Consider the following 230686-nt stretch of genomic DNA (forward strand, 5'->3'; position numbering starts at 1 on the left):
AATGAGGTTTGTCGGATTACGGCTCCGCCTAATCCGACCTACAAAAATTCCGGCATTGCTAACGTAGGTCGGATTAGCCGCAGGCGTAATCCGACAACCCAGTCCAAAGTGACGTAGGTCGGATTAGGCGAAGCCGTAATCCGACAAACAAACCCGAATTCTAGAAACAAATCAGTAGGTCGGATCAGGAAAACTCATAATCCGACACCCCAAACAAGATAACGATGGGAGACAACAATGGCTGAAGCAAAACAACTGAGCGGCGCAGGCCTCCGTGGCCAGGTCGCTGGCGAAACCGCCCTGTGTACCGTTGGCAAAAGCGGCGCTGGCCTGACTTACCGTGGCTACGACATTGCCGATCTCGCTGAGAAAGCCCAGTTTGAAGAAATCGCCTACCTGCTGCTGCGGGGCAAACTGCCGAATCGCCAGGAACTGGACGCGTACAAGAAAAAGCTCCAGAGCCTCCGTGGCCTTCCGGCTGCCCTGAAAACCGTTCTGGAGCAGATCCCCAAAGACGCGCACCCGATGGACGTGATGCGTACCGGCTGCTCCATGCTGGGTAACCTGGAAACCGAGCAGGACTTCAGCGAACAGGACGACAAGATCGACCGCATGCTGGCGGTGTTCCCGTCCATCATCACGTATTGGTACCGCTTCGCTCACGAAGGCGTGCGGATAGAAACCGACAGCGATGTGGACTCCATCGGCGGTCATTTCCTGGAGCTGCTGCACGGCAAGAAACCCAGCGAGCTGCACGAGCGGGTCATGAACGTGTCGCTGATCCTCTACGCAGAGCACGAATTCAACGCCTCCACCTTCACCGCCCGCGTGTGCGCCTCCACGCTGTCTGACATTCACAGCTGCGTGACCGGTGCTATCGGCTCGCTCCGTGGTCCTCTGCACGGCGGTGCCAACGAGGCGGCCATGGCCCTGATCCAGAAGTTCAAGACCCCGGAAGAGGCCGAGGAAGGCCTGATGGGCATGCTGGAGCGGAAAGAGAAGATCATGGGCTTCGGCCACGCGATCTACAAGGAATCCGATCCGCGCAACGCCATCATCAAGCAGTGGTCGAAGAAGCTGGCGGAAGAAGTGGGTGATACCGTGCTGTACCCGGTATCCGAGCGCTGTGAAGAAGTCATGTGGCGCGAGAAGAAACTGTTCTGCAACGCCGATTTCTTCCACGCCTCGGCCTACCACTTCATGGGCATTCCGACCGAGCTGTTCACCCCCATCTTCGTGATGTCCCGCGTATCCGGCTGGACCGCCCACGTGAAAGAACAGCGCGAAAACAACCGCATCATCCGCCCAAGCGCCGATTACACCGGCCCGGCAGATGCGAAGTGGGTGCCGATCGACGAACGGCCGTGAATTAACCAAGCCCTGAGTGTCGGATTACGCCTTCGGCTAATCCGACCTACGGGTTAGCGACGACATCCAAGTAGGTCGGATTAGGCGAAGCCGTAATCCGACAAGTTTTCGCAGGTCGGATCAGCCCACGCCGTAATCCGACAATATTTATGTAGGTCGGATCAGCCCACGCCGTAATCCGACAATATTTACGTAGGTCGGATTAGCCTATGGCGTAATCCGACAAAACCAGAATCAGGGTACCGCCCATGAACACCAACTACCGCAAACCATTACCAGGCACCGACCTGGACTACTTCGATACCCGCCAGGCCGTGGAAGACATCCAGGCCGGCGCGTACGACAAACTTCCGTACACCTCCAAGATCCTGGCAGAGCAACTGGTTCGCCGCTGCGATCCGGAGGTGCTGACGGATTCACTGAAGCAGCTGATCGAGCGCAAGCGCGACCTGGATTTCCCATGGTATCCCGCCCGCGTCGTTTGCCACGACATCCTCGGCCAGACTGCCCTGGTGGATCTGGCGGGGCTGCGTGACGCCATCGCCGAGAAGGGCGGTGATCCCGCCAAGGTCAACCCGGTGGTTCCCACCCAGCTGATCGTGGATCACTCCCTGGCCGTTGAGCACGCGGGTTTTGAGAAAGACGCGTTCGAGAAGAACCGCCAGATCGAAGACCGCCGCAACGACGACCGTTTTCACTTCATAAACTGGACCAAGACCGCGTTCAAGAACGTCGACGTGATTCCCCCCGGCAACGGCATCATGCACCAGATCAACCTGGAGAAGATGTCCCCGGTGGTTCAGAACCGCGATGGAGTAGCTTTCCCGGATACCTGTGTCGGAACCGACAGCCACACGCCGATGGTGGATGCCCTGGGCGTTATCTCCGTGGGTGTGGGTGGCCTGGAAGCGGAAAGCGTGATGCTGGGCCGTGCGTCCATGATGCGCCTGCCGGATATCGTGGGCGTTGAATTGACGGGCAAGCTGCAGCCGGGTATCACCGGTACCGATATGGTACTGGCCATCACCGAGTTCCTGCGCAAGGAGCGCGTGGTTGGCGCCTACCTGGAGTTTTACGGGGAGGGCGCAGACAGCCTGACCGTCGGCGACCGTGCCACCATCTCCAACATGACCCCGGAATACGGCGCCACCGCCGCCATGTTCTACATCGACGGCCAGACCATCGATTACCTGAAACTGACCGGTCGAGAAGACGAACAGGTCGCCCTGGTTGAGAAATACGCCAGGGAAACCGGCCTCTGGGCCGACAGCATGAAAAACGCCGAATACGAGCGCGTGCTGAAGTTCGACCTGTCCAAGGTGACCCGCACTCTGGCTGGCCCCTCCAACCCCCATGCGCACCTGCCCACATCCGAGCTGGCAGAACGCGGCATTGCCGGTGAGTGGGAACAGGAAGAGGGCAAGATGCCGGATGGCGCCTGCATCATCGCCGCCATCACCAGCTGCACCAACACCAGTAACCCCCGCAATATGGTGGCTGCCGGCCTGATCGCCCGCAACGCCAACAAGCTGGGGCTGACCCGCAAGCCCTGGGTGAAAACCTCCCTGGCACCGGGCTCCAAAACGGTCAAGATGTACCTGGAAGAAGCCAGGCTGCTGCCGGAACTGGAAAAGCTCGGCTTTGGCGTGGTGGCCTTCGCCTGCACCACCTGTAACGGCATGAGTGGTGCCCTGGACCCGAAAATCCAGCAGGAGATCATCGACCGGGATCTGTATTCAACTGCCGTGCTCTCCGGTAACCGGAACTTCGACGGACGGATCCACCCCTATGCCAAACAGGCATTCCTGGCGTCACCGCCGCTGGTGGTTGCCTATGCGATCGCCGGTACCATCCGTTTCGATATCGAGAAAGACGCTCTGGGGTACGACAAGGACGGCAACCCCGTCACCCTGAAGGACATCTGGCCGGACGATGCGGAAATTGATTCCATCGTGAAATCCAGCGTGAAGCCGGAGCAGTTCCGCAGCACCTACATCCCGATGTTCGACATCACTCGCGATGCGCAGGCCAACACCAACCCTCTGTACGAGTGGCGTCCGCAAAGCACCTACATTCGTCGCCCGCCGTACTGGGAAGGTGGCATGGTGGGTGAGAAAACCCTCAAGGGCATGCGCCCGCTGGCAGTGTTGCCGGACAACATCACCACCGACCACCTGTCGCCATCCAACGCAATCCTGATGAACAGCGCGGCCGGTGAATACCTGCACAAGATGGGTGTGCCTGAGGAAGACTTTAACTCCTACGCCACCCACCGGGGCGATCACCTGACGGCCCAGCGTGCCACCTTCGCCAACCCGAAACTGTTCAACGAAATGGTCCGGGACGAGAATGGCAACGTGAAGCAGGGTTCCCTGGCGCGGATCGAGCCGGAAGGCAAGGTCACCCGCATGTGGGAAGCCATCGAAACCTACATGGAGCGCAAGCAGCCGCTGATCATCATCGCCGGTGCCGACTACGGGCAGGGCTCCTCCCGTGACTGGGCCGCCAAGGGTGTAGCCCTGGCCGGTGTGGAAGCCATCGTGGCCGAAGGTTTTGAGCGGATTCACCGCACCAACCTGATCGGTATGGGCGTGATGCCCCTGCAGTTCGAGGAAGGCACCACCCGCAAGACCCTGGCGATCGACGGTACCGAAACCTACGACGTAGAAGGCACCCCGGCGCCCCGCGCCGAGCTCACGCTGGTCATCCACCGGAAGAATGGCAGCACCGAACGCGTGCCCGTCACCTGCCGCCTGGATACTGCTGAAGAAGTGTCTATCTACAGTGCTGGTGGCGTGTTACAGCGGTTTGCGGAGGATTTTCTGCAGTCCGAAGGGGCGGCATAAACGAAGCAATGTCGGATTACGGCCCTCTGGGCCTAATCCGACCTACGCCATAGTTATCGCCAAACCAACGTTGTCGGATTACGGCCCCTTGGGCCTAATCCGACCTACGCAGAGTTACCGCCAAACCCGTAGGTCGGATTAGCGAAGCGTAATCCGACAATGAAACCGGCCCAAGTAGGTCGAATTAGGCGAAGCCGTAATCCGGCAATGAAACCGGCCCAAGTAGGTCGGATTAGGCGAAGCCGTAATCCGACACTGAGCTTAAAAGGTACCCCATGTCTACCAAGCCACAAATCAAAATCCCCGCCACCTACATGCGTGGCGGCACATCAAAAGGCGTCTTTTTCCGGCTGAAGGATCTGCCGGAAGCCTGCCAGACCCCGGGCGAAGCCCGGGACAAACTCCTGCTGCGAGTCATCGGAAGCCCCGACCCCTACCAGAAGCAGATCGATGGCATGGGCGGCGCCACATCCAGCACCAGCAAAACCGTGATCCTCGCAGAACCCACCCAGCCGGATCACGATGTCGATTACCTGTTCGGCCAGGTCTCCATCGACAAGCCGTTTGTGGACTGGAGCGGTAACTGCGGCAACCTTACGGCGGCCGTGGGCGCTTTCGCCATCAACAGCGGTTTCGTGGCCAAAGACCGGATTCCGGAAAACGGCACCTGCACCGTGCGCATCTGGCAGGCCAACATCAAAAAGACCATCGTCGCCCACGTGCCCATCACCAACGGTGAAGTACAGGAAACCGGCGATTTCGAGTTGGACGGCGTGACCTTTCCGGCCGCCGAAGTGCAGGTGGAATTCATGGACCCCGCCGATGGCGAAGGCTCCATGTTCCCCACAGGCAACCTGGTGGACGATCTCGACGTGCCTGGCGTAGGCACCCTGAAAGCCACCATGATCAATGCTGGAATCCCCACCATCTTCGTGAACGCCGAAGACATCGGGTACAAAGGCACGGAGCTGCAGGACGACATCAATAGTGATCCCAAGGCACTGCCGATGTTCGAAACCATCCGGGCCCACGGCGCGGTAAAAATGGGGCTTATTCAGAACATCGAAGAAGCTGCCAATCGCCAGCACACCCCGAAAGTGGCCTTTGTGGCGAAGCCTTCGGATTATGTGTCCTCAAGCGGCAAGAACATCGGGGCAGGGGATGTGGATGTCCTGGTTCGTGCCCTGTCCATGGGCAAGCTCCACCACGCCATGATGGGCACGGCTGCAGTCGCTATTGCTACGGCATCGGCCGTTCCGGGAACCCTGGTGAACCTTGCGGCAGGCGGTGGCGACCGTACCCAAGTGACCTTCGGGCATCCGTCCGGCACCTTGCGTGTAGGGGCGGAAGCGAAGGAAGTGGATGGTCAGTGGACCGCAACCAAAGCCATTATGAGCCGCAGTGCGCGGGTTCTGATGGAAGGTTGGGTTAGGGTGCCTGGCGATACCTTCTGAATGAAAAACGGCGGCCATCAGGCCGCCGTTTTTCACTTTCTAGTCAGGCTGATCTTAGGCACTCTTGCGACGAATGCCTGCAATTCCGAGCAGACCAAGTCCCAGGAGGCCAAGGGTTGCTGGTTCAGGAACCACGATCTCCCTGCGGAGCTTTTCTTCGAGGGTGTCCTGGAAGTCGTCGAAGCCGTTCGCCAATAGCGAAAACGATCCCGGTCCGTATGCGAAATTAGTAGAAGCGCTGGGGCCGATACCAATGACGTTCAAGACATCAGCTTTGCCATTCTCTACTGCCCAGGCGGAGGTGCCGGTTATGGCTGCTGATCCTGCAGGGTTTACGCCTTCATTGGAAAAGCCGTCAGTGGAAACGTCAATAATAGAGCGTTGTGCTGAACCACTGAAGGTGCCCTCGGCTTTGAAAATGCCACATGAGATACAGGTTTGAAAGCCATCATCGGTTTTGCTAAGGCCAACGAAGAAGTTCGCCAGGTCTGTTCTTGCTGTCGCATCACTGATTGTTGTCATCCCCCGCACGACGGTTGCAGTTGTAGCAAACCGGATAACTGAAATACCAACGGACCCGTCAGTGGGCACTACATTGTTTATGGCGTTGGCGTAACCATTCATCTGGAGTGACCACTCATCGCTGTCTATGCTGCCAGATGCATCGACCACCAGGGCCAATTCAGTAATGGGTGCTGCTGAGGCTGAGAAAGGTGCCAGTGCCGTGCAGCACGCCAGAAGCAGAGCTGCGAGTGTTTGCTTGATTTTCATTTGAAGATCTCCTTGAAAATTATTGGTACAGGTTTCCGAACCCGTCTTCGTTTGAGCAACGCAGTCGCTTGCTCTGCCTTTACCGTTAGCCAGACTCGTGCCAACGTTTTTTTTGTTAATAAAAACAGTTGGGTATGGACGGTCTGTCTGCAACCGCACATTGCAGTGTAAATTTTTTCAACATCAGGCGATTTGCGATCACTGAATTCTGCGGGGTATTCAACTAGTCTTGCTGGTAAAGCTGACTTCAGATGAGGAAATGGTTTATGTCCGCGCAATTCGATATAAACGAACGCCCCGATTACGACGAAGTCCTGCAAAAAATAACCGATTACGTTCTTGGCTATCGGATCGACAGCGACGAAGCCTGGAACACCGCTCGCTACTGCCTGATGGACACGCTAGGTTGCGGTCTACTGGCTCTTCGTTTTCCAGAGTGCACGAAACATCTTGGCCCGATCGTTGAGGGTACGACAGTTCCTCATGGTGCGCGGGTACCCGGAACGTCTTTCCGGCTTGATCCGGTGAAAGCCGCGTGGGATATCGGCTGTATCGTTCGCTGGCTGGACTACAACGACACCTGGCTTGCGGCAGAATGGGGGCATCCATCGGATAATCTGGGCGCGATATTGGCCGTTGCGGACCATCTCTCGCAAAAACGCGTCGCCGAAGGCAAAGACCCCCTGACTATGCGAATCGTTCTGGAAGCCATGATCATGGCTCACGAAATCCAGGGCGTGCTGGCACTCGAGAATTCCTTCAATCGCGTGGGTCTGGATCATGTCGTGCTGGTGAAAGTCGCCTCTACTGCAGTTGCGGCGAAAATGATGGGCGCCAACCGGCAGCAGTTACTCTCTGCGTTATCCCATGCCTGGGTAGATGGGCAATCACTCAGGACTTATCGTCACGCGCCCAACGCAGGCTCCCGAAAATCCTGGGCGGCGGGCGATGCCACATCGCGGGCAGTGAGGCTGGCCGACATAGCCATGCGTGGGGAGATGGGCATACCCGGCGTGCTCACAGCGCCCCAATGGGGCTTTTACGACGTACTGTTCAGCAAAACCAACAAAGACCAGAAGCTCAAGCCGGAGGACAAAAGAGAATTCTCAATGCCCCAGGATTTCGGCTCCTATGTGATGGAGAACATTCTCTTCAAGATTTCCTTCCCGGCTGAATTCCATGCCCAGACCGCCGCTGAGGCTGCAGTCACGCTTCATCCCGAGGTCAAAGACCGGCTTGATGAGATCGACAAGATCGTTATTGCCACCCACGAATCGGCGATCCGCATCATTTCCAAGGTTGGAAAACTGGCAAACGCGGCGGACCGGGATCACTGTTTGCAGTACATGACAGCGGTACCTCTGATTTTTGGAACTCTCACCGCCGAGCACTATGAGGACTCTTTTCACGAAGCGCACCCGATCATCGATACTCTCAGGGATAAAATGGAGATCGTGGAAGACGAGCGCTACACCCGGGAATACCTGGAGGAGGATAAGCGTTCTATAGCCAATTCGGTTCAGGTATTTTTTAAAGACGGCAGCAGCACCGATAAGGTGGCTGTTGAGTATCCGATTGGCCATCGCCGGCGGAGAAAAGAGGGAATGTCATTGCTGTTAGACAAATTCCGCAACAACCTCGCTACGCGGTTTCCAACTCAGCGATGTGACCAGATAGGTGCGGTATGCAAGGATCAGCAGAGCCTGGAGGCAACTGCCGTACAGGATTTTGTCTCACTTTTTACAATTTAGTGAGGGTGGACAGGCCAACTGTCAGGAGTTTTTACACAACGTTAAGCTCATTGGCTTTTTTTCGTTTTAACTAGTTGAAATTAAGGGGATAAAAATTTCGGCCCCGAATTTGCTTAAAAGGAGAAGACACTAAAAAAGAAGTACCAAGGAGCAGTATCATGGTGATGTCTTTATTCCTTCGATTGGCGGCCGGCGTGTCGGTCGCGTCTGCGTTCGCTTTCTCGTCCATCGCACAAGCCAATGTTATCCATTACGTTAGCGGGCCCGGAGCCACTCAGAGTGACGAGCAGGCCTTTTGGGATCAGCTCTCCAGTCGACAAACGGAAGGTTTTGAGGGGCTCACAAGTGGCTATCAAAACCTGGTGGTCAGTACCAGTGTGGGCGATTTCTCTACCTCCACGAATAATCCAGAGCAGTATGGCCAATCCTGTAATCAGGGAAGTTTTACCTGCGGCGAAGGGTTGGGCGTTGTGGAAGGTAACCTATACGGGCGCTTCCCGATGCCAACGGACACTGACAACAAACAATATCTGGATAGCCTTGATCATCAAGCCTTCGACTTCAGACCAATAGACGGTGTGAATGCCATTGGCTTCTTCCTGACTGATCCCAACGACCAGTGGGGCACTTTGGATATCAAAGTTAGCGGGATTGACGATGTTTTCACCGAATCCATTCAGAATATTCTTGGAACGAATGGCAACGTATCGTCCGGTAACGCGTACTACCTTAGCTTTTTTTCGCTGAGCGGTTCTATTGAGAAGCTATCTTTCAATATGAATAACACCAGTGACGGCATCGGTATAGATAACGTTACTGTTGGCAGTGTGGCTGTTCCTGAGCCTGGTACACTGGCCCTTCTCGGCCTTGGTATTACCGGGCTTGCGCTGTCGCGGAGGCGAAAGCAAGCGAAATCGTAAACAGAGGTTATTCAACTGACAGGTCGGAGGAGTCCGACCTGTCAGTTTTGTTTACAAATAGCGGAATGCATCGAAAAGGTTACATCCCCTCGATTGAAGTAAACCCAAATTGAAGTACACTGTTGCTCTGAAATCGCTGTATAGAACGCAAAGGATGCAGTTTTATGGTTGTGAGCAGCAAAAGGAGTCGACGTGGCCCACGTCAGATTGTTTAGGCATTACATTCACCTCCCTTTCGTCATTCTTGGCCTGATCGACTTCATTGTTTTGGGTTTTGCTCTGGCGTTTACGGTATTTTTCCGTTTTTTTGGTGACTTACAGTTTTTCCTCGATAGCTTTTTATTTGTCCTACCCTCTGCAATTGCATTCGCTCTGATCAATCTGGTCGTTATGCTGGCCTTGGGCGTTCACCAGTCCCGACTGGAAGAGGGCATGTCCGGCATGATGTTGCGAACCATCATGGGGCTTATTATCAGTATTCCTCTGTGTGGGTTTGCCTATTTTCTGGTCAGTGACTGGTTCTGGTATCTCGGCACCTTCAATGTGTTGAGCTCGGCTTCTGTTTTTGGTTTCTTCCTTCTTGGCATATCCCGCGTGGTGTTTTTTGCCCTGGTTGGTAAGGATACCTTCAGACGCCGCGTGCTGGTTCTCGGGGCCGGTTTCCGAGCCCGGCAATTACTGGAGGATCTGGAGAGCCCCTTCAATCGGAAGGGTTTCGTGTTTCAGGGGTTCGTTCCGCTGCCGGATGAACCTGTTGAGGTAAAAGACGAACATCTTATCCAGCTACCGGGAACGATGCAGCAATACATCCTGAAGCACCCTGTGAGGGAAATTGTCGTAGCGGTGGATGACCGCCGCAAAGGACTACCGATGGACGATCTGCTGGAATGTAAAATGGAAGGCGTCCGGATTATTGACGGCGCAAACTTCTATGAACGTGAATCCCGCAAGGTCGCTCTGGAGATGATTACCCGCGGCTGGCTGGTGTTTTCAGATGGCTTTACGGTTTCCTCCGTTTACGGGATTGGAAAGCGTTCTCTGGATCTTTTGGCGGCGATTTCGCTATTGATTGTCAGCTTGCCTTTCATGGTGCTTACGGTTATTGCCATTAAAATCGAGGATGGCTGGAAGGCGCCTGTTCTCTATAGTCAGGAGCGGGTTGGCCTGAATAATAATATTTTCAAGGTCCACAAGTTCCGTTCGATGATTACGGATGCCGAGAAAAATGGAGCGGTATGGGCGACGAAAAACGATTCCCGGGTTACCAAGGTAGGTGCATTCATCAGGAAAGTCAGAATTGATGAATTGCCACAGATCTTCAACGTACTGAATGGGTCCATGGCATTCGTAGGCCCCAGACCTGAGCGCCCGGTGTTTGTGGAGCAACTCTCTGCCAAGATTCCGTTCTATAGCGAACGGCACCGGGTAAAACCCGGTCTTACTGGCTGGGCGCAACTATGCTTTGCTTATGCAGACAACGAAGAGGACACCCGGGAGAAACTGCGGTACGACCTTTACTATATAAAGAATCAGAGTCTATTGCTGGATCTCTTGGTTATAATTCAGACAGTAGAAGTGGTATTGTTCAAAAAAGGCTCTCAGTAAGAAGAGGAATTAAAATGTCACGGAAGTATATGCCTGTCAGTTGTTTTGTTGCCCTCCTTTCTGCTGTAGTACTCAGCGGTTGTGCCAGCCAGTCTTCGTCTTCTCCGGAGAAGGTCCGGGAAGCGCTCGCGCTCTCGGAGAATCAGAGTGTCCAGCAGTACATAATCGGCGTAACAGACGTTGTAAGAGTGTCTGTTTGGCGCAATGAGGATTTGAGTGTATCTGTTCCTGTCAGACCGGATGGAAAGATCTCGGTACCGCTTATCGGTGATGTACAGGCCAGCGGTGAAACCCCCGAAAAGCTGGCCGACTCAGTAGAGCAGCGACTGGCCTCTTATATCAGGGAACCTCAGGTCAGTGTTGTTGTCACGTCGATGGGAAGTCATGAATTTACAGATCGCGTAAGGGTGACCGGTGCCGTAGGGCAGCCAACATCCACTCCCCATCGAGATGGAATGACCGTTCTCGATATTGTTCTGGGTTCAGGTGGGCTTACACCGTTTGCGTCCGGGAATAACGCCATGCTCTACCGCTCCCTTGACGGTGAAGTGGTCGCCATCCCGGTACGATTAGACGATATTCTTGAACGAGGTGATATTTCCACCAACTACTCACTGCGACCTGGAGATATACTGACAATTCCGGAGCGAAATTTCTGATCAGAAGTGGGAATACGCTGAAGTCAGAACAACGATACATGGATTAATCGAGTACTTGTTATGGCGTTGCCGCTTAGCCAATTACCAAAAGAAGCTCTAAGAGAAGTCAGGTCCAGGAAAGGCCTCGCGTTTCTCATGTTTTTGGGTGTCAGTGCTCTGGTCCTGGCCGCGGGCTTCCTCTGGCCCTACAAATACTATTCGGAAGTTGTAATATTTGTAGACGACAGCAACATTATCCGGCCCCTGATGGAGGGAAGTGCAGTCGCTACTCGTATTAGTGATCGCGCGTCCGCGGCCAACGAGCTTCTGAGTACCCGGAGGGTTCTGACGAGAGTCGCTGAAGACACGAGTATATTCGGTTCTGACGCTACCAATCTTTCAGAAGAGCGGTTAGAAGCTCGTATTGCCATGCTCCGTTCCAGTCTGGAGGTCCGCCCGCGGCGGGACAACTTCTTCAGTATTGGTTTCGCTTCTCAGTCCCCTTTGATGGCTTTCAAGTTGGCGCAACGGCTCGGCCAGGCCTTTATTGAAGAAAACAACCAGCGCCGGCGTAGTGAAAGCCGCTCGGCCTACGATTTCATCGATAAACAGGTAAAAAGCTACGAGCAACAGATCGCGCAGGTTGAACAGCGACTTCAGGATTTTCTCTCGCAGAATGTCGACGGCACGGAGGAAGAAGCCAATTCCCGTATGGCGAGGCTCAGAAGCGAGATCGAATTGGCTGAACTCGAGCTAGAAGAGCTCGAGTCACGGAAAATGTCACTCGAGGAGCAGTTGGCAAATCTCAGTCCCACCCTCCAGGGTAGGGGGGAGGACGTTTATCAACAGCGGATTCTGGCGCTTGAAGAACGCCTGGACTCTCTGAGGCTTCAATACCACGACAGCTACCCGGATATCGTTATCCTGAAAGAGCAGCTGGCCGAGTTGCGCAAACAACGGGAAAGGGCCCAGGGCCAGGAACCTCAGGTTTCAGAAAGCTCGTCTGGTGAGACTATTTCCAACCCCGTGTATCAGGAAGTTCGCTCCCAGCTCGTAGAAACCCGTACTGATATTCAGTCAATAGAAACACGGGTCCGTTCGCTTAACCGGCTGATGGCAGAGCAGGAAAAACGAATGGAGCGCATACAGGCCAATAAAGCAGAGTATTCAGAACTCACCCGCGACATGACAGTGAACAAAGAAATTTACGATGACCTGCTCAAACGGCGGGAAAAAGCACGGGTGTCCATGCATCTGGATATTGAAGGCCAGGGTTTGAACTATCAGATTAATGAGATGGCCCAGTTCCCTCGCGCTCCCACGGGGCCAAAATTTGAAATGTTTGCGGTGGCTGGATTACTGCTGGGAATTGTCGCTCCGTTCGGAGCCGCAGTGGGTTGGGCGCAGGTAGATCCACGCATTCGATGCCGGGAACAGCTGGAAGACGAACTCGATATGCTGGTTCTGGAGCAGATTCCGCAAGTGCGAACGCCCTACGAAAAGCGCAGAGACAGGCGTTCAACCATCACGCTGGTAATATTGGCTGTTGTTGTGGCAGGTGGGTACGCCGCTGTTGCAGTAGCCAGGTATCTTGGAGTTATTTGATGAACGATACCGAGCGTAGTCGCAAACAAAAATCGTCACGGAACGACGAAGCGGGCACTTCGGTTACGGAGGCTTCGGTTGAGGAGCGTTCCTGGTCTGAGGAATATTCGGATTCCCGGATGCTGGTTCCCAGCTCCCTGGAACTCGGGGCGGGGGCTGTCGACAAATATGTCATCAGTAAACAGATCGCCAGAATGCAGGAGCCCCGAAGGCTCACCACGGATGATATGGACGAGCGCCGTATCATCTACCCGGAATCACCAAACCGGGATTTGATCAACCACTTCCGGAATCTGCGGACCAAACTGCTGGAAAAATCCGGCGGCAACAACTTTACCCTCGTGGTGACCGGAGCCTGTGAAGGTGCCGGTTCCTCGTTTATCGCGCTCAATCTTGCCGCAGCGTTTGCGTTCGATCAGGCCAAGACTGCCGTGGTGATTGACTGCAATCTTCGCGAACCCGCACTGCATTCGACCTTGGATATCATTCCCGATGCCGGTCTGACAGACTTTCTGGATGATCCGGACTACGAAATTGGAAGGATTCTCTATCCTACCGGGATTCCCCGGTTGAGGCTGATTCCCGCCGGGAGTCGCCGGGAGACGCCCTCTGAATTCTTTACATCTTTCAGAATGAAGCAGTTTTTGCAGGCGGTAAGGCGCCGTTACCCAGACCGGTTTATTATTCTCGATACGGCTCCTGTCTCCCAGTCTCCGGACGCCCGAATACTGACGGAGCTTTGTGATTACGCCATGCTGGTTGTGCCCCATGGCAAGCTGACAGCCGCCGGTATTGAAAACGCGGCCCAGGCATTCAGTTCGGAAAAATATGTGGGAGCTGTTCTGAATGGATAAACCGGCGGTGTCATGGATGATGCAGAAGACATTTGTCTTACTGGCGGCTGCTCTGTTGGGTGCATCCCCTGTATCCGTATACGCGGAACCACTTGGCGTGACAGGTTCACTCTCGTCGAGATCCACTGATAATGCCGGCAAAAACCAGCTTGAAGAATCTGGAACAGAAGCGACCACCCGAGTTCGGGTGACTTACAGCCGGGACAGAGGGCGCTGCCAGTCTGATCTGGATGCGTCACTCGGATATTCCTACTGGTTTAACGACTTTTACGACCCAGAAACGACGGCGGGACTGGGTTTCAGCGGCAACTGTGAGATTAGTCCCGGGCTGAATTGGGAGTTGAGCGATAACCTGAGTGAGGTATTGCAGAGTTCGCGGCAGAATGACACTCCCGATAATCGCACCAGAAGAAACATCTTTCGCACCGGGCCCGTTCTCACCATCCCCCTGAGCCCGGTCGACCAGCTCCGCACTTCTTTGCAATATGAAAACACCGAATATGAAAACCCGGAAACCCGGGACAGTGATCGCTACATTGGCAGTATTGGCTGGAATCACCAGTTCGACCGCACGTTGTCTGGAGGCTTGTCAGCAACAACCAACCAACAGGAGTTGGATAACGGGGCTGAAACAGACTCCGATTCGATTAATCTGAACTTCAACAAGATCTGGGCCACATCCTCTCTTAACGGTAGCATCGGTCTGAGTGAGCAAGAGGTTTCGTTTGGTGACGTGGACCAGACCAACGATGCTGTGATCGGAAATCTGCGCTTCACCAGAGAAATAAACCCCACTGCATCATTTTACATCGCCGCTTCCAGAGAATTGACGGATCAGTCTTCGGATTTCACGGTTCGCTTTGAGGATTTCGCTTTCGATTTTACAGAAGAGAGCGGGGTAGAGGTAACGGCTATTGATGCAGGCCTTACCAAGCTGTTCGGTGACGGTACCCAAATGGGTTTGCAGGCGTTTGCCAACCGGTCGGATTACCTCCAGACAAACGAACAAGAGGAAGCGCTGGGGCTGAGGTTTAACGTCAGTCGGAATATTCGCCCAAGGCTAAGCGTTAACGGCAATGGCTTTGTCGAATTCCTTCGTTACGAACAGAGTGGCCGTGACGACCAGTTATCGTCTGCCAGCGTAGGACTTACCTATAACCTGTCAACAGACCTGGATTGCACAGCAAGCATTGGCCATTCAAGACGTGACAGCGATCTTCCATCCGCGGAATACGAAGAAAACTGGATTCAGGTTGGCCTAAGTTATCGGTTCCTGTAGAGATGAAATAGCGCTCCCGAAAGTAGCCGACGATTCACACATTCGAACACTCCGGAGTTACATGGACGTGATCAGAAACGCCCTGACCATAGATGTAGAAGATTATTTCCAGGTAGCGGCACTTGCGGAATCCATTGATCGCAAGGACTGGTCATCGATGGAATACCGCGCCGAGAAAAATACGGATGAGCTCCTGGAGTTACTTGAACAGAAAGACCTTCGTGCCACGTTTTTCACCCTTGGCTGGATTGCGGAGCGATCCCCGGAACTTGTCCGCCGTATTCAGCAAGGGGGGCACGAAATCGCAAGCCATGGATACAGTCATCAGTTGGTTTACAATCAGAGCCCCGACGTTTTTCGTGAAGAAACCAGAAAATCAAAAGCGATACTGGAAGACATAACGGGTGAGCGGGTCTTTGGCTATCGCGCGGCGAGCTATTCGATAACCGCGAAGTCTCGCTGGGCACTGGATATTCTCTGCGAGGAAGGCTTCACCTGGGACTCATCCATATTCCCGGTGCACCACGATCGCTACGGCATGCCGGGTACGCCTCACGAGCCATACCGCTTACAGGCCCCCAACGGCGGCACCTTGCTTGAGTTTCCGCTCTCAACCTGCCCGGTGGGCAACTATCGGATGCCGGTTGCGGGCGGCGGTTATTTCCGGCTCTACCCTTACTGGTTAAGCCGGTGGGGGCTGGGCCGGATCAATCAGGCAGGGCAGCCTTTTATATTCTATCTGCACCCCTGGGAAATCGATCCGGGTCAGCCTCGAGTCGACGTCAGCGCTTTCTCACGTTTTCGGCACTACAATAACCTCGACAAATGCAAGGGCCGGCTCGAACGGCTGTTGGGAGACTTCCGGTTCGGTACGGTATCGGATGTGTTCTCCGACGTGGATATGCCGTCTGAAGCTGTTGCAGTCTGAGAGGTTGCATTATGGGTATGCAGGAAGCAACTCCAACAGAGACGGAGCTCCGGGAACGTGTCGAAGCCCTCAAGGCTGCGAAAGGGCGATTGAGTCGCAGGGTTGGCGAAGCCAGAAAAATCGATGAGGACTGCGCTCCACTGATTTCCGAACTCCAGGTCATTTCCGCCGAGCTTAAAAATCTCCAGAAGGCCCTGAAAAAGCAGCTCAACGAAACAGCGGCTATTACGCAAACTTGGCAACCGGAAAAACCTTTTATTCCCGGGGCTGTTCTGGAGCAGCCTGAAAGCCCGTTCCAGATCGCCGTATTATCCGAGCATCCGAACGCCAGAGGGATTGTGCAGGAATACGTGCACAGACATCCAGCAGCCTCCCTGTGGCATACGCCGGAAATTCCGGAGTTTATTACCGAAACCTGCCGCCATCGCTGCCAGTATTTCTATGCCCTGGATCATGAAGGGCAGATCCGGGGCGCATTGCCAGTGGTGCAGCAAAAAAGCCGGCTCTTCGGCAATTTCATGGTGTCGTTACCTTACTTCAACTATGGCGGAGTTCTGGCGGACAACCGGGCATTTGCACAGGCATTAATAGACAGGGCCGACCAGTGGCGTAAGGAGTGCGGCGCGGCTCACATCGAATTGCGCCACACCTCTGATGAATTCAGCGAATTGCCCAAGCGCACGGAGAAAATAACCTGGTGGCTGCCTCTGCCGAAAGACCCAACCGAGTTGTGGAACAGCTTTCAACCCAAAGTCCGTGCCCAGGTGCGTAGGGGAGAGCGGGAAGTTTCCGGCATTGATGTGGGCGGCGTGGAATTGCTGGACGATTTTTACAGGGTATTTGCCAGAAACATGCGCGATCTTGGTACGCCCGTGTACGGGAAGGGCTTCTTTGCCAACCTGCTTAAAAAACTGGGCAACAACGCAACGCTGGTTGTGGCACGGATTCAAGGAAAGCCCGCAGGCTGCGCCTTTTTAATCGGTTTTGGTAAACGCATGGAAATCCCCTGGGCCTCGACGCTGCGGGAGCATAACCATACTGGCATCAACATGGCCATGTATTGGAAAGTGCTGCAGCTGGCAGTAGAGCAGGGCTTTGAACTGTTCGATTTCGGCCGCTGCAGCCGGGATGCGGGCACCGCCAGGTTCAAACAGCAGTGGGGTGCTTTTCCGGTGCCCCTGTACTGGCATTACTGCCTGCCAGAGGGAGGCGAGCTGCCGGGCCTGAACCCGGACAACCCGAAATTCCGGCTTCTGATTGCAGTGTGGAAGCGGTTGCCTGTTTGGTTTACCCGTATCATGGGGCCGATGATAGTGAGGAACCTGCCATGAGTGTATTTCAGACCGACGCCTGGCAAAAAAGCTGGTGGGAGACCTGGGGCGATACGCCAGGTTTCGAATCGGTCACCGAGGGCGCTGCCGGTGCCAACGGCGTGTACCTTTCCCATTATCGCTTTAAGGGGTTCCCGATCCACGCTCTGGAATGTGTGGGCACCAGCCATCGTTGCATTGCGACCCCCAGAACTGAATACAACACGCTACTTGGTGATACCCCCGACACTAATGCCTATGACAAGCTTATGGCCTTGTTGTCCTCCAGAAAGTGGACCGAAACCGTGCTCAGCGATTTCCGTGTCAACAGCACTGAGTACCAGCTGTTGCAGAAGATCACCGGGGACAAAGGCTGGTTATGGCGACTGCTGGAGGAAGATACCGCCTACAGCGTTAACACCACCGGGTCGTTCCAGGAATACCTCGCTTCTCTGGGGAGCAATACCCGGCTGAGGCTCTACAACCGGCGCAAGGTATTGAACTCGCTCGGGGAAGTCACCGTGCGGGATGTTCCTTCCGAAGACCATGACAGTTTCCTGAGCAGCCTGGACCAGTTCCACCAGCAGCGCTGGGATTCCCCTTGTTTCGGGGGTGAAAAGGGTATGATGTTTCAGCGCAAGTTTCTGGAACGCCTGCCTTCGGAGGGCGGCAAAGCCCGACTTTCAGAGCTAAGGCTCGACGGCCGGCTGATCTCTGTGCTGTACAATGTTGAGTATCAGGGGCGGGTGTACAACATCCAGGGCGGCTTTGCGGACAATGTCCACAAAAAACTTGCACCGGGCACACTGCATTTCGGTTATGTCATAGAACAGTGTTTTGAAGACAGTTATATCAGTGTATTCGATATGCTTGCAGGCACCGGCAAAAACGAAAATTACAAGGCCCGCATCGCCACGGATGAAGAACCAATGGCCACGGTGATGATTGTTCGCAGCTGGTTGTTCCGGCTGATCTATCGGTTCAAAGGCTAACCAGGGAAGATGAAACACCGATGCCAGCCAAGCCCATCCATATACTCCACCTGATTGATACCACCGGACCAGGCGGGGCAGAGACGGTTTTCACAACTCTGTTGCGAAGTCTGGATTCAGACCGTTACCAGCATACCGTTGTGCTGCGGGGCGAAGGCTGGGTGGCCGACACAGTTCGCGAGATCGGCATCGAGCCATTGATCATCGATTCAAAAGGCAGTTTCAATCTGGGCTATATTGCCACACTGCTGGGCTTGATCCGCAAAAACGGAATAACACTGATACATGCGCACCTGCTCGGATCTAATATCTACGGCGCCCTGGCAGCGATTGTATCCCGTGTGCCCATGATTGCCACTTTTCACGGTGGCGCCGATGTTGCCAGCAAAGAACGTTTTCTGGCCACCAAGTTTCGGCTAATCAATATTGGTGCAAAAGCGATTGTATGTGTGTCCCGGCGCCTGCAGGAAGAGCTGGGCGCCCGCAGCCCGCTGGCTACAAAAAAGCTGAGGCTTATCTACAACGGGGTAGACCCGGAAAAATTTCAGCCACGGTCCGGCGACGCACTGAAAAAGGAACTTGGCCTGGCGGCCGATACTAAAATAGTGATCTCAATTGGAAATATCCGGCCTGCAAAAGGTTATCCTTACCTGGTGGATGCAGTCGCGGATGTTGTGGCACAGGATCCTGGCGTGCATTTCGTGATAGTGGGGCATCAGCGCAAGGACCTGTTCAGCCAGCTTGAAGCACAGATAGAGCAGGTTGGTGTCGGCGGCAATATCCACTTTCTGGGCTTTCGCAGCGACGTGCAGGACCTGCTTTGCCAGGCGGACGTGTTTTTATTGCCTTCCACATCCGAAGGCTTCTCCATATCCACCGTTGAAGCAATGATGGCAGGCATTCCTGTGGTCTCAACCCGCAGTGGCGGCCCCGAAGAGATTCTGGACCATGACAAAACCGGAATCCTGATACCCGTGGCTGACAGGGTGGCAATAAGCCACGCGGTGCTGCGTGTGGTGCGTGGGGAAATTCCTGAGAACATGAACGTTCAGGCCAGAGACAGGGCAAAGCAAAGTTTTTCCGTTCGGGCGATGCTCGATCATTACGAAGCACTTTACCAGGAGTTAGTATGAGTAGTACCTCCGGTACAACGGGTTTCAAAAATCTGTTCGTCAGATCCATGACAAGCAGGGTGGTAGAAGAAATGGTTCGCCCATTTCTACCTCCGCTGTTGCCCATTTTCATGCTGCACCAGTTTCAGAGCCCTGAAAGGGGCCGGCCCGGCCATGATCCGCAAATGGTCAGTGATTGTCTCAAACGGCTGAAAAAACACGGATATGCTTTCCTGGACCTTGATGAGGCACTGGATACCTTTAATCAGTCTGCGGTGAAACGCCATAAAGCTGTCGTGTTCACGCTGGACGATGGGTTCCTGCACCAGGTGGAAACGGCCCATGACGTGTTTTCTGCCCACGAATGCCCCTTTACCTGCTTCCTCATCACCGATTTTATGGACGGCAAAAGCTGGCCCTGGGATGCTCAGGTTTCTTATCTGCTTGAGAATTCGACCAAAGACAGAATTGCTCTCTCAACGGAAAGTGAAGTCCAGGATTTACCGTTATCAACTTCTGCGGAAAAACGATTCGCCGGCCATAAAATTCGTCAGGCAATGAAGGCCCGCTATGCGCGGCATAAATCGGAAACCAAAACCTATCTAACCGACCTTGCAGATAAAACCGGTGTTGAGCTTCCAGTCAGGCCGCCGGAACCCTACCTGCCTCTCGGCTGGGAGCGGGCGAGGGACCTGGAAGGCAAGGGCGTTCGGTTTGGGGCACATGGTTTAACACACCATATTCTGTCGCAATTGGGAGCGGAAGAAGCGAAGGAAGAGATTGTGCTGTCCAGCGAGAGGGTTCGCAATGAATTGCCAAGAGCCAGCGAGGTTTTCTGTTATCCCGTTGGGCGAGCAGGCGACTTCTCGGAGCGTGAGATGAAACTGGCGAAGGACACAGGGTTCAAGGCTGCCGTTTCTGCAGTCCCCGGATATGTCACTCCAAAAGGTCTGGGTAATGAATCGTTTTCTTTGCCTCGTTTCACGTTTCCAGACAACGAGGTGGATTTTTTTCAATACTGTTCGTGGGTTGAATACGTGAAGGGCACGCTCATAAAATGAAGGTCTTATGGTTATCGCATCTTATACCCTATCCGCCAAAAGGGGGCGTGTTGCAGCGTTCCTACAACCTGCTTCGTGAATTGTCCAACTACCATGATGTAACTCTGGTGGCGTTCAATCAAAACAATTTACTGAAAGACAGTTTGCCTGGAACCACGAATCCATTAGACCACGCCAGGGAAAAGCTGGGAGAGTTCACGGAATCTGTGACGTTTCTGGATATACCGGAACATGTTCAGCTCGGAGGGCGTTACCGAATGGCACTCAAGGCGCTATTGACGGGGAGGGCCTACAACATGGCCTGGTTGGACAGCGAAGAGGCCAGGGCGAAGATCAGACAGGTGGTGAACGACACGAACTTTGACGCCGTGCATGTGGATACAATCAGCCTCTGCGTTTATTCAGATTTGTTTGATGGTCTTCCTGTTTACCTCAATCACCATAACGTTGAGTCGAGCATGCTATTCCGTCGTGCAGAACTCGCCGGGAATGCCGTTAAGAAATTTTATTTTTCTCTTGAGGCCAAGCGTCTGAGGGCGCAAGAAAAGTCTTTTGGACGCCGTGTTGTCTCGAATCTTACCTGTTCCGAAGAAGATGCCAGCGACCTGAATCGCATAACCGGCAAAAGCAACTCAGTCTGCGTTCCCAACGGTGTAGATTGTGGTTACTTCTATCCAAACGAAGATGTTACCCGAGAACCAGAAACGCTTGTATTCGCCGGGGGGCTTACCTGGTACCCCAATCAGCATGCTATGAACTTCTTTATCGATCAGGTTTGGCTGCCACTCAAAAAAGAAGTCCCGGGTGTAAAGATGAACCTTGTGGGGCGAAATCCGACCTCAAAATTTCAGGAATTGGGTCGGGCTGACAGCAACTTTATTGTTCATGGCTTCGTTGATGACGTCCGGGATTATCTCTGGCCAGCTCAGATATACGTTTGCCCCATCAAGGATGGGGGCGGCACCAAACTCAAAATTCTTGATGCGCTTGCCTGTGGATGCGCTCTTGTCGCCGACCCTTTCGCCTGTGCAGGTATTGCGGTCGAGGACGGTAAGCACGTGGTTTTTGCGAGCACCGCAGAACAGTATGTAGAAAAAATAAAATTGTTGATTGAAGATCCGAATTTACGAGCTGAACTACAGCGCAATGGCCCGGAATTGATAAGAAAAAACTATTCATATCACGCGATAGGAAACGCTTACGCGAAAATATTGTCAGAAACACCAGGGCACAAGGAAGCGAATAATCGTGCAGAAGAACCTGTCTAAGTATCTATTTTTTTACCCTGCCACATTGGCGAAGGGCGAGCCGATCGCTTTAATGATGGGGCGTTACCGAAACAATCAGTGGATGAGTGCTGAGGAGCTGCGGAGTTACCAGCTAGAAAAATTAAGTTCACTCGTGGATTACGCGTTTAAAAACTCTAAATTCTATCGGGACCTGTACACAGAAGCCGGATTCAAACCTGGCAAGGTTGAGAGCTTTGAAAGCTTCGCCAGTCTGCCGGCAATTACAAAATCTGACCTGATGAATCGCCTGGACGACATGTCGGACGGGTGCAAAAAGGTTTTCCGGTCCAGTAAAACCACTGGTGGATCAACCGGCCAGCCGGTGAAGTTGTTCAAAAATCCGATGGCTCTGGCCCGCGAACGGTGCGCGACAGCAAGAGCCTATGAATGGGCCAACGTCCGGATCTCAGAGCCGCAACTGCGTTTTTGGGGTGTTCCGCACTCCGGCATTGGTAAATTTAAGGCAGGGTTGACAGACCTTGCTGCAAATCGAAAACGAGTTTCTGCGTTTGATCTAACAAATGATTCATTATCGCAATACTTTTCTGAAGCGCTAAAATTCAAGCCCGGATATATTTATGGTTATGTGAGCGTCATTGAAATATTTGCACGGTTCGTGATTGAACAGGGTCTGCCTCCGATCCCCTCCCTGCGAGCTGTCATCACCACATCCGAAATTCTTACGCCAGGTTCCCGAGAAATCATCTCGCAGGCTTTTGGAGTTCAGGTATTCAACGAATACGGTTGTGGAGAGGTAGGTTCGATCGCCCATGAGTGTGAGAAGGGCGCAATGCACGTTATGGCGGATAATCTCTATCTGGAAATCGATAACGACGGTTCTGGTTCTGGTTCTGGGGAGATTCTGGTCACCGATTTTTTCAACGTCTCAACGCCGATGATTCGCTACCGGCTTGGGGACTACGCAACGTTATCAGACGCTGTTTGTTCTTGCGGTCGTTATTTCCCGGTCATCGAATCTATTCATGGGCGGGCATACGATGTTCTGGAGCTGCCTTCTGGTAAGAAGGTTCATCCAGAAGCAGTGATTTACGTTTTTGAAGGCATTCAGTCCAGAACCAATGCATTCAGCCAATTCCAGGCAATTCAGGAAGCAAAAGACAGGATTCTGGTAAGGGTTATTCCCAACAAGGGTTGGAATGATGAGATAAAAACCATTTTGATTCGTGACTTGAAGCGAGATATTTCGGCTGACGTTGTCTTTGATGTCGAAATTGTGAGTGAAATTGCCAGAGAAAAGTCGGGTAAGCTCAGGCTTGTGAAATGTAATTTGTGATGCGTCTAGCGCCCCGGACCAAGGGATTTTAGGTACTGTTTTAATTCATAGATAAAAGGACGAAAGTCACTCAGGCGGTTCACCTCATGCCGGGTTTTCCTGGTCGGTCTTAAAAAACTGAAAACCGAACCGAGTTTGCTCCATAAAGAGTAACGACTGAAAGGTGCTTTGAGGACGAGATACAACCGATCCAGATCACCCAGCAGCCAGCGAACCCGCCTGTGTTCCTGCGGGGGCAGGTTGCCCAGTTCATTGCCGTTGGTGATTTGGTAAAGCCAGTAAGGAAAATCAACGCCCGAGTCGATCGCAAGTTGAAGGGAGCCCCAGAATCTGGGGTTGATCTCCATAAGGTAGGGGTCGCCCTGTGGCGTTACACGAAATTCCACCATAGCAACGCCATGCCAATTGGCGGCGTCTAGAAGGGTACGGGCATATTGCTTCAGGTTTTCCGGTACCGGGGCTGATTCACAAAGCACACTGACCCCGCCTTCAGGCGGTTTTTCGCGAAGTCGGCGGTGTGCAAAAAAGCACACTGCGTGACCGCGATCATAAAGTGCGAAGACACCCTGGCCCTTGCCTTCGACAAATTTCTGGATAGTGAATGGGCTTTCGAAGAACGCATGTTGCTGCAGCGCATCCTCAGCTTGTTTTCGAGAATGAACGGCCATCACGCTGGTTGGTTCGATGCAGTTATCATGTAAAATACGAGACTTGGCAGGCTTTAATACAACCGGATAGCTTGTGACCGAGCCAATGGCGTCTAGCCCTTCCTGGCGATTGTTGCAGAATATGCTCTCAGGCACAGGAACTCCGTTTTCGAGGGCGAGTCGAAAAAGCCGGTTTTTGTTAGCGATCATCTCAACCTGATCGGAGTCGGGAAGCGGCAGTGTGACCGATGCGGGCAGCTCTGATTTGTAACGCAGAACCGCGTAGGTGGTTGCCTCTGTTATTGGTAACAGAAACGTGATCTTTTTGGTTTCGATAATGCGGCACAGGTCATCAAAAAACTGCCTGGGTGACTCGTAGGGGTCATGATAGGATTCATTACTCTGACAAAACCTGGAACAGCCAGACAAGGAGGTATCGGTGATTTCACCCACACAGATCCAGAGCCCCCGGCAGCCAAGTGACCTGACGGCTGCAAGTGCTGCACGCTGGTTTCCATCGAGAACTAAAGCCCTTTCTTCCATGATATCTGTGCCTCACCAATTGTTGGTCACGTGCTGAAAAAAACTAAGTTGAAGCTGGAAAAGATCATATATGACCGCTACGGATCCAAAAAGGGTTTCCTGAGGTTTATGTGGCATTCCTTTCTGGCAAAGATGGGTCGGTACAACAGCTTTAGGGGGGTGATGCCCAAACCTGGTCAAAGGGTGGTGTTTATATGTAGCGGTAACATCTGCCGCAGCCCGCTCGCGGAATATTACGCCCGCAGCCTGGGTTTAAAGGCGGATTCTTGTGGCCTTGATTGCGGTGTTGGCTTTCCCGCAGACCCCAGAGCTTTTGAATTCGGTAAAACACTGGGCCTTGACCTGAGTGTTCATGAAACGAAGCGAGTCGATCAGTTTGACTTCCTGCCTGATGACCTTATCGTGGTGATGGAACCAAAACACCTTAAAAAATTCCAACAGCAGGTTTCTAATCAGCATAAAATAATTTTGGCAGGTCTTTTCTGTCCAGACCCTTTGCCGTATTTACATGATCCTTATAACTGTAATTTACATTTCTTTCATCATTGCGAGGAGTGTGTGATTTCATCGGTGCGGAGGTTGTGTGGGAGGCAATAAGATAATCACTGATGAAGACCTCTTTTCTCTCAAAGTATCGAAGCTTTGGCGAGCATTTCGATCCGAAAGTTTTGCTTTTTGGATGATCTGTGTATATCTTTTTTTTGAATATGTCAGACCTCAATCTATTCTCCCCTTTCTGGATATTTTACCTTGGGCACAGCTAGCTGTTTTAGGGGCATTAATCGGATGTTTTTTCGATAAAACCGTAAAATGGGTTTCATCATTTGGAAACAAGCTTTTAATAACTTTCCTACTTATCATAATAATTTCAAGCATGTCTGCCTACTGGCCTCAAGTCTCCTATAACAACCTTGATAAGCTGTACAGTTGGATTGTGATTTACTTTTTAATAATTTGTATTGTTAATACGAGGCAACGTTTTTTCATTTTCTTTCTTATATTTTTATTGGCTTCTTTTAAAATTTCAGCATCCCTTGCAATGACATGGGCAGGCCGCAGCTTCACTTTCACAGGATGGGGTCTCATGGGACCACCTGGTTTTTTCCAAAATTCTGGGGAGCTCGCCATTCAGATGGTAGTGTATTGGCCTGTGGCTTTAGCTCTGACTGTATTTCTGAAACCTTACCTTTCTAAATGGATGTATGTTATCTGCATGGCGATGCCAATTACTGCTTGGGCAGTTATTTTAGGCTCAAGCACACGGGGAGGACAGCTTGCTCTCTTCGCGCAATTCGTCAAAAAATATTTCCACAGAATTACTAGACCAAAAATTCTGATCGCTATCGCACTGGGGGCGTCAGTTTTCTGGTCATTCTTGCCCGACGAACAAAAACAACGCTTCTCCTCAATGGGAGAAGATAAGACCTCTCAACAAAGATTGCTTTATTGGCAAAATGGCTGGGAGATGATGCTGGATCATCCAGTAGTCGGTGTTGGCTATTTTAATTTCATACCATACTATGAGACGTATTACGTCGATGACATGCTTTATAAAAATGCCCAATTACCCCACAATATATTTATCCAAGTAGGAACAGACGCCGGATTTTTAGGCCTGAGTATATACACTGCTATTATTTTGTATTCGTTTTTCGTCACAAGGGCCCTTGGGAAAGAGAAAAGCGAAATGATATTAATGGAATCAAAATTGGCAACCGCTTTCAATTATTCCTTAATCGGATTCGTTGTTGCTGGGCAGTTTGTAACTGTCGCTTACTATCCATTTTTATGGATTCACTTATCGATGGTTACAGCCCTCAAAAATATAGCACGAAAAAGAACCGCGCATTCAAATGTCTAAACTTTAAATCTCTATGGGAAGCTCACGCTTTATTATATCGATAATAGTATTCTAGCGAGGTGATAAAATGGTTGTATTATTCGACCTAAAGCTAAAAGCCTAACAATGGTACGATAATTCTACCCAAATGCTTGAACTGAGATACTTTTTGAAATTTTAGAATAAAATAATATTATTTTATACTATTATTAAAATTCTAAGAAGTGTAATAGTCGATTTCAAGCCTATTAAAGATTGTTCGCCATGGCTGAAAATATATTATGTTTAGAAAGTTGATATTATCTATCCGAAATCCTGCGATAATATATTGGTTTTTAAATGATTTTGTAGACCGGTGTTGCCGACCTGCAATAAGTTCATTAATGATAATGTCCGCATTCGTGTTCTATTGTTTGGGTAAAAAAGAAAAATATTTTAAAAATTTAATGAGCGCTCACCGCATATCAAACGGACAGTCAGGGTTAGCTCAGGAATTATTAATAAAAAATCGATCTGCTATGATCGACTATGCAACCAATTATATAAAAAATAAGTATTACAAGGAAACGGAAATTTCCCTCGCAATGGGAAGAGCAATAATTCTGAAAGCTCCTTTAATGCGGAATTCAGTCGTACTTGAAAAAGGCATTATATTATTAAAGTTTACAAATTCCTTCGGTGTCCTTTTCCAAAAATATGACTTTAATCGTATTTCTGAAGATTACTATATCGTTCTGGAACCAAGTTGGGCGGGCTATTGCCTCCCCGAGATTATTGTTTGGGCTAGTTTAAATAATCCTGTGATCATTCAGGCTACAGATTCTTGCGACCTTAATTTTCTTACTTTAGTGAGTGATAATCTCAATGGAATTCCTATAGGCTCGAGCAACTGGGTTGATGATAGTTATTTTTATCCTATCTCTGGAACAAAAAAGGTATATGACGTTCTGTATGTAACGAATTACAACAGAATAAAACGTCATCATATATTTTTCAAAGCTATTTCCAAGGCGGTGACCGTTGACCCATGTTTTCGAGCTGCAATTGCTTGTGGTGCCGCTGGATCAGATAGAGAAGTGATCTTTGACTTGATGGATTATTATGAAGTAAAAGATTTTATTGATATTTATGAAAGTATTAATAAGGAAAAGCTTAATGAACTAATAAATAGTAGCTATTGTAATGTTTTGCTCTCTTTAAAAGAGGGGAGTAATAGATCTTTATTTGAAACAATGTTTTCTGGAGTTCCTGTCATTCTTCATAAAAATAACGTTGGTGTAAGAAAGGATTATATTAACTCTTTGACGGGTCTTCTTGCTGACGATGATAGCCTTTTGTCTGCGATTATTTGGATTAAGGATCATTTTGACCAATTTGATCCGTTAAAATGGGCTATTGAAAATATCTCTCCTGAGATAACAACTGAAAATCTTGTATCAGTGATAAGAAAAATCGAAGCCAATCAGCAATGGGGTAGGTCTTCGGAGATTTTCGTGAAGGTTAACAGTCCTGAGGCTAAATATAAAGGAAGCGTCCCTAAGGGAGATTTAAGCGATGCATCAATAATACTTAATTCTTACTCAGGTCAATAAATTTTTCTAAATTATCATGTTTCAGAGTTCCCTGAATAGCTTAATTCATTTTAGCCGAATTTAACATCGCTTATAATTCCTAGTTAATCAGGTTTATAATTCAGTTATTATTTTTTAAATAGTTGGTAAAATATAGAGCCAGCTGAACTTGAAGCTTCCTGAGCTTTTTTCTATATTGAAAAGTATCTAAAGATTTTTTAATGTTCGAAAGCTCATCGTCGGAAATGTGTTGTCACAACGTTCAGTTTTTTGTTGGCCGTAAAACCAATTTTTATACTAAGCTATATGTCAGCTTTTGATTGAGTAAAACTAGATACTTTTGAGCTTATTTTTCGAATGCTTGTGATTTAATTAAATTTGATATTTTCCTAAGGGCACTAGATTAGTACATGATTATAAATACTACATGTAGGTATAGTAATCTGGACTTGTTGTCCTTTAGTTTTGGCATTAAAGATCTCTGTTAACGGAAAATTACAATCAGAAGAACTTTATGACTGAAAGACAGAGGACTTAGCCAAGGAAATCGTTTAAAATTCGATCAATAGGTGCTTCAACGGATGTAAGCACTGAACCCTATAGCTGAGTACAACAGGCGAACTCTTATGAAACTGACATTTGTCTTATTTTTGTTAACCACGTTTGGTTTTTCAAGTGCAGTGGCTTTCGATTATCACGACAACTTCGAGGGCTACGAAGGTCACACCGGCTTTTCTGATGGTTACAACAAGGTGCTTACCTCAAAAAACTCTGTTAATTTTTCGCCCGGAGTTGAGACAACGGTTCTAAGTCTAAGTGGTTCCATTCCGGGCATTGGTGAAATTGTTCCCAGCTCTCCGAAGAATAGTAAAGTCGACAGCGCCGTCCCGTCGGACTTGAGAACAGGCGGCTGCATCGATTGTGTCATTAGTTTTGAGTATGAAGGAACCGACGATTTGTCGGAAGATGCATGGTCGGAGCAACGATTTGCTTTGAACCCGGAGGCTTTGCCTAGTGGTGCAGATGGTCTCCAGAATATTTGGATTCAGTATGACAAGTATATCCCAAGAAATTACCACTATAGAGATGCCGATTCCGCTGGCGCTACCAATTGGTTCGGGGGCGGGCATAAAGTGCTCGCTCTATACGCAGACACATATTCTGGTTTGAACCCAACCTTAATTATTGGGAGGTTGTTCAAGCGACAGGATTCTACCGGTCCGCTGCCGCTTGACGGCACTTCATTTCCAACTATGAATTTTTCGACGAAAGACCCGGCAACTGGACAACGACGCTGGTTCAAAGACATGGGTTTTTCGATGGGGGAGAAGATAATCATAGATCCAGAGGTCGACAAGGGCCATTGGCAAAGAAGAACATTTCATATCCAGATGCCCACATCTGAAACCTCTAATGATGGAGTGGTTGAGTTCTGGATTCAAAGGAGGGCGGAAACTGGTAGTTCTATTACAGAAAAGCTCATCGATGTTAAGAATGGGAATTTTTATGGTGGAAATCAAAATTATATAAACTCCGGCTATCTTTTAGGTTGGAGCAATACTGGTTATAACCAGGATGTCACCTATTTGGTCGATAATCTAATTGTAAGTGATGATGTCGATTCGATAGATTTATCTGCAATTGAAGTTGCAGGCGACAGCGACTTCCGGCCTAATGCTCCGACTTTAATAATCGAGTGATCGTTTGGGGCCCATGGCCATATTCATTCTCGGTAGCTAGTGAGTTTTAAGTTTACGGGATACAGAGAGAACGTGAATCGAAAAATTACATTTTTAATGTCCTTCCTGTTAGCTTGGGATTATGGAACTGGATGAATAGGTAACCTCATGATTTGCATAAAAAGTTAGATAAAATATCGAAGCATTCTGTTCTTCGTTTCTGAAATAGTGCTGAAAATACTTGGTGTGGATGGGGCTGGTGTGTTTTGGGATTAGCACACCTCCATCTGCTTGCTTTCAGGTCAGCTTCAGCCTAAATTGAACCTGTTTATTGTGAGGTAGCTAATAACGACTTTTTGAGTGTCTTTCGCTCGCCAGGCTTTATCGCCAAGGTATCGGTCTTCTACATTAGCGCCGCTGATTCTCTAAATGCAATCCTCTGAATGGTGTTCGTTACCGGTATGATTCAGCCTTGTGAATCTGGTGTTGTTCTAACTTAATTACGGCTTTTCAGATGGTTTGGCAGACCGGCTTTTGTTGCCATCTAATTCGATTTTACTAACAAGGGATCCATATTTCGTTCGATTGGTTAATTACAAGTCGTAATAATTTTTAGAATAATAATTTATTTTTGTTTCCCAGCCACAGTGATGAAGTGAAATTGTTTATTGATGGATTATCATATTTTTGCGGGGGTGATTTAATTTTCAAGACTAGCGTGATCCTTTTTGTTACGCTTATCTAGTTTTCAGATCTGATAATCGAAAAATCTATTAAATTTGACTCCGGTCCTCTTGGGCGGCATGAAGCATTTCTAAAGTGCCAATACTAATTGTTGATTAAAGTGTTCTAGGTGCTGCTATCTTGGTAATAAGGTCCATTGATTGTCATTTTTGTATCTTTCGATATGTTTTGCAACGATTAATTATCGTTTGCTCGCCGGCTAGAGGTGGTGTTGGCATAAGTGTCTAAACTACTATGAGTTAGCTTCAAAGGAAATCGCTTGTCGCCGAAAGTATCAACTCCTTTTACGATTGAATGATTATTTAAAAAATCCGACATAATTAATAAGCGTTAAAAAGTTTGTAGTAGTTCCGGTAAGCGCTAGAGGCTTTCGGACCAAGTTTTCAATAAGATTAGAGTGTAGAGCAAATTATCGTTCAGATAACGTTTAGCCGAAGTACATTCCTACGCTGTCTTAATGGGGTTGTCGAATTTCATTGATAATGGATTGCACCTTTTCGATTAGATATTATGTTCCGGACCCATTTTAGTTGGTACACGACATCGTTGTCTGTGCAACGAATCCTAAGTAAAGTATGTAAAAGTACGTTTTATGGAATATGACTCATGAAAATGCCTGTTGACAATCTGAGACCGAAACCTTCAATTCTCATCCTTTATCACTGCAAATCGAATACGGGATATGCAATTGGTACGCTAGAGAAAGCATTTTGGGAAGCCGCATTGAGGGTAACAGACGAAATATCTGATGTTCATTTATCATACACCTCATATCACTCAGGCTTGCCGTATTATGTCCCTGACAGCTTTAAAAATGTAATCAAGTTTGATCCAAAATCAAGTAAAAATGACGAGCTTCGTTATTTTTATGATTACCTGGTAAGAAACAATGTTAAATTAATATTTGGGTTTGATCAGCCGCCAAATCGACCGTATTACAAGTTGGCAAGAAAAGCAGGGGTCAAAAAGATAATTTCATATTATGGCGCTCCAATGAGCAGTATTAATAGCGGAATTAAATTAGTGATAAAGAAAATTTATAACAAAATAATTAAATATGGTCCAGATTTCTATGTTTTTGAATCATTGGGTATGCAGAGGACCGCTACGCATGGGCGCGGAATACTCGAAAGTAAGACTGCGATTTGTCCGATCGGTATAGATACGAACAAATATTGTCCAGATATTCAGGACATCTTTTATGCCCACGACCTTTTGGGATATTCTAGGAATACTAAGTTGATCTTTTACTCTGGGCACTTTGAGGAAAGAAAAGGCATATCCGTGATTATGGCGGCTGCCAATAGGCTTGCTGAGGAGCGAAGTGATTTTGCTTTTGTCCTTTGTGGGAATACCGCGCAACAAGCCGAAAAATTCGGCAGTGAACTGACTGAATCCGCTAAGGAGTATGTGCATTTTGGTGGATATAGGGAAGATCTGAACAGAATTCATCGAAGCTGTTACCTAGGTCTGATAGCGTCGGTCGGGTGGGATTCCTTTACTGTATCCAGCATTGAAATGCAGTCCTCCGGCCTCCCATTGGTGCTGTCCGACCTATTGGGGCTCCGAGAGGCAATAGTAGATGGTCAGACTGGTAAGCACTTTGAGCCTGGCAACCATTCGCAGTTGGCATCAATCATCAGCACGCTTCTAGATTGTCCCGATGAGCAAGCGCGGATGGCGAAAAACGCCAGGGAAAGAATGCTTAAGGAGTTTTCAAAGGAGACCCAAATTATGCGTTTGACTGAATTGTTTGATAAAAATTTGGCAAAAATTGAGTAACGGGCGCAACGTATATAGAATATGAATGGCTTGATCATAAACCAAAAGAGTGCTTCAAATTGTATATTGTCTCAGTAATTAGAAAAATCTTGTTGGTCCTGAAAAAAGGATACTGGGGTAGGTACAAAAAAATACAATTTGTGTACCTGTTCAATGCAATATTTCAAGTGGCCGGCGTTGCGAGTATCGGTCCTTTTATTTCGGTTCTTTCCAATCCCGGATTGATAGAAAGCAATTTCGTCCTTTCCTATCTTTACCAAGTTTTCGCTTTTGATAATAATAGAGATTTCGTTATTTTTCTTGCTGTCATTTCTTTGGGGATTATTGTCTTTTCCAACGCATTTTCAGCTTTTTCAACATGGCTCACTTTTCGCTTCACGGTTGGGGTTGGAAGTTCGCTTCAACGGAGGCTTTATCATCAGTATTTGATGAGAGACTATATTGATCACAAAATTAATAATTATAACAGCAAGATTTCAATGGTTTCCCAAGAGACTTTGCGATTTGTCTATATGTTACTTCAGCCTTTCCTGCTATTGATCAGTCAGGCTCTTGTTGCATTCATTATTGCCATCGGCCTCATAATTCTAGATCCGATACTCGCTCTGTCTGCGACTTTTGTTGTGGGCGGTTCTTATCTTTTAATGTATCTTTTGATCAGGAAGAGAGTTAATTATCTCGGAAAAGTAATATTTGCTAGGAACCGAATGATTCAAAAAATTCAGTCGGAGTCTTACGCGGGCATTAAAGATTTGAAACTGAAGAAACTTGAGCAGTTTTATAAGCGAAAATTTGATAAGGAAAATATTCGAGGACTCAATGCTCAAGCTTTTATTGCTCAAGCCGGTGAGTTGCCGCGCTACCTGATGGAAGCAATATCGTTTTCAGCCATCCTGGTTCTTGCAATCATATTAGTTTTGAGCGGAACTGAATTCTCTGGTGTAGTAAGCGTTTTAAGTATATATGCGCTCGCAGGTTATAAATTGCTGCCTACGATGCAACAGATGTACAAATCAATTTCTTCGCTCAGTGGTCACGGAGATTTAGTAAAGACTCTGCTTCAGGAGTTGCCTGAGGCTGATACACCTTCGAAAAGGCAATACCAAAAAAGTGACGTTGGTGAAGTCGTTTCCACAATAGAGTTGGATAAAGTCTCTTACCAATATCCTGGAGCGGAAAGGTTCGCAGTCAAACAAGTATCTCTGTCGCTGAAACAGGGAAGGATTTATTCCATTGTGGGTCCTTCAGGCAGCGGAAAGTCTACAGTCACAGACTTGCTGTTGTTTTTGCTCGAGCCAACCTCGGGCGTCTTGAAGGTTAACGGTGAACTGGTGCAATTCGCTGACTCTTCTGCGTTTCAGGGGCAAGTTGGCTACGTCGGTCAATCTATTTTTATACTGGATGACAGCGTCATTAAGAACGTCGCGTTTGGCTGTGACGAATCAGATGCGGATTTAGAACGTGTTTGGCAGTGCCTGGAGTTGGCCAATGCTTCAGAGTTTGTTAGGAGATTGCCCCATGGAATTGAAACAAATTTGGCGCAGGATGGCCGGGCAATTAGCGGGGGCCAGAAGCAGCGGATTGGTATAGCAAGAGCACTTTACAACAATGCGCGAATTTTAGTGCTAGATGAGCCCACCAGCGCGTTGGACATTGAGTCTGAATTTAATTTCATGAAAACGATGGAATCGCTGAAATCTGACCGTATTATTTTCATTGTTTCTCATAGGCCGGCAGCTATTAAAATGTCCGACCATATTTTTCTGATGGACGCTGGGGAGATTGTTCAGGAAGGTTCGCTCTCAGAGCTTGCCGAGAAGGATCATCATTTTCGCGAATTAATGGATAAGTCGAGCATCACATAATGGCAGATTCAGAAATTGTTCTAATCGAAGAGGATATAGATTCGGGTTCAGCAATGAAACCTCTCATTTCTGTAGTCATCTGCACTTATAACAATTGTGACTCGTTGTCTCTGACGTTGTCTGAAATCTCGAGTTGTCTTATTGAAGATGCCGATCTTATTGAGGTGATTGTAGTCGATAACAATTCGTCGGATTCAACCGCCCGTATTATTGAAGAATTCAGCAGAAATTCTCCATTCAGAGTTCGTCATTGCTTTCAATCAGAGCAAGGTCTTTCGGCGGCCAGAAACATGGCGTTGTCCGCTGCGAAGGGCCTTTACCTTCTGTTCACAGATGATGACGCTGATATCCAAAGCAATTGGTTGTCTGAGTTTGTTTTAGCTATTTCAGAAAACGCACCAGATGCGCTTTTCAGTCGCATCTATGTAATTTGGGACAAGCCAAAGCCTTGGTGGTATTTGGAGCGATATGGTGCTTTTTTTGTACAGCTCAATTATGGTGATGAGGCTTTTTTGATTAATAGCCGAGAATATGAATTTTTTGGTAAGAATTTCTGTTGTAGAAGGGATATTCTAATGCAGTATGGCGGTTTCTCTGATCAGCTCGGCAGGAAAGGGGAGAGTTTGCTGGCCGGCGAGGAAACTCTCATATTTTACAGGCTGCTGCAGGATAAACGGAAAATACTGTATTTCCCATCGGCTCCGGTCGGGCATCGGTTAAAAGACGTCGAATACACGGAAGAGTTTTTCAGGAAAAAGTATGTGGAAGGAGCAGCTTCCGCGCTGTATCTAATGAATGTGATTGCACGTAGGCGCATATTTGGTAGGGCGATCTATCCATTAAGCCTATCGATTCGCTCGGTAGTTATGGGCAGTTTAGGGCTGTTGGTGAGTCTTCGGCCCGGACGTTCTCGACAGAAGTTTTATAATAAGCTCCAAGTCATGAGAAATTGGAAAATGCTACGGTTGTGGATTATCGGTTGGGGTCGACAATAATATTAAGTCATTTTTCATTGATCTGATTAGAATTGTTTAGTAATTGGTTCGTGTATTATCAAATATTTCCGACAATCTTGTTGCGATCGATTTTGTGGAGAACTGTTCGGTGGCATTAAGCATTGCTTTCTGTTGAATGTGGCCAAGTTTCGGATATTGATGATAAACCAACGATAAGGTTTGGCTTAGCATCTCAACATCGTTGCTTTTGTAAAGAAATCCGTTTTTTCCGTTTTCTATGTAGGATGACGGTCCTCCATTGTCGCTTGCTATTGTTATCTTGCCTAGTTGCATCGCTTCGATGACGGTGCCCCCTAGCCCCTCGAATTCGGTTGCACAATGCAAAGCAACATCAGCACTGTTAATCCAAACAAGTGGGTTCTTTTGAAAGCCTACTAAAGTAATATGGTCGTTAAGGTTTTCTCTCTCGATGAATGTCAAAATTTGGTTTAAGTAATCCTGACTAAGTTCATCGGGATCGGTGCCGCCCACAATTATTAATTTCGCTTTTTTCCAAATTCCGCTTTTATGAAAAGCCTTGCACGCATCTAGCTGGCCTTTCTGTTTGCATATGCGTGCTGCGCAGACAATCGTAAATTGGAGCTTCGGATTGTATGGCAACCCTGTATGGGGCAATTTTCTTTGACGCTCAAGATCTTCGAGAGCATTGAAAGGACTGCCGATGATGCTGGCTTTGTGGTCGGGGATGCCAATTTGTGCTTTATAGATAGAATATAATGGTGAGCTAATAGAAATAAAATGATCGATTTTCGCCGTATGTTCTGTCCACCGGCTTAATTGATCGAGACTCCTGAATATCACTATGTGGTAACAGTTTAAAGTTTTGTTAAGCCTCAGAGGCACGGCGTGTAAATTGCTGTTAGAAATAAGTATATCGGGTCTCTCGCTTTTTAATGACCTACGAATCTGAAGAGTCACCAATATTTCATTCGTCAGATCGAATAACGCGAGGAATTTTCCTAAGAAAAGTCTAAAATAAGAAAAATTATTTATTAGTCTACCTAATTTCCGCTTTATCCTTAATTTTTTTTGATAGCTGAATCGAGAGCTGATTTTGATTAATTGGAGGTTAGGTATATTTAGGTCGCTGGCCTTTGATCTAATATCAATATATGTAAAAAAAATGTAATTGTGTTCAGGGGTTTCTCGGATTATGTCCAAAATCCGGGCAATTGATCCGCCATAGCTTTCTGCTTGATCAAATACGATTATAGTCTTCATCGGGATGGAGAAACTTCCTTTGACACAGTTTTCTTATATAGATGAATATAATCGGCGGTATTGTGTTCAGAGCTAAAGCTTCTTTTTACCTGAAGAAAAGCATTTTCTACAAGGCGATGTTTAAGATTTCCTCTCAAAAGTTCCTTCACTGCTGAGGCATAACCTGAAGAAGTGTGGTCTGTTACAAGTGAACCACAGTCACCATCATTTAGGAGTTCAGGGATACCGCCTGTTTTATGGGCTACTATCGGAACAGATAAAGCCATCGCTTCAAGCAACGTCATGGGGAGGCCCTCGTGATCGGATGTCATTAGGAGCACATCTAGTGTACTCATCTCTTCGGCAGCAGGGTCGATAAAGCCCAAGAAATCAATGTGATCTTTTACACCCAAGTTAGACGCAAGCCTTTCTAATTCTGATCTTAACGGCCCATCGCCGATAATCACGCCTTTGCAATATATTCCTTCCTTGTTCAGTAGGTGGATTGCGGTGATAAAGAGGTCAATCCGCTTTACAGGTACTAATCTTCCGACGATACCCACTTTGATCTCGGGTGAGGTTTTGCTGGGTTTTGGCAACCACGCATCTCGTAGTTCCTGTACGTCTATGAAGTTGCAAATCTTATGAACCATGCCAGGGAATTGGGGTTCTAGAGCCATCTGCAATTGGGTTGACACTGCAATGACCGCTTGCTGTCGAATTCGTCCAAGCCCGATGTCAACTCGACTTGCTAGCCATTTATGTGGTTTCTTCCATGAAAATTTATGTTCAGGGTTACCGTGCACTGTGCGAATTGAATAATGAACTCCGCCAAGCTCCTTCCCTAGGATGCCTAGAATATTTTCCTTGAAACCGTGAGTATGGATCAGATCGGTATCCTGTGTCCGGCAATGACTAGCGATAGCCTTGATAATACCCAGCGGTCCGGTTGCGGTTTCGTCCGCCAAAGTTACAGGAATGCCAAGTTCCACCAACCTGTCATTCAATATGCCTAGATTAAAGACCACAGCCGTTACTTTTATGTCGGGGCTTGTATGCAACGCTTTGCACAAGTTATAAACCTGGACCTCCGCCCCTGCCCAAAGGTCGCCGGAAATGATTTGGGTGACGCTGATCGGGCGTACTGTGAATTGTTTCGTCATCACAGGCTGCGGCCTATGGTTGCCAAAAGGCTACGTGCCCTTGAGCTGTTTCCATCATGGAGGTTGAATCGGTGCAGGTCATATTCGCTTCGGGTTAACTTGTTCCATCCAGTCTTGGTTGTGCATGCAGCCACGTAATGGTTCGCGACGAGTTGCTTGCCGCTGCCGGTGGTGTCTCCATTGGGGTAGCAGAAGATCGGTGTACTGTTAATTCTCATGGCTTCAAGATCGGAAAGGCACCCGACAATCTGTTGTTCAAGTGCTGATTGGCTGTTCAGGCGATTCAGTCGGAAATGGTTTTGGGTGTGGGCGCCGTATTTGACGAGGTCGTCCTGGGCCATCTCCGCAAGATCACCGTTCTGGAGGATAGGCGGCGATTTCTCCGATGTTCCCGCCTGTTTCTTCGGAAGCGTGTGGGCAAAAGCCGCTAGGTGATCGAGGATGGTAGCGTCGTCAAGATCCTTCAGGCAGTTAATAACCCTATCAGCTTCGAGGAGGGAGAACGGGGTGGACTTGTTTGCTAACTCGCCAAGATAAGGCCGGAGCCATTCCAAAGCCGGGTCATTTAAGCTAGTGCCTGAGGTTCGGAGCAATCGGATGACCTGCTCTGGCCAGAAAGTCTCTTCTGTATCAACCATTTTGGTGACCAAAAATATGGTTGCGGGGACTTTTTCCTGGCGCAGTATTGGTAATGCGTGGAGGTAATTATCTCGCCAGCCGTCGTCAAAGGTGAACGCAACGGATAGAGAAGGGAGTGGCTCCTGAGCCTTTTTTTTGCGTAGCCATTCCTCCAGATGAACAGGGACAGCGCCGATAGACCGGATTAGCCTGATGTGTTTTTTGAGATTCTTCGGAGAAACAATCATCCCCGGTTGTTCGAATTCACGCTCAGGGGCATTCTCCGGTAATACCCGATGGTAAGTCAGGATAATCAGAGTAGGGCTGCGTGTGCTTTTCAGTCGAAGCCACCCGTAGAGGGCAAATGCGCTGAGCGCCCAGAATTTGATAAAGGATCGGATGGTTGCCACGCCCGTTGCCTCCGTCGGTCAAGCCAGTGGTTTTGGCCTAATCGTCCATGTATAGTTCATCAGCAGGTTGAGTTTGCCAGTCACGGGTAAAAAAGTCATCATCGGGACCACAGGGACAGATCGTAATGCTGAAGGGCTTGTTCTGGATGTCAGTGTTTGGCGTCTTATTCAGTTATTTTATTTATCCTTTGCTTCTTCGCCTTACTCCTCGCCGTATCGGCGCCTCAGACGAGTTCCCAGACCCTCAATCTCCACCTCGCGTATCCTTGATTGTAACGGCCCATAACGAGGAGGGCAGTATTCGGGATAAAATAGAGAACTGTCTTCAGCTTACCTATCCGGACCTGGAACTGATCATCGCTTCGGATGCGTCCTCAGATGACACGGACGGTATTGTAGGTGAGTACGCGAGTAACGGGGTACTGCTGGCGCGTGCGGCGGAGCGCAATGGCAAAGAGTATGCCCAGCTGCAGGCGATTCGTCGAGCAACTGGCGACATTCTGGTCTTCTCAGATGTGGCTACCTCAATTCCCAAGGACGCCATTGAGAAGATGGTTCGCTATTTCAATGATCCCAGTGTTGGCGCTGTTTCCAGTGAGGACCGGTTCGTTAGCAGAGACGGCTCCGTGGTGGGTGAGGGCGCCTATGTACGTTATGAGATGTGGCTGCGGGGCGTTGAGAGCGAGCGCGCGGGTCTGGTAGGACTGAGCGGGTCCTTTTTTGCCGCCCGGCGAGAAGTTTGTGATCAGGACTGGGATATCTGTTCACCCAGTGATTTCAATACGGCCCTCAACAGTGCCAGGAAGGGGATGGTCGCTGTCACAGCACCGGATGTTCTGGGTTTCTATCATGATGTTGCGGATTCGTCCAAAGAATACCAGCGGAAGATTCGTACAATTATTCGCGGCCTGACTGCGCTCAGCAGACACATCGAGGTACTTAATCCATCTCGCTTTGGGTGGTTTGCTTTCCAGGTATTTGGGCACAAGCTGATGCGCTGGGCAGTGCCTTGGTTTCAAGTATTGGTGCTCGCCACATCGTTTTTTCTGGTAGCGAAAGGAGGCATCTATGTGCTTGCGCTTCTGGCCCAGCTTCTTTTTTATGGCCTTGTTTTCGTTGGGCACATCAAGCCAGAGGTTCGCGATCGCAAGTTTGTTAGTATTCCGTATTTTTTCGTGCAGGCGAACCTGGCGGTTGCTCACGCAACTATAGAGTATTTGCGCGGGCGTCGAATGACTGTTTGGACTCCCTCCCAGCGTTAATGGAGCGAGGGCATGTAGGCTATGTTTTCAAAAGTTAGGCCGGTTGGAAGTCCGGTGCCAAGACCAGAGTCAGTAAAATCCTTTCCTATGCCGTGGGAAAAGCACTACAAAGCTGTTTTTACCGGCTCTGGCACAGAGGCATTATCTCTCTCCGTCCGTTGCGCTATTGGTAAGAAGAGCAATGTATCAGCGCCGGAGGTAATAATTCCGGCCTACGGGTGCCCAGACCTAGTGGCTGCGATCGTCGCGCAAAACGCTGTTCCCGTTTTGGTTGATTTTGCCGAGTCTATGCCTTTTATGGAGGAGCCTGATGTTATTGAGGCTATTACCAGTCAGACGGTGGCAGTTGTTGCCGTGAACTTTCTCGGTATTTTTGAGCGCCTTCCGTTACTGTCTCAGATATGTCGGTCAAAAGGAATCACACTTATAGAGGATTCTGCGCAATGCTTTCCGCCCTTCAGTTCCGAAGACGGTTGCGCAGACTTTGTCGTTCTTAGTTTTGGCAGAGGGAAGCCCATTAACTTGATGGGTGGTGGAGCCCTTTTGGTTCGTAACACCGATCAGCCAGTATCGGACTTTTTAGTATCAGAATACCCTGTTTCCAGTGTTACGTTAGATATCGCCTGGTATATAAAGCGCCTGATATTTAATTTTATTTTGTCTCGTTATATTTATCCGATCATGGCGAGTGCGTCATTTCTGAATATTGGCCAGACTCGGTTTTATCCGCTCAAATCAATTTCACGGTTGGATATTCCACGCTCGCTGCTTGAAGCTGGTGTAACGTCCTACATGGAGAGGGAACCGCTACACTCCATTTATGATCGCGAGCTAGCTTTTGTTGAGCAGTCGGGCTGGACAAGGCTGACTGCAGACCACGGTTTTGGAAAAGTTCCACACCTCAGATACGCGTTATTGGCGCCATCAAACGAGTTAAGGGACAGGGCTATAGAAGAGCTTAATAAACGTGGTATCGCAGCCAATGCCTTTTATAAACAAATTCTTCCAGAAATTGAGGGTGTCGAAGCTTCGTATCTCAAAATGCCTTCTGACTACCCGAAAGCTAACAAGTTTGCGGCCCGATTAATCGTGTTGCCCACGCATCAGGGAGTGAAAAGAAAAGATATTGCCACGATCGTATCGGCTTTCCGATTTCTAGCCACAGTACCAGCTTAAATTTTGAATAGTTTGGTAAATCTAGGTTATTGCTTAAGCGAATAATGCTTTCATCCGACAATATTTGATATATAGGGATTTTTGATGCCAAAGGATAATATTCTGCCACCGTCGGTTTTTATACTGGGTGCTCCCAAGTGTGGAACAACTTCTTTAGCTTGGTATCTCAATCAACATCCTCAAGTAGTCGAGCCGAAGAAAAAAGAACCGAATTTTTTTTCGGATGACCTTCCGCTGCAGGAAGTTGAAACCCTTGATGAGTACCTGCGCCTTTTTGAAAAGCAGAAGGCTTCCGAGAGATTGTCGTTCGAAGCGTCTACGTGGTATTTGTACTCAGAGGTGGCAGCGAAAAATATTAAAAATTTCGATCCAGACTCCAAGCTAATAGTCTTAATAAGAAATCCAATAGAGATGGTTCAGTCCTTGCACTCCCAGCAGCTCTATAATTTGCACGAAACGATTTTCGACTTTGAGCAGGCTTGGTATGCGCAGTTCACCGAGGAAAGGAAAGGGCATTGGCTGCTTCAATATAAAAAATGTTGCGAGACCGGTACTCAGCTTTCCAGGTTGTTAACGACCGTCGATAAATCAAGGTTAAAGGTTATTCTTTTCGATGACTTGAAGTCGAATCCTGAACGTGTATTTTTAGATGTGCAGAGTTTCGTCGGTATTGATGAATTCAAACTGCTAGACTATAGCCCAAAAAACAGCAACAAAACACTGCGTTCAAGAGCAGTTCAAGAGTTTACTAAAAATACGCCCAAGCCATTGGTTTCCATTGTAAATGTGATTAAGAAGTTGTTTGGAATAAAACGTATTGGCCTTTCCAAGGTCATCGAAAGGGCCAACAAAGTGGAGCAGAGCAGGGGCGGTATTCGCGGTGAATTCAAAGCGGTTCTTGTTAAGGAATTCGAAGAAGAGATTTCGAAATTAGAGCTTATTGTTGAAAGAGATCTCAGTCACTGGAAATATTAATCTGATAATTCAAAGTCTATTAAATGGTGAATGAGTATTTTGCATTGACGGACGCCCTCTTACGGGGTTATCGATGCGTGTCTACTGAAGTGGGGGAAGTGTAGACCCTAATCCGGGCCAGGAAGCGAAATGCTTGGGAGGAAAGATTGAAAAAGCCTTCTTGCGTTAACATCGCATTCAGTCACACCCTCGCCGCTGCACTCTGTTGAAAGGATCCAGATCCCGGCCCTCTGATCGCCCAAAACTGCATTGAGCCCTCCAACTAATTGGACCCTAGAGGTCGATGTTACGAGAGAGCCAGCTATATTGTGCCAGAACCAAACAGTAGCTTTTGCATCAGTAAATTTATGCGTGAGGGTGATTTGATTTACCTTTTTGACGCCCCAGGGGTTCCCTGCACCTGTCTCCTCGATTCTTTCTTGCATCGGTAGCCAAAGTTCTCGATCAAAAGCTGAGTTTTTGTAGTAAATAAGCTCCTTGCCTTGGCCTTGCCGATTGTATCCGTAAAAATCCAGCTGGACTTGTGCTCTATCGTCGTTCACGTAAACACCTGACAAATGCAGGTCATGGGCTTGATACTGAGGATTCCAGAATCCAGCGTATCGGATTGGGCCTTTCCAAGCATCGTCATTAGCAACTGGTAAGCTTGGTTTCCATCTGTTTGTGCTACTTTCCGCCAATCTTTCCTGGAGAAGGAGAATTGCTGGTATTGCCAGCAGGACAATCGTCGCGCTAACTAACGGTTTCCGTTGTCTTAGCTCGCCACTGTCAGATTCGGAATAAAAAAATGTCGAAGTTTCTTTTCGCGGAATCCTGTCGAAATAATTAGTGAACACGAAGAACGGTATCAGTGTTACGGCGATGAAAACGATCCAGCCGAACATTTCATGATCCTCTATTAAAGAAGATTCCATGTTTGTGTAGTGTCCTGCAGCGATGATCCACGCCACACGAATCCAGTTAGATAACAGAGCTAGAAAGCCAGCGACCGCCACTAATAAAACCGTTCGTTTGGGGCCGCTGTGCGTGTAAGCACCATAAAAAGCTCCGAGATAGAGCGCTACAATGAGATATCTTATCCCGCTGCAGCCATGCGCTACATGGAAGATCCCGCTAGGTATGGTTATATAAAACTCATCGATCGTGGCTGGGATGGAGATCAGTGCGAGCATTTGCTCGTCTACGGCGACTGTCAGCCACTGCAGGGCGGGCGACATGTCATCCCAGAATGGGGCTCCAAAGAGTATTAAGAGAATTGGTGCGCCTGCCGCTTTTATAAACGGTTTCCCCCAAATCGTTGCGCCCCAAGCAATGAGTAAGAAAGGGAGCAACACCATTCTAGCTAGCTTTATGTTGGCGGAATGGGCTAACAGCAAAACGAAGGCCATGCCAATAAAAATAGCCAAGTATTGCCAGGAGAACGAAATAGGAAGCTGTTTGAATTTTTCTTTGCGCTGGTAAAGGAGATATATAGTTCCGAGGAACACCAGAAATCCGTGAGTATAAATGTAAGACGTAGCCCAAAGCTCATAGTAATCCAGCCATTCCCTTAAAAAGGCCAGGACGAGAAGTGGCAGAGAGAAGAGAGCTATATTGTAATTCGTATTGACCCTGCCCAGCGGCATTTCCGTTTGTCCCTTTTGATGCAGGTTGTTCCTGAATCTGATTTTTCGAGTAGCTTGATAGCGTCACTATAACCGGAATTTTGAAGCCGTGACTACTCCCGGAGGCGAGGCGTCCGGAAAAGTGGATCAGATTTTGTCGATCTTCCAATGTCAGTGTCGATCTGCTTTACATGTGTTCGAAAAAAAATGGCTACATAATTTATAAGTCGCTAATTAAAAACAAAAAAAAGGTATTGGTCCCGAAATTGCTTTGTGTAGGGTCAGGAGCAGTACCGACAATGCCTTCGAAAACACAAGGAAAGAACTTATGAACACTACAAACAAAGCACTCGCCTCATCATTGCTGTTGCTCGGTTTGGCAACGAGTGCGATGTCTTCACCGCTCACTATCGATGACAATGGTGCCGACTTTTTTATTGGCGAAGGCACCAATGCTAGCGGCGTCGCGCTGGGAGATACCCTCGGAGGGCCTGCATACGAAGTATTTGGGATGAGCGTTTCGAATGATCCGTTTTCGCTTTTCGTTACGGTGTACACGAATTTCAACGAAACCACCAATAGTAACTACGATTACGGCGATTTGTTTATCGATGTTGATGGTTGGAATCCGGATGGTAGTGCGGCCTTGAACTATTCTGACGATAATGACTCGAATCAAAGCGTTTGGGACTATGCTGTTGATGTCAGTTCGCGCTCAGGCGGGGTTGCTGATCTTGTCGGTCTCACTGGAGCGACTTTAGCTAACTCTAGCGACGCTTTCGCGGGACCTCTTGCTACTCGTGAGAATCAGGAAGTTGCTTACTTGAGCGGTGGCGTTGTGAACGCAGGAGCTGCTGGTTTGACCATTGATCATGGTACATCCTTGACCTTTCAAATCGCGTTGTCTGCTCTTGGCTTGAACCATTTGGATCGCCCTGAAATCGGCCTTCGGTGGACAATGACCTGCGCCAACGACATCACCGAAGGCTCCTATACAGTTCCAGAGCCTGGCACACTTGCCCTGCTCGGTCTTGGCCTCTTGGGTCTTGGTCTGCGGAAGCGTGTAAAGAGCTGAGTTAGTGTTTGATCGAAGTTGATTTGCCTGGTGTCAGGCAGATAATCTGAGACACAAAAAAACGGGATGCGGTTATTCGCATCCCGTTTTTTGTGTCCCAGTTGGATAAATTTATACAAAGCCGTAGTCGAGATTCTTTACGCTCATTAATTGACCAGCATTGGCAAGGAACAGGGACCAGCATTTTATGGACAGCTCCGCAGACGCTCCTTCAGGCCAGCCCCGCTTTATTCTCGGGATTTCCGCCTACTATCACGATTCGGCCGCAGCTCTGATTGCGGATGGGGTACTTGTTGCTGCTGCTCAGGAAGAGCGATTTACCCGCAAGAAACACGATTCGGCCTTTCCCGCACGTTCGGTGGAGTTCTGCCTTTCCCAGGCCGCTATTGGTTTGGACCAGGTTGAGGCGGTGGTCTTCTATGACAAGCCGCTGCTCAAGTTCGAGCGTTTGCTGGAAACCTATCTGAGTTTTGCGCCGAAAGGGTTGGGCTCCTTTCTGAAGGCTATGCCTGTCTGGCTCAAGGAAAAGCTGTATCTGAAGAAAGAGCTTCGCCATCAGCTTTCAGAGCTATCCGGGTTGAGGATCGGTGAATTGCCGCCCCTTCTGTTCTCTGCTCACCATCAGTCCCATGCGGCTTCCGCTTTTTTTCCTTCTCCCTATGAGGAAGCGGCGGTGCTGTGTTTGGACGGCGTAGGGGAGTGGGCTACTACGTCGGCATGGGTTGGTGATAAAAATGAACTGCGGCCACTGTGGGAAATAGATTTCCCTCATTCCCTTGGGCTTTTGTACTCGGCGTTTACCTACTATCTGGGCTTCAAGGTCAACTCCGGAGAGTACAAGGTAATGGGCCTGGCGCCCTACGGAAAGCCGGCCTACACAGATCTGATCAAGGAGCAGCTGATTGATATCAAGCCGGATGGCTCGTTTCGGCTGAATATGGAGTATTTCGAGTATTGTACGGGTTTGCGGATGATTTCTTCGGCCTTTGAGTCGTTGTTTGGAATGCCGGCAAGGAATCCTGAGTCGGATGAATTGACAGAAAAGCACATGGATATTGCGGCCTCCATCCAGCAGGTGACTAATGAGTGCGTGTTGGCCCTTACCCGAAGTCTGCATCGGGAGACGGGGCTGGACAATCTTTGTCTGGCTGGTGGTGTGGCACTTAATTGTGTGGCCAACAGTGAAGTGATTCGTGAAAGTGGGTTCCGGAATGTGTGGATTCAGCCTGCGGCTGGTGATGCAGGCGGCGCGCCCGGGGCCGCCTGGGCGGCTTGGTACCTGTATTTCGGGCGGCAGCGTGACATCATTGAGCCAGACGGAATGAGTGGTGCCTACTTGGGGCCGGACTATGGCGATCAGGAAATCCAGTCGGCCATCGATTCGTTTTCTGGTGTTGCTGTCCGTCTTGAGGAAACCGAACTTTTTGACAGGGTGGCGTCGCTGATATCTGAAGGCAAGGTTATTGGCTGGTTCCAGGGGCGCATGGAGTTTGGTCCCCGTGCCCTGGGGCACCGGTCTATCCTGGGGGACCCCAGACGGCAGGATATGCAAGAGGTGATGAACCTCAAGATCAAGTTCCGGGAGTCTTTCCGGCCGTTCGCTCCGTCGGTGCTACAGGAGGAGATGGCTGGCTGGTTTGATTGTGATCATACCAGTCCCTACATGCTGACCACTGCGCCAGTAGCATCAGAAAGGCGTTTTGAGGCTGGTGCAGAGCCCGTGAGGGGCTTGGATCAGTTGGCCGTTCATCGCTCTCAGATTCCCGCTGTGACTCATGTCGATTTCAGTGCCCGGCTGCAGACCGTCGGCGAAGGGGGTTCGCCGCGCTACCGGCGTTTGTTGGAGGTGTTTAATAAGCTGACAGGCTGCCCGGTACTCATCAATACCTCCTTTAATGTTCGGGGCGAGCCGATTGTTGCCACGCCTGAAGATGCGTATCGCTGTTTTATGGCAACGGATATGGATTATCTGGTGATGGGAAACTTTGTGTTGGCCAAGACGGACCAACCGGATAATGATTCATTCCGTGACCATGTTGAAAAATTCGAACTGGATTGATGCTGATGGATGTCTCTAGAGCAGATCTCAGGAAGTTTGGAATTGGTTTGGCGGTACTGTTGCCGCTTCTGTTCTATGCAGTCTTGCCATGGCTCTTTGGCCTTGAACGGTTGGTTTGGCCTTGGGTAGCGGGGGCAGGGGTGTTGGCGGTGGCTGTGGCCTTTCCTGCGGGGCTGAAACCCGTTTATCGGTTCTTGATGTGGGTGGCGGGGCCGCTGGGGCGCTTTAACTCAGTATTGCTGTTAGGGGCGGTGTACTTCCTGATGGTTGTGCCAATGGGGTTCATCATGCGTTTGATCGGTAAGGATCCAATACCCAAGAAGTTTGACTCATCGGCGCAGACCTATCGCCGTGAGAGTGCTGAATCAACGAGTCTGGAGGTGCCGTTCTGATGATGGAATTATTCAGGGATTTCTTTTTGTTTATCCGGGCTCGCAAGAAGTACTGGATGGTGCCACTTTTTGTGACGCTGGTTCTGCTGGGCGGTCTGATTGTTTTTTCTCAGGGCTCGGCCTTTGCGCCCTTTATTTACACGCTGTTCTAGGGTGGGCAGAAGTGTCTGGCTCGTGCTTTTACCGGAGAGGCCGGGCGGCCTCTCCGGTCAGAGCTGGGTCTGATACCCGGCTTTACGCGGCTTTTGAGCGGCGGCGCATGATAAACATGCCTGCCAGGGCAAGGCTGACCAGGCCAATGGTGCCGGGCTCGGGTACCTTTTTCAGGTCCACTTCACCTTCAATAACGTCATTGGCGCATGTCATACCCCAGTGGAAGGCGAGGGAGTCGCCGTCCATAAGGTCACTTGAAGCCAGGTCGGCAGAGATATTGAGCTGACCAGTGCCCAGGGACCATGAGCCAACGCTACCGTAATTGACGACCAGTTCCTGGTTGCCATCTTTGATAGTCACTTCCTGCCCGTAGCGCCATGCGCCTCCGGTCATTAGCTGATCGCTCAGGATAGCTGTGTCCAGATTCGATGTGCCAAGAAGCTGAAAGAGTGTTACATCACCACCGCCATTCTCGTAACGGTCGCTTAGCATCAGGCCCCAGGTCCACTTGGTGCCATTAGTGGCGTCATCCTTGTCGTAACCGTTTTCAGAATTGTCGCCGGGAGTAGGTACTGACTGTTCTGGAGTCCATTGATTAGCAAGGAATAGGTCACCATAGCCTATTCCGGTCCCGCCGAGCGTCAGGTCATTAAAAAGAGTCCCTGACTGACCCGCAAAATTGGTGTTTACGGTAAAATCAAATTGTGAGCCGTTCTGGGCAACAACCATTGATGAAATATCAAAGTAGTCGTCTTCCCCAACAACATCTCCATAAGTGCCCGCATCTGAGCCAACGTAATCATCGTTTACCGTGATTGGCGCTGCTGCAAGACTGCCAGAGAGGCCAAGTAGTACTGCTGCTAGTGTCGCTGTCATTCCATAATTAGACATTGTTTACTCCTATCCACTCTCTACCACACATACTGCCAACCGTCTGACAGTGGTAATGTTGACTATACTGTTCAACAATGCCCTTTAAGCAAGTGACATGCCTACTCCGAAAATCAGCGTAAATGCAAAGAGATAGGCTATCGTATATTTCGTTAAGCGACTTTACTGTAAAGTAAATGGACAGTTGTATTCGGCGCAGGGGACAACCTGCTCCGTCGTTTCCACTAGGGAAGAGGAAATGCTATGTCGGAGAATTTACGCCACCGGAAATCTTTCTTTGGTGCAATTTCAGCACTAATGGGCGTGGTGATCGCGATTGTGATTGTTGAGTTTGGGCTCGGAGTGCTTAAACCGCGGATAGACCCTGCAGGGCAGATGGATGAAGGGTTCATCCTGTTCGATTCCGAGCTTGGCTGGAAGCTGGCGCCGGGGTGGCAGGGGCGTCATGTTCACCACGATTTTGAGGTTACATACCGCGTAAACTCCCTCGGCTTCAGAGGTGATGATCTGGATTTTGCCCGCCCTGGCTCCGTCATGTTCCTTGGCGATAGTTTCACATTTGGCCTTGGTGTGAACGACGATGAGGTTTTTACGGAGTTGCTCAATCAATCTTCAGATCTGAATCATCTCAATGCCGGGGTGCCTGGTTATTCTAATGACCAACAACTCCTGTTGCTCGATACACTCATGGAGTATCGGCCGGTAAAGGTGATATGGGTTGTTTATCTTGGCAATGATTTGCTGGATAACGGTGAGCCTTTTCCATTGCAGGCAGCCCACGGCAAGCCTTATTTCCGAATGACACCGGATGGACGGCTCAGTTTGCAGAATGTTCCAGTACCACTTAAGCCAAAGCCTCCTGCATTCACCAATAAAAGCGTGAGGTCGGAAATACTGCAGGGTCACGACCCCTACACGTTCTGGCAGGAATGGATTGAGAGCTATGAGATTGGTCGTATCGTTAATCAATGGGTGGGTATCGATTCAGAGGCCCTGAGAGGGCACCTGCAGACCAGCACTCAGGATCAGATTGATTTGTTCATGGGGATTATTCGAGAGGGTAACGCTGCATTGGAGAATGCAGGCATTGAATTGCAAGTGGTGTTGCTGCCGGGCCAGGGACTCACTCGCGAAGGATCAATTCCCGGGATTTACCAGAAGACATTGTCTTCAGTTTTAACGGATGAGCTGGACAGCGCCGGTATCGACGTTCTGGATATGGCCGGTCGGCTGGAAACTTTGGAGAATCCTGGCGGTCTTTTTCACCCGAATGAGGGACACTTTAATAAAGAAGGGCATCGCTGGCTGGCGGAGGAGTTCTCACGCTCAGCGTCGATGTAGTCGAACCGGGCTTTTTCCATGGAAAGCCCGGTTCTGTTTTGCTCAGGAATAGTTGGCCGTATCACCCCGGCTCGGATGTACTGTACTTCTCAAGAATGGCTTTGGCTTCAGCGTTTCTGCCTGTCTCTCGATAGGCTTCAGCCAGGTGCAAGGCAATTTCCTGAGAATCTGGAGCGAGTTGATGAGCTTTTTCGAGTATGGGGATGCTGGCCTGCAAGTCCCCTGATTTGAATAGAATCCAGCCATAAGTATCGGCTATTGCCGCGTTCTCCGGAACAAGTTCGAATGCCCTGCGAGCCAGCTCTGTGGCTCTGTCGTCATTCTGCTCGAAGTAAAGCCACGCCAGATTATTCAGGGCAATCGCGTTCTGGGGAGACTGCTCCAGTAGTCGTTCATAGGCGTTTATCGCCTCAGAGGCTTCACCCTTTTGTTGATGGAGCATTGCCGAAGACATGAGAAGTCCTTGATGTTCGGGGTGCTGGCCAAGAAATTCTTTCGCCAGTTGAATTGCTTCGTCTGTTTGCCCGCTGCCATCGATTGAGCGCACGAGGGCCAGCTTTGTATCAGGGCCTGCACCTTTTTCGATTGCCAGTTCGTACATCTCCACGGCCTGTTGATATTGCTCAAGGCTTGCAAAGTGTTGAGCTTCAATAACATAGGGGCCTGGTGATAGATCGTGCGCCTGTTTGACCTCTTGCAGAATCCTGCGCGCTTTGTCTTCCTGTTTCTGGCTGAATGCCAGCGACGCTGATTGCAGGGCAATGTTTTCATTTTCCGGGAAAAGGACTCGTCCACGTTCCAGTACCTGGTCTGCCCGTTCAAGGTCGCCACTGCGACGTAATTTCGCCCCAACCCCGTTGAAGATGTTGGCGACAGCCGATTCTGCCGGTGCCGGGTTGTTCTCGGAGTCACGTTCCAGAAGCGTGGCTGCCAGTTCATCTGCCCGGTTCTGGTCTCCGCTGGTCAGTGCGATTTCCAAAAGTATCAATCTTGGGGCGATTGAGGCCGGGTGGTCCTGAATCAGCTTTTCCATTTCCGGCTTCAGTTCATCGGCCGTGTGGGTAGCTGCCATCCCCTGGAGAGCCTGCATGTTATCCGGGCTCAGGTTCGCGGCATCGATAAACTGCTGCTTCGCCGCCTGTTGGTCATCCTGCGCCAGTGCCATACGACCGAGAGCAACTTTGGGAGCCGGGTTGGTGCTGTCCAGAGCGGTAGCTTTTTCGAAGAACCTGGCGGCTTCTTCGTAATTTCCTGCCTGCGCCGCGATTTCTCCGCGTGTCATATGGGCGGTCAGGTCGTCGGGGCTTTCGGATAGCCATTGGTTCGCAACATCGATGGCTTTCTCACGCTCCCCCGCCACGAGATGAGCCTGAACGCGCAGGGATTTAACAAGGGGTGAGTCGGGTTGCTGCTCACTCAACAGGTCAAGTTGCTCGAACGCTTTGTCGGTCTTTTCTCTGCTCAGTAAATACCGAGTGTATCGGAGGCGGAGGTTCTGGTTGTCCGGGTTGAGACTCAGTGACTTTTCCAGGAGCGCTTCCCCGGTGTCAAGGTCTCCAGTGGACAGGGAGGCGATCCCTACCATTGCTAGCACGGAAGGATCCGTATCTGCGGATTCCAGATTTTCCAGAACCTTTTGGGCACCCTGGGGGTCTCGAAGTTGAAGACGGGACGCTGCTACCAGCTTGCTTGCCAGTTCGGAGTCACCAAGCTCTGCCACTGGCGCCAATAACTGTTCTGCCTCCTCAACTCGCCCCTGCCTGAATCTGACAAGCCCCAGCATGGTTGCGGCTTGTTCGTTTCCGGGTGCCTGGGCGCGAATCTCCTCAAGAAAACGGGCGGCTTCCTCAAGGTTGCCTTCTTCGTACGCTGATTGCGCTGCCTGGAGATTGCTTTTGATGGTTCCTGGTGCGGACTTTGCCAGAATTTCTTCGTAGACAAACGCCTCAGACGACTTGCCCTGTTCACGCAGGGCTCTGATCAGGGCGGACATGGTTTCGTATTTACGATAGGTCATAATATCGTAGCGCCCGATTTCTTCCAGGGCACGAATGTAGGCTTCCTCGGCGTCGCTCCAGTTTTCTGCTTGCTCGGCGAGTTGCGCCTTCCAAAGCCAGAGTTCGGAGGCGTTCTGATCAATCTCTTCGGCTTGGGAAATGTATTCCTGTGCCTGTTCACTCTGGCCCCGCTGCATTGCTGTCCTGGACAAGCCGACGACGGCTTCTACGGATGAGGAGATGTTTTGTGCTTCTTCGAACGCTGCCTGGGCTTCGTCAGGCCGGTTGGATGCCAGCAGGATCCGGCCTTTGATGATTTCAGCTTTCTGTGCCTGAACTCGATCCAGGGAATCAAGACCGCTCAGTGCATCGAGAGCATCCTCCAGCTGTCCCTGCATCAGGTTTGCTTCGGCTCTTAAAAGTGCGGCCTGATTCTCTACCGCCTCGGTTCTCGACTCTTCTGGAATGCTTTCAAGGAGATATCCGAGTTGACGTTCGGCATTAACCGCATCGCCGGCAGTAAGAAGGTTGTTCAAGATGATGAAATAGGGATCCGGGCGTTCTGGCTGCAGCTCAATCGCGCTTCTCGCCTCTTGTGTGCTTGAGCGTAGCTCTCCCTGTCGCTGGAAAAAGCGCGATTGATCCAGATGGCTGAGGTATTGGATTTCCTCCTGGCTCATTTCTTCCTGACTATCGCTGCATCCTGAAAGACCGGTGGCGATAGCGATGGCCATAATTGTCGCGCAAATCGTGGAAGTAGCTTTCATTGCCCATATCCTTTGTTGTTCGAGTCCTTCACTTCTTGACCTTTTCTCAGGCTTTGGAGGTGTCTTGAGACGTTTCGATTCGATATTTATCGGTGAGGTTGTATAGAGTAGGGCGGGTTACGCCCAGCAGCCTTGACGCTTGAGCCATATTGAAGTTGCTGGTTCTGAGGGCTTGTACTATTGCCTGCCGTTCCGCTCTTTCTCTCACCTGCCTCAGATTCAGTTGTAGATTGCTGACATCCTCCTGGCAGGGAAGTTCAAGGTCTTCTGCGGTTACCCTTTTGCCTTCAGCCATGATGGTTGCTCGTTTGATCTTGTTGATCATTTCACGGACATTGCCGGGCCAGGGGTAGGAACTGATGGCATTCACCGCATCTTCGCTGAAGCAAAGGTTGGGGCGGTCCATTTGTTTGCCCAGAGATTTCAGCAAAGACTGTGCAATGACCAGGGCATCCCCATCTCGTTCGCGCACGGCGGGCACATCAAGGGTGATCTCGCTGATTCTGTAATAAAGATCTTCCCTAAAATCGCCGCTCTCAATAAGTTGCCTGACATCGCGGTGTGTTGCGCAGACAACGCGGACGTCCACAGGCACCGGATTAACAGAACCGACCCTGTCAACGACACGCTCCTGGAGAAAGCGGAGCAATTTGGCTTGCAAGGCCATGGGCATGTCGCCAATTTCATCCAGGAACAATGTGCCTCCGTTGGCACTCTCGATTTTGCCTTTTTTCGATTGCGTGGCCCCCGTGAAGGAGCCCTTCTCGAACCCGAAAAGTTCACTTTCCAGCAGATTCTCCGGGATGGCGGCACAGTTTATTGCAGCAAAAGGCTTGTCCGACCGGTGACTGAGATCGTGAAGGGCGCGGGCCAATAGTTCTTTGCCTGTGCCTGTTTCGCCGGTAATGAGTGTGGTTACGTCTGTGGGTGCAACTTTTTCGAGTGTTCTGCACACAGAAAGCATCTGCGGGCTTGAGGCGACGATGCCCCTGATGTTGGCTCCGTCTTCTCGCAAAAAGAGTTCACGGTTTTCCTTTTCCAGCTCGGCAAGCCTGAACGCGCGGTTGACGACAAAGGTCAGGATATCGGCGTCCAATGGCTTCTGGTAAAAGTCCGAGGCGCCCATGCCGATCGCTTTTACTGCGTTTTCTTTGTCTTCACGACCGGTTACGACGATCACTTTGGTCATCGGTGCCAATTGAAGAATGTCCTCAAGCAGCCTGAAGCCTTCGCTGGCACCTCCCGGATCTGGGGGAAGGCCAAGGTCAAGAGTTACCACCTCCGGTTCTTCACGTCTCAGGCAGGTTAGGGCCGCTTCTCTGTCTGTGGCAACAGATACGTCCAGCTCTTCACTGAAGCACCAGCGCATCTGGCTCTGAAGGCCTGGGTCATCTTCTACGATTAAGAGTCTTCTGGTCACAACAGCAACAAGTCCTTTTTGTAGATGTTTCCGCACCACTGATTCTCAACTGAACATTGACACTTTGCAATGCTGGTTTGCCTTTCTCTTTGCCGGGGCCAATTAATTGGCGCTTTGAACCGGGCCTTGAGCATCAGAAACAGGCTCTAATGAACGAACATCGCTCAAGGCAGACTTTTCATTCGCCAGCGGTATACGAACGGAAAAGCAGGAGCCAATTCCTGGCTCACTGGTGACATCGATATTGCCGCCGAGTTTCTGGATGTACTCCCGGGCCTGATAGGCCCCGATGCCCATCCCTGTGAGCCCTTTTGTGCTGGCAAAGGGCTTGAAAAGCTGGCCGTTAATAAACTCTTCTGTCATGCCGCTCCCGGTATCCTGGATAAAGAGCACGACGTTCCCCTTGGCGATTTTGAGATTCAGGACGATCTCACCATCGGGCGGTGTCGCATCCTGGGCGTTCTGGATTAGATGTCCCAGAACGTTACGGAGTTGTTCTGCTTCGGCTTTGATCATTACGTCTGGCGTGGTTCCCTCAAGCAGAGGTGCCGGCAAGCGGTGTTGATGGTCACTTATCAGGTCTTCAACCAGTTGAGTCAGGTTAACGGGTGTTTGTTTGCTGTCGTCTTCGGAGGCAGGTTTGCGAATGTGGTCCACCAGGTTCGACATCTTGCGAACGGCATGTTCGGTGGTATTGATCATGTCGTCTATGAATGCAGGGTTGTCCCGGTGTTTGGGTGCGTTTTTCACAAGCAGCGATAGCTGGGCAATGACCGTTTTCAGGTCATGAACCATGAACGCCGATGCTTTGCTGACCGCTTCGAACTGCATGGCACGAGATAAGCGATTCTGGGCATCGGCCTGGGCGAGGAGGTTGGTTGTCTGGCGGGCGACCACTTTGATCAGATCAAAATTCTCCCAGTTCAATTCCACCCGGGCGTAAGGATTGCCGACCAATGCCATACCATAGAGCTCGTTGCCAAGGTAAAGAGGAATGATCAGCCAACCGTCCGGTGTCTTGGCGATGGCATCCGGAATTTCGAGCAGGTTGTAGCTGACGGGGTCAGATTTGTACTCCTGGAGGTCCACTATCCACTCTCGATCCTGGAAAAAGCGCACGAGTTCCGAATCGCTATCGATCATGGTGTACTTGGGTGTGGAGAGGTTTACGGCTGCCTTGAGAGTGTAAGCGTCCTGTTCGCCAATTAACCAGATTGCGCCAGCGTTGCTTTCAACCAGGCCTGCCAGCATGCGGATTACCCGTTCGGGCAAGGGAGGATCGTCGCTGAGGTCGGCCAGTTCCCGGGTCATTTTTAGCCACTCTTCCCGGTAATCGTATTTGTAGTCGAAGAAATTCTGACTGATCAGCACCATCAGTTTGGCACGGATGCGACGGGAAAGTAGAAGTGTTACCAGGAATACCAGGGAGATTGTAAAGAACAGGACCTGGAGGGCATCGCCCCAATCACCGCCAATAACGCGGACGTAGTAGCCGCCAAGCGCCAGGAACAGGAGGTAACCACCTGCAAAAACCAGGGTGCCGGCGTGAAACACAGCTGAGCGGGATAACTGGAAGTCTACCGGTTGTTTGCGGGTGTTGATGACGTTAACGGCGAACAATGGGGTGAGCAGGGCGTTTATAAACCCTCTGGCGCTCCAGAACGAGTCAGCGACCTGGCCAAAAAGCAGGGCGTCGGCATACATGAAGAAGTCAAAGGCAAAGATGGTGGCAACGCCGATGCATATATACTTGATGCTTGAGCGTCCGAAACTTGGTGAGTTGCGCCAGATTTGTTCCACCAGCGACAAACCGAGAAGGGCAAGGCCGATCTGCCCAAGCAATTTGACTTTGCCGGTGGCAATGTCGACTTCCGAAAGATGCTCTACAAGACCGATTCCCAGAAGAACGATAAGCAGGATTACTGCGCTCCCGCCTAGGACCTTTTTTACCTTGGCAGCGAGCTTGTTTTCGCTGAGGCCGTCCTTGAGCAGTGTAAACAGCAGATAAATCCAGGAAGCATCCCGGAGAAGTTCAATAAGATAGCGAAGCTCAAAGCCGGGGTTACCCCACAGGCTTTGGCTGACCAGTGACGAGGCCCAAATGGCGGTTACGGCCGCTGCAAGCGCGAGCGCTCTGTCAACGCCCCGGCGTAAGTAGCGCGTTGCTACCAATATCGCCAAGAGCCCGAACGTAATCGCTGCCAGCGAGTAGCTGAGTACGTCCATGTTGCTGAACATGCCTGGCACCCCGAAAAAAAGAAATCCCTGTCCAAGAATAGTCTTGATTGTGTTCTAGCGTAACTTATGTAGCCGCTATTGACCTAAACCGGCCTCTTATTCTCCCGATAAAACCGGAAAATCTCCTTCAGCGGCCGCTTCGGCTCAAACCCGAATTCCCTGGCAAACGCCCGCCCGTCAATCACTACCGGATACTTGAAGAACGCCATCAGGTAGGACGGAAAACTCTTCAGCTTCAGGGTGCCAAGTATCATCTTCGGAATCATCGGTGGGATGGAGGGCACCTGAATCCGCTTGCATCCACAAAGCTTGAGCGCGTGCTGGTACGCCACCCAGTCCTGCGGAGCCACGTTGTACACGCCACGTGTCGGTTTTTTATACGCCAGGACAATGGCATCGGCCATGTCATCAATGTGGATAAACTGCATCATCGGCGAAAAGCCCGCCAACACCGGCGCTCGCTCGCTGGCCAGCAGGGTGCTGATGGTGTTACGCACGCCCGGGCCCACGATATTGCAGGGGCGCAGGATGGTGATGTTCAGTTCCGGGTAGCGCCACAGGTAAATGTTGGCCAGGTTCTCCAGTTCCACGGAGTCAATCAGGTCAGCACTGAGCCCCGCGCTTTTCAGCGGGGCGGATTCATCAATGAGTGCGGGGTTGTAGGCCACCGCTCCGTATACGTGGAACGTGGAGAGCACCACGACGCGCTTGATGCCGTACTTGTGGCTCAGGTCCAGCAGTTTCTGGGTGCCCAGCACATTGGCGTTATAACGACGCATGCGGGTGAGCTGGCTGGACATGATCCGGCCCATGTGGATCACGCCATCGAACTGGTAGCGCCGGAACAGATCCTCGAACACCCGCTTGTTGAAATCGATGCAGTAGCTGGGGATGTCGTCCCCCAGGTAGACCTGTTCCCGGAAATCCACGGCGACCAGATCGCAGGTGTCCCGGAGCTGTTCGATGACCTGTTGGGCGAGGGCGCCGGCGGCACCGGTAATGAGAATGTGCGGTCTGCGTTTTTCGGTCATCAGAAAAGCCTTTTTCGTTCACTCAGTCCCTTGTCGATCAGACGGCTGATTTCCGCCTTGACCGTTTCCACCCGCTCGGTGACCTGTTCTTCCGGGATTTCCAGATCGTCAAAGTACATCGGGGCTCCGAAGTTCAGGTGTACTTTCGCCGGCAGCACCACGGGCATGGCAACCGGCGCGTAGGGGATGCCGAGGGCCTTCGCCAGGGGCTTGATATTGGCAATGGCCGGAATCGTTTCCTCGCAGCCCACCACGCCGACGGGCACGATTGGTGCCTTGTACTTCATGGCCAGGTGCATGAAGCCGTTGCCGAACCGCTTGAGCTGGTAGCGGTCCTGGTAGAGCTTTCCGGAACCGCGCACGCCTTCGGGGAACACGATAACGGCTTCGTCATTGGCGAGCATCTTGGCGCAGTTAACCGGGTCCCCCAATACAGCCCCAACTTCATTCAGCAGGTTACCCAGCCAGGGTACGGTGGGAAAGAAGCGTTCAATCATCGCCCTGGGAATGCGGGCATCTTTTTCCCGGGAGGCGAGGGCATAGCCAATCAGCAGGCCGTCGATAGGCAGTTGTCCGCTGTGGTTGGCAATAATCAGCACCGGCCCCTCGGCGGGGATGTTTTCAACGCCATGGGCCTGTACCCGGAAGTATTTCTCGTAGATCTGTTTGGTGATCGAGAGCCCGTATTTGATGGCTTCGTTGTTGTAGCCCCAGGGGTCGTAACCGAGGCTCCCGATGGGTTTGCGAATGCGGTTGATGTGCTCGTCCAGTTCCGCGGGAACGAGTCGGGACTTCAGAAACGATGCCAGGCTCATGATTTCCTTCCGATGAATACGCCTAAAGTGTGGCTTTGTCCGCTATTAAGCACCCGATAATCGCTTCCGGCATTGGCGGTTTCGACGCACAGCATGGACTGCCAGGCCGTATCCGGAAAATCCGACAGTTTTGCTGCCTTGGCTGGCCCCGGGTTCCAGACCACCGTGGAATCACTGCCGACTGCCGAGAGTTTGCGACCTGCTCGGGGTGTGACAATCGTCAGGGGCTCGCCGCTCTCGTAAATGCGGTCGGTTTCGCCCTCGAAATACACCGGCCCTTCCTGATGCCGGTATTCCCAGTTATCCAGGGTGTCGATGTACTGGCTGTTGCCCAGGCCCAGGACTCGAGTGCGTGTGATGTCGCTGGTGGGGAAATAGGTGTGAAGTGCCTGGGTAAAGGCCATGGTGTCGTTCCCCAGGTTTGTTGTGGTCAGGGCCAGTTGGCAGCCCCGGATGGAAAAACTGAAGGTGAGCAGGGCGAGTGCGTGGCCGGTCCAGACGTCGCTGAAGTCCTCGTTGGCATCCAGGGACAGGCTGATCTCAACTTCATGGGCGCTTTCCCGGACGTCCTCCAGCTTCCAGAGCGCAGTTCGGGCAAAACCATGGGCGCTTTCGGTGTGAATCCGCTTGCGTACTTCCGGCGCATTCCGGGCCGGATCGCCAAACCACGGCCAGCAAACGGGGATTCCGCCACGGATCGCACGGCCGGGTTCGTACCGGGCGGTGGGGCTCATCCACAGCCAGTCTGCTTCATCCTGGGGGGTGAAGCGCGCCAGGTGAGCGCCCTGGAGAAACAGGGTGGCCTGGAACAAAGGGTGGTTCACCTCAAGGGCTTCCAGTTGCCCGATGGTTTTCCAGCGCGTGAAGGACCATTGGCCCGGCGAAAGAGAAATCGGTGGCCTGTTACTGCTTTCTGACATGGGTATCTGCTAAGTGGAACCGGTTAAGTGTATTCGCTTATACAGAGAGTAAATTAAAACTGCCGCTCCGGCGAGAATTGCGCCTAAAATACGCTCAAAATTCGTACGAGGCCCGCCGATGGAAACGCCGGTTATTACCCCGATTAATGATCCCCTGGTCACGCCGTTGCATAGCGTGCAGGGCGCTGTTGCGGGTAGTGATGTTCTGCCAGTGAATGTACCGAAGGATTGTCAGGAGGCCGTATCAGGGGTCTGGCTGGATGAAATCGCTGTTGGGCTGAGTGAGCATGGCTGGATGTCTCTGGATGCCCGCTCGAGGCTGGGTGCTACCCTGCTGGCGGCCCTGAAACAGGAAGTGCAGATTCTGGATCGCACAGACGCCATGAAAAAAGCCGGCATCGGGCGTGGCAATGATCTGGTGCGGGACCGTTCGGTGCGTCGCGACAGGATCGCCTGGTTGCAGGGCGTCACTGCACCCCAGGCGGCGCTGTTCGAGTTCTTTGAGGCGATTCGTCAGGGCCTGAACCAGAGGCTGTTTCTTGGGCTGAAACGATTCGAGACCCACTATGCGACCTATCATTCCGGTGATTTCTACAAGAAGCACCTGGACAGTTTTCGGGGCAGGGCATCCCGGGTCGTCAGTCTGGTGCTGTACCTGAACGATGACTGGCAGGCCGCAGACGGTGGTGCGCTTCAGGTGTTCAACCGGGATAACGATCGTGAGGTGTGCGGCACCGTGCTGCCCGAGGCAGGACGCATAGCCTTGTTCATGAGTGAGGAGGTCCCTCACGAGGTCTTGCCGGCAAACCGGACGCGCTACAGCCTGGCTTGCTGGTTCCGCCAGGATGAGGTGCCGCTGCCTTTATAGAAAGGGCTGTCTGGCAGGCACGCGGATTTGTCATTGTAGTGTGCAACCCCTTTTGCTAATATGCGCGCCGCTTTCAGGGAATTGTCCTGAAACGCCGTTATGGTGGCTCCATTGGTGCCTCCGCAACATGAAACCGTGAACCCGGTCAGGCCCGGAAGGGAGCAGCCGCAGCGGTGGAATTGTGTGCCGGGGTGTCGCTGATGGAGTCACCCCCAGTTTCTCTTCTGTGTTGTTTTTATCCCTCTGATTTCTCTCGATACCCAAGCGCTTTTCTGCCTGTTTCGGGAACCAAGTCTGCTTCTTATAGATCGTCGTCCGTGCTAAGGTTAGAGCCGTTTTTAACTGCAGTTGGCGGAACATGAGCTACCAGGTACTTGCCCGTAAATGGCGCCCACGGACCTTCGAGGACATGGTGGGCCAGGAACACGTGCTCCAGGCGTTGATTCACGCCCTGGAGAGCCAGCGTCTGCACCACGCTTACCTGTTTACCGGTACTCGTGGGGTAGGCAAAACAACGATCGGCCGCCTGCTCGCCCGCTGCCTGAATTGCGAAACCGGTGTTACCCCCAATCCCTGTGGTGAATGTTCCAGCTGTCAGGAGATCCAGGAAGGCCGGTTTGTTGACCTTATCGAAATCGATGCCGCCTCTCGCACTGGCGTCGACGATATGCGGGAACTGACCGACAACGTCCAGTACGCACCTACCCGCGGCCGCTTCAAGGTGTACCTCATTGACGAGGTGCACATGCTGACGAACCAGTCGTTTAACGCCTTCCTGAAAACCCTTGAAGAACCGCCGGAACACGTCAAGTTCCTGCTGGCGACGACGGATCCCCAGAAGTTACCGGTAACCGTGCTGTCCCGGTGCCTGCAGTTCAATCTCAAGCGGATGACACCGGAACACATTGCCGGTCATCTCCGGCATGTGCTGGGTGCCGAGGAGATTCCGTTCGAGGAACCGGCCCTGTGGCTTCTGGCCCGTGCTGCCGATGGCAGTATGCGGGATGCGTTGAGCCTGACCGATCAGGCCATCGCCTTTGGCAATCAGAAGCTGGCGGCCAGTGATGTCAGTAACATGCTGGGCACTATTGATCAGCGCGATATTGAGCGCATCGTCAATGCGCTGGTTGATGGCGACGGTCCGGCCCTGCTGGCTGAGATCAGCCGGATTTCCGATTTTGCACCGGATTACAGTGTGATCCTTGCGGACCTGCTTTCGCTCTTCCACCGGGTCACCATGGAGCAGGTGGTTCCTGGGAGTGCCGATAACGCCCTCGGTGATGCCGACCAGGTCCAGGCCCTGGCCCGCAAACTCAGTGCCGAGGACGCCCAGCTGTTCTATCAGTCTGCATTGATCGGTCGGAAAGATCTTACGATTACGCCGGATGCCCGGATGGGCTTTGAGATGACCCTGCTGCGGATGCTTGCCTTCCGGCCGGGTGCTGACAGGCGCGAGCCGCCGGCAATAAGCTCCGGCGGTCAGTCTGCGGCATCCGAGCCCCGGGATGAGCCCGACCCGGCACCTGCGTCAACAGTTGGTCCGGAATCTGCGCCGGAACCGAGTGCCGGGCCGCCAGAACCTCCACCAATGCCGGAACCCGTTCCCGATCAGGTTTCGTATCCGGATTTGGAGTCTTATCCGGACGCAGAGGCCTACTCGGAGCCTGAGATAGCTCAGGAGTTCACTCCGCCGGCAGTTCCAGATGCGGCGCCAGTGCCGGAGTCAGCACCTGATTCCGCGCTGCCTCCCGAGCCGGAGCCCGCGCCCGAGTCATTGTCAGGGCCAGAACCAGAGCCTGCTGGCGACTTTGTCTGGCACCGGGATTTCCGGAGTCTGGGTATTGTGGGTATGCCCGGAAACCTGGCCAGTCACGGCGCCATGTCCCAGGATGGCGAAACCATAACGCTGACCATCGACGAAGGACACGCGCGGCTTCTGAACAGCCGGCACGAGGAAAAGATCCTGGCCGCCTTGAGAAATCACTTCGGCGACGCCATTCAGTTACGTATAGAGCCGGGCGATCCCGGTCCTCATACACCGGCGGCCTATGAGGAGCGCCAGCGAAAAGCCCGCCAGGAAGCGGCGGAGGCGTCCATTCGCAAGGATCCGGTCGTACAGTCTATCGTTGAACGATTTGAGGCGCGGGTAGTCGAAGAGAGTATCCGGCCGGTCGAGACAAGCAGGAGATAAGGCATGATGAATAATATGGGCGACTTGATGAAAAAGGCCCAGAAAATGCAGGAAGAGATGCAAAAGGCCCAGGAAGAAATTGCCAAGGCGGAGGTCACCGGTGAAGCCGGTGCCGGGCTGGTCAAGGTCACCATGAACGGTCGCCATGACGTGCGTAAAGTGGACATCGACCCATCCCTGATGTCCGAAGAAAAAGACATTCTCGAAGACCTCCTTGCAGCGGCGGTGAACGATGCCGTGCGGCGCGTGGAGGCGAATCAGAAAGACAAGATGTCCGGTATGATGTCCGGCATGGGCATGCCCCCCGGATTCAAGATGCCGTTCTGAATTTTATCCTGCAGTCGTTTGAGGACCTTTCATGGCGTTCAGCCCCCTGGTTGATGAGCTTGTAGAATCCCTTCGTTGCCTCCCGGGCGTTGGCCAGAAGACTGCCCAGCGCATGGCCTTCCATTTGCTGGAACGTGGCCGTTCCGGTGGCACCCGCCTGTCGGAAGCGCTGAGCCAGGCCATGAGTGGTGTCCGTCGCTGTGAGAGCTGCCAGAATTTTGCAGACACCGAAATCTGCGGCATCTGTGACAACCCCCAGCGGCGCACGGGAACTCTCTGTGTGGTTGAAAGCCCGTCGGATCTGCTCGCTATTGAACAGGCCGGTGATTACCGCGGCGGCTATTTCGTGCTGATGGGGCACCTGTCGCCGATCGATGGCGTCGGGCCTGAAGAGATCGGCATTGAGCGATTACTGAGGCGAATCCGCGACGAGGGCGTAACCGAGCTGATACTGGCAACCAACCCGACGGTGGAAGGTGAAGCAACGGCCCACTACATCGCCGATCGTCTCGATGGCCAGGAAATCCTGATCACCAGGCTTGCCCATGGCATTCCGGTGGGAGGAGAGCTGGGCTACGTGGACGGCTTCACGCTGACTCACGCCTTTCGGGGCCGCAAGCCACTGTCCGACTGACTCTGACCGAATAACTCTTACCAGGCATTCTTATGGATATTTCTGCCCAGGCCGCTGCGGCTGTTGACGTTCCCCCGGCACCAGCCAGCATTCACTGGGTCCGGGAGCCGGCAGCGCTGGATCAATGGCTGGACCGCGCACCGGGCAAACCGCTGGCCCTGGATACCGAATTTGAGCGGGTGAACACCTTTTACCCCATTCCGGGGTTGGTTCAGCTTGGGCTGGATGGCGAATTCTGCTTGGTGGATCCGTCGGTTGCCGAGCAGTCCCGCCGTTTTCGGGAAGTACTGACGGACCCCGACACGCCAAAGCTGCTGTACGCCATGAGCGAAGATCTGGAGCTGTTCCGGCAGTGGCTTGCGCTGGAGCCCGCCGGTGTGGTGGATCTGCAAATAGGTGCTGCCATGGCCGGCGCGGGATTCTCCCTGGGCTATGCGAAACTGGTGGAAACCCTGTTCGGCGAGGCGCTGGACAAGTCCGCCACCCGGTCCGACTGGCTCGCACGGCCGCTCAGTGATGCCCAGCAACGTTACGCCATTGACGATATCCGGTTTCTGGAGCCCATGTACCACTGGGTTACCAGGTTGCTGCAGGATCGTGGATTGGAGGCCGCCCTGGCCGAGGAATCCGCGCGCTTTGCCAATGAACTGGCGGGCCAGGAGGATCCCGACAATCACTACCTGAAACTGCGTGGCGGCTGGACACTGACTGCCCAGCAACAGGGAGTGCTCAGGGAGCTGGTTCGCTGGCGGGAACTGGAATGCCAGCGGCGGGACCGGCCCAGGAATCGTGTGCTGGCAGATGCCTTACTGATTGCCATTGCGGAACGACTGCCAGGCTCCCTCAGGGAGCTTTCCAACATTCAGGGCGTGCCTTCGGGCGCAGTTCGACGTTACGGCGACACCCTGATCGAACTTGTTAGCCGGGGATCGACCGCGGATAATTCATCTCTTGAACGGATTGCGCCGCCGTTGTCCCGGGATCAGCAGGGCTTTTTCAAACAGTTAAAGCGGCTTTTCAGGAAAGCGGCGGAAGATGCTGATATTCCGATGGAATTGCTGGCTCCAAGGAAGCGTCTTGAGAAGGTTGTCCAGCAACCAGACCTGGCGCAACACGAATTTTTCCAGGGCTGGCGGGCGCAGATTCTCGCGCCGGTTCGCGCCGAAATTGAGGAATTATTGCGGTCATGAAAGAACGCGAATTTGTCTCTGTTTTCCGAAGCAGCAAAAAGAACGACACCTACCTGTTTGTCCGCCGAGGACAGAAATGGGAAGAGCTTCCCGAGAGCCTGCGGGGCATTTTCGGCCAGCCGGTTCATTCTATGGACCTGGTGCTGACACCGGATCGGAAGCTGGCAAGAACCACCGGACAACAGGTGCTTGAGGCCATCGGTGAGAAAGACTTCTTTCTCCAGATGCCGGAAGAACAGGAGGGGTATGTGGTGGATTTCAAGCGCAAGTTGAATCAGCGCAACCCATGATTGCCCAGGTACCCTTCTGGCAGCGCAAACGCCTGCATGAAATGACCCCAGCGGAATGGGAGTCCCTTTGCGACGGTTGTGGTAAGTGTTGTCTGAACAAGCTGGAAGATGAAGACACCGGTGAGGTTTACCATACCGATCTGGTATGTCGTTATATGGACGGCGAAACCTGCCAATGCACCGTCTATGAAGAACGGCTGCAGAAGGTGCCGGGCTGTACGGTGCTGACACCGGGTACGGTCAACGACTACCATTGGTTGCCTTATACCTGCGCCTACCGGACCCTGGCAGAGCAGCGGCCACTGGCGGAATGGCATCCGCTGAGAAGCGGGGACCCGGAATCGGTGCACGATGCGGGGGTTTCCATCCGCCACAAGGCGGTCTCGGAGGACCGGGTACCAGAAGAAGACTGGGAAGAACACATCATTCACTGGATCCTGTAATGATTGATAACGATGCACAACTGGCTTACGGAATTTTCTGGGCCGCCTACGCCATTGCCTTTGTCGTGTTCTTTTACATGATGAAGAGCCTGACTCGCTTCCTCCCTTTTTATGGGGTTCGGACCTTGATCCTTGCGGCCCTGGTGGCCTTGTTACTTACTCCGGTCGAATCTCCGGATCTTGCCGGCTGGTGGATACCGGCGTGGTTGTTTGGCGGTTATGAACTGATCCTGGGAGACGCCGACGCCGCTGGCCGTGCCCTGTTCAATCTTGGCCTGGCCGGCCTGGCGATGCTGCTGGTCTGGGTACTGGATCTTGTTCGCTACCGTCTGGTTCGCAAGTAATCCGGAAAACCATAAAAAGAAAGGATGGAAGCCTTGAGAATGACAATACCGAGATGGTTAAGCCTGTTTACGCTCGCCCTTGCGTTGAATCTGCCAGTGGCCCTCAGCGCCCAGGAGATGGACGACGTTCAGCTTCCGGAACAGTCCGATGTCCGGATCGTTGTGGATATCTCGGGGTCCATGAAAGAGACCGATCCGGAGAATTTGCGCCAGCCCGCGGTTCGCCTTCTGGCGAGGCTTTTGCCGGAAGGGGCCAGTGCCGGCATCTGGACCTTTGGCCAGTATGTCAACATGTTGGTGCCGCATCGGGAAGTGGACGATCAATGGCGGGAAATGGCGATCGAGCGGTCTGGCCAGATCAATTCGGTTGCGCTGAGAACGAACCTCGGTGCAGCCATTGAAACCGCCAGCGATGATTACTTTACCGACGGGGACCTGAGCCAGAGCCACTTTATCCTGCTGACGGACGGTAAGGTCGATATCTCCGACGATTCCGCGACCAATGCCGCCGAAGAACAGCGAATTCTGGGTACGGTTGTGGCAGATCTTATCGAGCGAGGCGCGACCTTCCATCCGGTCGCGCTGTCCGAGGCCGCCGATACCGACTTTCTGAAAGCCCTGGCCACGCAGTCTGGCGGCCGTTTCCAGGTAGCTGAAACGGCGGATGCCCTCAACCTTGCCTTCCTCCAGGCGCTGAACACGGCCGTGCCTCAGGAACAGATTCCCATCGAGGGCAATGGCTTTACCGTTGATGAGGGTGTCAACGAATTTACCGCCCTGATTTTCTGGGGTGACGCGGAAACGTCCGCCACCCGGGAACTGGCATTGGTTCGCCCTGATGACCAGATGATTAACCTCTCGGACTTTCCCGACAACGTTCGCTGGGCCAGGGAAGCCGGCTATGACCTGATTACCGTTAATGAGCCGTTGGCCGGGGAGTGGCGTATCAATGGCGAGCTGGGCGAGGGTAGCCGGGTAACGGTTGTCAGCGATCTCAGAATGGTGGTCAGTCCCTTGCCGACCGCGTTTACGGAAGAGAATCCGCTCAACATTCGGGTTGGGTTCTTCGAAGAGCAGGAGAAAATCACCAATCCGGATTTCCTGGGTGTGCTTGAGGTCAGCCTGAGCATTACGTCGCAAGATGGACGGAGTGGAACCAAGATACTGACTGGCGAGCAACCACCGGAGGATGGCACCTACCGGGATACCGTGAGTCGTTTGCCTTCTGCGGGCCTCTACACCTTTGATGTGGTGGCCGATGGCCAGACGTTCAGCCGCAAGTTCAGCGCAACTGTCGGGTATACGGTGCCCGAGGGCGCTCTACCTGCAGATCCGGTTGATCAGCCAGCAGAGCCGGCCGAACCTGAAGTTACGGAGCCGGCTACGGAAGAGTCTGAGCCGGAGTCCGCCCCGACGGAAGCCGAACCTGAATCAGAGGTTGCTTCTCCAATTGACGTAAGCCAGGCGGAAGAGCCGGCGGATCCGGTTGCACAGGAACCCGAGGATGAAGCCGCCGAGCCGGAGGAATCTGAAGGCGCTTTTGCCATGCCCATGTGGATGGTTGGGGCAGCGGCTGGTGGCCTGGTGGTTATTGCAGGCCTGATCTGGTTTGCGCTTCGACAGCGTAAGCAGCGGCAGGAGGAGCAGGCGGAAGCCGCGGCTGAACGAGAAACGGTGGAGGATCTGGAGGACGAGCCGGCCCCAGAACCAGAGCCAGAGCCAGAGCCAGAAGCTGAGCCAGAGCCAGAAGCTGAGCCAGAGCCAGAAGGAACGCAGGAGCCCGAACCTGAGGAACGTCTCGAGGCTGAGGAAATTCCTGAGGTCACCGAGGAATCGGCAGAAGACGATATGTCTGAGCTGGAAGCGGTGATCGATGAGCACGAGGCTGCCCTGAAGGCAGAAGACGATTCTCAGGCCGAAGCCGGGCTGGATTCATTGGAGGAGTCGGAGGACGACATCCCTGTAGCAAGCACTCCGGTTGAGGAAGAGGCCGAGGATACGGATGAGAATATCCCGGAACTGGAAGATGTCGCCGATCCCTCTGACGCTGACGCACCAGACGATGATGATGAAGAGTTCGGGCTTGAGGACTTTGATCTGTCCGAATTTGATGACTTACCCGATTATGATCAGGAAGAATCCGGATTGCCCGATGACGATCCGAAGAAGAAGCCTGATCAGAAAGACCAGAAAAAGTAACCAACAGGAACCAGACCATGAAGTTTACCGGTACCGAGAAGTACGTAGCCACCGATGACCTGCAGATGGCCGTCAATGCGGCGATTGCGCTCCAGCGCCCGCTGTTGATCAAGGGCGAGCCGGGCACCGGGAAAACCCTGCTGGCGGAGGAAATGGCCGCTGGTCTGGGTATGAGGCTGATTCCCTGGCACATCAAGTCCACCACCAAGGCCCAGCAAGGGTTGTACGAGTACGATGCGGTTTCCCGCCTGAGGGACTCCCAGCTTGGCGATGAGAAAGTGAAGGACATCAGTAACTACATCGTGAAGGGCAAGCTTTGGGAGGCGTTCGAAGCTGACGAGCAGGTGGTGCTGCTGATCGATGAGATCGACAAGGCGGATATCGAATTCCCCAACGACCTTTTGCTGGAACTCGACCGGATGGAGTTTTTTGTCTACGAGACCCAGAAGTTAGTCAAGGCAAAGAAACGCCCGATCGTGGTGATCACCAGTAACAACGAGAAGGAGCTGCCGGATGCGTTCCTGCGTCGCTGCTTCTTCCATTACATCAGCTTCCCGGACCACGACACCATGCAGAACATCGTGGATGTGCATTTCCCGGGCTTGCAGCAGGAAATCGTTCGTGATGCCCTGGAAGTCTTCTTCGATGTGCGCAAGGTCCCGGGCCTGAAAAAGAAGCCGTCCACCTCGGAGCTGATTGACTGGCTGAAACTGCTGATGGCTGACGAGCTGTCGGCGAAAATGTTGCAGGAGAAAGATACCAGCTCGGCGTTGCCGCCCCTGTACGGTGCCCTGGTGAAGAACGAGCAGGATGTGCACCTGTTGCAGAAGCTCGCCTTTATGGCACGTCGCCGCAGCTGATTCCCGGCAAGAACATTGGCAAGAGCCCCGTTTTATGTTGATTGATTTTTTTCTCGAAGTCCGGCGCGCAAAGGTCCCTGCCAGTCTCAGGGAATTTCTGGATCTGCTGGAAGCCCTGCAGAAGCGGCTTGCCTTTGCGGATATGGAAGATTTTTATTACCTGTCCCGTCTCTGTCTGGTCAAGGACGAGCGCCACTTCGACAAGTTTGACCGTGCCTTTCAGGCTTATTTTGAAGGCATCGAGAACCTCGACGACCTTCTGGAAGCCCTGATTCCGGACGACTGGTTGAGGGCGGAGTTCGAGAAGCATCTGTCTGAGGAAGAGAAGGCCAAGATTGATTCTCTGGGAGGCCTTGAGGAGCTGATCGAAACCTTCAAGAAACGGATGGAAGAGCAGCAGGAGCGCCATGCCGGTGGTAACAAATGGATTGGCACAGGCGGCACGTCCCCGTTCGGAGCCAATGGTTATAACCCGGAAGGCTTCCGGATCGGCCAGAAGAATGGCCGCCACGGCCGGGCCGTGAAAGTCTGGGAAAAACGAGAGTTCAAGGATCTCGATGACAGCGTTACGCTCGGAATACGCAACATCAAGGTCGCACTGCGTCGGCTGAGGAAATTCGCCCGCCAGGGCGCAGCGGACCAGCTGGACATGGACGATACCATTCGTTCAACGGCCCGCAATGCCGGCTATCTGGACCTGAAGATGGTGCCCGAGCGGCATAATGCCGTGAAGGTGCTGATTTTCTTTGACGTGGGCGGCTCGATGGATCCCCATGTCCGTGTGTGTGAAGAGCTGTTCTCGGCCGCACGGCTTGAGTTCAAGCACATGGAATACTTTTACTTCCACAACTTCATCTATGAAAGTGTCTGGAAGAACAACATCCGCCGGATGAACGAAACCACCAGCACCTGGGACATCCTTCACAAGTACACGCCCGACTACAAGGTGATCTTTGTCGGCGACGCGACCATGGCGCCCTATGAAATCTCCCATCCCGGTGGCTCCATCGAGCACTGGAACGAGGAAGCAGGCGCCACCTGGTTCCAGCGCATCACCGAGCACTTCCGCAAGGTTGTGTGGATCAATCCACTCCCGGAGAGTTACTGGGGTAGCGGTGGTTCATTGGGCATGACGAAACAACTCGTTAACGATCACATGTACCCGCTCACCGTCGAGGGCCTTGAGTCGGCCATGAAGCAGTTGAGCAAATAAAAAAAAGCCGATGCGGTTGAGGGCATCGGCAAAGCTCGGCATATCAAGCGGGGTTGCCTGAAGGCATTCCCGCCGCTTTCCCATCAGCAAATACAGGGCCAGTTGGATTAAAACCAACTAAAACAGTTGTTTAAAAGTTCCGTGGTGCGCGTTCTGCGTTGCTGCCGCTTTCCCCCTCCTGAACTCCGTCAAATAAATCGACACTTTTTATACGCTTTATCCCCCTGGCTCGCGTTTCTCATTTGGTGATCTGGATACCGTTCTTGGCGGTTACCAAGTGTTACGCTTTCTTCCGATCTGTTACAGAAGTTTGCATGGGTTACAGAGTCTACAAAGGCAGGAGGCTTATGTTCGGCACACAACAAGCACAAAAGCGCCGGATAGAACATCTCAGGGCGGTGGCAATCGGATTACTGGTTCTGATGCCGTTGATCTCATCGGCGTCGGCTGCGGCCGGGCTCGATGAGGAAATTGAGCGGCTCAGTGCCCGGGTTGCCAACCACTCCGAGAGTGTATTTGCCCTTGAGCAAAGGCTGTTGCATCCCGCGAATACCCGACTGGCAGTTTTTCTGACACTTCAAAGCCGTGACGCCCTTGATCTTGATTCTGTGGAGCTATTCGTTAACGGCAAGCCAGTTGCTTCCCATCTTTATTCAGAAAGAGAGCGCAATTCGCTTGAACGCGGCGGAATCCAGCAGCTCTTCACCGGAAACCTTGCGAACGGCGAGCATGAGCTGAAGACGGTAATTACCGCCCGTTCCGCCAACGAGGATTTCGTGCGTCGGGAAACCACCCACCGGTTCAGAAAGCGTCCGGGTGTGCTCCGGCTACAAATGAGCCTGGAGGCCCGCTCGCCGGATTACGAACCCAGAGTTTCGTTCGTGGAGTGGGAGTAGGGCGCCATGATTCTCCGGGTCCTGCTGATCTGTATGCCTCTGCTGTTTACCAGTGGTCCGGCGGCCGCATCGCCTGCGCTGCCAGAGGATGTCCGCGCGGGCCTTGAGCTGTTTCGGCAATCCGCCGGCGTTGGCGTTGATCTTGGGGATAGTCGCCAACGAACGCTCTTTGAAACCGCTGAAAAGGCGAGGTCTGAAGGGCGTACAGACGAGGCAGGACGCATCCTCGCGGGTATGAAGGAAGGTTACTGGGCGGCGCTGGGTTACCTGAATCTTGCCAGCGATTACGCGAAGACCGACCTGAACCCGGCGAGGGCACTGGTCGCCCTGCGGGTTGCCCTGGCGATGTCAGAGGGCGACACGGTTTCTGATCGTAGTCAGCATTTGAGAAATAATCTGCTGGTCCGGGCGGGCTATCTGGCCTATCAACATGGCGAGTTCGACAAAGCCATCGGGTTTCTGGAGAGAGTCGATCTGGACAGTTTCAACACGCCCCGGGCACTCTACCTTCACGGCCTGGCACTGGCGGGAAAAGGCAACCATCGCGCCGCGATGCAGAGCTGGCACCGGGCCAGGAAGTACCCGTTAGCCTATCCGGGTGTAGCGGACGCCTGGATTGGTATGGGCCGTGGCTACGATCTCTCTGGCTTTCTCGGACAGGCCGGGGAGGCTTATCTGGCGGCCAATGCCGCCTTCGAGAGTGAAAGGGTGACACTGCGGGAGTTGGCCACGAAGATCCGCCAGAATGGTGCCTACAAAACCCTGGTGGAGGATGCGCGAGACACCGGTGTGGACTGGTTTCTGTCCGATAGCCGTACCCTTACTCAACCCCGGATGGCTTACCTTCTGGGGTTCATGGAAGATCCAGCCGTGCAACGGGCAGCCGGGCGGGTAGCCGCACTCCAGGCGATGGCGGCGAAACTGGCACGGTACGGTCAGGATCTGGAGGTGTTCCAGGGTGCCTTGACAGAACAGCTGGCCAGCATCCGCCAGCAGGACGCACGCAAAAGCACGGCTTCCCTGTCAGCCCAGGGGGAGGAGCTGGACGCCACGGTTCAGCGACTGACAATGAAAGCCGGTTCCAGCCACAAGGATCGCCTCGGCGATCTTCAGAAAACACTCTCTGATGCCCAGATTCGCCTGCAGCAGCTGCAGAGTCGGGCGTCCGTGCACCCGGAAACGCTGGAGAAAATGCGTCGGGAGGCTCTGGCGCTGAAACAGCAGAATGATCTTCTGGCCTCTTCCGTGCAAGGCCTTCTGGAAAAGGCCGAATCGGCCCTGGACGAACTGGCCCTTGGCTATGTTGAATCGCGGGATCAGCAGATGGCTTTTGCTCTGGACAAGACTGAACAGCAGATTGCCCACCTTTACGAGTACCTCGCCCTTGAGAATCTTGGGGAGGCAAAACCATGAGCCGGCCGATCCACAGTGTTTGTCTTTTCCTGCTGATGGTGGCTCCTGTCATGGCCCAGGAATCCTTTCGCGTGGAACTTGGCCGTGACGGCGAGACCATCGGAGATATGCGCCCGGTGTTCCTCACGTTCGAAAGCAGACCGATGCCGGCCATTTCCCCCTCTGAAGTTGCCCGGCGTTACCATCGTCTGTTCAGGAAGTCTGATGAGCCCGAGGTGCGGATTGATGCCCTTAACCGCCTGAACAACATTCGGGACCGTTCAGGGGAGGACGTCGGACTTTCTCCGGCCGAAGAGGAGAAGGTCTACAGCGAGGCCATCAGTAGTTATGAATCGATCCTTGCGCGGGGTTCTTATGGCGGAAGGCTGGATGAACTGCTGTACCAGATGGCCAAGGCCCATGCCCTGACCGGGCAGCAGGAGGCGTCGACACAACGACTGAAGCAACTGGTCGGGCTTTACCCGGCATCGCCTCTGGTTCCGGAGGCGCGGTTCCGGCTGGCGGAATCCGCCTTTGCAGAGGGGCAGTACACCGAAGCGGAAAGCGGCTACCGACAACTGATTGAATCCGACGATAGTGGGGAGTTCAGTACCAAGGCCAGGTATATGCTGGGCTGGAGTCAGTTCAAACAGGGCCCGGCTGCCTGGGACCGGGCGGCTGAAACATTCGTGGCGGTTCTCGACGAATTCCTGCCCGAAGAGCAGAGCCTTGGGGCAGTCAGTGAGTCCAGCGTTGATACCATTGATGATACCTTTCGGGTCCTGGCGCTGATGGCGGCCCGCAAGGGTGGGCCGGAAACACTGGTTTCCTGGCTGGATGAGGCCAGGCAGCGGCCCTGGGAACACCTGCTGTTTGACCGGCTTGCGGATTACTACGCCATCCGGGGCGAGACCGGGGAGAGTGTTGCCACCAATCGTGCCTTCATCCGCTACTCGCCCGGTCATCCAGCCATACCTGCCTTCCGGTTACAGGTGGTGGATGTCTGGGCCGCTGCCGGCGAACCGGAGCAGGTTCGCATGGCCCGAGCCGAATTCGTTGAGAGCTACAGCAAGGATACAGACTACGCCGGTCTGGATGGGGGCCAGAAAGACCAGTGGCGGAGTTTCAGCAGGCAGCTGGCGGATTACCATTATGATCGGGCTACCCGCGCTGCGGATCAGGGGCAGAAGGACAGAGCCGAATCCGGCTTCGCCCGGGCTGCAACATACTATGAAGGGCTTGCGGGGCGGGTCGGGCAGAGTGGAGAGGTTTTGCGCCTTGCCGGAGATGCCCGATTGCAGGCGGGTAATTTCCCGGAAGCTCTGGTGGATTTCCGCAAGGCTGCCTATGAAACGGCCGGGTACCCAGAGGCCGCTGATGCCGGCTGGGCTGCCGTTACCCTGCTGAGGGACGGGGTCGATCAGATGCGCGCGGGCCCGGCGTTCAGCCCGGGTTTGCAGGAACTGTCTGATGAAGCCGACCGGTTTACAGGCTATTTCCCGGAAGATAACCGGGCCTCCGGCCTGATGGCCGATCTGGCTTCCCGGTGGCTGGACGCTGGTGATCGTCAACTGGCACTGGATTATGGTTCGAGGGTCCTCACCACACCGGGGGCATCGCCGGCAGAGCGATATTCAGCCTGGCAGGTGACAGCCAGGATCCGGCAGGAAGAAGGTGACTATGGTCTCGCCGAACGTGCCTGGAACCAGGCGCTGGAGCTCGCGGAAAGCGATGCGCTCGCGAAAGAGGCCAACGAACAGATTGGTGTTATTCGGGCACAACTCGCCACGGTGGTCTATCGACAAGGGGAGGTCGCAGCATCCAATGGCAGGCTCGGAGAGGCCGTGGGTCATTTCCGGCGCGTGGATTCCGTGTTACCGGGCTCGGAGATCGCTATACGGGCGCGCTACGATGCCGCCAATACGCTGCTCAGGGCATCGGATTGGACGGCAGCGGTCAGGGATCTGGAAACCTTCCGAGCGGACCATCCCGGACATGAGCTGACGTCTGGTATCAGTGAAAAGCTGGTCCACGCCTGGATTGAATCCGGTAAGCCGACCCAGGCTGCTTCAGAATTGCTCCAGGCCTCAGACCATCATCCCAAGCCATGGCCCCTGCGCCTCCGGGCGGCGGAGCTGCTTCATGATGCCGGTAACCTGGCCGAGCGAAACGCCCTTTACCGGGATTACCTGGCAACCAGGCCGGAGGCGGAGGATGGCGCCGAACACGAACGGCTTCAGACCATGCGCCATCGTCTGGTGGAAGCGGGTGACGATCCGGACCACTGGCGGCAAGTACTGGTCCAGGCAGAGCTGGATAGCCAGTGGCACAGCACTCTTACCCTTGACTGGGCATCGAGGGCTTCACTGGTGCTCGGCGCCCGGGCAGCCGCAGCGTTCACGAGTATCGGGTTGAGCCAGCCTCTCGAACAATCCCTGAGCCGCAAGCAGAAGGCGCTGGAAACCGCTCGACAGCGATTCCTGGATGCCGAGGCTCTGGGCGGTGAGCGCGTCCGGTCCGAGTCCCTGTTTCGGCGGGCTGAACTCTACCGGGGGCTGGCAAAAGACCTGATGGCTTCAACGGTACCGGCAGACCTGAACGAACTCGAGGCCATGCAATACCAGATGCTGCTTGAGGAAGAGGCCTATCCATTCGAAGAGAAGGCCATTCAGTTGCACACGGACAATCACCGGCGGATTACCTCACAGGGGTATGACGCCTGGATCGGTCGCAGCCTTGGTGTGCTTGCGGAACTGCATCCGGGGCGTTACGAGCGGAGTGTGAAGTGGCTGAGCTGGAACATGGAGTCGACCGATGGCGTGTAATCCGTTGCTTAAGACAGGGTTGATCTGGACCTTCCTGCTGGTGTTCCTGGCCGGTTGTGCCGGGCAGGAAGTCCGGCAGCCAGAAACGCCGGTAAGCACCAACCCGGAACTGGCGGAAAGTTATGAAGACGAAGGCCGGAAGGCCCTCGAGGCCGGCCGCAAAACCGCGGCAGTGGAAGCCTGGCAAAAGGCTGTGGAGTTGGACCCGACCAATGCCGTTACCGTGAACAACCTTGCCCTGTTGCTTAAGGATCGGCACCGGTTCTCCGAGGCAGCAACATTGCTTGAAACGGGCATTGCCCACTCACCGGACGTAGCGGAACTGCACTTCAACCTCGCCGTTATCGCCGAACTTTATCTGCTGGACCTGGAAACGGCGCTGGTTCACTACAACCGCTATCGTCAACTGACCGAAGAGGATGACCAGCGGGTTGCCGGTTGGATTGCGGATCTCGAGCGGAGGCTGGAATAAATGGCCAATTTCCGGGGAAACCAGAAAAACATTCTTTGCGGTGCAGTATTGGCGGCCTTATTGGTTCTGCCACTTACCCGGGCGGATGCCGGCCAGGATGAAGCGGTCCGGCTCAGTGTTGAAGGTCTGTCCGCCAGTCTTGGCGAAGACGAGCCGCGGGTTCTCTACATATTGCCCTGGCAGGCCCCGAGCCTGCCCAGACGGCCAAGGGCCGATCTGAATGATGAGGCCCCGGAGCTGGTCCGCCCGGCTGATCCGGTGGCCTTTGAACGTCACCGTCTGTTTCGTGAAAACCTTAACCCTCTGATCCTGAGTCCCCTCGGAGACTCAGCCGTGACTGCGCAGTAATAACGGGAGAACAATCATGCTCGACACCATCGTACGTTTTTTCCAGGAAGGCGGGCCCTTCATGTACCCCATCGCGATCGTACTGGCGCTGGGCCTGGCCATAACCCTGGAGCGGTTCTTTTATCTCTCGGCCGTGAGGCGACGCAACCGCATTGCCTTTGAGCGAGGCATCCTGCCACTGCTCAGGAAGCGGGATTACCAGCGGGCCATGAAGGCCGCCAGCAACTCCGACAGTGCTATTGCATCGATCATGGGGGCAGGCATTGGCCGGCTGCTCAGTAACAGCCGGCGGGAAGATATCGAATACGCCATGGAAGAGGGGCTGATGGAAGTTCTGCCGCGCCTCGAGAAACGCACCCAGTACCTTGCAACCCTTGCCAATATCGCGACGCTCCTTGGCCTGCTTGGCACCATTATTGGTCTGATCGCGGCTTTTACCGCCGTAGCAGCGGCAGACCCTTCCCAGAAAGCCAGCCTGCTGTCCGAGAGTATTTCTGTTGCGATGAACACCACGGCCTTCGGGTTGATGTCGGCCATCCCCCTGCTGATGTTTCATGCGGTACTGCAAACCCGTACCAACGAAATTGTCGACAGTTTTGAAATGGCCGGAGTGAAGCTGCTCAATATTGTTTCAGATCCGGCAGCCAGCCCTGTGGCGGGTTCTGATGCCCGGTCATCCGCGGCCTGAGTCAATGCCATGAGACGCAGACACCGCAGGTTAAGTACATCGCCGGAACTGGACATAACCGCCTTTCTCAATCTCATGATTGTGCTGGTGCCTGTTCTTTTGCTGGGCATGGTGTTCAGTCAGGTCCGGATGATCGAGCTCAATTTCCCCGGAATGGACGCGGGGCAGGCGCCGGACCCCCAGGAGTTCCGTCTCGTGGTGACCCTGATTCCCCAGGGTATCGAGATTGCTGACAGCGATCGCGGGCTTATCCGGGTGCTTCCGGTGGATCAGGGAGGTCAGGATTTCGAGAGCCTTCGCCAGGTGCTGCGGCAAATCAAGAACCGGGTGCCTGAGAAAACCGATCTGGTACTGGAAGTTGGACCGGACATCGATTACCAGACGTTGGTGACAGCGATGGATATCGTTCGTTCCTATCCGGCGGTGGTCGCAGCCAGTGTGGTTGAAGGAGAGCTGTTTCCGGACGTTTCCCTGATGGATGCGCCTGAGGACAGACAGCTCGCTGCGAACGCCAGGGCTGAATCAGGGGAGGGCGTGTGAAGACTTCCCGTAAGGCAAAAAGAATTCGTCGACATTACGGCCGGATGCACAAGCCCGGAGGCCTGAACCTGGTGTCGTTGATGGATATTTTCACCATCCTGGTGTTCTTCCTGATGGTAAATTCCTCGGATGTCAAGGTCATGCAGAACACCGCGGATGTGCCACTGCCCAAGTCCACGGCTCAGCAGGAGGCCGTTGAGAATCTGACTGTCCGGGTGACGGGCAACGCCATTCTGGTCCAGGGCACTGAAGTGGCAAGGCTGGAGGGGATCGAGACCGGTGACACTTTTATCGCGGGTTTGTCGGAAGAACTTTCATGGCGGCGGAACCGCTGGTCCGAGATTCCCGAGGAAGGGCTCGAGGTGACCATCATGGCCGGTCGGGACACGGACTACCGATTGCTTCGCAAGGTCATGCAGACCTGTGTGGATGAACAATATCGACAGGTACGGCTTGCTGTGGAAGGGGAGGTCCGTAATGGCTGAGAACGGAGTATCCCCGGTGGCCGGTTCAGGGCTGCCATGGAGTCGTGACGCGGGCGAGCGCCGGAGGTTTGCCGGCATCCTGGTGGCGATGCTGGCACTGTTTCTGCCGCCGGCGTTTCTGATCCCAATGCTGGAGGTGCCGGAGATTGAGCGTAGTGAGGCCGAGAAGGTACCTCCCAGGCTTGCACGCCTGGTGGAAAAGCCGAAACCGGTGATGCCACCGGAGCCGGTCCAGCCAGAACCAGAGCCGGAACCCGAGCCCGAACCGAAAGTGCAGAAGGAGAAACCGGCGGAGCCGGAACCGGAAGTGGCCAGGGTTGACCCCGAGCCTGCCCCGGAACCTCAGACAGTTCCGGACCCAAAGCCACAACAAACGGCCGAACAGGCCCGGGAAAAAGCGTCCCGTTCTGGTCTGCTTGCCATGAGAGACAAGCTTGCCTCACTCCGGGCGCCCGAGCCGACCCAGGCCCGGGAGTTTGCAGTCAATACCCGGTCGGACTCGGTCGAACCGGTGAACTCGGCCGACGACTCCCGGCAGGTACTTGGCGGAAGTGGCGGGGTTGAAGATGTGGCCGCGCCGGAGACCAATGTGGATGTGGCCAAACACCAAGTGAAGAAAGTCGAAGCGCCCGTTGAGGAAACCCCGGAGGTGGCGTCCAGGCAGGATAAGGCGGCACCTTCTGTCGACGAGCGGGCCATGAGCAATATCCGGAAAGTATTTGATGCCCAGAAAACCGCGCTCTACTCCCTGTACCGCCGTGAGTTGAGGCAGGACCCGACGCTTGAGGGCAAGGTTTTGCTGGAACTGGTCATTGAGCCGGATGGCTCGGTTTCTGCCTGCGAGGTGGTCAGTTCAGAGCTGGAGCATCCGTCCCTGGAGCAGCGGATTGCCATGCGAGTGCGGTTGTTCAATTTCGGGGCCGACAACGTTGAGGCACGAAAAGTCCGGTTCCCGATTGATTTCCTGCCAGGCTGACGAAACGAATCGGGCAACTGGCTGAGGCTGCCCGATTCGACTGGCTCAGTTTTCGATCGTGATTTTCGGCAGTCTCGGTTTGTGCAAAGACACTTTTTCCGTTGGCGCGATGACCTTCGCTTCCCCGATAACCACTTGCTGATCGTTCTGGTTGCGTACGTTGCACTCAACCACCACTCGGCCTTTCGGTTCCTTTCGAAGGACTTTCAGTTTGACGGTGAGGGTGTCATCCAGTTTCACCGGGCGTTTGAAGGACAGGCTCTGTTCCAGATAGATGGTGCCGGGGCCAGGCATCACCGTTGCCAGCGCTGCCGAGATGAGTGAGCCGCTCCACATGCCGTGGGCAATCCGTTCCTTGAACATGGAGCCGGCGGCAAATTCAGAGTCCAGGTGTACCGGGTTTACATCACCGGATACGGCGGCGAACAGCACCAGTTCGTCCTCTGAGAGCGTCCGGGTAAAAGTGGCGGTATCGCCCTCGTTCAGCTCGTCATAGGTAATATTTTCTAGAGTATCAAGGGTATCGCTCATCGCGTGCTCCGCACATTTAACATTTGAGTACAGGTGTTCGGGTCAGAGTCTCGAAAACTACCTCATCGGTTACAAAACTGCTATTCTCTCCCCACTTTTTTGAGGCTGATACTTTTGTAGGGTTGATTTTCTGATCAACCTGACATCGGTAAATCATTACAATCAAAAGCGCCAAACAGGAGATGGTGATGGATTTTGAGCAGTTCTATCAGGATAAATACCCCGCCGGCGTGCCCCGCGAGGTGGACCTGAACAAGTACAAAAGCATGGTGGATGTGTTCGAGCAGTCGGTCAAAAAGTTTGCCGACCGTCCCGCATTCAGTGCTGTTGGCGCAACTCTCACTTACCGTGACCTCGACACCCAGAGCCGTAACTTTGCCGCCTGGCTGCAGAACAAGACCGATCTGAAGCCCGGTGATCGTATTGCGGTACAGATGCCCAACGTCAGCCAGTATCCGGTTGTTGTGTTTGGCGCCATGCGGGCTGGCCTGATTGTGGTGAACACCAACCCGCTGTATACCACGCGGGAAATGGAGCACCAGTTCAACGATTCCGGCGCCAAAGCCCTGGTGGTGCTGGCCAACATGGCGGAGAACGCCGAGAAGGTACTGCCCCATACCGGCATTGAGCATGTGATTGTTACTGAAATTGCGGACATGCACTCGCCGATCAAGCGCACGCTGATGAACGCAGTGGTCAAGCATGTCAAAAAGATGGTGCCGCCATTTAATCTGCCTCAGGCCCACAAACTGCCGGCGGTACTGAGCGCGGGCGCCCGTGAAACGTTTACCCCGGTTGAATGCAAGCAGGACGACATTGCTGTGCTCCAGTACACCGGCGGCACCACCGGGGTGGCCAAGGGCGCCATGCTGACCCACGGCAACCTGGTGGCCAACCTGCTTCAGACCCGCCCGATGATGGAAGATATGGTGATCGAGGGTCAGGAAGTGGTGATTGCGCCGCTGCCGCTGTACCACATTTATTCCTTCACACTGAACTGCGGCATCATGCTCGAAGCCGGCGCCCACAACGTGCTGATCCCGAATCCCCGGGATATTCCGGGCTTTGTGAAAGAGCTGAAAAACCACAAGTTCACTGCCTTTCTCGGCCTGAATACGCTGTTTGTTGCATTGTGCAACAACGAAGAGTTCCAGGATCTGGACTTCAGCGCCCTGAAACTGACCTCGTCCGGTGGTATGGCGCTGACCAGCGACACTGCCAAGATGTGGGAGCGCGTGACCGGTTGTGAGATCTGCGAAGGCTTTGGGATGACTGAAACCTCGCCGGTGGTGACGTTTAATCCCCACAGCGCCATTCAGATCGGCACCATCGGCCTGCCGATTCCGTCCACAGTTGTTAAAACCCTGGATGAAGAGGGCAATGAGACGCCCCTTGGCGAGCCTGGTGAGCTGTGCGTGAAGGGGCCGCAGGTGATGCGCGGTTACTGGCAGCGCCCGGAAGATACCCAGAAATCCTTCACCGACGACGGTTACCTGCGTACCGGCGACATCGCGTTGATCCAGGAAGACGGCTACATCCGCATCGTCGATCGCAAGAAGGACATGATCATCGTCTCGGGCTTCAACGTGTTCCCGAACGAAATTGAAGATGTGGTGAGCAGCCATCCGAAGGTGGTCGAGTGTGCCGCCGTTGGCGTGCCCGATGCCAAGAGCGGTGAGGCGGTCAAGGTTTTCCTGGTGCCGACGGCCGAAGGCGTGACCGAAAATGAGCTCAAGGAATTCTGTCGCGAGCGGCTTACCGCCTACAAGGTACCCAAGAAGTTTGAGTTCCGGGACGAACTGCCCAAGACCAACGTGGGCAAGATCCTGCGCCGGGAGCTGCGGGACGAGGCAAACAACAAGTAAGCCTGTCTGGCAGTTGAACAAGGAAAACCCTGCTTCGGCGGGGTTTTTCCGTTTTTAAGAAACCGACTTTCCCGATAGACTGTCGCCCAATCGAATCCGAGTGAGCGCTATTCCGGCAATTCAATGACAGACACCCGTTCCGATACTCCGAGCAAACCGACACCGAAGCCAGATGGCGAAGCGGCCGTCAAAGCCATGATGGAGCAGCTGGATGCCTGCAATCAGCAGGAAGCCGCCCGCATTGTTAAAACGGTTGCCCGTACCAAAGGAAAGCCGGGCCAGAAGGACCTGGAGAAGATGGCCAACTGGCTTGAGCGTGGGCTGGAGAAGGTTCAGCAGCGTCACGCCCTGCACAAGCCGGCCAGCTTCCCGGAGGGTTTGCCGGTTTCCGAGCGGGTGGACGATATCCGCGAGGCCATCGAAAACCACCAGGTGGTGATTATTGCCGGGGAAACCGGTTCCGGCAAAACCACGCAGATTCCGAAAATCTGCATGAACAGCGGCCGGGGTATCCGGGGCCTGATCGGACATACCCAGCCCCGTCGCATCGCGGCACGCAGTGTGGCGGCCCGCATTGCCGAGGAGATCGGTGAACAGACCGGCCAGCAGATCGGGTACCAGGTCCGTTTTACCGACAACACCTCCGAGCAATCCCGGGTCAAGGTGATGACCGACGGGATCCTGCTGGCTGAGGTTCAGCACGACCGGTTTCTGGATCGCTACGATACGATCATCATCGATGAAGCCCACGAGCGCAGTCTCAACATCGATTTCCTGCTCGGCTACCTGCGCCAGCTGCTGCCCAAGCGCCCTGATCTCAAAGTCATCATCACTTCGGCCACCATCGAAGTGGAGCGGTTCAGCGAGTTCTTTGACAAGGCACCGGTGATCGAGGTGAGTGGCCGGACCTATCCGGTGGATGTCCGTTACCGGCCGTTGACCGGCGATGAAGACGATCGCGATCAGGGTTGGACGGACGGTGTGCTGGGTGCCCTCGACGAAATCGAACAGCACGAGCGCAGGGAGAAGCAGCCTCCCGGGGATGTGCTGGTTTTCCTGCCCGGTGAGCGGGAGATCCGCAATCTGAGCAAGGTGTTGCGCCATGTGGACCTGCGGCACACCGAAGTGCTGCCGCTTTACTCCCGGTTGAGCAATGCCGAGCAGAATCGGGTGTTCCAGTCTCATAAGGGGCGGCGCATTGTGCTCTCCACAAACGTGGCGGAAACCTCGCTGACGGTGCCGGGTATCCGTTACGTGATCGATACCGGGGTCGCCAGGATCAGCCGCTACAGTGTGCGCTCGAAGATCCAGCGTTTGCCGGTGGAACCCATTTCCCAGGCCAGTGCCAACCAGAGGGCAGGGCGTTGTGGCCGGGTCGCGCCCGGCATCTGTTTCCGGTTGTACGATGAGACCGATTTCATCAACCGCCCGGAGTACACCGATCCGGAAATTCTGCGCACCAACCTGGCGTCCGTCATCCTCCAGATGGCCACCTCCGGTCTTGGCGAAATCCGGCAGTTTCCGTTTCTTGAAGCGCCGGACAAGCGCCAGGTCAATGACGGCTACAAACTCCTGGAAGAACTGGGGGCGGTGGATGACAAGCGCCGTGTCACCCGGCTTGGTCGGACCATGGCCCGGCTGCCCCTGGATCCGCGGCTGGCCAGGATGCTGGTAACCGCCGCTGAACTCGGCAGTCTGTCGGAAACCCTGGTCATCATTGCCGGGCTGAGTATTCAGGACCCCCGGGAGCGGCCCCAGGAAAAACAGCAGGCCGCGGATCAGGCCCACGCGCCCTTCAATGACAAGGAATCGGATTTCCTGACTCTACTGAACGTCTGGAACTTCTACGAAGAGCAGCGCCAGGAGCTGTCCCAGAATCAGCTCAAGAAGGTGTGCCAGAAGAGTTTCCTCAGCTGGATGCGAATGCGGGAATGGCGCGATATCCATCGCCAGCTGACCCTGATCTGCCGTGAGCAGAAGCTTACCATCAACAAGGATGCCGCCAGTTACGAAGCCCTGCACAAGGCCATATTGGCCGGTCTTCTGGGGCAGGTAGCGGTGAAAGTGGAAAAGAAAGAGTACCTGGCAACGCGGAGCCGGAAAGTGCTGATTTTCCCCGGGTCCAAAGTGGCGAAAACCGGCCCGAAGTGGATTGTTGCCACCGAAATTGTGGAAACCAGCCGGGTATTTGCCCGGGTGGTGGCCGCCATTCAGCCGGAATGGATCGAGCCCCTGGCCGGCCATATCGTCAAACACCACTATTTCGAGCCCCACTGGGAGCAGAAGCGGGCCCAGGTGATGGGCTACGAGAAAGTCACGCTCTACGGCCTGGACATTGTTGCCAAGCGTCGCATTCCCTACGCCAAGGTGGATCCGGCGGAATGTCGGAATCTGTTTACCCGGCGAGCGCTGGTGGAGGGGGATTACCGGTCAAAAGCGCCCTTTATCGCCCGAAACCGGGAGATGCTCGACACGGTTGAAAACCTTGAGAAGAAGACCAGGCGGCGGGACCTGTTGGTTGATGATGAAGTACTGGTGGCGTTCTACGATGAACGCCTGCCAGCGGACATCATCAGTGGCCGGCATTTCGAGACCTGGTGGAAGGGGCTCTCAGCGGAGCAGTTGAAGGCGCTGGAACTCACCGAAGCGGACATTCTCCAGCGCCCGGTGGATGCCCAGGCTGCGGATCTCTATCCCGACTATCTGGAGTGGGAAGGCGTCCGTTACCCTCTGAGCTATGAGTTCGAGCCGACCAGTGAGAAAGACGGTGTCACGCTTCAGGTTCCCCTGATGGCCCTCAAGCAGATTCCCGCCCGTCGCCTGGAATGGCTGGTGCCAGGCCTGCTGAGAGAGAAGTGCATTGCCCTCGTGAAATCCCTGCCCAAGGCGCTGCGCCGGAATTTCGTTCCCGTGCCCGATTTCGTTGACGCGGCGCTCGAGAATCTTCAACCGTCCAACGAGCCGTTGGCGCTTCAGTTGGGGGAGCAGCTAAGGCGCATGACCGGAGTGCGAATTGATCCGGAGGTCTGGTCCGAATCGGAACTGCCCCGGCATTTGCGGATGAACCTGCGCGTTATGGGTGATGGCGGTCGAACCATTGCCGAAAGCCGTGAAACCACAGACCTGCAGCACCAGCTTGAAGGTCGGGCTGAACAGGCGTTGGCGTCGGCAACAAGCGATGATTCGGCGAAGGAGCCGGTGGGCGAGTACCCTGACTGGCAGTTCGGAACACTGCCCGAGCAGGTCCGGACAGAAAAAGGCGGGATGCAGGTCACCGTGTATCCCGCGCTGGAAGACCTTGGCAAGAATGTGCGACAGCTGCGCTGCCTGGACCGGCTGACGGCGGAAGACACCACCCGGAAGGGTATTGCCCGGCTGATTCTCAACCGATTTGGCCGGACACTGGACGACCTGGAGCGAAAGCTGCCGTATTTCAAGCAGTCTGCCCTGATGTTTGCGCCGGTAGGGCAGTCCAGGGTGTTGCTCGATGATCTTCTGTTGGCGACCGCCATGCAGCACTTTCTTCCGGAGAGTGTCCCGAGAACGGAAGAGGAATTTGACCGTGTGTTCGACGCCCATCGGGGTGACTTTATTCCCGCCCTGGAGCAGGCAGACGAGCGGCTGCATCAGGCCATGTCCGGCTACCAGAAAGTGGCGAAACAATTAAAGGGCAAGATTAATCTTGCGCTCGCCAACAGCATGGCGGATCTCAAGTTTCAGCTTCAGAACCTGGTTTATCCGGGATTTCTGGTGGAAACGCCACCCGAGTGGCTGGCGGAATTCGGGCGCTATTTTGAGGCGGCCCTGATCCGGCTGGAAAAGATGCCCCGGGAAATGGGGCGGGAACGGGAGTTTCTGCATACCATCGAGCCGCTCTGGTCCCGGTACGCGGTCAAGCGGGACGAACAAAAGCGTCAGGGTGTCCGGGACCCTGAACTGGTGCTCTACCGGTGGATGCTGGAGGAGTTCCGGGTGTCGTTTTTTGCCCAACAACTGGGCACGGTGATGACGGTGTCTGAGAAACGGCTGGACCGGCAGTGGGAGAAAACCCGCGTCTGAAGGACTGTAGAGACCGCACCAATCCGGTGCTGCTGACTGATGGCTGGCGGGCAAAACACCGAGACTGTGTTAGTATTTCTGACAGTAGGTCATTCATGACATCCTGTTTTCACAATCATGACGTGGGGTTAGCGTGATTAAAGCCGTTATTAGCGGGACCGGTCTCTACACACCGCCAGCAACCATCGATAATGACGAACTGGTGGAAGCCTTTAACCAGTATGTTGAACTGTTCAATGCGGAGCACGCAGACGCCATCGCCCGAGGCGATGTGGCTCCGCTGCAGCCATCTTCTTCTTCGTTTATCGAGAAAGCCTCCGGCATCAAGCGCCGCCATGTGATCGACAAGGATGGCATTCTCGATCCTGAACGGATGAAACCCTATATCCCGGAACGCAGCAACGACGAGCCCTCGGTGCAATGCGACATGGCGGTTGCAGCCTGTCGTGAAGCCCTGCAACAGGCGGGCAAGACGGCACAGGATGTTGATGCCGTTATTGTCGCCTGCTCGAATTTGCAGCGGGCCTACCCGGCGGTATCCATCGAAGTCCAGGAAGCCCTCGGAATCGACGGGTTTGCCTACGATATGAACGTGGCCTGCAGCTCGGCGACGTTTGGGCTCCAGGCGGCCGTCAATTCCGTTGAGAATGGCAGCGCCCGTTCCGTTCTGGTAGTCAGCCCGGAAATCTGTTCCGGCCATCTGAACTTCCGGGACCGGGACAGCCACTTCATCTTCGGAGATGCCTGCACGGCCATCCTGGTTGAGCGGGAAGAAGACGCCCGGGAAGGCCAGGGGTTCGAGATTCTCGGCACCAGCCTGAAGACCAAATTCTCGAACAACATCCGGAACAATTTCGGCTTCCTGAACCGGGCTGACGAGTCTGGCATCGGAAAACCGGACAAACTATTTGTGCAGCAGGGTCGCAAGGTGTTCAAGGAAGTCTCCCCACTGGTTGCGGAGACCATCCAGAAACAACTCCAGAGCCTGTCGCTGGCCCCGGACGATCTCCGTCGCATGTGGCTGCACCAGGCCAACCTGAACATGAACCAGCTGATTGCCCGCAAGGTGCTGGGTCGCGATGCCACCGAGGAGGAGGCGCCGGTGATTCTGGATGAATACGCCAACACCAGTTCCGCCGGTTCGATTATCGCGTTCCACAAGCACAAGGATGATCTGGCAAGCGGTGATCTGGGGGTGATCTGTTCGTTTGGCGCGGGTTATTCCATCGGCAGCGTGGTTGTGCGCCGCCGATAGCCAACGCAGGGTTTACTTCGTTGCCAGTGCCCTGAGGGTGTCTGGCAGCGGAGCCGATGACCGGGTTGCCCGATCGAACCAGACGATTTTTGCATAGCCTTCCGCATAGACGGCGCCGGTTTCGACATCTGTCAGCAAATGATAGGTGTCGAGGCTGGTGTTGCCCGCTTTGTCAGCGTATGTTTTCACCTCAACCGTTGCCGGGTGGTTCAATTCCTTTAGAAAGGTGGCACTGGTCTTTATAATAACCGGGCCGGTCGGCTCCTCAGGACCGCCGAGCTCCAGTGAGGCCAGCCAGACAATGCGCGCTTCCTCGAAGAAACGGAAGTACACTGTGTTATTGGCGTGGCCGTAGGCATCCATGTCCCCCCACCGGAGTGGCATGGTGATTGTGCTTACAAGATTTCCCGGTACTGAAATCGGTTTCTCCGGAACAACGGTTAAATAATAAAAAAATAGCGCCGGTATTCTCGACGAATTGAAACGAATTAAACAACCCAAGAGCAGACGATGAGACAACTTTTTATCCGGCGCCGGCTTTTACCACTGGTCATGATGCTTTCCCTGGCTGCGTTTGTGCCTGCGGGCCAGGTCGTCGCGCAGAACGTGCAGGAACCCGCTCCGGAGGGCTCCGTCCCGGTTGATACCAAGGATCCCTGGGAAAACTGGAATCGCAAGGTCTACACCTTTAACGAGACCATCGATCGCTGGTTCCTGAAACCGGTGGCCCAGGCCTATCGGACCTTTACCCCACAAATTGTTGACCGTGGCATTACCAACTTTTTCAACAATCTGACCGAACTCCGTAATTTCACCAACAGCGTGTTGCAGTTGAAAGGGGAGTCCGCCGTCGTTGCCGTGGGGCGTTTCACCTATAACACGACGTTCGGTCTGGGCGGCCTTATCGACGTGGCGACCGCTTTCGACCTGCCGGAACGGCCGGAAGATTTTGGTCAGACTCTGGGGTACTGGGGCGCAGAGTCCGGCCCCTATCTCATGCTGCCTTTCCTCGGCCCCTCCACACCCAGGCATTTTACCGGGTTCGTCACTGACGGCTTTGCACTGCCTTCAGCCTGGGATGAAGTAGACAGTCCGGAAGTCTATTACGCCCGGGCACTGCAGGTTGTCGATAAAAGAGCGGACCTGATTCCGGCCGAAGCTTTTATATCCGGGGACAGCTATGTGTTTGTCCGCAACGCTTTCCTGCAACGTCGGGAATTTCTGATCAATGACGGAAAGGTGGTCGACGACCCGTTTGCCAGTGGTGAAGATGAAGATCTGATGCTGGATGATTTCTGAGTGTCACCCGGTTTGATAGGAGGTCAGCGGTGCTCAAGGATCCAAGAATAACCAAATTCCGGAAGATGCTGGCCGAGGCGCCGAACTACGAAGTGTGGAAGGCGGCGGCCCTGGAACTGGATTTTCTGGAGGGCAATGCCGAGTGGAAAGAGGACTTCGCCTCCGATCTCTATCACTACGAATTGATTTATGACCGTCTGAGCAATCTCAAGCAGTATCGCCAGCAAAATGATGTTGAGCGTCTCAAGCGCGCACTGCGGGAAGGGCTGCATCATGATCTGGGCAATATGGGAAATCCGGCGCTTTATACCCGGTCGCGGGTGGGCACCAAGCACCTGATTGAGGAATACATCACCCAGGTGTGCGAAGCGTTGGATTTTCTTTGCGATCAGCCGGTACCGGGTTTTCCCGTAGCCGACAAGCTCCAGTTCTTCCGGGACACCCTGACAAGTTATGGCCGGCCGACATTACTGCTCAGTGGCGGTGCGACCCTCGGCATGTTCCATTTCGGGGTGATCAAGGCCCTGTGGGAAAAAGGGCTGCTGCCCCAGGTGATCGCTGGTTCCAGCATCGGGGCTATTATTGCGGGTATTCTGGGTGTGCACACGGACGCTGAGATCCCGGAAATGCTGGTGCCGGAAAACCACAATCTGAAAGCCTGGAAGTGGCGTGGCCTGCTCAGTGCCGTTCGCGGAGACGGTCTCATGGACCAGGAAGAATTACGCAACTGCCTGCGCGGCAATATCGGCGAATATACCTTTGAAGAGGCCTATCAGCGCACAGGCCGCTCGATCAACGTGAGTGTGTCTCCGGTACAGGCCCACCAGAAAGCGCGCCTGCTGTGCGGGTACACCTCGCCCTACCTGATGGTCTGGAGTGCTGTTCTTGCCAGTGCCGCGGTACCCGGTATCTTTCCGCCTGTTACCCTGATGAAGAAAGACATTCAGGGCAACACGTTGCCGTACATGCCGCGGCTCAAGTTTGTGGACGGCTCGGTTGTGAGTGATCTGCCCATTGAGCGCCTGATGCACCTGTACGATGTGAACTTCACCATCGTGAGTCAGACCAACCCCCATGTCGTGCCGTTCCTGAACCAGAGGGGCCGGGATGAAAAGCTCTCCCTTGGCAACCTGCCCATGCATTTGCTGAAATCGGAGATTCAGTTCCACGGCCAGGGTGTGTTCGATTACCTGCGAAAGCGGGTCAGGCCGGAACTATTGCGGCAAATGTCAGGTCAGTTGTACACCATTATGGCCCAGCGTTACTCCGGAGACGTGACCATCGCTCCCACATACTCATTCAAAGACTATCGCAGGATGCTGGCCAATCCTGATCCCGCCTACGTACGCCAGATGATTCTGGCCGGCGAGCGGGCTACCTGGCCCAAGGTCTCCATGATCCGTTCCCACGCCCGTATCTCGAAGACCCTGGAGCGGTGTGTGCGACGGCTGAAGCAACAGAACCGTCGCACCGCCGAGCTCAGGCTGATCAGCAACGCGGATTCCGGTACGTCCTGATATGTATTATGACTTTTTCGGCTTTCGCGAACCGCCGTTTTCCATTGCCCCTGACCCCCGTTATCTGTATCTCAGTGACCGCCACAAGGAAGCATTGGCGCACCTTATGTACGGTGTCCAGGGGCAGGGCGGCTTCATTGTTATTACCGGAGAGGTGGGAACCGGTAAAACGACCGTGTCCCGCTGCTTTATCGAAAATGCACCGGACAATGTCGACATTGCGCTGATCCTGAATCCAAGGCTCTCTGCCCGGGAATTGCTATCGTCCATTTGCGACGAACTGGAAATACCCCACGAGATCAGCGCAACCATCAAGGAACTGGTGGACCTGATCAATCAGGATCTGCTCAGCGCCCATGCGGCCGGGCGCCATAAGGTTCTGATGATCGACGAGGCCCAGAATCTGTCCGCCGAGGTACTGGAGCAGCTGCGGCTCCTCACGAACCTGGAGACCGCCGAGAAAAAACTGCTTCAGATTGTTCTCCTCGGTCAGCCGGAGTTGCAGGAAATGCTCGCGCTCCCGGAGCTGCGCCAACTGAACCAGCGGGTGACCGCGCGCTACCATCTCGATGCCATCGGCCGGGACGAGCTGCCGGCTTACCTTCGCTACCGGCTCAGCGTTGCCGGCATGCGGGGCGATATTTTCACCCAGCGGGCGGTGAGCCGACTCTACCGGGAAAGCCAGGGCATTCCCCGCCTGATCAATCTGATCAGCGACCGGGCACTGCTGGGGGCTTACGCAGAGGGAGAGCATGACATTACCGCAGACCATGTTCGCCATGCAGCCAGGGAGGTACGGGGTCAATCCCTGGGACCGGCACCCTCCAGGTCGGGCCAGGCGCCGGACAAGTCACAGTATCTGGTCGTTGCAGCCTCGGTGCTGGTTGCCATAATCGGAACCGCCTGGCTGTTCGATCGCTGGTTGCCCGATGGTGCTGCGCTCGCTGAGTCTTCTTCGGTCGAACCCGTTCAGGGAGCGATAGAGCGGGTTGAGGCACTGCAAATTGATCAGGCTGCCGTTGAGCAAGACCTCCTGCCCGCTGAACCGGAGCCGCGCAAAGAGCTGGACGTTCCGGCCCAGCTTCTGGATTCGGTCCAGGCCTTTCAGTTGCTGTTCGGGATCTGGGGGCGGGATTATCAACCTTCGGACGCCCCGGTGGCCTGCGACTGGGCCAGGGAAAACGGCCTGGGGTGCCTGAATCGCCAGGGCAGCCGCCGAAGCCTGGAGTTTCTCGATCGCCCGGCCATGCTGCAGCTTCAGGATGAGTCCGGAAACCAGGGGTTTGTTGTCCTGCGCCAGCTGGAAGGCGATTCAGCGCAGATTGCTCTGCCAACCGGTAATCAGACAGTGTCCTTCGCCAGCATCGAGCGCCACTGGTTCGGTGAATACCGGGTATTGTGGCGGTTGCCGGAATATCTCACGGGCGATGGTTTTTACAGCAATGGTGGCGGCGAGCAACTCTGGATTGGTGCCCGAATGATGGATCTGGCGGACCAGTACGGTGGGTCCCGGGCAGAGAGTGACCGAATAAAACGTATGGACGCCCAAGAACAGGTTCGGTGGTATCAGTCTTTGCGAGGGCTCACTGTCGATGGTATTGCCGGTGCAATGACGGTCATCCAGATCAACAACGATCTGGAAGCTTCCATCCCTCGCCTGAAACCCCGGCAGCCGGAAGGTCGAGAGTAATCATGTCGTACATTCTTGACGCATTGCGGAAATCCGAGACCGAACGACGCCAGGGCCGGGTTCCGGACCTCGGCCAGCAGGTGCAGCTGATTCACCGCCCAAAGAAAAAGCGCGTGTCGCCAGCGGTTTGGGTGGCCCTGGCATTGGTGCTCAACGCCGGAGTACTGGCCTTTCTGTTCTGGCCCGGCAAACCGTTTCCATGGGCTTCAGGTGGTCAGCCCGAGCAGCCGGCTACAGCGGATAGAGTTGAGGAGGCTGCCGAGCCCCCACGGGTGGTGCCGGTGACGGAGCCAGAAGCGGTGCCGGAGGATCCTGTCGATGAATCAGGGGCAACCTCGGAGCCAGTCCTTGCCGATTCAACGGTTCCGCCGATTGTATCGGAGCGTCCGGTGCCGGAGCGGCGGGAGCGGGCGACGGTCATCGTGCCATCATCCGCAATCCCCGAAACTGCGATAGCAATGACCAATCAGGAGCAGGCAGGCAGGGTGCCCCATCTGGTAGAGTTGCCGCTTTCATTCCAGAAGAGTGTTCCGGATTTGACGTTTAACAGCCATATCTACTCCTCGTCGCCGGGATCGCGCCGGGTGATGATCAACAACGCCTACCTGCGTGTGGGCGACACTTTTGAGGGCCTGCGTGTGGAGGACATCACCGAGGACGGCGTGGTCTTGAGCCGAGATGGCCGTCGTTTCCGGGTGGGTGTCGTCCGGGATTGGGTGAGCCCCCGCTGATGGCACTGACTGAAGATATCAAGCAGCAGATCCAGCAGGGGTATCGGGACGTGCTGGCCGGCAAGGACATCCGCGCGCGCTACGGCCAGCGGCTGATGATTGCCGAAATTGCAAAGTACATGGGCGATATCACTGAGAACGATGGCCAGCGAACCTCCCCGGCGGCGGCCTGCGTTGTGGAGGCGGGCACGGGGACAGGTAAGACCCTGGCCTACCTCATCGCCGCCATACCGGTGGCAAAAGCCCTGGGAAAAACCCTCGTGATCTCCACCGCCACTGTGGCACTGCAGGATCAGATCGTCCTCAAGGACCTTCCGGACCTGAAAAAACACAGCAAGATGGACTTCAACTGGACGCTGGCCAAGGGTCGGGGACGCTATTTGTGTATGTCCAGACTGGAAGCACGGTTGCATGATGAAGGGAATACCGACAGCGACACCATGCCCCTGTTCCTGCTGGACGGTCCCAAATCGGAAGAGCCCGGCACCCGCGCGTTCTTCGAGGAGATGCTGGCCAGTTACGGCTCCCGTGAATGGGACGGTGACCGGGACCACTGGCCAGAGCAGATTCCGGATGACGTCTGGCGCCAGGTGACAACGGACCATCGCCAGTGCACCAACCGTCACTGCAGCTATTTCGACAGTTGCGCGTTTTTCGATGCCCGTAAAGACCTGGACGATGCCGATATTGTGGTTGCCAACCACGACCTGGTGCTGGCGGATCTGGCCTTGGGCGGCGGGGCGATTTTGCCGGAGCCGGAGAATGCCCTCTACATTTTCGATGAGGCTCATCATCTTCCGGACAAGGCGCTGAACCACTTTGCCGCATCGCTCCCGCTTAATGCCACCCGCCAGTGGCTGAAACAGCTTTCCCAGGCGCTGGTGAAAATGCAGCCGTACCTGGCGGCTGGGACGCAGGCCGCGAAGTCGCTGGACCGCATCAGCTCTGCCTCAAGGGAAGTCGATCTGGTGCTGAACCGGGTGTACGAGGAAGCCGAACAGAATACCGGGTGGGAGTTCAACGAGGAGCGCCGGACGGCTCAATGGCGCTATCCGGAGGGAGAATTGCCGGAAGCCATGGCGGACCTCTCAGCCGAGAGCCGCATTGCGACCGCCAATATGGTCCGCCAGCTTGGGGTTCTGGCAGACGAACTGCAGGGAGCATTCGACGAGCGCAAGGAGCATGAAATTGACCGGGAAACCGCAGAAGCCTGGTACCCGGTGATTGGTTCTTTCCATGCAAGGGCCGAGGACCAGTTGAGACTCTGGACCGCGTGGTGCGAGCAGGGCAATGCAAAACCGGCCAGCGAGTCAGAAGCGGATTCTGAAGCGGGTGAAGAGAAGGAAGCCAGGCCGCCAGTGCAGAAAAGCCCGCCACCGGCCCGCTGGGCAGTGCGTCAGCGCTGGGACCATGCGGAAGACATTACGCTATACAGTTCGCCGGTGCTAGCGGACAACCTGCTGTACTCCCGGCTCTGGTCCCGTGCCTACGGCGCCGTGCTCACCAGTGCCACCCTGACCGCCCTGGGCCGGTTTGATCGCCTGAATGCCCGCGCGGGATTACCGCAGGGCAGCCGCTTCCTGGTTGTTCCCAGCTCATTCCGCTATGGCGAGATGGCGACCGTTGAGGTGCCGGCGATGTCCGCCATGCCGACGGATGACGGCTTTGCTGATGAGCTTGTTAAACGGTTGCCGGACCTCTGGGCCGGCGAGAAAGCGACACTGGTATTGTTCACTTCCCGACGCCAGATGCAGCAGGTGCGGGACGCTCTTGCCCCTGATTATCCGGACCTGATTATTACCCAGGACGATATGGCCAAGGGTGAGGTGCTTCGCCAGCATTGCAGCCGGGTAGATGAGGGCCGGCCCAGTGTCCTGTTTGGCGTGGCCAGTTTCGCCGAGGGCATCGATTTGCCGGGCAAGTACCTGCACCACGTTGTGATTACCCGTCTGCCGTTCTCTGTTCCGGACGACCCCATTGAAGCGAGCCTGGCAGAGTGGGTGACCCAGCGTGGCGGTAATCCTTTCATGGAAATTACCGTTCCGGATGCGTCAATCAAACTGGTTCAGGCGGTCGGCCGGTTGCTCCGGACCGAGCAGGACACTGGCAGGGTGACCATTCTGGATCGCCGGATCATTGCCCGGCGCTATGGACAACTTCTGCTGGATGCCTTGCCGCCATTTCGTCGAATCATCGAACGCTGATCGATCCCGGTCATTTGCTCAGGCATAAAAAAAGAGCCAGCCCGAACGGGGTGGCTCTCATCAAAAGGGGTTCTTTCGAACCCGGGCGTCGAAACAACGCGGAACAAGAAATCTGAAGGCCTGAAGTTTCAGAATTCCTGGTGAGGTCTCCCTCACCGTTGGGATAATAGTAGGGGAGTAGGGGGCGTATTCGGATCGTCCAAAGGGCGTAGCGGGCTCAGATTGTTGCCGAGAAATGTGACGGGCGTCGCATTGTGCGGTGGCAAGCCGTCAGCTTTCCAATAGCCCGAGCTCCCGGGCCCGGGCCAGTGCCTCGGTTCTGCGGCCAACACCCAGCTTGCCATAGAGGTTTCGGATGTGGGCCTTCACGGTGGCTGGTGCGACCTCCATCCTTGAGGCAATTTCCTTGTTGGCATGGCCCTCATGGATCAGCTCAAGTACTTCCAGCTCTCGCAGGCTTAGTGCTTCTGGCAGTGTTTCAGTTGTTTTCGGCGGCTGGCGGGGCTTAACGGCAGCGTCCGGTCGGTCACTTTTCGCGGACGGTTGCCCCGCGGCTTCTTCATCACGCAGAATTTCACGCACGCTGGCATTCCAGCTGCCGGGCGCATTCAGCGCGGGCAGATCCAGCAACAGCGAGCGAAGATCCGGGCCCTCTTCCGCAAAAAGGCGCATGAATCCGGCCTCGGCGGCCAGGTCTACCGCCCGGGTCAACATCTGCTCGGACTCGTCTTTTCTGTCCTGTCTCGACAGTGCTTCGCCATAAACCAGCAGTATCTCCACCAAATGTCGGTTGTGGGCGTTGCGTTCTGCCGGCTGAAGCAGAGCGCTGAGTATCTCCTGGGCCCGGTCGGGCTGATCCAGTGCCACCATCACGCGGGCTTCGCTGATCCGGTTCTGCTCAAGGTGAAGCGGGTTAGTGAATTCGGAATCGGCCCGGGAATCCAGGCTGGCACGGGCTTTTTCCGGATGTCCGGCGGCCAGATAGCATCGGGCCAGCAGGGCGGTACTGGCGGGCGGTTCGAAGACGATCTGTTCCCGGCGCTTGCGGCCAGTCTGGGAGGCGTCTTCCAGGGCTTCGATCGCTTCATCCAGTTTCCCCTGGCTGAAGGCAAGGTGGCCACGCACATGCTGAATGATGACGTGCTGGCCCGGTTCGGTGCCCCTCTCGACATGTTCCAGCAGGGGCTGAAGGTGGGTGGCTGCCAGCTCGGGGTGATTGCGTTCCCGGTAGATTTCACAGAGGGTGCTGTTCTGCCAGCAGGAGATCAGCCTCGGCTGGCTTGGATCTGCGTAGTGGCGATCCACCCACTGTCGGATCTCGGTGCAGGTATCCAGGGCCAGGTCGATGTCGCCCCGGTTATACTGAATCCAGGCCAGCAGACCGCCGCTGGAGAGAACGGTACTGGGTTTTTGTTCGACCTGCCCGTAACGGACCGCCGATTGGAGGGCATCCTCCGCTTCGGCAAGTTCGCCCCTGCCATAATAATCCAGCCCCAGGCCGTAATAGGTAACCGACTTTAACGGGATGCGGGTGTGGTCTATTTCCCTGAGTACTTGCCTTGTGAGGTCGGCGGCACTCTTGTCGTCGCTTCGGGTGCGCGCCAGGTATGAGCGCATGAGCGAAATCTCGCTTTGCAGCCCGAGGGCACCCTCGGCATCCGGGTGCGAATCTGCCACATGCCGGTCCAGGAGATCTTCCAGTGCGGTCAGCAGGGGCTCGATGGTATCCACCCGGTTAGCGAAGAACAGCCCCCAGATCCGGAGCATCTGAAGCTGCGGGTTGTCGGTTACAAGCTCTTTCGGGAGTGCTTCAAGCCAGTCAAGAACAGGCAGGTGATAGCCACCGTGGATCAGGTTATTGCCATGTTCGGCGAGCACCCGGGCCAGCCGCTGCCAGTCTTCCTGGCGGACAATCTGGGCGATGGCTTCCTGGACGTGACCGTGGGCCAATAACCAGTCTACGGTGCTTTGCCAGAGTCGCATTGCTCTTTCGGGTTGGGTATGACTGATCCGGAGCAGCAGCGCATCCCGGAAAAGGTCGTGATACCGAAACCACTCGTTCCGGGTATCCAGAGGGATGAGGAACAGGTTCTGGCCCAGGAGCGTTTCCAGCACTTCCTGGCTGTCATCGGTTCCACGGATCGAGTCACAGAGTGATGCGCAGAGTCGCGGACAACAGGCGGTCTCGAGCAGGAAATCCGCCAGATGAGGCGGCTGCTGGTCGAGCACCTCACTCAGGACATAATCGCTGATATGGCGTTCGTCCAGATCTATCTGGTTTTTGCTTTTGGCAGCGTCGGTCCCCGAGAGCGCCGAAAGCTGCATGGCGGCCACCCAGCCTTCGGTTTTTCGGCAGATAGCCCGAACATCCTCATCGGCGAGGTCCAGGCCCATGGTGCCATGGAAAAACTGTCGGCACTCCTCCTCGGAAAAAGCCAGCAGGCCGGGGTGGATGTCCTGAATCCAGCGGCGGACCCGCCAGCGAGCCAGGGGCAACGGTGGTTCGGTTCTGGATGCCAGGGTTATCAGGACACCCGGTGGCAGATAATCGATGAAATAGGCGAACTGCCTGTGGATGGCCGGGTTCCCGATGAAGTGGAAATCGTCCAGCACCAGCGACCATGGACTGCCGTCGTGTGCCAGGGTGTTGATCAGGCCGGTAATGGCTTCGGTGAAGGCTTCATCGGTTTCCTGGGCCAGTTGTTTGCGCAGGTCGGCTGCGCCGGACAGCCCGGCCTGCTCAAAGGCTCCGATAACGTACTGCCAGAACCGCCTTGGCTCATCATCATGTTCATCCAGCGAAAGCCAGGCTGTCGGGGAAGACGACCGTGAGCACCACTGAGCCACCAGCGTGGTTTTTCCGAACCCGGCCGGCGCTATCACCAGATTCAGCCGCCTTGGTGCTTCGGGCTCAAGCAGTTTGCTCAGCCGCTCTCGCTTGACTGCCCGCGAGTCTGACGTTGGCCTGAGAAACTTGGTGGTGAGCAGCATGGATTCCCTGAACGCTGGAGTGTATTGAGAAGGAATTGTGTCCTTTGTATCAGCCAAGTCAAGGGACATGGCACTACTTTAACCCTCAAGGAGTTTTATCAGAGGCTGCGTAAATGCAATTTTGGTCTAAACTGTGTGAAAGAAGTTGCCTATATTAAAAAAGAATGAAAACCTGTATTTTTATGCGTAATCTTCGTCAAGATCCTTCGATCGCCAGGGAGCAGCAGATTCAATGAAACTACAACAGTTGCGCTATATCTGGGAAGTTGCGCATCACGATCTGAATGTGTCAGCAACCGCTCAAAGCCTGTTTACGTCTCAGCCCGGGATTTCCAAGCAGATTCGTCTGCTGGAAGATGAGCTGGGGCTGGAAGTGTTTGCCCGCAGCGGCAAGCACCTTACCCGTATTACACCGGGTGGTGAAATCATCATTCGGGAGGCAGGGGAGATCCTGCGGCGGGTTGAAGGCATCAAGAAGATTGCCCAGGAGTTCAGCAACCAGCGCAAGGGCGATCTGAGTATTGCCACCACTCACACCCAGGCCCGTTATGCGCTGCCTCCGATTATCAGCGGTTTCATTGAGGAGTATCCGGATGTATCCCTGCATATGCACCAGGGTACGCCGATGCAGATCTCCGAAATGGCGGCCAGCGGGGCGGTAGACTTTGCTATTGCGACCGAAGGCATGGAGCTGTTCAACGATCTGATCATGATGCCTTGCTACAAATGGAACCGGAGCGTCATCGTGCCAAAGGATCATCCCCTGGCCAAACTGCCGGAGCTGACGCTACCTGAGCTGGCGGAATACCCGCTGGTCACCTACGTGTTTGGCTTTACCGGTCGCTCAAAACTTGACGAGGCGTTCCAGTCCCAGGGGCTCACACCCAAGGTGGTCTTCACTGCGGCGGACGCAGACGTGATCAAGACATACGTGAGGCTGGGTCTGGGCGTTGGAATCATTGCCAGTATGGCATTCGATCCCAAAACCGACACTGATCTCGTTGCCCTCGATGCCCGCAAACTGTTCCGCCCCAGCGTGACACGACTCGGTTTTCGAAAGGGGACTTTCCTGAGGGGCTACATGTATGACTTCATTCACCGCTTTGCGCCCCACCTCACCAGGGAAACGGTAGACGAGGCGGTTTCCCACCAGGGCAGCCGATCTGAAATCGAAGAACTGTTCAGGGATGTTGAACTGCCAACTCACTGAACGGTGAACGCGCAGAATGCGCCCGGGTTATTCCCGGGCGATCAGGTTCCCGGCGTGAAGACCGCACTCTTTCTGGGTGGCTTCTTCCCACCACCAACGACCTTCGCGCTCATGCTGTCCTGGCAGGACAGGGCGGGTGCACGGCTGACAGCCGATGCTCACGAACCCGTTCTCATGCAGCTCGTTATAAGGTGCCTCGGTCATCCGGATGTAATCCCAAACTTCTTTTGAGGTCCAGTTCGCGAGCGGATTGAACTTCACCAATGTCTTATCGTCCGTCGAGAAGGCGGTGTCCACCTGGACAACCGGCACATCGTTGCGGGTGCCCGGGCTCTGGTCTTTGCGCTGCCCGGTAATCCAGGCGTCAACCTTTGCCAGCTTGCGGCGCAGGGGGTTGACCTTTCGAATGCCGCAGCACTCGCTGTGGCCGTCCTCATAGAAGCTGAAAAGGCCCTTCCTGTTCACCAGATCCTGGACCTCGCCGGCATCCGGAAAGAGAACCTCGATCTCGATGCCGTAGTGCTTGCGCACCTGCTCCACAAACTCGTAGGTCTCCGGATGCAGGCGGCCTGTATCGAGGGTGAAGACTTTCAGGTTATCGGTGAGCTTGTGCGCCATTTCTATCAGCACAACGTCTTCTGCGCCACTGAAAGAGATCGCAATGTTGTCGTACTGTTTCAGGGCGGTCTTGAGAATCGAACGGGGGCTCTGGCCTTCGAGCTCTTCCCGCAGGGTTTGTATATCGGTCATGGCCCGGGATTGCCTTATCTGGATGTGCGAAAGGATCTAACTTAGCGAAAAGGCTATCATTAAATGCCTCATAGCCTGAAGGAATGACGATCTATATGGTTATTCCTCAGGTAAAAACATGGGTTTACACTTCGTCGATGCAATCCTGCCCGGTTTTTCTTATCATACGCTCCGAAGAGCGGCAGGCGGAAAGACCTCTGTTGCCCACTACCAATCAAACAGGAGATCGTTGTGGAACTGGCATGCCTTGACCTGGAAGGAGTATTGATCCCGGAAATCTGGATCGCGTTCGCCGAAAAAACCGGTATTGAAGAGCTCAAGGCGACTACCCGCGACATTCCGGACTACGATGTGCTGATGAAGCAGCGTCTCAAGTTGCTGGACCAGCACGGGTATGGGCTGCCCCAGATCCAGGAAGTGATCGGCGAGCTGGACCCGCTTCCCGGTGCCCGGGAGTTCCTGGACTGGTTGCGCGAGCGTTTCCAGGTGGTGATTCTGTCCGACACCTTCTACGAATTCGCCATGCCCCTGATGAAGAAACTGGGATACCCGGCCTTGCTTTGCCACAAGCTGGAGGTGGCGGAAGACGGTCAGATCACCAACTACCTCCTGCGCCAGCGTGATCCGAAACGCCAGTCAGTCAGGGCGTTCCAGCTGCTGAACTATCGGGTGATCGCTGCCGGAGATTCCTACAACGACACCACCATGCTGGGCCAGGCCGAAGCCGGGATCCTGTTCCACGCGCCGCAGAACGTGATTGACGAGTTCCCTCAGTTCCCGGCGGTACATAACTTTGAGGACCTGAAGCAGGAGTTTCTCAAGGCGAGTGCGATTCACAGCGCCTGATTCGAGAACTCCGAATACGGGGTCAGAACAAAGCCTTCTTCTGACCCCGTATTCGCGTGGCCTAAAGTTTACTCAATAACCAAACCTTCCAGAAAGCGCATCAAAGGCCCGACCTTCGCCAGAGTTTCCTGATACTCGGCCTCGGGATCTGAATCCGCAACAATACCGCCACCGCCCCAGCAACGAATGGTCCCCTTGCCGTCGCACAGCATGGTGCGGATGGCAATGTTGCTGTCCAGTGTGCCATCCAGCCCGCGATAGAAAATCGAGCCGCAATAGGGGCCTCGCCAGTGGGGCTCCAGCTCCCGGATGATTTCCATTGCGCGTATCTTGGGTGCGCCGGTGATTGAGCCGCCCGGGAAGGCGTCAAACAGGGCTTTCATGGGCGTGACGCCGTCCGCCAGTTCGGCGCGGATGTGGCTCACGAGATGGTGCACGTTGCGGTAGGACTCCAGGGCAAAGAGCTTGTCCACTGTTACGGTGCCGGTTCTGGCGTTCAGGCTCAGGTCGTTGCGAAGCAGGTCAACGATCATCAGGTTCTCAGCGAGATCCTTTTCCGATCCCTCCAGTTCCGTGGCATAGGCTGAATCGGCTTCCGGAGTGCCTCCCCTTGGCCGTGTGCCCTTGATGGGACTGGTGGTTACGGTGCGATCGTGTATTTCGAGAAAACGCTCGGGAGAGACTGATAATATGGAGGCGTTGCCGGCCCGGATAAAACCACTGTAGGGCGTGGGGTTTGCTTCAGCCAGGGCCTGAAACGCCAGCCAGGGCTCACCAGAGTACTGTCCGGAAAACTCCTGGGAAAGGTTCGCCTGGTAGCAATCGCCCGCGTCAATGTACCCGCGTATCGATCTGACACTTTCCTTGAATGCCTCCGGAGTTTGCCGGGGCAGAAAGTTTGCGTTCATCCGCCAGCGGCATGCCACGCCGCCTGGTCCTGTACGGAGCCACTGTTCAATGGTGTTACGGATTTCGCCGGGGCATTCCGGATGAACCCACAACCAGTACTGGCCGGTTCGGCGGTTGTGGCTGGCTGTCCAAAGGTAAAAACCTGTGAACAGCAGGGGTGGCGTCAGTGGTGGGCACAGCGCCGCGAGCCGCTTCTCCTTCACATACCCCAGTTCATAGCTCAGAAAGCCCAGCCAGCCGCCAGAGAGGCATTGAGGGCTGGAAGCGGTTTCTATCTGATACTGACTGACCCGTTTCTCCATATCCCGGGCAAGATCGTCAGTGCAGAAGTCTGGCTGGACCGGATGCCAGACTGTTTTGACTTCAAGGGCCCGTGCGGAAAACCCGCTGCAGCTGCCTCTCGAAGGACCAGGACCAACGCTACCGATGTAGGCAAAGTCCTTTTCCCGGCAGGCATGGGCGAGCAGGCGCTGGTACGCCTCCCGGTTTAGTTCACGCATGGTTGCCGGGTTCAAGGTTCCTCCGGAATCTTCGAGAAATGATAAACAGCACACAAAACGGGCGTTGTAGGGTTTGTTGGGCCACTGATCTAATGAAAGGCAGTTCCAGTCGAACGCCCATGGGAGAAGCCTAGGGTTATTCTAACCGAGTTTGGCCGTCACCCTTAAACTTAAAACAATTCAATGCTCGCTGGGTCAGTGCCCGCGGGAGTGTTTACGGAAAGAGCGGAGTTTGTCCATGATCAAGCTAAAGCACGATGTGATAAGTGTCCTCGCCTTTTTTGCAGTTCTTTTGGTTATTCCTGGTTTCGTTTCGGCCCAGGACAATGAGCGGACTGACAAGGAAGTGAAGCAGATGATTCAGAAGCAGTTTGAGCGGATGTACGAGAAAGGCGTTGAGAATCTCTCGGATCGAATCGTGGTTTCCGGTGGCGTAAAGCCGTTTGCGGTTGTGACGGATACCGGTGACAAGGTAAAGGCTATCCGGATCAAACAGGCGGAGGAAATGCCAGCCGAGATGGCCCTCGAGGTACTCCGCCGTTCTCTCGTTGCGCTGGTCAAGAAGGGCAAGATCGGGGCAACCGCCATCTTCTACACCGCGGATAACCCCAACAAGGAGGCCAATGCCGAGAAGGTTCTGGTGGTCGAGATGGAGCATATCTTCGGGCCGACTCTGGCCCAGTTGGTTCCATTCACGATCAAGGACGGAAAAGCAACGTATGGCGAACAGGTCGTTGTGGATATGAAGAAACAGATATTCAACATCAAGGTTGATGAAGAAGCTGCTGAATAACCACTTTCATGTCGGACAATCTAATTATTGGTTACTGTGAAGGTGGTCACGGAACATTTTGTTACCTCTGACGTACTCTGTAGCTGTGCAGATACAAAAGTAAACCAAACAGTCTGCATGTATGGAAATAACAACAATTTGTTCCGTAAAGGAGAACGTTATGAAAGGCCTGAAGAAACTTGCACTGGCAACTGCCGTTGCTGCAGCTCCGTTTGCAGCCCACGCTGACCTGAAAGCACTGGATGACAGTGCCATGGGCAACGTGACCGGCCAGTCTGGTGTAACCATTGAACTGGAAACTGAAGTAAGCATCGGTGAGTTCCGCTACACCGACGAAGGTTACCTCTCAGTGAACGACATCTACATTGGTGGCGGCTCTGTTGAGCGTGACGGCGATAACAACGTGACAGGCGTATCCGGAAAGCTGGATGATCTGTTGATTGATATCGATGTCGAAGCGGATGGTGACGCATACATCGACGTTCACAGCATTTCCGGTGCTCCCATCGACTACGCAGTTGGTGTGGGTTCTGCGTCATTGCACGCGACGGACGGCAGCGGCGATAGCACTCTTCTTGCCAGCAATATCGGCATCGAAGGTGGGCTGGCTCAGTTGAACATCCGTGTTGATACAGCTACAGATGACCTGATCATGAACGTTGGCTTTAACGTCACGCAAATGGACATGGACGTAGACTTCCTTGGCGTTAACATCCGGGATATGCGAGTAATGGGTGCGAACTTCCTGGAAACAGGTGGCGCCGGTGTTGATCCTACTGACCCGTCAACCTTTGCTAATGCGTATGCCTTGGCTACGATCACCGTAGGTAAAGGTACCTCTGCTGCGACTGGTAACGATGCCCTTGAGATTTCTATTCCAGATTTCCAGGCTGACATCATTGTAGGTGCAGTTGAGATCGGTGGCGCCTCCATTGGTTCCTTCCAGATGGATAACCTCGCCGTGACCAACACCAACATGAAGGTCTATGGTCATTAATCTGACCTGATACCAAAGTTGGTGAAACGCCCCGCTTTGCGGGGCGTTTTTTGTTGGCCTGAGAAAGCAGTGGCCCAATAAAAACGGCAGCCTGGGTTGGCTGCCGTTTTCAGATCCGGGCGGTCAACGCTACGCTACTGATCCGGCACCGCGATCGAAAGATCAAACCCGCCACCAGGCCTTGGCGTCAGGGTAATTGGCCCTTCATTAATCGCCTGTGGCACCTCTATCCGATCTATCCCGGGCGGATTGCCGATGCTGAAGTTCAGGTTCTGGCCGTCAAAGCCAATGCCCAACTGATCGTTCAGGAATGTCTGGGTGAAGGGCTCTTCGGGAATCTGGGCCTGCTGTCCGAAAATCAGTGGTGGCAGGGTGGGAGTGAATTCTGCAGGCGGCTGGGCGCGAGCAAGTTCTTCCTGCGGGAGGAGCAGGGCCCGCCGAAGGAATTCTTCTTCCGCACTTTCCAGGGCGTCTGTTCTGCCTTCATCCCTATAACGCTGCAGCGCATCCCGGTAAGCTTCCTCTTCGGATTCGGTCAGAACCGGTTCGCCGGGTGAGATTGTCAGGGAGCGGATAATCCTCTGCCGGTCAGCTTCGGTTTTCTGGCGCTCTTTGGGCACAACAATAACGGCCGAATCCTTAACGTAGGTTTCGACCATTTCATCGGAGGTCATGGTCTGAACGCCACCAAAGGCGGGTATAGCAACAACCAGGCCGCTGATGGCGGTGGTGAGCAGGTGTTGGCGTTTCATGATAAGGCCCCTTGTCGTTTGAAAGCACGCTCCCTGAGTCGAGTATTCGGTTTGTAGGACAGGAATTCAAGCGGCAATATCCGCGATTGTGATCAGAATTCGCAAATTTCAGGTACTGTTAACAATCAGGGGAAAATCATGATCGAATACCATGAACTTTTTTAGCATTGCGTGGCCTCACTGACACTATGAGAAAACTGTTCAGAAACCGATGGCTGCGCTGGATCAACCGACGAATTCCACGGTCGGATCTCCAGTCCTTCAGCCAGAAAAACATCTTTATACTGCCGACCGGTGCTGGCGTTGTGTTCGGGCTCCTGCTCGTCATCATGTTGCTAACCGGCATCAATTATCAGAACAGCCTGATTTATCTGAGCACGTTTCTGCTGGGCGCCGTGTTTGTCGGAGCTATGCACCAGACCCACCGCAATCTTTCGGGCCTTGCGTTGACACTCGTTCAGCCGGGGGAGGGGTTTGCAGGAGATGACATTCCTTTTCGGTTTCGTCTGACGGCTGGCCGGGATGATGCAATTGCCATCGTGCTTTCGTGTGAGGATTCGGCTCATGCACCGGTGCACGTTCATTCGGGCCAGGCTCAGGATGTCAGCCTGCCTGTTCATTCGGCGCATCGCGGGTATTTGCGCCCCGAGCAGGTTCGCATTGAAACCCGGTTTCCGTTCGGGCTTCTCAAAGCCTGGTCGTGGATTCGACCTGTGTCGGCAGGCGTCGTATTTCCCAGGCCAATCCCCGCGCCGGAGGCATTCAGCACCGTCGAGGATGGCGAGGAGTCGGCGGAGGCAAGGTCCGTTGAGGGCAATGACCACGCGGATATCCGGCCCTGGCGGGAGGGGGATTTAAGTCAGCGGGTGCTTTGGAAGCGGTTCGCCCGAACCGGACAAATGGTTGTGGCAGACTGGGAGGGTGAACAAGGCAGTCCCTACTGGCTGGATTTCAACGCTTACCCGGGAGCAGACCATGAATTGCGGTTGAGCTATCTGGCATTTCTCGTGAACGAACGGGGCAGAACCGGCGAGCGGTTTGGGCTGAATCTTCCGGGACAGGTCATCGAACCGGATTCCGGCCCTGCCCACGTGGCGAGATGCCTCAGGGTATTGGCAACCTGGGGAGAGGAACGCCCTCGGGATACCACTGCACAAGCCCATGGGACCCGAAAAAAACCGGCAGGTGAAACATCACGCATTATGGCGGAGGGTCGGGTTTGAGTTTTCTGGATCGCCTGCTTGGCCAGGAATCGGATGGTGAGACCTCAACAAATTTGCCATCCAGGGCCCTGGTTTGGTTGATCGGCAGCTTTGCCTTGCTGTTGTCGCCCCAGTGGGACCGGTTACCTCTCTGGCTTATTGCCGCCTGCGCGGTGTTGGCGGCGTGGCGCTGGCTGGCACAGTACGGGCGGGTACGGCTTCCGGGTCGCTGGTTGAGAACCGGGATCATGCTGGTCCTGATTGGTGTCTATGTGGCAACGGTCCAGGGGCGTTTCACCGTGGATACCGCCGCTTCCTTTTTTGTACTCGCCGTGGGCCTGAAGTGGTTGGAAACCCGCTCCGTACGGGATTTCTATGTTCTGTTTTTCATCCTGGTTTACCTTGCCAGTGTGAACTTCCTGTTCCACCAGGAAATTCTCTGGGCGGCCGTTAACTTCACCGGAATAGCGTTACTCCTCGTAGGGCTCCAGGTGCTTAACGCGCCTGAGCTTCCGGAAGGGATGACATCCAGTTGGCGCCGGCTGGGTGGAATGTTCCTCAAGACAATGCCGATTGTGATCCTGTTGTTTGTTTTCTTCCCAAGGATGTCGCCCCTGTGGAGTGTGCCTCTGGTTTCGGGCGAGGCCCGCACGGGCATCAGCGATACCATGAGACCCGGCGACATCTCCAATCTCGCCCAGAGTAGTGAGCGGGCGTTCCGGGCTACGTTTGGCGGCGACATTCCTGCCTATCGCGACCGGTATTGGCGAGGCCTGATTCTTGACTATCTGGATGGCGAGACCTGGCGACAGGGTCAACGGGATGAGTTCCAGAATCTGGGCCGGGTTGCCGTCGACGGCGGCGTGGGCGAGCTGAATGGAAATGAATACGATGTGCTTCTGGAACCCACTGACCAGCGCTGGGCCTTCGCACTGGAGAACTCCAGCGCGGTGTCAGACAACGTGTTTGAAGATCGTGCCGATCTCTTCCGTTTCCGACGGCCTGCAGACAGTTCCGTCCGCTATCGGCTGGCGCTGGATGAGGAGACCTCAACGGCTGAAAATCAGAGTCCGGCGGAGTTGCGCCGGTACCTCCAGTTGCCCCGGGAAGGCAACCCGAGGGCACGTGAACTGGCCCGGGACCTTCGTGAAAGCATGGGCGATGAACAGATTGTCCAGACCCTGATGAAGCGGTTTCGCGAGCAGGAATATTTCTACACTCTGAGGCCGCCGGCCATGCCGGATGACGGCATTGATTCCTTGCTGTTCGATGAGAAAAGAGGCTTCTGTGCCCACTATGCGGGCGCAACCACCTTTGTTTTAAGGGCTGCCGGTATACCCGCGAGGGTTGTGGTCGGTTACCAGGGGGGCGAAAGCGGTGCCGGGGGTGAATACCTGATCGTACGCCAGTACGATGCCCATGCCTGGGTTGAAGCCTATATTGAGGGGCGAGGATGGGTGAGGGTCGACCCTACCGCAGCCATCGCTCCGGACCGCATTGAATTCGGGCTCAGGGACGCTGTTGCCGAGGAAGGGTCGTTCCTCGAGAACGATTGGGCTTCGCCCCAGCGTTATGCCGATGTGGCGCTGGTGCAGTGGGCAAGCCTGCAGCTGGACCGGATCAATTACCAGTGGCAGCGATGGGTCGTAGGGTACCAGGGCCAGAGCCAGATGGACCTTATGTCGAGGCTGCCCGGTAGCTTTGGCATGCGTGAGCTGGGCTATATGACGGCAGGAATCGTCGGAGCAGGGTTGCTGATCGCCGGGCTGATTTCCGCGCTCCAGATGCGCCGGGGGGAGCGACGAGACGGGTTTCGCCGCGTTGTCGACACCTGGCATCGGCTGTGTGCCAGTGCCGGTGTTCCCGTTCGCCATGGTGAAACGCCGTCCGTGCTGGCTTCAAGGCTGGCGAAAGCGGAACCCGCTGCAGCGGACTCGGCCAGGCTTTTTGCCCGGATGGTCAACAGCCATTACTATAGCGCTGGCAACGATAAAGAAGGCGGTGTAGAGCTGAAGCGAATGCGCCGCCTGCTCGCCACTATGAAGCGTCAACTACGGAAGCGCCAATTGCGCAGATCCAGGACCCGGACAGGAAAGCCCAGTGACTGACATTGCCCAAGAAATGCCCTGGCTCAGCCGTGCCTGGCAAACGGTTCAGAGCCGGGTGGCAAACGACAGACTTCCCCATGCCCTGATTCTTGCAGGTGAGAGAGGGGTCGGTAAGCGGGCCTGGGCCGAGGCTGTTGGCGGGTTGCTTTTGTGTGACAAACCCCAGAACCGCGAAAGCGGTCAGCCGATCGCCTGTGGTCACTGCAAACAGTGTGAGCTTCTTTCTGCGTCGAGTCATCCGGATATCCGGATCTATGCACCGGAAAAATCCCGTATGGTAAAGGTCGATCAGGTGAGGGCGCTTTCGTCGTTTGCGGTGGCCTCTCCCCAGGTAGCCCACCATAAGGTGGCTATCATTGATCGTGCAGACCAGTTGAACATCAATGCGGCAAACGCGTTGTTAAAGACGCTCGAAGAACCTTTGCCAGACGTGACCCTGATCCTGCTTCAGGAAAGTGGCCGGCCCGTTTTGCCCACCATCCGCTCCCGATGCCAGACGTTGTCTGTGCCTGTGCCCGCCAACAGCGAGGCGAACCAGTGGCTCGCGAACCGTGTTCAGGAACTCCCCGAGGACGAGAGGCCGTCTGCAGATGTTCTTGCCAAGGCCCTTATGCTGTCGGGTAATGCGCCGAGACTGGCCCTTGAGTATGCAACCGGCGACTTTATTGGATTGCGGGATGCGGCGCTGGAGCGGTTCAAGGCGTTCATGAAGTCGAAGGTTCCGATCGGTGAAGCAGCCAAGGCCTTCAAGGCAATGGGTCTGGAGGATTCGCTCTGGTTGTTTGAAACCTGGGCAGCGGATCTGGCCCGTTTGATCGCGGGAGGCAACGGGCAGGACACCGATGCGGCGGATATGCTCGGATTCCTCGCCAGAACCACGCCAGCCTGGCGGGCTCATGAGTTGCTGGAGATGGTAAAGGAATCCCGGGCGGCCGGTGTCTACAACGCCAGCCCGGAACTGGAGGCGAGCCGGCTCCTGATTGCCTGGCAAAAACTGATGCCTGTCAAGCGCCCCGCGGCCTAGGCAGCCTTTGCCGGCAGGATTGCGCCTTTGGGGGTAACAGCTGCTATGATTCCGGAATGAAAGGGATTTTCAAATCCCGTTAACCGTTTAAAACGATCTAACAGAAAGGTGTCAGATATGGGGCCCGGATTTGGTGCGCGCAGTGGCATTCTTACCCTGACGATAAAAGACAAGGCAGTGCTGTATGCGGCTTACATGCCGTATATTCGCCAGGGTGGTCTGTTCATCCCGACCCAGAAACAGTATCAGTTGGGCGATGAGGTTTTCCTGCTTCTCAACCTGATGGACGAGCCGGAGAAAATACCGGTTGCAGGCAAGGTGATCTGGATAACACCAAAAGGAGCCCAGGGTAATCGGGCTGCAGGCATTGGTGTCCAGTTCAACGGCGACGACGAAACCGCCCGTACCAAGATTGAATCCTACCTGGCAGGCTCGCTGAGTTCGGATCGGCCAACCCACACGATGTGAAGGCGGGGCCTGCATGAACGATACGGCAATGCCCATCGAAACGGCTGGAAGCCGGGCAGGGCGTGAAGAAACCGGACAAACCACTCAGGCATTCCGGGAATCCGAGTGGAAACTCAGGAATCTGACGCTGGCCGGCCTTAGCTGGCCCGCAACCGATGGGGCCCGGCATGATATCCCGATCATCATGCTGCACGGCTGGCTGGATAACAGCCTTACCTTCGTAAAACTTGCGCCGGAACTCGCTCACCTGGGCCCCGTGTATGCGCTGGATTTCGCCGGCCACGGCCATTCAGGCCACCGACCGGAGGGCCAGAGCTACCTGTTGATGGACTATGTGGCGGATGTTGCGGAGCTGATTGAACGCTACTTTCAGGAAACTCCGGACGGCCGGGTTCGCCTGGTTGGCCACTCCCTTGGCGGTATCGTGGGCGCCCTCTATGCCGCGGCATTTCCGGAGCGGGTTCGAGATCTGGTGATGATCGACAGCCTGGGTGCACTCAGCCGGCCGGTCAGCGAGACCATTCCCCAGCTGACAAAGGCCATCAAAAAGCGCATTGCCGGCTCTGGCCGACAGGTGGTCTATCCCGATATCGCCACGGCAGCCAAGGCCAGGGAAGGTGGGTTGAGCCCGCTTAGCCCGGAAGCCGCTCTCACGCTCATCCCCCGAAACATGAAACCGCAGGATGGCGGTTACGTCTGGCAAACCGACCCCCGGTTGCGGCATCCGTCACCGTTGATGATGACAGAAGATCAGGTGCTGGCCTCCCTCGCTGCCATTGAAACCCGGGTGCTTTTTGTCAGAGCCGATCAGGGGCTGCTGTCGTACAGAAAGGATCTGGATAAACGTGCCGACGCTATCACCAATCTCCAGATTGCGAACGTACCGGGGGGTCACCACTGCCATCTTGATGGCGAGACCAGTCCGGTTTTAACAGCCATCAGACAATTCCTGGAAAATGAGTAATCGCTTGCTGAAACTATTTTTTATACGTCTTGTTGCTGCAACCACCTGTTTGCTGGTGCTGCCGTCCACAGGGTGGTCGGCCCCGGAAGAGATTCCGGAACCCTTTCCTCAATCCACGCTGGAAAACACGGTGGGTATTGACTCCTCGGGACATCTGGTTCTTTTCAGTCCCGTTCGGGAGGTGAATAACGAAATTCGCTCTGAAACCATGGCCCGCCTCCCCGTCGAGGGAGAGGGGCGTTTGTACCAGGTAAACCGGGATTCCAGTCGCCAGAAGGCCCGCGATCACTACCTGGGTCAGCTGCGCCAGAGAAACGCCCAGATTTTATTCGAATGTTCCGGAATCCGGTGTGGGCGCAGCAATGTCTGGGCGAACCAGATCTTTGATCAGTCGGTTCTGTTGGGCAGGGATGCAACCCAGGATTACCTGGTTGCCGGCACAGTTACGGAAGACGGCGCCCGTTGGCTGACCCTTATCTATACCGTTACCCGGGGCAATCTTCGGGAATATGTCTGGGTGGAGCATCTGAGGGTTGAATCCGGAGCCACCATCCCCGGCTTTGGCAGCGTATCCAGTCGGATTGCGGGCCCAATCGTTGTTCCCTGGCAGGGCGGTGTAACCTATCGTTTCGATTGGCAGGCGACGGACCGCAGGCGCCTAAACGACCTGGCCCGGGAAGAGGGAACGGTCGTTGTCCTGGTGGGCTATTCTGTTCTGGAAACCGATGAATCGTTTAACGATGCCATGGACCGCGCTCGTGCCGCCACAGAGTCACTCTCGGAATTATTATCAAAAACCGGTGTTTCCCGTAGCCAGCAGGAAACGATCGTAGTTGGGCCGGCGGGTGTGTTCAGTGAGCCTGATCGCCAGGGTGATCGGGTGGAAGTGGTTGTGATCTCGAGGTAAAGGCTATGGGTGGTTCAAAGGATGACGATCAGGAAAAGAAGGACAGGCCCTCAGAACGAGACCCGCAGGACAATGTGTCCAAGGTCCTGAAAAGTTCCGATGTTTCAGCGACTCACGCACCGGCCAATCCCGAAAAAGTGGACCACCGGAACAAGCCCCGTAAGACCGTCGCACTTACGTTGGGGAGTGGTGGTGCCCGTGGCTATGCCCATATTGGAGCCATCGAGATACTGATCGAGCGAGGCTACGACATTGTTGCCATCTCCGGCTGCTCCATGGGCGCTTTGATTGGCGGCATGTACGGTGCCGGCAAGATGCAGGACTACAAGGACTGGGTTACCGGCCTGGGCCAGTTTGATGTGCTGAAACTGCTGGATGTTACCTTCAATTCCGTTGGCGCGATTCGTGGCGAAAAGATTTTCTCTGTCGTCAGGGATATGCTGGGGGACACCCGGATCGAAGACCTCCAGATTGCTTTTACCGCTGTGGCCACGGATCTTCTGGGTCACAAGGAAATCTGGTTTCAGGAAGGTCCCCTGGATCAGGCCATTCGCGCCTCGGTGGCTATACCCAGTGTCGTGACGCCTTTGGTCCTGAACGGCAGGGTTCTGGTTGACGGGGCCTTACTCAATCCGCTGCCGATTATCCCGACCATCTCCTCCCACGCCGACCTGATTGTTGCCGTCAACCTCAGTGGTGAGGATGACCGTCGCCGGCGGATTCCGGATGCTGCCTTCGCCCCCGTTCAGGACGAAAGCTCCGACGTCGACGAGTGGGTTGATAACATCCGTGAGAAGGCCTCGCGCTGGTTTGACTGGGACGCCCTCAAATCACTGACAGCCCGAAAGCCGGATAACGGAGACAGCCCGGAGGAGAAAATCAGCCGGGCAGTCCAGAAGAAAGCGCATCAGAAACCGGGCGATAAGAAACCGGGCGGCAAGAAAAGCCAGGAAGAGCACGAAACCATCGACTGGGACAAGCTTGGTATCGGAAAATTCGACGTGATGAACCTCACCATCGAAACCATGCAGAGTGCGCTTGTACAGTACAAGATTGCGGGCTATCCGCCGGATCTACTGGTCAACATACCCAAGAATGCCTGTCGCAGTTACGACTATCACAAGGCGCCGGAACTGATTCAACTGGGCCGGGAGCGGATGGCAGCGGCTCTGGACCGGTTTGAGGAGAGCCGCAACAGTTCGGGCCCGTTGGCGATCTGACGGATTTGCCGCCCCGTTGCATCCGGTGGGCTGCAGTTGGGCCGATAAACAGCGTATAATCCGGCGCTGACACGCTCTCGCACAGGATTTACGTTTGTGACCAGTCCCATTGACGATCTCCACAGCGTTCGGGATTACCTCCGCTACGCGTCTTCACAGTTTGCTGCTTCGCCGCTGTTTTTCGGCCACGGCACAGACAACGTCTGGGATGAGGCCGTTCAGCTGGTCATGCGCAGCCTGCACCTTCCTCTCGAGAATAATACGGTATTCCTGGATGCCCGCCTTACCCGGCAGGAGCGGGAACTTGTTCTGGAGAGAATCCGCAGGCGCGTAAACGAACGCGTGCCTCTGGCCTATCTGCTGGGCGAAGCCTGGTTCATGGGGATGCCATTCCACGTGGATGAGCGGGTGCTTGTACCGCGATCCCCCATCGGAGAACTGATCGAGAACGGCTTCCAGCCCTGGCTGGGTGACAAGCCTGTGGCTCGTATCCTTGACCTGTGCACGGGGAGCGGCTGCATCGGAATTGGTGCTGCATCCGTTTTCCCGGACGCGCAGGTAGATCTCTCTGACATTTCGGCAGACGCGCTCGCAGTGGCCGAATCGAATATCGAGTTTCACGGAGTCTGCGGTCGGGTTCATACCGTACAATCGGATGTGTTTGAAAATATTGAAGGCCGGTACGATATCATCGTGAGCAATCCGCCTTATGTGGATGCAGGGGACCTTTCCAGCATGCCGGATGAATACCGCCATGAGCCGGAACTTGGGCTGGCCGCCGGGGACGATGGCCTGGATATCGCCCACAGGATCATTGCGGGCGCCGCTGACCATCTTACCCCCGGCGGTCTCCTCATCGTGGAGGTGGGCAACAGCTGGGTTGCCCTGGATGAAGCCTATCCGGATCTGCCACTTACCTGGCTGGAGTTCGAGAATGGCGGCGATGGCGTTTTTCTGATTACCGAACCGGACCTGCGCCAGTGGCAGGCTACCAGTTAATCTGAATTCTCAAAAAAGCTGAACAAGATACTGAATTATGTCGGGAAATTCTTTCGGAAAATTGTTTACGGTTACCTCATTTGGCGAGAGCCACGGGCCGGCGCTTGGGTGCATCATTGATGGCTGTCCTCCGGGGCTCGAGCTGTCGGAAGCCGATATGCAGCGGGATCTGGATCGCCGTAAACCGGGGACCTCCCGGCACACAACCCAGCGGCGCGAAGCTGATGAGGTAAGAATCCTTTCCGGTGTGTTTGAGGGCAAGACCACGGGCACCCCGATCGGGTTGTTGATTGAAAATACCGACCAGCGTTCGAAGGATTACTCCAAGATATCCGAGCAGTTCCGCCCGGCCCATGCCGACTACACCTATATGCATAAATACGGTGTGCGCGATTATCGTGGTGGCGGCCGTTCATCAGCACGGGAAACGGCCATGCGTGTGGCGGCCGGGGCAGTGGCGAGGAAATTCCTGGAGCAGCGTCTGGGTATCCGGATTCGCGGGTATTTGTCCCAGCTTGGCCCCATCAAGGCCGAAAAGCTGGATTGGGATCAGGTCCATCAGAACCCGTTTTTCTGCCCGGATGCAGACAAGGTCGCCGAGATGGAGGCCTATATGGATGCACTTCGCAAAGAGGGTGATTCCATCGGAGCTCGCATCAATGTGGTTGCCGAGGGCGTACCGCCGGGGTTGGGCGAGCCTATTTTTGATCGTCTGGATGCCGATCTTGCGCACGCACTGATGAGCATCAATGCTGTGAAGGGCGTAGAGATCGGCGCCGGTTTCGACTGCATCGATCAGAAGGGCACGGAGCACCGTGATGAGATGACGCCGGAGGGCTTCCTGTCGAACAATGCCGGTGGTGTGCTGGGTGGCATTTCTTCAGGCCAGCCGATTGTTGCCAGTATCGCGCTTAAGCCTACATCGAGTCTGCGTTTGCCGGGCCGGAGTATTGATGTGAATGGCGATCCCTGTGAAGTGATCACCACCGGGCGGCACGATCCCTGTGTTGGGATCCGGGCGACGCCGATCGCGGAGGCGATGATGGCCATTGTGTTGATGGACCATTATCTGCGGCATCGGGGGCAGAATGCGGATGTATCGGTTGCTACGCCGGTGATTGGTCAGCTCTGAGTTTGCTTTTTAAGGTTTGGTGAAACTGCTGTGGCGGGCTCTATTGCCCAAAAAACGCCCGTAAATACCCCTGCGGGGTCCAGTCAGCAATCACAGATTGCTGTCGTTCGGCTGTCGCATGAAGCTCCGCTTCATAGGCGCTCGGCCTCACCCCTGTAGGGCTTGGTCGCGCCATCCCTGGCGCTCCACATTTTTGGGCGGCCAGCCCCGCCGAAGCCACCAGTCCTTTTCGATAGGCGAGCCGTCCATGCAGGTCGGATTAGCCAAAGGCGTAATCCGACAGCACGCCAACGCTCTGTCGTCGCGAATCTGATTCTTTGGTACCGATAAGAGGTTTCGTTATCTACTGGCGTCTTTCCAACCTCTATTTCTGGTTCTTTGCCCTCCTCGGTGGGCTCCTGCCGTACTGGTCCCTCTACCTCGAAGGCCAGGGATTTTCCTATCTTCAGATCGCCACACTGATGGCAACGATCCAGCTAACCAAAATCATCGCACCAAGCGTCTGGGGCTGGTTAGGCGACAAAACCGGCCAGCGGGTCCGTCTGGTCCGTTTCGGCGCTATCACCGGTTCGCTGTTCTTCGCCGGTGTATTCATGGAGCCAGGGTTCTATGGCCTGCTCCTGGTGATGCTGGCGTTCACCTTTTTCTGGAATGCCATCCTGCCGCTTTATGAAGTGATCACGCTTCGGACCCTGGGCGAACAGAGGGAGAAATACGGCCGGGTTCGGCTGTGGGGGTCGGTGGGGTTCATTGGCGCGGTGGCGCTGGTGGGCGGTTTGCTGGAGCTGGTGCCGATTCAGAATTTGCCCTGGCTGTTGTTACCGGTGTTCGCAGGCATCGCAGTCTCCGCGTTTCTTGTACCCGCCGAGCGGGGCGAGCGAAAGCCGCCGGCGCCAAAAGGCAGTCTGAAGGCGATTGTGACGCACCCGGCGGTGGTGACGTTTTTCCTGATGAATTTTCTGCTTCAGGTGTCGCATGGTGCTTACTACACCTTCTTCAGTATCCACCTGGAACAGCACGGATACGGAAAGCTGTCGATTGGTCTGTTGTGGTCGTTGGGCGTTGTTGCGGAGATTGCGCTGTTTCTGGTGATGCATCGTTTGACCCGTAATTTCACAGTTCGACAGATTGCGATTGGCGCGCTGACGTTAACCATGATCCGCTGGATCCTGATTGCCGAGGTAACCGATGTTGTTGCCGTGCTGTTGTTCGCACAGTTGCTGCATGCGGCGTCCTATGGTGCATTGCATGCCATTTCGGTTCAGTACATCCAGGGGTTCTTCGGCAAACATCATCATGGGCAAGGCCAGGCGCTGTACAGCGGGTTGACCTTTGGTGCCGGTGGAGCGCTGGGGGCTTGGCTATCGGGTTTTCTGGTGGATGGGGTCAGCACATCCGCAGCCTTCTGGGGCGGTGCCGCTGCCATGGCTATCGCGATCGTGATTACCTGGCGAGGGCTTCGGCCGCCACCCGCTCAGGGCGAGGGTTGATTCTCAGGCACGCTCTTCCTCCTGCACAATATCCAGCAGTGCGAGAGCCGCATTGCTGAGCTGTCTCCCGGACAACCCGATCCCGCCAAGAACCCGCGAAACCGGCTTGCCCACCTCCAGCACTCTCAGACTTTCATCAACCATGCGTAAGGGCAGAACACTCCAGCCCAGGCCAACGCTGGTCATCATTTTGATGGTTTCGAGGTAGTTGGTGGGCATCTGCGGATTCAGATGCAGGTTCGCCTCCAGAAACAGCCGGCTGACAACCCGATAGGTCGCGGTGCTGGTATCCGGAAGCAGTGCAGGGTGGCCCGCGAGATCCGACAACTCTGGCTTGCTGAGCAACGCCAGAGGATGCTCGGCGCCGGCCACAAACACCATCTGGTCCGGCCATTGGGCAAAAATATGAAAACTCGGCTCCATACTGTCGCTGAGCGTCACGAACGCCAATTCGGCGTTCCGCTTGCGCATCTGTTCATAGGCGGCATCGGATTCCATAAACTGAAGGTTGATGGACACCTGAGGGTATTCCCGTTTGAACCGTCGCAGCCAGTTCGGCAAATGGTGCAGGCCGATGTGGTGGCTGGCGATAATCTGCAGCTCGCCTTCTACCTGGCCGGAGTCCGGCGACAACGCCACCCGGGCATTGTGGATTTCGTCCAGTATCCGGCGGGCATGAGGCAATAGCCGGCTTCCAGCGTCGGTCAGCCGAATCTTGCGGTGGCTTCGGTCAATTAGACTGGTGCCAAGCTGGTTTTCCAGTGCGGCAAGGCGTTTCGAGATGGCCGGCTGTGTCAGGTGCAGGGTTTCCGCGGCTTCTGAAAAGGAGCCCTGATCAACGATTGTCAGAAAAGCTTTTAATGCGTTTGAGTCCACGGAATGGTCCTCTTTGGCCTGGAACGTTGGAGAAGGTTGCCTGGAGGGGCGAACCTCCCAAAACACGCCCGTGAATACATCCCTGTAGGGCTCGGTCGCGCCGTCCCTGGCGCTCCACGGTTTTGTGAGGCCCGCCCCTCCAGGCGCCCCGGGCAGCATTGAGGGCTGCACAATTGTCTGGGGAGCGGGTTGGGAGAGCACTTTCAAAACCGTAGAGGGCCAGGGATGGCCCGATTCGAGCCCACATGGATGTGCTTGTCGGCGTGTTTTGAAAGTGCTCTCCCAACCCGGGACCTTCGCCGAAGTATAACCAAAACGGATGCCAAAGATAAAAAACATGAATTGAGGTTATCCGGGTTCGGGCGGTAAGATAGCCATAACAAACGTGAGAACCAGAAACCCCCAGAGAGTGAGAGAGAACCATGGCGGGCAAGACCTTATACGACAAATTGTGGGACGATCATCTCGTCAAACAGCGGGACGACGGCTCCGCGTTGATTTACATCGATCGCCAGTTGCTGCACGAAGTCACATCACCCCAGGCATTTGAAGGCCTGCGGCTGGCCGGGCGAAAGCCCTGGCGGATTGATGCCAACATTGCGACCCCGGATCACAACGTACCCACCACCGACCGCGACCGTGGCGTTGAAGGAATTGTTGACCCGGTGTCCCGTATCCAGGTGGAAACACTGGACAAGAACTGCGACGAATTCGGGATTCTTGAGTTCAAGATCAAGGACCAGCGCCAGGGCATTGTGCATGTGATCGGGCCCGAGCAGGGCGCGACCTTGCCGGGTATGAGCATTGTTTGTGGGGATTCCCACACCTCCACCCACGGTGCCTTTGGCTGCCTTGCCCATGGTATTGGCACCAGTGAAGTTGAGCATGTGCTGGCCACTCAGTGCCTGGTTCAGCAGAAAATGAAGAACATGCTGGTGAAGGTGAATGGCAAGCTCGGGCCGGGTGTGACCGGCAAGGATGTGGTTCTGGCCATCATCAGCAAGATCGGCACCGCTGGAGGTACCGGCCATGCCATCGAGTTTGGTGGTGAGGCCATTCGGGGTTTGAGCATGGAAGCCCGTATGACCATCTGCAACATGTCCATTGAAGCGGGTGCCCGGGTTGGCATGGTGGCCGTGGACGACACCACCATTGATTACGTCCGGGGTCGTCCGTTCGCCCCGAAAGGTGAACAGTGGGATGCGGCCGTTGCCTATTGGCGTACCCTGCACAGTGATGAAGACGCGGTATTCGACAAGGTCGTTGAGCTTGAAGGTTCGGAGATCCAGCCTCAGGTGAGCTGGGGTACATCGCCGGAGATGGTTGTCGGGGTTGAAGGCAAGGTGCCGGATCCTGAGGCCGAAGCGGATCCCATCAAGCGTGAGGGTATTGTTCGGGCCCTGAAGTACATGGGGCTGAAGCCGAACATGCCAATCACTGACATCAAACTGGATCGGGTATTTATCGGATCCTGCACCAACAGCCGGATTGAGGATCTGCGTGAGGCAGCTGCCGTAGTGAAGGGTCGGAAGGTGTCGCCGATTCTGAAGCAGGCGATGGTGGTTCCGGGGTCCGGGCTGGTAAAGGCTCAGGCGGAGCAGGAAGGTCTGGACAAGATCTTTATCGAAGCTGGCCTCGAATGGCGTGATCCGGGTTGCTCCATGTGCCTTGCCATGAATGCCGACAAACTGGGGCAGGGGGAGCATTGTGCGTCCACCTCGAACCGGAACTTCGAAGGCCGTCAGGGTTTTGGTGGGCGTACTCACCTGGTGAGCCCGGCCATGGCAGCCGCTGCCGCGGTAACGGGACACTTTGTTGATGTCCGTGAGCTGATGAACTGATCCACAGGAGAGAACCATGCGCGCATTTACGCAACACCAGGGCGTTGTCGCCCCCATGGACCGTTCCAACGTGGATACGGACATGATTATTCCGAAGCAGTTTCTGAAGTCCATCAAACGCACAGGGTTTGGCCCGAATCTGTTCGATGAGCTGCGTTACCTGGATGAAGGCAAGCCGGATCAGGATTGCTCAACCCGTCCGATCAACCCGGATTTTGTCCTGAATCAGGACCGATACAAAAACGCCAGTGTACTCTTGGCACGACGCAATTTTGGCTGCGGTTCAAGTCGTGAGCATGCGCCCTGGGCCCTGGAGGATTTCGGTTTTCGGGTGATTATCGCTCCGAGCTTTGCCGATATTTTCTACAATAACTGCTTTAAGAATGGGCTGTTACCTATTGTTCTACCAGAGGAAGTTGTCGATCAACTGTTCAAGGAAGTCGAGCAGAGCGAAGGCTATCAGCTGGCAGTGGATCTGGAAGCCAGAACCGTGACCACCCCGTCTGGAGAAACCTTCACGTTCGAGGTGGACGATTTCCGCCGTCATTGTTTGCTGAACGGCCTGGACGATATCGGGGTCACTCTGGAAGATGCGGAGTTGATCCGATCTTACGAGGAAAGCCGGCGAAAGACGGCGCCCTGGTTGTTTGGCGCTGGCAGCTGAGTTTGGTGTCGGATTACGCTGGCGCTAATCCGACCTACCTGTGATCACACAGGATCATCAGAAAACGTAGGTCGGATTAGCCAAGGGCGTAATCCGACAGAGGCGCGTCAGAAAACACAATCAAGTAGGCCGGATTAGCCAAAGGCGTAATCCGACAGAGGCGCGGCAGAAAATACAATCAAGTAGGTCGGATTGGCCAAGGGCGTAATCCGACACAAAGGAATGGAACAAGGAAACAACATGTCCAGAACAATCCTGATGCTTCCCGGCGACGGTATCGGCCCGGAAATCGTCGCTGAAGCGGAAAAGGTGCTCCACAAAATCAATGATCAGTTCAATCTTGGCCTGAGTTTCGAGTCAGGCCTGGTGGGCGGTGCGGCGATCGACGCCACCGATTCCCCGCTTCCGGAAGAAACCCTCGAGAAAGCAACCAAGGCTGATGCCATCCTGCTGGGTGCTGTCGGTGGCCCCCAGTGGGACAGTCTGCCCATGGCCAAGCGCCCGGAGAAAGGGCTGCTGGGGCTGCGCTCTAACCTTGAGTTGTTCGCCAACCTGCGACCGGCAATTCTTTACCCGCAGTTGGCTTCCGCTTCGTCTCTGAAGCCGGAAGTTGTTTCCGGTCTGGATATCATGATCGTCCGGGAGCTGACCGGTGGTATCTATTTCGGCCAGCCTCGTGGCGTTCGAGAGCTTGAGAGCGGCGAGCGCCAGGGTTACAACACCTACGCCTACACTGAATCGGAAATTCGTCGTATTGGTCGGGTCGCGTTTGAAGCCGCTCAGCAGCGGGGCAAGAAGCTGTGCTCCGTGGACAAGGCCAACGTGCTGGAAGTGACTGTTCTGTGGCGGGAAATTATGAATGATCTGCGCCGGGAATACCCGGATGTAGAGCTGTCCCATATGTACGTGGACAACGCCGCTATGCAGCTCGTCCGGGCACCGAAGCAATTCGATGTGATTGTGACTGGCAACATGTTTGGTGATATTCTTTCCGACGAAGCGGCTATGCTCACCGGCTCCATTGGCATGTTGCCATCGGCGTCCCTGAACTCGGAAAAGCAGGGTATGTACGAGCCCTGCCACGGTTCTGCGCCGGATATTGCCGGCCAGGGCATTGCCAATCCGCTGGCTACCATTCTCAGTGCTGCGATGATGTTGCGGTACAGTCTGAATGAGGAGAAGGCCGCGGAAGCGATTGAAGCGGCCGTCAGCAAGGTTCTGGATCAGGGGCTGCGGACGGCAGACATTATGTCCGAGGGCGCGAAGAAGGTGTCTACCCGGGAGATGGGTGAGGCCGTTCTGGCTGCCTTGTAAACAGCCGCTTAAAATCTGAGCATTTGAGACCCGACGGCAACGGGACGCAGTTGCCGCGGGATCATCCATCCTGTCCCTGCCAGCGATAGAGGTAGAGGGCGGGCATAAAACGAGGTCTGAAGATCGCACATGAAGCGAGTTGGACTTGTAGGTTGGCGTGGCATGGTGGGCTCGGTCCTCATGCAGCGCATGCGTGAAGAAAACGATTTCGCCGATATCGAACCGGTGTTTTTCACCACGTCCCAGGCTGGCAAGCCTGCACCGGATGTGGGTAAAGACGGCGTTCCGCCTCTGCAGGACGCGTTTGACGTCGAGATTCTGAAAACCATGGATGTGATCGTGACCTGTCAGGGTGGTGATTACACCGGTGCGGTTTATCAGAAGCTCCGTGACGCGGGCTGGGAAGGTTACTGGATCGATGCAGCGTCCACGTTACGGATGGTAGACCATTCAGTCATTGTTCTGGATCCGGTCAACCGAAACGTCATTGACGCCGCGCTCGATAAGGGTGTGAAGGACTATATTGGCGGTAACTGTACCGTCAGTCTGATGATGCTGGCACTGGGTGGTCTGCTGGAGCAGGACCTGATCGAGTGGGTGTCCCCCATGACTTATCAGGCGGCTTCCGGTTCCGGGGCGCAGAACATGCGCGAGCTGTTGAACCAGATGGGCGAGCTGAACAAGAGCGTCAAGAGCGAGCTGGACGATCCTTCCTCCGCAATTCTGGAAATCGACCGCAAGGTGACTGAGACCATGCGTTCAGATGGTTTCCCGACCGAGCACTTCCAGGTGCCCCTGGCGGGCAGTCTTATTCCGTTCATCGACAAACAGCTCGACAACGGAATGAGCAAGGAAGAGTGGAAAGCGGGTGTTGAGACCAACAAGATTCTTGGTCGCTCCGATAATCCGATCCCCATTGATGGCATCTGTGTGCGGATTGGCGCCATGCGCTCCCATAGTCAGGCACTGACCATCAAGCTGAAGAAGGATCTGCCGGTTTCGGAAATCGAGTCGATTCTGGCCAAGGCGAACGACTGGGTGAAGGTGATCCCCAATGACCGCGATGCGACCATTGAGGAACTGACCCCTGCGAAGGTGACCGGAACCTTGAGCGTGCCCATTGGCCGTATCCGCAAGCTGACCATGGGGCCGGAATACATTTCCGCGTTCACTGTGGGTGATCAGCTGCTGTGGGGAGCGGCCGAGCCGCTGCGCCGTATGCTCCGGATCCTTCAGGAGCGTTAAAAATTGTTACACAGAGGCAATAAATGCCAACTGTGTCCGGTTTCGGTAAACCGGTGAGGGGGCGGAGGCTGATTTCGGTCTCCGCCCCTGTTATTTTCAAGAGCGCTAGGCAGTTCCGCGCGATTGATAAAAAAATGGTACAAGGATTGCGGCTGATTGATTGATAAAAGAGGTTTTATCAACAATACTTGCCGGACTGAATATTAAAAAGAACACATAATAACGAGAATTATCCAGACGGAAGTCATCCAACCTCGTCCGATTCTGTTTGAAAGAGAGCAGTAACGAATAACGGAGACTGGAAAGGAAAAAGCATGAAGGTACGCAAGCTTGCGGTTGCCCTGGCTCTGGCGGGAGGGCTCGGATCCGGCGTCGCACAGGCCCTTGGGCTGGGTGAAATTGAACTTCAGTCCTATCTGAATGAGCCACTGGACGCAGAAATTGTTTTGCGCCAAAGCAGTGGGGTCAATCCAGCGGACGTGTTCGTGAACATTGCCTCTGAACAGGCGTATGAGCGGGTGGGGCTGGATCGTAACCAGTTTCTCAGCAAGCTCAGGTTCCAGGTGGTTACCGGCAACGACGGCAGTCTTATTGTTAACGTTTCGTCGCGGGAGCCATTAAGGGAACCGTACCTGAACTTTTTGCTTGAATTGACCTGGCCAAGCGGCCGGTTGATGCGGGAATACGCCGTTCTGGTTGATCCGCCTGTTTACGCCGAAGAGTCCGGCGTGCAGGAGCAGGTTACCACCCCAGCGGCCTCTACCACAGAATCCGCCCGGCAACCGACGCAAACCCGCAGTGCCGAATCTGTGCGTCGACAGGCGCAGGCCGAGCAATCCCTGCGCACCGGCTATCAGGGTGACACTCTTGGGCCAACCAGTGCCTCAGACACTCTCTGGACCATTGCCTCCCGTGTGCGTCCGGACAGCAGCGTTTCCATGCAGCAGGTCATGCTGGCCATTCAGGATCTCAATCCAGACGCCTTTATTGGCAACAACATTAACCGCCTGAAGCGCGGTGAAGTTCTGCGTGTGCCGTCTCTCGACCAGATTCAGAGTCGCACCCGAGCCGAGGCTACCCGTGTGGTCGCCCGGCAAAATGAGGAGTTCCAGTCACCACAGCGTACGGTGGACGCGACTGACTCCCCGCAACAGCAGCCTGCAGCTCAGCAAGAGGGTGCGTCCGGTGGCGACGAACTGAAGCTGGTGGTTTCCGAGGAAACTGGCAGTGAGGCCAGCGAAGGTGGCTCGGCCGGTGGTGACAGCGAGTTGGCGGGCGGCGTTGATGCCGGCACCGCCGTCGCTATGGAAGAGCTTGAAAGCGCACGCCGTGAAAACGACGAACTGAACAGCCGGGTTCAGGACCTTCAGGATCAGGTGCAGACCCTGCAGCGTCTGATTGAACTCAAGAACACCCAGCTTGCCGAAATGCAACAGGCCACTGGCGATGAATCGCCGGAGCAGGCGGCGCCGATTGACGGTGAGGTGGCAGAATCGGAAGAACCCGCAGCGGATGAAGAGGCTACTGACGCAGCCACAGATTCCGAGATGCTGGCGGCCGACGCGGAATCAGAGGATGCTGCAGAAGCGACTGACACTGCTGACTCCGAGGCTATGGCGGATGACGCCGGTGACCTGACTGATTCCGGAGAGGCCACCGAAGATCCGGTTGTTGCCGATGCCGACTCGTCCCCTGAGCAAACAGGGACCACTGATTCCGCAGAGCCGGCCGATTCGGATGCTTCCGAAACCGGTGAAGAGACTACGGCGGCAGCGCCAGCCTCGGCCGAGCCGTCACAGGCTGAAGAGCCCGCGCCGAAGCCTGCTCCCCAGGCGCCCGCAGCCGATAAGGGCTTCCCTGGCAACATCATTGATGCCATCACCAGCAATCCGATGTATCAGATTGCCCTCGGTGGTGGTCTGATTGTCCTGTTGCTGCTGCTTCTGCTCCTTGCTCGCCGTAATGCCAACCGGGAAAAGGAGTTTTACGAACAGCTCAACAGCGAATCAGATGAAGGGGCCGATTCTTTTGACCTGAGTCTGGATGACGAGGACCAGGAATCAGCGGCAGGCGATGCTCTTGCTGAGGCCGATACCTACATTGCTTACGGTCGTCATGACCAGGCGGCGCAGACCCTTGAGACCGCGATCTCCCGTGAACCCAGTCGAACCGATCTGCGACTGAAATTGCTGGGTGTCTATGCTGATACCCAGGATCGTGACTCCTTCGAGAAACAGTTCGGCGAGATCGAGGCCCTGGAAGACGACGAGGCCCTGGCAAATGCCAACGAGCTGCGGACAAGGCTGGAAGAGGCTGAGTCAATGCCGAGCATTGATGATCTCGAGTCCCAGCTGCGCTCTGACTCTTTTGCAACCTCTTACGACTCCGACGACGCGGTTGATGAGCCTGCTGACAGGCAGGATAAGCCCGAATCGGAAGAACTTCTGGCAGACCAGTTTGATGCCGAGAAGGAAGAACCCACCGAGAACGAGTTCGGGGACTTTGACTCGGATCTGTCCGAAACCGATCTGTCTGATTTCGATCTGAATGAGTTCGAGGATCAGGAGGCTTCCAAGTCAGTTGATACCGGAGAGACTGAGACGGACAAAGAAGACAGCCGGGACGACGCGATCGAATACGATCTGTCAGGTCTGGAACTCGACTCTGATTCGGATAAGTCCGCTGCCGAGGATACCTCGGAGCTGGAAGAGTCCGGTGACTGGGATATGTCTTCAGAGTTTGAGATGGACGCGGAAGAGTCAACCGGAGCGGAGCAGGGGATTGACGAAATCGAGGATGACCTGAGCCTTGATCTGGACGACAATGAGTTGGCCGAAGAGCAGTCGGCCGCCGAAACGGAAATCCCGGCTGATGAGCTTTCCGAGCCGGACGCCGACTCTGAGACGGACATTGATTCCCTGGACGAGTCCTTCCTGGACGAGCTTGATGCCGAGCTGGATAAGGTGGCAGGTGAAGAAGACGAACTCGGCGGCAGCGAGATTGAAGAATCCTCGCTCGACGACCTTGAGCTGGATGTGTCGGATGAAGATCTGGCCCTGATGGAAGAGTTTTCTGACTCGGCCGATTCAGCAAATGCGGATGATCTGGAAGAAGCGTCACTGGATGAAGAACTGGGCCTTGAAGACGCCCTCGATGAAGGTGGCGTTGAACCGGCGGATCCTGAGCAAACCGTGGGCGACGCTGAAGTACTTGAGCAGCAGGGTGTCACCGACGAGCTCGAAGAGCCGGAAACGCCTGTTGCTGAACAAGACGCTTCAGACGAGGATCTCGACCTTCCGGTTGCTTCTGACCAGGTGTCGGACGGAGCCGGCAAGTCGCAAGTTGCTGATATCGACGAAAGTGAACTGGGCGACGAAGACGACTTCGATTTCCTTGCCGGAACCGACGAAGCTGCGACCAAGCTGGATCTGGCACGTGCTTACATCGAAATGGGTGATTCTGACGGAGCCAGGGACATCCTCGAGGAAGTCGCACTCGAAGGAAACGAAGATCAGAAAGCGGAGGCACAGGACCTCCTTAAAAATCTGTCCTGATCCGTTATAATCGGGTCTGACAGGCAGCAAACGCCGGCCGCCGGGAACATTCCCGGCAACAAGCCGGCGTTTTGCTTTTACAGAAACACTCTTTCCGGATTCACACTTGTTCCTCGAAACCCAGCACCTCACCACTGATAACGCCATCGGGGCAGGGCGCGTCGCGCTTGCTTTCGAATACGATGGTCGCAGTTTCCATGGCTGGCAGCTTCAGAAGTCCGGTGTCCGTTCAGTGGAGGCTGAATTGACCGGGGCGGTGGCGAAGGTGGCGGATCATCCGGTTGATCTGGTGTGCGCGGGACGAACCGACTCAGGCGTTCATGCCAGTTATCAGATCGCCCACTTCGATACGCCGTCTGTCCGGAACCTGCGGTCGTGGGTGATGGGCATTAATACCGCATTGCCCGAGGATATCTCTGTACACTGGGCCGGTAACGGGATTGGAGATTTTCACGCGCGTTTCTCTGCTACCTATCGCCGCTACCGTTACATCATCTATAACCATCCCGTGCGACCCGGTATTCAGCGAGGGCAGGTCAGCTGGACATTTCGTCCGCTTGATGCGGACCGGATGCACCGGGCGGCTCAGGTGCTTGCAGGCGAGCATGATTTTTCGTCATTCAGGGCCGCCGGATGCCAGTCCCGTACGCCCGTTCGCTTCCTGGAGCGAATTTCGGTAACCCGGACGCGGGATTTTGTCGTAATAGACGTTCAGGCCAATGCGTTTTTGCATCACATGGTCCGGAACATTGCCGGCGCACTGATGGCGGTTGGCTCCGGAAAGCAGCCAGTGGAATGGATTCATGAGATACTGGTTGCCAGAGACCGTACTGTCGCGGGTGTAACGGCGCCTCCCCACGGTCTGTACCTTGTCGATGTGGGTTATCCCGAGGCGTTCGGTATTCCCGCAGCCGAATGTGGCCCGGGCTTTCTGAGACCGTGGTTCAGCCAGGCGCAAAACAGCCCGCTTACACCGACACACATTCACGTCAAACAACGGGTTCCGAGCCAATGAACGCAAGGGTCAAAATTTGCGGTCTTACCCGTCCCGAGGATATCGACGGCGCAGTTCAATGCGGGGCCGATGCACTTGGTCTTGTGTTTTATGGGCCAAGCCCTCGTTCCGTTTCTATTGAGCAGGCAGCTGTGCTTGCCAAACGCATACCTGCGTTCGTATCGGTGGTCGGGCTCTTTGTGAACCCGACCCGACAGGAGGTTGATGCGGTTCTCGACAGGGTGTCCCTGGACTTGCTGCAGTTTCACGGTGACGAGGGGGCAGATTTCTGCTCTGGTTTCGGGCGTCGCTGGATCAAGGCCATTCGTGTCCGGGAAGCAGGGCAGATAGATGCGGCCTTCAAGGAATTCCGGGAAGCATCTGGCCTGCTGGTTGACGCCTGGGATCCGGACCGGTACGGCGGGACCGGAAAGTCGTTCAACTGGGATCTTATTCCCGACCATCGGCCGCTCCCGATTATATTGGCCGGCGGGTTGTCATCTGATAACGTATTTGCCGCTGTGAAGCAGGTGAAACCCTGGGCTGTGGATGTCAGTGGCGGTGTAGAGAAGAGCAAAGGCCACAAGGACATCCAGAAAATTTCTCAATTCATTAAAGAGGTTCACCGTGTCTGTAAAACTGACTGAAGAAATGCTGAGCGCACTGCCGGACGCGCGGGGTCACTTCGGGGCCTTTGGTGGGCGGTTTGTTTCCGAGACTCTGATGGATTCCCTGATGACTCTCGAGAAGGAGTACGCCCGCCTCAAAAAAGATCCGGAGTTTCAGGCGCGGTTTGATAAGGAACTGGCGGACTATGTTGGCCGGCCAACGCCGTTGTATTTCGCTGAACGCCTGAGCCGCGAAACCGGGGGTGCCCAGATCTGGCTCAAGCGTGAGGATCTTTGTCACACCGGCGCGCACAAGGTGAACAACACCATCGGCCAGGCCCTGCTTGCCAGCTTTCTGGGCAAGAAGCGGATTATTGCCGAGACTGGCGCCGGCCAGCATGGCGTTGCCACTGCCACGGTCTGTGCACGCCTGGGGCTTGAGTGTCATGTATTCATGGGTGCAGAGGATGTGCAGCGTCAATCCCTGAACGTGTTCCGCATGAAGCTCCTGGGAGCAACAGTGCATGCCGTCCAGAGTGGCACCAAAACCCTGAAAGATGCCATGAACGATGCTATGCGTGACTGGGTGGCGAATGTCGACGACACCTTCTATATCATCGGCACCGTCGCTGGCCCACATCCGTATCCGTTGCTGGTTCGGGATTTCCAGTCGGTTATCGGACGTGAAACCCGTCGCCAGGCCCTGGAAAAAACCGGTAAGCTGCCTGACGCCCTGGTGGCCTGTGTCGGGGGCGGCTCCAACGCCATTGGTATGTTCTACCCGTTCCTGGCCGATGAATCCGTGGAGCTTTATGGTGTGGAAGCGGGTGGCCTTGGTATTGAGACCGGGAAACATGCAGCTCCGCTTTGTGCCGGTCGGCCGGGTGTACTGCATGGTAACCGGACGTACCTTATGGAAGATGAAAACGGCCAGATCGCAGGCACGCACTCGGTCAGCGCCGGTCTGGATTATCCGGGTGTGGGACCCGAGCACAGCTGGTTGAAGGACATTGGCCGGGCGCACTATGTTTCGGTTACCGACGATGAGGCGATGGAAGGGTTCCGCAAACTGACCCGGGTTGAGGGTATTATGCCCGCCCTGGAAACTGCCCATGCGGTGGCTTACGCCATCAAACTGGCGGCAACCATGGATAAAGACCAGACCGTTGTTATCAATGTGTCCGGGCGTGGCGACAAGGACATCAACACAGTTGCCAAGCTTGAAGGCATCGAGATCTGAAGAATTTACAGGAGCAGGCATGAGCCGAATTGAAGGGGTCCTCAAGGCCCTGAAAGGACAAGGTCGCAAGGCACTTATTCCCTACATCACCGCCGGTGACCCCCATCCCGATGTTACGGTCGATCTGATGCACACGCTGGTGAAAGCGGGCGCAGACATCATTGAGCTGGGCGTGCCGTTCTCTGATCCGATGGCAGACGGCCCCGTCATCCAGCTGGCCTGCGAGCGGGCACTGGTTCATGGCACGTCATTACGACAGGTTATTGCCATGGTCAAGGAGTTCCGAAAATCCGACGACGCTACTCCGGTGGTGTTGATGGGTTATCTGAATCCGATGGAGGCCATGGGTTACGAGCAGTTTGCTGACGCCGCCAAGGATGCAGGCGTGGATGGCATCCTGACCGTTGATCTGCCACCGGAAGAGGCCGATGAAGTAGCACCGCTGTTTACCCAGCGCGAGCTTGACGCCATCTTCCTGCTGGCGCCAACAACCACGGATGACCGTATCCGGGCAATCAGTGAGCACTCTTCCGGTTATGTGTACTATGTTTCTATCAAGGGTGTAACTGGATCCGCCACCATCAATGTGGATGAGGTTGCTGCCAAGGTAAATCACATTCATGAACTGACAGCGCTTCCAGTCGGTGTCGGCTTCGGCATCCGCGATGCCGAGACGGCTGCTGCGGTTGGTCGGGTATCCGATGGTGTAATTGTTGGCAGCGTCCTGGTCGATACAATAGCCAGAAATCAGGCAGATACCGACCAGCTCAAACGGGCATTGACGGATCTGCTCCACCCGATGCGTGAAGCACTGGACAGTCTCGCCTCCTGAGTAACAGGGAGGAGGGCAAACAGGCGTCAAAGGACAGGATGAGACCATGAGTAACTGGCTGGACAAGATCATGCCGAGCAAGATTCGCTCGGAATCCAAGCAGAGAACCGGTGTGCCGGAGGGGCTTTGGAAAAAGTGCCCCAAATGCGGTGCCTTTCTCTACAAGCCGGAACTTGAGAAGAACCTGGATGTTTGCCCGAAGTGCAACCACCACCTGAGGGTAACGGCCCGCCGTCGCCTGGATATTTTCCTGGACCCTGAGGGGCGGGAAGAAATTTCCGCAGAACTCGAGCCGTGGGATCGGCTGAAGTTCAAGGACAGCAAGCGCTACAAAGACCGTTTGTCCCAGGCCCAGAAAGCAACCGGTGAGAAAGACGCTCTGGTGGCGATGAAAGGCACGACCCTGGGCGTTCCACTGGTTGCCTGCTCCTTTGAGTTCGGTTTTCTGGGTGGCTCCATGGGCCAGGTGGTTGGCGAAAAGTTTGTGCAGGCCGCCAACGTCGCGCTGAAGGAGCGCATTCCCCTGGTCTGCTTCTCTGCCAGTGGCGGTGCTCGTATGCAGGAAGCGATTCTGTCGCTTATGCAGATGTCAAAAACGGCGGCAGTGCTTGAACGCATGAAGCTCGAAGGGATTCCTTATATTTCGGTGATGACAGACCCCGTGTTCGGTGGTGTTTCTGCGAGTCTGGCCATGCTGGGCGATCTCAATATTGCCGAACCGAACGCACTGATCGGCTTTGCCGGCCCACGGGTCATCGAACAGACGGTTCGTGAGAAGCTGCCGGAAGGTTTCCAGCGCAGTGAGTTTTTGCTGGAGCATGGCGCCATTGACATGATTCTCCATCGCCACCAGATGCGTGAGCGGATTGCCCACGTGCTGGCCAAGTTTACCGGTCAGGAGCGTCCGGGAACCGAAGACCCCATTGAGTTTGAAGTGACCGAAAAGCCCGAAACCGATGCCCCCGCCCAGTAACCGAACAGACCAGTCTCCGGCTTCGCCGGGGGCTGGTGCCACTGTGGATCAGTGGCTGGCCTATCTTGAAGCGATACACCCCACAGAAATTGACCTCGGCCTCGACAGAGTCCTCGTGGTTTTTCGGCGGCTGTTCCGGCGAAAACCGGGCGCGCGCATCATCACGGTGGCAGGCACCAACGGCAAGGGCAGTGCGGTAGCGGCGGTGGAGGCATTGCTGAGAGCCGGCGGGCGCCGAACCGGAGCTTACACATCCCCCCATCTCCAGCGGTACAATGAGCGTGTGAGGGTGAATGGCGAGGATATCTCCGATCAAGCCCTGGTCAAGGCGTTCGAAGCGGTTGAGGCCGCCCGCGGTAACGTATCGCTCACTTATTTCGAGTTTGGAACCCTCGCTGCGTTCGTCGCCTTCGCCAACGCTGATCTGGATGACTGGGTTCTGGAGGTTGGCCTTGGCGGACGCCTGGACGCTGTGAACGTCATGGATGCCGATCTCGCCATACTGACCTCCGTTGATATTGACCATGTTGCCTTCCTGGGAGATAACCGGGAAGTCATCGGTTTCGAGAAAGCGGGGGTGCTCAGACCGGGTATCCCGGCGGTTTATGCCGACACCGATCCGCCGCGTTCGGTGCTTCAGCAAAGCGCCGCCCAGAAGGTTAAGCTGGAGCTGTTCGGACGAGACTACAGGCTGGAGACAGAACACCAGGATGGCTCGGATTTGCCGGTAGTGATGCTGAGTTATAGCGGTCAGTCGGTTCGCTTGCCCGCCGGGCCGTTGCCCGTTAAAAGCGTGGCTGCGGCCGTTGTTGCGATCCGCAAGCTCGAGCCGGACCTTTCAGTTTCCGTTATTGAGCGGGTGCTTTCAGGCTTGAGTGTGCCCGGGCGGTTCGAGCGACTGGCTACCTCCCCGGATATTTTTCTGGATGTCGGTCACAATCCCCATGCGGCAGGGTGGTTGTCAGACCAGCTCAGCAATCTGAAATCCGGGGGTGCGGTTGTCCATGCGGTTTATGGAGCTTTGGCAGACAAAGACGTGGAAGGTGTCGCTGCGGCCATGAGCCAGGTGGTGGATCACTGGTATCTGACCGGCCTGAGTGTGCCCAGGGGGCTTTCAGGTGAGGTTTTGAAGGCGAGACTGGGTGCCGCCGGCATTTCCGACGGGATGGTTTTCGAATCCGTGCAGGAGGCTCTGAGCTCGGCAGTTTCTGCGGCTTCACCGACAGATGTTGTTGTTGTGTTTGGCTCCTTCTACACGGTGGCCAAGGGTCGGGAGATCCTGCTCGGACAATAACCTGGCGGGACAGCTTGCGAGCCGCCTTAAACTTTGTCCATGGCGGCCGGTGGCACTTTGAGTTCCGGCCTCTGGCCGGTTAGTATCTGCGCATAGGTGCCCGCCGGGGCGCAGTCACAACAGTTGGGAGTTTGGCAACGTGGATGGACTGAAACAGAGAATAATCGGGGCGCTGGTCCTTGTCTCCCTCGCGGTTATCTTTGTTCCCATGCTCTTCGATGAACCTCATTCCGAGCGCACCTCAACAACCATCAAGATTCCGGAGGAGCCTCCTTTCCCCGAGGTGGAGGCGCCCGACTCAGAGTTGGCACCTGCGCCATCCTATGGCCTCAGCGATAGCGATACCATCGAACCGGTAGCGCCGGTAAATCAGGAAGACGATGATTCGCCGGGGTATCGCATTCTTGAAGAGCCCGTTGGCGATGAGGTGGAGGCAGAGGTAACAGAGGCACCCGAATCCGATCCGGCTCCGGTGCCCATTGATCAGGAGCCTGCCAGTGCTCCGGCTGAGGACGCTGAAAAACCTTCCGATGCCGAGGTTCCGGAAACGGCGGAATACGAGCGCTCACTGGAGGGGGCCTGGGTGGTTCAGCTGGGGAGCTTTGGTAATTCCGATAACGCACGTCGGCTCAGAGACCAGGTCCGGGAGAAAGGTTACGGTTCCCATCTGCAGGAGGTCGTCCGGGGTGATGCCACGCTGACCCGCGTATTCAGCGGCCCCTTTACCTCCAAATCCGAAGCCGAATCCGCGAAAAAAGCGCTTGATGACGCCTTTGGCCTCAACAGTCTCGTTACCTCCGGAGAAAAATAGCGGTTGGGGTCCGGTTTATGTGTGTCTGGCGGTTTGGCGAGCCGGGGTTTCCTGATAGAATTCGCGCTTCCTTTTCTCCACCGGGTTTTCAATGGAAGCGCTGATCTGGATTGACTGGGTCATTATCGCCCTGATTACAGTTTCCACGCTCATCAGCCTGAAACGGGGCTTCGTAAGAGAAGCCCTGTCTCTGGTGACCTGGGTGGGGGCGTTTATCCTGGCCAGAACCTTCCATCCCCAGATGCAAAGTCTGCTGGAAAGCACCGTTGAAACCCCTCTGGTCCGCCTTATTGCCGCCTTTGCCATACTCTTTTTCGGAACGCTCATTGTCGGTGCCATCATAAACAACATGATTGGCCACCTGATCCGGGCCACCGGCCTGTCGGCCACCGATCGGGTGCTTGGCATGGGGTTCGGGCTTTTGCGGGGTGTGGTGGTTGTGATTGTCGCCATAGCGTTCACCCGGTACACGCCCCTGGCCCAGGATACCTGGTGGCGAACCTCCATTATCATTGATCGCCTGGCGGTGGTAGAAGACTGGTCCAGACGGACCCTGGGCGATGAATTCGGGCGGTTTCTCGGGCCTGCGCCGGAAAACGCGCCGGAACCAGAGAGCAGTTCAGAGCAGGAAGGCGTGGAACCCGCGTCCGCGTCCCGCTAACATTCAGTTTTAACACTCGGAGACACCCTTATCCATGTGTGGCATTGTCGGCATCGTCAGTACTTCCAACGTCAATCAGTCGCTCTATGATGCGCTGACTGTACTTCAGCACCGGGGCCAGGACGCGGCGGGCATTGTTACGTTTCAGGATGATCGTTTTTACCTCCGCAAGGACAACGGCCTGGTGAGGGACGTATTCCACACCCGACATATGCGTCGCCTGGTGGGCAACGTCGGCATCGGCCACGTGCGCTATCCGACGGCGGGCAGTTCCAGTTCCGCTGAAGCACAGCCGTTCTATGTAAACAGCCCCTATGGCATCACCCTGGCCCATAACGGCAACCTGACCAACGCCGATGATTTGAGCAAGGACCTGTTCCGGACTGACCTGCGGCACATCAACACCAACTCCGATTCGGAAGTACTGCTGAACGTCTTCGCCCATGAATTGCAGAAACTGGGCAAGCTTGACCCGACCAAGGATGAGATTTTCTCGGCGGTCAGCGCGGTTCATAAGCGCTGCCGGGGCGCCTACGCCGTCATTGCCATGATTACCGGCTATGGCATTGTGGGCTTTCGGGACCCGAATGGTATCCGGCCAGCCTGTTACGGTGAACGCACTGACGAGAATGGCCGCAAGGAATACATGATTGCTTCTGAAAGCGTTGCCTTGAGCGCGGCTGGATATACCCTCGTGCGGGATATTGCGCCTGGTGAGGCGGTCTATATTGAAACCGACGGCACCCTCTATACCCAGCAGTGTGCGGAGCAGCCCCATCTGTACCCCTGCATTTTCGAGCACGTGTATTTTGCCCGTCCGGACTCCATTATTGACAAAGTGTCGGTCTACAAGGCCCGTCTGCGTATGGGAGAGACGCTGGCAGAGAAGGTGCTCCGGGAAACACCGGATCACGACATCGACGTAGTTATGCCGATTCCTGATACCAGCCGGACGTCGGCCATGCAGATGGCTCACCGTCTGGGCGTGAAATTCCGCGAAGGCTTTATCAAGAACCGGTATATCGGTCGGACCTTCATCATGCCGGGCCAGAAAATGCGCAAGAAATCGGTCCGCCAGAAACTCAACCCGATCGATCTGGAATTCCGCGGCAAGAATGTGATGCTGGTGGACGATTCCATCGTGCGTGGCACCACCTGTAAGGAAATTGTCCAGATGGCCCGGGATGCCGGCGCCCGCAAGGTCTATTTTGCATCCGCAGCGCCCCCCGTGCGTTACCCGAACGTTTACGGGATCGACATGCCTTCGGCCAGCGAGCTGATTGCCCATGACCGCACCGTTGAGGAAATCCGCGAGCTGATCGGTGCCGACTGGCTGCTCTATCAGGATCTTGAGGACCTGGTAACCTGCGTCAGTGATGTCAATGACGACATTGAGGGCTGGGAATGTTCGGTTTTTACCGGCAACTATGTGACCGGTGATGTCGATGAGGCCTATCTCAGTCGCATCGACGGCTTGCGCAATGACGAAAAACGATCCGAGAGCGCCAATGGCACTCACGGGGATAACGGTATTATTGACTTGCATAACGACGAAGACTGAACGCCGCTTTCAGGCAGGAGATGTAGATGACCTTTCGCCGCGAAGAAACTGTCTGGATCCCGGAATCCGATCTGGAAGGGATGTCCGTGGATACCCTGGCGGTGAGGGCAGGGCAGATCCGGACCGGGCAGCTCGAGCACAGCGATGCCATATTCCCCACATCCAGCTTTGTGTACGGCAGCGCCGCACAGGCAGCAGCCCGCTTCGGTGGCGACGAACCAGGGAATATCTATTCCCGGTTTACCAATCCCACGGTTCAGGCTTTTGAGGGCCGGATTGCTGCGATGGAAGGCGGGGAGCGCGCGGTTGCGACCGCCTCTGGTATGGCAGCGATCCTGAGCACCTGCATGGCGCTGCTTCAGAGTGGCGACCACGTAATCTGCTCCCGGGGCGTGTTTGGTACCACCAACGTGCTGTTCCAGAAGTATATGGCCCGTTTTGGAGTGGAAACCACGTTTGTCAGCCTGACGGACATGGAAGAGTGGCAGGCGTCTGTTCGTTCCGAAACCCGGATGCTGTTCATAGAAACGCCATCCAATCCCCTGTGCGAAGTGGCCGATATGGCAGCGCTCGCCAGGCTGGCCCGGGAAAACGACGCGTTGTTTGTGGTGGATAACTGCTTCTGTACCCCTGTGCTCCAGAGGCCGCTGGAGCAGGGTGCGGATATCGTGATTCACTCCGCCACCAAATACCTGGATGGTCAGGGCCGCTGCGTCGGCGGCGTTGTGGTCGGGGCTGACAAGATGATGGAAGAGATCTATGGCTTCCTGCGTTCTGCTGGCCCCACCATGAGCCCCTTCAACGCCTGGGTGTTCCAGAAGGGATTGGAAACCTTACCAATTCGTATGCGCGCCCACTGTGACAATGCGTTAGAGTTGGCTCTGTGGCTGGAGCAGCAGCCGGCGGTTGAACGGGTGTTCTATGCCGGGCTCCAGAGTCATCCGCAACATGAGTTGGCGAAAAAGCAGCAAACCGGTTTTGGGGGAGTACTGTCGTTCCAGCTCCGGGGCGCAAGGGAAGAGGCCTGGGGCTTTATTGACGGCACCCGGATGATTTCCATCACCGCCAACCTGGGGGACGTCAAGACAACCATTACCCATCCGGCAACCACCACTCACGGGCGTTTATCCCCGGAGGACAAGGAGCGGGCCGGAATCACGGAAAACCTGATCCGGATTTCTGTGGGAATCGAAGCGGTTGAAGACCTGAAAACCGATCTGGCAAGAGGTTTTCAGGCACTTCGGAACGCAAGCACCGATAACCTCTGAGCATTCATGGCCGAATCTGCAAAAGCGAAGAAAGCACCACAGGAACTGACAGAGAAGCAGCTGCGCTTTCGCCGCCTGGCAGCCCAGGGCGCTCGTGAAGGCGCCGTTATTGCGCTGATCGCACTCTGTATCTACCTGTCCATGGCACTGGTTACTTTCAGCCCGTCGGATCCCGGTTGGGCCAGTATCGGCCATGATACGAGTGTCCAGAACTACGCCGGCCGAACCGGCGCTTGGCTGGCCAGCCTGTTCATGGATTTCTTCGGCCATGTCGCCTATCTGTTCCCGGTCATGATTGCCGGTTATGCGCTGATGCTTATCCGTCGGCGCAACGAGTCCCTGGACTTGCACTGGCCGCTGTTCATGATGCGGTTCGGTGGCTTTCTGCTGATCCTTCTCTCTGCAACCAGCCTGTTGTCGCTGTATTCCGTGTTTGGTCTCGGGGCCTCCTCCGGCGGTGTGCTGGGAACGGCCGTGGCCGACGCCATGGTTCGGTTTTTCAACCTGCCGGCGACAACACTGCTGCTGATCGCTATTTTCCTGTTTGCGCTTACGGTCACCACCGGTCTGTCCTGGTTCTGGCTGATGGATCAGGTGGGTGGCCTGACCCTCAGAACAGGTCTGGCCATCAAGGGACTTTTCAAAGGGCAGTCGAAGCAGGCAAAACCGGAACCCAAAGCCGAACCCCCGGTGGTGAAGGACCGCGTTCCGGCGGTGGACAACTCACGGGAAAAAGACAGTTCCAGCAAACTGCGTTGGTGGCAACGGATTCCCGGTTTCGGTCCGAAGAAGCCGAAGACCCCGAAAGTACCTTCAAAGCCCGAAACCGGTCGAAAAGAGCCTGCACTGGATGGTCTCTCTGCCGAGGTTGATCCGGAACCAGCGAGGCTGGAAAGTTTCAGTTCACGGGATGAGGCTCCTGTCGCCAATGGCAACAAGCCCGGCAAGCCTGAGCCATCGGCTCAGCCTGCGGCGCGGTCGCTGAAGATTTCCCCCTTCAAGAAAGATGAGCAGTCATCCCAGTCGAAAGACAAGGGCAGCAAGCAGCCTTCGTTGCTGGAGGATATAGAGAGCCCGATTCCGCCGATATCGCTGCTGGACCCCCCTGAGGAGCATAAGGAAAGAGGCTATTCCGAAGAGTCCCTCGAGCACATGTCCCGTCTGCTTGAGGAAAAGCTCGGCGATTTCGGCGTTTCCGTGGAAGTCGTTGAGGTCAATCCGGGCCCGGTCATTACCCGGTTCGAGATCAAACCTGCCCCTGGGGTGAAAGTCAGCAAGATTTCCAACCTTGCCAAGGATCTGGCCCGTTCCCTGGCGGTGTTGAGCGTTCGGGTCGTTGAGGTGATTCCCGGCAAATCCGTGGTCGGGATCGAGATTCCCAATGAAGAACGTGAAATGGTCCGTCTCAGCGAAGTGCTCGGGGCCCGCGTGTTCCAGGAGTCCAGCTCACCGTTGACGCTGGCGTTGGGTAACGATATCGGCGGCAATCCCATGGTCGCCAACCTGGCCAAAATGCCCCACCTGCTGGTAGCGGGCACCACCGGTTCCGGTAAATCCGTCGGTGTGAATGCCATGCTCCTGAGCATGTTGCTGAAGGCCGGGCCGGAAGATGTTCGCTTCATTATGGTTGATCCCAAGATGCTCGAACTCAGCATCTACGACGGCATTCCGCATCTGCTGGCACCGGTGGTCACCGATATGAAGGAGGCCGCCAACGCCCTGCGCTGGTGTGTGGCTGAAATGGAGCGCCGCTACAAGCTGATGGCCAGCCTCGGTGTTAGAAACCTCGCCGGCTACAATCGCAAGATCAAAGATGCAGTGGCCGCTGGCGAGCCGCTTCTGGATCCGTTCTGGAAGCCGGATGAGTACCTCGCTAACGACGAGCAGGAGCGGCCGGAGCTCGACACCCTGCCATTCATCGTGGTGGTCATCGACGAATTTGCCGACATGATGATGATTGTTGGTAAAAAAGTTGAAGAGTTGATCGCCCGTATCGCCCAGAAAGCGCGCGCAGCGGGTATTCACCTGATTCTGGCCACCCAGCGGCCCTCAGTGGATGTAATCACCGGCCTGATCAAGGCCAACATTCCCACCAGGATGTCATTCCAGGTTTCGTCCAAGATCGATTCGAGAACGGTGCTGGACCAGGGCGGTGCCGAGCAGCTCCTGGGGCACGGTGACATGCTCTACCTGCCACCTGGGTCCGGCCTGCCGGTTCGTGTGCACGGTGCCTTCGTGGACGACGATGAAGTCCATCGCGTTGTGAGCGCCTGGAAAGCCAGGGGCGAGCCGGTGTATGTGGACGACGTTCTGAATGGCGCCGAAGGGGAGAGCCTGCCGGGTGTGCCAAACCTCTCGGAAGGCGGCGGCGATAGTGAAGGTGATGCGCTTTATGACGAGGCGGTCGCCTTCGTAACCGAAGGGCGCCGCGTTTCGATTTCCTCGGTACAGCGAAAATTCAAGATCGGGTACAACCGGGCGGCCAACCTGGTAGACGCCATGGAAGCGTCCGGGGTGGTCAGCGCAGCCGGTCACAATGGCGCCCGCGAAGTTCTGGCGCCACCCCCTCCAAGAGATTAGGAGCAATGTTTATGCAACACCCTTTTTTAAAGCACCTGTTCACTCTGGTGGCCGCGCTGGTGTTCAGTACTGCGGTTTTTGCGGACGGTGAGGGCACCGATGGTGCCGCCGCTGAGCTGGCTTCGATGCTCAAGAGTTACGATTCCTACCAGGCCGATTTTATTCAGATTGTGGTGAATGAAAACGGGAACAAGGTCCAGGAAACCCAGGGTACGCTGAAAGCCAAAAGGCCAGGTCTGTTCTACTGGGAAACCAGTGAGCCGTTGTCCCAGTTTATTGTCAGTGATGGCAAAAAGGTTGAAGTCTACGACCCCGACCTGGAGCAGGTTACCGTTCATACCCTGGAAGAGCAGGTTAAATCCACGCCGGCATTGTTGCTCAGTGGTGAGGTCAATAACCTGGAGGACACCTATCGCGTTTCGCAGCGAAAGGTCGGTGACAATACCCGGGAGTTTACTCTCGAGCCAAAGAGCCCGGATTCACTCTTTACCTCCCTCAGGCTGACCTTTTTCAAGGGTGAGCTCCAGGAAATGCGGATGCAAGACTCCCTGGCCCAGCTGAGTGTCCTGAGCTTTGACCGGATCAGGCTCAACGAGCCCGTAGAAGCCGGGGCATTCACCCTCGACTACCCGGAGGGTGTGGATATTATCCGGGACGGAGCCTGATGCAGGACAGCCTGTTTACCGAATCCGCTGGTTTCCGGCCCCTGGCCGCGCGGATGCGGCCGGCAACGCTCGACGACTATGTCGGGCAGGCCCATCTGGTTGGGCCCGGAAAACCGCTGCGTCGGGCGGTAGAGCAGGGCCAGCTTCATTCCATGATCCTCTGGGGGCCTCCCGGAGTCGGTAAGACAACGTTTGCCCAGTTGCTGGCTAACGTCAGTGATCTCAGTTTTGAAACCGTCTCTGCAGTATTGAGTGGGGTGAAGGAAATACGGGCCGTGGTGGAGCGTGCCCGGAACCGTAAGCAGTCCCAGGGCCGGGATACACTGCTTTTCGTGGATGAAGTACACCGGTTCAACAAAAGCCAACAGGACGCGTTTCTCCCCCATATTGAAGACGGTACCTTCATCTTCGTCGGCGCTACCACTGAGAATCCCTCCTTTGAACTGAACAGCGCTCTGCTGTCCCGGACTCGCGTTTACGTCCTCAAGAATCTCGAAGAAGAGAATATTCTCCAGATGTTGCGCCGGGCGCTGGTCGCTGAGGAGGGGTTTGGCGGGCGCCTGCAGGTTGGCGAAGAGGTGCTGACACTCATGGCCACGGCATCCGGCGGTGATGCCCGCCGTGCGCTCAATATCCTGGAGGTGGCCGCCGATCTGGCCGAGCCGGACGAATCCGGGGTGGACCGGATAACCGCCGATCAGCTTGAGCAGGTCATGCAGACCAGCCTGCGCCGGTTCGACAAGGGCGGTGATGTTTTTTATGACCAGATTTCCGCCCTGCACAAGTCGGTGCGGGGTTCCGATCCGGACGGGTCACTCTACTGGCTCTGTCGGATGCTCGATGGTGGCTGCGATCCTCTGTATGTTGCCAGGCGGCTGGTCCGGATTGCCAGTGAAGACATCGGAAATGCCGATCCCCGGGCCCTTCAGCTCAGTATGGATGCCTGGGATGCCCAGGAAAGACTCGGGTCTCCGGAAGGGGAGCTGGCACTTGCCCAGGCGGTTACCTATCTGGCAATGGCACCAAAGAGCAATGCCGTCTATAACGCCTTCAACCGTGTCATGGCGGATATACGCCAGGACCCGGATTACGACGTACCAGTGCACCTGCGCAATGCACCTACCAAGCTGATGAAGAGTATGGGGCACGGTGATACCTACCGATATGCCCATGATGAACCCGAGGCCTTTGCTGCCGGGGAATCCTATCTGCCCGAGGCGATTCATCAGCGCCGCTATTATGAGCCGGTGAACCGCGGGCTCGAAATCAAACTGGCCGAGAAGCGCCAGCGACTGGACGCCCGAAACGCCGAAAGCCCCCGCAAACGCTACACCTGAGCTTTTTGCTGCGGTAGCCACCAGCGCCAGTGCAGGTATAATGGCCAGTCACTCAAAACATCGCTAACCGGAAGATTCAGGATAATCATGCTCGATCCCAAACGTGTCCGTACCCAGACAGAAGAGATCGCCCGTCGGCTGGCCGTCAAGAATTTTGAATTCGATACCGCCACCTTCGAGCAGCTTGAGGAGCGCCGTCGTGCCATTCAGGTCCGGACGGAAACCCTTCAGAGCGAGCAGAACAAGCGATCCAAATCGATCGGAAAGGCCAAGGCTGCCGGCGAGGATATCCAGCCTCTGCTGGACGAAGTGGAAGATCTGAAGAAACAGAAGTCCGAAGCAGAAGACGAGCTTCGAACCCTGCAGGAAGAGCTCAATGCCTTCCTGGCCGGAATTCCGAATCTTCCGGATGAGGACGTGCCTGCAGGCGACAGTGAGGACGATAACGTCGAGATTCGCACCTGGGGTACACCCAGAAGTTTCGAGTTCGAACCGAAGGATCATGTAGCTCTGGGTGAGGGGCTGAAAGGTCTGGACTTCGAGACTGCGACCCGTCTGGCCCACTCCAGGTTTGCGGTCATGCGCGGCCCGGTTGCGCGGCTGCACCGGGCGCTGGCCCAGTTTATGCTGGATCTGCACATTCGGGAACATGGCTATCTGGAAACTTATGTGCCTTACCTGGTCAATGCCGATAGTCTGTATGGAACCGGCCAGTTGCCAAAATTTGAGGAAGACCTGTTCAAAACCGAGGGTGAGCATCCGCTGTACCTGATCCCCACGGCCGAAGTGCCTGCCACCAACCTGGTGTCAGACTCGATCCTCGATGCCAGTGAGCTGCCGCTGCAGATGGTTTGCCATACGCCATGCTTCCGGAGCGAAGCCGGTTCTTATGGCCGCGACACCCGTGGCATGATCCGTCAGCACCAGTTCGACAAGGTGGAGCTGGTACAGGTGGTCCGTCCGGGCGATTCGGAAGCCGCGCTGGAGGCCCTGACCGGTCACGCTGAAAAGGTACTGCAGCTGCTGGAGCTGCCTTATCGCGTTGTTTTACTTTGCGGGGGCGACATGGGCTTTTCCGCGGCCAAAACCTACGATCTGGAGGTCTGGCTGCCGGGGCAGGACAAATTCCGGGAAATCTCCTCCTGCTCCAACACCCGCGATTTCCAGGCACGCCGCATGCATGCCCGTTGGCGTAATCCTGAAACCGGAAAACCCGAACCGGTTCATACCCTGAACGGATCGGGGCTTGCTGTGGGCCGTGCGCTGATTGCCGTCATGGAGAACTACCAGCAGGCCGACGGCAGTATTCTGGTACCGGACGTTCTCAAGCCGTACATGGGAGGTATTGAAAGAATCCAATGAGTGATCAGGCAGAGCGCGCACCAGGGAAGGGCGTTGGTGCAACCCCTGCACCGGTAAGGTACAGGGTTAACCCGGTTACCTCGAATCCAAACACATCCGCCGGCGAGGTAGCGCTTGTTGGCGCGGGCCCCGGGGACCCTGAACTGCTGACACTCAAGGCATGGAGGCTGATCACGTCTGCTGAGGTGGTGCTCTACGATCGCCTGGTCTCGCCGGAAATACTGGCGATGATCCCCGATACAGCCGAGATGATTCACGTCGGCAAGCAGCGGGCCAACCATACCCTGCCGCAGGATCAGATCAATCAGCGATTGGTGGATCTTGCCCGACAGGGCCGGAAGGTCGTCCGCCTCAAGGGAGGTGATCCCTTTATTTTCGGTCGCGGTGGTGAAGAAATCGAGACCCTGGCCGATGCCGGCGTCCGGTTCCAGGTGGTACCCGGTATTACCGCTGCTTCCGGGTGCGCTGCCTATGCCGGTATTCCGTTGACCCATCGGGATTACGCGCAATCGGTCCGCTTTGTGACCGGGCATCTGAAAAATGACACCTGTAATCTTCCCTGGAAGGATTTCGTCCAGAACAACCAGACCCTGGTGTTCTACATGGGGCTTGTCGGCCTGCCAATCATCTGCCGTCAGCTCGTGGCGCACGGCATGTCACAGGATATGCCCGTGGCGTTGGTGTCTAAAGGGACCACCAGGGATCAGCGTGTGGTGACAGGCAATCTCTGCACTATCGTGGAAAGGGTTGAAGCGGAGGCCGTACAGCCCCCGACTCTGGTCATTATCGGCCATGTGGTGGCGCTCAGGGAGCGGTTGGACTGGATCGGCGGAGTGATGACGGGGAGCTGAAGCTCCCCGTTTCAGTTCTGACGTCCTGATCAGCCGATCTTGCGCTTGGGGAGAACGTCTTTGAGTTTGTCGCGCATATCGCGGATGGCCTTTTCTGTCGTTGGCCAGTCGATGCAGGCGTCGGTCACGGATACACCGTATTTCAGGTCCGCCAGGTTTTCCGGGATAGACTGGTTGCCCCAGTTGATGTTGCTTTCCACCATCAGACTCTGGATGGAGGTGTTGCCCTCGAGGATCTGGTGGGTCACATCCTGCATCACCAGGGGCTGGATAGCCGGATCCTTGCTGGAGTTGGCGTGGCTGCAGTCGATCATGACGGACTTGCGAAGCCCCGCCTTGTCCAGCGCCTGCTCGCACAGAGCCACGCTGACGGAATCGTAGTTGGGCTTGCCACCGCCACCACGCAGAACAACGTGGCCGTAGTTATTACCCTTGGTGCGGATAATGGCCACCTGGCCCTGCTGGTCGATACCCAGGAAACTGTGAGGGTGGGAAACGGATTTCATGGCATTCACGGCAACATCAAGGCTGCCATCGGTGCCGTTCTTGAAACCAATTGCCATGGACAGGCCGCTGCTCATTTCCCGATGCGTCTGCGACTCTGTGGTACGGGCGCCGATCGCTGACCAGGCAATGGTATCCTGCAGATACTGGGGAGAAATCGGGTCGAGAGCTTCGGTCGCTGCCGGAAGGCCCAGCTCGTTGATATCCAGCAGCAGGCGACGGCCAATGTGAAGTCCTTGCTCAATATCAAACGTATCATTGAGGTGCGGATCGTTGATCAGGCCTTTCCAGCCAACCGTTGTGCGGGGCTTCTCGAAATAGACACGCATGACAATCAGAAGGGTATCGCTGACTTCCTCGGCAAGCTTTTTCAGGCGTGCAGCGTAATCCCTGGCCGCCTCGACATCGTGAATGGAGCAGGGACCCACCACCACGAAAAGCCGGTGGTCTTTGCCATCCATGATGTCGTAGATGGCCTGACGTCCCTTTGAGACGGTTTCTGCGGCCTTGTCGGAGAGTGGCATCTCCTTCTTCAGCGCTTCAGGAGTGATCAGTGCTTCCTGGCTCGCCACATTCAGATTCTCTAGTTTGTTGCCCGACATGTTGTTCTGCTTCCCCGATTCTGATCGTTGCAGCCCTGGTGGACCCTTGAATTTGCCAACAGGATTGCAGATTAACGCGAATAACGCCGGTGCACGGTTGCGGTAAACCCCGACGAGTTGGTTATACTGCGTTATTTACAGGGCCTTTTCAACGCTTCTTGAGTATGGGGAACGGATGTCGCAAAACAGGCAGAGACCGAAGGATGTGCCTTCCGTGGCAGCGGTTTCAGGCAAGATTGATGATGTTCTGGACGGCATCCGTGTTCCTGACCTTCCATACCCGGCTGGCAAGCTCGAACCGGACGCTGTCAGCGACTGGCGGCCGCTGCTGATTTCCTGCTGGTCCGAACAGCGAGATGAGCGTGTGACCCATGTGATCCGGTCGGTACACCTGGAATGGTCCGCCCGTCAGGTCAACGCCGCCTATGTCGCTGATCGCATCATGGATGTCTTCCTGAAAACCAGCGGCCTGCATCCGGGCCTCGCACGCCGCGTGGCGAGGCTGCGCTTCTACCTGGCCTGGCGGATGAACCTTGAAGGCAGGATGGCCTTCAGCAAAACCCTGTTGTCGTGGCTCGACAGCCTTCAGGAATGGCGCGGCTGGAGCGATTCCGGGGGCCGTTCTTCCAAAGTGCTGTTGGACCAGCTTGATGCCCTGGTTATCGCGGTTTCGGCAAGTTTTGAGTCGGGCAATACGGATTCTGTCGAGGACTTTTGCCGGCAGTGGCAGGACGATTCGGCGAAAAGAAATGCCCAGGCGGGCAAGCTCCGACAGCGCCTTCTGGAAACCGAGCAGGGGGCGGCAAAACAGCGCAAGGCAGACCAGACGTCCCGGGCGCTGATCGGCCGTGCACTCCAGGGGCGAAGGCTTCCGGTACCTGTCGTCCGGTTTATTCTGGATTACTGGCAGGGGCTGCTTAAACAGTCGGTCTGGGATTCAGGTCTTGAGAGTGACACTTTCCGGCACGGGAGCAAGTTGCTGGAATGGCTGGTCTGGATTGGCGATCCATCGCTATCCGACAAGGACAGGAACCGCCTCTATCACGTGGGTGAACAGATTGGCGACCGGATTCTTGATGTCTGGAAGCGTGTATACCACGAGGCGTTACCTGCGGAAGCTTTGTCGGGAATTGAGGCGGTGATGGTCTCCCGGCTTCGGGGAGAGGCGCCGGATCTGGTGGAAGCGCTGTCTGCGGCGGGCAGTTTCCAATGGGACAGTAGCTGGCTGGGCTTCGAGGCACCAGCCAGAGAAGCGTTCGAGCCGTTTGAAGGCCAGTGGTTTGTCGAAGGTGAGGGCGCACGCGAACAGCGTCGGTTTTTCTACGCATTCCTCCCGGAATCTGCAGAAATTCTCTGGACCAATGGCGTCGGGGTAAAATTGGGGTTGCAGACCTGGAACGAATTTCAGTCAGCTCTGGCGCAGGAGCAGATTCGTCCGCTGCCACAGTTGACTCCGTTTGGAACGGTACTGGCGGAAACCGTAGCGGTGCTCGCTGGCGTCTGCGAGAAACAACGCCGACAGCGGGAGGCAGCAGCGGAGGCCGCAAGGGTCCGGGCCGAGGAATTGAGGCGGGAAAAAGAAGCGGCCGAGGAACGTCGGAAGGCTCAGGAAGCAGAACGGGAGGCCGAGCTCCAGCGACAGCGTCAGGCTGCTGAAGAACAGCGCATCGCCGATGAAAAAGCCGAACAGGAGCGGATCCGGAAGGAGCGAACGCTCCTGGCAGAAAAACAGGTGGATGCCATCAAGCTCGGTGGCTGGATCGTTGTGGAACCTGATGACGATTCGGACGAGCCCACCCGCCTGAAACTGGCTGTGCGCATCAATGCGTCCAGAAAGCTGGTGTTTGTTGATCGCCTGGGTCTGAACCGACGGGAGTTCCTTGAAGACGCCCTGGTGGAAGGGATTGTTTCCGGAAGAATCCGCGTTCTTGGAACCTCCGCCGAATTTGATGACACGCTGAGCCGTGTGGTTGGCCGTATCCGCGTTGGCCGCAACTGATATTGCCGAAGCAGGAAGAACAACAATGGCAGATAATGATTATAGCTTTGGAACCCGGAACGAACTCCCCCTCGATCAGGATAATCGTGCAGATTACCGCCTGACAGCCCGGGCCCGGGCGATTCTGGAACTTGAATCCGGCATGCCGGAAGATAGCCCTGCGGAGGCGAGGGAGCTTGTCTGCGGAATTCGTGACATCTCGGCGAGTGGTCTTTGCCTCTCTTCTGCCGAGGCGCTGTCTTTGGGTGCCCTGTTACCGGCAAAGGTGTTTCTCGGTAACCACACCGAACCGTTCGGATTAATGGTAGAGGTTGTCTGGTGCCGGCCCAATGAGTCCGGGTTTCTGGTGGGGGTACGGATTATCGAGTCCGACGAAACCGCCTATGTCGAATGGATGGAGGCGGTAGCTTCTGCGATGGCCCAGGAATAAAGGTATCGCGCCAAATTCAACAAAAAGAGCCGGCACACAGCCGGCTCTTTCGCTTCCAGACGGGGAAACTTACTCTTCCAGTTCACCCATGCCGGTGATGTTGAAGCCCGCGTCCACATACATGATCTCGCCTGTGATCCCGCTGGCCATATCCGACCCCAGGAAGGCGGCGGCGTTACCCACTTCATCGATCGTGACGTTACGACGCAGGGGAGCGCGCTTGGCGTTTTCAGCCAGCATTTTGCGGAAGCTCTTGATGCCAGAGGCGGCCAGGGTTTTGATCGGACCGGCGGAAATGCCGTTCACGCGAATGCCGTCACGGCCCAGGCTGGCAGCCATGTAACGAACGTTGGCTTCCAGGGAGGCCTTCGCCAGGCCCATCACGTTGTAGTTCTGCAGCACCTTTTCAGCGCCCAGGTAGCTCAGGGTAATGAGGGAGCTGCCTTCATGCATCATGCTGCGAGCACCCTTGGCGAGAGCAACAAAGCTGTAGGAGCTGATGTCGTGGGCAATGCGGAACCCGTCGCGGGTGGTGACGTCTACATAGTTGCCATCCAGCTCGTGGCCAGGGGCGTAGCCAACAGCGTGCACAATGATGTCAATGTTGTCCCAATGCTTGCCCAGCTCCTTGAAGACGTTCTCGATTTCCTCATCGCTGGCGACGTCGCAGGGGAACGTCAGCTTGCTGCCCCATTGCTCCGCGAATTTCTCAACCCGTGGCTGCAGCTTTTCATTCTGGTAGGTGAATGCCAGTTCGGCGCCTTCCCGTGCAAAGGCCTCGGCGATGCCGTACGCAATGGACAGTTTGCTGGCTACGCCAACGATCAGTGCTTTCTTGCCACTGAGGATTCCCATGGGTCGTTCTCCCTGTGTTCCTGATTTTGGTGCATTATCCCTGAGTGCTCTGGCCGGGGTAACGCTCAAATAGTCGTAGTCGGGTTCTGGTAAAAGAACGCGGCACTCAGCAGCTCCCGGGTGTAGTCCGCACGGGGCGCATGGAAGATTTCCGCGGCGTCCCCGTACTCCACAATCCGGCCGTGCTGCAGCACCAGCAACTTATGGCTGAGGGCGCGTACAACGGCCAGATCGTGGCTGATAAAGATATAGCTTAGACCATAACGGGTCTGGATATCCCTCAACAGTTCAATCACCTGCTTCTGAACCGTGCGGTCCAGAGCCGAGGTAGGTTCGTCCAGTATGATCAGCTCGGGCTGAAGGACCAGCGCCCGTGCGATGGCAATGCGCTGGCGCTGTCCCCCTGAAAATTCGTGGGGGTACCGGTGCCGGGCATCCGGGTCCAGGCCTACATCGGTCAACGCCCGGATCACTTTCTGTTCATGCTCGGCGGTGTTTCCGGCGTCGTGGATTTCCAGGCCTTCACGAACAATTTCCGCAATCGACATTCTCGGGCTCAGACTCCCGAAGGGGTCCTGGAACACAATCTGAATCCGGCGGCGCCAGGGACGGAACTGCTTCTGGTTCATGAATGCCAGTTCTTCACCGGCCAGTCGTATACTCCCGGTACTTGCGGTCAGTTTCAGCAGGGCGTGGCCGATCGTGGTTTTGCCGCTGCCGCTTTCTCCGACGATCCCGAGAGTTTCACCACGATTGAGTCGGAAATCCGCGCTCTGCACGGCATGAAAGGATTCCTTCACCTTGCCCAGGAGACTCTTGCGGATCGGGAAGCGCACATCCAGGTGTTCAACGGCGAGCAACGGCTCTGCGCGCTTACCCAGGGCCAGGGGAGCTTCAGGAGGTTCGGCATCCAGGAGCTTTCGGGTATAAGCGTGTTGTGGGCTGGCGAACAGAGTGTCGGTATCGGCTTCTTCTACGAGTTTCCCGTGCTCCATCACCGCCACCCGGTCCGCGTAGCGCCGCACGATGGTCAGGTCATGGGTGATCAGCAGAATGGCCATGCCCAGCTTCTTCTGAAGATCCCTGAGCAGCTCAAGAACCTGTTTCTGAACCGTGACATCCAGCGCGGTTGTGGGCTCATCCGCGATCAGCAAGTCTGGCTCGTTGGCCAGGGCCATGGCGATCATCACACGCTGCTTCTGTCCGCCTGACAGCTGGTGGGGGTAAGCACCTAACTTGGACTCCGGGGCCTGTATGCCCACCAGTTCCAGCAGTTCCAGACACCGTTGCCTGGCCTGAGGACCCCGCATCCCCTTGTGCAGCTCCAGGGTTTCGCCGATCTGCTTTTCCACGGTGTGCAACGGGTTCAGGGAGGTCATTGGCTCCTGAAAGATCATCCCGATCTCCCGGCCACGAATCTGGCGCATCCGTTTCTCGGTGGCAGCGAGCAGGTCCTCACCCCGGTAGCGGATTTGTCCGCTGGGGTAACTGACGTGGCGAGCATCCAGAAGGCGCAGGATCGAAAGTGCGGAAATGGATTTCCCGGAACCACTTTCGCCCACCAGAGCCAGGGTCTCGCCTTCGTGAACAGACAGTGAAAGGGATTCAACCGCTGCGGGCCCCTGATCGAAGCTGATGGAAAGGTCTGAGATCTGAAGCAATTGGTTCATATCAGCTCTTCCTTGGATCAAAGGCATCACGTACGGCCTCGCCGACAAACACCAGCAGGGTAAGCATCAGGGACAGCGAGACGAAGGCCGAGATCCCAAGCCAGGGTGCGTGCAGATTGGCCTTGCCCTGGGCAATCAGCTCACCGAGGGAGGGGGACCCCGAAGGCAGGCCAAAGCCGAGGAAGTCCAGGGAGGTCAAACCCGTGATTGCACCCGTGAGAATGAACGGCATGAAGGTAAGGGTAGCCACCATGGCATTGGGCAGGATATGCCGGAACATGATCTTGCGGTTATCCAGGCCGAGAGCCCTTGCGGCTTTCACATACTCAAAATTCCGGGCCCGCAGGAATTCCGCACGGACCACATCTACCAGCCCCATCCAGCTGAACAGCAGCATGATGCCCAGCAGCCACCAGAAGTTTGGCTGGACAATGCTGGAGAGAATGATCAGCAGGTAGAGCACCGGCAGACCGGACCATATTTCGATAAAGCGCTGGCCCAGAAGATCGATCTTGCCCCCGTAAAAGCCCTGGATGGCACCGACAACCACACCCACAATGCAGCTGGCGATCGTCAGAGTCAGGCCAAACAGCACTGAAATGCGGAAACCGTAAATCACCCGGGCGGCGACATCGCGGCCCTGGTCGTCGGTACCCAGCCAGTTTTCGGCGCTGGGTGGTGCCGGTGAGGGCACTTCAAGATCATAATTGATGGTGTCGTAGCTGAAACGGATTGGCGGCCAGACCATCCAGCCATTGGCACTGATTTCATCGGCGATGAAGGCGTCCCGATAGTCCGCTTCTGTGGGCAGGAAGCCGCCAAAGGTCTCTTCCGGAACCGACTCGACCACCGGAAAATACAGATCGCCCTTATAGGAAACCACCAGGGGGGCATCGTTGGCGATCAGTTCCGCGACCAGCGTCAGTCCGAAAAGAGCCAGAAACACCCACAATGACCAGAATCCGCGCCGGTTTTTCCGGAAGTTTCTGAGGCGTCTCTGCTGAATAGGTGTGAGGGAACGCAACTTCACGCGCCCTCCCGGCTTTCAAAATCAATGCGTGGATCCACCAGTACATAGGTGATGTCGCTGATCAGTTTCAGGATCAGCCCCATCAGAGTGAATATGTACAGGGTGCCGAAGATGACCGGATAGTCCCGGTTCAGGGCCGCTTCAAAGCCCAGCAGTCCCAGCCCGTCCAGGGAAAAAATCACTTCAATCAGCAGCGATCCGGTAAAGAACAGGGCGACCAGAACCCCGGGCAGGCTGGCAATGACGATCAACATGGCATTACGGAAGACGTGGCCGTACAGCACTTCCTGCTGGTCCAGACCCTTGGCGCGGGCGGTTACCACGTACTGCTTGCCGATCTCATCGAGGAACGAGTTCTTGGTGAGAAGGGTCAGGGTGGCGAAACCACCGATGACGTTGGCGGTGACCGGCAACGCCAGGTGCCAGAAGTAATCACCGATTTTCTGATACCAGTTCAGTTCATCAAAATTGGACGAGGTGAGTCCACGCAGCGGGAACCAGTCAAAATAGCTGCCACCGGCGAACAGCACGATCAGCAGAATGGCAAACAGGAAGCCGGGGATGGCATAGCCCACCACGATAGCGGAGCTCGTCCAGACGTCGAACCGGGAGCCGTCAGTGACGGCTTTTCGGATACCCAACGGGATGGAAATGAAATAGATGATCAGCGTCGACCACAGGCCCAGTGAAATGGAAACGGGCATTTTATCCAGGATCAGTTCGATAACGCTCTTTTCCCGGAAGAATGAATCGCCGAAATCAAAAGTGGCGTAATCCCCGAGCATCATGAAGAACCGCTCGTGTGGCGGCTTGTCGAAACCGTACATCACTTCGATTTCTTTCAGCAGTTCCTCGGGTATGCCCCGTGATCCGCGGCTGTCTCCGGAGGAGTCGGCTACCTCGCCAGCGCTGCCGCCACCAGATGCCCGCGCGAGGGCACTTCCGCCGTGGCCTTCCATCTCGGCAATCAGCTGCTCAACCGGGCCTCCGGGGGCGGCCTGTACGATAACAAAGTTGAGCAGCATGATCCCGATCAGCGTGGGGATGATCAGAGCCAGACGCCTGAGTATGTAGATGCCCATTTAGCGGCGCGTTCCTCAGGGCTTCGCCCACCAGTTGTCCACATCGATACCGTTCTTTGGGGTCTCGGCCGGTCGCTGCAAATGATTCCAGTAGGCCACGCGGTCACTTCTCAGATGCCAGTGAGGAATCACATAGTGGCTGTGAAGCAGAACCCGATCGAGGGCCCGTACACGATGCACCAGTTCTTCGCGGTCAGGTGCCTGGATCACCCTATGCACCAGCTCGTCCACCACCGGATCGCTTACGCCCATGTAATTTCGTGAGCCTTTTGCGTCCACTGTGGATGAGTGCCAGTAATCCCGCTGCTCGTTGCCCGGTGAATCCGACTGGCCGAACACTTGGGTGATCATGTCAAAGTCGAATTCCCGCAGGCGTTGGACATACTGGTTACTGTCCACCAGACGAACGGTGACATCAACGCCGAGGCGGCCGAGGTTGTTCTTGAAGGGCAGGACCACCCGTTCAAAGCTTTTCTGGAAAAGCAGGATCTCAAAGGCCAGTGGTTTGCCGGTTTCCGAGTGCACCATTTTGCCCTCCCGGATTTCGTAACCGGCTGATGCCAGCAGCTCCATGGCCGTTCTCAGGTTCTGACGCAGGGTCTGCTCACCCTCGGTGGTTGGCGGCTGGTATTCTTCGGTGAAGACATCCTCGGGAAGCTGCTCACGGAATGGTTCGAGTATCTCCAGTTCCCGCCCTTCAGGGAGCCCGGAAGAGGCCAGGTCACTGTTTTCAAAAAAACTGTCAGTTCGTGTGTACTGGTCAAAGAACAGGTTCTTGTTGGCCCACTGGAAGTCGAAGCCGTAGGCCAGGGCTTCACGTACGAGGGGGTCGGAAAACACCTCCTTGCGAGTATTGAACGCAAAACCCTGCATGCCCGATGGCCGGTGGTGTTCAATAGCTTCTTTGGTAATGGTGCCATTCTCGAACCGTTCACCGGTGTAGGCGGTGGCCCAGTTCTTGGCGGAAGATTCAAGCCGGAAGTCAAAGCTGCCGGCTTTGAACGCTTCCAGAGCCACGGTGTCATCGGTGTAGTAATCGTAATTGATCTGGTCGAAATTGAACCGGCCCTTACGGACCCCGAGGTCTTTCGCCCAGTAATCCTCTACCCGTTGATAGGTAATCGACCGACCGGCCTCAAATTCACCAATCCGATAGGGGCCACTGCCAACAGGCGGGTTCAAACCGTTTTTGCCAAACTCACGGTCCGCCCAGTAGTGCTTCGGCAAAATCGGCATCTGGCCGAGGATCAGTGGCAGCTCCCGATTGCTGGTATCGCCGAAGTCGAACCGAACCCTCCTGGGGCTTTCAACGGTCACCTTGTTGACGTCTGCGTAGTAATTTCGGAAGAAAGGGTGACCTTCGGTGGTAAGTTTATCAAAGGAAAATTTTACATCTTCCGCGGTAATGGGTTCGCCATCCTGGAATCGGGCCTGCTCCCGCAGGTTGAATACCACGTAACTGCGATCCTCGGGCGTTTCCAGGGATTCGGCAATCAGACCGTAGGCCGAAAAGGGCTCATCGTCCGATGACTCCAGCAGGGTGTCGTACAGATAGGTACTGATTCCTGCTGCGGCTACGCCACGGATGTGAAACGGATTGAAGGAATCAAAACCGTTGGCAACGACGGCCATCTTCAGGGAACCGCCTTTCGGAGCATCCGGGTTCACGTACTCGAAGTGGCTGAAACCGGCCGGGTACTTCGGAACCCCATGCATGGCAATGCCATGTTCGGGCATTGCCTCATCGGCAAGGGATACAGGGGAGATCAAAGGTGTGGCGATGAGCGCCAGGGCTGAAAAAAACGACGTAAGGGATGAGGCTTTCCGTGTTCTTGTCATAAGTCTCGCACGTCATGGGCTGTTTCGGATGTCAACGTAGAGTACCAGACTTTGACCGGGTTGCAGATAACGCGACGTATTCAGGTCGTTCCAGCTTGCGATGTCACGCACATTCACAGAAAAACGGCTGGCGATGCGGGCCAGGGAATCGCCTTTGCGTACCCGGTAGCCGACTTTTCGCACCATGCCTTTGCCCCGGTCATTGTTGGCGGCCATGACCGTCGGCTGACTGGTTTTGGACCAGATAACCAGTTCCTTGCCGGGAATCAGGGGATCGCCGGGAGCCATGCCGTTCCAGGCTGCAACCTCACGTACCGAAACACGATGTTCCCTGGCAATGTCCCAGAAGGTATCGCCTCTGCGAACCGTGTATCGAACCTTGTTGCCATCGCGTTTGCGCGCCTGTTTGCGTTCTAGCCGCTGGGAGGCACTGAGCGCATACGCGTCGGTGCCCTTGGAGGCCGAGGGGATCATCAGGCGCTGCCCGACACGAATGAGGTCGGTGTCCAGACTGTTCACCTGCTGGAGTACCGACGGTGTTGTCGAAAATTTCCGAGAGATCGAATTGAGGCTGTCGCCGGATTTAACCACGTAATTGCGCCAGGAAACCCGTTGATCCGAAGGAATACCGGCCAGTGCCGTACGGAAGTTTTCGGCATTCTTGACTGGAACGAGCAATCGGTGGGGGCCGTCCGGCGACGTTGCCCAACGATTGTAGGAGGGGTTGAGCAGGTAGATCTCATCAACATCCACCTCGGCCAGTTCCGCCGCCTGTGCCAGGTCCAGCTGGGAGCCGGTTTCGACAATCTCGAAATAGGGCTCGTCCTTCAATGATGGCAATTCGATGCCATAGGCTTCGGGATCATCGAAGATTTTTGCCAATGCGATCAATTTGGGCACGTAATGACGGGTTTCCCGGGGCAGCTGCAGTGACCAGTAGTCGGTCGGCTTGTTGCTGTTGCGGTTGCGGCGCATGGCACTGGAAACCGTGCCGCCACCGCTGTTGTAGGCGGCAAGAGCCAGGATGTGGTCCCCGTCGAACCGCTTTGCAAGACGGTCAAGATAGGTCAGGGCGGCGTCGGTAGCGGCGATGACATCACGTCGATCGTCGTGCCACCAGCTCTGGGTGAGGCCGAAATACTTACCGGTAGAGGGAATGAACTGCCAGAGACCCGCAGCCCGGCCATGAGAGTACGCGAAGGGATCAAACGCACTTTCGACGATCGGCAAAAGGGCGTATTCGGCCGGGAGCCCCCGTTTTTCTGTTTCATTCACAATGTGATGAAGATAGCGGCTGCCGCGCTCCACGACGCGGTCGATGTAGCCCGGGTGACGGGCGTACCAGTTCAGCTGGTCCCGTACGCGTTTATTGTCAATGTCATGGTCAAGTACAAATCCGGAGCGGAGCCTCGCCCAAAGGTCTTGTTCGACCGTCTCTTCGTCAACGGTTGCCTGATCCGGATTGTCGAGTTTTTCACGGGCGTCCCTGGCCGCAACCTTCAGTTCCGGCGCAATGGCCTCATCCAGAGGTTCGTTACGGGCAGCGTCGCCGTTTTCTCCGGTTTCCACAGCCTTCTTGAGCCCTTCGTCGCCGGCTGCCACGGTAACTTCTTCGGTGTTCAGCGGGTTTTCTTCATCCTGACTGACCAGGCTACTGCAGCCGCTTGCGAGGGCTCCCGCGAACAATAAAAACGACAATCGTCTGACCGACATAGAGAGTATCCGGTTTCGGGTTGAAGGCGGGTTCTATTCAGAAAACCCGGCCTATTGAACAATTTACGGTCACAAAGTTGAAACGATTCTATGGGACCGCTTTAAAAGGGGTCAAGAAACCTCTCGTTACGGCTCTGAGAGGATTTGTTAAGTGCGTACAGCCGGGCGTCAGAAGTTATCCTTGCCGTGGCGAATAGCCGCAAAAATAGCGTTATCGGAATCCGCCGGTAATCCGTGACTGGCGCTATAGGCCCGGGCTGAGTCCACAACCGCCGGGTCGTCCCAGCGCAGAAAAGGGTTCAGACGCTTCTCGTTTTCAAGCACGGAAGGCACGGTTGGCTTTCCTTCATCGCGGGCGGCCTTGCACTGTAGCTCGAATTCCTTCAGGCCGTCGTCGTCCGGCAACCAGCTGCGGGCAAACCGGAGGTTGGCCAGGGTGTATTCGTGGGCGCAGTAAACGGCGGTTTTCCCGGGAAGAGCTCTGAGGGTCTGGAGAGATTGTCGCATCTGTTCAGGTGAACCCTCGAACAGGCGACCGCAGCCACAGACAAACAGGGTGTCCCCGCAGAACAGAACCGGGCGGCCCTGAACTTCGACGTCGGTGAAATAGGCAATATGGTCGAGGGTGTGGCCCGGCACACCGAGGACCTGGAAGGTGAGCTCTTCCCAGATCACTTCATCACCGGGATGGACCAGGTTGGTGCTTCCTTTGAAAGGTGAATCCGCGGGCCCGGTTACGCGACAATCCGGGAAGCGGGAAACAAGCTCCTTGATGCCCCCCACGTGATCCGGATGGTGGTGGGTTACCAGAACGGTATCCAGTGTCAGTTGGTTCTCGGCCAAGTGATCCAGTACCGGTTGGGCCTGGCCCGGATCCACGATCAGGGCTTTACCACTGGCAGGGTCTGAGAGGCACCAGATATAGTTGTCACTGAAGGCGGGTATGGCGGTAATCGTCAGCATAGGACCCCACATGTGCTTATCGAATGTGACTGATATGATAGAGCATTAAATACAAGGTCCCAACCACAGGTTCGGGCTCCGGGGAGTGGCGCATTGGTGAGTAAATCCGACACAGTTGATTATTCCGCCAGGCATGAGAGCTTTGAACGCTGGTTTCAGACTCCTCTGGGCCGGGCATTGCTTGCGGACCAGAGGCGGTTTCTGGATGCCGAACTCCAGCGGCTTACCGGTGCGAGGCAGTTGCAGGTAGGTGTCAGCCATCGTCTGCCGCTGGCTACTGGTACCGACTTCTCCCAGAGGATCATGACCACGCCCCGATGGTACCCCCACATACCCGATGGCGTTGCCATCTGTGATGCAGACGAGCTGGCCTTTCCGGGCGATTCCATGGATCTGGTCCTGCTGCATCACACTGCAGACTTCTCACCCTATCCGCACCAGGTTATTCGGGAGGCTGCACGGGTGCTCAGGGGGGAGGGCACCATGGCGCTGATTGGCTTTAATCCGCTCAGCCTGTGGGGCGCACGGAAACTGATCTCAAGAAGCAACGAGGGGCCCTGGGGCGGCCGGTTCCTGCTTCGGGGCCGAATGGAAGACTGGTTGCACCTGTTGGGGTTCAATGTGGAGGCATCCGTTACCCGGTTTTTCAGGGCGCCCCTGCAACGAAGCGGCCGAAAGACGGAAAGCCGGGTTGATAACCGGTTGTCCGGAAACCGGTTCCTGCCAGTCGGCGCCTATTACTGTATCCTTGCCAAAAAACGCGTCCACGCTCGCCTTCCGAGGCGTCCGGTCTGGCGGCAAAACAAGGTTATTGCCCTGCCGGGTACCGGAACCGTTGGTGCGTCCCGGGGTTGTAGCCGCAACGGTTCACCCGTGAACAAGATGAAGTGATTCAATGACAACCGAACCAGGAGACTGAATGGCCGGCAAGGTAACCCTTTATACTGATGGCGCCTGCAAGGGCAATCCCGGCCCGGGCGGCTGGGGTGTGGTTCTGCGGTATGGCGATAACCGCAAAACCCTGCACGGCGGCGAGGCGAAAACCACCAACAACCGTATGGAACTCATGGCGGCCATTCGAGGGCTTGAGGCGCTGAAACGTCCCTGCGAGGTGGAGCTGTTTACGGACTCCCAGTACGTGCGCAAAGGCATCACCGAGTGGATGACGGGCTGGAAGCGAAATGGCTGGAAAACCTCTGCGAAAAAGCCGGTCAAGAACGAGGACCTCTGGCGAGAGCTGGACTCGGAAGTGGCCAGGCACAAGATCAACTGGCACTGGGTCAAGGGGCATTCCGGTGTTCCTGACAATGAGCTGGCGGATGAACTCGCTAACCGCGGCGTCGAAGAGCTTTCCAACGCATAACTGAAGATAACCAGGTACAGGGCATGAGACAGATCGTACTGGATACAGAAACCACGGGCATTGACCCGGCCGAAGGTCACAGGATCATCGAGATCGGCTGTGTTGAACTGATGGAGCGTCAGCTCACCGGGCGAAACTATCACGTTTACATCAATCCGGACCGTGAGGTTGAGGCCGAAGCCATCACCGTGCACGGTATCACCAACGAGTTCCTGGCCGATAAACCCCGTTTCGCCGAGATCGCCGACGAGTTCTTCGAGTTCATCAAGGGCGCTGAGCTGGTTATCCATAACGCCGCGTTCGATGTGGGCTTTATGGATTCAGAATTTGCCCGCCTGAAACCGGTGCGGAAAACCGCTGACCATTGTGGAATTGTTGATTCCCTCGCCATCGCACGAGCCCGCCACCCCGGCCAGAAGAACAACCTGGATGCGCTGTGTAAGCGCTACGGCGTTGATAATAGCAATCGGGACCTGCACGGCGCCCTTTTGGACGCGGAGATCCTCGCAGACGTTTATCTGCTGCTGACGGGCGGTCAGACCGCGCTGTCCCTGGACGCCGGTTCTGAAAACGGTGGTGGTAATGGCGGCCTCCGGCGGCTTCCCTCAAGCCGGGAAGCGCTTTCGGTAGTACGTGCTTCGGATGCAGAAAGCAAAGCCCACGAGGAATTCATGGCGATGATGGAGAAACAGGCCGGGGAAACCGTGTGGGGCAAACTCCAGAGCGCGGAATGAGAACTGGGTCGGTCTGTACCAAATGTTACATTCCGCCTTTCTTGAGGTACTTGAGTTTTATGTTATAAGTAATGATAAGTTCGCCAGTTTTTCGCGAACTCGCTCCGGCCGGAAAAGGGGTTAACCGGCTCACAACAAAAAGGCCTGCTCCGCTATTGTCCGGACAGTGTCCACCAAAGAGGATGCGGTAGTCTCCGCAACATTAACGGGAAGCGTTTATGGTTCAGTCGTCTCTCGCGACGAAATCGCAGTCGTTTGATCTGGTCAAAAGTGAAATAGAGCAGACCATCAAGCAGGCAGAATCCAGCCTTGAACGCTTTCAGGAAAATCGCGAAAGGGGTGAGGATCTCCAGAACTGTGTTGATTTCATCAATCAGTTGCGGGGCATCTTTATTCTGGTGGAACTGCGAGGCGGTACGCTGCTTTGCCAGGAAGCGGTAACCATGGCCAACGACGTACCCGTTGGCGCCAATGACGACAAGAACATTCTCCTCACCACCCTTAACAGCGCGCTGTTCATCCTCCGCCGTTACGTAGAGTATTACCATCAGCAACGGGAAGATCATCCCGAGCTTCTGCTGCCCGTCATCAATGACCTCCGGGAAGCCCGGCGGGAGAAACCCTATCCCGAATCCTGTTTCTTTGATGTTGATGTCAAGGAACGTCCCGACTTTTGTGCCGGGCTAGCTTTGCAGGCCTTTGAAGGCAATGAGGCTGATTACGAGATCATGGCCCGTCGCATGCGCCTGACTTTCCAGGTGGCGCTTCTGGGCATTCTGCGCGACCGCAATGATGTGGTGAACAAAAAGCTGATCGGGCGAGCGTCCCGAGGGCTTGCACGTCTGTGCCAGGGTGCTCCCATGGGGCAGATGTGGTGTCTTGTTGGCATTGTTGCGGACACCATGCTGGACCGGGCAATGATCTTTAACAAGGCCCGCAAGCGGATGTTCATGCGGATCGAGAAATACGCCCGGGAAGTGGTTTACGTGGGCAAGGTTGCTACCGCCAAAGACGCGCCGGATTCCCTGATCCGAGACCTGGTGTATCTGCTTTATCGCAGTGGTTCCGCCAACCCCGAAGTTGCTCAGGTATTGTCCGCCTATCATCTGGCTCCCGCCGAATTCCCGGATTCGATGCTCGAAGCCCATGCCCGGCGGTTGTATGGCCCGGGTAGTGATGTTCTCAAATCCCTGTCGGAAGCACTGCAGGATGAACTGAACCAGCTGAAAGACAAGCTGGACATCATTGAACGGGGGATTGAGCCGGATCTGGCGGAACTGTCGTCGATTGCAGACGCCCTCGAGCGTCTGGCGAACACGCTTGTCATGCTCGACCTCAACAAGCTGGCGGGTATATCTCGGGAAGAGGCCGGCAGGCTGCGAGGCTGGGAAGAAGAATCCCGACTGCCGGGTGATGATGAGCTATACCGCCTGGCTGATTCCGTGCTTGGCATCGAAGATGCCGTGATGCAGATCGTGACCCGGGGCATTACATCAGAAACTGACGCCCTGGCGGGCGGCGAACGAAAGCGGGAAGAGTCTGTGTACCTCAGGGAGGCGCTCTATGTGGTTGCCGATGAAGCCCGTGGCGCGCTGACCCTGGCAAAACGTGCGATCACCGCCTTCATAGAATCCGATTACGATAAATTGCACCTGGCCAACCTTCCGGCAACCCTGCATAGCATCTGGGGTGGCCTGCAGATGGTTGACGACCCTGCGGCCGCCGGGGTTCTTGAGCGTGTGGCTGCCTCAATCCAGGAGCGCTTGCTCGATGCCAAGGAAGCCCCTGCCGCCCAGGTACTGGAAGCGCTCGCCGACGCGCTGACGTCGCTGGAATACTACATCGAGAGTATCGGCAAGAGTGAAGACCGCAACATAGACTTGCTGAAACTGGCTGAATCGTCGCTGGACGATGTAGGTTTGTAATTTCATGTCCCATACGCTCGCTACCATTGTACTGGCTGCTGCAGGCGCCGTAATGGTTATCGCGGGCCTGCTGTTCTTCAGGCATCCCCGATGGTTGCTGACCTGGCTGAAAGGGATGGCGGTGTTTGGAGTCATCCTTGCCGGTCTCTACGTTCTTGTCATCGCGATAAATCTCACCAGCTACCGATCACTGGTTGGCATGCAGACCGTTGCCACCATCTCCACGCAAAAGCAGGCCGAACAGATCTGGCAGGTGGCTCTTGATAGCCAGGAAGGCGTCCCTACGGTGAGAACACTGCAGGGCGACCAATGGCAGATTGACGCCAGGATTATTCGGTTTTCCGGCCCCTTTCGGTGGCTTGATATTGCGCCTGGCTACCGGTTGGAAAAATTGAGTGGACGGTACACCTCGCTCGAGCAGGAGCGGTCGGCCCCGAGAACAGTCATTGGGCTGTCGAAAAGCATCTGGCCGGATATCTGGCAGTGGGATCAAACGTTCAATCTGCCGTTCGTGGAGGCTGTGGACGGGAACATGACCTTCATGCCTATGCGGGATGGGGCCGTTTTTGAGGTTAAACTCTCCTCCTCGGGGCTGGCTGCCGTTCCGGTCAACGAACAGGCGAGGGCAGCGGTTCGTTTCTGGGATCAGTAAGGCCTCCGGGCATAAAAAAACCTGCGCCGAAGCACAGGTTCTTCATCATGCTCACACAGGGCAATCAGCCCATGTTGAACAGCTCACCCAGTTTGGTTGCCAGCATCATGTCGCCTTCAGCTCGCAGCTGACCGGCCATGAATGCCTGCATGCCGTCAGTTTCGCCGGAAACGATGCCCTGCAGGGTTTCGGAATTCATGATCAGGGTAACAGAGGGATCGTCGTGGGCGCCCTCGTGCATCTTGCAGGTGCCATCGTTGATGACCAGGTGGTAGGTCTTGTCGTCTTCGATGTCGAACTGGAAAACCAGGTCCAGGCCCTGTGCTGCGTCTGCGTTGAAATTCTGTTCGAGTTTTTCAAATACCTGAGCTACAGACATTGTTTTACCCTTTTTGGTGGTTGTCTTGTCATGATGACGACGGCTTGATGTCCCTGGCTTCACGAGCCTTTCCGGGTGCCCGGGTAGAGCCGACCTCGCAATCCGACTTTATGGTGAGTGGTCGATTCTGTCAAGGTCGATCGAACGCTTGTTTTAATTTTTTTGCTCTCCTTATCACCACAAATTCGGTAAGTTACACTCTTGTCTTTGCACTATCAGTTGGAGAAGCACTTTGGAGTTCCTGACAGAATACGGGTTGTTCTTGGCCAAGATCGTTACCTTCGTGGTGGCGGCTCTGGTGTTGATCTCTGTCATCATGTCTGCCGCCCAGAAGGATCGCGGCGATCATGAGGGTGAAGGTGAGCTCAAGATCCGGAAACTTAACGAAAAATACAAGAAACTCAGGGAAGCGATTCAGGCCAGGTTGATGTCTGACCAGGAACGCAAGGCCTTTGAAAAAGCCCGGAAGAAAGAACAGAAAGCGGAGAAAAAAGCGGCCAAAGCGAATAAGGATTCCGGTGAAAAGGATGACCGTCGTGGCCGTGTCTACGTCCTCGATTTCGATGGCGACATTAAAGCCAGCGACACGGATCCCCTTCGTCGCGCCATTACGGCGGTCTTGAGCATTGCTGATCCCCAAAAGGACGAAGTCGTCATTCGCCTGGAGAGCGGCGGTGGGCTGGTTCATTCCTACGGCCTGGCGGCTGCACAGCTTGATCGTATTCGCAGCAAGGGTATACCCCTTACCGCCTGTGTTGACAAAGTTGCCGCCAGTGGTGGTTACATGATGGCCTGCGTTGCGGACAGGATTGTTGCGTCGCCGTTCGCCATTCTTGGCTCCATTGGTGTTGTCGCCCAGCTTCCGAACTTCCACCGTTTCCTCAAGAAAAACGATGTGGACTTTGAAGTACTGACGGCCGGCGAGCACAAGCGAACGATGACCATCTTCGGTGAAAACACCGAAAAAGGCCGGCAGAAATTCCTGGAGGATCTCGAAGACACCCATGTCCTGTTCAAGGAGTATGTCAGCGAACGTCGCCCGGAACTCGATATAGCCGCTGTTGCCAATGGAGACATCTGGTTTGGCAGACGTGCATTGGAAGTGAAATTGATCGACGAGATCAAAACCTCCGACGAATATCTCATTGAAGCCTGCGAGCGGGCAGACGTAGTCTCAGTGGCCTACCAGCGCAAACGGAGCCTTCCCGAAAAGCTCGGATTGGCAACCAGTGCGGCGCTTGAACACACGGTCTGGAAAGTGCTGGGTGCCTTCCGCAACCAGAAATTCCAGTAGCCCAACGAAAGCGGGGAATAACGATGACAACCGATACCGAATTCAAAGCCTGGCGTGTTGAAGAGCAGAACGGAGAATACATCGGTGCAGAGAAAACCCTCAGCACTGCCGACCTGCCGGACGGCGATGTCCTGATCAGGGTGAGCCACTCCTCTCTCAACTATAAAGACGCGCTTTCAGCTTCCGGCAATAAGGGCGTCACCCGATCCTTCCCCCACACCCCGGGAATTGACGCCGCTGGCGAAGTGGTCGAGTCCGGGACTGGCTCACCATCGGAAGGTAGCCCCGTCATCGTGACCGGCTACGACCTGGGCATGAACACCGACGGCGGCTTTGGCGAATACATCCGCGTGCCCGCCGCCTGGTGCGTGCCCATGCCTGCAGGCTGGAATGCCCGCACGGCCATGATCTATGGCACGGCCGGCCTCACCGCCGGGCTTTGTGTCCAGAAACTCCTTACCATGGGCGCCAAGCCGGAGCAGGGCAAAGTCGCCGTTTCAGGAGCCTCCGGTGCGGTCGGGACCGTTGCGGTTGAGCTGCTTGCCAAACTCGGGTTCGACGTCGTCGCCATCAGCGGCAAGGCGGACCATGCGGACGGTCTAAAGGCTCTGGGCGCCAAAGAAGTGGTGGGCCGGGAAACCCTGGCGGAAGAAAAGAAACCTCTGGTTAAACCTGTGTTTGCCAACGTCGTGGATACCGTGGGTGGTGGCCCGCTGGCCGAGCTGCTCAAGCAGATTCAGCCCGGTGGCTCCGTCTCCTGCTGTGGTCTCGTGGCTGGTCCTGGTCTTCAGACCACCGTACTGCCGTTTATCCTGCGAGGCGTGAATCTGCTGGGTGTGGATTCGGTAGAGATTCCGCTGGCGGAGAAAGAGGCTGTGTGGAAGAAATTCGCCGGGGAGTGGGCGTGCCCGAAGACCGAAGCTTCCGCTCGTGATATCGGTCGTGGTGAGCTAGATGGGGCGCTGAAGGCGTTCTTGAAAGGCGAGTCAGCCGGCAAGATTGTTCTGGATCATTCGAAGTAGGCCGTTGAAGCCGGGGTCAGAAGAAAGCTTTCTTCTGACCCCTTTGCATTCAAACTCTAACACTTGATAACTAAGAGGCGCGACGCCGGAAGAGCGGAATGTCGGTGTCGGTCGCGGCCTGATAGCCCTGACTGAAGAAGTTCAGGCACTTCTGCGCCTTGGTGATGTCCTTGTCGGCCCTCAGCACATAGGCATCAAATCCGCAGCGCTTCATGAACTGCAACTGATCCAGCAATACGTCACCGATGGCTCGCAGCTCGTTCACATAGCCAAAGCGCTCTCGCAGTAACCGGCCAATGCTGTAACCACGGCCATCACTGAACTTCGGAAAATTTACCGCAATCACCGGCAGCTCATTGACACGACCGTCCAGGATCTCCGGTTCATCGTGGCTGTCGAACCACACGCCGATGTCCTGTCGTCCCGTGAAGTGCTCGTAGCCTGCCAGCCACAGATCCGCCGGAATCAACGCAGGCTGATCCGAAGGGATGTTCAGTGAATCACCCTCGGCCGGGCGGGGAACTACCACCCAGTTGTCCTGACGGATACTGCCATCCGGGGAAATAACGTTAGGCATAAACCCGCTCCTTGAAAGGATCAATTCCTACACGACGATAAGTGTCCAGGAAGGTTTCTTCCTCCGTGCGTTTATCGACGTAGACATCAATAATTTTGGAAATTACCTGGGGCATCTCGTCCCGGGCAAACGACGGCCCCAGAATTTTGCCGATTGAGGCGTCATGGTGGGACGACCCCCCAAGGCTGATCTGATAGAACTCTTCACCCTTCTTGTCGACGCCAAGCACACCGATATTGCCGACATGGTGATGCCCGCAGGCATTCATGCAGCCAGAGATGTTCAGATCGATGTGACCCAGATCGTAAAGATAATCCAGGTCGTCAAACTGCCGCTGTATGGCTTCGGCGACCGGGATCGACTTGGCGTTGGCCAGGGCACAGTAATCGCCACCGGGGCAGCAGATGACGTCTGTCAGGGTGTTCAGGTTCGCAGTCCCAAAACCCATGGGGGTGATCGCCTGCCACAACTCCAGCAGCCGGTCCTGACGCACGTCGGCCAACACCACATTTTGCTGGTGGGTCACCCGGACTTCGCTAAAGCTGAACTCGTCTGCCAGGTCGGCAATCTGTTCCAGTTGTTTGTCGCTGACATCGCCCGGGGGAGTGCCGGTTTTTTTCATGGTCAGGGTAACGATGGCATAACCCGGCTTTTTATGGGTGTCCACGTTGTGAGTCAGCCACTGGTCGAAGCCCCGGTTCTCAAACCTCTGGCTGGCGAGCAGGTCGGTGGCATTATCCAGCGCTGCGTAATCCGGCTCGGTAAAGTAAGCCTGGATACGCTGCACCGCCTCGTGCGTGAGCCGGGTAGGGGAATCCTTGATGTGTTGCCACTCGGCTTCAACCTTTTCGGCAAAGCCTTCAGGAGTCAGTGCCTTCACCAGAATCTTGATCCTGGCCTTGAACTTGTTGTCGCGGCGACCATACCGGTTATAGACGCGAAGCACAGATTCCAGGTAAGTCAGCAGGTCCAGTTCCGGAAGGAACTTCCGGATGACCGGCCCAACCATGGGGGTACGGCCGAGACCTCCGCCAACATGAACACGGAACCCCAGCTCGCCGGCCTCATTACGCACCATCTGCAGACCGATATCGTGCACCTGAATGGCGGCACGATCGGTGTGTTCGGACGCATTCACCGCGACCTTGAATTTCCGTGGCAGGAAGGCAAATTCCGGGTGAAACGTTGACCACTGTCGAATGATTTCACAGTAGGGCCTGGGGTCCGCGATTTCGTCGGACTGAACACCGGAGAACTGGTCTGTGGTGGTGTTGCGGATGCAGTTACCGCTGGTCTGGTTGGCGTGCATCTCGACTTCAGCCAGTTCCGCAAGAATGTCAGGAACGTCCTCAAGTGCGGGCCAGTTCAGTTGTACGTTCTGGCGAGTCGTGAAGTGCGCGTAGCCTTTGTCGTAATCCCGGGTAATACGGGCGAGCCTTCGCAGCTGGTCCGAACGCATCATGCCGTAGGGAACACAGATCCTGAGCATGGGAGCCAGGCGCTGAACGTACAGGCCGTTCTGCAGGCGAAGGGGAAGAAACTCATCTTCTGCCAGCTCTCCGGCCAGGGCCCTTTCGGTCTGGTCACGGAACTGGGCAACCCTCTCGGCAGCCATTTGCCGATCGTGTTCATCGTATACGTACATAGTGGGAAGATCCTGCTTGAAAGCGTCATATCCAGGCCGGCGGCCTTATATCAGACGGGAAGGATAACAGCGGGTTTTTATTCTTAAAATGATTATTTCAAAATATGTTTATCGATTCAGGCGATAAGCAGGCGGAACAACGGACTGGACGAATATCAATTAACTGCTTAACTTAAAGAACTACAAAAAATGACAACAAACTCGGAAAGAGGAACAGACATGAAGAAGACCGTACGCTCTGATAGCCAGGCCGATGCCGTTGCCGCTGTGTTGCTGGTGATGCTTGCTGTGGCCTTCGCCGTGGTCTGGGTTGCCGGCCAGTAAGCCTATTGGCTGGCCAGAACCAGGTTCACAATCACGATCAGACCCACAACAAAGCTGGCCGTGAACAGAATGCCGGCGATGATGTAGGGCCATGGGCTGTGGCTCGAGAAGTCCTCTTCCCGGCGTTTGTCGGACTGTACTCCGAAAGCGCCGGCCAGGATGCTTTGCATGACTTTGAGAACGCCGGGTCCCCCTGGCTTCTGTTGTTCTTTCTTGTCCGGCTCTGAAGACTCTGTCATACATCCGCCCCTGATATCTGTCTTGCCAGAAGTTTACTCCGCCGGATCGTAGGCCAGGCTTGGCGCCAGCCAACGTTCCGCTTCGGCCTTGGAAATGCCTTTGCGTTCAGCATAGTCTTCAACCTGGTCTGCGCCAATTTTCCCGACCGCAAAGTACTTGGATTCCGGGTGCGAAAAATACCAGCCGGAGACCGCGGCCGTCGGGAACATGGCGAAATGCTCGGTCAGTTCAATGCCCGCTGTATCCGTGGCCTCGAGAAGGTTAAACAAGGTCGCTTTCTCGGTGTGGTCCGGGCAGGCAGGATAGCCCGGCGCCGGGCGAATACCGCGATAACGTTCTTTGATCAGATCGTCATTGGCCAGTTTTTCATCGGCAGCGTAGCCCCAGAATTCCTGGCGGACACGCTCATGCATGCGTTCCGCGAACGCCTCGGCAAGACGGTCAGCCAGCGCCTTTACCATGATGGCGTTATAGTCGTCATTGCCATCCTTGAATTCGACTGAGAACTCTTCGGCACCAATGCCGGTAGTCACAGCGAAACCGCCCACGTAGTCCACGGTACCGGAGCCCTCAGGCGCGACAAAATCAGACAGTGCCATCATGGGTTTGCCGGGTGCCTTTTCATCCTGCTGACGGAGGTGGTGCAGGGTGGTCAGCTCCTCGCTGCACGACTCGTCGGTATACAGCACAATATCGTCACCACGACGGTTGGCGGGCCAGAAACCAATGACACCCCTTGCAGAGACCCGGTTTTCATCAATCATACGGCGCAGAATTGCCTGCGCATCGTCAAACAGGTGGCGTGCCGCTTCGCCCCGCTTGGGGTCGTCAAAGATGGCCGGGTACTTGCCGGAAATGTCCCAGGACAGGAAGAAGGGTGTCCAGTCGATGTAATCGACCAACTCATTGAGGTCATAGTCTTCGAATACCCGGATTCCGGTAAATGCCGGTTTCGGCGGCTCGTAGCCATCGAACGAGATATCGGGGGCGCGATCTCGGGCCTCCTTCAGGGAGACCAGCTTGGTCCGGTCGCCCCGGTTCTTTCGCCGCTCACGGATTTCGTCGTATTCGGTGCGGGCAGCGTCCACAAATTCCGGCTTTGCGGTCTTGCTGAGCAACTGGGACGCGACGTTTACGCACCGGGACGCGTCCGACACGTACAGGGCAATGTCGTTCTTGTACTGGGGCTCGATCTTGACGGCGGTGTGGGCCTTAGAGGTGGTCGCCCCGCCGATCATCAGCGGAATGTTGAAATCCAGGCGCTGCATTTCACGGGCCACGTGGACCATCTCATCCAGCGACGGCGTGATCAGACCGCTGAGGCCGATAATGTCGACATCGTGCTCCCTGGCGGCGGCCAGGATCTTGTCGCAGGGCACCATCACGCCGAGATCAATCACCTCGTAGTTGTTGCACTGCAGCACCACGCCTACGATATTCTTGCCGATATCGTGGACATCGCCTTTCACCGTGGCCATGAGAATCTTGCCCTTGGCTTTCTGGTCTTCGGTTTTCTCTGCCTCGATGTAGGGGATCAGGTGCGCCACCGCCTGCTTCATTACCCGGGCGCTCTTGACCACCTGGGGCAGGAACATCTTGCCGTCGCCGAATAGATCCCCGACCACATTCATGCCATCCATCAGCGGGCCTTCAATGACCTCAATGGGGTGACTGGCTCTCTGGCGACAGGCTTCGGTATCGTCCACGATGTAGGTGGTAATGCCCTTGACCAGCGCATGTTCCAGCCTCTTTTCCACCGGCCACTCGCGCCAGGCCAGGTCTTCCTCCTGGGTTTTGCCGCCTTTGCCTTTGTAGCGTTCGGCGATTTCGAGCAGGCGGTCGGTGGCATCATCACGTCGGTTCAGGACAACATCTTCCACCAGCTCCTTGAGCTCCGGGTCGATTTCGTCGTAGATCACCAGCTGGCCCGGGTTCACGATACCCATGTTCATGCCCGCCTTGATGGCGTGGTAGAGGAATACAGAGTGGATAGCCTCCCGGACCACGTCATTGCCCCGGAACGAGAAGGACACGTTACTCACGCCGCCGGAAATGGAGGCGTAGGGCAGGTTTTCCCGAATCCAGCGAGTGGCGTTAATGAAGTCCACCGCGTAGTTGTTGTGCTCCTCGATGCCGGTGGCAATGGCGAAAATGTTCGGATCGAAGATGATATCAGCCGGGTTGAAGCCGATCCCGGTCAGGACATCGTAGGAGCGCTTACAAATCTCGGTCTTGCGCTCGTAGGTGTCCGCCTGACCCTGTTCATCAAAGGCCATGACCACTACCGCGGCGCCGTACCGCATGCAGTCTCTGGCGCGCTTGATAAATTCCTCTTCGCCTTCCTTGAGGCTGATGGAGTTCACCACGGCCTTGCCCTGAATGCACCGAAGGCCCGCTTCAATGACATCCCACTTGGAGGAGTCGATCATGATCGGCACCCGTGAGATATCCGGCTCGGAGGCGACAAGGTTCAGGAAGGTGACCATCACTTCCTTCGACTCCAGCATGCCCTCATCCATGTTGATGTCGATGATCTGGGCACCGTTCTCAACCTGGTCACGGGCAACGCTCAGAGCCTCTTCGTACTGCTCTTCCTTGATCAGGCGCAGGAAACGCTTGGAGCCGGTAACGTTGGTTCGCTCGCCTACGTTTATGAACAGAACGTTGTCGTCACCGGTGAACGGCTCGAGACCGGACAGGCGAAGCGCCTTCGGGCGCTCGGGAATCTTCCGGGGCGGATACTTGGCCACGGCCTGGGCGATGGCTTCAATGTGGTCCGGACGAGAACCGCAGCAACCACCGATGATGTTCAGGAAGCCGTCGCGGGCAAAGCCTTCGATAATCTCGGCCATCTCTTCAGGCGTCTGGTCATACTCACCAAACTCGTTGGGAAGACCTGCGTTGGGGTGGGCGCTGACATAGGTTTCCGCCTTGGCTGAAAGCTCTTCCACATAAGGGCGCAGGGCGTCTGCACCCAGTGCACAGTTCAGGCCCACGGAGATCGGTTTGGCGTGTGCAACCGAGTTCCAGAAGGCCTCGGTGGTCTGGCCGGAAAGGGTTCGGCCGGAGGCATCGGTAATGGTGCCGGAAATCATGATCGGCAGGGCGACGCCACTGTCTTCAAAGTACTGCTGGGTTGCGTAAATCGCGGCCTTGGCGTTGAGGGTATCGAAAATGGTTTCGATCAGGATCAGGTCGCACCCACCTTCCACCAGGCCTTCCACGGCCTCGTAATAGTTGTCGACCAGGGTCTGGAAATCGACATTCCGGTAGCCCGGGTTGTTTACGTCCGGCGAAATGGACGCCGTGCGCGATGTGGGTCCCACAGCACCGGCCACAAAGCGTGGCTTGTCCGGGGTTTTTGCGGTGAACTCATCCGCAATCTCCCTGGCCAGTCGAGCTGCCGCCACGTTCAATTCTTTGGCGATCTCCTCCAGTCCGTAATCCGCCTGGGAAAGCTGGGTGGAGTTGAAGGTGTTGGTTTCAATAATATCCGCGCCGGCGTCCAGGTAGTCCGCGTGGATATTGCGGAGCAGGGCAGGCTGGGTAAGGTTCAGCAGGTCGTTGTTGCCCTGGACCTCGCGCTCGTAGTCGGCAAACCGATCACCTCGAAACGCCTTCTCGTCCAGTTTCAGATTCTGGATCATGGTGCCCATGCCGCCATCAAGGATCACAATGCGTTCCTGCAGGGCCTTGTGGAGCTGGTCGAGACGGGTGGTGCGATCGGTCATAGGATTACTTCCGGATGTCGTTATTAACGCTGTATTAATGTCAATGGCGCGGGATCATAGCAAAAATGCCTGAGCCCGTCTTAGTACGAATGACGATTATCAATTGCCTTTCGCAAATACCCGCCAATACGGGAAATTCATTACCCTGGTAAAGCCCGACTATTTTACTTGGTCTTTCATGTTCCCGCGAACTCCCTTAAAATGAATCCAAACTTTCAAACGGGTTGAAAACATGGCTCAGGTTACTGTGACAGATCCCGCACGGGATTATCTTGCACAACTTATCGAGAAACAGGACGTGGAAGGCATGGGCGTGCGTATATTCGTCACCCAGCCCGGCACCAAAAACGCCGAGACCTGTCTGGCCTACTGCCCGCCCAATGAAGTAGTACCCACGGACGAGCAGGTGGATCTGGACAAATTCGTCCTGTACCTCGACCACAACTCGGTGCCCTTCCTGGAAGAGGCCTACGTGGATTACTCCAAGGATCAGATGGGTGGCCAGCTCACCATCAAGGCACCGAACGCAAAAGTGCCCAAGATTGATGACGACGCGCCCCTCCCGGACCGGGTTAATTACATTCTGGCCTCGGAGATCAATCCGAACCTGGCTGCTCACGGTGGCGAGGTATCGCTGGTGGAAATCGTTGACGAATCAGTGGCGGTGCTACGTTTTGGTGGTGGCTGCCAGGGCTGCTCCGCAGTCAGCCTGACCCTGAAGCAAGGCGTTGAATCCACATTGAAGGAGCGTGTGCCGGAAATTACAGCGGTACGAGACGTAACCGACCACTCCAACACAGAAAACGCCTACTACCAGTAAGGCCACCTTTCCCTGGGGCTCCGCGTCCTTCCGGGCGCGGTGACTGCCCAGGCTGCCGCAATTCCGGTACCACACTGGCTACACGGCCAATGTTGTGACATTCGAATTACTCCATCATCCATCACATAAACAGAAACAGCACGCAGGTACTATCCTGTCTGCCCGTTAACGGCATTATCACCGGCTAAACCGGATTACACTCTCAAACCGGGGTCAAACTTGTTCGACGTTGCGCTTCTGTCTGTGCCTCTCATGGCGGCGGTAGTTGGTTGGCTGACCAACTGGCTCGCCATCCAGATGTCTTTCTATCCGGTTCAGTTTATCGGCGTGGGTCTGGTCGGCTGGCAGGGGGTTATTCCCCGCAAGGCCGAGAAAATGGCACACATCTGCATCGACAGAACCCTCCAGCAGTTTGGTGATCTGAATGCTGTCTACCAGAAGCTTGAACCCCAGCGCATCGTTGAACAGGTCATCTCCCAGGTGACGCCCCGGATGGACGAATACATCGATGAAGTCATGTACGAGATCCAGCCCGTGCTCTGGGATAACCTGCCCCTGTTCCTGAAGAATCGTATTTACCAATGGGCCCGGGAACAATTGCCTTCCCGGGTTGAAGAGCTGGTTGAGGATTTCGGGGATGATCTGGATGAGCTGGTTGATCTCAAGGCTCTGCTCAGCCGGGAACTTGAAAAACACCCGGATATGATGAACCGGATCTTCAAGCAGGCCGGTGCGGTAGAGCTACAGTCTGTCATCAACCGGGGCGCGATTATTGGTGGCATCCTCGGGGCTCTTCTTGTGCCTTTATGGACCCGCTATCCAGAGCCCTGGCTTCTGCCGCTCGGCGGCTTCGTAATTGGTTTTGTGACCAACTGGATTGCCATCAACCTCATTTTTGCACCGCTCGAACCCCGGCGAGTGCTGTTCTGGAAGATCCAGGGGCTGTTTCTTCGCAGGCAGCCGGAAATCAGCGATGTCTGGGCAAAGCTGGTGGCGGAGGAGTTGATCACCGTGGAGAAAGTTGCCGACGCCATGATCAACGGCAGCCACGGAGACAGAACCCGGGCGATCATCCAGAAACACCTGCGACCATTGCTGGATAATTCTGTGATCATGAAGCTGACCGCCCAGGTGACTGTCGGCATGACAGGCTACACTGAGCTGAAGAAAGCCATGAACCAGAAAGCGGTACTGGCGACCCGGGATGTGTTCAGTGACCCGGCATTCAACCGTGAGCGTGCGCCCGTGGTAGCCGAGGTGCTATCCGGCCAGATGAAAGCGCTCAAGCCTGATGAATTTCAGGACATTCTTCGCCCGGCGTTCCGGGAGGAGGAGGTTCAGTTAATGATCGTTGGTGGTCTTTTCGGGGCTCTGGCGGGGCTGCTTCAGTTCCTGTCCCTTAATCATCTGAATTTCTAGGCGGAGTGCGTCTGGTTATAGCCCTGGCGCACAAGGAGGAAAGCCATGCCTTTGTGGGCATCAATAACTGTTCAGGTTCTGGCAACCATTGGTGCGGTGTTTCTCACCCTTTGGGGGTTCTGGTACCTCGTTGTTCGCCCTTATCTGGATGGAAAGGTCGCTGAGCTTGTCGAGGCCAGTCGGGACATCGAGCCAGCCGTTACCCGTGGCGTGAAAAAAGGGGTTGCCGACACCTTTCGGGAGTTGCCGGAAAGTGCGTTAGACGGCACTGTGAAGGAATCTACTCGTCAGTTCCTGAAGTTCGGGTCGGGGCTCTTCGAAAACGGCCTGAGCAGCTTTCTCGGCACTGCCGCGGACCTCGAGAGACACAAGCGGCAGAACGCGGGTAAAAATCCGGAAGGCTCTACAGACAGTTAGTGGGGCGAGGCAGCCCGGCAATCCGGCAGGCGGTTTTTGCGGGGGTGCCGGGAAACAGTTGCATCAGGTAGATGCTGTTGCCCTTGTCTTCACCCAAGGCCTCTCTGACCGCCTTTACAAACAACCGGTTCGACGGTGGTGATATCTCATGCTCTTTATAAAAAGAGCGGAGGAACCAGATGATTTCCCAATGGTTTTTGCTTAACTCAATGTCGTCCTCGGCGGCAATGCCTGTCGCGACCGCCTCCGTCCAGGCCTCAGCGTCCTCAAGGAATCCTTCGTTGTTTCGTTTCGGCATGGTGTCACCGGCCATAATTTACCAACTGATTACCCGTTGAGCCTGCAACGAAAGCGACACCATTTCCGCGAAGCCCACCGCTTCGGCATTGCCGGTCATCCCTCCGAGCCCACGGGCATCGACATCCGGTGAGAGCACGAACACCTTGTGGGTGACTGGCTTTTTCTGTGTGGAAAGCAGAAGTACACCGTTACCTGTCAGCAAAAGTGCATCTTCAGGCGACACTGTGGCCAGGCACCGGGAGGCTCGCGGGTGCTCGGGTGATTTGTTGAGAATGTGCAGCGTATGGATGGCAGTCATCTGGGCTAACCTGCGAAAGCGGTGTGATCGAAATCCTTGAGAAGCGCGGCGTCGGCATCGACCAGGGTTACACCCTTGAGAAGCGAACTCTCATTCAGTCCGTAGGTGATGCATGCGGCCCGATCGGCAAGTATTGCTTCGATTCCGAATATCGGTGCCGCTGACAGGTTCTTTTCCACCGACTTCTGACCAACGCCTCCAGCCTCCTGAGACGGTCTAAGCCAGTTTACACCAGCCCCCGCAAAAAGAAGCGTGGCCGGCTGATCAAAGGCCGCGAGCGAAAAGGCCATGTCCAATGCTTCACGCCCGGTCCAGGCGCCATAGGGTGGCTGGTCAATCATGATCAGTGTGCTCACGGTCAGTCTCCGGCGTGAAAATAGAGCGTTCGGGTGGACTTCATCCTGCCTTCGACCCATTCGCCGAGCCCCGCGATTTCAAACGGCGCGCGCAGGTTTGCGGCTGGCAACTCATAGCGTTTTTGCTCTGCCTGGTTTACCAGGCCACGACGTAGCGCTGAGGCGATACAGGCTACCCCGGGAATGCTGTGCTCGCTCAGAAACCGCGACCATTCTTCGGGCCAGTCGGTCTCGTCCGAAGGTGGTGCGCACAGCACCGATGCCAGGTGTACGCCGTCGCCGTAGAGAAAGACCCGGTCAATACGATGACCGGCGTCCACTACAGCCCTTGCGAACCCCAAGGCGGTCTGGGGGGCCTGGGAAGCGTAGGGGGCGCCAGTGATTACCAGGGTAAAGGTTCCAGAAGCAGTATCAGCCATTCGTCCGTTTCGTTCTCAGTCAAGCATGGAAAGACTTTCAGTTTACCGAAAGCAAAAACCCCGGCAACTGCCGGGGTTCTCAAACAGCTTCTCACGCTATGTATCAGTCTTCGCCGCTGAACGCAGAGAGCAGGTGCAGCAGGCTGACGAACAGGTTGTAGATGGAGACATACAGACCGACGGTGGCAATCACGTAGTTGCGCTCGCCGCCCTTGATGATCTGGCTGGTCTCAAACAGGATCATGATGGACGCAAAGATCGTGAAGCCGGCGGAGACCGCCAGGTGCAGCGCAGAGCTTTCCATCAGGAAGGCCAGGAGCATCGCGCCAATCAGCACAAACGCACCCGCGGTCAGGAAGCTGGACATGAAGCTGAAGTCTTTCTTGGTGATGATCGCCGTGGCAGACAGGCCGACAAAGGCGACAGCCGTCAGCGTCAGTGCCTGGGCAACGATTTGTGAGGCTCCTGCAGCTACGAACGCACCGATGATCGGGCCCAGGGTATAACCCATGAAGCCGGTCAGTGCGAAGGTGGTCACGATGCCCCAGGGGCTGTTTTTCAGCTTATAGGTCGCGAACAGCAGGCCAATGTAGCCCACGATGGTGATCAGGAAACCCGGATGGGTTCCGTTCATGTTCAGGAATGCTGTGAGCGCCGAGAAGGCGAGGGTCATGCCTAGCAGCATGTAGGTGTTGCGCAACACCTTCATGGCATCATCGCTGATGCCTGTAGTCGCGCGCTCTGTCTGGGGAGTCGAATAGGCTCCCTGAGAGTTCTGAACGCCGAATCGTCTGTCTTCCATTGTCATCTCCGTTTATAACGACTGGATACTGTGTCCCATAATAGTGTCAGATACGCAACTTTCAATCATTTACGACAGGAAACCGCCTCCCGGATTCCATTAAAAACCGTTAATGTTGAAAAATGCGGCGGGTTTTATGCAGAGCGTTGACAGCACAGGCAATTCCGGTATCATGCACACCGCTGTCGCAACGGCAGCAATGGAAAAACGGTGGGCTGGCAGAGTGGCTGAATGCAGCGGTCTTGAAAACCGCCGAAGGTTAGTAGCCTTCCCGGGGTTCGAATCCCTGGCCCACCGCCATTTTTCCTCTGACTCCGCTTCTTCCTGAACACTGCTTCTCTACCAAAACGACTCATTCCTCCTGAATCTCCGTGGTAATCCCTACTTGGTTTAGCGCTAGCTTACCCTCATTATCAGAGTATCGATTTTTTGAGGGCTTGCTATGACAGACTTTCAGCACACTCCGTCACCCGACTCCATTTCGCCCGAACGCAGGAATCGGAAGTTCTCCGTGTCCGCCAATCGGGGCAAGGCCAGCCACAAAGTGCGTTACGTGGAGGCCGGCGGTGCGGCAGTCGATACGGAGGAGTGCACCTTCTGTCAGTCTGTACCAGATCTTTCAGGGGATACGCAGGCAAAGGAGAAAGACCGGAGCCGCTGATGCCGCCCCGGTTCCGGGTTATGGACGGGTCAGAGATTCCGGCCCGGATAGATTAATTCTTTCTGCTCATCGGCTCTTTGCTGGCGTGCGGCCAGGGCCTCGGGCTCGTTCTTCGGCACCTGCCAGCCTTCCAGGTTTGCTTCGATCAACTGCACCAGAGCCTCGATATGCCCGGGCGTGGCGTTCAGAGCGGTGATATAACTGAAGCCCTCGCCACCAGCCTCCATGAAATACTCCCGGTTTTCCTCGTCGATTTCCTCAATGGTTTCCAGGCAGTCTGATGAGAAGCCGGGGCAGAATACGTCGATAGATTTCACGCCTTTGCCCGGGAGGGATTTCAGGGTTTCATCCGTGTAGGGCTTCAGCCACTCTTCCTTGCCAAAGCGGGACTGGAAGGTCGTCATGTAGTCTTCTTTGCTCAGGCCAAGCCTCTCTGCCAGTAGCCGGGACGTCTTGTGGCATTCACAATGGTACGGGTCGCCCTTGGTCAGATACTTCAGAGGCACACCATGGTAGGACAGAACCAGCTTCTGGTTGCGTCCGTGATTGGACCAGTGAGCTTCAATATGGCGCGCCATGGCTTCAATGTATGGCGGATAATCCGGGTAGTGGGAAACAAACCGGAAATCCGGCAACCAGCGACGTTTGGTGAAATCCTTGGCAATCGCGTCGAAGGTAGAGGCGGAAGTAGACGCGGAGTATTGGGGATACAGAGGCAGAACCAGCAGTTTCCGCACGCCCTGTTCCTGCATTTCATCCAGTACTCGGGAAATCGAGGGGTTGCCGTACCGCATGGCAAACCCGACCACTACGTTGGGGCCATATTTGCGCTTGAGCGCCTCACGGATGCCCTCTGCCTGCTTGGCGGTATGAAGTAGCAGGGGAGAGCCTTCCGGCTGCCAGACGCTGGAGTAGGCCTCTGCACTGCGCTTGGGGCGAATTCGAAGAATGACCCCGTGCAGGATTAACCACCATAGCGGACGGGGCAGCTCCACCACCCTTGGATCCGAGAGAAATTCAGCCAGATAACGACGGAGCGCAGAGGTCGTGGGCGCGTCCGGGGTGCCAAGGTTGGTTACCAGCACGCCCAATCGGTCAGGCTGGTTGTGGCTGAAATTCTCTGAACCTTTGTATTGCATAGGGTGGATCCTGAACGTTGGTTAGGCGATTGGTCTGTCAGCCTTTATCGGAGGCTTGCTGTGCCATCCGGGGCGCAAGGCCGGAAATGTCGTAACCGGCGCCGCGGGCCTTGGTAAATATTTCATCGGCTGAGGTGTTTCGTGCTGCGCTCAGGGCCCACAGTACGGTACAGCGAGTTCCGGAACGGCAGAATGCCAGTACGGGCTTTTCAGCATCCCGGATCATTGGCGCAAACCGGTTTACGTCCTCATCGGTGATATTTCCGGATTCGACCGGCATATACACCCACTCCAGCCCCTGTTCCCGTGCGGCTGCTTCAATATCCGCCATTGCCGGCTGGCCTGGCTCTTCGTGATCGGGACGGTTTGCCACCAGTGTCTTGAAGCCCAGTTTTGCGGCCTCAGCGACGTCTTCAACGGAAATCTGGGGAGCTACTGAAATGTTGTCGTCAATCTTTCTGATGTCCATGGAATATCGTCTCCGGATGGGATAGTGGAGCTGCCGCCATGATGGCACAGGCACTGGGCTGTGTCAGAGTGGCGACAGCAAGTTAACAGAAAATACTTACGCTTTCGCACGGTTGCGTTCGATTAGCTCGAAAATGGCCATGCCGGCGACCATGGCCGCCACAAATACCGCTGCCTTGACTTCTCCTGCGCCGAGGGCGACCAGCCCTGGTCCGGGGCAGAAACCTGCAATGCCCCAGCCGACACCAAACATGAGCCCGCCAAGCACCAGTCGCTTGTCGATGTGGGTACTGGACGGCAACTTCATGTCGAAGCCGAGAAACGAAAGCGTGCGCTTGCGAGCGATGGCAAAGGCAAACACACCCACCATGATGGCGCCACCCATAACGAAGGCCAGTGACGGATCCCAGAGGCCGGCAATGTCGAGAAAACCGAGCACTTTTTCGGGATTCGCCATGCCGGAAACGATCAGGCCAAATCCGAATACAAGTCCTGCGAACAGGGATGCGAGAGAGAACTTCATGGCATCAGACTCCCAGCAAATGACGGATGATGTAGACAGTGACAAACCCCGCGGCCATAAAGCTCAGGGTTGCCGCCAAGGACCGGATTGAAAGCCTGGAAAGGCCGCACACGCCGTGACCACTGGTGCAGCCAGAACCATAACGGGTACCGATGCCAACGAGCAGCCCGGCGATGATCAGTGCCGGGTAGCCGGCCTCGATTTCAATGGCTGGCAGCTCTGTGGCCGTTAACCAGACCAATGGTGCGCCGATCAGGCCGCCCAGGAAAGCCACTCGCCAGGCAATATCGCCTTTTGCCGGCGCAAGAAGGCCGCCCAGGATACCGCTGATGCCCGCGATGCGCCCGTTCAGAAGCAGGAAGCTGGCAGCAGCAATACCTACCAGGATGCCACCCGCCAGCGCTGACCAGGGGGTGAAGTTATTCCACGCGATTTCTATCATCTGATACTCCGAATGTTACGACGGTCTATTTTGGAATAAGCATATACCTTGGGGCAATAATACCAAAAAAAAGCCCGGCAAAGGATGCCGGGCAGAGGCGTGCGAGTAGTATCCATGAAAGACTTCCAGACAAACCGGCATCAGCAGGGACGCCGGTATTGGGAAGTATTGACCATATTTTGAACACTTCAAGCGAGAGTCACTTTCGTTTGAAAACATTTTTTCATATCGGATACGCCTTTATACTGCGGCCTGTCACTGTGCGGTTTTCAGGCTGACTGAAATCCGGCCAAACCTGTAATACAATAGGGCCTTAAAAGAAATATCCGCACCCCCGAGGTTGTTACATGTCTGAAGAGAACGACAATAAGCCGGAGAATGATCCGCAACTGGCGGCAAAAATCAAGGATTCTGCCCGTCAGATCTGGTTGGCAGGCCTGGGAGCCTACACCAAAGCCGAAGAGGATACCGGCCGGTTCTTCGATCGTCTCGTTCAGGAAGGTGAACAACTGGAGAACAAAACCCGGGGCGTTGTGGAAAAACAGATCAGATCTGTTGAGGACCGTGTTGAAGGCGTTCGCGAACGGGCGACTGGAACCTGGGACAGGCTGGAACACATGTTCGATGAGCGGGTGTCGGGGGCACTCAGGCGGCTCGGTATCCACCGCCGTGAAGAAATCGAGTCTCTGGAACGTCGTATTGAAGCACTCGAGTCGGAACTGGCCCGTATGCGCCATCGTGCTGACGACGAAGAAGAATAGGGTCCGGCCTCAGAGATAGTCCCGGCTCATCAGCCGGGCTTCTTCCCGATCATCGGGTGCCAGATAGGGAAGGATCAGATGCATCATCTGGTAAACGCCACGTCCGGGGTCCACGGATTCCCGATCGTGCAGGTGAGAGAGAGTATCAAAAGCGCTCCAGTAACAAGCAGTTAGGGTCAGCTGTTCACACAGAGACTCAAGTTCTTCCGTTTCGATCACCATAATTCCCTGGCGCCGGAAGCTTTCGCAGATAGTGCGAAAAGCGAGCATTTTCTTCTTCTGGATTCGCTTGAACCGTACTTGCAACTGATCGTACCGGGACAATACGTTCACCAGGTCCTGGTACAGAAACCGGTAACGGGCAACTGTCTCGAACAGCAAATGCAGGAAGAACCCCTGCTGGTCCAGGCTGATGTCAGCGTCCTCCGGAACCGCCAGGAGATCCACCATGTCGTGCTCGTACTGGTCGAAAAGCTCCTCGACAATATCGCCCTTGCTCTTGAAGTGGTAGTAGAGGTTGCCCGGGCTGATATCCAATTCATCGGAAATCAGCAGGGTGGTCACGTTGGGCTCGCCGACGCTGTTGAACAGCGACAGGCTGGTCTGAAGGATGCGGTCGCGGGTTTTGATTTTTTTCATGTCGCGCCGGGCCGGTCCCTAGAGCTCGAAGCTCGCCCAGACCGGACAATGGTCGGACGGCCGTTCCATGGCGCGAATATCGTAGGAGACGCCAGCTTCCCGTGCTTTGGGTAGCAGGCTGTCACTGGCCATGATCAGGTCAATTCTAAGGCCACGCCTGGGTTCCCGCTCAAAGCCCTTGCTGCGGTAGTCAAACCAGCTGAAGGTGTCTGACTCGTCCGGGTGCAGGTGCCTGAACACATCGGTGTAACCCCGGGCTTCCACCTGGCCAAGCCACTCCCGCTCCTCCGGAAGGAAAGAGCATTTGCCGGATCGCAGCCAGCGCTTGGCGTTGTCGGCGCCGATACCAATGTCCTTGTCCGTTGGCGAGATGTTCATGTCACCCATAACCACCACATGGCCGCCGGCTTGCCTGAGCTCGTCCAGGTAGCGCATCAGATCGGCGTAGAACTTTTCCTTGGCAGGAAATTTCACCGGATGGTCACGGCTTTCGCCCTGGGGGAAGTAGCCGTTTACCACCGTGAGTTTTTCACCGTTGATCGTAAAATGCCCGGTGATCAGCCGACGCTGGGAATCCTCACCGTCCCAGGGGTAGCCTTTGACAACCTTTTCCGGCTCCGCCTTCGAGAGCAGGGCTACCCCGTAGTGGGTTTTCTGACCGTGGAAATGCACGTGATAGCCAAGCTCGCGGACCGCCTCGACCGGAAAGTCGTCGTCCTGAACCTTGGTTTCCTGAAGGCCGATAAAATCCGGAGCGAAGGCCTCGATGACGGCCTCAAGCTGGTGCAGACGGGTTCGGATACTGTTGACGTTGAAAGACACAAACATCATTTCGAAATACTCTCCGGCGTTGGTTCCCGCCGGAGTTTAACACACTGGGCCCCAGGGTCTGCCTTGGCAGGGGCGACAGTTTCAGGGGGTCAGTTCACAATCCGGATAGGTATCCACGGAATAGCGGATATGGGCGGTGTGGTTTTCGTCCTGATTTTTACGGATGTTGGTGAGGCCCAGGTAGTCAGAGAGGGCTCCGGTGTCACTGTATCCCAGTACAATCGGGTCCACCAGAAATCTCAGTACCATGCCCGTAGGGCGTATCTGGACCACGTGGTCGGCCTCGACCCGTTCGTTCTCTGCCGGTTCCAGTACAAAACCATAGTGTTCGCCCCGGGTGGGTCCGAGAAAACGGAATTCAACGGACTCGCCTGCAACAACGCTCTTCCAGTTCTGGCGAACGAAGTTATCGAATCCTGCGTCCACCACCGTGTTGGAGGGATATTCCACATCGAACTGCTCTGATTCACCGTCAGGCTTGTCCCAGTTTATAACGAGGGTTTCCGCTTCGGGATAATCAATCTTCATCGTTTCATTGAACGTCGGCTGCGAGAAATTGACGATTGGCCGGAGTACGGAGGCATCGTATTCAAGCTCTTTTCGGGCGAAGGAATCATCGCCATCCGGCTTGTGATAGGCAACCTGGTGTCCTTGCGGACGAAACACGCCGTCCTCACAGGTGCCGTCGACCGAATGACGCTCCTCGTAGAGCTTATCGCCTTCTTTGGTGGTGGCCGTGCCGGTAAAGCGATAATCCCCGGCCATGACAGGCAGAGTCGCGGCCATCAGCATGAGGGAAAGCGTCCAGTTTGCGTTGGTCATCGCACCAGCTCCGGGTAAAGCGTTTTGCGGGCATACAAGAGCAAGGGGAATACAACCAGCCAGCCAAACGCGAGGGCAATCAGCGAGGGCATCAATTCCGGCAGCTCCACTGCACCGAGTTTGCTCGCAGACCAGTAGGCGAAGGGGCCGGCGAAGGGCGCAAGCACGAACGGCAGCCACGCCTTTTTGCTGATCCAGTCCAGGGAATGACTCAGGGTCGTCATGAAAATGGCCCAGATAGCCACCAGCCAAGGTGGCGTCAGCATCACCTGGCCGGAACCGTCGTCCAGGATGCCGGTACGGAACCAGATGCCGTCCAGCACCGAGCCGACCACGGTTCCAAGGCCGATGAACTGAAGTTCGGTCATGCGGTTCTGGCTAACCAGCACGAAATGCAGGACAAGAAACACCACCACAATCCCTGCACCGATCAGGCCCGGATAAAACACGCAGGCAAACCAGCCTGCCTGGAACAGGAGGAAGTTGAGTACGTTACGGGTGGTTTCCGACGCTATCATACGCTAAGGATGTTCCCACGCTTGTTGCCGGGCTTGGCGAACACCAACTGCGCCACGCCGATGGCGCGCTCGCTGAAACCCGCCTCACAATAGGCAAAGTAGAAGTGCCAAAGTCGGCGGAACGCCTCGTCGTAACCCATGGACTCCAACCGGTCGCGCTGGGCCATGAAACGGTCACACCAGTCATGAAGCGTGCGGGCATAGTGAAACCCGGTGTCTTCGGCGTGGGTCAGGACCATGTTGCTCTCCTTGCGAACCGACTCCAGAATCGCACCGAAGGAGGGTATAAAGCTGCCCGGGAAGATAAACCGCTGGATAAAATCCACGTTCTTCAGGGCCCGCTGATAACGCTGCTCCGGCATGTTGATAGCCTGTACCAGAGCCAGGCCATCGGGCTTCAGAAGGGCGTTGATCTGGGAAAAATAGCTGTCCAGGAACTGCGGGCCAACGGCTTCGATCATCTCAATGGAGACCAGCTTGTCGAACTGGCCCTCAAGATCCCGGTAATCGTCGAACAGGAGGGTGATCCGGTCTTCCAGGCCTTCCTTCTGAACCCGCTCTTTCGCCAGCTCCAGTTGTTCTCTGGAAATGGTCGTGGTGGTCACGTGGCAGCCAAAATGTTTGGCAGCGTGGAGCGCAAACCCGCCCCAGCCGGTACCGATTTCGATCACCTTGTCACCGGGTTGGAGATCGAGTTTGCGGCAGATGGTGTCCAGCTTGTGCACTGCCGCCTCTTCCAGGGTCGACTCTGCGCTTGGGTAAATGGCCGAGGAATACATCATGGTCGGGTCGAGAAAAGTCTCGAAAAGGTCGTTGCCCAGATCGTAATGGGCACTGATGTTCTTCCGGGACCCTTCTTTGGTGTTCCGGTTCAGCCAGTGCAAACCCTTCAGTGCCGGCTTGGTCACCCAGCTGAATCGGTCTTCAAACTCGTTCATGCGGTCGACGTTACGGGTAAAGAACCGAAGGAGGGCAACCAGATCAGGCGTCGACCAGTCTCCGGCCACATAGGCTTCAGCGGCGCCGACGCTTCCGCCGGTCAGCAGGTCCCGCCAGGTGCTGTGATCATGAACAATCAGTTCGGCAGGCTGGTATTGGCTGTTGCCGTCTCCGAATACGAGGTCTTCAAACCCGGATTCCTTGACCGTCAGCTGGCCCTCGCCCAGTAACCGGAGCTGCTGAATTACCAGGGCCCTCGCAACCCGGCTGAGCGCAGGCAGGCTGCCAGAGCCGGATGAGGTGTTTTCAACCGAAGTATTCAGGTTCTCCATGAGCTTACCCTTCCACGAATCTTGTCATTGGTCTCGGAACTGGTGACATCCAGCCCGGAATCATCGTGCCCACGGCGGTAGGCGCTGTCGTCTTCGGGAAGTTTGTCCGGGTGGCTGTAGAACGGTGCACCCTTGAGCTTGAGCCGCAAGGCATGCCAGTAAATACCTGCCACAACCTTGAAAGCCTCAAGTGGAAACTTTCGAAGACTTCTGTGGACATCTTTACGAGTGAGAGGGGTGCGTTGGACTACCAGCGTGGCATCAAAATGTTTGCGGCCTTCCTCCAGAACATTCATGTGAATTCTCAACTCCGGGCCCCGGAAACTGAACGTCCACTCGTAATGCTGGTGCATACCGTTGAAAGGCGATACATGAAACCGCTTGCTGAAGCCGAACTGTTCGGTTCGCCAGCCTGCCTGGTTAGGTTCCGCCCCTGCGGTTTCCAGGCAGTAGGCATGCCGATCGTGCCACGGTGTGTTGGTGATCTGGGCAACGATGACCCGGGGAACCGCGCCATCAGCGGGGCAGTCCCCGGCCCGGTAACAAAAATAGAAGCTGACCGGATTGAACACGTAACCAAAGTAGCGGGGGTGAGTGATCAGCTCAACTTCGCCGTCCGGCCGCCAGCCTGTGGCCTCGGCGACGTGATCTCTGACGGCATCCGAGAGGTCTCCGGTGTCCGGACGGAAGTAATCCTTGCGCTTCAGGGACATCCAGTTGAAGCGCTCCAGAGAAAACAGGGGGCTGACGTTGGCAACCTGGCCCCACTCATCGGTATCCAGGGCCAGCATGCCGGTGCTGTAGCTGAATTCATGTTGCACCGGGTACTTCCGTCTGTGCCGGACAGTACCCTCCAGCCATTGGCTGTTCATGATCAAAGCTCCACCCCGAAGGCCCGGGTTACCCGCAGCGCACTGCGAACACCGTCTTCGTGGAATCCGTTAAACCAGTAGGCGCCGCAGTAGTGGGTGCGATTCTGGTTGCCGATTTCATCGTAGCGCTCCTGGGCGGCTACTGCGTCCAGGGTGAACACCGGGTGAGCGTATTCAAAGCGCTTGATCACCTTGCCCGGATCGATATCGCGACTGCGATTGAGGGTTACGCAGAAGGTTTCCGGGGCATCGTGGAAGTTCTGCAGAATGTTCATGTTGTAGGTCACGGAGACAGGCTCCGTGCTGTGTGTAGGAATGAAATAGTTCCACGCAGCCCAGGCGCGGCGGTTGTCCGGCAACACACTGCTGTCAGTATGAAGTACCACATCGTTGTTCTGGTAAGCCATGGCGCCAAGGATGTCCCGCTCCTTGTCGGTCGGGTCCCCGAGCATGGCCAGGGCCTGGTCACTGTGGCACGCGAAAATCACCTGATCGAAGTGATGGTCCTGTCCTTTCACCGAGACGGTCACGCCGTCGCCATCCCTTAGCACCCTGTCGACAGGGCTGTTCAGATGGGTGGCATCACCGAGGCGCTCCATCATTCTGGTCACATACTGCGCTGAGCCGCCGGAAATCACTCGCCAGGTGGGACGGTCGTCAACGGACAGCATGCCGTGGTTGTTGAAGAACTGAAGGAAGAAACGGATCGGGAACTGCTCCAGAATAATCTCCGGTGCCGACCAGATAGCTGCGCCCATGGGCACGATATAGTAATTCCGGAAATAACGGGAATACCCGTTCCGGTTCAGGTATTCGCCGAGCGTTTCCTCATTGTTGATGTTACCCGCCTCAAGGTCAGCCCGGGTTTCCTTGTTGAAACGCAGAATCTCCCGGACCATTTTCAGGAAAGGGAGGTTGATCAGGTTCCGCCGCTGGGCGAAGAGGGTGTTAAGACTGGTGCCGTTGTACTGCAGACCGGTGCTGTTGCAGTCAACACTGAAGCTCATATCACTGACTTCCGAGGCAACACCAAGCCGATCCATCAATTTGATGAAATTGGGGTAGGTCCAGTCATTGAAGACAATAAACCCGGTATTAACCGGCCAGGTTCGGCCACCGGCTTCAACCTGCTCGGTATTGGTGTGACCGCCGGCGTAATCACCGGCTTCGAAAACCTGAACCTCGTGTTTCTCGGCCAAAAGCCAGGCAGCGGTAAGACCGGATACGCCGGCCCCAATGACAGCAATTCGCTGACGCTCACTACTCATCCATTGTTTTCCTGTTCGGTGTTGCTTTTACGGGCCATGGCAGCCGACATGCGGTCTATCAGAGGCCGGGGAAGGGCGCCCAGTGCTTTCAGCATCCAGGTAAACCGCTTGGGGAAGGCAATCTCGTTATGTCCACGGGCCAGGCCGCTGACAATCCGTTCCGCCGCGTCCTCGGCGGAGACCAGAAACGGCATTGGGAAATCGTTGCGGTCGGTCAGAGGGGTCTTCACAAAGCCCGGTGAAACCACAACGACGTCGATACCTTCGGCGGCAAGATCCGCCCTGAGGGCGTGTGCAAAGTAGGTCAGGGCGGCCTTTGAGGCACCATAACCTTCTGCCCGGCCAAAGGGAAACCACCAGGCCGAGGAACTGACGATCACCAGAGTGGCCGGCCGGCCTTTCGCCCGGCTGCGACGCAGGGCGGGCAGGGCGATATCCAGGCAGCGTGCCGTACCAATCACGTTGGTATGAATATTCTTTTCGATCACATCGCTGCTGTAGCGGGCAATCTCGAGATATTCACAGGTGCCGGCGTTGAGAATCACCATGTTCAGGTCGCCGTGATGCTCCAGAGAGCCGGCAATTGCCTGAAGCTCCTCTTTACTGGTGGTGTCTGCCGCGGCGGGAATGATCCGCCCCGGGGCAGCGGAGGCAAGCTCATCAAGCGCTTCCTGCCGTCGGCCGGTAATGACGAGCCGGTGACCGCCCCTGGCCAGGGCCCGGGTTACGGATTCGCCAATGCCGGAGCTGGCGCCGGTAATCCAGATATTCGAGGTTTCCTGAAGTCGATCACTCATCCTGCCTGATCCTTGATCCAGCGAATGACCCTGCCAACCACCGGCAGGTTTTCGTAGAGCATTTCCCCTGCATCAAAGTAATCGCGGTGGTAGCACACCATACCGTCCCGGATTTCCAGGTGGCTGATACCCTGAACCTGAATTTCCCGGCCTTTACGAATGCGCTTGTGCCGAAGGTGCATCACCCAGGGAACCGCCGCAAACTCACCCTGAACGACGGCTTCTCCAAACTCGAATCGGCAGGAGATCACGTTGGCGTAGGCCCCTGCAAAATAGCGGGTAAGCTCATCCAGGCCATGAACCATGCCCAGCGGGTCCTGGAACCGGATGTCCTCACTGTACACCCGGGAAAGTTTGTTCAGGTTGCCCTTGTCGAGCTCGTTGAACAGTGCCCGAAAGTGGTCGAGCGTTGCCGGCACCGCCGAGTTGCGCGTGCCTACTTCAATTTTTGAGGCGGTTGTCATTGCCTTTTCCTCCTCATTCTATCCAGCTCGCGTGTTTCATCCTGAATATGCTGGGGTATGGGGTTAAGTTCCCAGATGATGCCCAGCTTCGACATCAGCCATAGGCCATACCAGGTCATGTCAATTTCATACCACCGGAAACCCTGGCGCACAGACTGTGGCCAACGATGATGGTTGTTATGCCAGCCCTCACCCAGGGTGATCAGAGCCAGCCAGAAGTTATTCCGGCTGTCATCCGAGGTCTCGAACCGACGTTTGCCCCAGACGTGAGACAGAGAATTGATCGACACCGTCGCGTGGAACAGAACCACCGTAGAGATAAAGAAGCCCCACACCAGCAACTGCAGTCCGTTGGTGCCCAGGCCCGGTGCCCAGACAGCCAGGGCCTCACCGAGGGCGTAGATGCCAACCGCAGCCAGCGCTGGTACCAGCGAGTCAAAGCGGTTGATCAACCTGAGCTCGGGGAATTTGAGCCAGTCCCGGATCCGGCGCTCATCCGTTGCGAAGCCGGCGTCACAGGTAAACCACCCCATGTGCGACCACCAGAACCCGCCCTGATGGGGCGAGTGCAGATCCTGCTCGTCATCAGAGTGCTGATGATGATGCCGGTGGTGCGCAGCCCACCACAGTGGCCCCCGCTGGGCAGCGCTGGCGCCGAGAACGGCGAACACGAATTGGGCTGGCCGACTGGTCTTGAAGGTCTTGTGGGCGAAATAGCGGTGGTAGAATCCGGTGATCGCGAACATGCGGACAAGGAAGAACGCCAGCGCGAACCCTATTGCAAACGCACTTACTCCGGTATAGAAGGCCAGAAGACAGGCCAGATGGAGCGCTATGAACGGAATCACACGTAAAAAGTTGAACGATCTGGATGTGGTGTCAATGTGATCCGAACCTGCTTCGGAATCGAACCATCTCAGAATGTTTGTAAGCCAATGCTGCACTCGGGTCATACCCTGATTGCCCTTTCTCTTTAATGGAATCTTGATCGCACGCTCAGCCCGGTGGCTGAACCTTTTTGATGTAGGGTTGTACGATCTCACTACCGGAATTGGATGCACGATAAACCATGTTTAATCAAACCTTTTATCCGCCTGTTATACGCCGTATCGCAATCGTTGGTTCAGGGCTGACGGGCCTGACAGCCGCGATTGAACTGAAGCGGCACGGCCATGACGTTACCGTGTTCGAAAAAAGCCGCGGCCCCGGTGGCCGGCTTGCTGCAAAGCGGGTGACGGGCGGGTCGGCCGATGTGGGCGCCCAGTATTTCACTTCCCGGAACCCGAATTTTCTCCCTTTTCTTGATAAATTCGCCGGTAGCGACAGTTTCGCACCCTGGGAAGGACGGTTCGGGTTCCAGACCGCCACCGGAGAATGGGAGCCATTTCCCTCGGAAACCCGCTTCGTGGGCACGCCGCGCATGACCGCCATTACCCGGGCGTTGTCTGCCCATGTCCGGGTTGTTAGTGAAACCCGGGTTGGCACATTGGCCCGAAACGACCAATACTGGGCCCTTCATGACACCGCCGGAAACCCGCTCGGAGACTTTGATCAGGTGATCATTACCGCGCCCCCGGCACAGGCGTGGGATTTGCTGGCGGACAGTGGGCTTGATGAGTTGGCCTCGCACCTTGATGACCCTGTTACCCGCGTTTTGCCCTGCTGGGCGGTGGCCGCCCATTTCGCGGTATCGCCGTGGCCACACCATGAAGGCATGCGTTGCCAGCATCCAGCGCTGTTCTGGGTGGCCAATAACTCCAGCAAGCCAGGTCGGGACGACGAGGGCCAATGGTGGGTTCTGCACGCCAGTCCCGGCTGGACGGAAGAGCATGTGGATACACCTGCGGAAGAAGTTGCCGAGAGACTCCTGGCCGCTTTTCAGGAACTGACAGGTTTTAATGCGGGGCCGGATGAAGTTGTCACCCATCGCTGGCTTTATGCCCGCTCCGAAGGCGGCGAACAGCCAGGCCATCTTTGGTTCCCGGATGACGGGCTGGGCCTTGCCGGCGACTGGCTCAGCGGTGGCCGGGTTGAGGGCGCTTTCGACAGCGCCTGCGGACTGGTGGCGGAAATAACCGGCTCGGCCGCTACTCAGTGAGGGAGGCCTGGCTCCCGGTAGTGACATCCGGGCGGGTATAGAAATGGGTGATGGTGCCGTCACTGAATTTGCTGAAGAAGGCGCTGACATCAGTGATCTTTTTTAGCGACCGGGTGCGGTGGATGGGCTCACGAACCAGCACCTTGATACCGTTGAAGTTGTCCTGGATGTTTGAGAAACGGGCGCGCATTGAACAGGTCACTACCCGGGCCGGGTTCAGTGCGAGCTCGCCGGCGAGCCATGCGCTATGCCGCTCTATCCCTCTGGCCGAAAGGTCTTCCCGGGTATCCAGGTGATTCAGCTTTACCCGGTTTACGATGCAGAAAGAGAAGCTCTTCGGATGCTTGCGGGCCACTTTGCGGAACGCTTCCCAGAAAAAATTGTCGGTAAGCTCTGCAAAGTAAGTCATATCGCTCAGGCAGGTATCCACCCACTCAAAATTCCCGGGGTCGTCCAGAACCTCGTTAATGGCTTCCCGCAGCAGCCAGTCAAAGCCAAGCGCGGTTTTGTGGGCATACACCTTCCGGTACATCTGATGGCGGCTGTAGACAAAGTCCTCGAGCGCGCCCAGCCCCTTTTGCGTAATGGCCAGACCCAGCCAGGGTTCTGACACATCCCAACCGAAACGCAGGTTGCTCAGCAGGTGGTCCAGGTTGAAGCCACCGATGGTCACCGAAGAATGGAAGCCGTCACGCAGCATGTAATCAGCGCGGTCGGCATCGATTTCCCCGGATACAATCGACGACAGCAGGTCCATCACCAGGCCCGGAATGTTGTCGCTCAGGGGCGAGCCGGCGGCGGCATCTTCACCGGCGATAAAAGCCCAGAAGGTTCGCGCGTGGCGGCAGAAGGTCTCGCTGGGTTTTACCTGAGTCGTCTCCATGATTCCGATGACATCCCGGGCGTGGAGTCCGGCACTTTCCAGATCTACCGCCATCAATACGTCGTGGGCGACGCGCACGGAATAATGTTCGTGTTCCAGTTCATCGGGCTCTTCCGGGTGGTAAACCGAGTAATCCACGCCCCGCCACAGGTCCCGGAACCTGCCAGGGCGTGACATCAGTTCACGGATACGGCGAGCCTGGGTGAACTGATGGGAAAAGCTGGAATGGCCGCTGTCATGGAGCAGGCAGCCCAGCCGGATGGTCTTTGCCAGGTAGTCGATGGCATCGAGCTGGCTCAGGCTCAGGTCCGTCTGCTCACTGAGCTGGCGTTCCCGGAGGTAGGCATCAATCATCGAGCGGAACATCCGGGTGCCCACGTGCATCACGCCGATGCTGTGCAGGAACCGGGAGTGGGTTGCTCCGGGAAAGACCAGGCTCAGGATGTCGTTCTGGCAGATATTCCGCAGGCGCTGGAACAGCGGATGGTCAATCACCTGTATTTCATGCCGGTAAAGTGGAATACCTCCGTGAACCGGATCCATGATCAGCTTGTCATAGGCTCCGAGAAGATCATTAACGGCACGTCGCATCAGATGGAATCTCCCAATTTCATTAAACTGGCCTTGTTATATCACAGGGGCGTGCCAGAATAGGCTTAATCAAGCCAATTTATCGTTTACCGCTGGTAGTTTAGGGCAGTCGCCATGACCTCGCGCACCGAGCGCATACTGATAATAGATGCCAATGAAAAGGCCCGCACGGATCTCGCCCGCTACCTGGAAGCGAGGGGGTTTTACGTAACCGGCTATCCAGACCTTGCCGGTGCAAAGGCCCTGTTCGACGATAACATCCCTGACGTCATCTTTGCAGATCTGTCTCCCGAGGCCATTCGGGACCTTGCCAGTCGCCTGGAAGAGGCGGAAACATTCACGCCGATTGTCGCCTGCTCGACCAGTGAATCCAGTGCCGATGTGGTGAGCGCTCTGCGGGCCGGAGCGGCGGATTTTGTCCTGAAACCCTGCAACGACGACAAAGGCGCATTGGATGATGTTATCGGAAAACTGTTTGACCGGGTCCGGGTCAACCGTCTGAACCAGCTCTACCGGCAGGAACTGGAAGAAGCCAACCGGGACCTGCGAGACGGCATTGCAGAGCTTCGGGCAGACCAGCGTGCCGGCCGTAAAGTCCAGTTACGAATGCTGCCCGAACACGAGCAGGTCATGAGCGGCCTTCAGGTTGACCATCTGATCAAACCGTCTCTGTATCTGAGCGGTGACTTTCTGGATTATTTCCGGATTTCCGATGACAAGGTTCTGGTGTACATCGCCGATGTGTCCGGCCATGGCGCCAGCTCCGCGTTCGTGACCGTCCTGCTCAAGAACCTCACCAACCGGCTGCAGCGCAATCTTCGCCGTGGTTCCAGTGAAGACATCCTGTACCCGGACCGCTTCCTGGAGCGCATAAACTCGGAACTCCTTGATACTGGCCTCGGTAAACACGTAACCGTATTTGTTGGCATCATTTCCCTGAGCGAACGTAAATTAAACTATGCGGTAGGGGCGCACTTCCCGATGCCCATTCTTTCGTTCGAGGGCGGGGAAACGGCGTTCCTGGAGGGTAGTGGTTTGCCAGTGGGTCTGTTCGAGACCCCGGAGTGGGAGGTCTACGAAGTACCACTGAACAAACCGTTTCATCTGACCCTGTTTTCAGATGGAATTCTTGAGGTTATCCGGGAAAAAAGTCTGGATGAAAAGGAGCGTACCCTACTTGAACTCGTGTCGGGAGGTCGTCACACTATCGCAGCGCTTAACGAGGCTCTGAATCTCGACCAGATCACAGAGCTGCCGGACGATATCGCTATTGTCTCGGTAACTGATACCATAGACGAATCAGACAACACCTCGTCGAATTAGTGGCAGTGTGAAACATGGCTGGTTACAAGATCCTGCAAGCTGAAAAACAGGGCATTTATGTCCTGAAGTTTATTGGGGAAATCCGGCTGAACCTCTGTTCGACGCTGGACAATCTGGTTGAGTCCATCACCCAGGACCCCCAGTTCAAGACCGTGGTGATCGATCTGACCGAAACCGAGATTATCGACAGCACAACGCTTGGTCTGCTGGCCAAGATAGCCATGGCGGCCCAGAAGCAGAGCCATTTCCTGCCCACGCTGATTTCGACCAATCCTGATATTACCCGCATTATCACTTCCATGGGATTCGACAAGATTTTTATCATTGTCCGGGAGCCCGCGTCCCGTATCGAAGAGCTTGAAGAAATCCCCGTGCTCAGGGCCAGCGAACAGCAGGTTAGGGACAAGGTTCTCGACGCCCACAAGGTGCTGATGGGCCTGAACAGCCGAAACAGGGAAGAGTTCAAGAACCTGGTGCGCGCTCTGGAATGTGAAGAGCCCGGCTAACGTCTTTCGCCAGTTGCGCGCGGCAAAGCCGGTTTCACACCTGATCTGACAGAAACGGAAGAACTATGTCTGAACAAACGACGCCTCGGGATAATGAGGCAAGCGGACCGGTGCATGATGTGGCGGTTCTCGGCGGCGGCAGTTTTGGTACTGCCATGGCCAAGGTCCTGGGCGAAAACGGCCATCGTGTGCACTTCTGGATGCGAGGTGAGGCTCAGGCCAACGAAATCCGCACCAGCCGGATCAACAGCCGCTATATGCCGGGTATTGAACTGACCGGCGATATTCAGCCAACCACCGACCTTGCGGACGCTGTCAGCAAGGCGGAAATCGTGTTTGTGGCTATCCCCAGCAAGGCATTTCGGGCCGTTATCCGCGAGAACTCCGACAAATTTCGCGATGACCAGATTGTTATCAGCCTGACCAAAGGTATCGAAGAACACGGCTTCAAACTGATGAGCGAGATTCTCCAGGAGGAGATTCCCCGCTGCCGGATTGGTGTGCTCAGCGGTCCTAACCTGGCGGGTGAAATCGTCAACCGGGATCTCACCGCCACGGTGATTGCCGCAAAGGATCCCGATGTTCGTCGCTCCGTCCAGGATCTCCTTGGCTGCGAGTATTTCCGCGTCTATGCCAACGTGGATGTTTATGGGGTTGAGCTCGCGGGCGCCCTTAAGAACATCTACGCGATTGTCGCCGGCCTTGCCTCCGCCCTGGAGATGGGAGAGAACGCCAAGGCCATGCTGATTACCCGGGGGCTCGCTGAAATGAGCCGGTTTGCGGTCAGTCTGGGTGCCAACCCGATGACCTTCATGGGTCTGGCGGGGGTTGGCGACCTGATCGTAACCTGCACCTCTTCGAAGAGCCGCAACTTCCGGGTGGGTTACGCGGTTGGGCAGGGGCAGCAGTTGGACGACGCGGTCGCTGAACTGGGGCAGGTGGCCGAAGGGATCTACACCCTGAAGCTGGTCAAGGAAAAGGCCGAAGCCATCGGTATCTACATGCCGCTGGTCCGGGGCCTGTATGAGATACTCTACGGCACGGCCTCCATCAAAGCAGTCATCAACAGCCTGATGATGTCGGTCCAGAATTCCGACGTAGAATTCATTTTGCCGCGGACCATCAGCCAGTAACCCGTAAACGGCCGGGGCGGCAGAAAAGGAGAGTGCCCTTGCAACTGCTCATCATGCGCCACGGCGAAGCCGGCTGGCATACGCTGGACCAGGAGCGCGAACTGACCGAGTCGGGTCGCCTGGGGGTTGCGGAAGTCGCTGCCCGTATTGCGGAGTCGCCCTGGCGTCCAAAGTTGATCTGGAGCAGCCCCTATGTGCGGGCGCGGCAAACTTCCGCCATCGTTTCTGAAATCCTCAATTGCCCGGTTGAGGAGAAAATGTTCATCACCCCGGATGACGATCCGGGGGAGTGCCTCGACGCGCTGATTGATCAGCACGAATCACCACTGTTGATTGTGTCCCACATGCCACTGGTCGGAGCCCTTGCCACGCTTCTGGTGGATGCCCATCGGCGTGGTATCCCGTTTATGACGTCCCAGGCAGTGATGCTGGATATGCCGGTGGTCGGCCCCGGCTGCGCAGACTTGAAAGCACAGTTTCTGCCCTGATACTCCGGTTATCCGATTTCTGAATCCTCAACATCCGAGTCTGACTATGTACAGCTTTCCCATCGACTACGTAGAGCCGGTATTCCGGCCGCCCAGTGAGGCCAAGTCACTGATTCTGCCGGTCACCAACGGCTGCTCCTGGAATAAATGCACCTTCTGTGAAATGTACACCCAGCCACAGAAAAAGTTTCGGGCCCGCAAGCCTGACGACGTGCTCCAGGATATCGAGAAGGCAGCCCGTACCCTCGGCGGTGTACGCCGGGTTTTCCTCGCGGACGGCGATGCCATGGTACTGCCGACCCGTCGACTGCTTGAGATCCTCGGCCAGTTGAGAGAGGCTTTTCCGGAGCTGCAAAGGGTCTCAAGTTACTGCCTGCCCCGGAACCTTGCCAAAAAAACCGTCGAAGAGTTGGCGCAGCTCAAGGAAGCGGGCCTGCAGATTCTATACGTCGGGATGGAGTCGGGTGACGACGAAGTACTACGCCGCGTGAACAAGGGCGAAACATGGGAATCCACCCGCTCGGCACTGCTCAAGATCCGGGAAGCGGGCCTGACCAGTTCGGTCATGGTTCTGAATGGCCTGGGCGGGGAGAGCCTCTCTCGCCAGCATGCCATCAACACCGCGACCCTCTGCAATGAAACCCAGCCGGACTATCTGTCCACTCTGGTGGTCAGCTTCCCGCAGGGCGAGGAACGTTTCCGGGAAGGTTTCGGTGACGATTTCGTGCCACTTTCACAACAGGGGCTTTTCGAAGAGATTCGCCTCTTCCTCGAGCATCTGGAGCTGGATAAAACCATCTTTCGCAGCGACCATGCCTCAAATTATCTGGTCTTGAAGGGAACACTGGGCCGCGACAAACAGAAAATGCTGGACCAGGTGAACCTGGCCATCACCAATCCCGGCGCCGCACCGCTCCGGGCAGAATGGATGCGCGGGTTGTAATTCACAGAATCGGGAGCCACCGTTATGAGCATGAATCCGGAGAATCTCGCAAAGCAGGTGGAGGAAACCGTGAAGAATGCCGGCAACCCGCCCCTCGATCAGTGGAATCCGGAACTGTCTGGTGACATGGATCTGCGTATCAGTCGGGATGGCCAGTGGATTTTCAAAGGCGAACCTCTGGCACGGGAAGCGATCGTGAGACTCTTCTCTACCATCCTGCGTCGGGAGGAGGATGGCGAGTACTACCTGGTGACGCCTGTAGAAAAGTGGCGGATACAGGTTGAGGACACGCCGCTTCTGGCGCATTCGCTCCAGATATCTGGAGAGGGCGACCGGCAGGTCATCTCACTGACCACCAACGTGGGCGAAACCCTCGAGATTGGCCAGCACCATCCACTGGAAGTCGGTACCTATCCGGATTCCGACGAGCCTCGTCCGATTGTGAACGTTCGTCACGGTGTGGAAGCGCGGCTGGTCACCGCTGCCTACTACGATCTGGCCGAGCATGTGGTCGAGCGAAATGAGGACGGTCACCCGGTTCTCGGGGTATTCAGTCACGGAATTTTCTACAAAATCGGGCAGGGTGGTTGAAAACCCGTACCTTGGCCCCAGAATTACGGTAGAAAACGCATTAACTCAGTTGTTAAACTGTGTTTTCATACTTGTTATGAGCCTGGCTCTCTAACGAGGCCCGGTGGTCGTTAGTCCCTCTGTGCAGTCTGGCTGTTCACGATCACTTTCGATTGCCTAAATCAATTAAACAGTCATTGCGACACGCAAGGAGATCACATGGCCCAACCTCGTGTTGTCACCATCCATTACACGCTCACCAACGATCAGGGAGAGCAGCTTGACTCCTCCCGTGTAGAAGGTCGTGAGCCCCTGTCTTATCTGGAAGGTGCACAGAACATTATCGGTGGACTTGAAAGTGCACTGAACGAAAAGAATGCAGGCGATCAGGTAAAGGTTTCTGTAGAACCTGCTGAAGGCTACGGCGAAGTCAACGAAGAGCTGATCCAGCCGGTTCCGCGTTCTGCATTTGAAGGCGTTGATACCATCGAGCCGGGCATGCAGTTCCAGGCACAGACCCCGGGCGGCCCTCAGGTTGTTCGCGTGGTTGAAGTTGGCGACGAGACCGTCACCATCGATGCCAACCATCCCCTCGCTGGCCAGACTCTGCACTTCGACGTAGAAGTGGTAGAGGCTCGCGATGCGACTGACGAAGAGCAAGAGCACGGCCACGCTCACTAAGCTTTTCTGAAGCGCTAGAGAAACGGCTCCCACGGGAGCCGTTTTTTTTGTGCCCGGAAATAATGATGTCGGATTACGGCTTCGCCTAATCCGACCTACAGAGACACGCTTCGAAGCCTCACACCAACCCCCGTAGGTCGGATTAGGCGAAGCCGTAATCCGACAACCAGGCAATGAAACCTGGGTTAGTAAGTAGGTCGGATTAGGGGAAGCCGTAATCCGACAATCCGAAAGCAAAAAAACGGCCCACGAGGGGCCGTTTTTATTTCCGGAATCCGGACTTACATGTTCGGATAGTTCGGGCCACCGCCCCCTTCCGGAGTTACCCAGTTGATGTTCTGGGCAGGATCCTTGATATCACAGGTCTTGCAGTGGACACAGTTCTGGGCGTTGATCTGGAACCGCTTGCCACTGCCGTCGTCCTTCTCAACAACCTCGTATACGCCGGCAGGGCAGTAACGCTGCGCTGGCTCGTCGTATTTCGGCAGGTTGTCGCGAATCGGAAGCTCCGGATCTGTCAGCTTCAGGTGCACCGGCTGGTCTTCCTCATGGTTGGTGTTGGAGATAAACACCGAGGACAGGCGGTCGAAGGTCAGAGTGTTGTCCGGCTTCGGATAGGTCACCTTCTTGCACTCGGCCGCCGGCTTCAGGGTGGCGTAGTCCGGAGTGGTGTCGTGGAACGTGATCGGCAGGCTGCCACGCAGGATGTTCTGCTCGAAGAAGGCGATAGCACCGCCAACCACGTTGCCGAACTTGTGCATGGCCGGGCCAAAGTTACGCTCGGCGTAAAGCTCCTTGAACAGCCAGCTGTCTTCAAACTTCTTCTGGAAGCTGCTGATTTCCTCGCCACTCTTGCCGTCCTTGAGCGCTTCGAAAACAGCCTCGGCGCCCAGCATGCCGGACTTCATGGCCGTGTGGGAGCCCTTGATCTTGGAGCCGTTCAGGGTGCCAGCGTCACAGCCCAGGAGCAGACCGCCCGGGAAACTCATCTTGGGCAGGGCGTTGTAACCACCTTTGGTAATCGCACGGGCGCCGTAGGAGACGCGTTTGCCGCCTTCGAGGTGTTTCTTGATTTCCGGGTGCAACTTCAGACGCTGGAATTCCTCGAACGGACTCAGGTGCGGGTTGCTGTAGGAAAGATCAGTGATCAGACCCACGTAGACCTGGCCATTTTCAAGGTGATAAAGGAAGGAACCACCGGTGGAACCTGTCTCCTTCAGCGGCCAGCCAGTGGTATGAACAACCAGTCCCGGCTCGTGTTTGGCCGGATCGATGTCCCACAGCTCCTTGATGCCGATGCCGTAGTGTTGCGGATCCTTGCCTTCGTCCAGTTTGAATTCGTTGATCAGACGCTTGCCGAGGTGACCACGGCAGCCTTCGGTAAACAGGGTGTACTTGGCGCGCAGTTCCATGCCCGGCATGTAGCCGTCTTTTTCGGAACCGTCACGGGCCACGCCCATATCACCGGTAATAATGCCTTTTACCTGACCGTCTTCAACGATGGTCTCGGAGGCGGCAAAGCCGGGGTATACCTCGACACCAAGCTGTTCGGCCTGTTCGGCGAGCCAGCGGCACAGGTTGCCCAGGCTGATGATGTAGTTGCCATGGTTGTGCATGTTCTTGGGCACAAACGCATTGGGGATCTTGGTGGCGCTTTCCTGGTTCTTCAGCAGGAAAATGTCGTCACGGGTAACCGGCGTGTTCAGCGGAGCGCCTTTCTCTTTCCAATCCGGGAAGAGTTCGTTGAGGGCAGTGGGCTCGAATACGGTACCGGCCAGAATGTGAGCGCCGATCTCAGAACCTTTTTCTACCACGCATACGGTCAGTTCCTCGCCAGCTTCCTGTGCCAACTGCATGACACGGCACGCTGCCGACAGGCCCGCCGGGCCGCCGCCGACGATCAGAACATCAAATTCCATCGATTCGCGTTCCACGTTGGTCTCCTCAAACATCTTTAATGGATATTTTGTGCCCGCAGGCCAATTATTCTGGGCCGCCATCATACCGGTAAAAGTGCCTATAGACGACTGCCCCAAGACGGATGACCCGACTTGCATAGCCAGAAGGATACCGTATTTGAAGAATCAAACAAACGTTTGTTTGAAATTCGCTCTGTCCTTTGGCATTGTAAGAACACACTGAAACATCGTGTGTTTTGAGTCGAAATCTAGTATCGTCTCATTGCCGTTCCCGGTCAATACCGGGCAATTGGCTGAAAGTTCAGTCCTGGTGCGTCGTTTGAGGCTATTGATTCTGCTGAGTGTTGCCTCCATCATTAGTGCGCATTGAATGTCGGCAGGCTCTGCGCGAGGACTGCAAGTCATAAACCCATCGTAGAAGAACGAGGAATCTATGAAGGTTCTGGTCGCTGTAAAACGAGTAATCGACTACAACGTAAAGGTGCGCGTCAAGCCGGACAACACCGGTGTTGACCTCGCCAACGTCAAGATGGCAATGAACCCGTTCTGCGAAATCGCGGTTGAAGAAGCCGTTCGCCTGAAAGAGAAGGGTATTGCCAGTGAAATCGTGGTGGTATCCATCGGCCCGAAAGCCTCCCAGGAGCAGATCCGTACTGCGCTGGCGCTGGGTGCGGACCGTGGTATCCACGTCGAAACCGACGAGGAGGTTCAGTCTCTCGAAGCGGCCAAGCTGCTCAAGGCTGTTGTTGAGAAAGAAGAGCCAAAGCTGGTCATTCTTGGCAAACAGTCCATCGATTCCGATAACAACCAGACTGGCCAGATGCTGGCCGCACTGACCGGCATGGGTCAGGGCACTTTCGCTTCCGAAGTGGTTGTTGAGGGCGACAAGGTCAACGTTACCCGCGAGGTAGACGGTGGTCTGATGACCGTTTCCCTGAACCTGCCTGCGGTTGTCACTACCGACCTGCGTCTGAACGAGCCGCGTTATGCTTCTCTGCCGAACATCATGAAGGCCAAGAAGAAGCCGCTGGACAACATGAGCCCGGCCGATCTGGGTGTCGACATCGCTCCGCGCCTCTCCACCCTGAAGGTTGAAGCACCTGCTTCCCGTCAGGCGGGTGTGAAAGTGGCCGACGTTGCCGAGCTGGTCGATAAACTGAAGAACGAAGCGAAGGTGATCTAAATGAGCATCCTTGTAATTGCTGAACATGACAACAGCAGCCTGAAACAGGCTACCCTGAATGTTGTAGCGGCTGCCAAGGCCATCGGCGGAGACATCGACGTACTGGTTGCCGGTGAGAACTGTGGCGCCGTTGCTGAAGCAGCTGCCAAGGCTGAAGGCGTTAACAAGGTACTGGTTGCCGATAACGCTGCTTATGGTCACTTCCTGGGCGAGAACCTGGGTGAGCTGGTTGCCGAAGTAGGTAAGGGCTACAGCCACATCCTGGCCGCCGCTGGCACCGTGGGCAAAGATTTCATGCCGCGTGTTGCTGCACTGCTGGACGTTGCCCAGGTTTCCGACATCATGCGTGTGGAGTCCGAAGACACCTTCGTTCGCCCGATCTACGCGGGTAACGCCATTGCCACTGTTAAGTCCAGTGACAGCATCAAAGTCGTTACTGTTCGTCCGACCGCCTTCGACCCGGTTGCTGGCGAGGGTGGCTCCGCTGCTGTTGAGCAGCTGGACGTTGTAAAAGACGCTGGCCTGTCCCAGTTCGTAAGCGAAGAGCTGGCCAAGTCTGACCGTCCTGATCTGGCAAGCGCCGGTATCGTTGTTTCCGGTGGTCGCGGCATGCAGAACGGCGACAACTTCAAGATGCTGGAGCAGGTAGCTGATCTGATGGGTGCCGCCGTTGGCGCGTCCCGTGCTGCTGTTGACGCCGGTTTCGTACCGAACGACATGCAGGTTGGCCAGACCGGTAAGATTGTGGCTCCGCAGCTGTACATCGCCGTGGGTATTTCCGGTGCCATCCAGCACCTGGCCGGTATGTCTGATTCCAAGGTGATCGTTGCGATCAACAAAGATGAAGAGGCACCGATCTTCCAGGTTGCCGATTATGGCCTGGTAGCGGACCTGTTCGAAGCTATTCCGCAGCTTGAAGAAGAGCTGAAAAAAGTTCTGTAACTTTCTGTTCAGCTTGAGAAAAGGCACCTTCGGGTGCCTTTTTCTTTTGGGTGAAACCCAATTACCTGCCATGATACCCGGCCCCGACTGTTGAACCGGATACACGAACCATGACCACGATGCCTTTTGACGCGTTAGCCTGCCCACTGGACGGCTGCCCACTGGTGCCCAGCGAAAAAACCTGGCGGTGCGAAAATGGCCACAGCTTCGATGTTGCCCGGCAGGGCTATGTGCATCTGCTGCCGGTCCAGAAGAAACGCACCCTGGACCCGGGCGACAGCAAGGAAATGGTCGCGGCCAGGCAGCGGTTCCTGAGTGCCGGCTTTTACACAAAGATCGCCGAGGCGGTTAGCGATCTTGCGCTGAAGGCGCTGGCCGGTGAGCGGGTTGGGTCGGTACTGGACGCCGGTTCCGGAGAGGGCTATTACCTTCGCCACCTTTCGGCCATGGCCAGCGACACAAGCCTTGCCTTGATTGGCGTTGATATTTCCAAATGGGCGGTCCTGGCAGCGGCAAAACAGGACAAACAGACTCGATGGGTGGTGGGCAGCAACGCAAACCTGCCGGTGATGCCGGAATCACTGGATCTGGTGCTTTGCCTGTTTGGCTTTCCGGTTTACAGCGAATTCGCCCGGGTACTCAAGCCCGGCGGCCAGGTGATTCAGGTCGATGCCGGTGCGGACCATCTGCGGGAGCTGCGCGAAATCATTTACCCCGAACTGAAACCGCCCGGCGCCAATGAGGGCCTTGCTCCGGAGGGTTTCCGGCAGCGGGATTCAACCGTGGTACGTTTCCCGCTAGCCCTTCCGGACCAGAACAGCATAGGCGACCTTCTGGCCATGACGCCGCATCTTTACCGGGCGACCTCAAAGGGCCTTGAGAAGGCCGCGGCACTCGAATCACTCAATGTGACCGTCGATGTCGTACTGAAGCGCCTGGAAAAGGGCTGACAGGCGACGCTTATTGGCCGTCGCCTGAATCTGCATCCTTTCCCCGTTTCCGGGAAGCAAGCCGCTTTTCAGCCTTGCCGATGATCAGGGTGTCCGCAAGAATGTGCAGGGCCTTGTTGGTCGTGCGCACGGTTCGATAGATCTGCTGGCTCGTCTCGTCGTGGGTTGCCCGGGCCTTGCGCGCGGTCTGCCGGAACTCCTCATCTTTCGAAAACAGATCGATCAGCCCGAACGTGGTGTTGGAGATCGCCTTGTGCAGCTTTTCCACTGCACTGGCACCGCTGGAGACGGAGTCCTCGAGCAATCTGGCACGGTTGCGGACTTCCAGAAGGTCCATCCTGCTTTTCTGTATGGCGCTGTGGGCCGCCACCCGGTGCGAGTTGAGGATCCGTGCCTGTCGCCGGCAGAGCAACAGCTGCCAGTAGGCGACGGAAAACCCGCTGAAGGCCAGGAGCAGCAGAAAGAGTACGCTAACGGTCATGCTCATAATAATGCGCGCCTTTCCAGGTTTTCAGTCAACGCGATCATCGATATTCGATCTGCATTTCCACATCAATCTCACGCTCGACCATCTCTTCCTCGAGCTCTTTCATCACTTCCTGATACACCATCTTGCGCACCATCACCGGAAGCTTGTCAGCGAGCACCCGGGCAGACCGGGATTCACGCTTTGCCAGGGCAATCGGATTCAGAACACGCAGCGTAATTACCAGCTCCGGTTCCTGCTCGGAATCTGCGATATCGTCGTTTTCCATCATTCGGGCGATCACTTTGCGTTGCTCAAGAACCTGCCAGCAGACAAAACCGCTGAACAGGACAAGCAGGGTGCTCAGTACCATCAAAAAGGTGATCAATTAGAACCTCCGCAAATCGTTCCATGCACTGTCATGCAGTGTGCCCTAAGGAGGGTGACAAACGATTGGCCGTGAAGACGGCTTCAGGGGCGCAGCCAGGAAAGTAGAACGAGCACTCAAAACTGTTAATATCGGTTGCAGTTGTTAAACGAGCTACGCAGAATCAATGAGTTAAGGCCGGCTATTCATACCAACAGAGGATTGTTCATGGTTTGGTTCAAGGCGTTTGCAAGTGGTTTTCTCGCGACCCTGGTGTTTCATCAGGGCCTGTTCGCATTGTTCTGGCTCGGCGGTATTGTCCCCGCGGCGCCGTTTAACCTTTCTCCGGTACCACCGCTCGGCGTGCCGCAGGTTGTATCACTGGCGTTCTTCGGTGGCCTGTGGGGCATGTTGCTGTGGCTGATTCTCGGCCGCCTGGCGGGGGTGAAGTTCTGGCTGGGGCATGTCATTGTAGGTGCCATAGGTCCCACAGCAGTCGCCATGCTGGTGGTATTTCCCCTGAAAGGGCTCGATGTTTCTGCCCAGACCTGGGTAGGCGGACTTCTTCTCAACGGTTTCTGGGGCCTGGGCGTGGCGGTATTCATGCGCCTGATGGGTGCGAAAGCGCCTGTCGGAGTTCATTAAACTCTGAACCAGCACCCAAACAACTCTCTATCAATTCGTTTTAAATGCAGCTGACTAAGGAAGAGCAATGACTAAATCCGCTGAAACGGCCTACGATCTGGTAGTGTTCGGTGCCACCAGTTTCGTTGGCCAGATTCTTACCCGTTACTTGCTCGAAACCTACGGAGTGGGTCAATCGGTGAAATGGGCAATTGCTGGTCGCTCCGAGACCAAGCTCAACACCCTGAAAGCCGAGCTTGGCGACAAAGCCGGGGATCTGCCGGTGATTCTGGCTGACGCGTCCGATGAAGACGCTCTGAACGCCATGTGCGAGCAGACCCGGGTGATCATTTCCACCGTCGGCCCCTATGCCCTTTATGGTGAGCCGCTGGTCCAGGCCTGCGTGCGCAGCGGCACCGATTACTGCGATCTGACCGGCGAAGTTCAGTGGATTGCCAAGATGGTGCAGCGCTACGAGGAGGAAGCGAAAGCGTCCGGTGCGCGCATTGTTCACTGCTGTGGTTTTGACTCAATTCCTTCCGATATGGGCGTCTGGTTCCTGCAGAACCAGGCAGAGCAGACCTTCGGCACACCATGTCGGGATGTCCGCATGCGGGTGAAAACCGCTAAAGGCGAATTCTCAGGCGGCACCGTTGCCTCCCTGATGAACGCGGTGAAGGAAGCGGCAGCCGATCCGAAACTGCGGAAGCAAATGGCCAATCCGTTCTCGATCTGCCCGCCGGAGCATCGCTCCAAGACCCGTCAGCCCAGCCTGAAAGGCGCAGAATTCGACAAGACCTTCAACGCCTGGCTCGCACCTTTCGTAATGGCAGCGATCAACACCCGAGTGGTGCATCGTTCCAACGCCCTGCAGAACGCGCGTTATGGCAAGGAATTCACCTACGACGAAGCCATGATGACCGGTCGTGGTACCAAGGGACGTTTGGCAGCGTATGCTATCACCGGTGGGCTGGGCGCATTTTTGATGGCCTCGGCCATCAAACCGACCCGCTGGGTGGTTGAGAAATTTGTGCCCAAGCCGGGCGAAGGTCCCAGCCCGGAAGCCCAGAAAGCCGGGTTCTACGATCTTCGTTTCGTAGGTCGCACGGAGGATGGCAAAACCATCATCACCAAGGTGACCGGCGATCGAGACCCGGGCTACGGTTCAACCGGCAAAATGCTGGGCGAAGCGGGCATGTGCCTGGCGTTCGATATTCCGGCGGATCAGCCGGGCGGGTTCTGGACGCCTTCCTCATTGCTGGACGGCAAGCTGATGGACCGGCTCACCAGCAAGGCGGGCCTGACCTTCGAGGTTCTTGAAACCCGCTAGCCGCTCAGATGAATCACACGGTCGGTGCCCGGAAGGGCATCCGACCCGTGTGCCAGACTGATCACGGTTTTTCCTTCCAGAAGCGATTCCATCCGTTTGGCAATCCGCGCCCGGGTTTCGGCATCCAGGCCTGTGAATGGCTCATCCAGTATCACCAGCGGGGCAGGGTTCAGTAACACCCGCGCCAGGGCGACACGCCGGGCTTCACCGCCGGAGAGTCGACTGCCTGCGCTACCCAGCCAGGTGTCGAGTTGATCCGGTTCGGTTGCGAAGCGCTCAGCCAGTTCCACCTGCTCCAGCATGCTCCAGAGCTCGGTATCCGAAGCTTCAGGCGAACCCAACAACAGGTTGGCGCGCAGGGTATCTTCAAACAACACGGTTTTCTGGGTCAGGTAGACGCAATCGGTGCGCGCGAGACGGCCCTGGGACAACGGCAGCAGGCCGGCGAAGACATCGGCCAGCGAGGATTTGCCGCTGCCGGAATGGCCGAGGATGCCAATGCGTTCGCCATCCCCAACCTTAAGGTTGAATCGCGTGAACAAAGGCGCATAACCACGATATTTTACCGAGATGGTGTCGGCCAGCAGGGCGACCCTGGGCGGCAATTCACCTGCCGTTGGCGCAACAGGCTGTTCATCTTCCCGACAATCCCTGTTCAGTCGTGCTGCCGAGGCAACCGTTGCTCCCAGCTTGCCAAAGGCATCCGGTAGCATCGCGTAGACCTCAGCCAGACCGAGCAGGGCGATGGGCAGTAACACCAGCACCGGGCCGGACAAGGTACCAGCCTGGAACAGTGAAAAACCGACCCAGAGCGCCAGAACGGCAGAGAGATTGACCAACAGGTGGGACCCGGCCAGATGCCAGCCCACGCGAGTATCTGCCTTCGCCTGCTCCGAGGTCACCTGATGGGCCTGGCGCATGAGCCAGGCGGCATGTTTGCCGGTGCGTCCGGCTGCGGTCAGCTCCGGGAAGCCTTCAATATGCTCGATAACCGCAGTTCGAAGCGCTTCCTGCCGGTCGCTCTGTCGGGCAGCCAGCCGCCAGGTCCGCAGGTAAACACCGACCGTGGCGGTTACCAGGGAAATCGTCAGGAACAGCCCGACCAGCAGCGCCGTGCCGGTATCAAATAACACCGCGGCCAGAACCACCATCAGAAGCGTTACCAGGCCGGCAAGCGCGGTTGGCGCGATCAAACGCAGGTACAGGGTATCCAGGGCATCGACATCGCTCGTCAGCCGGGACAGCCATTGGGCGCCGCTAAGCTCGCCACGGCGGATACGGCTGGCCACCGACAATTGCCGGAACAGTGCCACGCGGATGTCCGTAAGCAGGCGCAGAACGGTATCGTGGTTGTAGACCCGTTCCAGATAACGGAACACCGTGCGGGACACGGCAAAAAACCGGATGGCGCCACCGGGCACATAGAGGTTTATGGTCGCTGCCACACCGGCAGCCAGCAGCAGGCCGACCAGTGCGGTTTCGGTAATAAACCAGCCCGAAACCGCCAACAGGCCAATGCCGGAAAGCAGGGTGGCGAAGATCAGGAAACCACCCACAACCAGGCGCCCCGGGCGTTTGAAGATCAGGTCCAGCCAGGGTTTGAGATCACGCATCGCGCACCTCCCCGCCGGACACCAGCAGCACCCGGTTTGCCAGGGTGAGCAGGGCGTGGTGATGGGTGGAAAAGACCAGTGTTTTGCCCGCTACCGCCAGTTTATGCAGCGCCTCCAGCACAAACACTTCGCTGTCGCTGTCCAGACCGGCCGTGGGCTCATCCAGCAGGATCAGATCGTAATCGGCCAGGAAAATCCGAGCCAGACTCAACCGGCGGGCCTGGCCGCCGGAGAGCCCCTGACCTTCCTCAGACACCGGGCTATAGATTCCCTGTTGGCGGCTATCCAGGAGCGGACCAAGACCCACGTTGCGAAGGGCTGTTTCAATGGCAATATCGGAGGCATCCGGCGTGGTCAGCCTGAGATTGTCCGCCCAGGTACCCTGCACCAGAAACCCTTTCTGGCCCAGCCAGCCGAACCGGAAGCTGCCCGGCGCCTCGCCGAACAGGTGGATCTCACCGGCATCCGCTGCCATAAAGCCGGCCAGCAGATGAAGCAAAGTGGATTTACCCCCACCGGAAGGGCCGGTGAGAGCAACGACTTGCCCTTTGTGAATGGTCAGGGACAGGTCTTGCAGTACGGTCTGGTCCGATCGAAAGCGCTTAGTGACAGAGCGCAGCTCGATCCGGTCATTCGCACCCTCAACGGACACCCGCTCGGTTGAGGTTCCCTGATTCACTGGAGCACCCAGGCGTTCCAGTATCTCGGTGCCCGCGCCCATGGCCGCGGCCCGATCATGGTAATGCTGGGAGAGTGTTCGTAGCGGCTGGAAAAACTCCGGAGCCAGAAGGAGAATCAGCAAACCGGAATACAGGGTCAGGTCCCCGGAGGGGCCATAGGTAATGTACCCGAGCAACCCAAACCCGATGTAAATGGCGATGACCGCAATGGCCACCGAGGCGAAGAACTCCAGCACCGCCGAGGACAGAAAAGCGACCCGGAGCGTTTTCATGGTAATGCGCCGGTAGTAATCCGAGCGTTTGCGAATGAGCTCGGCGGCCCCGGCGGTCTGGCCGAAGAGCTGAAGCGTAGTCAGGCCACGAACCTTGTCCAGAAACTGCCCGGAAAGCCGGCTAATGGTTTCGAAATGCTGCTGGTTCAGTTTCTCCGCGCCCATGCCCACAAGGGCCATGAACAAAGGAATCAGCGGTGCAGACAGAAGCAGGAAGATGCCGGCCAGCCAGTCCAGCCAGAACACCAGGGCCAGGATCAGCAGAGGCACAATCATGGACAGGGTCATTTGCGGCAGAAACCGCGCAAAGTAACCGTGCAGGGCTTCTACATGGTCGATCCACTCCCGGGCAAGGGTGCCGGCAGAGGACTGGCCCAACTCAACCGGACCGGTGGCCTGCCAGTGCTTGTGAAGTTGTCGGCGGGCATCCCGGCGAACCTGCTCACTGCAACGCGCCGCGAATCGGGTCTGAAAACCCTGTCCAAGGGCACGCACGCCCATGGCCAGGATCAAACCAAAAAAGAGGGGAGTAAGGTCCGCAACCGGAACCTCGTCAATCACACCCAGATGGATAATCCGGGCCAGCAGAACCATCTGGATAATGGTGGCAATCCCGGCAACGGTACCGGCAGCCACCGTACTGCGAATCCAGAAACGGCTGCCACGGGCAAGTTCCGCAAGCCATCCCTTGACAGCCGTCTGGTCGGTGGCGGAGACACGCTCTCCACCACCATGTGCCCGTGGCTCCGCCACTTAGTGGTATCCCTCACCGGCACGCACCTTGCCGCGGAAGACCCAGTAGGTCCAGGCGGTGTAGGCCAGCACAATCGGAATCACGAACAGCAGCCCCAGCAGCAGGAACAGCTGGGATTCGTACGCGGAGGCCGCATCCCAGAGGGTGTATTCCGGCGGCACCACGTACGGCCAGCGGCTGACCACCAAACCCAGGTAAGTGGTAATGAACAGGCCCATGGTGGCCACGAACGGCATGCCTTCCTTGCGGTCACGAACCGACCGGTAGATCTGGAACGCGCAGAGCAGGGTCAGCACCGGCAGAATCCAGATCACGGTCAGGTTGGAGAACCAGCGCTCCCAGACCATCGGGTCGACGAACGGCGTCCAGACACTGATAATGCCAAACACCACCAGCACTGCGGTGAGAAGCGGCAGGGTGATCCTGTACGCCCACTGCTGCAGATAACCCTCGGTTTTCATGATCAACCAGGTGGAACCCAGCAGGGCATAGCCAGCCAGCATGCCCAGGCCGGTGAGCACGGTGAACGGCGTCAGCCAGTCCAGCGCGCCGCCCACGTAAACGCCGTTGGCGGTTTCAAAGCCCTGGATATAGGCACCGACCACGGCGCCCTGGGCAAAAGAGGCAACGGTAGAGCCACCGGCAAACGCCCAGTTCCACAGGTAACGGGACGTCCGGGCCTTGAACCGGAACTCGAACGCCACGCCCCGGAAAATCAGCCCGGCCAGCAGCAGGAACACCCCAATGTAGAGCGCCGGCAGAAAGATGGAATACACCATCGGGAAGGCCGCCAGAAGGCCAGCACCACCCAGCACCAGCCAGGTTTCGTTGCCGTCCCACACCGGGGCCACCGAGTTCATCATGGTGTCCCGGCCTTCCTCGCTCGGGGCGAAGGGGAAGAGAATCCCCACGCCCAGGTCAAACCCGTCCATCAGCACATACATGATGATGCCGAAGCCAATAATGAATGCCCAGATCAGGGGCAGATCGAACAGTTCCATAATCAGTGACCTCCCTCGTTGACGGGCTTGGCGGTGCCGACGGTGCCGCCGGATTCGTGTTCAATTTCAAAGGGAACATGGGCCGCAGAGAAGGGACGCTTGGGTCGCTCGGCCTCATGCTCGTCTTCATCCCGGTCTTCAAGACCGACATACAGCACCCGCATCAGGTAATACACACCGGCCGAGAACACCAGAGCGTACACAACGATATAGCCGATGAGCGTGAACAACGCCATTCCGCCGGTCAGCGACGGGGTAAGCGCCTCTGCTTGGGTCATCTGGCCGTACACCAGCCAGGGTGCCCGGCCCACTTCCGTGACGAACCAGCCGGTCAGCACCGCAAGGAAGGGCGCGATACTCATGAAACGCATGCCCTGCAGGAACCAGTTGGTACGCCAGTAACGACCGCCGGCACGCAGAACCAGTCCGGTAACCGCGAAGGCAATCATCAGCAGGCCAATACCCACCATGATCCGGAAGGACCAGAACACGATCCCAACGGGGGGCTGCTCGTCCACAGGAACCGCGCTTACGCCCGGGACCTCACCGTCCCATTCATGGGTCAGAATGAAACTGGCCAGGCTGGGAATACCGATCTCGTAGAGATTCCGCTGATTCTCCTGATCGGGAATGGCAAACAGCAGCAAGGGCACATTGCGGGAGGTTTCCCAGTTACCTTCCATGGCCGCCACTTTGGTCGGCTGATGCTCCAGAGTGTTCAGTCCGTGGAAATCACCCAGGACCGCCTGCGCCGGCGCAATGAACAGCAACAGCCACAGGCACATGGACAGCGCTTTCTTGTTCGCCTCAATCTCGCGCCCCCGCAGCAGATACCAGGCGCTCACACCGGCCACCACAAAACCGCCAGTCAGGAAGGAGGCCAGACCCATGTGGGCAAAACGATAGGGGAATGAAGGGTTGAACAGTGCCTCGCTCCAGGATGTGACATAGAACACCCCATCACGGAGCTCAGTGCCGGCCGGAGTCTGCATCCAGCTGTTGGCCGACAGAATCCAGAACGAGGAGATAAAGGTACCGAGCGCAACCATGATGGCGGCAAACAGGTGAACACCTGCAGGCACCTTGTCCCGGCCGAACAGCAACACCCCGAGGAACGCCGCTTCAAGGAAAAACGCGGTAACCACCTCATAGCTCAGAACAGGCCCGAGGAAGTTGGCTGAGGCCTGGGCGAAGTTGCTCCAGTTGGTTCCGAACTGGAACGACATCACAATGCCGGACACCACCCCCATGCCAAACACCACGGCAAAGACCTTGGTCCAGAAGGCAGAGAGCTTCACCCACAACGGGTTCTCGGTTTTGAAGGCGAGACCTTCAAGTACGGCGATGTAGGAAGCAAGCCCGATGGTAAACACCGGAAAAATGGCGTGAAATGACACCACAAACGCGAACTGGATTCGCGATAAGATGAGAGGATCAAGTTCCATGGGAACCCTCCGGTAACGTTTACGTCATAACAAACGGGCCCAGCGAACCCGTTCAGCCGCTGCCTTAGCTCTGTTTGTTATATTGTTATTACCGGCAGATGGTTACTATGCTACTAAACATGGTAGCAAATCCGATAGGGCGGATTGTCGCACCCTTTGATTTATAACAAGTATGGGGAACCCCATGAGCTTTTACGAGGACCGGATACTGCCCCACATCATAGACCGCGCCTGCTCAATGGGCCAGGTTATGAAACTACGCAGCCAGGTGGTACCCCACGCCAGAGGGGTGGTTCTGGAGGTTGGCATGGGCTCTGCCATCAACATGGAGTTCTACAACCCTGCTAACGTGGATATGGTGTACGGCCTGGAACCCTCAGAAGGCATGCGCCGAAAGGCCCAACCCAATCTGGCAAGATCCCCCATCAAGGTAGAGTGGCTGGACCTGCCCGGGGAGAAAATACCCCTGGAAGATCACTCCGTCGACACCGTACTGCTCACCTTCACCCTGTGCACTATCCCCGACTGGCACGCAGCCCTCCTGCAAATGTGGCGTGTACTCAAACCGGGCGGCGAACTCCTGTTCCTGGAACACGGGGAATCTCCCCACGATGGCACCCGCAAGTGGCAACATCGCATCACCCCCGGCTGGAAAAAGCTGGCCGGCGGCTGCCATCTGAACCGCCACATCGCAGACCTGATCCGACACGCCGGCTTCGACATCCAGGAACTGGAAAACCTCTACATCCCCAAGGCCCCGAAAATCGCCGGCTACATCTACAAGGGCAGGGCAACCAAGCCCGCAGAAGCCAGTTCAACTGCATAGCGGCGAGGGCAGAATCCGAATTGCGTTACCCCACGCAGACTTATACAATTCTGCCCGTCAAAACCTCCCCCGAATGCTCCGGTGGTGAAATTGGTAGACACAAGAGACTTAAAATCTCTCGACCGTTAGGTCGTGCCGGTTCGATTCCGGCCCGGAGCACCATTATCTCTTCGACATCGCCTCCAGCATTTTATTCACCGCTTCCAGATGCTCCGGCTCGTTATGGCACATGCCCTGGAAGTTCGCGCATACGTCCAGGAAATCCTTCAGTTCCATTCTCGGCGCCATCTTCATCAGGCGCTTTGTGAGCCGCGTAGCTTTGGGCGGCTGGCTGGCCATGCGGCCTGCCATGGCATTCGCGGCGTTCATCAGTTCGTCCGCTGGCACCACCTCCAGAACAATGCCCAACTCTTTTGCCTCGGCGGCGTCGATCACCCGGCCGGTGAGCGTAAGCTCGAACGCGCGCTGGTAGCCGATGAGGCGCTGCATGAACCAGGCGCCGCCGTCGCCGGGGATAATGCCGAGGTTGAGGAAGGTTTCGCCGAACTTTGCGCTTTCCGAGGCAATGCGGATGTCCGCCATATTGGCCAGGTCGAAGCCAGCACCAATGGCGGGGCCGTTTACGGCGGCGATGATGGGTACTTCGACGTTCTGGAGGGCCAGGGGAATGCGCTGGATGCCTTTGCGGTAGCGGTCGGCGCATTCGGCCACGTCACCGGCGAAATCGCCGCTGCGGTTGGCCATGTCCCGGATATTGCCCCCGGCGCTGAACGCAGAGCCCGCCCCGGTGATCACCAATACCGACACGTCATCGCACTGGTTCACCCATTCCGCTGTGTTCACGATGTCGTCGATCAGGTGTGAGCCTGTCAGCGCATTGCGCAGGTCGTGGCGGTTGAGGGTGAGGGTGGCTACCCGGTTTTCCAGGGTGAGCAGTGCGTCGGCGAGCTTGGGTACGGTGGTCATGATGGCGGTTCCTTGTTTTTGATCAGCGCGTATCTTCGCGCGCGGGAACCGGGTTAATCAACTGCCAGCCGCGCCTTTCGGTATCGGCTTACTTCCGTCCAGCCGTGCACCGCCAGGGCCGAGAATACGATTACGCCGCCCACCAGGCTCAGTTTTGGCGGCACTTCGCCCAGGAACAGCCACACCAGGAAGGACCCGAGCACCGTCTCAAGAAGCAGCATCAGACTGACCTCTGCCGCCGGAATGTAGCGTGGACCAATCTGGATCAGGATGCAGGCGGTTGGCAGGAACACCAGGCAGAGCAGGGCGATAAAGAAGAAGTCCCGACCCGACGGCATCCGGGCTCCACCAAGCAGCGCGGCAACGACAGCCAGCGCGAGAGCACCAAACATGAGCATCACGCTCATATCACTTTCCGGTTTGGAGCGTGCCACGTTGAGGTTGGAGGCAAGCGCTGTCGCGGCAACGACGGCCATGAGCAGGCCCAGGGGATCGCCTTTGCCGAATTCGCCCACGGCCATAAAGGTGGCGCCGGTCACACACACCAGGATGACCACCCAGGTTCGCAGGGGCAGGGTCTCCTTCCAGACCGCCCAGGCGATAACGGCCGCGATAACCGGCGCGGTGTTGAGGATCACCAGCACATTGCCGGCGGCCGTGTTCTTCATGCCCACTACGAATCCGAGGGTGCTGATAGCAAAAGCACCGGCACAAAACAGGCCCTTACGGCCGCATTTGCGGATTTCGGGCACCAGCCGGGAACGGTATCGGGCCCAGCTGATCACAAGGAAACTGATGGCCAGTAACAGGCCCCGCCAGAACAGGAACACCACCGGGTCTACGGAGGTAATTTTTACCAGCAACGCATCCGGGACGATAAACAGTACGCCCAGGGCTGCGATGGTCAGTCCTTTGATTCGGGTTGTCTGCAAAGCGGGTTCGCCTGTTCTGATGCCGGCTCAGGGAGCCGGCTCAAGGTTCGTCTTGTTCGGGCAGCGGCTGAATGCTGTTGATGTCGCCGGTTGGTGTTGCCGGTTCGTCTTTGATGATAATGAAGATTGCACCGCCGATAACTGCGATTGCAAACAGGGCTTTGAGGATGTTGGATCTCGACATGAACGGCTCCTCTGCGCTTTTTGGCTCTTACAGACAGCCTATGGGCAGTAGAGGGCTATAACAACCGCAAAGCCCCGAAAACTGAGCATCCTACAAAAGTCGCTTCGACAGTATAGCCACTGTCAGTAATACTCTGGGTAAATTTCCCGGTGCATCGCAGTCCAAAAGGAGTGTCGACATGACAGAACAATCGGAACCTCTGGTTCACAAGTACAGCGAAAACGGCATTACCACGCTCACCCTGAACCAGCCGGAGAAGAAAAACAGCCTTTCCATGGCCATGCTTGAGGCCCTGTCCGAAGAGCTGGAAATCATCGCGTCCGATACTGAAACCCGCGTTGTGGTTCTTGCGGCCAATGGCAATGTGTTCTGTGCCGGACACGACCTTCGGGAAGTCCGGGAGCAGTTCGACAGCCACGAATTCCAGCTTGCGTTGTTCAACCAGTGCAGCAAGGTGATGCAGCAGATCGTGAACCTGCCTCGGCCGGTGATTGCCCGGGTGGCGGGTGTTGCGACCGCCGCAGGCTGCCAGCTGGTGGCCAGTTGCGATCTGGCGGTGGCGGCGGATACGGCGCGCTTTGCAACGCCGGGAGTGAATATCGGGCTGTTCTGCTCCACGCCCATGGTGGCGCTGTCCCGGAATGTCTCCCGCAAACACGCCATGGAAATGCTGCTGACCGGTGAAATGATCGGTGCCGTGAAGGCCGAGCGGATCGGTCTGGTGAATCAGATCGTGGACGAACAGCATCTGGATGAGATGGTCTACAAGCTGGCCCGTACCATTGCCGACAAGTCCGGCCACACCCTGAAGATTGGTAAGGAAGCCTTCTACCGGCAGCTGGAAATGCCCCTGGCGGATGCCTACGAATACACCTCCCAGGTGATGGCAGACAACATGATGGCCAACGATGCCCAGGAAGGCATCTGCGCGTTCCTGGAGAAGCGCAAGCCAGAATGGAAAGATAGCTGAGCAGGCGCCCCGATCAAGGCGTCGGGCAATTCCCGGCGCCAAGGTAGAGTCGGTCACCGCGCCTGATGCCGTGCTCCAGGAAAAAGCCGGCGTTCATTTCCACGGCCTTGATAAAGGGCACACCAGCGGGGTAGGTGGGGCAGCCGGAACCGTTTGCCGAGGAACAGGGCACCATCTCCCGGATGCTACCAATCACGCCATCCCGGTTCAGGTAGGCGATATCCAGCGGGATCAGGGTCTGGTACATCCAGAAGCCATGGCTGGCCTCCCGTGGTTCCTGATATTCGAACAGCATGCCGGCGTCGGGCGCCAGCGACGTTCGGCCCATAAGCCCTTTCCGGCGCTGTTCAGCGGTACTGGCCACTTCCAGTGCCACCTCAACCGGCCCTTGAGCGGTTGCGAAACAGGCTTCAATGACCGGCAGACCTTCCTGGGGAGAGGCGATGCCGGAAGAGCAGCCGTAAACCAGCGAACCGGCCGCGAGAACGGCACAGACCCTCAGCCCGCGAAGGCGTCCTACTGCCGCACTCACGAGCGCAACCGGTAGCCGGTTTTGAAGATCCACCAGATGCCCACCATGCAGGCCGTGAGGAACACCAGTGTCATGCCCACGCTGATCCCCACATGGACATCCGACACGCCGTAGAACGCCCACCGGAAGCCGCTGATCAGGTAGACCACCGGGTTGAACAGGCTGACCGTCTGCCAGACTTCCGGCAGCATGTCGATGGAATAGAAGGTGCCGCCGAGGAACACCAGCGGCGTGATGATCATCATGGGGACAATCTGGAGTTTTTCGAAGCCATCCGCCCATATACCGATGATGAACCCGAACAGGCTGAAGGTTATCGATGTGAGCACCAGGAAGGAGAACATCCAGAACGGGTGCAGCACATCATAATCCACGAAGAACTTTGCCGTGGCCAGGATGATCAGCCCCAGGATTACGGACTTGGTGGCAGCGGCGCCAACATAACCCAGAACCACTTCCACGTAAGACACAGGTGCTGACAGCACTTCATAGATAGTGCCGGAGAACTTGGGCATGTAGATGCCGAAGGAGGCGTTGGAAATGCTCTGCATCAGCAGTGACAGCATCACCAGCCCGGGAATGATATAGGCTCCGTAGGCGATGTTGTCGATATCGCCCATGCGGGAGCCGATGGCAGAGCCGAAGACCACGAAATACAGACAGGTTGAGATCACCGGTGACAGTACGCTCTGCATCACCGTTCGACGCATGCGGGCCATTTCGAATTTGTAGATTGCGCGGATACCGTAAAGGTTCATGCCTTTCTCCGTTGGGCCGGCGGGCCTATTCGTGCACCAGGCCGACAAAAATCTCTTCAAGGGAGCTTTCCCGGGTTTGCAGGTCCCGGTATTCGATGCCCAGATCCCCGAGTGTGCGCAGCAATCTGGCAACACCGGCCTGTTCCTGCTGGGAATCGAAGGTATAGATCAGCTCGTAACCATCGTCGGAAAGCTCCACCGGTTCCAGGGTGAGCTCGCCCGGCACCTTGTCGAGCTTCTGCTGAAGGTGGAGGCGAAGCTCCTTCTTGCCCAGTTTGGTCATCAGCTGGGTCTTGTCTTCCACCAGGATAATCTCACCCTGCCGGATCACGCCGATCCGGTCTGCCATTTCCTCGGCTTCTTCAATGTAATGGGTGGTGAGGATGATGGTAACGCCGTTTTCCCGGAGCTTGCGGACCATTTCCCACATGTCCCGGCGCAGCTCCACATCCACGCCCGCGGTCGGCTCGTCCAGAAACAGGATCTGCGGTTCGTGGGACAGCGCCTTGGCGATCATTACCCGGCGTTTCATGCCGCCGGAGAGAGACATGATGCGGTTGTTACGCTTGTCCCAGAGGGAAAGGTCCTTGAGGACTTTCTCGATGTGCGACGGCTTGGGTGGCTTGCCAAAGAGGCCACGGCTGAACGAAACCGCATCCCAGACGGTTTCGAAGGAGTCGGTGTTCAGCTCCTGGGGCACAAGCCCGATGGTCTCCCGGGCCTTACGGTAGTCTTTGACAATATCGTAACCGGCGGCTTTTACCTCGCCTGAAGAGAGGTTGACGATGCCGCAGATGATGCTGATGAGCGTGGTCTTGCCGGCGCCATTGGGGCCGAGCAGGGCGAAGATTTCGCCCCGGCGGATGTCCAGGTTGATGTCTTTCAGGGCCTGGAAACCGTCGCCATATACCTTGCTCAGGTGCTTAACGGAAATATCCGGCTGCACGGGCGTGTCCTGTGGTCAGAATGGGTCGAATTGAAGGCGCGATATTTTCTCATGACTGGCGCCAGTTTAGAAACCTTTGCCTGGGCAGGAGAAAACTCCATAATGCGCGTCTGGTTTGTTCGGGGTGCCGTTATGTTACGCGCAATTGCAGTGGTGGGATTGATTGCAGGGCTTGTTGTGGTGGTTGTATTTGGCCCCCGTATGCTCGGGGATAACGGCGACGACCCGGGGAACAGCAATGCCACCGCCCGGTGCGATCTGCTCGAAGAAGGGCCATGCCGTTGGACCAGCGATTCCGGCGACTGGGAAGTGTCCCTTACAAGATTGGCTGAAGGCGGACAGGGCACCGAGTACCGCCTAACGGTTACCGCGCCCGAACGCCCTGAGCGTTTCCTGGCAGTTTTGCGCGGTGAATCCATGTACATGGGCGAGTACCCGGTGCCATTGGGCAAACGCAGTGACAACGACTATTCGGCGCGATTCACTGCGCCATTCTGCACGGTCGACGCCACCATGATCTGGCGCATTGATCTGCAGCAGGGGCAGGAGCCCATCGGCGACATCCCTGTGAAACTGGTATTTCAGGCCGAACCGGGCCGGGCCCGGTAAAACGCCGGATAAACCGGAACCCGGTCGGCTGACAAGCTGCCGGGAATGTGTAAAATCAGTGAAAGTTCGGTTTACTCACCAAAAATCACCACACCGCCAACACCAGGGACCACGTGATGGATTACGGAGATAGCGTTCAGAAGGTACTGCTGAGAAAAATCCGCAAGGCCGAGCAGGATCTGATTCAGTTGAAGCTGGATTATTGCAGGTTTGTCTTCGGGCTGACTCACCGGGCAAAGGTGCTGGCCGGCGGCATTACCTACGTGGTTCGTTCCGTTGATGTGGACAGCATGGCCAATACCGAGGATGGTGGTTTTACGCGCCCCGCAATCTCCGGCACCCGGGCAGACGAACAGGACCACGCCGAGCCGGTTGCTCTGGGAACAGACTGGGTGCTTGAAACCGCACCCAAACAGACCGCTAAATAAACGCGTTGGCGGTAATGGCCTCGTAGAGACTCGATGTTGGCGGTACGTAATGGTTGTACTGCCAGAACTCCGCTCCTTCCAATCCCGCCCTGAAGCAGGCCAGGTACACCGTACTGGCCGTTAATGAGCTGATCGCCTGAAACGCGTCTGGCTGTCGAATCCCGGTTTTGCGGCTGGCTATCTGGGCAACAATGGCGACCAGCGCCTCCGAATGCCGGGTCGATTTGTGGCAGAGGGCGCAGCCGGCCCCGAAAAGCCAGGCGGCGGTATACGCCTTCACTGCCTCCGGTGCAGTTGCCAGTTCCAGGCCATTGACCCGGCAATCCCGTTCCTGGAGCCCTGCCAGGATATGCAGCCGGGTGATGAGTTCGGCGCGGTCTGGCGCAGCGTCAACCACCGGCTTCCGGACGGCTACGGGCCATTCCGGTCGGCCCGGGGGAAGGTCGTGATTTACATGGGCGGTTCGGGCGACGTCCTGCCAGAGGTTTTCATGGCCTGCTGCCATTGGTTCGGAGCGTACCAACGCGATCATCCGGAAAGCCAACAGCACCAGCAGCGCCATCAGCCCAGCCTGGACAAGAAGAATCAACCCGCTAATCATGATCACCAGAACCCTGAATGTTGCAATAGGTGATCACATTGTAACGGAATGTATCCAGCCTATACCGCCAACCCGTCACCATTCCCGGGCGCAGGGTTGACTCAAATGACGGAACTGTGACGGGGATCGCAGCCTGAGAACTGCGCCGCGGGGCTCAACAGGTAGGCATGGTTTGCAGGGCCAGTTTGCGGCGGATGTAGCGCCCGAGAATATCCACTCCGATATTGAGCAGGGCGGTAATCAGAATCAACACCATGGCCTGATCAAACCGGATGCTCTGGATGGCGCTGTCCACGTAGAAGCCGAGCGTATAGATGCCGAGAATGCCCAGAATGGCGGTTTCCCGCATGATGATTTCCCAGCGGTAAAAGAGAAACGCCAGGAAGGAGCGGTAAACCCTGGGTACCAGTTCCCAGCTGTAGCGATTGAAGCCCGTGGGGGCATCCGGCCGTAACCGGATGGTGTTCGTCTGCCGGCCAATCAGGTGACCAATGATCCCGCCATTGTGTAGTGCCAGGGCAACCACGGCGGGGAGCATGGACGGGCCCCAAAGCTGGAGCAGAATGTAGGCAAGAATATATTCCGGCGTAGAACGGGCAATCACCAGAAACACATGGCCAGACGTGCGGCGTACCGGGCCGCCAAAGTGGTTTGAGATCAGGGGAAACGCCAGAAGCGTCAGGATGCCCGTAGCCACCAGTGCAATCTGGGTCAGAATAACCGTGTTCCAGATGCCCGGCAGCGCTTGCTCCACCATCAGCTCATTGAGCCAGGGCATCAGGCCGGCCAGGCCTTCCCCGTTCTGTAGCGGGCTGGGCACGATGTCTTCGGTGAAAAACCGCTCTACATTACCCCAGACAATCGGTAACCCGTCGCCCAGGAAAAAAGGCGCTGCCAGTACGTATACCGGTAACAGTTTTGGTCGGACCCAGAGCGGTATGGTGGCAATGAGCACGTAAAACAGGATCAGCATGGCACCGGCATCGGAATACATGCCCTGGGAGAACGAGGATTCCAGGTAGAACCCCAGAGTGGGCAGGCCCACAAACCCGAGGATGGCGCTGGAGCGAAGGCCACACTCCAGCCTATAGGCCGTGTAGGTGCGCAGCTGCACCCAGCAATCGGGAATTCGGGTGTAGAGAAAGGCCGCGATGGTGCCAGTGCCCGGGGGGAGTAACCGGCCCGGTTCCGGGTCTGCTTCCTCGAGAATCTCCGAATACACCTTGGCAAAAATGCCCGAGTAGGGAATGGCAATGGCGAGCACGCCTGTAAGCGGGTGAAAACCAAAGAACTGGAGGAAGATCAGCGCCCAGAACAATTCGTGAATGGCTCGAATGAAGGCGCAAAAAATGCGTACTGGCAGGTACCGGTACACCAGGGCGAGCAAAAAGCCGCAGAGGCTGCCGAGGGTAACGCCAACAAAGGCGAAGGCCACGGTCCGGAGCAGGGCCGTTAGCAGGCCCTCACTGCTGAAAAAATTGGGAGTCAGTACGCCCAGGAAAAAGTTGCCAAGATCCCGCCAGGGGTTGGAGGCGGTTATCGCAATATCCGCGAACAGCAGGCCGACAAGGGCAATGGCCAGAAAAATGAGGCTGGTTCGAACCGTTGGTGAGGAGAGCATGAAACTGGCCGGTTCTCCTAATAGAGCGACATGATGTCCGGGGCGGCCAACCGTTCGCTCGGCTCGTCCAGGGCCACCTGGCCGTCCTGTATACCAATGATTCGGTTGCAGTAAGCCAGCGCCATGTCCACATCGTGCAGTGCAATTACGCTGGTCTGAAACCGGTCCCTGAGCAGTTCCATCACCAGATGGGCCATGGGGCCGTCGAGTGCGGAAATGGGTTCATCCGCTAATAGCACGGGGGCGTTGCGATAAAGTGCCCGGGCAATGGCGACCCTCTGCCGCTGTCCACCCGAAAGCGATGCCGTAGGAATCCACAGTTTTTCCGACATCCTGAGCGCATCCAATAATGCTCTGACCTCACTGCGGTCCTGCTTGAAGGGGCGAACCAGGGTAACCGTGTTGTACCAGGTGGAGTGCCTGTCCAGTTGGCCCATGAACACATTGTGAAACACGGGCAGGGCATTCACCAGCCCGAGTTCCTGCGGGACCAGCGAGGACTCCCGGTTCACCCTTTCGTGGATGAGCCGGATCAGGGTCGACTTACCCGCGCCGCTTTTACCGACAAGCCCGATGCGCTCACCGGTTTTAATTTGCAGGGTGAGGGGCCCGATGACCCGCTCACCCCCAAACGAAGCTGTCAGACCCGTAAGGTCAAATCCCGCCATTAATCGATGATTCCGATTTCTTCGGCAACGCTGCGAATGGGCTCATAGTCGTCGTTCGACGCCGGTACAAATGCTGAGCGCGGGAAGCTTTCGAGCAATTTCGGATCGTCCAGTGCCAGCAGCGCCTCGCGAACCCTGTCTGTGAAACCTTCACCGTAGGTTTCGTCAACATCGCCCCGAATACTCCACTGGTAGTTGGGATAGGCCGGTGTCTTCCAGATAATCTTTACGTCATCGGTGTTGATGTTGCCGTCTTCAAGCTCTTTTTCCCAGACCTTGTAGTTGATTGCGCCCACTTCGTAGGTGCCGGATTCCACCAGTCGCAGAGTCCGGGTATGGTTGCCACTGAAACCCACACGGGAGAAGACATCCTCGGGCGCTTCACCGAATATCTGTCTGATATGGTATTCCGGAATCAGGCGGCCAGAGGTTGAGCCCTTGGAACCAAAGGTAAAGGTCTTGCCGCGGAGATCGTCAACGAGGGTGTCTGCGCGATCCAGGCCTGTGCTCTTATGAGCGATGAAGTAATTGTAGAATGCCTGGTCTTCCTCACCCTGGGCAATGGCCTGGGAGCCAGGAACCAGGGCGCGGGCCTGAACACCGGACAGCCCGCCGAACCAGGCCAGTTGAACCTGATTGTTCCGGAAAGCCGAGACGGCTGCGGCATAGGACTTCACGGGGATGTAACGCACGTCCGCGTCAAGTTCCTCGGAAAGATAATCGGCAACGCCACGGAATCGCTCCACCAGTTTGGTTTCATCTTCATCGGGTATCGCCGTGAAGATGAACGTCTGGGCAGAAGCCGTGGCAGCAAAGAGAGTGCATAGACCAATAATCAGTAATTTCCGTATAGGATTGAAGGTCATGATTGTTCCTTGTCTCAGGGGGTTTGGTGTAAAGAGATACAGGGCCCGGCAGCCCTCGTGTTCTGCAGGATACCTTGATTTACGTAAACTCTGAACAGCTATACGGTTTGCGGGTTTAAATGGCTCAGGCCCGGACACCTTAATTTTCAGTGACCTCACTTCAGGCGAATGGTATGCGACTGATTATGATTACACCGGCAAAACCGGGTTCGAAAGCCGGTAACCGGGCCACGGCAGAGCGATGGAAATCCTTGCTGGAAAATGCCGGGCATTCGGTCGAGGTGGTTACTGAATATCGCGGTGAACCCTGTGATGGCTTTATCGCCCTGCATGCATGGCGGAGTGTGGCTGCCGTGCGGCGGTTCCGTGAAAGCTGGCCCGCCAGGCCGCTTATCGTGGCCTTGACCGGGACGGACATCTACCGTTACCAATATGAATACCCGGAGGACACCCTGTATTCGATGGAACAGGCGGATGCGCTTATCGGCCTGCACACGCTGGTGGCCGATGACATACCGGCTGATTTTGCCGGCAAACTGGTGACGCTTTACCAGTCGGCTGATGGCCCGGAGTCTTACCCTGCGCCACAACCAGCCGTGAAAGACAACGGGTTCGGCGTTTGTGTCATCGGCCACCTGAGAGACGAGAAGGATTCACTCCGGGCCGCTTATGCAGCCCGATTGCTACCCGAGGACTCGGGGATACAGGTTTTTTGTGCCGGCAAGCCTCACAACCAGGATTGGCAACGCAAAGCGGAGCAGGAGATGTCCGAGAATCCTCGCTTCTCCTGGCTCGGGGAACTTGAGAAAGCCGAAACCCGGCAGTTGATGGCAAACAGCCAGGTCATGGTGATCAGTTCGGTGATGGAAGGTGGAGCAAACGTCGTGTCGGAGGCCTGCCGGGCCGGTCTTCCTGTTATTGCGTCAGACATTCCCGGCAATGTCGGCCTGCTGGGTAAGGGTTATGGCGGGTATTTCCCGGCCGGTGATGAACAGGCGCTGGCTAACCTCCTTCTCCGCGCAGAACAGACTCCGGAATTTCTGGCCACACTCAGGAATCAGGTCGGTCAACTATCAGGGCACTTTTTGCCGGAAAAGGAGCAGGCCGCCCTGGAGCATGCGCTGCACCTTGCGGTGCAGCGCAGCTCGGAGAGACGCTAGTCCCGCAGAGAAATGGGTTCGATAGGTCCGGACTCATCCTGGGCGTTAATGCGGCCAATGATGGCGGTGTGAGGGTAGCCCAGAGCTTTCAGCTCCCGGACACACGCCTCGGCCTTGTCTGCCGCAACACTGGCCAGCAGACCGCCTGCCGTTTGCGGATCAAAGATCAGCGGATACCGGGGATGGTTGACCCACTTTTCCTGATCCCGGATACCGCGACGCAACCGGATGTTTGCAGGTTGCAGTGAGCTGAGAATGCCCGCTGCCGCTGTTTCTTCTGCGCCTGGCAATATCGGGATGGCAGACAGGTCCAGTTCCGCATCAACCCCCGAAGGCTTGGTCATTTCAACCAGGTGCCCGAGCAGCCCGAAACCGGTGACGTCTGTGCAGGCTTTGGATCCGAATTTCCTCAGGCAATCGGCGGCTGCCTTGTTGGACTGGACCATGGAAGCCAGGGCGGAATCGATCCACCGGCCTTTGGCTGCAAGCCTCGCATGGGCGGCGAACAGGGTGCCGGTGCCTATAGGCTTGGTCAGGATCAGCGCGTCACCCGCTTTCAATCCACCCTTGCTCATGACCTCGTCCGGGTCGATCAAACCGTTAACGGCAAAGCCCAGAGCCAGCTCCTTGCCCTCGCCGGTATGACCACCGACAAGTGCGCAGCCGGCTTCGTTCAGCACTTCCACGGCGCCGGACATCATCTGGTAGACCACATCCTCTACCTTGGATTCAATGCCGTAAGGCACCGTAGCCACGGCCGTGGCGCTCTGGGCCTCTGCGCCCATGGCAAAAACATCCCCGAGGCTGTGGTTGGCTGCGACCTTGCCAAACACATAAGGGTCGTCGATAAAGGCGCGGAAGAAGTCCACGGTATGAACGACGGCCTTACCCGGTGGCACTTTCAGAACGGCGGCATCATCCGGGGCGTGCAGGCCTATGAGGATATCGTCCCGTTCGATGGGCCTGAGTTCACCCAGGGCCCGTGACAGCACGGTGCTGCCTACCTTGGCGCCACAACCACCACAGCGCATGGCAACCGCTGAGATCGCCTGGGAGGCTTCCTCGGCGCTCTGAGCCGCAGCGGTATCCGGCAGAGTGGCTTCCTCCTCCATGGGAGGCAGGTCGGTGAACTTCTTCATGAACCGGCGGTCGATCCAGTCCTTCCAGCGCCAGACCCAGGCGCCATCGAACTGCATGTCGCCACGGGAGGCCACGGCGTACTTGTCACCAGTACTGATCAGCGCCAGCCACTTCTTCTGAGGGTAGAAATCCCTGGGATCCTTGCCGGTGGCCAGGCGCTTGAGGTTGTCAGCCAGGGGACGACCTTGCCTGACCGCAAACACGCCCGCTTTCTCGCGGGGGTGATTCACCACATTGGCAATATCGCCGGCGGCAAAAATGCTGTCGTCGTTCTCCACCTGAAGCGTATCGCGCACCCTCAGGAACAGTCCGTCGTCCAGGGCAAGACCTGTATCCTTGAGCCACTCCGGCCCACCGGCGCGGGTCACCCAGAGCACTTCGTCGGTTTGCTGGGTTTCACCGGACTCGGTAATCAACAGGCCTTCCTGCACCTTGCTCACCGGCGATCCAAGGTGGACCTTCACCCCGCGATCGGAAAGCGTCCTGCGGAACACCTCACGAACCTTGGGGTTGTGGGTGGGCAGAATCTCATCGGCGGCGTCAAAGAGATGAAAGTGCAGCTGGCCGGGGTCCTTGCCTCGCTGCTTCAGCTCGTTCTTCAGGCGGAACTGCATGGCAAGGGTAAGCTCGACACCACCGGCACCGGCCCCAACAACGGCCACGGCGAGAGGCCCGTCGTGGTTTTCGATGCGGGAGAGCAGGGCAAGCCAGCGATTGTTGAACCCGGTAATGGGTTTTACCGGCACCGCATGGTCGGACGCGCCTTCCACTTCGTTAACCCGTGGAGAGGAGCCAATGTTGATGGACAGAATATCGTAGGGCACATCCGGGCGGCCACGGCAGATGACGCGCTTCCGGTCGCGGTCGATGCCAACGGCCTCGGCCCGATAAAAGCGCGCGCCGGCATACTCTGCCAGCCGGCTCAGATCGATATGAACATCGTCGTAGCTGTAGTGCCCGGCAACGTAACCGGGCAGCATGCCGGAATAGGGCGTGTGAGTATCTCGGCAGATAAGGGTCAGGCGCACGCCGGGAACCGGGTTCATGGCGAACCGTTTCAGTACCCCGACGTGGCTGTGCCCGCCGCCAATCAGGACTATATCCCGTAATACAGGCTGGTCAGGCGTTCGCATCAGCTGATTTTCTTGGCTTCAGCCGTGAATTCGCTGTATCCCTTGACGTTTGAAAAGGCCTTGAGCTTTTCCTGATCTTCTGCAGATGGGTTGGCGATCTGGTCGATGGAGGTAATGCCCGCATCCTTCATCTTCTTGGCGGTGGCCGGGCCAATGCCTTTGACCAGTGTCAGGTCGCTCTTGTCCACTGGCTTGGCGGCTTTTGCAGTCGGTGCTTTCCTGGCAGCAGGCTTTTTCGCAGCAGGTTTCTTGGCTGCCGGCTTGCTGGTGGCGGCTTTTGATTTGGCCGCTGACTTGGCGGTTTTCTTGGGAGCGGCTTTTTTGGCGGCTGTGGTGGCTTCCTTGCTCACGTCATCAGTAAGCTTTTTAACCTCTTCACCCGCCTCTTTGGAGGCGACACCCAGACGCTCCAGAATGCTGCTCTGCAGCTCGTGGAATTCCTCAAGGCGGCGCTCGAATTCTTCGTGGAAGCGCTTCATCTCACGGTCGCGCAGCTCGTCGATTTCTTTGAGCAGTTTACGGACTGGCTCCTGCACCTGGTTCTGCAGGCTGTCGAACTGCTTGAGGGCATCGTTTACAAGACCTTCGATCTGGGAGGAGGTCTTTTCGAACTCCTTGTTGACCTTTTTAACGATCTTATCAACGTTCTGTTTGGCTTTCTTCGCCATGGAATGTCTCCTTACGGACAGGTTTCAACGAACAATCGGGGTCAGGCCATTTGCCGAAAACCGGATATGGATCCTGAGGAACGACGTGATTTGAGAGACTGTTTCTTGGACAGCACTTCCCGAATCCTGCGGAGCTTTTCAGTTGATGAAGAACTTCCGCTGGAGTCGAGCTCAACAAAGTCTATGGAATAAAAGAAGTTACTGCAGTGTTTTCTGCGTTCGGTCACCAGGCCAGCCAGGCCTTCGGCACGGATCTTGTCAAACGGCATATCCATGACCAGATCCAGCACCACGGTATCACCGGGATTGAACACCTTGTCGGTTTTCATAACGCACCCGTAGCCGTCCAGTTCGTAAAGGGCAGCCTCGACCAGTTCCTTGCGGAAAAGGCCCTGTCTGACTCGGAATCGGGCGACAAGATCCGGCAATGCTTCGTTCATGAATCAGGTTCTCTGGTGATTTCCGTATCCACTGCAACCTGTCTCATCGGGAGACAGGCAGGATATTGGTTAAACAATAGACACTGACTTTTGGTTTTGCAACGCCATCAGTGCCATACGAACGACCGCTAACGCAATTTTTTAACAGATTGCCCCGGCTTTTCGGGCCAGTTACTTGGTTTTCAGCTCGTACATATCAACCCGACGATCTTTCAGGTTAGTGACAGAGCCTTCATTCCGCACCAGCTTCAGCTTCTCAAGGTCCATATCGGAGAACATGATCATCTCCGTATTCGGCGTTGTTTCTGCCATCACCGCATCGTGGGGGAAGGCGAAATCCGAAGGCGAGAATACGGACGACTGGGCATACTGGACGTCCAGGTTCTCAACTTTCGGCAGGTTGCCGACACTGCCGGTGATTACGACATAACATTCGTTCTCGATGGCCCGGGCCTGGGCACACTGGCGAACCCGGAGGTAGCCGTTCTTGGTATCGGTCCAGAAGGGCACCATGATGATATCGACTTCCTGGCTGGCAGCAATACGCCCCAGCTCCGGAAACTCAATGTCGTAACAGATCATGATGGCAACCCGGCCTGCGTCGGTGTCAAACACCTCGAACTGATTGCCACCCTCGATGACCCAGTCGCGACGCTCGTGGGGCGTGATGTGAATCTTGCGCTGTTCATCAACACGGCCGTCCCGATGGCACAGGTAAGACACGTTGTAAACACGGTCATTTTCGATCAGCGGCATGGAGCCGGTGATGATGTTGATGTTGTAACTTACCGCCATTTCGGACATTTCTTCCCGGAACTGCTGGGTAAATCCGGCAAGGAATCGGATCGCCCGGGTCTGGTCCATCTGGTCGGTCAGCCCCATGAGCGGCGCGTTGAAAAATTCCGGGAAGATGGCGAAGTCACTCTTGTAGTCAGACAGCGCATCCACGAAGTACTCCACCTGTCTCAGCACTTCCTCGACAGAGGTAAACTCGCGCATCTGCCATTGCACGGCGCCCAGTCGAACCTGCGTCTTCTTGACGTTCAGAACCGAAGACGGCGGCGTGTAGAGAATGTTCCGCCATTCCAGCAGGGTAGCGTAGCCCAGTGATTTCTCGTCCTCCGGCAGGTACTTGTGCATCAGGCGGGTAACCTGAAAATCGTTGGAGAGCTGGAAGCTCAGGATCGGATCGTAGATCTCCTTGCGATCCACGCGCTGGATATACTCCTCCGGTGAGTACTGCTCTGCATATTTGAAATAGTTCGGTATGCGCCCACCCGCAAGAATCCCTCTCAGGTTCATTGAGCGGCAGAGTTCCTTGCGAGCTTCATACAGTCGGCGCCCCAGGCGATAGCCCCGGTAATCCGGGTGAATGAAGACATCCAGCCCGTAGAGGGAATCGCCATTGGCGTTGTGCCAGATCTTCTCGTTCCGGAGAATCAGGTCGTCGTAGGTATGGGGGTTGCTGAAGCGGTCGTATTTAACACAAACGGTTAGAGCAACCGCGACTAACTGTCCGCTTTCCTCAATGCAGATCTGACCGTCGGGAAATTGTTCCACCAGCGCCTTGATGGTGTCCTTGGGCCATGCGCCTCCGATGTCGTCATAAACGCGGTCCATAAGCATTTGAAGCTGTTCGTAGTCTTCAAGCTTCAGATTCCGGAGGTTGAGATGCAGTTCTTCATGGGCCATTCAGTTCGGCTCCCGTTCGTTTTGGAGTGAGGACAAGCTCAGCGTTTGCGTCAATACTGTAAAAGTTTAACAGAAGCCGCTAAAGACTTCGCATCGCGGGCCGAAACACAAATTAACGAATATCAATTTTCATTGCAGAGGATTCGACTGTGCAGCTGACATTCGGGCAAAAGCTCCTCACTGCTTTCGGTATCTTGTTGCTGTTGGTTATGGGAGCTTTCACGCTCTCGGGCGATTTACGGCTGCAAAACACCACGGATACCTATGTGGACGCGCTGATCGACGATACGGTCCAGCAAAGCACCTCGAGTATCGCCGAGTGGCTCAACACCCGTTTGGTAATGACCGAAGCCACCGCCAAGGCACTGGAAAGTGCCGAAAACGATGACGAAGCGCGGGTGGTGCTGCAGGCCATTACCACGGGTGGCGGGTTCCGGGATGTCTACGTGGGCCGCACCGATGGTTACATGCTGATGAAGTCCCCGGAAGCGGACGCCACGCTGCCGGACGATTACGACCCCCGCGAACGCCCCTGGTATCAGAAGGCCATGCGCCTTGGCAGTGCTTCATTTACCGAGCCTTATCAGGATGCCAGTACCAATGACATGATCATTTCCACACTGGCGCCGGTCAAACGCGGTGACTATGAAGGCGTGGCCGGTGCGGATATCGGCCTGGGTGCCATTGCAAAAACCCTGTCCACCGTGACTCTTGCCGATACAGGCTATGCGGCACTGATCAACGCACGCGGCATCGTGCTCTTCCACCCCAGGCAGGAACTGGTGGGCAAAAACATCAGTGAACTGCTGGGCGGCAAACCGGATCTGGGCGGCACCGCCCATGAATACAGCAATGACGAGGGCAACTGGGAGGCCAGTTTCCATCCGATCAGTGAGGCCCGGGGTGTGGAATGGTACCTCGGCACCTTTGTAAACGCCGACAAGATCAACGCTCCGGTTCAGAGTGCCCGGATGACCGGCCTGGTCATGGCGATTATCGGCCTGATTGTTTCTCTGGTCATCCTTCACGTTGGCATTAAAGTCCTGATGGCGCCGGTCCGCCGGCTGAACGAGGCCATGGCCGACATTGGCAGTGGCGACGCCGACCTGACCCAGCGTCTGGATGACAGCTCCGGTGACGAATTCGGACAGTTGGCCCGGAGCTTCAACCAGTTCGTTGAGAATATCCAGACGGTTGTAAGGGATGTTCAACAAGGCAGCGCCGAACTCGGGCAGAATGTTACCTCCCTCAGGGAAACCGCCAGCACCAGCCGTTCAAGCGTCGAGAACCAGCAGGCGGAGATCGATATGGTTGCCACGGCAATCAACGAAATGTCTGCCGCCGCCGGAGAGATCGCCCAGAACGCCCAACAAACCGCAGACGCAGCCAATACGGCCGACGCTGACAGCCGGGCTTCGCTGGAAACCGTTGCCGCATCCCGGGATGCCGTCCAGAAACTCTCAAAAGAGATCAACGCCGCGGCCGAGGTCATTGATACCCTAGGCAATGATGTCGCCTCCATTACCACGGTCCTTGAAGTTATTCAGGGCATCGCCGAACAAACCAATCTGCTTGCCCTGAACGCGGCCATTGAGGCTGCACGGGCCGGTGAGGCAGGGCGGGGCTTTGCGGTTGTGGCCGATGAAGTCCGCAATCTGGCCCAGCGCACCCAATCCAGTACCGAAGAAATCAACAACATGATCGAGCGCCTGCAAAAAGGCGCCAACGATGCCGTTGAAGTAATGAAGGCATCGACGGCGGTTTCCAATGTCAGCATGGAAAAAGCCCAGGATGCCATGGAAGCCCTCAATCGAATCGCGGAAGCCATTACGTCCATCAGTCAGATGACGTCGCAGATTGCCACGGCTTCCGAAGAGCAGACCTCGGTAACCGAAGAGCTCAACTCGTCGATTACCCGGATTGCCGACCAGGGCCAGGAAGCGGCCGCGGCCGCCAGCGAAAACGACGTTTACAGTGGCCAGATTGAGAGTATTGGTACGGCACTGAACCAGAACGTTTCGCGGTTCCGGGTTTAACGGCTGAGGATGTCGAGGCGCAGGCGCAGGTTTTCCAGCGTACTGCGTCCGACGTAGCGGGATTCTTCACTCAGGAAGGGGTTTTCAAGGGCAATTACCCTGCGCCTGTCCAGGTTCAGTTCACGCACGGCGCGGGCGTAATAACGCCTCAGGAACTGCCCGAAGCTTCCGTCCTGGATGGCCCGTTCGATGCCGAGTTGCAGGCGGTGAGCCGTCTCCTGATCGTGAGGTCCAACGAACAGGTAGGAGGGCATCGGGTAGGCAATCAGCAGATTCGGTTCAATCACCAGGTTCGGGTCCTGTTCCATTTCGAGGTCATACAGCACTTCGCTTACGCCGCGGGCAAAACATTCGAACCGTTCGTTCCGCAGCATTCCGAACAGTATCTCGTACCGCGAGTGGGTGACGACCTGAATGCCATTGGCTTCCAGCACCGGTGTGTCCGGCCAGTGGGACCCCTGGCCGATGCGTATGTGGCTATTCCTGAGATCGTCCAGGTTCTCTATGCCGGCAAACTTTGGCAGGGATTCCGGAAGCACCACGCAAACCCGAAAGCCGAGCAGGCCACCGTCGATGGGAATAGGGATTGCGGTGAGGAAATTCTCCCGCTCCTCGGACGTGGCCACGTTGGCAATGTCCACGAGCCGGGACCGGCCGTCAGTGAGTTCCCGGAGCACCCGCCCCTGGCTCAGTTCCTCACTGCGGATAATTCTGAAATCCCCATACTCCGGTGTTTTCTTCAGGGAAAGTTCAACAAGCGCGCGAATAGCGGGGCTGTCATAGTTCCTGTACCAGAGAACGTAGTCGCGGCTGGCGTCATCCGGGCCGTTGCTGGCCTGAACAGGTAACGCACACAGGACAAGGCCCAGAACGGTGAGGCGTAGAGCCAGTTTCCGGAGGCTGGAGCGTTTCACAACGGCAGGAAGATGACGTTCCAAATCAGAAATCCTTTCTCAATCCGGGAGAAGCCGGCCCGAGTCGCAACCATGATGTAAACGGGCACTCCTCACTTTAGAACACAAACTCAAAAATAAATCGAACAATGTCCAAAAAAATTGTAAAAGATTCTTGCGACCTCCGGAGCACGTTGCAATCATCGGCTCCGATCTAACAACGGAGCATGGATATGGCGATTATTGACAACCTGATCGGCGCCACCGGCCAGTGGGTGGCCAGTGCAGACCCGAAAGCCACGCTGACCAACCCCCTGGCCTGGCTCAAGAAGACCGGCGGCTACGCGGCGGTGAACAAAATCATCGGTCTGTCGATTCCCTTTGCGCCCCGGAACAACTTCAGTGTGGAGGAGGTCAGGCCGGGCTATGTGCGGGCGAAAATCCGGTTAAAAGGCAACAAGAACCACTTCGGCAGTCTCTATGCCGGCGCCTATTTCCTGGTGGCCGAGATACCCGGTGGCGTGCTCACGCTCTTTGACCTGGGGCCGGCTTACACACCGATTCTCAAGGAAATGACACTGCAGTTCCTGCAGCCGGCCAATTCCGATGTCACCGTGGAGTTCACACTGCCGCCGGAAACGGTGGCTGCCATTCTTGCCGACGCCGACGAAACTGGCCGGGCCAAATTCACCCTGGAAGGAACGCTGATGGATCAGGAGGGCAACCATGTGGCGACCTCCATCGCCCATTACCGGGTGCGCAAGAAGGGCTTTAAAGCGGAGGCCTGAGAATCAGGCCTGATCCAGGCCGGCAATAGTCTCGAGGAAAATCTCGCCGTATTTCTCAAGCTTGGCAGCGCCTACACCGCTGACTTCGGCCAGCTCATCCAACGTGCGCGGCTTGCGCTCAAGCATTCCAAACAGGGTGGTGTCATGAAAAATGACATAGGGGGGCACGCCCTGTTTGTCGGCCAGTTCTTTGCGACAGGCCCTCAGAGCTTCCCAGCCGGCCTGGTCGGTAATCTGGTCTTTGACCGGAGCGCTGGCGCGGCCACCGGAAGCGCGACCTGCCGCTTTCTTGACCACAGGGTCCTTGCGCAGCTCAATGGACTGGCTGCCTTTCAGCAGAGGCCGGCATTGCTCCGTTAACTGGAGTGCGCCGTAACCTTCCGGATCGGCCCGCAGGTAACCGTTGGCCACAAGCTGACGAAATACCGATTTCCACTCGTTGGCGCTCAGTTCGGTTCCGATACCGTAGGTGGAGACCTGATGGTGTCCGGATTGCAGAATCCGCTCGTTCTCTGAGCCCCTGAGTACATCAATCAGGTAGGTCACGCCAAAACGCTGGCCAGTACGGAACACACAGGACAGGGCTTTCTGAACGGCCACGGTTCCATCCCAGGTTTCCGGCGGGTTCAGGCAGGTATCGCAGTTTCCGCAGGGTTCCTCCAGCTGATCTCCAAAATAACGCAGCAACACCTGACGACGGCAACTGGTGACCTCACAAAGGCCCAGCATGGCGTCCAGCTTCTGGCGTTCCACCCGCTTGAAATGGTCGTTGCCCTGGGAGCTTTCCAGCATCTGCCGCAGCTTGATCACATCCTGCAGGCCATACACCATCCAGGCAGTCGAGGGCTTCCCATCCCGTCCGGCCCGCCCGGTTTCCTGGTAGTAGGCTTCGAGGCTTTTTGGCAGATCCAGATGGGCGACAAAACGAACGTCGGGTTTGTCGATGCCCATGCCGAAAGCAATGGTGGCAACGATGATCACTCCGTCCTCACGGAGGAATCGCTCCTGATGGTGCGCCCGCTGTTCCGAGGACAGGCCGGCGTGGTAGGGCAGTGCGGTATATCCTTTCTGGGCCAGGGTTTTTGCGGTGGCGTCCACCTTGTTGCGGGAAAGGCAATACACGATGCCGCAATCACCTTCGTGTTCAGCTTTAATAAAGTCCAATAACTGCTTGTTTGCATTTATTTTTGGTGCAATACGGTACTGAATATTGGGGCGATCAAAGCCACTGACAAAGTGCCTTGCCTCGGTCAGTGACAGCCGTTCCGCGATTTCCTTTCGGGTTCGCTCATCGGCCGTTGCCGTCAACGCAATGCGCGGGACACCGGGAAATTGCTCGGCGAGCATGCTCAGCTGGAGGTAATCGGACCGGAAGTCGTGGCCCCACTGGGACACACAATGAGCTTCGTCTATGGCGAATAAAGAAATGGAAGCGTCATGAAGCAATTCGATTGTACGTGGCTGTATCAGCCGTTCCGGTGCGCAGTAAAGCAGGTCCAGCTCACCCGTCATCAGGGCGTACTCGGTAGCCCGGGCCTGCTCGAAATCCATTGTGGAGTTAAGGAATGCAGCCCGCACACCGAGCTCCTTCAGTGCCGCAACCTGGTCCTGCATCAACGCAATCAGAGGCGATATCACAATGGCCGTACCGGAGCGGACCAGAGCCGGCACCTGATAACAGAGGGATTTACCACCGCCCGTAGGCATGAGCACCAACGCGTCGCGGCCTTCCGAAACTTCCCGGATGATGTCACCCTGCAGCGGCCGGAACGATTCGTAACCGAAGACTTCGTGCAGCACCTGTTCCGGATCCCTGCCCGAGTTGGTGGGGCGCTCGGTGGAAAGCTGTTCGAAATCCTGATCAAGATACATAGAGTAACCGGTTCATCGGCCAGGAGCCGCTGTGTTGATACGGGTGGAATGCCGGGTTCGGCGCGGTGGCCAATGATACCAGATTAACCCTGACGATTGGCCAGCAAACCGGTGCTCCCGATGGAGGCAAAGTAGTGTAAGAAACGCTACAATACCGCGTTTTTGAACCACCAATTCACGCCAAACTGTGACAGACACTGATAATAACAGGGCTTCCATGCAGGAATTTGATGCCATCCGTCCCTATCTGGACGAAGAAACCGGCGCTGCTATTAACCGCCTGGTCAATGATCAGGAATTTCTGGATATGGTCGGTCGATTCAAGTCACCGACCCTGGCACGCTGGGCGCCAGCCGTGTTGCGTGTCTTCACTCGTCGTTGGCTCAGCAGCCATTTCGGCCACTACAACCGCGTTGATGACCTTCAAGCGGGGCTCTCCGGTTATGTTGGCGAACTGGTGGATAACACCACCACCCGGGTAACGACCAGCGGCCTGGAGAATCTCGACAAACACAGTGCCTACCTGTTCATTTCCAATCATCGGGACATCGTGTTCGACCCCATGGTCGTGAACTACCTGCTGTTCCAGAACGGTTTTCACACCACACGGATTGCCATTGGCGACAATTTGCTGGCGAACCGGGTATTTGCCGAAATGATGCGGCTGAACAAAAGCTTTGTGGTTCGCCGCAGCATGACCAGCCCCCGCGAAATGCGAGACGCCTATATCACCCTCTCGGGCTTCATCAACCACAGCATTGATACCAATCACAGCATCTGGATTGCCCAGCGGGAAGGGCGGGCGAAGGACGGCCTTGATTTCACCGATCCGGCCATCATCAAGATGTTCTACATGAGCCGCAAGAAAAGCGGGCTCAGTTTCGCCGAAGCCATGAACCGTCTGCACGTCGTGCCTGTATCAATAGCGTACGAATATGATCCCTGTGATGCCGACAAGGCGCAGGAACTTGAAACCCGAGCCAGAACCGGCCAGTACGTCAAGCGCGAAGGCGAAGACACCGAGCAGATCATGAAGGGGCTGACCGGCTTCAAGGGCCATGTGCATGTGCACTTTGGTGCGCCTATTCATGATTCACCGGATAACCCGAAAGACCTGGCGACCCGTATAGATAGGGAGATGCATGCCAATTACCACCTGCATGCCTCGAACCTGGTCGCCTACCAGCAGCGCGGCCTGCACCCCGAGGCCCACAATACGCCGGATACCGTAAGCGACTCGGTCGTAACGGCAGAAACCTGGTCGCCGGCGGAAATGGAAGCCGCCGCAGCTGAGATGGAACGGCGCCTTGAGGCCTGCGATCCGGCCATACGGCCGTATTTGCTGGATATGTACGCCAATCCGGTAGTCACCGCACTCGAAGCCAATGCCGAAAAGTCCGGCGAGACCGAATAATCAGGCACCACTTTTTCCGACAAGAGGTAACCCGTGCAGGATCTTCAGTACATCGAGATTGAAACCGGAGAAAACCCCACCGCTGCCGTCATCTGGCTCCACGGCCTCGGCGCCAGCGGCCATGACTTCGAACCGGTGGTTCCGGAGCTGGGCCTGCCGGCGGAAGCCGCTGTGCGGTTCATTTTTCCGCACGCGCCCAACCTGCCGGTCACTATCAATGGCGGTATGTCCATGCCAGCCTGGTACGACATCAAGGCCATGGACATTGACCGGGTAGTGGATACCGAACAACTGCGTGAATCCGCAGATGCCGTGGCTAAACTGGTGGAGCGTGAAATCGAAAAGGGCGTTCCGGCCAACCGGATCATCATCGCCGGTTTTTCTCAGGGCGGGGCGGTTGCCTATGAATTGGGGCTCAGTTATCCAGAGCGCCTGGGCGGTATTCTGGCGCTTTCAACCTATTTCGCGACCGCAGAAACCGTTCAATGTTCAGAGGCTAACGCCG

Annotated in this window: 205 protein-coding genes, 2 tRNA genes, 1 other RNA gene and 1 pseudogene (1 of these 209 cut by a window edge); 133 read left to right on the forward strand and 76 right to left on the reverse strand. The window is 55.8% G+C overall.

From position 1 onward, the window contains the following. Window positions 1–237 precede the first annotated feature (237 nt). The 3 genes from prpC to prpF all read left to right on the forward strand — a co-directional run bounded on the left by prpC (window position 238) and on the right by prpF (window position 5668). Window positions 238–1368, forward strand: a complete 1131-nt coding sequence (prpC, locus tag ACESMK_RS10020) for a 2-methylcitrate synthase (RefSeq protein WP_372997805.1) — start codon at window positions 238–240, stop codon at window positions 1366–1368. A 248-nt stretch (window positions 1369–1616) separates the two neighbouring features. Beyond that, complete coding sequence (gene acnD / locus ACESMK_RS10025) at window positions 1617–4214, forward strand: Fe/S-dependent 2-methylisocitrate dehydratase AcnD (protein WP_372997807.1); 2598 nt, start codon at window positions 1617–1619, stop codon at window positions 4212–4214. 275 nt (window positions 4215–4489) lie between these two features. After that, window positions 4490–5668: a 2-methylaconitate cis-trans isomerase PrpF gene (prpF, locus tag ACESMK_RS10030; protein WP_372997809.1), complete on the forward strand. Its 1179-nt coding sequence runs from the start codon at window positions 4490–4492 to the stop codon at window positions 5666–5668. 54 nt (window positions 5669–5722) lie between these two features. Here prpF and ACESMK_RS10035 read toward each other — a convergent pair whose 3' ends face one another. After that, window positions 5723–6439: a DUF1194 domain-containing protein gene (locus tag ACESMK_RS10035; protein ID WP_372997811.1), complete on the reverse strand. Its 717-nt coding sequence runs from the start codon at window positions 6437–6439 to the stop codon at window positions 5723–5725. Between the two features lie 266 nt (window positions 6440–6705). Between ACESMK_RS10035 and prpD the strand changes: the two genes are divergently transcribed. From prpD to ACESMK_RS10105, 14 genes are all read left to right on the forward strand, one after another. Further along, complete coding sequence (gene prpD / locus ACESMK_RS10040; protein ID WP_372997813.1) at window positions 6706–8190, forward strand: 2-methylcitrate dehydratase; 1485 nt, start codon at window positions 6706–6708, stop codon at window positions 8188–8190. A 158-nt stretch (window positions 8191–8348) separates the two neighbouring features. Further along, a complete protein-coding gene (locus ACESMK_RS10045; RefSeq protein ID WP_372997815.1) occupies window positions 8349–9110 on the forward strand; it encodes a PEP-CTERM sorting domain-containing protein in 762 nt (253 codons plus the stop codon). Window positions 9111–9302: 192 nt separating this feature from the next. After that, complete coding sequence (locus ACESMK_RS10050; protein ID WP_372997817.1) at window positions 9303–10715, forward strand: TIGR03013 family XrtA/PEP-CTERM system glycosyltransferase; 1413 nt, start codon at window positions 9303–9305, stop codon at window positions 10713–10715. A 14-nt stretch (window positions 10716–10729) separates the two neighbouring features. Next, window positions 10730–11374 carry an XrtA/PEP-CTERM system exopolysaccharide export protein gene (locus ACESMK_RS10055; RefSeq protein ID WP_372997819.1) on the forward strand — a complete coding sequence of 215 codons (645 nt, stop codon included), beginning with the start codon at window positions 10730–10732 and terminating at the stop codon, window positions 11372–11374. 60 nt (window positions 11375–11434) lie between these two features. Then, entirely contained in the window at window positions 11435–12958 is a 1524-nt protein-coding gene (locus ACESMK_RS10060; protein WP_372997821.1) for an XrtA system polysaccharide chain length determinant, read from the forward strand. After that, a complete protein-coding gene (locus ACESMK_RS10065) occupies window positions 12958–13812 on the forward strand; it encodes a polysaccharide biosynthesis protein (protein ID WP_372997823.1) in 855 nt (284 codons plus the stop codon). The genes ACESMK_RS10060 and ACESMK_RS10065 overlap by 1 nt, the downstream gene beginning before the upstream one ends. Next, window positions 13805–15091: an outer membrane beta-barrel protein gene (locus ACESMK_RS10070; RefSeq protein WP_372997825.1), complete on the forward strand. Its 1287-nt coding sequence runs from the start codon at window positions 13805–13807 to the stop codon at window positions 15089–15091. The genes ACESMK_RS10065 and ACESMK_RS10070 overlap by 8 nt, the downstream gene beginning before the upstream one ends. A gap of 61 nt (window positions 15092–15152) precedes the next feature. Then, the gene (locus tag ACESMK_RS10075; RefSeq protein ID WP_372997827.1) at window positions 15153–16019 is read left to right on the forward strand and encodes an XrtA system polysaccharide deacetylase; all 867 of its coding nucleotides are present in this window, start codon (window positions 15153–15155) and stop codon (window positions 16017–16019) included. Window positions 16020–16036: 17 nt separating this feature from the next. Beyond that, window positions 16037–17350: a FemAB family XrtA/PEP-CTERM system-associated protein gene (locus ACESMK_RS10080; RefSeq protein WP_372997829.1), complete on the forward strand. Its 1314-nt coding sequence runs from the start codon at window positions 16037–16039 to the stop codon at window positions 17348–17350. Beyond that, window positions 17347–18321, forward strand: coding sequence for a GNAT family N-acetyltransferase (locus ACESMK_RS10085; protein ID WP_372997831.1), 975 nt, complete (start codon window positions 17347–17349; stop codon window positions 18319–18321). Before ACESMK_RS10080 ends, ACESMK_RS10085 begins: the two co-directional genes overlap by 4 nt. 20 nt (window positions 18322–18341) lie before the next feature. After that, window positions 18342–19454, forward strand: a complete 1113-nt coding sequence (locus ACESMK_RS10090) for a glycosyltransferase family 4 protein (RefSeq protein ID WP_372997833.1) — start codon at window positions 18342–18344, stop codon at window positions 19452–19454. After that, a complete protein-coding gene (locus tag ACESMK_RS10095) occupies window positions 19451–20494 on the forward strand; it encodes a polysaccharide deacetylase family protein (RefSeq protein WP_372997835.1) in 1044 nt (347 codons plus the stop codon). The genes ACESMK_RS10090 and ACESMK_RS10095 overlap by 4 nt, the downstream gene beginning before the upstream one ends. A 50-nt stretch (window positions 20495–20544) precedes the next feature. Further along, window positions 20545–21762, forward strand: a complete 1218-nt coding sequence (locus tag ACESMK_RS10100; protein ID WP_372997837.1) for a glycosyltransferase family 4 protein — start codon at window positions 20545–20547, stop codon at window positions 21760–21762. Further along, complete coding sequence (locus tag ACESMK_RS10105) at window positions 21743–23077, forward strand: phenylacetate--CoA ligase family protein (protein WP_372997839.1); 1335 nt, start codon at window positions 21743–21745, stop codon at window positions 23075–23077. The genes ACESMK_RS10100 and ACESMK_RS10105 overlap by 20 nt, the downstream gene beginning before the upstream one ends. A 5-nt stretch (window positions 23078–23082) precedes the next feature. Here ACESMK_RS10105 and ACESMK_RS10110 read toward each other — a convergent pair whose 3' ends face one another. Then, a complete protein-coding gene (locus tag ACESMK_RS10110; protein ID WP_372997841.1) occupies window positions 23083–24267 on the reverse strand; it encodes an ATP-grasp domain-containing protein in 1185 nt (394 codons plus the stop codon). 162 nt (window positions 24268–24429) lie between these two features. On the opposite strand from ACESMK_RS10110, the gene ACESMK_RS10115 reads away from it, so the two are divergent. The 7 genes from ACESMK_RS10115 (at window position 24430) to ACESMK_RS10145 (ending at window position 34743) form a co-directional block, all read left to right on the forward strand. Further along, window positions 24430–24864, forward strand: coding sequence for a low molecular weight phosphatase family protein (locus ACESMK_RS10115; RefSeq protein WP_372997843.1), 435 nt, complete (start codon window positions 24430–24432; stop codon window positions 24862–24864). Then, window positions 24851–26128 (forward strand): O-antigen ligase family protein, encoded by a 1278-nt coding sequence (locus ACESMK_RS10120; protein WP_372997845.1) that lies wholly within the window; start codon window positions 24851–24853, stop codon window positions 26126–26128. Before ACESMK_RS10115 ends, ACESMK_RS10120 begins: the two co-directional genes overlap by 14 nt. A 392-nt stretch (window positions 26129–26520) precedes the next feature. Further along, the gene (locus ACESMK_RS10125; protein WP_372997847.1) at window positions 26521–27699 is read left to right on the forward strand and encodes a glycosyltransferase; all 1179 of its coding nucleotides are present in this window, start codon (window positions 26521–26523) and stop codon (window positions 27697–27699) included. A 605-nt stretch (window positions 27700–28304) separates the two neighbouring features. Continuing rightward, window positions 28305–29378 carry a hypothetical protein gene (locus ACESMK_RS10130; RefSeq protein WP_372997849.1) on the forward strand — a complete coding sequence of 358 codons (1074 nt, stop codon included), beginning with the start codon at window positions 28305–28307 and terminating at the stop codon, window positions 29376–29378. 1329 nt (window positions 29379–30707) lie between these two features. After that, a complete protein-coding gene (locus tag ACESMK_RS10135; protein ID WP_372997851.1) occupies window positions 30708–31883 on the forward strand; it encodes a glycosyltransferase family 4 protein in 1176 nt (391 codons plus the stop codon). An 89-nt stretch (window positions 31884–31972) separates the two neighbouring features. Further along, window positions 31973–33748: an ABC transporter ATP-binding protein gene (locus ACESMK_RS10140; RefSeq protein WP_372997853.1), complete on the forward strand. Its 1776-nt coding sequence runs from the start codon at window positions 31973–31975 to the stop codon at window positions 33746–33748. Further along, window positions 33748–34743: a glycosyltransferase family 2 protein gene (locus tag ACESMK_RS10145; RefSeq protein ID WP_372997855.1), complete on the forward strand. Its 996-nt coding sequence runs from the start codon at window positions 33748–33750 to the stop codon at window positions 34741–34743. The genes ACESMK_RS10140 and ACESMK_RS10145 overlap by 1 nt, the downstream gene beginning before the upstream one ends. A gap of 36 nt (window positions 34744–34779) precedes the next feature. Here ACESMK_RS10145 and ACESMK_RS10150 read toward each other — a convergent pair whose 3' ends face one another. From ACESMK_RS10150 to ACESMK_RS10160, 3 genes are read right to left on the reverse strand one after another with little or no spacing between them, the layout of a single operon-like run. Beyond that, window positions 34780–35985, reverse strand: coding sequence for a glycosyltransferase family 4 protein (locus ACESMK_RS10150; protein WP_372997857.1), 1206 nt, complete (start codon window positions 35983–35985; stop codon window positions 34780–34782). Beyond that, entirely contained in the window at window positions 35982–37127 is a 1146-nt protein-coding gene (locus ACESMK_RS10155) for a glycosyltransferase family 4 protein (RefSeq protein ID WP_372997859.1), read from the reverse strand. Before ACESMK_RS10155 ends, ACESMK_RS10150 begins: the two co-directional genes overlap by 4 nt. Beyond that, on the reverse strand, window positions 37127–38155 hold the full coding sequence (locus tag ACESMK_RS10160; RefSeq protein WP_372997861.1) for a polysaccharide deacetylase family protein: 1029 nt from the start codon (window positions 38153–38155) through the stop codon (window positions 37127–37129). The genes ACESMK_RS10155 and ACESMK_RS10160 overlap by 1 nt, the downstream gene beginning before the upstream one ends. 125 nt (window positions 38156–38280) lie before the next feature. Between ACESMK_RS10160 and ACESMK_RS10165 the strand changes: the two genes are divergently transcribed. The 3 genes from ACESMK_RS10165 to ACESMK_RS10175 all read left to right on the forward strand — a co-directional run bounded on the left by ACESMK_RS10165 (window position 38281) and on the right by ACESMK_RS10175 (window position 41568). Next, entirely contained in the window at window positions 38281–39417 is a 1137-nt protein-coding gene (locus tag ACESMK_RS10165; protein ID WP_372997863.1) for a glycosyltransferase, read from the forward strand. A gap of 21 nt (window positions 39418–39438) precedes the next feature. After that, window positions 39439–40593: a DegT/DnrJ/EryC1/StrS family aminotransferase gene (locus ACESMK_RS10170; RefSeq protein WP_372997865.1), complete on the forward strand. Its 1155-nt coding sequence runs from the start codon at window positions 39439–39441 to the stop codon at window positions 40591–40593. An 84-nt stretch (window positions 40594–40677) separates the two neighbouring features. Beyond that, the gene (locus tag ACESMK_RS10175; RefSeq protein WP_372997867.1) at window positions 40678–41568 is read left to right on the forward strand and encodes a sulfotransferase family protein; all 891 of its coding nucleotides are present in this window, start codon (window positions 40678–40680) and stop codon (window positions 41566–41568) included. 107 nt (window positions 41569–41675) lie between these two features. On the opposite strand, the gene xrtA is transcribed toward ACESMK_RS10175, so the two are convergent. Then, window positions 41676–43193, reverse strand: coding sequence for an exosortase A (gene xrtA, locus ACESMK_RS10180; protein WP_372997869.1), 1518 nt, complete (start codon window positions 43191–43193; stop codon window positions 41676–41678). A 307-nt stretch (window positions 43194–43500) separates the two neighbouring features. On the opposite strand from xrtA, the gene ACESMK_RS10185 reads away from it, so the two are divergent. The 4 genes from ACESMK_RS10185 to ACESMK_RS10200 all read left to right on the forward strand — a co-directional run bounded on the left by ACESMK_RS10185 (window position 43501) and on the right by ACESMK_RS10200 (window position 46850). After that, window positions 43501–44247 (forward strand): PEP-CTERM sorting domain-containing protein, encoded by a 747-nt coding sequence (locus ACESMK_RS10185; RefSeq protein WP_372997871.1) that lies wholly within the window; start codon window positions 43501–43503, stop codon window positions 44245–44247. 187 nt (window positions 44248–44434) lie between these two features. Further along, complete coding sequence (locus ACESMK_RS10190) at window positions 44435–46306, forward strand: carbamoyltransferase (protein WP_372997873.1); 1872 nt, start codon at window positions 44435–44437, stop codon at window positions 46304–46306. 5 nt (window positions 46307–46311) lie between these two features. Continuing rightward, on the forward strand, window positions 46312–46698 hold the full coding sequence (locus ACESMK_RS10195) for an SxtJ family membrane protein (protein ID WP_372998282.1): 387 nt from the start codon (window positions 46312–46314) through the stop codon (window positions 46696–46698). Beyond that, a complete protein-coding gene (locus ACESMK_RS10200) occupies window positions 46698–46850 on the forward strand; it encodes a DUF5989 family protein (RefSeq protein WP_372997875.1) in 153 nt (50 codons plus the stop codon). The genes ACESMK_RS10195 and ACESMK_RS10200 overlap by 1 nt, the downstream gene beginning before the upstream one ends. A gap of 82 nt (window positions 46851–46932) precedes the next feature. On the opposite strand, the gene ACESMK_RS10205 is transcribed toward ACESMK_RS10200, so the two are convergent. Beyond that, a complete protein-coding gene (locus ACESMK_RS10205; RefSeq protein WP_372997877.1) occupies window positions 46933–47742 on the reverse strand; it encodes a PEP-CTERM sorting domain-containing protein in 810 nt (269 codons plus the stop codon). Window positions 47743–47985: 243 nt separating this feature from the next. Between ACESMK_RS10205 and ACESMK_RS10210 the strand changes: the two genes are divergently transcribed. Continuing rightward, window positions 47986–49083 (forward strand): hypothetical protein, encoded by a 1098-nt coding sequence (locus ACESMK_RS10210; protein ID WP_372997879.1) that lies wholly within the window; start codon window positions 47986–47988, stop codon window positions 49081–49083. Between the two features lie 61 nt (window positions 49084–49144). Here the strand turns inward: ACESMK_RS10210 and ACESMK_RS10215 are convergent, their stop codons facing one another. The 6 genes from ACESMK_RS10215 to ACESMK_RS10240 form a co-directional block, all read right to left on the reverse strand. Further along, window positions 49145–51847 carry a tetratricopeptide repeat protein gene (locus ACESMK_RS10215; protein ID WP_372997881.1) on the reverse strand — a complete coding sequence of 901 codons (2703 nt, stop codon included), beginning with the start codon at window positions 51845–51847 and terminating at the stop codon, window positions 49145–49147. A gap of 46 nt (window positions 51848–51893) precedes the next feature. Continuing rightward, on the reverse strand, window positions 51894–53267 hold the full coding sequence (gene prsR, locus ACESMK_RS10220) for a PEP-CTERM-box response regulator transcription factor (protein WP_372997883.1): 1374 nt from the start codon (window positions 53265–53267) through the stop codon (window positions 51894–51896). 102 nt (window positions 53268–53369) lie between these two features. After that, entirely contained in the window at window positions 53370–55505 is a 2136-nt protein-coding gene (gene prsK, locus ACESMK_RS10225; RefSeq protein WP_372997885.1) for an XrtA/PEP-CTERM system histidine kinase PrsK, read from the reverse strand. Between the two features lie 83 nt (window positions 55506–55588). Further along, window positions 55589–56536: an SDR family oxidoreductase gene (locus tag ACESMK_RS10230; RefSeq protein WP_372997887.1), complete on the reverse strand. Its 948-nt coding sequence runs from the start codon at window positions 56534–56536 to the stop codon at window positions 55589–55591. Beyond that, entirely contained in the window at window positions 56536–57351 is an 816-nt protein-coding gene (locus ACESMK_RS10235; RefSeq protein WP_372997889.1) for a lysophospholipid acyltransferase family protein, read from the reverse strand. The genes ACESMK_RS10230 and ACESMK_RS10235 overlap by 1 nt, the downstream gene beginning before the upstream one ends. Continuing rightward, window positions 57348–58271, reverse strand: a complete 924-nt coding sequence (locus ACESMK_RS10240) for a D-hexose-6-phosphate mutarotase (protein WP_372997891.1) — start codon at window positions 58269–58271, stop codon at window positions 57348–57350. The genes ACESMK_RS10235 and ACESMK_RS10240 overlap by 4 nt, the downstream gene beginning before the upstream one ends. 118 nt (window positions 58272–58389) lie before the next feature. Here ACESMK_RS10240 and ACESMK_RS10245 point away from each other — a divergent pair, with 118 nt between their 5' ends. The 21 genes from ACESMK_RS10245 to ACESMK_RS10345 all read left to right on the forward strand — a co-directional run bounded on the left by ACESMK_RS10245 (window position 58390) and on the right by ACESMK_RS10345 (window position 77452). Next, the gene (locus ACESMK_RS10245; RefSeq protein ID WP_372997893.1) at window positions 58390–59139 is read left to right on the forward strand and encodes a 2OG-Fe(II) oxygenase; all 750 of its coding nucleotides are present in this window, start codon (window positions 58390–58392) and stop codon (window positions 59137–59139) included. A gap of 109 nt (window positions 59140–59248) precedes the next feature. Continuing rightward, window positions 59249–59345, forward strand: an RNA gene (gene ffs, locus ACESMK_RS10250) — signal recognition particle sRNA small type. A gap of 152 nt (window positions 59346–59497) precedes the next feature. Further along, a complete protein-coding gene (gene dnaX / locus ACESMK_RS10255) occupies window positions 59498–61330 on the forward strand; it encodes a DNA polymerase III subunit gamma/tau (RefSeq protein ID WP_372997895.1) in 1833 nt (610 codons plus the stop codon). Window positions 61331–61333: 3 nt separating this feature from the next. Beyond that, window positions 61334–61657, forward strand: coding sequence for a YbaB/EbfC family nucleoid-associated protein (locus tag ACESMK_RS10260; protein WP_372997897.1), 324 nt, complete (start codon window positions 61334–61336; stop codon window positions 61655–61657). Window positions 61658–61688: 31 nt separating this feature from the next. Continuing rightward, entirely contained in the window at window positions 61689–62291 is a 603-nt protein-coding gene (recR, locus tag ACESMK_RS10265) for a recombination mediator RecR (protein ID WP_372997899.1), read from the forward strand. A 32-nt stretch (window positions 62292–62323) separates the two neighbouring features. Beyond that, entirely contained in the window at window positions 62324–63481 is a 1158-nt protein-coding gene (locus tag ACESMK_RS10270; RefSeq protein WP_372997901.1) for a ribonuclease D, read from the forward strand. Further along, complete coding sequence (locus ACESMK_RS10275) at window positions 63478–63771, forward strand: YcgL domain-containing protein (RefSeq protein WP_372997903.1); 294 nt, start codon at window positions 63478–63480, stop codon at window positions 63769–63771. The genes ACESMK_RS10270 and ACESMK_RS10275 overlap by 4 nt, the downstream gene beginning before the upstream one ends. Beyond that, a complete protein-coding gene (locus ACESMK_RS10280; RefSeq protein ID WP_372997905.1) occupies window positions 63768–64214 on the forward strand; it encodes a YcgN family cysteine cluster protein in 447 nt (148 codons plus the stop codon). The genes ACESMK_RS10275 and ACESMK_RS10280 overlap by 4 nt, the downstream gene beginning before the upstream one ends. Then, complete coding sequence (locus ACESMK_RS10285) at window positions 64214–64558, forward strand: hypothetical protein (protein WP_372997907.1); 345 nt, start codon at window positions 64214–64216, stop codon at window positions 64556–64558. Before ACESMK_RS10280 ends, ACESMK_RS10285 begins: the two co-directional genes overlap by 1 nt. Before the next feature lie 39 nt (window positions 64559–64597). After that, complete coding sequence (locus tag ACESMK_RS10290; protein ID WP_372997909.1) at window positions 64598–66757, forward strand: VWA domain-containing protein; 2160 nt, start codon at window positions 64598–64600, stop codon at window positions 66755–66757. Between the two features lie 17 nt (window positions 66758–66774). Continuing rightward, on the forward strand, window positions 66775–67617 hold the full coding sequence (locus ACESMK_RS10295) for an AAA family ATPase (RefSeq protein WP_104321524.1): 843 nt from the start codon (window positions 66775–66777) through the stop codon (window positions 67615–67617). Between the two features lie 34 nt (window positions 67618–67651). Then, window positions 67652–68830, forward strand: coding sequence for a vWA domain-containing protein (locus ACESMK_RS10300; RefSeq protein ID WP_372997911.1), 1179 nt, complete (start codon window positions 67652–67654; stop codon window positions 68828–68830). 347 nt (window positions 68831–69177) lie between these two features. Continuing rightward, window positions 69178–69726, forward strand: a complete 549-nt coding sequence (locus ACESMK_RS10305) for an AraC family transcriptional regulator (RefSeq protein WP_372997913.1) — start codon at window positions 69178–69180, stop codon at window positions 69724–69726. 6 nt (window positions 69727–69732) lie between these two features. Further along, window positions 69733–71139 carry a tetratricopeptide repeat protein gene (locus tag ACESMK_RS10310; RefSeq protein ID WP_372997915.1) on the forward strand — a complete coding sequence of 469 codons (1407 nt, stop codon included), beginning with the start codon at window positions 69733–69735 and terminating at the stop codon, window positions 71137–71139. Further along, window positions 71136–73943 (forward strand): tetratricopeptide repeat protein, encoded by a 2808-nt coding sequence (locus ACESMK_RS10315; RefSeq protein ID WP_372997917.1) that lies wholly within the window; start codon window positions 71136–71138, stop codon window positions 73941–73943. The genes ACESMK_RS10310 and ACESMK_RS10315 overlap by 4 nt, the downstream gene beginning before the upstream one ends. Then, window positions 73933–74415, forward strand: coding sequence for a tetratricopeptide repeat protein (locus ACESMK_RS10320; protein WP_372997919.1), 483 nt, complete (start codon window positions 73933–73935; stop codon window positions 74413–74415). The genes ACESMK_RS10315 and ACESMK_RS10320 overlap by 11 nt, the downstream gene beginning before the upstream one ends. Continuing rightward, the gene (locus ACESMK_RS10325; protein ID WP_372997921.1) at window positions 74416–74763 is read left to right on the forward strand and encodes a hypothetical protein; all 348 of its coding nucleotides are present in this window, start codon (window positions 74416–74418) and stop codon (window positions 74761–74763) included. 16 nt (window positions 74764–74779) lie between these two features. After that, window positions 74780–75451: a MotA/TolQ/ExbB proton channel family protein gene (locus ACESMK_RS10330; RefSeq protein WP_372997923.1), complete on the forward strand. Its 672-nt coding sequence runs from the start codon at window positions 74780–74782 to the stop codon at window positions 75449–75451. A 9-nt stretch (window positions 75452–75460) separates the two neighbouring features. Further along, entirely contained in the window at window positions 75461–75991 is a 531-nt protein-coding gene (locus ACESMK_RS10335; RefSeq protein ID WP_372997925.1) for an ExbD/TolR family protein, read from the forward strand. Beyond that, window positions 75988–76476: an ExbD/TolR family protein gene (locus ACESMK_RS10340; protein WP_372997927.1), complete on the forward strand. Its 489-nt coding sequence runs from the start codon at window positions 75988–75990 to the stop codon at window positions 76474–76476. Before ACESMK_RS10335 ends, ACESMK_RS10340 begins: the two co-directional genes overlap by 4 nt. Then, window positions 76469–77452 carry an AgmX/PglI C-terminal domain-containing protein gene (locus ACESMK_RS10345; RefSeq protein WP_372997929.1) on the forward strand — a complete coding sequence of 328 codons (984 nt, stop codon included), beginning with the start codon at window positions 76469–76471 and terminating at the stop codon, window positions 77450–77452. The genes ACESMK_RS10340 and ACESMK_RS10345 overlap by 8 nt, the downstream gene beginning before the upstream one ends. 45 nt (window positions 77453–77497) lie before the next feature. Here ACESMK_RS10345 and ACESMK_RS10350 read toward each other — a convergent pair whose 3' ends face one another. Next, window positions 77498–77983: a MaoC/PaaZ C-terminal domain-containing protein gene (locus tag ACESMK_RS10350; RefSeq protein ID WP_372997931.1), complete on the reverse strand. Its 486-nt coding sequence runs from the start codon at window positions 77981–77983 to the stop codon at window positions 77498–77500. 188 nt (window positions 77984–78171) lie between these two features. On the opposite strand from ACESMK_RS10350, the gene ACESMK_RS10355 reads away from it, so the two are divergent. The 3 genes from ACESMK_RS10355 to ACESMK_RS10365 all read left to right on the forward strand — a co-directional run bounded on the left by ACESMK_RS10355 (window position 78172) and on the right by ACESMK_RS10365 (window position 85162). Further along, the gene (locus ACESMK_RS10355) at window positions 78172–79848 is read left to right on the forward strand and encodes a long-chain fatty acid--CoA ligase (protein WP_372997933.1); all 1677 of its coding nucleotides are present in this window, start codon (window positions 78172–78174) and stop codon (window positions 79846–79848) included. Between the two features lie 123 nt (window positions 79849–79971). Continuing rightward, the gene (gene hrpA / locus ACESMK_RS10360) at window positions 79972–83907 is read left to right on the forward strand and encodes an ATP-dependent RNA helicase HrpA (protein ID WP_372997935.1); all 3936 of its coding nucleotides are present in this window, start codon (window positions 79972–79974) and stop codon (window positions 83905–83907) included. Window positions 83908–84040: 133 nt separating this feature from the next. Continuing rightward, window positions 84041–85162 (forward strand): beta-ketoacyl-ACP synthase III, encoded by a 1122-nt coding sequence (locus ACESMK_RS10365; RefSeq protein ID WP_372997937.1) that lies wholly within the window; start codon window positions 84041–84043, stop codon window positions 85160–85162. A 12-nt stretch (window positions 85163–85174) separates the two neighbouring features. Here the strand turns inward: ACESMK_RS10365 and ACESMK_RS10370 are convergent, their stop codons facing one another. Then, window positions 85175–85582 (reverse strand): acyl-CoA thioesterase, encoded by a 408-nt coding sequence (locus tag ACESMK_RS10370; protein WP_372998285.1) that lies wholly within the window; start codon window positions 85580–85582, stop codon window positions 85175–85177. Between the two features lie 90 nt (window positions 85583–85672). On the opposite strand from ACESMK_RS10370, the gene ACESMK_RS10375 reads away from it, so the two are divergent. From ACESMK_RS10375 to dinG, 5 genes are read left to right on the forward strand one after another with little or no spacing between them, the layout of a single operon-like run. Then, window positions 85673–86461 (forward strand): VacJ family lipoprotein, encoded by a 789-nt coding sequence (locus ACESMK_RS10375; protein ID WP_372997939.1) that lies wholly within the window; start codon window positions 85673–85675, stop codon window positions 86459–86461. Window positions 86462–86490: 29 nt separating this feature from the next. Further along, window positions 86491–87978 carry a DUF3336 domain-containing protein gene (locus ACESMK_RS10380; protein ID WP_372997941.1) on the forward strand — a complete coding sequence of 496 codons (1488 nt, stop codon included), beginning with the start codon at window positions 86491–86493 and terminating at the stop codon, window positions 87976–87978. A 1-nt stretch (window position 87979) separates the two neighbouring features. Further along, entirely contained in the window at window positions 87980–89668 is a 1689-nt protein-coding gene (locus ACESMK_RS10385) for an ExeA family protein (RefSeq protein WP_372997943.1), read from the forward strand. Between the two features lie 2 nt (window positions 89669–89670). After that, entirely contained in the window at window positions 89671–90399 is a 729-nt protein-coding gene (locus tag ACESMK_RS10390) for a general secretion pathway protein GspB (protein WP_372997945.1), read from the forward strand. Next, on the forward strand, window positions 90399–92603 hold the full coding sequence (dinG, locus tag ACESMK_RS10395; RefSeq protein ID WP_372997947.1) for an ATP-dependent DNA helicase DinG: 2205 nt from the start codon (window positions 90399–90401) through the stop codon (window positions 92601–92603). The genes ACESMK_RS10390 and dinG overlap by 1 nt, the downstream gene beginning before the upstream one ends. A 270-nt stretch (window positions 92604–92873) precedes the next feature. Here dinG and ACESMK_RS10400 read toward each other — a convergent pair whose 3' ends face one another. Beyond that, on the reverse strand, window positions 92874–95594 hold the full coding sequence (locus ACESMK_RS10400) for a LuxR C-terminal-related transcriptional regulator (RefSeq protein ID WP_372997949.1): 2721 nt from the start codon (window positions 95592–95594) through the stop codon (window positions 92874–92876). 232 nt (window positions 95595–95826) lie between these two features. On the opposite strand from ACESMK_RS10400, the gene cysB reads away from it, so the two are divergent. After that, complete coding sequence (cysB, locus tag ACESMK_RS10405; RefSeq protein WP_372997951.1) at window positions 95827–96804, forward strand: HTH-type transcriptional regulator CysB; 978 nt, start codon at window positions 95827–95829, stop codon at window positions 96802–96804. 27 nt (window positions 96805–96831) lie between these two features. Here cysB and ACESMK_RS10410 read toward each other — a convergent pair whose 3' ends face one another. Further along, window positions 96832–97572, reverse strand: a complete 741-nt coding sequence (locus ACESMK_RS10410) for a phosphoadenylyl-sulfate reductase (RefSeq protein WP_372998289.1) — start codon at window positions 97570–97572, stop codon at window positions 96832–96834. Window positions 97573–97785: 213 nt separating this feature from the next. On the opposite strand from ACESMK_RS10410, the gene thrH reads away from it, so the two are divergent. Then, window positions 97786–98400 (forward strand): bifunctional phosphoserine phosphatase/homoserine phosphotransferase ThrH, encoded by a 615-nt coding sequence (gene thrH / locus ACESMK_RS10415; protein ID WP_372997953.1) that lies wholly within the window; start codon window positions 97786–97788, stop codon window positions 98398–98400. A gap of 68 nt (window positions 98401–98468) precedes the next feature. Here the strand turns inward: thrH and pabB are convergent, their stop codons facing one another. Then, on the reverse strand, window positions 98469–99824 hold the full coding sequence (gene pabB / locus ACESMK_RS10420) for an aminodeoxychorismate synthase component I (RefSeq protein ID WP_372997955.1): 1356 nt from the start codon (window positions 99822–99824) through the stop codon (window positions 98469–98471). 223 nt (window positions 99825–100047) lie between these two features. Between pabB and ACESMK_RS10425 the strand changes: the two genes are divergently transcribed. Together ACESMK_RS10425 and ACESMK_RS10430 are read left to right on the forward strand one after the other, a co-directional pair. Next, window positions 100048–100602, forward strand: coding sequence for a hypothetical protein (locus ACESMK_RS10425; protein ID WP_372997957.1), 555 nt, complete (start codon window positions 100048–100050; stop codon window positions 100600–100602). Between the two features lie 160 nt (window positions 100603–100762). After that, window positions 100763–101599 carry a DUF6160 family protein gene (locus ACESMK_RS10430; protein ID WP_372997959.1) on the forward strand — a complete coding sequence of 279 codons (837 nt, stop codon included), beginning with the start codon at window positions 100763–100765 and terminating at the stop codon, window positions 101597–101599. A gap of 134 nt (window positions 101600–101733) precedes the next feature. Here the strand turns inward: ACESMK_RS10430 and ACESMK_RS10435 are convergent, their stop codons facing one another. Further along, window positions 101734–102351: a hypothetical protein gene (locus tag ACESMK_RS10435; RefSeq protein ID WP_372997961.1), complete on the reverse strand. Its 618-nt coding sequence runs from the start codon at window positions 102349–102351 to the stop codon at window positions 101734–101736. A gap of 188 nt (window positions 102352–102539) precedes the next feature. Between ACESMK_RS10435 and ACESMK_RS10440 the strand changes: the two genes are divergently transcribed. The 10 genes from ACESMK_RS10440 (at window position 102540) to ACESMK_RS10485 (ending at window position 113865) form a co-directional block, all read left to right on the forward strand. After that, on the forward strand, window positions 102540–103574 hold the full coding sequence (locus tag ACESMK_RS10440; RefSeq protein WP_372997963.1) for a DUF58 domain-containing protein: 1035 nt from the start codon (window positions 102540–102542) through the stop codon (window positions 103572–103574). A gap of 5 nt (window positions 103575–103579) precedes the next feature. Beyond that, window positions 103580–105661, forward strand: coding sequence for a transglutaminaseTgpA domain-containing protein (locus ACESMK_RS10445; protein ID WP_372998292.1), 2082 nt, complete (start codon window positions 103580–103582; stop codon window positions 105659–105661). Beyond that, complete coding sequence (gene holB / locus ACESMK_RS10450) at window positions 105654–106685, forward strand: DNA polymerase III subunit delta' (RefSeq protein ID WP_372997965.1); 1032 nt, start codon at window positions 105654–105656, stop codon at window positions 106683–106685. Before ACESMK_RS10445 ends, holB begins: the two co-directional genes overlap by 8 nt. A gap of 117 nt (window positions 106686–106802) precedes the next feature. Beyond that, window positions 106803–107153: a PilZ domain-containing protein gene (locus ACESMK_RS10455; RefSeq protein WP_008171779.1), complete on the forward strand. Its 351-nt coding sequence runs from the start codon at window positions 106803–106805 to the stop codon at window positions 107151–107153. 13 nt (window positions 107154–107166) lie between these two features. Then, window positions 107167–108117 (forward strand): alpha/beta fold hydrolase, encoded by a 951-nt coding sequence (locus tag ACESMK_RS10460; protein ID WP_372997967.1) that lies wholly within the window; start codon window positions 107167–107169, stop codon window positions 108115–108117. Further along, window positions 108110–109024 (forward strand): DUF4892 domain-containing protein, encoded by a 915-nt coding sequence (locus ACESMK_RS10465; protein WP_372997969.1) that lies wholly within the window; start codon window positions 108110–108112, stop codon window positions 109022–109024. Before ACESMK_RS10460 ends, ACESMK_RS10465 begins: the two co-directional genes overlap by 8 nt. 5 nt (window positions 109025–109029) lie before the next feature. After that, window positions 109030–110244 (forward strand): patatin-like phospholipase family protein, encoded by a 1215-nt coding sequence (locus ACESMK_RS10470; protein WP_372997971.1) that lies wholly within the window; start codon window positions 109030–109032, stop codon window positions 110242–110244. Between the two features lie 96 nt (window positions 110245–110340). Next, window positions 110341–111243, forward strand: coding sequence for a 50S ribosomal protein L3 N(5)-glutamine methyltransferase (prmB, locus tag ACESMK_RS10475; RefSeq protein ID WP_372997973.1), 903 nt, complete (start codon window positions 110341–110343; stop codon window positions 111241–111243). A gap of 37 nt (window positions 111244–111280) precedes the next feature. After that, entirely contained in the window at window positions 111281–112375 is a 1095-nt protein-coding gene (gene aroC / locus ACESMK_RS10480; protein ID WP_372997975.1) for a chorismate synthase, read from the forward strand. Between the two features lie 317 nt (window positions 112376–112692). Next, window positions 112693–113865 (forward strand): MFS transporter, encoded by a 1173-nt coding sequence (locus ACESMK_RS10485; RefSeq protein WP_372997977.1) that lies wholly within the window; start codon window positions 112693–112695, stop codon window positions 113863–113865. A 3-nt stretch (window positions 113866–113868) separates the two neighbouring features. Here the strand turns inward: ACESMK_RS10485 and ACESMK_RS10490 are convergent, their stop codons facing one another. Continuing rightward, window positions 113869–114741 carry a LysR family transcriptional regulator gene (locus ACESMK_RS10490; RefSeq protein WP_372997979.1) on the reverse strand — a complete coding sequence of 291 codons (873 nt, stop codon included), beginning with the start codon at window positions 114739–114741 and terminating at the stop codon, window positions 113869–113871. A 422-nt stretch (window positions 114742–115163) separates the two neighbouring features. On the opposite strand from ACESMK_RS10490, the gene leuC reads away from it, so the two are divergent. From leuC to cobA, 20 genes and pseudogenes are all read left to right on the forward strand, one after another. Beyond that, entirely contained in the window at window positions 115164–116582 is a 1419-nt protein-coding gene (gene leuC / locus ACESMK_RS10495; protein ID WP_372997981.1) for a 3-isopropylmalate dehydratase large subunit, read from the forward strand. A gap of 16 nt (window positions 116583–116598) precedes the next feature. Beyond that, entirely contained in the window at window positions 116599–117246 is a 648-nt protein-coding gene (gene leuD / locus ACESMK_RS10500) for a 3-isopropylmalate dehydratase small subunit (protein ID WP_372997983.1), read from the forward strand. Window positions 117247–117486: 240 nt separating this feature from the next. Then, entirely contained in the window at window positions 117487–118560 is a 1074-nt protein-coding gene (gene leuB, locus ACESMK_RS10505; RefSeq protein ID WP_372997985.1) for a 3-isopropylmalate dehydrogenase, read from the forward strand. A gap of 129 nt (window positions 118561–118689) precedes the next feature. After that, window positions 118690–119805: an aspartate-semialdehyde dehydrogenase gene (asd, locus tag ACESMK_RS10510; RefSeq protein ID WP_372997987.1), complete on the forward strand. Its 1116-nt coding sequence runs from the start codon at window positions 118690–118692 to the stop codon at window positions 119803–119805. Window positions 119806–120119: 314 nt separating this feature from the next. Next, a complete protein-coding gene (locus tag ACESMK_RS10515) occupies window positions 120120–123359 on the forward strand; it encodes a FimV/HubP family polar landmark protein (RefSeq protein ID WP_372997989.1) in 3240 nt (1079 codons plus the stop codon). A 106-nt stretch (window positions 123360–123465) separates the two neighbouring features. Further along, window positions 123466–124374 carry a tRNA pseudouridine(38-40) synthase TruA gene (gene truA / locus ACESMK_RS10520; protein WP_372997991.1) on the forward strand — a complete coding sequence of 303 codons (909 nt, stop codon included), beginning with the start codon at window positions 123466–123468 and terminating at the stop codon, window positions 124372–124374. Beyond that, on the forward strand, window positions 124371–125000 hold the full coding sequence (locus ACESMK_RS10525; RefSeq protein WP_372997993.1) for a phosphoribosylanthranilate isomerase: 630 nt from the start codon (window positions 124371–124373) through the stop codon (window positions 124998–125000). The genes truA and ACESMK_RS10525 overlap by 4 nt, the downstream gene beginning before the upstream one ends. Then, window positions 124993–126201, forward strand: coding sequence for a tryptophan synthase subunit beta (gene trpB / locus ACESMK_RS10530; protein ID WP_372998295.1), 1209 nt, complete (start codon window positions 124993–124995; stop codon window positions 126199–126201). The genes ACESMK_RS10525 and trpB overlap by 8 nt, the downstream gene beginning before the upstream one ends. A gap of 19 nt (window positions 126202–126220) precedes the next feature. Continuing rightward, complete coding sequence (gene trpA, locus ACESMK_RS10535; protein WP_372997995.1) at window positions 126221–127033, forward strand: tryptophan synthase subunit alpha; 813 nt, start codon at window positions 126221–126223, stop codon at window positions 127031–127033. Window positions 127034–127079: 46 nt separating this feature from the next. Next, complete coding sequence (gene accD, locus ACESMK_RS10540; RefSeq protein WP_372997997.1) at window positions 127080–128006, forward strand: acetyl-CoA carboxylase, carboxyltransferase subunit beta; 927 nt, start codon at window positions 127080–127082, stop codon at window positions 128004–128006. Continuing rightward, window positions 127990–129300 (forward strand): bifunctional tetrahydrofolate synthase/dihydrofolate synthase, encoded by a 1311-nt coding sequence (folC, locus tag ACESMK_RS10545; protein ID WP_372997999.1) that lies wholly within the window; start codon window positions 127990–127992, stop codon window positions 129298–129300. The genes accD and folC overlap by 17 nt, the downstream gene beginning before the upstream one ends. Before the next feature lie 139 nt (window positions 129301–129439). Beyond that, a complete protein-coding gene (locus ACESMK_RS10550; protein WP_372998001.1) occupies window positions 129440–130111 on the forward strand; it encodes an SPOR domain-containing protein in 672 nt (223 codons plus the stop codon). A gap of 91 nt (window positions 130112–130202) precedes the next feature. Further along, window positions 130203–130772, forward strand: a complete 570-nt coding sequence (locus ACESMK_RS10555) for a CvpA family protein (RefSeq protein ID WP_372998002.1) — start codon at window positions 130203–130205, stop codon at window positions 130770–130772. A gap of 34 nt (window positions 130773–130806) precedes the next feature. Further along, window positions 130807–132333, forward strand: coding sequence for an amidophosphoribosyltransferase (gene purF, locus ACESMK_RS10560; protein WP_372998004.1), 1527 nt, complete (start codon window positions 130807–130809; stop codon window positions 132331–132333). Between the two features lie 26 nt (window positions 132334–132359). Then, window positions 132360–133601, forward strand: coding sequence for an O-succinylhomoserine sulfhydrylase (locus ACESMK_RS10565; protein WP_372998006.1), 1242 nt, complete (start codon window positions 132360–132362; stop codon window positions 133599–133601). 6 nt (window positions 133602–133607) lie between these two features. Next, the gene (locus ACESMK_RS10570) at window positions 133608–136181 is read left to right on the forward strand and encodes a DNA translocase FtsK (protein WP_372998008.1); all 2574 of its coding nucleotides are present in this window, start codon (window positions 133608–133610) and stop codon (window positions 136179–136181) included. An 11-nt stretch (window positions 136182–136192) separates the two neighbouring features. Next, a complete protein-coding gene (gene lolA / locus ACESMK_RS10575; RefSeq protein WP_372998010.1) occupies window positions 136193–136846 on the forward strand; it encodes an outer membrane lipoprotein chaperone LolA in 654 nt (217 codons plus the stop codon). Continuing rightward, window positions 136846–138183: a replication-associated recombination protein A gene (locus ACESMK_RS10580; protein ID WP_372998012.1), complete on the forward strand. Its 1338-nt coding sequence runs from the start codon at window positions 136846–136848 to the stop codon at window positions 138181–138183. The genes lolA and ACESMK_RS10580 overlap by 1 nt, the downstream gene beginning before the upstream one ends. A gap of 87 nt (window positions 138184–138270) precedes the next feature. Next, complete coding sequence (serS, locus tag ACESMK_RS10585) at window positions 138271–139545, forward strand: serine--tRNA ligase (RefSeq protein ID WP_372998014.1); 1275 nt, start codon at window positions 138271–138273, stop codon at window positions 139543–139545. A 95-nt stretch (window positions 139546–139640) separates the two neighbouring features. Beyond that, window positions 139641–140396: pseudogene (gene cobA / locus ACESMK_RS10590) on the forward strand (uroporphyrinogen-III C-methyltransferase); the annotation flags it as partial. Between the two features lie 29 nt (window positions 140397–140425). Here cobA and ACESMK_RS10595 read toward each other — a convergent pair. Then, the gene (locus tag ACESMK_RS10595) at window positions 140426–141502 is read right to left on the reverse strand and encodes a 3-deoxy-7-phosphoheptulonate synthase (RefSeq protein WP_372998016.1); all 1077 of its coding nucleotides are present in this window, start codon (window positions 141500–141502) and stop codon (window positions 140426–140428) included. A 175-nt stretch (window positions 141503–141677) separates the two neighbouring features. On the opposite strand from ACESMK_RS10595, the gene ACESMK_RS10600 reads away from it, so the two are divergent. Both ACESMK_RS10600 and ACESMK_RS10605 read left to right on the forward strand, forming a co-directional pair. After that, on the forward strand, window positions 141678–143501 hold the full coding sequence (locus tag ACESMK_RS10600; protein WP_372998018.1) for a DUF1631 family protein: 1824 nt from the start codon (window positions 141678–141680) through the stop codon (window positions 143499–143501). Between the two features lie 25 nt (window positions 143502–143526). Further along, on the forward strand, window positions 143527–143931 hold the full coding sequence (locus ACESMK_RS10605) for a PilZ domain-containing protein (protein WP_372998020.1): 405 nt from the start codon (window positions 143527–143529) through the stop codon (window positions 143929–143931). 69 nt (window positions 143932–144000) lie between these two features. Here the strand turns inward: ACESMK_RS10605 and ACESMK_RS10610 are convergent, their stop codons facing one another. The 7 genes from ACESMK_RS10610 to gloB all read right to left on the reverse strand — a co-directional run bounded on the left by ACESMK_RS10610 (window position 144001) and on the right by gloB (window position 153083). After that, window positions 144001–144786, reverse strand: coding sequence for an enoyl-ACP reductase (locus ACESMK_RS10610; protein WP_372998022.1), 786 nt, complete (start codon window positions 144784–144786; stop codon window positions 144001–144003). Between the two features lie 65 nt (window positions 144787–144851). Then, the gene (locus ACESMK_RS10615) at window positions 144852–146456 is read right to left on the reverse strand and encodes an ABC transporter ATP-binding protein (protein WP_372998024.1); all 1605 of its coding nucleotides are present in this window, start codon (window positions 146454–146456) and stop codon (window positions 144852–144854) included. Window position 146457: 1 nt separating this feature from the next. Then, entirely contained in the window at window positions 146458–147480 is a 1023-nt protein-coding gene (locus ACESMK_RS10620; protein WP_372998298.1) for an ABC transporter permease, read from the reverse strand. 2 nt (window positions 147481–147482) lie between these two features. After that, complete coding sequence (locus ACESMK_RS10625) at window positions 147483–148568, reverse strand: microcin C ABC transporter permease YejB (RefSeq protein ID WP_372998026.1); 1086 nt, start codon at window positions 148566–148568, stop codon at window positions 147483–147485. 15 nt (window positions 148569–148583) lie between these two features. Continuing rightward, on the reverse strand, window positions 148584–150407 hold the full coding sequence (locus ACESMK_RS10630) for an extracellular solute-binding protein (protein WP_372998028.1): 1824 nt from the start codon (window positions 150405–150407) through the stop codon (window positions 148584–148586). 12 nt (window positions 150408–150419) lie between these two features. Continuing rightward, window positions 150420–152120 (reverse strand): LysM peptidoglycan-binding domain-containing protein, encoded by a 1701-nt coding sequence (locus tag ACESMK_RS10635; protein ID WP_372998029.1) that lies wholly within the window; start codon window positions 152118–152120, stop codon window positions 150420–150422. 168 nt (window positions 152121–152288) lie between these two features. Beyond that, window positions 152289–153083 (reverse strand): hydroxyacylglutathione hydrolase, encoded by a 795-nt coding sequence (gene gloB / locus ACESMK_RS10640; protein WP_372998031.1) that lies wholly within the window; start codon window positions 153081–153083, stop codon window positions 152289–152291. Between the two features lie 96 nt (window positions 153084–153179). On the opposite strand from gloB, the gene ACESMK_RS10645 reads away from it, so the two are divergent. From ACESMK_RS10645 to ACESMK_RS10665, 5 genes are all read left to right on the forward strand, one after another. Next, window positions 153180–153974 (forward strand): methyltransferase domain-containing protein, encoded by a 795-nt coding sequence (locus ACESMK_RS10645; RefSeq protein WP_372998033.1) that lies wholly within the window; start codon window positions 153180–153182, stop codon window positions 153972–153974. A gap of 28 nt (window positions 153975–154002) precedes the next feature. Next, entirely contained in the window at window positions 154003–154446 is a 444-nt protein-coding gene (gene rnhA, locus ACESMK_RS10650; RefSeq protein WP_372998035.1) for a ribonuclease HI, read from the forward strand. Between the two features lie 23 nt (window positions 154447–154469). Continuing rightward, on the forward strand, window positions 154470–155180 hold the full coding sequence (gene dnaQ, locus ACESMK_RS10655; protein ID WP_372998037.1) for a DNA polymerase III subunit epsilon: 711 nt from the start codon (window positions 154470–154472) through the stop codon (window positions 155178–155180). 218 nt (window positions 155181–155398) lie between these two features. Next, on the forward strand, window positions 155399–157105 hold the full coding sequence (locus ACESMK_RS10660) for a chemotaxis protein (RefSeq protein ID WP_372998039.1): 1707 nt from the start codon (window positions 155399–155401) through the stop codon (window positions 157103–157105). A 4-nt stretch (window positions 157106–157109) separates the two neighbouring features. Beyond that, complete coding sequence (locus tag ACESMK_RS10665; RefSeq protein WP_372998041.1) at window positions 157110–157757, forward strand: multidrug transporter; 648 nt, start codon at window positions 157110–157112, stop codon at window positions 157755–157757. Between the two features lie 64 nt (window positions 157758–157821). Here ACESMK_RS10665 and ACESMK_RS10670 read toward each other — a convergent pair whose 3' ends face one another. Next, window positions 157822–158136 (reverse strand): SCP2 sterol-binding domain-containing protein, encoded by a 315-nt coding sequence (locus ACESMK_RS10670; protein ID WP_372998043.1) that lies wholly within the window; start codon window positions 158134–158136, stop codon window positions 157822–157824. 232 nt (window positions 158137–158368) lie between these two features. On the opposite strand from ACESMK_RS10670, the gene sohB reads away from it, so the two are divergent. Beyond that, window positions 158369–159430: a protease SohB gene (gene sohB, locus ACESMK_RS10675; RefSeq protein WP_372998045.1), complete on the forward strand. Its 1062-nt coding sequence runs from the start codon at window positions 158369–158371 to the stop codon at window positions 159428–159430. A 23-nt stretch (window positions 159431–159453) separates the two neighbouring features. Further along, on the forward strand, window positions 159454–160452 hold the full coding sequence (locus ACESMK_RS10680; protein WP_372998047.1) for a YhdH/YhfP family quinone oxidoreductase: 999 nt from the start codon (window positions 159454–159456) through the stop codon (window positions 160450–160452). 70 nt (window positions 160453–160522) lie between these two features. On the opposite strand, the gene ACESMK_RS10685 is transcribed toward ACESMK_RS10680, so the two are convergent. From ACESMK_RS10685 to metH, 4 genes are all read right to left on the reverse strand, one after another. Next, window positions 160523–161029, reverse strand: a complete 507-nt coding sequence (locus tag ACESMK_RS10685; protein ID WP_372998048.1) for a DUF934 domain-containing protein — start codon at window positions 161027–161029, stop codon at window positions 160523–160525. Continuing rightward, a complete protein-coding gene (locus tag ACESMK_RS10690; RefSeq protein WP_372998050.1) occupies window positions 161022–162674 on the reverse strand; it encodes a nitrite/sulfite reductase in 1653 nt (550 codons plus the stop codon). The genes ACESMK_RS10685 and ACESMK_RS10690 overlap by 8 nt, the downstream gene beginning before the upstream one ends. Before the next feature lie 326 nt (window positions 162675–163000). Continuing rightward, on the reverse strand, window positions 163001–163237 hold the full coding sequence (locus ACESMK_RS10695; protein ID WP_372998052.1) for a DUF2970 domain-containing protein: 237 nt from the start codon (window positions 163235–163237) through the stop codon (window positions 163001–163003). Window positions 163238–163270: 33 nt separating this feature from the next. Beyond that, window positions 163271–166969 (reverse strand): methionine synthase, encoded by a 3699-nt coding sequence (gene metH / locus ACESMK_RS10700; protein WP_372998054.1) that lies wholly within the window; start codon window positions 166967–166969, stop codon window positions 163271–163273. 232 nt (window positions 166970–167201) lie between these two features. On the opposite strand from metH, the gene nfuA reads away from it, so the two are divergent. The 3 genes from nfuA to ACESMK_RS10715 all read left to right on the forward strand — a co-directional run bounded on the left by nfuA (window position 167202) and on the right by ACESMK_RS10715 (window position 169625). Beyond that, window positions 167202–167789, forward strand: coding sequence for a Fe-S biogenesis protein NfuA (gene nfuA / locus ACESMK_RS10705; protein WP_372998056.1), 588 nt, complete (start codon window positions 167202–167204; stop codon window positions 167787–167789). A gap of 219 nt (window positions 167790–168008) precedes the next feature. Then, on the forward strand, window positions 168009–169208 hold the full coding sequence (locus ACESMK_RS10710) for a DUF445 domain-containing protein (protein ID WP_372998058.1): 1200 nt from the start codon (window positions 168009–168011) through the stop codon (window positions 169206–169208). Between the two features lie 45 nt (window positions 169209–169253). After that, on the forward strand, window positions 169254–169625 hold the full coding sequence (locus tag ACESMK_RS10715; protein WP_372998060.1) for a hypothetical protein: 372 nt from the start codon (window positions 169254–169256) through the stop codon (window positions 169623–169625). On the opposite strand, the gene ACESMK_RS10720 is transcribed toward ACESMK_RS10715, so the two are convergent. The 5 genes from ACESMK_RS10720 to ACESMK_RS10740 form a co-directional block, all read right to left on the reverse strand. Then, a complete protein-coding gene (locus tag ACESMK_RS10720; protein ID WP_372998061.1) occupies window positions 169612–169923 on the reverse strand; it encodes a TusE/DsrC/DsvC family sulfur relay protein in 312 nt (103 codons plus the stop codon). The two genes, ACESMK_RS10715 and ACESMK_RS10720, sit on opposite strands and share 14 nt — an antisense overlap. Window positions 169924–169941: 18 nt before the next feature. Further along, window positions 169942–170223, reverse strand: coding sequence for a sulfurtransferase complex subunit TusB (tusB, locus tag ACESMK_RS10725; protein ID WP_372998063.1), 282 nt, complete (start codon window positions 170221–170223; stop codon window positions 169942–169944). 5 nt (window positions 170224–170228) lie between these two features. Further along, window positions 170229–170579, reverse strand: coding sequence for a DsrE family protein (locus ACESMK_RS10730; protein WP_372998065.1), 351 nt, complete (start codon window positions 170577–170579; stop codon window positions 170229–170231). Between the two features lie 2 nt (window positions 170580–170581). Then, a complete protein-coding gene (tusD, locus tag ACESMK_RS10735) occupies window positions 170582–170998 on the reverse strand; it encodes a sulfurtransferase complex subunit TusD (RefSeq protein WP_372998067.1) in 417 nt (138 codons plus the stop codon). A gap of 103 nt (window positions 170999–171101) precedes the next feature. Then, window positions 171102–171800: a Bax inhibitor-1/YccA family protein gene (locus tag ACESMK_RS10740; protein ID WP_069183578.1), complete on the reverse strand. Its 699-nt coding sequence runs from the start codon at window positions 171798–171800 to the stop codon at window positions 171102–171104. Window positions 171801–172009: 209 nt separating this feature from the next. Between ACESMK_RS10740 and ACESMK_RS10745 the strand changes: the two genes are divergently transcribed. Next, window positions 172010–172100, forward strand: a tRNA-Ser gene (locus ACESMK_RS10745). A gap of 142 nt (window positions 172101–172242) precedes the next feature. Further along, complete coding sequence (locus ACESMK_RS10750; protein WP_372998069.1) at window positions 172243–172461, forward strand: hypothetical protein; 219 nt, start codon at window positions 172243–172245, stop codon at window positions 172459–172461. A 29-nt stretch (window positions 172462–172490) separates the two neighbouring features. Here ACESMK_RS10750 and hemH read toward each other — a convergent pair whose 3' ends face one another. The 4 genes from hemH to ACESMK_RS10770 all read right to left on the reverse strand — a co-directional run bounded on the left by hemH (window position 172491) and on the right by ACESMK_RS10770 (window position 175033). Then, the gene (gene hemH / locus ACESMK_RS10755; RefSeq protein WP_372998071.1) at window positions 172491–173600 is read right to left on the reverse strand and encodes a ferrochelatase; all 1110 of its coding nucleotides are present in this window, start codon (window positions 173598–173600) and stop codon (window positions 172491–172493) included. A 37-nt stretch (window positions 173601–173637) separates the two neighbouring features. After that, window positions 173638–174069: a TIGR01244 family sulfur transferase gene (locus tag ACESMK_RS10760; protein ID WP_372998073.1), complete on the reverse strand. Its 432-nt coding sequence runs from the start codon at window positions 174067–174069 to the stop codon at window positions 173638–173640. A 96-nt stretch (window positions 174070–174165) separates the two neighbouring features. Then, a complete protein-coding gene (locus ACESMK_RS10765; protein ID WP_372998075.1) occupies window positions 174166–174591 on the reverse strand; it encodes a DUF6691 family protein in 426 nt (141 codons plus the stop codon). Window positions 174592–174595: 4 nt separating this feature from the next. Beyond that, window positions 174596–175033, reverse strand: coding sequence for a YeeE/YedE family protein (locus ACESMK_RS10770; protein WP_372998077.1), 438 nt, complete (start codon window positions 175031–175033; stop codon window positions 174596–174598). 347 nt (window positions 175034–175380) lie between these two features. Between ACESMK_RS10770 and ACESMK_RS10775 the strand changes: the two genes are divergently transcribed. Next, the gene (locus ACESMK_RS10775) at window positions 175381–175794 is read left to right on the forward strand and encodes a phasin family protein (RefSeq protein ID WP_372998079.1); all 414 of its coding nucleotides are present in this window, start codon (window positions 175381–175383) and stop codon (window positions 175792–175794) included. Window positions 175795–175803: 9 nt separating this feature from the next. Here the strand turns inward: ACESMK_RS10775 and ACESMK_RS10780 are convergent, their stop codons facing one another. From ACESMK_RS10780 to ACESMK_RS10825, 10 genes are all read right to left on the reverse strand, one after another. Next, on the reverse strand, window positions 175804–176433 hold the full coding sequence (locus ACESMK_RS10780) for a TetR/AcrR family transcriptional regulator (RefSeq protein WP_372998081.1): 630 nt from the start codon (window positions 176431–176433) through the stop codon (window positions 175804–175806). Window positions 176434–176451: 18 nt separating this feature from the next. Continuing rightward, on the reverse strand, window positions 176452–177264 hold the full coding sequence (gene xthA / locus ACESMK_RS10785) for an exodeoxyribonuclease III (protein WP_372998083.1): 813 nt from the start codon (window positions 177262–177264) through the stop codon (window positions 176452–176454). 81 nt (window positions 177265–177345) lie between these two features. Continuing rightward, window positions 177346–178086: a hypothetical protein gene (locus ACESMK_RS10790; RefSeq protein ID WP_372998085.1), complete on the reverse strand. Its 741-nt coding sequence runs from the start codon at window positions 178084–178086 to the stop codon at window positions 177346–177348. Beyond that, window positions 178083–178604 carry a DUF2878 domain-containing protein gene (locus ACESMK_RS10795; protein ID WP_372998088.1) on the reverse strand — a complete coding sequence of 174 codons (522 nt, stop codon included), beginning with the start codon at window positions 178602–178604 and terminating at the stop codon, window positions 178083–178085. The genes ACESMK_RS10790 and ACESMK_RS10795 overlap by 4 nt, the downstream gene beginning before the upstream one ends. Beyond that, a complete protein-coding gene (locus tag ACESMK_RS10800; protein ID WP_372998091.1) occupies window positions 178601–179875 on the reverse strand; it encodes a class I SAM-dependent methyltransferase in 1275 nt (424 codons plus the stop codon). The genes ACESMK_RS10795 and ACESMK_RS10800 overlap by 4 nt, the downstream gene beginning before the upstream one ends. Further along, a complete protein-coding gene (locus ACESMK_RS10805) occupies window positions 179863–180747 on the reverse strand; it encodes a DUF1365 domain-containing protein (protein WP_372998094.1) in 885 nt (294 codons plus the stop codon). The genes ACESMK_RS10800 and ACESMK_RS10805 overlap by 13 nt, the downstream gene beginning before the upstream one ends. Window positions 180748–180749: 2 nt before the next feature. Then, window positions 180750–182015: an NAD(P)/FAD-dependent oxidoreductase gene (locus ACESMK_RS10810; protein ID WP_372998096.1), complete on the reverse strand. Its 1266-nt coding sequence runs from the start codon at window positions 182013–182015 to the stop codon at window positions 180750–180752. Next, complete coding sequence (locus ACESMK_RS10815; protein ID WP_372998099.1) at window positions 182012–182812, reverse strand: SDR family NAD(P)-dependent oxidoreductase; 801 nt, start codon at window positions 182810–182812, stop codon at window positions 182012–182014. The genes ACESMK_RS10810 and ACESMK_RS10815 overlap by 4 nt, the downstream gene beginning before the upstream one ends. Continuing rightward, window positions 182809–183276 carry a nuclear transport factor 2 family protein gene (locus ACESMK_RS10820; protein ID WP_372998102.1) on the reverse strand — a complete coding sequence of 156 codons (468 nt, stop codon included), beginning with the start codon at window positions 183274–183276 and terminating at the stop codon, window positions 182809–182811. The genes ACESMK_RS10815 and ACESMK_RS10820 overlap by 4 nt, the downstream gene beginning before the upstream one ends. After that, complete coding sequence (locus ACESMK_RS10825) at window positions 183273–184229, reverse strand: acyl-CoA desaturase (RefSeq protein ID WP_372998105.1); 957 nt, start codon at window positions 184227–184229, stop codon at window positions 183273–183275. The genes ACESMK_RS10820 and ACESMK_RS10825 overlap by 4 nt, the downstream gene beginning before the upstream one ends. Before the next feature lie 116 nt (window positions 184230–184345). Here ACESMK_RS10825 and ACESMK_RS10830 point away from each other — a divergent pair, with 116 nt between their 5' ends. Beyond that, the gene (locus tag ACESMK_RS10830; protein WP_372998108.1) at window positions 184346–185374 is read left to right on the forward strand and encodes an NAD(P)/FAD-dependent oxidoreductase; all 1029 of its coding nucleotides are present in this window, start codon (window positions 184346–184348) and stop codon (window positions 185372–185374) included. Here the strand turns inward: ACESMK_RS10830 and ACESMK_RS10835 are convergent. After that, entirely contained in the window at window positions 185364–186848 is a 1485-nt protein-coding gene (locus ACESMK_RS10835; RefSeq protein ID WP_372998111.1) for an HD domain-containing protein, read from the reverse strand. The two genes, ACESMK_RS10830 and ACESMK_RS10835, sit on opposite strands and share 11 nt — an antisense overlap. Before the next feature lie 114 nt (window positions 186849–186962). Between ACESMK_RS10835 and ACESMK_RS10840 the strand changes: the two genes are divergently transcribed. The 7 genes from ACESMK_RS10840 to ACESMK_RS10870 all read left to right on the forward strand — a co-directional run bounded on the left by ACESMK_RS10840 (window position 186963) and on the right by ACESMK_RS10870 (window position 192492). Beyond that, a complete protein-coding gene (locus ACESMK_RS10840; RefSeq protein WP_372998114.1) occupies window positions 186963–188171 on the forward strand; it encodes a PP2C family protein-serine/threonine phosphatase in 1209 nt (402 codons plus the stop codon). Between the two features lie 14 nt (window positions 188172–188185). Further along, the gene (locus ACESMK_RS10845) at window positions 188186–188677 is read left to right on the forward strand and encodes an STAS domain-containing protein (protein WP_372998117.1); all 492 of its coding nucleotides are present in this window, start codon (window positions 188186–188188) and stop codon (window positions 188675–188677) included. Between the two features lie 65 nt (window positions 188678–188742). Next, complete coding sequence (locus ACESMK_RS10850) at window positions 188743–189810, forward strand: NAD(P)H-dependent glycerol-3-phosphate dehydrogenase (protein WP_372998120.1); 1068 nt, start codon at window positions 188743–188745, stop codon at window positions 189808–189810. A 38-nt stretch (window positions 189811–189848) separates the two neighbouring features. After that, on the forward strand, window positions 189849–190298 hold the full coding sequence (locus ACESMK_RS10855) for a SixA phosphatase family protein (protein WP_372998123.1): 450 nt from the start codon (window positions 189849–189851) through the stop codon (window positions 190296–190298). 46 nt (window positions 190299–190344) lie between these two features. Further along, complete coding sequence (locus ACESMK_RS10860; RefSeq protein ID WP_372998126.1) at window positions 190345–191241, forward strand: radical SAM protein; 897 nt, start codon at window positions 190345–190347, stop codon at window positions 191239–191241. 24 nt (window positions 191242–191265) lie between these two features. Beyond that, window positions 191266–191832, forward strand: a complete 567-nt coding sequence (locus tag ACESMK_RS10865; RefSeq protein ID WP_372998128.1) for a DUF1285 domain-containing protein — start codon at window positions 191266–191268, stop codon at window positions 191830–191832. Between the two features lie 198 nt (window positions 191833–192030). Next, on the forward strand, window positions 192031–192492 hold the full coding sequence (locus ACESMK_RS10870) for a peptidylprolyl isomerase (protein WP_008171631.1): 462 nt from the start codon (window positions 192031–192033) through the stop codon (window positions 192490–192492). A 281-nt stretch (window positions 192493–192773) separates the two neighbouring features. Here ACESMK_RS10870 and ACESMK_RS10875 read toward each other — a convergent pair whose 3' ends face one another. Further along, complete coding sequence (locus tag ACESMK_RS10875; protein ID WP_372998132.1) at window positions 192774–194426, reverse strand: electron transfer flavoprotein-ubiquinone oxidoreductase; 1653 nt, start codon at window positions 194424–194426, stop codon at window positions 192774–192776. 418 nt (window positions 194427–194844) lie between these two features. On the opposite strand from ACESMK_RS10875, the gene ACESMK_RS10880 reads away from it, so the two are divergent. The 3 genes from ACESMK_RS10880 to ACESMK_RS10890 all read left to right on the forward strand — a co-directional run bounded on the left by ACESMK_RS10880 (window position 194845) and on the right by ACESMK_RS10890 (window position 197486). After that, window positions 194845–195594, forward strand: a complete 750-nt coding sequence (locus ACESMK_RS10880) for an electron transfer flavoprotein subunit beta/FixA family protein (protein WP_372998136.1) — start codon at window positions 194845–194847, stop codon at window positions 195592–195594. Further along, window positions 195595–196536 carry an electron transfer flavoprotein subunit alpha/FixB family protein gene (locus ACESMK_RS10885; RefSeq protein ID WP_372998139.1) on the forward strand — a complete coding sequence of 314 codons (942 nt, stop codon included), beginning with the start codon at window positions 195595–195597 and terminating at the stop codon, window positions 196534–196536. A gap of 110 nt (window positions 196537–196646) precedes the next feature. Next, window positions 196647–197486: a putative RNA methyltransferase gene (locus ACESMK_RS10890; RefSeq protein ID WP_372998143.1), complete on the forward strand. Its 840-nt coding sequence runs from the start codon at window positions 196647–196649 to the stop codon at window positions 197484–197486. Window positions 197487–197496: 10 nt separating this feature from the next. Here the strand turns inward: ACESMK_RS10890 and ACESMK_RS10895 are convergent, their stop codons facing one another. Both ACESMK_RS10895 and ACESMK_RS10900 read right to left on the reverse strand, forming a co-directional pair. Continuing rightward, entirely contained in the window at window positions 197497–197973 is a 477-nt protein-coding gene (locus ACESMK_RS10895) for a hypothetical protein (RefSeq protein WP_372998146.1), read from the reverse strand. A 37-nt stretch (window positions 197974–198010) separates the two neighbouring features. Further along, window positions 198011–198340 carry a hypothetical protein gene (locus ACESMK_RS10900; RefSeq protein ID WP_372998149.1) on the reverse strand — a complete coding sequence of 110 codons (330 nt, stop codon included), beginning with the start codon at window positions 198338–198340 and terminating at the stop codon, window positions 198011–198013. 207 nt (window positions 198341–198547) lie between these two features. Between ACESMK_RS10900 and ACESMK_RS10905 the strand changes: the two genes are divergently transcribed. Continuing rightward, complete coding sequence (locus ACESMK_RS10905) at window positions 198548–198964, forward strand: hypothetical protein (RefSeq protein ID WP_372998152.1); 417 nt, start codon at window positions 198548–198550, stop codon at window positions 198962–198964. A gap of 67 nt (window positions 198965–199031) precedes the next feature. After that, the gene (locus ACESMK_RS10910) at window positions 199032–200273 is read left to right on the forward strand and encodes a saccharopine dehydrogenase family protein (RefSeq protein ID WP_372998155.1); all 1242 of its coding nucleotides are present in this window, start codon (window positions 199032–199034) and stop codon (window positions 200271–200273) included. Here ACESMK_RS10910 and cydC read toward each other — a convergent pair. From cydC to ACESMK_RS10930, 4 genes are read right to left on the reverse strand one after another with little or no spacing between them, the layout of a single operon-like run. Next, on the reverse strand, window positions 200270–201886 hold the full coding sequence (gene cydC, locus ACESMK_RS10915; protein ID WP_372998158.1) for a thiol reductant ABC exporter subunit CydC: 1617 nt from the start codon (window positions 201884–201886) through the stop codon (window positions 200270–200272). The genes ACESMK_RS10910 and cydC overlap by 4 nt on opposite strands. Then, a complete protein-coding gene (gene cydD, locus ACESMK_RS10920; RefSeq protein WP_372998161.1) occupies window positions 201879–203591 on the reverse strand; it encodes a thiol reductant ABC exporter subunit CydD in 1713 nt (570 codons plus the stop codon). The genes cydC and cydD overlap by 8 nt, the downstream gene beginning before the upstream one ends. Continuing rightward, entirely contained in the window at window positions 203592–204593 is a 1002-nt protein-coding gene (gene cydB, locus ACESMK_RS10925) for a cytochrome d ubiquinol oxidase subunit II (RefSeq protein WP_372998164.1), read from the reverse strand. A gap of 2 nt (window positions 204594–204595) precedes the next feature. Beyond that, window positions 204596–206038: a cytochrome ubiquinol oxidase subunit I gene (locus ACESMK_RS10930; RefSeq protein WP_372998167.1), complete on the reverse strand. Its 1443-nt coding sequence runs from the start codon at window positions 206036–206038 to the stop codon at window positions 204596–204598. A 184-nt stretch (window positions 206039–206222) separates the two neighbouring features. On the opposite strand from ACESMK_RS10930, the gene ACESMK_RS10935 reads away from it, so the two are divergent. Further along, a complete protein-coding gene (locus ACESMK_RS10935) occupies window positions 206223–206864 on the forward strand; it encodes a class I SAM-dependent methyltransferase (RefSeq protein WP_372998170.1) in 642 nt (213 codons plus the stop codon). A 75-nt stretch (window positions 206865–206939) separates the two neighbouring features. Continuing rightward, window positions 206940–207026, forward strand: a tRNA-Leu gene (locus ACESMK_RS10940). Here ACESMK_RS10940 and ACESMK_RS10945 read toward each other — a convergent pair. From ACESMK_RS10945 to ACESMK_RS10955, 3 genes are read right to left on the reverse strand one after another with little or no spacing between them, the layout of a single operon-like run. Then, window positions 207027–207830, reverse strand: coding sequence for an enoyl-CoA hydratase-related protein (locus ACESMK_RS10945; protein WP_372998172.1), 804 nt, complete (start codon window positions 207828–207830; stop codon window positions 207027–207029). 53 nt (window positions 207831–207883) lie between these two features. Next, the gene (locus ACESMK_RS10950) at window positions 207884–208762 is read right to left on the reverse strand and encodes a DMT family transporter (RefSeq protein WP_372998175.1); all 879 of its coding nucleotides are present in this window, start codon (window positions 208760–208762) and stop codon (window positions 207884–207886) included. 40 nt (window positions 208763–208802) lie between these two features. After that, window positions 208803–208946, reverse strand: coding sequence for a hypothetical protein (locus ACESMK_RS10955; protein WP_372998178.1), 144 nt, complete (start codon window positions 208944–208946; stop codon window positions 208803–208805). A 178-nt stretch (window positions 208947–209124) separates the two neighbouring features. Between ACESMK_RS10955 and ACESMK_RS10960 the strand changes: the two genes are divergently transcribed. Continuing rightward, window positions 209125–209916 (forward strand): enoyl-CoA hydratase, encoded by a 792-nt coding sequence (locus tag ACESMK_RS10960; protein ID WP_372998182.1) that lies wholly within the window; start codon window positions 209125–209127, stop codon window positions 209914–209916. A 13-nt stretch (window positions 209917–209929) separates the two neighbouring features. Here the strand turns inward: ACESMK_RS10960 and ACESMK_RS10965 are convergent, their stop codons facing one another. Genes ACESMK_RS10965 through ACESMK_RS10975 form a run of 3 tightly spaced genes read right to left on the reverse strand, consistent with a single transcriptional unit; the run spans window position 209930 to window position 212152 of the window. Next, window positions 209930–210448 carry a DUF192 domain-containing protein gene (locus tag ACESMK_RS10965; RefSeq protein ID WP_372998185.1) on the reverse strand — a complete coding sequence of 173 codons (519 nt, stop codon included), beginning with the start codon at window positions 210446–210448 and terminating at the stop codon, window positions 209930–209932. Beyond that, window positions 210445–211206, reverse strand: a complete 762-nt coding sequence (locus ACESMK_RS10970; protein WP_136632317.1) for an ABC transporter permease — start codon at window positions 211204–211206, stop codon at window positions 210445–210447. Before ACESMK_RS10970 ends, ACESMK_RS10965 begins: the two co-directional genes overlap by 4 nt. Window positions 211207–211231: 25 nt before the next feature. Beyond that, entirely contained in the window at window positions 211232–212152 is a 921-nt protein-coding gene (locus tag ACESMK_RS10975) for an ABC transporter ATP-binding protein (RefSeq protein ID WP_372998188.1), read from the reverse strand. A 102-nt stretch (window positions 212153–212254) separates the two neighbouring features. Between ACESMK_RS10975 and ACESMK_RS10980 the strand changes: the two genes are divergently transcribed. Together ACESMK_RS10980 and ACESMK_RS10985 are read left to right on the forward strand one after the other, a co-directional pair. Then, entirely contained in the window at window positions 212255–212761 is a 507-nt protein-coding gene (locus ACESMK_RS10980) for a hypothetical protein (protein WP_372998192.1), read from the forward strand. A gap of 116 nt (window positions 212762–212877) precedes the next feature. Further along, on the forward strand, window positions 212878–213189 hold the full coding sequence (locus tag ACESMK_RS10985) for a hypothetical protein (RefSeq protein WP_372998194.1): 312 nt from the start codon (window positions 212878–212880) through the stop codon (window positions 213187–213189). Here ACESMK_RS10985 and ACESMK_RS10990 read toward each other — a convergent pair. The 4 genes from ACESMK_RS10990 to ACESMK_RS11005 form a co-directional block, all read right to left on the reverse strand. Beyond that, on the reverse strand, window positions 213182–213790 hold the full coding sequence (locus tag ACESMK_RS10990) for a hypothetical protein (protein ID WP_372998300.1): 609 nt from the start codon (window positions 213788–213790) through the stop codon (window positions 213182–213184). The two genes, ACESMK_RS10985 and ACESMK_RS10990, sit on opposite strands and share 8 nt — an antisense overlap. Window positions 213791–213944: 154 nt before the next feature. Beyond that, on the reverse strand, window positions 213945–215411 hold the full coding sequence (locus ACESMK_RS10995) for a PhnE/PtxC family ABC transporter permease (protein WP_372998197.1): 1467 nt from the start codon (window positions 215409–215411) through the stop codon (window positions 213945–213947). A 17-nt stretch (window positions 215412–215428) separates the two neighbouring features. Continuing rightward, window positions 215429–216079 (reverse strand): ATP-binding cassette domain-containing protein, encoded by a 651-nt coding sequence (locus ACESMK_RS11000; RefSeq protein ID WP_372998200.1) that lies wholly within the window; start codon window positions 216077–216079, stop codon window positions 215429–215431. Then, entirely contained in the window at window positions 216079–216945 is an 867-nt protein-coding gene (locus ACESMK_RS11005) for a putative selenate ABC transporter substrate-binding protein (RefSeq protein WP_372998203.1), read from the reverse strand. The genes ACESMK_RS11000 and ACESMK_RS11005 overlap by 1 nt, the downstream gene beginning before the upstream one ends. 173 nt (window positions 216946–217118) lie before the next feature. On the opposite strand from ACESMK_RS11005, the gene senB reads away from it, so the two are divergent. Further along, window positions 217119–218105, forward strand: coding sequence for a selenoneine biosynthesis selenosugar synthase SenB (gene senB / locus ACESMK_RS11010; RefSeq protein ID WP_372998206.1), 987 nt, complete (start codon window positions 217119–217121; stop codon window positions 218103–218105). On the opposite strand, the gene selD is transcribed toward senB, so the two are convergent. The 4 genes from selD to ACESMK_RS11030 all read right to left on the reverse strand — a co-directional run bounded on the left by selD (window position 218102) and on the right by ACESMK_RS11030 (window position 223178). Then, entirely contained in the window at window positions 218102–220378 is a 2277-nt protein-coding gene (selD, locus tag ACESMK_RS11015) for a selenide, water dikinase SelD (protein ID WP_372998209.1), read from the reverse strand. The genes senB and selD overlap by 4 nt on opposite strands. Beyond that, window positions 220378–221046, reverse strand: coding sequence for a helix-hairpin-helix domain-containing protein (locus ACESMK_RS11020; RefSeq protein WP_372998212.1), 669 nt, complete (start codon window positions 221044–221046; stop codon window positions 220378–220380). The genes selD and ACESMK_RS11020 overlap by 1 nt, the downstream gene beginning before the upstream one ends. A 41-nt stretch (window positions 221047–221087) precedes the next feature. Then, window positions 221088–221486 (reverse strand): hypothetical protein, encoded by a 399-nt coding sequence (locus ACESMK_RS11025; RefSeq protein WP_372998215.1) that lies wholly within the window; start codon window positions 221484–221486, stop codon window positions 221088–221090. A 171-nt stretch (window positions 221487–221657) separates the two neighbouring features. Continuing rightward, window positions 221658–223178: a nitrilase-related carbon-nitrogen hydrolase gene (locus ACESMK_RS11030; RefSeq protein WP_372998218.1), complete on the reverse strand. Its 1521-nt coding sequence runs from the start codon at window positions 223176–223178 to the stop codon at window positions 221658–221660. A 149-nt stretch (window positions 223179–223327) separates the two neighbouring features. On the opposite strand from ACESMK_RS11030, the gene ACESMK_RS11035 reads away from it, so the two are divergent. After that, window positions 223328–225214, forward strand: a complete 1887-nt coding sequence (locus tag ACESMK_RS11035; RefSeq protein ID WP_372998221.1) for a methyl-accepting chemotaxis protein — start codon at window positions 223328–223330, stop codon at window positions 225212–225214. Here ACESMK_RS11035 and ACESMK_RS11040 read toward each other — a convergent pair. Beyond that, window positions 225211–226152 carry a hypothetical protein gene (locus tag ACESMK_RS11040; protein ID WP_372998224.1) on the reverse strand — a complete coding sequence of 314 codons (942 nt, stop codon included), beginning with the start codon at window positions 226150–226152 and terminating at the stop codon, window positions 225211–225213. The genes ACESMK_RS11035 and ACESMK_RS11040 overlap by 4 nt on opposite strands. Window positions 226153–226340: 188 nt before the next feature. Between ACESMK_RS11040 and ACESMK_RS11045 the strand changes: the two genes are divergently transcribed. Further along, window positions 226341–226895: a PaaI family thioesterase gene (locus tag ACESMK_RS11045; protein ID WP_372998227.1), complete on the forward strand. Its 555-nt coding sequence runs from the start codon at window positions 226341–226343 to the stop codon at window positions 226893–226895. Window positions 226896–226898: 3 nt separating this feature from the next. Here the strand turns inward: ACESMK_RS11045 and recQ are convergent, their stop codons facing one another. After that, a complete protein-coding gene (gene recQ / locus ACESMK_RS11050; protein WP_372998230.1) occupies window positions 226899–228767 on the reverse strand; it encodes a DNA helicase RecQ in 1869 nt (622 codons plus the stop codon). 217 nt (window positions 228768–228984) lie between these two features. Here recQ and ACESMK_RS11055 point away from each other — a divergent pair, with 217 nt between their 5' ends. Together ACESMK_RS11055 and ACESMK_RS11060 are read left to right on the forward strand one after the other, a co-directional pair. Continuing rightward, entirely contained in the window at window positions 228985–230181 is a 1197-nt protein-coding gene (locus ACESMK_RS11055; protein ID WP_372998233.1) for a lysophospholipid acyltransferase family protein, read from the forward strand. A 33-nt stretch (window positions 230182–230214) separates the two neighbouring features. Next, window positions 230215–230686, forward strand: the 5' portion of a protein-coding gene (locus ACESMK_RS11060; protein WP_372998236.1) for an alpha/beta hydrolase. The gene runs 188 nt beyond the window's last position; 472 of the gene's 660 nt are visible here — the first part of the coding sequence; its start codon is at window positions 230215–230217; its stop codon lies beyond the right edge, outside the window.

The sequence above is a fragment of the Marinobacter sp. genome (assembly GCF_041687235.1).
In the GTDB taxonomy this organism is placed as follows: Bacteria; Pseudomonadota; Gammaproteobacteria; order Pseudomonadales; family Oleiphilaceae; genus Marinobacter.

Bases quoted from the DNA above. Each gene is read 5' to 3' on its own strand.
- prpC (WP_372997805.1), top strand. From the start codon at position 238: ATGGCTGAAGCAAAACAACTGAGCGGCGCAGGCCTCCGTGGCCAGGTC.
- acnD (WP_372997807.1), top strand. From the start codon at position 1,617: ATGAACACCAACTACCGCAAACCATTACCAGGCACCGACCTGGACTAC.
- prpF (WP_372997809.1), top strand. From the start codon at position 4,490: ATGTCTACCAAGCCACAAATCAAAATCCCCGCCACCTACATGCGTGGC.
- ACESMK_RS10035 (WP_372997811.1), bottom strand. From the start codon at position 6,439: ATGAAAATCAAGCAAACACTCGCAGCTCTGCTTCTGGCGTGCTGCACG.
- prpD (WP_372997813.1), top strand. From the start codon at position 6,706: ATGTCCGCGCAATTCGATATAAACGAACGCCCCGATTACGACGAAGTC.
- ACESMK_RS10045 (WP_372997815.1), top strand. From the start codon at position 8,349: ATGGTGATGTCTTTATTCCTTCGATTGGCGGCCGGCGTGTCGGTCGCG.
- ACESMK_RS10055 (WP_372997819.1), top strand. From the start codon at position 10,730: ATGTCACGGAAGTATATGCCTGTCAGTTGTTTTGTTGCCCTCCTTTCT.
- ACESMK_RS10060 (WP_372997821.1), top strand. From the start codon at position 11,435: ATGGCGTTGCCGCTTAGCCAATTACCAAAAGAAGCTCTAAGAGAAGTC.
- ACESMK_RS10065 (WP_372997823.1), top strand. From the start codon at position 12,958: ATGAACGATACCGAGCGTAGTCGCAAACAAAAATCGTCACGGAACGAC.
- ACESMK_RS10070 (WP_372997825.1), top strand. From the start codon at position 13,805: ATGGATAAACCGGCGGTGTCATGGATGATGCAGAAGACATTTGTCTTA.
- ACESMK_RS10075 (WP_372997827.1), top strand. From the start codon at position 15,153: ATGGACGTGATCAGAAACGCCCTGACCATAGATGTAGAAGATTATTTC.
- ACESMK_RS10080 (WP_372997829.1), top strand. From the start codon at position 16,037: ATGCAGGAAGCAACTCCAACAGAGACGGAGCTCCGGGAACGTGTCGAA.
- ACESMK_RS10085 (WP_372997831.1), top strand. From the start codon at position 17,347: ATGAGTGTATTTCAGACCGACGCCTGGCAAAAAAGCTGGTGGGAGACC.
- ACESMK_RS10090 (WP_372997833.1), top strand. From the start codon at position 18,342: ATGCCAGCCAAGCCCATCCATATACTCCACCTGATTGATACCACCGGA.
- ACESMK_RS10095 (WP_372997835.1), top strand. From the start codon at position 19,451: ATGAGTAGTACCTCCGGTACAACGGGTTTCAAAAATCTGTTCGTCAGA.
- ACESMK_RS10110 (WP_372997841.1), bottom strand. From the start codon at position 24,267: ATGGAAGAAAGGGCTTTAGTTCTCGATGGAAACCAGCGTGCAGCACTT.
- ACESMK_RS10115 (WP_372997843.1), top strand. From the start codon at position 24,430: ATGCCCAAACCTGGTCAAAGGGTGGTGTTTATATGTAGCGGTAACATC.
- ACESMK_RS10130 (WP_372997849.1), top strand. From the start codon at position 28,305: ATGAAACTGACATTTGTCTTATTTTTGTTAACCACGTTTGGTTTTTCA.
- ACESMK_RS10135 (WP_372997851.1), top strand. From the start codon at position 30,708: ATGAAAATGCCTGTTGACAATCTGAGACCGAAACCTTCAATTCTCATC.
- ACESMK_RS10145 (WP_372997855.1), top strand. From the start codon at position 33,748: ATGGCAGATTCAGAAATTGTTCTAATCGAAGAGGATATAGATTCGGGT.
- ACESMK_RS10150 (WP_372997857.1), bottom strand. From the start codon at position 35,985: ATGAAGACTATAATCGTATTTGATCAAGCAGAAAGCTATGGCGGATCA.
- ACESMK_RS10155 (WP_372997859.1), bottom strand. From the start codon at position 37,127: ATGACGAAACAATTCACAGTACGCCCGATCAGCGTCACCCAAATCATT.
- ACESMK_RS10165 (WP_372997863.1), top strand. From the start codon at position 38,281: ATGCTGAAGGGCTTGTTCTGGATGTCAGTGTTTGGCGTCTTATTCAGT.
- ACESMK_RS10170 (WP_372997865.1), top strand. From the start codon at position 39,439: ATGTTTTCAAAAGTTAGGCCGGTTGGAAGTCCGGTGCCAAGACCAGAG.
- ACESMK_RS10175 (WP_372997867.1), top strand. From the start codon at position 40,678: ATGCCAAAGGATAATATTCTGCCACCGTCGGTTTTTATACTGGGTGCT.
- xrtA (WP_372997869.1), bottom strand. From the start codon at position 43,193: ATGCCGCTGGGCAGGGTCAATACGAATTACAATATAGCTCTCTTCTCT.
- ACESMK_RS10185 (WP_372997871.1), top strand. From the start codon at position 43,501: ATGAACACTACAAACAAAGCACTCGCCTCATCATTGCTGTTGCTCGGT.
- ACESMK_RS10190 (WP_372997873.1), top strand. From the start codon at position 44,435: ATGGACAGCTCCGCAGACGCTCCTTCAGGCCAGCCCCGCTTTATTCTC.
- ACESMK_RS10195 (WP_372998282.1), top strand. From the start codon at position 46,312: ATGGATGTCTCTAGAGCAGATCTCAGGAAGTTTGGAATTGGTTTGGCG.
- ACESMK_RS10200 (WP_372997875.1), top strand. From the start codon at position 46,698: ATGATGGAATTATTCAGGGATTTCTTTTTGTTTATCCGGGCTCGCAAG.
- ACESMK_RS10205 (WP_372997877.1), bottom strand. From the start codon at position 47,742: ATGTCTAATTATGGAATGACAGCGACACTAGCAGCAGTACTACTTGGC.
- ACESMK_RS10210 (WP_372997879.1), top strand. From the start codon at position 47,986: ATGTCGGAGAATTTACGCCACCGGAAATCTTTCTTTGGTGCAATTTCA.
- ACESMK_RS10215 (WP_372997881.1), bottom strand. From the start codon at position 51,847: ATGAAAGCTACTTCCACGATTTGCGCGACAATTATGGCCATCGCTATC.
- prsK (WP_372997885.1), bottom strand. From the start codon at position 55,505: ATGTTCAGCAACATGGACGTACTCAGCTACTCGCTGGCAGCGATTACG.
- ACESMK_RS10230 (WP_372997887.1), bottom strand. From the start codon at position 56,536: ATGACCGAAAAACGCAGACCGCACATTCTCATTACCGGTGCCGCCGGC.
- ACESMK_RS10235 (WP_372997889.1), bottom strand. From the start codon at position 57,351: ATGAGCCTGGCATCGTTTCTGAAGTCCCGACTCGTTCCCGCGGAACTG.
- ACESMK_RS10240 (WP_372997891.1), bottom strand. From the start codon at position 58,271: ATGTCAGAAAGCAGTAACAGGCCACCGATTTCTCTTTCGCCGGGCCAA.
- ACESMK_RS10245 (WP_372997893.1), top strand. From the start codon at position 58,390: ATGGAAACGCCGGTTATTACCCCGATTAATGATCCCCTGGTCACGCCG.
- dnaX (WP_372997895.1), top strand. From the start codon at position 59,498: ATGAGCTACCAGGTACTTGCCCGTAAATGGCGCCCACGGACCTTCGAG.
- ACESMK_RS10260 (WP_372997897.1), top strand. From the start codon at position 61,334: ATGATGAATAATATGGGCGACTTGATGAAAAAGGCCCAGAAAATGCAG.
- recR (WP_372997899.1), top strand. From the start codon at position 61,689: ATGGCGTTCAGCCCCCTGGTTGATGAGCTTGTAGAATCCCTTCGTTGC.
- ACESMK_RS10270 (WP_372997901.1), top strand. From the start codon at position 62,324: ATGGATATTTCTGCCCAGGCCGCTGCGGCTGTTGACGTTCCCCCGGCA.
- ACESMK_RS10275 (WP_372997903.1), top strand. From the start codon at position 63,478: ATGAAAGAACGCGAATTTGTCTCTGTTTTCCGAAGCAGCAAAAAGAAC.
- ACESMK_RS10280 (WP_372997905.1), top strand. From the start codon at position 63,768: ATGATTGCCCAGGTACCCTTCTGGCAGCGCAAACGCCTGCATGAAATG.
- ACESMK_RS10285 (WP_372997907.1), top strand. From the start codon at position 64,214: ATGATTGATAACGATGCACAACTGGCTTACGGAATTTTCTGGGCCGCC.
- ACESMK_RS10290 (WP_372997909.1), top strand. From the start codon at position 64,598: ATGACAATACCGAGATGGTTAAGCCTGTTTACGCTCGCCCTTGCGTTG.
- ACESMK_RS10295 (WP_104321524.1), top strand. From the start codon at position 66,775: ATGAAGTTTACCGGTACCGAGAAGTACGTAGCCACCGATGACCTGCAG.
- ACESMK_RS10300 (WP_372997911.1), top strand. From the start codon at position 67,652: ATGTTGATTGATTTTTTTCTCGAAGTCCGGCGCGCAAAGGTCCCTGCC.
- ACESMK_RS10305 (WP_372997913.1), top strand. From the start codon at position 69,178: ATGTTCGGCACACAACAAGCACAAAAGCGCCGGATAGAACATCTCAGG.
- ACESMK_RS10310 (WP_372997915.1), top strand. From the start codon at position 69,733: ATGATTCTCCGGGTCCTGCTGATCTGTATGCCTCTGCTGTTTACCAGT.
- ACESMK_RS10315 (WP_372997917.1), top strand. From the start codon at position 71,136: ATGAGCCGGCCGATCCACAGTGTTTGTCTTTTCCTGCTGATGGTGGCT.
- ACESMK_RS10320 (WP_372997919.1), top strand. From the start codon at position 73,933: ATGGCGTGTAATCCGTTGCTTAAGACAGGGTTGATCTGGACCTTCCTG.
- ACESMK_RS10325 (WP_372997921.1), top strand. From the start codon at position 74,416: ATGGCCAATTTCCGGGGAAACCAGAAAAACATTCTTTGCGGTGCAGTA.
- ACESMK_RS10330 (WP_372997923.1), top strand. From the start codon at position 74,780: ATGCTCGACACCATCGTACGTTTTTTCCAGGAAGGCGGGCCCTTCATG.
- ACESMK_RS10335 (WP_372997925.1), top strand. From the start codon at position 75,461: ATGAGACGCAGACACCGCAGGTTAAGTACATCGCCGGAACTGGACATA.
- ACESMK_RS10345 (WP_372997929.1), top strand. From the start codon at position 76,469: ATGGCTGAGAACGGAGTATCCCCGGTGGCCGGTTCAGGGCTGCCATGG.
- ACESMK_RS10350 (WP_372997931.1), bottom strand. From the start codon at position 77,983: ATGAGCGATACCCTTGATACTCTAGAAAATATTACCTATGACGAGCTG.
- ACESMK_RS10355 (WP_372997933.1), top strand. From the start codon at position 78,172: ATGGATTTTGAGCAGTTCTATCAGGATAAATACCCCGCCGGCGTGCCC.
- hrpA (WP_372997935.1), top strand. From the start codon at position 79,972: ATGACAGACACCCGTTCCGATACTCCGAGCAAACCGACACCGAAGCCA.
- ACESMK_RS10375 (WP_372997939.1), top strand. From the start codon at position 85,673: ATGAGACAACTTTTTATCCGGCGCCGGCTTTTACCACTGGTCATGATG.
- ACESMK_RS10385 (WP_372997943.1), top strand. From the start codon at position 87,980: ATGTATTATGACTTTTTCGGCTTTCGCGAACCGCCGTTTTCCATTGCC.
- ACESMK_RS10390 (WP_372997945.1), top strand. From the start codon at position 89,671: ATGTCGTACATTCTTGACGCATTGCGGAAATCCGAGACCGAACGACGC.
- dinG (WP_372997947.1), top strand. From the start codon at position 90,399: ATGGCACTGACTGAAGATATCAAGCAGCAGATCCAGCAGGGGTATCGG.
- ACESMK_RS10400 (WP_372997949.1), bottom strand. From the start codon at position 95,594: ATGCTGCTCACCACCAAGTTTCTCAGGCCAACGTCAGACTCGCGGGCA.
- cysB (WP_372997951.1), top strand. From the start codon at position 95,827: ATGAAACTACAACAGTTGCGCTATATCTGGGAAGTTGCGCATCACGAT.
- ACESMK_RS10425 (WP_372997957.1), top strand. From the start codon at position 100,048: ATGATCAAGCTAAAGCACGATGTGATAAGTGTCCTCGCCTTTTTTGCA.
- ACESMK_RS10430 (WP_372997959.1), top strand. From the start codon at position 100,763: ATGAAAGGCCTGAAGAAACTTGCACTGGCAACTGCCGTTGCTGCAGCT.
- ACESMK_RS10435 (WP_372997961.1), bottom strand. From the start codon at position 102,351: ATGAAACGCCAACACCTGCTCACCACCGCCATCAGCGGCCTGGTTGTT.
- ACESMK_RS10440 (WP_372997963.1), top strand. From the start codon at position 102,540: ATGAGAAAACTGTTCAGAAACCGATGGCTGCGCTGGATCAACCGACGA.
- ACESMK_RS10455 (WP_008171779.1), top strand. From the start codon at position 106,803: ATGGGGCCCGGATTTGGTGCGCGCAGTGGCATTCTTACCCTGACGATA.
- ACESMK_RS10460 (WP_372997967.1), top strand. From the start codon at position 107,167: ATGAACGATACGGCAATGCCCATCGAAACGGCTGGAAGCCGGGCAGGG.
- ACESMK_RS10465 (WP_372997969.1), top strand. From the start codon at position 108,110: ATGAGTAATCGCTTGCTGAAACTATTTTTTATACGTCTTGTTGCTGCA.
- ACESMK_RS10470 (WP_372997971.1), top strand. From the start codon at position 109,030: ATGGGTGGTTCAAAGGATGACGATCAGGAAAAGAAGGACAGGCCCTCA.
- aroC (WP_372997975.1), top strand. From the start codon at position 111,281: ATGTCGGGAAATTCTTTCGGAAAATTGTTTACGGTTACCTCATTTGGC.
- leuC (WP_372997981.1), top strand. From the start codon at position 115,164: ATGGCGGGCAAGACCTTATACGACAAATTGTGGGACGATCATCTCGTC.
- leuD (WP_372997983.1), top strand. From the start codon at position 116,599: ATGCGCGCATTTACGCAACACCAGGGCGTTGTCGCCCCCATGGACCGT.
- leuB (WP_372997985.1), top strand. From the start codon at position 117,487: ATGTCCAGAACAATCCTGATGCTTCCCGGCGACGGTATCGGCCCGGAA.
- asd (WP_372997987.1), top strand. From the start codon at position 118,690: ATGAAGCGAGTTGGACTTGTAGGTTGGCGTGGCATGGTGGGCTCGGTC.
- ACESMK_RS10515 (WP_372997989.1), top strand. From the start codon at position 120,120: ATGAAGGTACGCAAGCTTGCGGTTGCCCTGGCTCTGGCGGGAGGGCTC.
- ACESMK_RS10525 (WP_372997993.1), top strand. From the start codon at position 124,371: ATGAACGCAAGGGTCAAAATTTGCGGTCTTACCCGTCCCGAGGATATC.
- trpA (WP_372997995.1), top strand. From the start codon at position 126,221: ATGAGCCGAATTGAAGGGGTCCTCAAGGCCCTGAAAGGACAAGGTCGC.
- accD (WP_372997997.1), top strand. From the start codon at position 127,080: ATGAGTAACTGGCTGGACAAGATCATGCCGAGCAAGATTCGCTCGGAA.
- folC (WP_372997999.1), top strand. From the start codon at position 127,990: ATGCCCCCGCCCAGTAACCGAACAGACCAGTCTCCGGCTTCGCCGGGG.
- ACESMK_RS10555 (WP_372998002.1), top strand. From the start codon at position 130,203: ATGGAAGCGCTGATCTGGATTGACTGGGTCATTATCGCCCTGATTACA.
- purF (WP_372998004.1), top strand. From the start codon at position 130,807: ATGTGTGGCATTGTCGGCATCGTCAGTACTTCCAACGTCAATCAGTCG.
- ACESMK_RS10565 (WP_372998006.1), top strand. From the start codon at position 132,360: ATGACCTTTCGCCGCGAAGAAACTGTCTGGATCCCGGAATCCGATCTG.
- ACESMK_RS10570 (WP_372998008.1), top strand. From the start codon at position 133,608: ATGGCCGAATCTGCAAAAGCGAAGAAAGCACCACAGGAACTGACAGAG.
- lolA (WP_372998010.1), top strand. From the start codon at position 136,193: ATGCAACACCCTTTTTTAAAGCACCTGTTCACTCTGGTGGCCGCGCTG.
- ACESMK_RS10580 (WP_372998012.1), top strand. From the start codon at position 136,846: ATGCAGGACAGCCTGTTTACCGAATCCGCTGGTTTCCGGCCCCTGGCC.
- serS (WP_372998014.1), top strand. From the start codon at position 138,271: ATGCTCGATCCCAAACGTGTCCGTACCCAGACAGAAGAGATCGCCCGT.
- ACESMK_RS10595 (WP_372998016.1), bottom strand. From the start codon at position 141,502: ATGTCGGGCAACAAACTAGAGAATCTGAATGTGGCGAGCCAGGAAGCA.
- ACESMK_RS10600 (WP_372998018.1), top strand. From the start codon at position 141,678: ATGTCGCAAAACAGGCAGAGACCGAAGGATGTGCCTTCCGTGGCAGCG.
- ACESMK_RS10605 (WP_372998020.1), top strand. From the start codon at position 143,527: ATGGCAGATAATGATTATAGCTTTGGAACCCGGAACGAACTCCCCCTC.
- ACESMK_RS10610 (WP_372998022.1), bottom strand. From the start codon at position 144,786: ATGGGAATCCTCAGTGGCAAGAAAGCACTGATCGTTGGCGTAGCCAGC.
- ACESMK_RS10615 (WP_372998024.1), bottom strand. From the start codon at position 146,456: ATGAACCAATTGCTTCAGATCTCAGACCTTTCCATCAGCTTCGATCAG.
- ACESMK_RS10625 (WP_372998026.1), bottom strand. From the start codon at position 148,568: ATGGGCATCTACATACTCAGGCGTCTGGCTCTGATCATCCCCACGCTG.
- ACESMK_RS10630 (WP_372998028.1), bottom strand. From the start codon at position 150,407: ATGACAAGAACACGGAAAGCCTCATCCCTTACGTCGTTTTTTTCAGCC.
- ACESMK_RS10635 (WP_372998029.1), bottom strand. From the start codon at position 152,120: ATGTCGGTCAGACGATTGTCGTTTTTATTGTTCGCGGGAGCCCTCGCA.
- gloB (WP_372998031.1), bottom strand. From the start codon at position 153,083: ATGCTGACGATTACCGCCATACCCGCCTTCAGTGACAACTATATCTGG.
- rnhA (WP_372998035.1), top strand. From the start codon at position 154,003: ATGGCCGGCAAGGTAACCCTTTATACTGATGGCGCCTGCAAGGGCAAT.
- dnaQ (WP_372998037.1), top strand. From the start codon at position 154,470: ATGAGACAGATCGTACTGGATACAGAAACCACGGGCATTGACCCGGCC.
- ACESMK_RS10660 (WP_372998039.1), top strand. From the start codon at position 155,399: ATGGTTCAGTCGTCTCTCGCGACGAAATCGCAGTCGTTTGATCTGGTC.
- ACESMK_RS10665 (WP_372998041.1), top strand. From the start codon at position 157,110: ATGTCCCATACGCTCGCTACCATTGTACTGGCTGCTGCAGGCGCCGTA.
- ACESMK_RS10670 (WP_372998043.1), bottom strand. From the start codon at position 158,136: ATGTCTGTAGCTCAGGTATTTGAAAAACTCGAACAGAATTTCAACGCA.
- ACESMK_RS10680 (WP_372998047.1), top strand. From the start codon at position 159,454: ATGACAACCGATACCGAATTCAAAGCCTGGCGTGTTGAAGAGCAGAAC.
- ACESMK_RS10685 (WP_372998048.1), bottom strand. From the start codon at position 161,029: ATGCCTAACGTTATTTCCCCGGATGGCAGTATCCGTCAGGACAACTGG.
- ACESMK_RS10690 (WP_372998050.1), bottom strand. From the start codon at position 162,674: ATGTACGTATACGATGAACACGATCGGCAAATGGCTGCCGAGAGGGTT.
- ACESMK_RS10695 (WP_372998052.1), bottom strand. From the start codon at position 163,237: ATGACAGAGTCTTCAGAGCCGGACAAGAAAGAACAACAGAAGCCAGGG.
- metH (WP_372998054.1), bottom strand. From the start codon at position 166,969: ATGACCGATCGCACCACCCGTCTCGACCAGCTCCACAAGGCCCTGCAG.
- nfuA (WP_372998056.1), top strand. From the start codon at position 167,202: ATGGCTCAGGTTACTGTGACAGATCCCGCACGGGATTATCTTGCACAA.
- ACESMK_RS10715 (WP_372998060.1), top strand. From the start codon at position 169,254: ATGCCTTTGTGGGCATCAATAACTGTTCAGGTTCTGGCAACCATTGGT.
- ACESMK_RS10720 (WP_372998061.1), bottom strand. From the start codon at position 169,923: ATGCCGAAACGAAACAACGAAGGATTCCTTGAGGACGCTGAGGCCTGG.
- tusB (WP_372998063.1), bottom strand. From the start codon at position 170,223: ATGACTGCCATCCATACGCTGCACATTCTCAACAAATCACCCGAGCAC.
- tusD (WP_372998067.1), bottom strand. From the start codon at position 170,998: ATGGCTGATACTGCTTCTGGAACCTTTACCCTGGTAATCACTGGCGCC.
- ACESMK_RS10740 (WP_069183578.1), bottom strand. From the start codon at position 171,800: ATGGAAGACAGACGATTCGGCGTTCAGAACTCTCAGGGAGCCTATTCG.
- ACESMK_RS10750 (WP_372998069.1), top strand. From the start codon at position 172,243: ATGACAGACTTTCAGCACACTCCGTCACCCGACTCCATTTCGCCCGAA.
- hemH (WP_372998071.1), bottom strand. From the start codon at position 173,600: ATGCAATACAAAGGTTCAGAGAATTTCAGCCACAACCAGCCTGACCGA.
- ACESMK_RS10760 (WP_372998073.1), bottom strand. From the start codon at position 174,069: ATGGACATCAGAAAGATTGACGACAACATTTCAGTAGCTCCCCAGATT.
- ACESMK_RS10765 (WP_372998075.1), bottom strand. From the start codon at position 174,591: ATGAAGTTCTCTCTCGCATCCCTGTTCGCAGGACTTGTATTCGGATTT.
- ACESMK_RS10770 (WP_372998077.1), bottom strand. From the start codon at position 175,033: ATGATAGAAATCGCGTGGAATAACTTCACCCCCTGGTCAGCGCTGGCG.
- ACESMK_RS10775 (WP_372998079.1), top strand. From the start codon at position 175,381: ATGTCTGAAGAGAACGACAATAAGCCGGAGAATGATCCGCAACTGGCG.
- ACESMK_RS10780 (WP_372998081.1), bottom strand. From the start codon at position 176,433: ATGAAAAAAATCAAAACCCGCGACCGCATCCTTCAGACCAGCCTGTCG.
- xthA (WP_372998083.1), bottom strand. From the start codon at position 177,264: ATGATGTTTGTGTCTTTCAACGTCAACAGTATCCGAACCCGTCTGCAC.
- ACESMK_RS10790 (WP_372998085.1), bottom strand. From the start codon at position 178,086: ATGACCAACGCAAACTGGACGCTTTCCCTCATGCTGATGGCCGCGACT.
- ACESMK_RS10795 (WP_372998088.1), bottom strand. From the start codon at position 178,604: ATGATAGCGTCGGAAACCACCCGTAACGTACTCAACTTCCTCCTGTTC.
- ACESMK_RS10800 (WP_372998091.1), bottom strand. From the start codon at position 179,875: ATGGAGAACCTGAATACTTCGGTTGAAAACACCTCATCCGGCTCTGGC.
- ACESMK_RS10805 (WP_372998094.1), bottom strand. From the start codon at position 180,747: ATGAACAGCCAATGGCTGGAGGGTACTGTCCGGCACAGACGGAAGTAC.
- ACESMK_RS10810 (WP_372998096.1), bottom strand. From the start codon at position 182,015: ATGAGTAGTGAGCGTCAGCGAATTGCTGTCATTGGGGCCGGCGTATCC.
- ACESMK_RS10815 (WP_372998099.1), bottom strand. From the start codon at position 182,812: ATGAGTGATCGACTTCAGGAAACCTCGAATATCTGGATTACCGGCGCC.
- ACESMK_RS10820 (WP_372998102.1), bottom strand. From the start codon at position 183,276: ATGACAACCGCCTCAAAAATTGAAGTAGGCACGCGCAACTCGGCGGTG.
- ACESMK_RS10825 (WP_372998105.1), bottom strand. From the start codon at position 184,229: ATGACCCGAGTGCAGCATTGGCTTACAAACATTCTGAGATGGTTCGAT.
- ACESMK_RS10830 (WP_372998108.1), top strand. From the start codon at position 184,346: ATGTTTAATCAAACCTTTTATCCGCCTGTTATACGCCGTATCGCAATC.
- ACESMK_RS10835 (WP_372998111.1), bottom strand. From the start codon at position 186,848: ATGCGACGTGCCGTTAATGATCTTCTCGGAGCCTATGACAAGCTGATC.
- ACESMK_RS10840 (WP_372998114.1), top strand. From the start codon at position 186,963: ATGACCTCGCGCACCGAGCGCATACTGATAATAGATGCCAATGAAAAG.
- ACESMK_RS10845 (WP_372998117.1), top strand. From the start codon at position 188,186: ATGGCTGGTTACAAGATCCTGCAAGCTGAAAAACAGGGCATTTATGTC.
- ACESMK_RS10850 (WP_372998120.1), top strand. From the start codon at position 188,743: ATGTCTGAACAAACGACGCCTCGGGATAATGAGGCAAGCGGACCGGTG.
- ACESMK_RS10860 (WP_372998126.1), top strand. From the start codon at position 190,345: ATGTACAGCTTTCCCATCGACTACGTAGAGCCGGTATTCCGGCCGCCC.
- ACESMK_RS10865 (WP_372998128.1), top strand. From the start codon at position 191,266: ATGAGCATGAATCCGGAGAATCTCGCAAAGCAGGTGGAGGAAACCGTG.
- ACESMK_RS10870 (WP_008171631.1), top strand. From the start codon at position 192,031: ATGGCCCAACCTCGTGTTGTCACCATCCATTACACGCTCACCAACGAT.
- ACESMK_RS10880 (WP_372998136.1), top strand. From the start codon at position 194,845: ATGAAGGTTCTGGTCGCTGTAAAACGAGTAATCGACTACAACGTAAAG.
- ACESMK_RS10885 (WP_372998139.1), top strand. From the start codon at position 195,595: ATGAGCATCCTTGTAATTGCTGAACATGACAACAGCAGCCTGAAACAG.
- ACESMK_RS10890 (WP_372998143.1), top strand. From the start codon at position 196,647: ATGACCACGATGCCTTTTGACGCGTTAGCCTGCCCACTGGACGGCTGC.
- ACESMK_RS10895 (WP_372998146.1), bottom strand. From the start codon at position 197,973: ATGAGCATGACCGTTAGCGTACTCTTTCTGCTGCTCCTGGCCTTCAGC.
- ACESMK_RS10905 (WP_372998152.1), top strand. From the start codon at position 198,548: ATGGTTTGGTTCAAGGCGTTTGCAAGTGGTTTTCTCGCGACCCTGGTG.
- ACESMK_RS10910 (WP_372998155.1), top strand. From the start codon at position 199,032: ATGACTAAATCCGCTGAAACGGCCTACGATCTGGTAGTGTTCGGTGCC.
- cydC (WP_372998158.1), bottom strand. From the start codon at position 201,886: ATGCGTGATCTCAAACCCTGGCTGGACCTGATCTTCAAACGCCCGGGG.
- cydB (WP_372998164.1), bottom strand. From the start codon at position 204,593: ATGGAACTGTTCGATCTGCCCCTGATCTGGGCATTCATTATTGGCTTC.
- ACESMK_RS10930 (WP_372998167.1), bottom strand. From the start codon at position 206,038: ATGGAACTTGATCCTCTCATCTTATCGCGAATCCAGTTCGCGTTTGTG.
- ACESMK_RS10935 (WP_372998170.1), top strand. From the start codon at position 206,223: ATGAGCTTTTACGAGGACCGGATACTGCCCCACATCATAGACCGCGCC.
- ACESMK_RS10945 (WP_372998172.1), bottom strand. From the start codon at position 207,830: ATGACCACCGTACCCAAGCTCGCCGACGCACTGCTCACCCTGGAAAAC.
- ACESMK_RS10955 (WP_372998178.1), bottom strand. From the start codon at position 208,946: ATGTCGAGATCCAACATCCTCAAAGCCCTGTTTGCAATCGCAGTTATC.
- ACESMK_RS10960 (WP_372998182.1), top strand. From the start codon at position 209,125: ATGACAGAACAATCGGAACCTCTGGTTCACAAGTACAGCGAAAACGGC.
- ACESMK_RS10970 (WP_136632317.1), bottom strand. From the start codon at position 211,206: ATGAACCTTTACGGTATCCGCGCAATCTACAAATTCGAAATGGCCCGC.
- ACESMK_RS10980 (WP_372998192.1), top strand. From the start codon at position 212,255: ATGCGCGTCTGGTTTGTTCGGGGTGCCGTTATGTTACGCGCAATTGCA.
- ACESMK_RS10985 (WP_372998194.1), top strand. From the start codon at position 212,878: ATGGATTACGGAGATAGCGTTCAGAAGGTACTGCTGAGAAAAATCCGC.
- ACESMK_RS10990 (WP_372998300.1), bottom strand. From the start codon at position 213,790: ATGATTAGCGGGTTGATTCTTCTTGTCCAGGCTGGGCTGATGGCGCTG.
- ACESMK_RS10995 (WP_372998197.1), bottom strand. From the start codon at position 215,411: ATGCTCTCCTCACCAACGGTTCGAACCAGCCTCATTTTTCTGGCCATT.
- ACESMK_RS11000 (WP_372998200.1), bottom strand. From the start codon at position 216,079: ATGGCGGGATTTGACCTTACGGGTCTGACAGCTTCGTTTGGGGGTGAG.
- ACESMK_RS11005 (WP_372998203.1), bottom strand. From the start codon at position 216,945: ATGACCTTCAATCCTATACGGAAATTACTGATTATTGGTCTATGCACT.
- senB (WP_372998206.1), top strand. From the start codon at position 217,119: ATGCGACTGATTATGATTACACCGGCAAAACCGGGTTCGAAAGCCGGT.
- selD (WP_372998209.1), bottom strand. From the start codon at position 220,378: ATGCGAACGCCTGACCAGCCTGTATTACGGGATATAGTCCTGATTGGC.
- ACESMK_RS11020 (WP_372998212.1), bottom strand. From the start codon at position 221,046: ATGGCGAAGAAAGCCAAACAGAACGTTGATAAGATCGTTAAAAAGGTC.
- ACESMK_RS11025 (WP_372998215.1), bottom strand. From the start codon at position 221,486: ATGAACGAAGCATTGCCGGATCTTGTCGCCCGATTCCGAGTCAGACAG.
- ACESMK_RS11030 (WP_372998218.1), bottom strand. From the start codon at position 223,178: ATGGCCCATGAAGAACTGCATCTCAACCTCCGGAATCTGAAGCTTGAA.
- ACESMK_RS11045 (WP_372998227.1), top strand. From the start codon at position 226,341: ATGGCGATTATTGACAACCTGATCGGCGCCACCGGCCAGTGGGTGGCC.
- recQ (WP_372998230.1), bottom strand. From the start codon at position 228,767: ATGTATCTTGATCAGGATTTCGAACAGCTTTCCACCGAGCGCCCCACC.
- ACESMK_RS11055 (WP_372998233.1), top strand. From the start codon at position 228,985: ATGCAGGAATTTGATGCCATCCGTCCCTATCTGGACGAAGAAACCGGC.